The 227992-nt window shown below is 70.4% G+C and carries 211 protein-coding genes, 2 tRNA genes, 1 other RNA gene and 4 pseudogenes (1 of these 218 cut by a window edge); 116 read left to right on the forward strand and 102 right to left on the reverse strand.

Annotation, left to right across the window (positions count from 1 at the left end; all coding sequences use genetic code 11):
- Window positions 1–247: 247 nt before the first annotated feature.
- A complete protein-coding gene (locus tag AB0H21_RS23040; RefSeq protein ID WP_358519850.1) occupies window positions 248–1009 on the reverse strand; it encodes an IclR family transcriptional regulator in 762 nt (253 codons plus the stop codon).
- Window positions 1010–1078: 69 nt separating this feature from the next.
- Between AB0H21_RS23040 and AB0H21_RS23045 the strand changes: the two genes are divergently transcribed.
- From AB0H21_RS23045 to dmpG, 3 genes are read left to right on the forward strand one after another with little or no spacing between them, the layout of a single operon-like run.
- Entirely contained in the window at window positions 1079–1903 is an 825-nt protein-coding gene (locus AB0H21_RS23045) for a fumarylacetoacetate hydrolase family protein (protein WP_358519852.1), read from the forward strand.
- Window positions 1900–2844, forward strand: coding sequence for an acetaldehyde dehydrogenase (acetylating) (locus AB0H21_RS23050; protein ID WP_358519855.1), 945 nt, complete (start codon window positions 1900–1902; stop codon window positions 2842–2844). The genes AB0H21_RS23045 and AB0H21_RS23050 overlap by 4 nt, the downstream gene beginning before the upstream one ends.
- Window positions 2844–3869, forward strand: a complete 1026-nt coding sequence (dmpG, locus tag AB0H21_RS23055) for a 4-hydroxy-2-oxovalerate aldolase (protein ID WP_358519857.1) — start codon at window positions 2844–2846, stop codon at window positions 3867–3869. Before AB0H21_RS23050 ends, dmpG begins: the two co-directional genes overlap by 1 nt.
- 138 nt (window positions 3870–4007) lie before the next feature.
- On the opposite strand, the gene AB0H21_RS23060 is transcribed toward dmpG, so the two are convergent.
- The gene (locus tag AB0H21_RS23060) at window positions 4008–5873 is read right to left on the reverse strand and encodes a glycoside hydrolase family 15 protein (RefSeq protein ID WP_358519860.1); all 1866 of its coding nucleotides are present in this window, start codon (window positions 5871–5873) and stop codon (window positions 4008–4010) included.
- 536 nt (window positions 5874–6409) lie between these two features.
- Here AB0H21_RS23060 and AB0H21_RS23065 point away from each other — a divergent pair.
- The 5 genes and pseudogenes from AB0H21_RS23065 (at window position 6410) to AB0H21_RS23085 (ending at window position 12208) form a co-directional block, all read left to right on the forward strand.
- Window positions 6410–7519 carry a ricin-type beta-trefoil lectin domain protein gene (locus AB0H21_RS23065; protein ID WP_358519863.1) on the forward strand — a complete coding sequence of 370 codons (1110 nt, stop codon included), beginning with the start codon at window positions 6410–6412 and terminating at the stop codon, window positions 7517–7519.
- 685 nt (window positions 7520–8204) lie between these two features.
- Window positions 8205–8891: a thermostable hemolysin gene (locus AB0H21_RS23070; protein WP_358519866.1), complete on the forward strand. Its 687-nt coding sequence runs from the start codon at window positions 8205–8207 to the stop codon at window positions 8889–8891.
- Window positions 8892–9047: 156 nt separating this feature from the next.
- Window positions 9048–10529 carry an AMP-binding protein gene (locus AB0H21_RS23075; RefSeq protein WP_358519869.1) on the forward strand — a complete coding sequence of 494 codons (1482 nt, stop codon included), beginning with the start codon at window positions 9048–9050 and terminating at the stop codon, window positions 10527–10529.
- A gap of 3 nt (window positions 10530–10532) precedes the next feature.
- Window positions 10533–11486, forward strand: a pseudogene (locus tag AB0H21_RS23080) (TauD/TfdA family dioxygenase).
- Entirely contained in the window at window positions 11486–12208 is a 723-nt protein-coding gene (locus tag AB0H21_RS23085) for a class I SAM-dependent methyltransferase (protein WP_358519871.1), read from the forward strand. Before AB0H21_RS23080 ends, AB0H21_RS23085 begins: the two are co-directional and overlap by 1 nt.
- Window positions 12209–12369: 161 nt before the next feature.
- Here AB0H21_RS23085 and AB0H21_RS23090 read toward each other — a convergent pair whose 3' ends face one another.
- Window positions 12370–15168 carry a BTAD domain-containing putative transcriptional regulator gene (locus tag AB0H21_RS23090; RefSeq protein WP_358519872.1) on the reverse strand — a complete coding sequence of 933 codons (2799 nt, stop codon included), beginning with the start codon at window positions 15166–15168 and terminating at the stop codon, window positions 12370–12372.
- Between the two features lie 188 nt (window positions 15169–15356).
- Here AB0H21_RS23090 and AB0H21_RS23095 point away from each other — a divergent pair, with 188 nt between their 5' ends.
- On the forward strand, window positions 15357–18155 hold the full coding sequence (locus AB0H21_RS23095) for a BTAD domain-containing putative transcriptional regulator (protein WP_358519875.1): 2799 nt from the start codon (window positions 15357–15359) through the stop codon (window positions 18153–18155).
- A 69-nt stretch (window positions 18156–18224) separates the two neighbouring features.
- Here AB0H21_RS23095 and AB0H21_RS23100 read toward each other — a convergent pair whose 3' ends face one another.
- Window positions 18225–22376 (reverse strand): hypothetical protein, encoded by a 4152-nt coding sequence (locus tag AB0H21_RS23100; RefSeq protein WP_358519877.1) that lies wholly within the window; start codon window positions 22374–22376, stop codon window positions 18225–18227.
- A 393-nt stretch (window positions 22377–22769) separates the two neighbouring features.
- Between AB0H21_RS23100 and AB0H21_RS23105 the strand changes: the two genes are divergently transcribed.
- Window positions 22770–23270, forward strand: a complete 501-nt coding sequence (locus AB0H21_RS23105; protein ID WP_358519880.1) for a MarR family transcriptional regulator — start codon at window positions 22770–22772, stop codon at window positions 23268–23270.
- An 8-nt stretch (window positions 23271–23278) separates the two neighbouring features.
- Here the strand turns inward: AB0H21_RS23105 and AB0H21_RS23110 are convergent, their stop codons facing one another.
- On the reverse strand, window positions 23279–24271 hold the full coding sequence (locus AB0H21_RS23110; protein ID WP_358519883.1) for a hypothetical protein: 993 nt from the start codon (window positions 24269–24271) through the stop codon (window positions 23279–23281).
- A 628-nt stretch (window positions 24272–24899) separates the two neighbouring features.
- Here AB0H21_RS23110 and AB0H21_RS23115 point away from each other — a divergent pair.
- From AB0H21_RS23115 to AB0H21_RS23125, 3 genes are all read left to right on the forward strand, one after another.
- The gene (locus AB0H21_RS23115; RefSeq protein WP_358519884.1) at window positions 24900–25400 is read left to right on the forward strand and encodes a methylated-DNA--[protein]-cysteine S-methyltransferase; all 501 of its coding nucleotides are present in this window, start codon (window positions 24900–24902) and stop codon (window positions 25398–25400) included.
- A gap of 284 nt (window positions 25401–25684) precedes the next feature.
- Window positions 25685–26341, forward strand: coding sequence for a sigma-70 family RNA polymerase sigma factor (locus AB0H21_RS23120; protein ID WP_358519885.1), 657 nt, complete (start codon window positions 25685–25687; stop codon window positions 26339–26341).
- Window positions 26338–26958 carry a methylated-DNA--[protein]-cysteine S-methyltransferase gene (locus tag AB0H21_RS23125; protein ID WP_358519888.1) on the forward strand — a complete coding sequence of 207 codons (621 nt, stop codon included), beginning with the start codon at window positions 26338–26340 and terminating at the stop codon, window positions 26956–26958. Before AB0H21_RS23120 ends, AB0H21_RS23125 begins: the two co-directional genes overlap by 4 nt.
- Before the next feature lie 258 nt (window positions 26959–27216).
- On the opposite strand, the gene AB0H21_RS23130 is transcribed toward AB0H21_RS23125, so the two are convergent.
- Window positions 27217–27363, reverse strand: a complete 147-nt coding sequence (locus AB0H21_RS23130; RefSeq protein ID WP_358519891.1) for a transposase — start codon at window positions 27361–27363, stop codon at window positions 27217–27219.
- A 149-nt stretch (window positions 27364–27512) separates the two neighbouring features.
- On the opposite strand from AB0H21_RS23130, the gene AB0H21_RS23135 reads away from it, so the two are divergent.
- Window positions 27513–28781, forward strand: coding sequence for a transposase (locus tag AB0H21_RS23135; RefSeq protein WP_358519893.1), 1269 nt, complete (start codon window positions 27513–27515; stop codon window positions 28779–28781).
- Between the two features lie 255 nt (window positions 28782–29036).
- Here AB0H21_RS23135 and AB0H21_RS23140 read toward each other — a convergent pair whose 3' ends face one another.
- Window positions 29037–29582: an RICIN domain-containing protein gene (locus AB0H21_RS23140; RefSeq protein WP_358519895.1), complete on the reverse strand. Its 546-nt coding sequence runs from the start codon at window positions 29580–29582 to the stop codon at window positions 29037–29039.
- Between the two features lie 202 nt (window positions 29583–29784).
- Here AB0H21_RS23140 and AB0H21_RS23145 point away from each other — a divergent pair, with 202 nt between their 5' ends.
- The 4 genes from AB0H21_RS23145 (at window position 29785) to AB0H21_RS23160 (ending at window position 33867) form a co-directional block, all read left to right on the forward strand.
- On the forward strand, window positions 29785–30315 hold the full coding sequence (locus tag AB0H21_RS23145) for a hypothetical protein (protein WP_358519898.1): 531 nt from the start codon (window positions 29785–29787) through the stop codon (window positions 30313–30315).
- Between the two features lie 29 nt (window positions 30316–30344).
- Window positions 30345–31271, forward strand: coding sequence for a hypothetical protein (locus AB0H21_RS23150; protein ID WP_358519900.1), 927 nt, complete (start codon window positions 30345–30347; stop codon window positions 31269–31271).
- 36 nt (window positions 31272–31307) lie between these two features.
- Window positions 31308–32672 carry a hypothetical protein gene (locus AB0H21_RS23155; RefSeq protein ID WP_358519901.1) on the forward strand — a complete coding sequence of 455 codons (1365 nt, stop codon included), beginning with the start codon at window positions 31308–31310 and terminating at the stop codon, window positions 32670–32672.
- Window positions 32673–32814: 142 nt separating this feature from the next.
- Window positions 32815–33867, forward strand: a complete 1053-nt coding sequence (locus AB0H21_RS23160; protein ID WP_358519904.1) for a phosphotransferase — start codon at window positions 32815–32817, stop codon at window positions 33865–33867.
- 16 nt (window positions 33868–33883) lie between these two features.
- On the opposite strand, the gene AB0H21_RS23165 is transcribed toward AB0H21_RS23160, so the two are convergent.
- Window positions 33884–34159 carry a hypothetical protein gene (locus tag AB0H21_RS23165; protein ID WP_358519906.1) on the reverse strand — a complete coding sequence of 92 codons (276 nt, stop codon included), beginning with the start codon at window positions 34157–34159 and terminating at the stop codon, window positions 33884–33886.
- A 347-nt stretch (window positions 34160–34506) separates the two neighbouring features.
- Here AB0H21_RS23165 and AB0H21_RS23170 point away from each other — a divergent pair, with 347 nt between their 5' ends.
- Complete coding sequence (locus tag AB0H21_RS23170) at window positions 34507–35244, forward strand: SDR family NAD(P)-dependent oxidoreductase (RefSeq protein WP_358519908.1); 738 nt, start codon at window positions 34507–34509, stop codon at window positions 35242–35244.
- 69 nt (window positions 35245–35313) lie between these two features.
- On the opposite strand, the gene hpnH is transcribed toward AB0H21_RS23170, so the two are convergent.
- The 8 genes from hpnH to AB0H21_RS23210 form a co-directional block, all read right to left on the reverse strand.
- Window positions 35314–36318 carry an adenosyl-hopene transferase HpnH gene (gene hpnH, locus AB0H21_RS23175; RefSeq protein ID WP_358519911.1) on the reverse strand — a complete coding sequence of 335 codons (1005 nt, stop codon included), beginning with the start codon at window positions 36316–36318 and terminating at the stop codon, window positions 35314–35316.
- Window positions 36315–37295 (reverse strand): hypothetical protein, encoded by a 981-nt coding sequence (locus AB0H21_RS23180; protein WP_358519913.1) that lies wholly within the window; start codon window positions 37293–37295, stop codon window positions 36315–36317. The genes hpnH and AB0H21_RS23180 overlap by 4 nt, the downstream gene beginning before the upstream one ends.
- On the reverse strand, window positions 37292–39463 hold the full coding sequence (gene shc / locus AB0H21_RS23185; RefSeq protein WP_358519915.1) for a squalene--hopene cyclase: 2172 nt from the start codon (window positions 39461–39463) through the stop codon (window positions 37292–37294). Before shc ends, AB0H21_RS23180 begins: the two co-directional genes overlap by 4 nt.
- A gap of 13 nt (window positions 39464–39476) precedes the next feature.
- On the reverse strand, window positions 39477–40502 hold the full coding sequence (locus tag AB0H21_RS23190; protein ID WP_358519918.1) for a polyprenyl synthetase family protein: 1026 nt from the start codon (window positions 40500–40502) through the stop codon (window positions 39477–39479).
- Window positions 40499–41821: a hydroxysqualene dehydroxylase HpnE gene (hpnE, locus tag AB0H21_RS23195; protein WP_358519920.1), complete on the reverse strand. Its 1323-nt coding sequence runs from the start codon at window positions 41819–41821 to the stop codon at window positions 40499–40501. The genes AB0H21_RS23190 and hpnE overlap by 4 nt, the downstream gene beginning before the upstream one ends.
- Window positions 41818–42687: a squalene/phytoene synthase family protein gene (locus AB0H21_RS23200; protein WP_358519922.1), complete on the reverse strand. Its 870-nt coding sequence runs from the start codon at window positions 42685–42687 to the stop codon at window positions 41818–41820. The genes hpnE and AB0H21_RS23200 overlap by 4 nt, the downstream gene beginning before the upstream one ends.
- 4 nt (window positions 42688–42691) lie before the next feature.
- Window positions 42692–43591 carry a squalene synthase HpnC gene (gene hpnC / locus AB0H21_RS23205; protein ID WP_358519925.1) on the reverse strand — a complete coding sequence of 300 codons (900 nt, stop codon included), beginning with the start codon at window positions 43589–43591 and terminating at the stop codon, window positions 42692–42694.
- A 187-nt stretch (window positions 43592–43778) separates the two neighbouring features.
- Window positions 43779–44555 carry a polysaccharide deacetylase family protein gene (locus AB0H21_RS23210; protein ID WP_358519928.1) on the reverse strand — a complete coding sequence of 259 codons (777 nt, stop codon included), beginning with the start codon at window positions 44553–44555 and terminating at the stop codon, window positions 43779–43781.
- 26 nt (window positions 44556–44581) lie between these two features.
- Here AB0H21_RS23210 and AB0H21_RS23215 point away from each other — a divergent pair, with 26 nt between their 5' ends.
- Entirely contained in the window at window positions 44582–45769 is a 1188-nt protein-coding gene (locus AB0H21_RS23215; RefSeq protein WP_358519929.1) for a hypothetical protein, read from the forward strand.
- Here the strand turns inward: AB0H21_RS23215 and AB0H21_RS23220 are convergent.
- Window positions 45688–46566: a DMT family transporter gene (locus tag AB0H21_RS23220; protein WP_358519931.1), complete on the reverse strand. Its 879-nt coding sequence runs from the start codon at window positions 46564–46566 to the stop codon at window positions 45688–45690. The two genes, AB0H21_RS23215 and AB0H21_RS23220, sit on opposite strands and share 82 nt — an antisense overlap.
- Complete coding sequence (locus AB0H21_RS23225; RefSeq protein ID WP_358519933.1) at window positions 46566–47453, reverse strand: DMT family transporter; 888 nt, start codon at window positions 47451–47453, stop codon at window positions 46566–46568. The genes AB0H21_RS23220 and AB0H21_RS23225 overlap by 1 nt, the downstream gene beginning before the upstream one ends.
- Window positions 47454–47733: 280 nt before the next feature.
- Here AB0H21_RS23225 and AB0H21_RS23230 point away from each other — a divergent pair, with 280 nt between their 5' ends.
- The 8 genes from AB0H21_RS23230 (at window position 47734) to AB0H21_RS23265 (ending at window position 56801) form a co-directional block, all read left to right on the forward strand.
- On the forward strand, window positions 47734–48492 hold the full coding sequence (locus AB0H21_RS23230) for a Crp/Fnr family transcriptional regulator (RefSeq protein WP_358519935.1): 759 nt from the start codon (window positions 47734–47736) through the stop codon (window positions 48490–48492).
- 163 nt (window positions 48493–48655) lie between these two features.
- Window positions 48656–49384: a hypothetical protein gene (locus AB0H21_RS23235; RefSeq protein ID WP_358519937.1), complete on the forward strand. Its 729-nt coding sequence runs from the start codon at window positions 48656–48658 to the stop codon at window positions 49382–49384.
- A gap of 75 nt (window positions 49385–49459) precedes the next feature.
- Window positions 49460–51583: a hypothetical protein gene (locus AB0H21_RS23240; protein ID WP_358519940.1), complete on the forward strand. Its 2124-nt coding sequence runs from the start codon at window positions 49460–49462 to the stop codon at window positions 51581–51583.
- A gap of 53 nt (window positions 51584–51636) precedes the next feature.
- On the forward strand, window positions 51637–52617 hold the full coding sequence (locus tag AB0H21_RS23245) for a hypothetical protein (RefSeq protein WP_358519943.1): 981 nt from the start codon (window positions 51637–51639) through the stop codon (window positions 52615–52617).
- Window positions 52610–53956, forward strand: a complete 1347-nt coding sequence (locus AB0H21_RS23250; protein ID WP_358519946.1) for a DUF4407 domain-containing protein — start codon at window positions 52610–52612, stop codon at window positions 53954–53956. Before AB0H21_RS23245 ends, AB0H21_RS23250 begins: the two co-directional genes overlap by 8 nt.
- Before the next feature lie 77 nt (window positions 53957–54033).
- On the forward strand, window positions 54034–54477 hold the full coding sequence (locus AB0H21_RS23255) for a DUF2809 domain-containing protein (protein WP_358519947.1): 444 nt from the start codon (window positions 54034–54036) through the stop codon (window positions 54475–54477).
- A gap of 171 nt (window positions 54478–54648) precedes the next feature.
- Window positions 54649–55371, forward strand: a complete 723-nt coding sequence (locus tag AB0H21_RS23260; protein ID WP_358519950.1) for a hypothetical protein — start codon at window positions 54649–54651, stop codon at window positions 55369–55371.
- A 77-nt stretch (window positions 55372–55448) separates the two neighbouring features.
- Entirely contained in the window at window positions 55449–56801 is a 1353-nt protein-coding gene (locus AB0H21_RS23265; RefSeq protein ID WP_358519953.1) for a HAMP domain-containing sensor histidine kinase, read from the forward strand.
- A 121-nt stretch (window positions 56802–56922) separates the two neighbouring features.
- On the opposite strand, the gene AB0H21_RS23270 is transcribed toward AB0H21_RS23265, so the two are convergent.
- A complete protein-coding gene (locus tag AB0H21_RS23270) occupies window positions 56923–57120 on the reverse strand; it encodes a hypothetical protein (protein ID WP_358519956.1) in 198 nt (65 codons plus the stop codon).
- Between the two features lie 224 nt (window positions 57121–57344).
- On the opposite strand from AB0H21_RS23270, the gene AB0H21_RS23275 reads away from it, so the two are divergent.
- Window positions 57345–57872 carry a hypothetical protein gene (locus AB0H21_RS23275; protein ID WP_358519959.1) on the forward strand — a complete coding sequence of 176 codons (528 nt, stop codon included), beginning with the start codon at window positions 57345–57347 and terminating at the stop codon, window positions 57870–57872.
- Here AB0H21_RS23275 and AB0H21_RS23280 read toward each other — a convergent pair.
- Complete coding sequence (locus AB0H21_RS23280) at window positions 57869–58162, reverse strand: hypothetical protein (RefSeq protein ID WP_358519960.1); 294 nt, start codon at window positions 58160–58162, stop codon at window positions 57869–57871. The two genes, AB0H21_RS23275 and AB0H21_RS23280, sit on opposite strands and share 4 nt — an antisense overlap.
- A 233-nt stretch (window positions 58163–58395) precedes the next feature.
- On the opposite strand from AB0H21_RS23280, the gene AB0H21_RS23285 reads away from it, so the two are divergent.
- Entirely contained in the window at window positions 58396–59391 is a 996-nt protein-coding gene (locus AB0H21_RS23285) for a hypothetical protein (protein WP_358519962.1), read from the forward strand.
- A 1142-nt stretch (window positions 59392–60533) separates the two neighbouring features.
- Here the strand turns inward: AB0H21_RS23285 and AB0H21_RS23290 are convergent.
- The 7 genes from AB0H21_RS23290 to AB0H21_RS23320 all read right to left on the reverse strand — a co-directional run bounded on the left by AB0H21_RS23290 (window position 60534) and on the right by AB0H21_RS23320 (window position 69537).
- Entirely contained in the window at window positions 60534–63137 is a 2604-nt protein-coding gene (locus tag AB0H21_RS23290) for a sensor histidine kinase KdpD (protein WP_358519965.1), read from the reverse strand.
- 41 nt (window positions 63138–63178) lie between these two features.
- Window positions 63179–64057 carry a potassium-transporting ATPase subunit C gene (locus AB0H21_RS23295; RefSeq protein WP_358519968.1) on the reverse strand — a complete coding sequence of 293 codons (879 nt, stop codon included), beginning with the start codon at window positions 64055–64057 and terminating at the stop codon, window positions 63179–63181.
- Window positions 64057–66204, reverse strand: coding sequence for a potassium-transporting ATPase subunit KdpB (gene kdpB, locus AB0H21_RS23300; RefSeq protein WP_358519970.1), 2148 nt, complete (start codon window positions 66202–66204; stop codon window positions 64057–64059). The genes AB0H21_RS23295 and kdpB overlap by 1 nt, the downstream gene beginning before the upstream one ends.
- Window positions 66204–67865, reverse strand: coding sequence for a potassium-transporting ATPase subunit KdpA (gene kdpA / locus AB0H21_RS23305; protein WP_358519973.1), 1662 nt, complete (start codon window positions 67863–67865; stop codon window positions 66204–66206). Before kdpA ends, kdpB begins: the two co-directional genes overlap by 1 nt.
- Window positions 67865–67954, reverse strand: coding sequence for a K(+)-transporting ATPase subunit F (kdpF, locus tag AB0H21_RS23310; protein ID WP_358519976.1), 90 nt, complete (start codon window positions 67952–67954; stop codon window positions 67865–67867). The genes kdpA and kdpF overlap by 1 nt, the downstream gene beginning before the upstream one ends.
- A 52-nt stretch (window positions 67955–68006) precedes the next feature.
- On the reverse strand, window positions 68007–69227 hold the full coding sequence (locus AB0H21_RS23315) for an FUSC family protein (protein WP_358519978.1): 1221 nt from the start codon (window positions 69225–69227) through the stop codon (window positions 68007–68009).
- Window positions 69228–69399: 172 nt separating this feature from the next.
- Complete coding sequence (locus AB0H21_RS23320; RefSeq protein WP_358519980.1) at window positions 69400–69537, reverse strand: hypothetical protein; 138 nt, start codon at window positions 69535–69537, stop codon at window positions 69400–69402.
- On the opposite strand from AB0H21_RS23320, the gene AB0H21_RS23325 reads away from it, so the two are divergent.
- A complete protein-coding gene (locus tag AB0H21_RS23325; RefSeq protein ID WP_358519983.1) occupies window positions 69515–69697 on the forward strand; it encodes a hypothetical protein in 183 nt (60 codons plus the stop codon). The genes AB0H21_RS23320 and AB0H21_RS23325 overlap by 23 nt on opposite strands.
- Before the next feature lie 315 nt (window positions 69698–70012).
- Here the strand turns inward: AB0H21_RS23325 and AB0H21_RS23330 are convergent, their stop codons facing one another.
- The 5 genes from AB0H21_RS23330 to AB0H21_RS23350 all read right to left on the reverse strand — a co-directional run bounded on the left by AB0H21_RS23330 (window position 70013) and on the right by AB0H21_RS23350 (window position 74318).
- Window positions 70013–71752 (reverse strand): ABC-three component system protein, encoded by a 1740-nt coding sequence (locus tag AB0H21_RS23330; RefSeq protein ID WP_358520610.1) that lies wholly within the window; start codon window positions 71750–71752, stop codon window positions 70013–70015.
- A complete protein-coding gene (locus tag AB0H21_RS23335; protein ID WP_358519985.1) occupies window positions 71742–72002 on the reverse strand; it encodes an ABC-three component system middle component 6 in 261 nt (86 codons plus the stop codon). The genes AB0H21_RS23330 and AB0H21_RS23335 overlap by 11 nt, the downstream gene beginning before the upstream one ends.
- Window positions 71999–72937, reverse strand: a complete 939-nt coding sequence (locus AB0H21_RS23340) for an ABC-three component system protein (protein ID WP_358519988.1) — start codon at window positions 72935–72937, stop codon at window positions 71999–72001. The genes AB0H21_RS23335 and AB0H21_RS23340 overlap by 4 nt, the downstream gene beginning before the upstream one ends.
- 238 nt (window positions 72938–73175) lie before the next feature.
- Window positions 73176–73367 carry a hypothetical protein gene (locus tag AB0H21_RS23345; RefSeq protein ID WP_358519990.1) on the reverse strand — a complete coding sequence of 64 codons (192 nt, stop codon included), beginning with the start codon at window positions 73365–73367 and terminating at the stop codon, window positions 73176–73178.
- A 54-nt stretch (window positions 73368–73421) separates the two neighbouring features.
- Complete coding sequence (locus AB0H21_RS23350) at window positions 73422–74318, reverse strand: LysR family transcriptional regulator (RefSeq protein WP_358519992.1); 897 nt, start codon at window positions 74316–74318, stop codon at window positions 73422–73424.
- 281 nt (window positions 74319–74599) lie between these two features.
- Between AB0H21_RS23350 and AB0H21_RS23355 the strand changes: the two genes are divergently transcribed.
- On the forward strand, window positions 74600–75466 hold the full coding sequence (locus AB0H21_RS23355) for an SDR family oxidoreductase (RefSeq protein ID WP_358519994.1): 867 nt from the start codon (window positions 74600–74602) through the stop codon (window positions 75464–75466).
- Window positions 75467–75494: 28 nt separating this feature from the next.
- Here the strand turns inward: AB0H21_RS23355 and AB0H21_RS23360 are convergent, their stop codons facing one another.
- Entirely contained in the window at window positions 75495–75872 is a 378-nt protein-coding gene (locus tag AB0H21_RS23360) for a PPOX class F420-dependent oxidoreductase (protein WP_358519996.1), read from the reverse strand.
- A gap of 240 nt (window positions 75873–76112) precedes the next feature.
- Window positions 76113–77435, reverse strand: a complete 1323-nt coding sequence (locus AB0H21_RS23365; protein WP_358519999.1) for an XRE family transcriptional regulator — start codon at window positions 77433–77435, stop codon at window positions 76113–76115.
- 240 nt (window positions 77436–77675) lie between these two features.
- Here AB0H21_RS23365 and AB0H21_RS23370 point away from each other — a divergent pair, with 240 nt between their 5' ends.
- From AB0H21_RS23370 to AB0H21_RS23390, 5 genes are read left to right on the forward strand one after another with little or no spacing between them, the layout of a single operon-like run.
- Window positions 77676–78110, forward strand: a complete 435-nt coding sequence (locus tag AB0H21_RS23370) for a hypothetical protein (protein WP_358520002.1) — start codon at window positions 77676–77678, stop codon at window positions 78108–78110.
- Entirely contained in the window at window positions 78107–78397 is a 291-nt protein-coding gene (locus AB0H21_RS23375) for a hypothetical protein (RefSeq protein ID WP_358520005.1), read from the forward strand. Before AB0H21_RS23370 ends, AB0H21_RS23375 begins: the two co-directional genes overlap by 4 nt.
- On the forward strand, window positions 78394–78819 hold the full coding sequence (locus AB0H21_RS23380; RefSeq protein ID WP_358520008.1) for a hypothetical protein: 426 nt from the start codon (window positions 78394–78396) through the stop codon (window positions 78817–78819). The genes AB0H21_RS23375 and AB0H21_RS23380 overlap by 4 nt, the downstream gene beginning before the upstream one ends.
- On the forward strand, window positions 78816–79109 hold the full coding sequence (locus tag AB0H21_RS23385; protein ID WP_358520011.1) for a hypothetical protein: 294 nt from the start codon (window positions 78816–78818) through the stop codon (window positions 79107–79109). The genes AB0H21_RS23380 and AB0H21_RS23385 overlap by 4 nt, the downstream gene beginning before the upstream one ends.
- Window positions 79109–79564 carry a hypothetical protein gene (locus tag AB0H21_RS23390; RefSeq protein WP_358520013.1) on the forward strand — a complete coding sequence of 152 codons (456 nt, stop codon included), beginning with the start codon at window positions 79109–79111 and terminating at the stop codon, window positions 79562–79564. The genes AB0H21_RS23385 and AB0H21_RS23390 overlap by 1 nt, the downstream gene beginning before the upstream one ends.
- 202 nt (window positions 79565–79766) lie before the next feature.
- On the opposite strand, the gene AB0H21_RS23395 is transcribed toward AB0H21_RS23390, so the two are convergent.
- Window positions 79767–80663 (reverse strand): maleylpyruvate isomerase N-terminal domain-containing protein, encoded by an 897-nt coding sequence (locus AB0H21_RS23395; RefSeq protein ID WP_358520015.1) that lies wholly within the window; start codon window positions 80661–80663, stop codon window positions 79767–79769.
- Window positions 80664–80989: 326 nt separating this feature from the next.
- On the opposite strand from AB0H21_RS23395, the gene AB0H21_RS23400 reads away from it, so the two are divergent.
- From AB0H21_RS23400 to AB0H21_RS23410, 3 genes are all read left to right on the forward strand, one after another.
- On the forward strand, window positions 80990–82606 hold the full coding sequence (locus tag AB0H21_RS23400) for a cellulase family glycosylhydrolase (RefSeq protein ID WP_358520018.1): 1617 nt from the start codon (window positions 80990–80992) through the stop codon (window positions 82604–82606).
- 130 nt (window positions 82607–82736) lie between these two features.
- Complete coding sequence (locus AB0H21_RS23405) at window positions 82737–82955, forward strand: hypothetical protein (RefSeq protein WP_358520020.1); 219 nt, start codon at window positions 82737–82739, stop codon at window positions 82953–82955.
- 139 nt (window positions 82956–83094) lie between these two features.
- Window positions 83095–83685, forward strand: coding sequence for a hemerythrin domain-containing protein (locus AB0H21_RS23410; RefSeq protein ID WP_358520022.1), 591 nt, complete (start codon window positions 83095–83097; stop codon window positions 83683–83685).
- Window positions 83686–83776: 91 nt separating this feature from the next.
- Here the strand turns inward: AB0H21_RS23410 and AB0H21_RS23415 are convergent, their stop codons facing one another.
- Both AB0H21_RS23415 and AB0H21_RS23420 read right to left on the reverse strand, forming a co-directional pair.
- Window positions 83777–84295: a hypothetical protein gene (locus AB0H21_RS23415; protein ID WP_358520024.1), complete on the reverse strand. Its 519-nt coding sequence runs from the start codon at window positions 84293–84295 to the stop codon at window positions 83777–83779.
- Window positions 84296–84313: 18 nt separating this feature from the next.
- On the reverse strand, window positions 84314–84646 hold the full coding sequence (locus AB0H21_RS23420; protein ID WP_358520026.1) for a hypothetical protein: 333 nt from the start codon (window positions 84644–84646) through the stop codon (window positions 84314–84316).
- Window positions 84647–84924: 278 nt separating this feature from the next.
- Here AB0H21_RS23420 and AB0H21_RS23425 point away from each other — a divergent pair, with 278 nt between their 5' ends.
- Both AB0H21_RS23425 and AB0H21_RS23430 read left to right on the forward strand, forming a co-directional pair.
- Window positions 84925–85155 (forward strand): DUF2277 domain-containing protein, encoded by a 231-nt coding sequence (locus AB0H21_RS23425; RefSeq protein ID WP_358520028.1) that lies wholly within the window; start codon window positions 84925–84927, stop codon window positions 85153–85155.
- 568 nt (window positions 85156–85723) lie between these two features.
- The gene (locus AB0H21_RS23430) at window positions 85724–86782 is read left to right on the forward strand and encodes a PP2C family protein-serine/threonine phosphatase (RefSeq protein ID WP_358520030.1); all 1059 of its coding nucleotides are present in this window, start codon (window positions 85724–85726) and stop codon (window positions 86780–86782) included.
- Window positions 86783–86822: 40 nt separating this feature from the next.
- On the opposite strand, the gene AB0H21_RS23435 is transcribed toward AB0H21_RS23430, so the two are convergent.
- The 4 genes from AB0H21_RS23435 to AB0H21_RS23450 all read right to left on the reverse strand — a co-directional run bounded on the left by AB0H21_RS23435 (window position 86823) and on the right by AB0H21_RS23450 (window position 91463).
- The gene (locus tag AB0H21_RS23435; protein ID WP_358520032.1) at window positions 86823–88013 is read right to left on the reverse strand and encodes a site-2 protease family protein; all 1191 of its coding nucleotides are present in this window, start codon (window positions 88011–88013) and stop codon (window positions 86823–86825) included.
- On the reverse strand, window positions 88010–88954 hold the full coding sequence (locus AB0H21_RS23440; protein WP_358520033.1) for a universal stress protein: 945 nt from the start codon (window positions 88952–88954) through the stop codon (window positions 88010–88012). Before AB0H21_RS23440 ends, AB0H21_RS23435 begins: the two co-directional genes overlap by 4 nt.
- Before the next feature lie 70 nt (window positions 88955–89024).
- Window positions 89025–89630, reverse strand: coding sequence for a hypothetical protein (locus AB0H21_RS23445; protein ID WP_358520035.1), 606 nt, complete (start codon window positions 89628–89630; stop codon window positions 89025–89027).
- A gap of 330 nt (window positions 89631–89960) precedes the next feature.
- Window positions 89961–91463 (reverse strand): phenylacetate--CoA ligase family protein, encoded by a 1503-nt coding sequence (locus tag AB0H21_RS23450; protein WP_358520037.1) that lies wholly within the window; start codon window positions 91461–91463, stop codon window positions 89961–89963.
- Between the two features lie 211 nt (window positions 91464–91674).
- Here AB0H21_RS23450 and AB0H21_RS23455 point away from each other — a divergent pair, with 211 nt between their 5' ends.
- The 3 genes from AB0H21_RS23455 (at window position 91675) to AB0H21_RS23465 (ending at window position 95038) form a co-directional block, all read left to right on the forward strand.
- Entirely contained in the window at window positions 91675–92691 is a 1017-nt protein-coding gene (locus AB0H21_RS23455) for a hypothetical protein (protein ID WP_358520039.1), read from the forward strand.
- 197 nt (window positions 92692–92888) lie between these two features.
- Entirely contained in the window at window positions 92889–93626 is a 738-nt protein-coding gene (gene uppS / locus AB0H21_RS23460) for a polyprenyl diphosphate synthase (RefSeq protein WP_358520041.1), read from the forward strand.
- On the forward strand, window positions 93623–95038 hold the full coding sequence (locus AB0H21_RS23465; protein ID WP_358520042.1) for an oxygenase MpaB family protein: 1416 nt from the start codon (window positions 93623–93625) through the stop codon (window positions 95036–95038). Before uppS ends, AB0H21_RS23465 begins: the two co-directional genes overlap by 4 nt.
- Before the next feature lie 96 nt (window positions 95039–95134).
- Here AB0H21_RS23465 and AB0H21_RS23470 read toward each other — a convergent pair whose 3' ends face one another.
- Both AB0H21_RS23470 and AB0H21_RS23475 read right to left on the reverse strand, forming a co-directional pair.
- On the reverse strand, window positions 95135–95773 hold the full coding sequence (locus tag AB0H21_RS23470; protein WP_358520044.1) for a DedA family protein: 639 nt from the start codon (window positions 95771–95773) through the stop codon (window positions 95135–95137).
- A gap of 36 nt (window positions 95774–95809) precedes the next feature.
- Complete coding sequence (locus AB0H21_RS23475; RefSeq protein WP_358520046.1) at window positions 95810–97672, reverse strand: cytochrome c oxidase assembly protein; 1863 nt, start codon at window positions 97670–97672, stop codon at window positions 95810–95812.
- A 227-nt stretch (window positions 97673–97899) separates the two neighbouring features.
- Here AB0H21_RS23475 and AB0H21_RS23480 point away from each other — a divergent pair, with 227 nt between their 5' ends.
- Window positions 97900–98094: a CsbD family protein gene (locus tag AB0H21_RS23480; protein ID WP_358520048.1), complete on the forward strand. Its 195-nt coding sequence runs from the start codon at window positions 97900–97902 to the stop codon at window positions 98092–98094.
- 111 nt (window positions 98095–98205) lie between these two features.
- Here AB0H21_RS23480 and AB0H21_RS23485 read toward each other — a convergent pair whose 3' ends face one another.
- The gene (locus AB0H21_RS23485) at window positions 98206–98991 is read right to left on the reverse strand and encodes an RraA family protein (protein ID WP_358520049.1); all 786 of its coding nucleotides are present in this window, start codon (window positions 98989–98991) and stop codon (window positions 98206–98208) included.
- 590 nt (window positions 98992–99581) lie between these two features.
- Window positions 99582–100046 carry a VOC family protein gene (locus tag AB0H21_RS23490; RefSeq protein WP_358520051.1) on the reverse strand — a complete coding sequence of 155 codons (465 nt, stop codon included), beginning with the start codon at window positions 100044–100046 and terminating at the stop codon, window positions 99582–99584.
- A 362-nt stretch (window positions 100047–100408) separates the two neighbouring features.
- On the opposite strand from AB0H21_RS23490, the gene AB0H21_RS23495 reads away from it, so the two are divergent.
- Window positions 100409–100804, forward strand: a complete 396-nt coding sequence (locus AB0H21_RS23495; RefSeq protein ID WP_358520054.1) for a PPOX class F420-dependent oxidoreductase — start codon at window positions 100409–100411, stop codon at window positions 100802–100804.
- Between the two features lie 42 nt (window positions 100805–100846).
- Here the strand turns inward: AB0H21_RS23495 and AB0H21_RS23500 are convergent, their stop codons facing one another.
- Entirely contained in the window at window positions 100847–103066 is a 2220-nt protein-coding gene (locus tag AB0H21_RS23500; RefSeq protein ID WP_358520057.1) for a heavy metal translocating P-type ATPase, read from the reverse strand.
- Between the two features lie 282 nt (window positions 103067–103348).
- On the opposite strand from AB0H21_RS23500, the gene AB0H21_RS23505 reads away from it, so the two are divergent.
- The 5 genes from AB0H21_RS23505 to gndA all read left to right on the forward strand — a co-directional run bounded on the left by AB0H21_RS23505 (window position 103349) and on the right by gndA (window position 109989).
- Window positions 103349–104677 carry a hemolysin family protein gene (locus AB0H21_RS23505; protein WP_358520060.1) on the forward strand — a complete coding sequence of 443 codons (1329 nt, stop codon included), beginning with the start codon at window positions 103349–103351 and terminating at the stop codon, window positions 104675–104677.
- Between the two features lie 76 nt (window positions 104678–104753).
- Window positions 104754–105806 (forward strand): hemolysin family protein, encoded by a 1053-nt coding sequence (locus AB0H21_RS23510; RefSeq protein ID WP_358520062.1) that lies wholly within the window; start codon window positions 104754–104756, stop codon window positions 105804–105806.
- 285 nt (window positions 105807–106091) lie between these two features.
- Window positions 106092–107486 (forward strand): LCP family protein, encoded by a 1395-nt coding sequence (locus AB0H21_RS23515; protein WP_358520065.1) that lies wholly within the window; start codon window positions 106092–106094, stop codon window positions 107484–107486.
- A gap of 156 nt (window positions 107487–107642) precedes the next feature.
- Entirely contained in the window at window positions 107643–108299 is a 657-nt protein-coding gene (locus AB0H21_RS23520) for an HAD family hydrolase (RefSeq protein ID WP_358520067.1), read from the forward strand.
- Between the two features lie 253 nt (window positions 108300–108552).
- Window positions 108553–109989, forward strand: a complete 1437-nt coding sequence (gndA, locus tag AB0H21_RS23525) for an NADP-dependent phosphogluconate dehydrogenase (protein ID WP_358520069.1) — start codon at window positions 108553–108555, stop codon at window positions 109987–109989.
- On the opposite strand, the gene AB0H21_RS23530 is transcribed toward gndA, so the two are convergent.
- Window positions 109990–110184: a hypothetical protein gene (locus tag AB0H21_RS23530; protein WP_358520071.1), complete on the reverse strand. Its 195-nt coding sequence runs from the start codon at window positions 110182–110184 to the stop codon at window positions 109990–109992.
- A 351-nt stretch (window positions 110185–110535) separates the two neighbouring features.
- On the opposite strand from AB0H21_RS23530, the pseudogene AB0H21_RS23535 reads away from it, so the two are divergent.
- The 13 genes and pseudogenes from AB0H21_RS23535 to AB0H21_RS23595 all read left to right on the forward strand — a co-directional run.
- A pseudogene (locus AB0H21_RS23535) lies at window positions 110536–110694 on the forward strand (helix-turn-helix transcriptional regulator); the annotation flags it as partial.
- 78 nt (window positions 110695–110772) lie between these two features.
- Entirely contained in the window at window positions 110773–111771 is a 999-nt protein-coding gene (locus tag AB0H21_RS23540; protein ID WP_358520654.1) for a hypothetical protein, read from the forward strand.
- Window positions 111772–112052: 281 nt separating this feature from the next.
- On the forward strand, window positions 112053–113015 hold the full coding sequence (locus AB0H21_RS23545; RefSeq protein WP_358520073.1) for a 3-oxoacyl-[acyl-carrier-protein] synthase III C-terminal domain-containing protein: 963 nt from the start codon (window positions 112053–112055) through the stop codon (window positions 113013–113015).
- Window positions 113015–113776, forward strand: coding sequence for a glycosyltransferase (locus AB0H21_RS23550; protein ID WP_358520076.1), 762 nt, complete (start codon window positions 113015–113017; stop codon window positions 113774–113776). The genes AB0H21_RS23545 and AB0H21_RS23550 overlap by 1 nt, the downstream gene beginning before the upstream one ends.
- Window positions 113773–114930, forward strand: coding sequence for a cytochrome P450 (locus AB0H21_RS23555; RefSeq protein ID WP_358520078.1), 1158 nt, complete (start codon window positions 113773–113775; stop codon window positions 114928–114930). The genes AB0H21_RS23550 and AB0H21_RS23555 overlap by 4 nt, the downstream gene beginning before the upstream one ends.
- Window positions 114931–114937: 7 nt before the next feature.
- Entirely contained in the window at window positions 114938–116470 is a 1533-nt protein-coding gene (locus tag AB0H21_RS23560; RefSeq protein WP_358520081.1) for a class I adenylate-forming enzyme family protein, read from the forward strand.
- A 49-nt stretch (window positions 116471–116519) separates the two neighbouring features.
- Window positions 116520–117452, forward strand: coding sequence for an NAD-dependent epimerase/dehydratase family protein (locus tag AB0H21_RS23565; protein ID WP_358520085.1), 933 nt, complete (start codon window positions 116520–116522; stop codon window positions 117450–117452).
- Window positions 117453–117665: 213 nt separating this feature from the next.
- Window positions 117666–118841: a cytochrome P450 gene (locus tag AB0H21_RS23570; RefSeq protein ID WP_358520088.1), complete on the forward strand. Its 1176-nt coding sequence runs from the start codon at window positions 117666–117668 to the stop codon at window positions 118839–118841.
- Window positions 118842–119128: 287 nt separating this feature from the next.
- On the forward strand, window positions 119129–120205 hold the full coding sequence (locus AB0H21_RS23575) for an ABC transporter substrate-binding protein (protein ID WP_358520091.1): 1077 nt from the start codon (window positions 119129–119131) through the stop codon (window positions 120203–120205).
- 82 nt (window positions 120206–120287) lie between these two features.
- Window positions 120288–121130 (forward strand): ABC transporter ATP-binding protein, encoded by an 843-nt coding sequence (locus AB0H21_RS23580; protein WP_358520093.1) that lies wholly within the window; start codon window positions 120288–120290, stop codon window positions 121128–121130.
- A complete protein-coding gene (locus AB0H21_RS23585) occupies window positions 121127–121987 on the forward strand; it encodes an ABC transporter permease (RefSeq protein ID WP_358520095.1) in 861 nt (286 codons plus the stop codon). The genes AB0H21_RS23580 and AB0H21_RS23585 overlap by 4 nt, the downstream gene beginning before the upstream one ends.
- On the forward strand, window positions 121987–122382 hold the full coding sequence (locus AB0H21_RS23590; RefSeq protein WP_358520098.1) for an Rrf2 family transcriptional regulator: 396 nt from the start codon (window positions 121987–121989) through the stop codon (window positions 122380–122382). The genes AB0H21_RS23585 and AB0H21_RS23590 overlap by 1 nt, the downstream gene beginning before the upstream one ends.
- Window positions 122383–122480: 98 nt before the next feature.
- Window positions 122481–123968 (forward strand): serine/threonine-protein kinase, encoded by a 1488-nt coding sequence (locus AB0H21_RS23595; protein WP_358520100.1) that lies wholly within the window; start codon window positions 122481–122483, stop codon window positions 123966–123968.
- 53 nt (window positions 123969–124021) lie between these two features.
- Here AB0H21_RS23595 and AB0H21_RS23600 read toward each other — a convergent pair whose 3' ends face one another.
- Window positions 124022–125956: an amino acid transporter gene (locus AB0H21_RS23600; RefSeq protein ID WP_358520103.1), complete on the reverse strand. Its 1935-nt coding sequence runs from the start codon at window positions 125954–125956 to the stop codon at window positions 124022–124024.
- A 477-nt stretch (window positions 125957–126433) separates the two neighbouring features.
- On the opposite strand from AB0H21_RS23600, the gene AB0H21_RS23605 reads away from it, so the two are divergent.
- The 3 genes from AB0H21_RS23605 (at window position 126434) to AB0H21_RS23615 (ending at window position 129033) form a co-directional block, all read left to right on the forward strand.
- On the forward strand, window positions 126434–127399 hold the full coding sequence (locus tag AB0H21_RS23605; RefSeq protein ID WP_358520105.1) for an ATP-binding protein: 966 nt from the start codon (window positions 126434–126436) through the stop codon (window positions 127397–127399).
- 114 nt (window positions 127400–127513) lie between these two features.
- The gene (locus AB0H21_RS23610) at window positions 127514–127900 is read left to right on the forward strand and encodes an SCO5389 family protein (RefSeq protein ID WP_358520106.1); all 387 of its coding nucleotides are present in this window, start codon (window positions 127514–127516) and stop codon (window positions 127898–127900) included.
- 488 nt (window positions 127901–128388) lie between these two features.
- Window positions 128389–129033, forward strand: coding sequence for a GNAT family protein (locus AB0H21_RS23615; RefSeq protein ID WP_358520108.1), 645 nt, complete (start codon window positions 128389–128391; stop codon window positions 129031–129033).
- Between the two features lie 117 nt (window positions 129034–129150).
- On the opposite strand, the gene AB0H21_RS23620 is transcribed toward AB0H21_RS23615, so the two are convergent.
- Entirely contained in the window at window positions 129151–129633 is a 483-nt protein-coding gene (locus AB0H21_RS23620) for a hypothetical protein (RefSeq protein ID WP_358520111.1), read from the reverse strand.
- 549 nt (window positions 129634–130182) lie between these two features.
- Between AB0H21_RS23620 and AB0H21_RS23625 the strand changes: the two genes are divergently transcribed.
- Together AB0H21_RS23625 and AB0H21_RS23630 are read left to right on the forward strand one after the other, a co-directional pair.
- The gene (locus AB0H21_RS23625; protein WP_358520112.1) at window positions 130183–133167 is read left to right on the forward strand and encodes a BTAD domain-containing putative transcriptional regulator; all 2985 of its coding nucleotides are present in this window, start codon (window positions 130183–130185) and stop codon (window positions 133165–133167) included.
- Window positions 133168–133719: 552 nt separating this feature from the next.
- Window positions 133720–134022 (forward strand): hypothetical protein, encoded by a 303-nt coding sequence (locus tag AB0H21_RS23630; RefSeq protein WP_358520115.1) that lies wholly within the window; start codon window positions 133720–133722, stop codon window positions 134020–134022.
- A 3-nt stretch (window positions 134023–134025) separates the two neighbouring features.
- Here the strand turns inward: AB0H21_RS23630 and AB0H21_RS23635 are convergent, their stop codons facing one another.
- The 4 genes from AB0H21_RS23635 to AB0H21_RS23650 all read right to left on the reverse strand — a co-directional run bounded on the left by AB0H21_RS23635 (window position 134026) and on the right by AB0H21_RS23650 (window position 138110).
- Window positions 134026–134577, reverse strand: a complete 552-nt coding sequence (locus tag AB0H21_RS23635; RefSeq protein WP_358520117.1) for a dihydrofolate reductase family protein — start codon at window positions 134575–134577, stop codon at window positions 134026–134028.
- Window positions 134578–134725: 148 nt separating this feature from the next.
- Complete coding sequence (locus AB0H21_RS23640) at window positions 134726–136150, reverse strand: cellulase family glycosylhydrolase (RefSeq protein ID WP_358520119.1); 1425 nt, start codon at window positions 136148–136150, stop codon at window positions 134726–134728.
- Between the two features lie 389 nt (window positions 136151–136539).
- A complete protein-coding gene (locus AB0H21_RS23645) occupies window positions 136540–137130 on the reverse strand; it encodes a TetR/AcrR family transcriptional regulator (RefSeq protein WP_358520122.1) in 591 nt (196 codons plus the stop codon).
- 230 nt (window positions 137131–137360) lie between these two features.
- On the reverse strand, window positions 137361–138110 hold the full coding sequence (locus AB0H21_RS23650; protein ID WP_358520124.1) for a VC0807 family protein: 750 nt from the start codon (window positions 138108–138110) through the stop codon (window positions 137361–137363).
- 187 nt (window positions 138111–138297) lie between these two features.
- Here AB0H21_RS23650 and AB0H21_RS23655 point away from each other — a divergent pair, with 187 nt between their 5' ends.
- The 3 genes from AB0H21_RS23655 (at window position 138298) to AB0H21_RS23665 (ending at window position 141070) form a co-directional block, all read left to right on the forward strand.
- Window positions 138298–139095 carry an SURF1 family protein gene (locus tag AB0H21_RS23655; RefSeq protein WP_358520126.1) on the forward strand — a complete coding sequence of 266 codons (798 nt, stop codon included), beginning with the start codon at window positions 138298–138300 and terminating at the stop codon, window positions 139093–139095.
- Window positions 139096–139159: 64 nt separating this feature from the next.
- A complete protein-coding gene (locus tag AB0H21_RS23660) occupies window positions 139160–139738 on the forward strand; it encodes a putative glycolipid-binding domain-containing protein (RefSeq protein ID WP_358520128.1) in 579 nt (192 codons plus the stop codon).
- Window positions 139739–139873: 135 nt separating this feature from the next.
- Window positions 139874–141070 (forward strand): amidohydrolase family protein, encoded by a 1197-nt coding sequence (locus tag AB0H21_RS23665; RefSeq protein WP_358520130.1) that lies wholly within the window; start codon window positions 139874–139876, stop codon window positions 141068–141070.
- A gap of 76 nt (window positions 141071–141146) precedes the next feature.
- Here AB0H21_RS23665 and AB0H21_RS23670 read toward each other — a convergent pair whose 3' ends face one another.
- Both AB0H21_RS23670 and AB0H21_RS23675 read right to left on the reverse strand, forming a co-directional pair.
- Window positions 141147–141509 carry a YkvA family protein gene (locus tag AB0H21_RS23670; RefSeq protein WP_358520132.1) on the reverse strand — a complete coding sequence of 121 codons (363 nt, stop codon included), beginning with the start codon at window positions 141507–141509 and terminating at the stop codon, window positions 141147–141149.
- A gap of 177 nt (window positions 141510–141686) precedes the next feature.
- The gene (locus tag AB0H21_RS23675; protein ID WP_358520133.1) at window positions 141687–142361 is read right to left on the reverse strand and encodes a TetR family transcriptional regulator; all 675 of its coding nucleotides are present in this window, start codon (window positions 142359–142361) and stop codon (window positions 141687–141689) included.
- A 213-nt stretch (window positions 142362–142574) separates the two neighbouring features.
- On the opposite strand from AB0H21_RS23675, the gene AB0H21_RS23680 reads away from it, so the two are divergent.
- Window positions 142575–143513, forward strand: a complete 939-nt coding sequence (locus AB0H21_RS23680; protein ID WP_358520135.1) for a hypothetical protein — start codon at window positions 142575–142577, stop codon at window positions 143511–143513.
- Window positions 143514–143664: 151 nt separating this feature from the next.
- On the opposite strand, the gene AB0H21_RS23685 is transcribed toward AB0H21_RS23680, so the two are convergent.
- From AB0H21_RS23685 to ffs, 7 genes are all read right to left on the reverse strand, one after another.
- Window positions 143665–144732: an aspartate-semialdehyde dehydrogenase gene (locus tag AB0H21_RS23685; RefSeq protein ID WP_358520613.1), complete on the reverse strand. Its 1068-nt coding sequence runs from the start codon at window positions 144730–144732 to the stop codon at window positions 143665–143667.
- A 41-nt stretch (window positions 144733–144773) separates the two neighbouring features.
- Entirely contained in the window at window positions 144774–146048 is a 1275-nt protein-coding gene (locus AB0H21_RS23690; protein WP_358520137.1) for an aspartate kinase, read from the reverse strand.
- Window positions 146049–146203: 155 nt separating this feature from the next.
- On the reverse strand, window positions 146204–146734 hold the full coding sequence (locus tag AB0H21_RS23695) for a DUF5063 domain-containing protein (protein WP_358520140.1): 531 nt from the start codon (window positions 146732–146734) through the stop codon (window positions 146204–146206).
- Window positions 146727–147326 (reverse strand): recombination mediator RecR, encoded by a 600-nt coding sequence (gene recR / locus AB0H21_RS23700; protein ID WP_358520142.1) that lies wholly within the window; start codon window positions 147324–147326, stop codon window positions 146727–146729. Before recR ends, AB0H21_RS23695 begins: the two co-directional genes overlap by 8 nt.
- A 5-nt stretch (window positions 147327–147331) precedes the next feature.
- Window positions 147332–147679 carry a YbaB/EbfC family nucleoid-associated protein gene (locus AB0H21_RS23705; protein WP_358520145.1) on the reverse strand — a complete coding sequence of 116 codons (348 nt, stop codon included), beginning with the start codon at window positions 147677–147679 and terminating at the stop codon, window positions 147332–147334.
- A gap of 490 nt (window positions 147680–148169) precedes the next feature.
- Window positions 148170–150293, reverse strand: a complete 2124-nt coding sequence (locus AB0H21_RS23710) for a DNA polymerase III subunit gamma and tau (protein WP_358520147.1) — start codon at window positions 150291–150293, stop codon at window positions 148170–148172.
- A gap of 102 nt (window positions 150294–150395) precedes the next feature.
- Window positions 150396–150491: signal recognition particle sRNA small type (gene ffs, locus AB0H21_RS23715), an RNA gene on the reverse strand.
- Window positions 150492–150754: 263 nt separating this feature from the next.
- Between ffs and AB0H21_RS23720 the strand changes: the two genes are divergently transcribed.
- The 5 genes from AB0H21_RS23720 to AB0H21_RS23740 all read left to right on the forward strand — a co-directional run bounded on the left by AB0H21_RS23720 (window position 150755) and on the right by AB0H21_RS23740 (window position 155175).
- A tRNA-Ser gene (locus AB0H21_RS23720) sits at window positions 150755–150840 on the forward strand.
- A 7-nt stretch (window positions 150841–150847) separates the two neighbouring features.
- The gene (locus AB0H21_RS23725) at window positions 150848–151444 is read left to right on the forward strand and encodes a hypothetical protein (RefSeq protein WP_358520148.1); all 597 of its coding nucleotides are present in this window, start codon (window positions 150848–150850) and stop codon (window positions 151442–151444) included.
- 409 nt (window positions 151445–151853) lie between these two features.
- A complete protein-coding gene (locus AB0H21_RS23730; protein ID WP_358520151.1) occupies window positions 151854–152594 on the forward strand; it encodes a WbqC family protein in 741 nt (246 codons plus the stop codon).
- A 243-nt stretch (window positions 152595–152837) separates the two neighbouring features.
- The gene (locus tag AB0H21_RS23735) at window positions 152838–153602 is read left to right on the forward strand and encodes a formyltransferase family protein (RefSeq protein WP_358520153.1); all 765 of its coding nucleotides are present in this window, start codon (window positions 152838–152840) and stop codon (window positions 153600–153602) included.
- Between the two features lie 1015 nt (window positions 153603–154617).
- A complete protein-coding gene (locus AB0H21_RS23740) occupies window positions 154618–155175 on the forward strand; it encodes a hypothetical protein (protein ID WP_358520155.1) in 558 nt (185 codons plus the stop codon).
- A 237-nt stretch (window positions 155176–155412) separates the two neighbouring features.
- On the opposite strand, the pseudogene AB0H21_RS23745 reads toward AB0H21_RS23740, so the two are convergent.
- Together AB0H21_RS23745 and AB0H21_RS23750 are read right to left on the reverse strand one after the other, a co-directional pair.
- A pseudogene (locus AB0H21_RS23745) lies at window positions 155413–155619 on the reverse strand (sigma-70 family RNA polymerase sigma factor); the annotation flags it as partial.
- Window positions 155620–155736: 117 nt separating this feature from the next.
- Window positions 155737–156114, reverse strand: coding sequence for a hypothetical protein (locus tag AB0H21_RS23750; protein ID WP_358520157.1), 378 nt, complete (start codon window positions 156112–156114; stop codon window positions 155737–155739).
- Window positions 156115–156401: 287 nt separating this feature from the next.
- Between AB0H21_RS23750 and AB0H21_RS23755 the strand changes: the two genes are divergently transcribed.
- The 3 genes from AB0H21_RS23755 to AB0H21_RS23765 all read left to right on the forward strand — a co-directional run bounded on the left by AB0H21_RS23755 (window position 156402) and on the right by AB0H21_RS23765 (window position 158643).
- On the forward strand, window positions 156402–157283 hold the full coding sequence (locus AB0H21_RS23755; protein WP_358520159.1) for a neutral zinc metallopeptidase: 882 nt from the start codon (window positions 156402–156404) through the stop codon (window positions 157281–157283).
- Window positions 157284–157352: 69 nt separating this feature from the next.
- Window positions 157353–157703, forward strand: coding sequence for a type II toxin-antitoxin system VapB family antitoxin (locus AB0H21_RS23760; protein WP_358520161.1), 351 nt, complete (start codon window positions 157353–157355; stop codon window positions 157701–157703).
- Between the two features lie 115 nt (window positions 157704–157818).
- Window positions 157819–158643, forward strand: a complete 825-nt coding sequence (locus AB0H21_RS23765) for a hypothetical protein (protein WP_358520164.1) — start codon at window positions 157819–157821, stop codon at window positions 158641–158643.
- A gap of 100 nt (window positions 158644–158743) precedes the next feature.
- On the opposite strand, the gene AB0H21_RS23770 is transcribed toward AB0H21_RS23765, so the two are convergent.
- Complete coding sequence (locus AB0H21_RS23770) at window positions 158744–159043, reverse strand: hypothetical protein (protein ID WP_358520167.1); 300 nt, start codon at window positions 159041–159043, stop codon at window positions 158744–158746.
- Between the two features lie 263 nt (window positions 159044–159306).
- Here AB0H21_RS23770 and AB0H21_RS23775 point away from each other — a divergent pair, with 263 nt between their 5' ends.
- Window positions 159307–159828: an N-acetyltransferase gene (locus tag AB0H21_RS23775; RefSeq protein WP_358520169.1), complete on the forward strand. Its 522-nt coding sequence runs from the start codon at window positions 159307–159309 to the stop codon at window positions 159826–159828.
- A 31-nt stretch (window positions 159829–159859) separates the two neighbouring features.
- Here the strand turns inward: AB0H21_RS23775 and AB0H21_RS23780 are convergent, their stop codons facing one another.
- From AB0H21_RS23780 to AB0H21_RS23800, 5 genes are read right to left on the reverse strand one after another with little or no spacing between them, the layout of a single operon-like run.
- Window positions 159860–160240, reverse strand: coding sequence for a hypothetical protein (locus AB0H21_RS23780; RefSeq protein ID WP_358520171.1), 381 nt, complete (start codon window positions 160238–160240; stop codon window positions 159860–159862).
- Window positions 160237–160527 (reverse strand): hypothetical protein, encoded by a 291-nt coding sequence (locus AB0H21_RS23785; protein ID WP_358520174.1) that lies wholly within the window; start codon window positions 160525–160527, stop codon window positions 160237–160239. The genes AB0H21_RS23780 and AB0H21_RS23785 overlap by 4 nt, the downstream gene beginning before the upstream one ends.
- On the reverse strand, window positions 160524–160928 hold the full coding sequence (locus AB0H21_RS23790; protein WP_358520176.1) for a hypothetical protein: 405 nt from the start codon (window positions 160926–160928) through the stop codon (window positions 160524–160526). The genes AB0H21_RS23785 and AB0H21_RS23790 overlap by 4 nt, the downstream gene beginning before the upstream one ends.
- Complete coding sequence (locus AB0H21_RS23795; protein ID WP_358520179.1) at window positions 160925–161224, reverse strand: hypothetical protein; 300 nt, start codon at window positions 161222–161224, stop codon at window positions 160925–160927. The genes AB0H21_RS23790 and AB0H21_RS23795 overlap by 4 nt, the downstream gene beginning before the upstream one ends.
- On the reverse strand, window positions 161221–161433 hold the full coding sequence (locus tag AB0H21_RS23800) for a hypothetical protein (RefSeq protein ID WP_358520182.1): 213 nt from the start codon (window positions 161431–161433) through the stop codon (window positions 161221–161223). The genes AB0H21_RS23795 and AB0H21_RS23800 overlap by 4 nt, the downstream gene beginning before the upstream one ends.
- A gap of 865 nt (window positions 161434–162298) precedes the next feature.
- On the opposite strand from AB0H21_RS23800, the gene AB0H21_RS23805 reads away from it, so the two are divergent.
- Complete coding sequence (locus AB0H21_RS23805) at window positions 162299–163336, forward strand: hypothetical protein (RefSeq protein ID WP_358520185.1); 1038 nt, start codon at window positions 162299–162301, stop codon at window positions 163334–163336.
- A 30-nt stretch (window positions 163337–163366) separates the two neighbouring features.
- Window positions 163367–163846 carry a hypothetical protein gene (locus AB0H21_RS23810; RefSeq protein WP_358520616.1) on the forward strand — a complete coding sequence of 160 codons (480 nt, stop codon included), beginning with the start codon at window positions 163367–163369 and terminating at the stop codon, window positions 163844–163846.
- Between the two features lie 247 nt (window positions 163847–164093).
- Here AB0H21_RS23810 and AB0H21_RS23815 read toward each other — a convergent pair.
- The 4 genes from AB0H21_RS23815 to AB0H21_RS23830 all read right to left on the reverse strand — a co-directional run bounded on the left by AB0H21_RS23815 (window position 164094) and on the right by AB0H21_RS23830 (window position 165765).
- Window positions 164094–164183: transfer RNA gene (locus tag AB0H21_RS23815), tRNA-Ser, on the reverse strand.
- A gap of 61 nt (window positions 164184–164244) precedes the next feature.
- Window positions 164245–164679, reverse strand: a complete 435-nt coding sequence (gene tadA, locus AB0H21_RS23820) for a tRNA adenosine(34) deaminase TadA (RefSeq protein ID WP_358520619.1) — start codon at window positions 164677–164679, stop codon at window positions 164245–164247.
- 88 nt (window positions 164680–164767) lie between these two features.
- Window positions 164768–165259, reverse strand: coding sequence for a tRNA adenosine deaminase-associated protein (locus AB0H21_RS23825; RefSeq protein WP_358520188.1), 492 nt, complete (start codon window positions 165257–165259; stop codon window positions 164768–164770).
- A 17-nt stretch (window positions 165260–165276) separates the two neighbouring features.
- Window positions 165277–165765, reverse strand: coding sequence for a tRNA adenosine deaminase-associated protein (locus AB0H21_RS23830; protein ID WP_358520191.1), 489 nt, complete (start codon window positions 165763–165765; stop codon window positions 165277–165279).
- A gap of 178 nt (window positions 165766–165943) precedes the next feature.
- Here AB0H21_RS23830 and upp point away from each other — a divergent pair, with 178 nt between their 5' ends.
- From upp to AB0H21_RS23860, 6 genes are all read left to right on the forward strand, one after another.
- Window positions 165944–166582, forward strand: coding sequence for a uracil phosphoribosyltransferase (gene upp, locus AB0H21_RS23835; RefSeq protein WP_358520194.1), 639 nt, complete (start codon window positions 165944–165946; stop codon window positions 166580–166582).
- A 185-nt stretch (window positions 166583–166767) separates the two neighbouring features.
- Window positions 166768–166986 carry a three-helix bundle dimerization domain-containing protein gene (locus tag AB0H21_RS23840; RefSeq protein ID WP_114030003.1) on the forward strand — a complete coding sequence of 73 codons (219 nt, stop codon included), beginning with the start codon at window positions 166768–166770 and terminating at the stop codon, window positions 166984–166986.
- 40 nt (window positions 166987–167026) lie between these two features.
- A complete protein-coding gene (locus tag AB0H21_RS23845) occupies window positions 167027–167260 on the forward strand; it encodes a hypothetical protein (RefSeq protein ID WP_358520197.1) in 234 nt (77 codons plus the stop codon).
- On the forward strand, window positions 167257–167787 hold the full coding sequence (locus tag AB0H21_RS23850; RefSeq protein WP_358520200.1) for a PH domain-containing protein: 531 nt from the start codon (window positions 167257–167259) through the stop codon (window positions 167785–167787). The genes AB0H21_RS23845 and AB0H21_RS23850 overlap by 4 nt, the downstream gene beginning before the upstream one ends.
- A gap of 132 nt (window positions 167788–167919) precedes the next feature.
- A complete protein-coding gene (locus tag AB0H21_RS23855) occupies window positions 167920–169257 on the forward strand; it encodes a helix-turn-helix transcriptional regulator (protein WP_358520202.1) in 1338 nt (445 codons plus the stop codon).
- Window positions 169258–169360: 103 nt separating this feature from the next.
- Complete coding sequence (locus AB0H21_RS23860; RefSeq protein ID WP_358520205.1) at window positions 169361–170050, forward strand: FCD domain-containing protein; 690 nt, start codon at window positions 169361–169363, stop codon at window positions 170048–170050.
- 25 nt (window positions 170051–170075) lie between these two features.
- Here AB0H21_RS23860 and dnaN (AB0H21_RS23865) read toward each other — a convergent pair whose 3' ends face one another.
- From dnaN (AB0H21_RS23865) to AB0H21_RS23875, 3 genes are all read right to left on the reverse strand, one after another.
- Window positions 170076–171170, reverse strand: coding sequence for a DNA polymerase III subunit beta (dnaN, locus tag AB0H21_RS23865; protein WP_358520208.1), 1095 nt, complete (start codon window positions 171168–171170; stop codon window positions 170076–170078).
- Between the two features lie 73 nt (window positions 171171–171243).
- Entirely contained in the window at window positions 171244–171897 is a 654-nt protein-coding gene (locus AB0H21_RS23870; protein WP_358520210.1) for a response regulator transcription factor, read from the reverse strand.
- A complete protein-coding gene (locus AB0H21_RS23875; RefSeq protein ID WP_358520213.1) occupies window positions 171894–173390 on the reverse strand; it encodes a histidine kinase in 1497 nt (498 codons plus the stop codon). The genes AB0H21_RS23870 and AB0H21_RS23875 overlap by 4 nt, the downstream gene beginning before the upstream one ends.
- A gap of 133 nt (window positions 173391–173523) precedes the next feature.
- Here AB0H21_RS23875 and AB0H21_RS23880 point away from each other — a divergent pair, with 133 nt between their 5' ends.
- The 3 genes from AB0H21_RS23880 (at window position 173524) to AB0H21_RS23890 (ending at window position 176070) form a co-directional block, all read left to right on the forward strand.
- Window positions 173524–174435, forward strand: a complete 912-nt coding sequence (locus tag AB0H21_RS23880) for an ABC transporter ATP-binding protein (protein WP_358520215.1) — start codon at window positions 173524–173526, stop codon at window positions 174433–174435.
- Window positions 174436–174446: 11 nt separating this feature from the next.
- Window positions 174447–175238 (forward strand): ABC transporter permease, encoded by a 792-nt coding sequence (locus tag AB0H21_RS23885; protein ID WP_358520218.1) that lies wholly within the window; start codon window positions 174447–174449, stop codon window positions 175236–175238.
- An 88-nt stretch (window positions 175239–175326) separates the two neighbouring features.
- Entirely contained in the window at window positions 175327–176070 is a 744-nt protein-coding gene (locus AB0H21_RS23890) for a metallophosphoesterase (RefSeq protein ID WP_358520220.1), read from the forward strand.
- A 26-nt stretch (window positions 176071–176096) separates the two neighbouring features.
- On the opposite strand, the pseudogene soxR reads toward AB0H21_RS23890, so the two are convergent.
- Both soxR and dnaB read right to left on the reverse strand, forming a co-directional pair.
- Window positions 176097–176543 (reverse strand): annotated as a pseudogene (gene soxR, locus AB0H21_RS23895) (redox-sensitive transcriptional activator SoxR); the annotation flags it as partial.
- 196 nt (window positions 176544–176739) lie between these two features.
- Window positions 176740–179592 carry a replicative DNA helicase gene (gene dnaB, locus AB0H21_RS23900; RefSeq protein WP_358520222.1) on the reverse strand — a complete coding sequence of 951 codons (2853 nt, stop codon included), beginning with the start codon at window positions 179590–179592 and terminating at the stop codon, window positions 176740–176742.
- 313 nt (window positions 179593–179905) lie between these two features.
- Here dnaB and AB0H21_RS23905 point away from each other — a divergent pair, with 313 nt between their 5' ends.
- Window positions 179906–181225, forward strand: a complete 1320-nt coding sequence (locus AB0H21_RS23905; protein WP_358520225.1) for an MATE family efflux transporter — start codon at window positions 179906–179908, stop codon at window positions 181223–181225.
- Window positions 181226–181253: 28 nt separating this feature from the next.
- Here AB0H21_RS23905 and AB0H21_RS23910 read toward each other — a convergent pair whose 3' ends face one another.
- The 7 genes from AB0H21_RS23910 to rpsF form a co-directional block, all read right to left on the reverse strand.
- Entirely contained in the window at window positions 181254–181988 is a 735-nt protein-coding gene (locus tag AB0H21_RS23910; protein ID WP_358520621.1) for an amino acid ABC transporter ATP-binding protein, read from the reverse strand.
- 71 nt (window positions 181989–182059) lie between these two features.
- Window positions 182060–182980, reverse strand: coding sequence for an amino acid ABC transporter permease (locus AB0H21_RS23915; RefSeq protein ID WP_358520227.1), 921 nt, complete (start codon window positions 182978–182980; stop codon window positions 182060–182062).
- Entirely contained in the window at window positions 182977–183855 is an 879-nt protein-coding gene (locus AB0H21_RS23920; RefSeq protein WP_358520230.1) for an ABC transporter substrate-binding protein, read from the reverse strand. The genes AB0H21_RS23915 and AB0H21_RS23920 overlap by 4 nt, the downstream gene beginning before the upstream one ends.
- 307 nt (window positions 183856–184162) lie before the next feature.
- The gene (rplI, locus tag AB0H21_RS23925) at window positions 184163–184609 is read right to left on the reverse strand and encodes a 50S ribosomal protein L9 (RefSeq protein ID WP_358520233.1); all 447 of its coding nucleotides are present in this window, start codon (window positions 184607–184609) and stop codon (window positions 184163–184165) included.
- A 17-nt stretch (window positions 184610–184626) separates the two neighbouring features.
- The gene (rpsR, locus tag AB0H21_RS23930; protein ID WP_061256131.1) at window positions 184627–184863 is read right to left on the reverse strand and encodes a 30S ribosomal protein S18; all 237 of its coding nucleotides are present in this window, start codon (window positions 184861–184863) and stop codon (window positions 184627–184629) included.
- Between the two features lie 73 nt (window positions 184864–184936).
- Window positions 184937–185512, reverse strand: a complete 576-nt coding sequence (locus AB0H21_RS23935; protein ID WP_358520237.1) for a single-stranded DNA-binding protein — start codon at window positions 185510–185512, stop codon at window positions 184937–184939.
- Between the two features lie 98 nt (window positions 185513–185610).
- The gene (gene rpsF, locus AB0H21_RS23940) at window positions 185611–185901 is read right to left on the reverse strand and encodes a 30S ribosomal protein S6 (RefSeq protein WP_358520240.1); all 291 of its coding nucleotides are present in this window, start codon (window positions 185899–185901) and stop codon (window positions 185611–185613) included.
- 227 nt (window positions 185902–186128) lie between these two features.
- Between rpsF and AB0H21_RS23945 the strand changes: the two genes are divergently transcribed.
- Together AB0H21_RS23945 and AB0H21_RS23950 are read left to right on the forward strand one after the other, a co-directional pair.
- Window positions 186129–186434 (forward strand): hypothetical protein, encoded by a 306-nt coding sequence (locus tag AB0H21_RS23945; protein WP_358520624.1) that lies wholly within the window; start codon window positions 186129–186131, stop codon window positions 186432–186434.
- A 218-nt stretch (window positions 186435–186652) separates the two neighbouring features.
- Entirely contained in the window at window positions 186653–187408 is a 756-nt protein-coding gene (locus AB0H21_RS23950) for a deoxyribonuclease IV (protein WP_358520242.1), read from the forward strand.
- Between the two features lie 66 nt (window positions 187409–187474).
- On the opposite strand, the gene AB0H21_RS23955 is transcribed toward AB0H21_RS23950, so the two are convergent.
- From AB0H21_RS23955 to AB0H21_RS23970, 4 genes are all read right to left on the reverse strand, one after another.
- The gene (locus AB0H21_RS23955) at window positions 187475–188599 is read right to left on the reverse strand and encodes a mannosyltransferase family protein (protein ID WP_358520244.1); all 1125 of its coding nucleotides are present in this window, start codon (window positions 188597–188599) and stop codon (window positions 187475–187477) included.
- 119 nt (window positions 188600–188718) lie between these two features.
- Window positions 188719–190062, reverse strand: coding sequence for a glycosyltransferase 87 family protein (locus AB0H21_RS23960; protein ID WP_358520247.1), 1344 nt, complete (start codon window positions 190060–190062; stop codon window positions 188719–188721).
- A gap of 12 nt (window positions 190063–190074) precedes the next feature.
- Window positions 190075–192609 (reverse strand): transglycosylase domain-containing protein, encoded by a 2535-nt coding sequence (locus AB0H21_RS23965; RefSeq protein ID WP_358520249.1) that lies wholly within the window; start codon window positions 192607–192609, stop codon window positions 190075–190077.
- Between the two features lie 363 nt (window positions 192610–192972).
- The gene (locus AB0H21_RS23970) at window positions 192973–193380 is read right to left on the reverse strand and encodes a DUF5318 family protein (RefSeq protein WP_358520252.1); all 408 of its coding nucleotides are present in this window, start codon (window positions 193378–193380) and stop codon (window positions 192973–192975) included.
- Window positions 193381–193526: 146 nt separating this feature from the next.
- Here AB0H21_RS23970 and AB0H21_RS23975 point away from each other — a divergent pair, with 146 nt between their 5' ends.
- The gene (locus AB0H21_RS23975; protein WP_358520254.1) at window positions 193527–194183 is read left to right on the forward strand and encodes a PadR family transcriptional regulator; all 657 of its coding nucleotides are present in this window, start codon (window positions 193527–193529) and stop codon (window positions 194181–194183) included.
- Window positions 194184–194196: 13 nt separating this feature from the next.
- The gene (locus tag AB0H21_RS23980; RefSeq protein ID WP_358520257.1) at window positions 194197–195276 is read left to right on the forward strand and encodes an inositol-3-phosphate synthase; all 1080 of its coding nucleotides are present in this window, start codon (window positions 194197–194199) and stop codon (window positions 195274–195276) included.
- 67 nt (window positions 195277–195343) lie between these two features.
- Here the strand turns inward: AB0H21_RS23980 and idi are convergent, their stop codons facing one another.
- Window positions 195344–195934 carry an isopentenyl-diphosphate Delta-isomerase gene (gene idi / locus AB0H21_RS23985; RefSeq protein WP_358520260.1) on the reverse strand — a complete coding sequence of 197 codons (591 nt, stop codon included), beginning with the start codon at window positions 195932–195934 and terminating at the stop codon, window positions 195344–195346.
- A gap of 367 nt (window positions 195935–196301) precedes the next feature.
- On the opposite strand from idi, the gene AB0H21_RS23990 reads away from it, so the two are divergent.
- A complete protein-coding gene (locus tag AB0H21_RS23990) occupies window positions 196302–197600 on the forward strand; it encodes an MFS transporter (protein WP_358520263.1) in 1299 nt (432 codons plus the stop codon).
- A gap of 180 nt (window positions 197601–197780) precedes the next feature.
- On the opposite strand, the gene AB0H21_RS23995 is transcribed toward AB0H21_RS23990, so the two are convergent.
- Both AB0H21_RS23995 and AB0H21_RS24000 read right to left on the reverse strand, forming a co-directional pair.
- Complete coding sequence (locus AB0H21_RS23995) at window positions 197781–199196, reverse strand: aspartate aminotransferase family protein (RefSeq protein WP_358520266.1); 1416 nt, start codon at window positions 199194–199196, stop codon at window positions 197781–197783.
- A gap of 239 nt (window positions 199197–199435) precedes the next feature.
- Window positions 199436–200854: a CCA tRNA nucleotidyltransferase gene (locus tag AB0H21_RS24000; RefSeq protein ID WP_358520626.1), complete on the reverse strand. Its 1419-nt coding sequence runs from the start codon at window positions 200852–200854 to the stop codon at window positions 199436–199438.
- 157 nt (window positions 200855–201011) lie between these two features.
- Between AB0H21_RS24000 and AB0H21_RS24005 the strand changes: the two genes are divergently transcribed.
- The 8 genes from AB0H21_RS24005 (at window position 201012) to trxA (ending at window position 210234) form a co-directional block, all read left to right on the forward strand.
- Window positions 201012–201590, forward strand: coding sequence for a YbaK/EbsC family protein (locus tag AB0H21_RS24005; protein WP_358520269.1), 579 nt, complete (start codon window positions 201012–201014; stop codon window positions 201588–201590).
- Between the two features lie 46 nt (window positions 201591–201636).
- Window positions 201637–203766: a DUF6049 family protein gene (locus tag AB0H21_RS24010; protein ID WP_358520271.1), complete on the forward strand. Its 2130-nt coding sequence runs from the start codon at window positions 201637–201639 to the stop codon at window positions 203764–203766.
- Window positions 203763–205376 carry a murein biosynthesis integral membrane protein MurJ gene (gene murJ / locus AB0H21_RS24015; protein ID WP_358520274.1) on the forward strand — a complete coding sequence of 538 codons (1614 nt, stop codon included), beginning with the start codon at window positions 203763–203765 and terminating at the stop codon, window positions 205374–205376. The genes AB0H21_RS24010 and murJ overlap by 4 nt, the downstream gene beginning before the upstream one ends.
- 179 nt (window positions 205377–205555) lie before the next feature.
- The gene (locus AB0H21_RS24020; protein ID WP_358520276.1) at window positions 205556–207058 is read left to right on the forward strand and encodes a protein kinase family protein; all 1503 of its coding nucleotides are present in this window, start codon (window positions 205556–205558) and stop codon (window positions 207056–207058) included.
- Between the two features lie 13 nt (window positions 207059–207071).
- Complete coding sequence (sigM, locus tag AB0H21_RS24025; RefSeq protein WP_358520277.1) at window positions 207072–207716, forward strand: RNA polymerase sigma factor SigM; 645 nt, start codon at window positions 207072–207074, stop codon at window positions 207714–207716.
- Window positions 207706–208677, forward strand: a complete 972-nt coding sequence (locus AB0H21_RS24030; RefSeq protein WP_358520280.1) for a zf-HC2 domain-containing protein — start codon at window positions 207706–207708, stop codon at window positions 208675–208677. The genes sigM and AB0H21_RS24030 overlap by 11 nt, the downstream gene beginning before the upstream one ends.
- A gap of 257 nt (window positions 208678–208934) precedes the next feature.
- Window positions 208935–209870 carry a thioredoxin-disulfide reductase gene (gene trxB, locus AB0H21_RS24035; RefSeq protein ID WP_358520282.1) on the forward strand — a complete coding sequence of 312 codons (936 nt, stop codon included), beginning with the start codon at window positions 208935–208937 and terminating at the stop codon, window positions 209868–209870.
- A 40-nt stretch (window positions 209871–209910) separates the two neighbouring features.
- Complete coding sequence (trxA, locus tag AB0H21_RS24040; RefSeq protein ID WP_358520285.1) at window positions 209911–210234, forward strand: thioredoxin; 324 nt, start codon at window positions 209911–209913, stop codon at window positions 210232–210234.
- 143 nt (window positions 210235–210377) lie between these two features.
- On the opposite strand, the gene AB0H21_RS24045 is transcribed toward trxA, so the two are convergent.
- On the reverse strand, window positions 210378–210995 hold the full coding sequence (locus tag AB0H21_RS24045) for a GNAT family N-acetyltransferase (RefSeq protein WP_358520288.1): 618 nt from the start codon (window positions 210993–210995) through the stop codon (window positions 210378–210380).
- A 380-nt stretch (window positions 210996–211375) separates the two neighbouring features.
- Between AB0H21_RS24045 and AB0H21_RS24050 the strand changes: the two genes are divergently transcribed.
- The 3 genes from AB0H21_RS24050 (at window position 211376) to AB0H21_RS24060 (ending at window position 214772) form a co-directional block, all read left to right on the forward strand.
- Window positions 211376–212608, forward strand: a complete 1233-nt coding sequence (locus tag AB0H21_RS24050) for a PLP-dependent aminotransferase family protein (RefSeq protein ID WP_358520629.1) — start codon at window positions 211376–211378, stop codon at window positions 212606–212608.
- A gap of 78 nt (window positions 212609–212686) precedes the next feature.
- The gene (locus AB0H21_RS24055; RefSeq protein ID WP_358520290.1) at window positions 212687–213646 is read left to right on the forward strand and encodes a D-alanine--D-alanine ligase; all 960 of its coding nucleotides are present in this window, start codon (window positions 212687–212689) and stop codon (window positions 213644–213646) included.
- Between the two features lie 88 nt (window positions 213647–213734).
- Window positions 213735–214772 carry an aminotransferase class I/II-fold pyridoxal phosphate-dependent enzyme gene (locus AB0H21_RS24060; protein WP_358520293.1) on the forward strand — a complete coding sequence of 346 codons (1038 nt, stop codon included), beginning with the start codon at window positions 213735–213737 and terminating at the stop codon, window positions 214770–214772.
- Window positions 214773–215005: 233 nt separating this feature from the next.
- On the opposite strand, the gene AB0H21_RS24065 is transcribed toward AB0H21_RS24060, so the two are convergent.
- The 8 genes from AB0H21_RS24065 to rpmH form a co-directional block, all read right to left on the reverse strand.
- Window positions 215006–216013 (reverse strand): ParB/RepB/Spo0J family partition protein, encoded by a 1008-nt coding sequence (locus tag AB0H21_RS24065; protein WP_358520296.1) that lies wholly within the window; start codon window positions 216011–216013, stop codon window positions 215006–215008.
- 146 nt (window positions 216014–216159) lie between these two features.
- Complete coding sequence (locus AB0H21_RS24070) at window positions 216160–216975, reverse strand: ParA family protein (protein ID WP_358520299.1); 816 nt, start codon at window positions 216973–216975, stop codon at window positions 216160–216162.
- Window positions 216976–217226: 251 nt separating this feature from the next.
- Window positions 217227–217916: a 16S rRNA (guanine(527)-N(7))-methyltransferase RsmG gene (gene rsmG / locus AB0H21_RS24075; RefSeq protein ID WP_358520302.1), complete on the reverse strand. Its 690-nt coding sequence runs from the start codon at window positions 217914–217916 to the stop codon at window positions 217227–217229.
- A gap of 403 nt (window positions 217917–218319) precedes the next feature.
- Window positions 218320–218829, reverse strand: a complete 510-nt coding sequence (locus AB0H21_RS24080; protein ID WP_358520305.1) for a R3H domain-containing nucleic acid-binding protein — start codon at window positions 218827–218829, stop codon at window positions 218320–218322.
- A 24-nt stretch (window positions 218830–218853) separates the two neighbouring features.
- On the reverse strand, window positions 218854–219819 hold the full coding sequence (gene yidC, locus AB0H21_RS24085) for a membrane protein insertase YidC (protein WP_358520308.1): 966 nt from the start codon (window positions 219817–219819) through the stop codon (window positions 218854–218856).
- Between the two features lie 4 nt (window positions 219820–219823).
- Window positions 219824–220102 (reverse strand): membrane protein insertion efficiency factor YidD, encoded by a 279-nt coding sequence (yidD, locus tag AB0H21_RS24090; RefSeq protein WP_358520632.1) that lies wholly within the window; start codon window positions 220100–220102, stop codon window positions 219824–219826.
- A gap of 62 nt (window positions 220103–220164) precedes the next feature.
- Window positions 220165–220557 (reverse strand): ribonuclease P protein component, encoded by a 393-nt coding sequence (rnpA, locus tag AB0H21_RS24095; protein ID WP_358520311.1) that lies wholly within the window; start codon window positions 220555–220557, stop codon window positions 220165–220167.
- A gap of 99 nt (window positions 220558–220656) precedes the next feature.
- On the reverse strand, window positions 220657–220794 hold the full coding sequence (gene rpmH, locus AB0H21_RS24100; RefSeq protein WP_012895733.1) for a 50S ribosomal protein L34: 138 nt from the start codon (window positions 220792–220794) through the stop codon (window positions 220657–220659).
- 538 nt (window positions 220795–221332) lie between these two features.
- On the opposite strand from rpmH, the gene dnaA reads away from it, so the two are divergent.
- The 5 genes from dnaA to AB0H21_RS24125 all read left to right on the forward strand — a co-directional run.
- Window positions 221333–223390: a chromosomal replication initiator protein DnaA gene (gene dnaA / locus AB0H21_RS24105; protein ID WP_358520315.1), complete on the forward strand. Its 2058-nt coding sequence runs from the start codon at window positions 221333–221335 to the stop codon at window positions 223388–223390.
- 604 nt (window positions 223391–223994) lie between these two features.
- Window positions 223995–225128: a DNA polymerase III subunit beta gene (gene dnaN / locus AB0H21_RS24110; RefSeq protein WP_358520635.1), complete on the forward strand. Its 1134-nt coding sequence runs from the start codon at window positions 223995–223997 to the stop codon at window positions 225126–225128.
- Window positions 225129–225159: 31 nt separating this feature from the next.
- Complete coding sequence (gene gnd, locus AB0H21_RS24115; RefSeq protein ID WP_358520638.1) at window positions 225160–226197, forward strand: phosphogluconate dehydrogenase (NAD(+)-dependent, decarboxylating); 1038 nt, start codon at window positions 225160–225162, stop codon at window positions 226195–226197.
- Between the two features lie 212 nt (window positions 226198–226409).
- Window positions 226410–227648, forward strand: a complete 1239-nt coding sequence (recF, locus tag AB0H21_RS24120) for a DNA replication/repair protein RecF (protein WP_358520317.1) — start codon at window positions 226410–226412, stop codon at window positions 227646–227648.
- Window positions 227638–227992, forward strand: the 5' portion of a protein-coding gene (locus AB0H21_RS24125) for a DciA family protein (protein WP_358520320.1). It continues 185 nt past the right edge of the window; only the first 355 of its 540 coding nucleotides appear in the window; it begins with the start codon at window positions 227638–227640; its stop codon lies off the right edge, out of view. Before recF ends, AB0H21_RS24125 begins: the two co-directional genes overlap by 11 nt.

Raw genomic sequence — 227992 nt, forward strand, 5'->3', positions numbered from 1 at the left:
CCACTCCCAGCAGCCCGCTGGCTGCAGCAACCAGCCTGCCGCACTACCCGCAGCCGCGTGAACCCTCGAATGACTTACGAACCGGACCACTAAGCGCCTGATCAAGAGTGTTGTCCGTAATCCTTGGGTAGCCAGGGCGCAGCGGTGGTGAGGTCCTGATCCCGCGAGCCGGCGATAGACGGCGCGATCGGCCAACCGACGTCGGGCGAGGTGTGGTCGCGGTGAACGCGCCCTCTGAGACGCCGGTTCAGCGGAGGAGGTCGCGCCGGCTCAGTGTGCTGCCGAGCGCGACCGCCGCCGAGCGCACCGCCGTCACGTGTCCCTCGGGCCGGAACCTGTGGCTGGGGCCGGCCACGCTGATCGCGGCGAGCGGCTCGTCGCCGCGCCCCAGCACCGGCGCGGCGACACACACGAGCCCGACGGCCGACTCCTCCTGCTCGAACGCGACGCCGGTCTCGGTGACGCGCTGCAACTGGCGCCGGAGGATGCCTGGAGCGACGACGGTGTGCGGGGTGCGCCGTTCGAGCGGCCCGGTCAGCACCTCGCGCCGCAGGTCGGCGTCGGCGTACGCGAGCAGAGCCTTTCCGATCGCGGTGCAGTGCAGCGGCATCCGCCCGCCTGGGCGCGAGGGCACCTTGGCTTGGCGGTGGCCGCCGATCTTGGCGACGTAGACGACGTCGTGCCCCTCCCGCACCCCGAGGTGGACGGTCTCGTGGGTGCGTTCGTAAAGGTCCTGGAGGAACGGCATCGCCACCTCGAGCAGGCTGCGCTCCAGCGAGGCGAGCATCCCGAGCTCGAAGAGGCCGCCACTGAGCCGGTAGCCGCCGTCGGCGCGGTCGAGCAGGCGGTTGGTGACCAGGCCGCCGGACAGCCGGTGCACGGTCGCCTTGTGGAGGCCGGTACGCCGCACCAGCTCGGCGAGGCTGACGACCCGGTCCTCGGGCCGGAAGGCGCGCAGGATCGTCACCGCCTTGCCCAGCACGGTGTCGAGGTCGGCCGTCTCCGTCACTCCCGCAGCGTATCGCTGAACGAGACGAAGTGCTGGTTCGGTGCTCGAGCCCGCCCGCACAGTGGGGGTGTGACCGAAACCACCGGGCTCGCCGCCACGAGCCAGCCCGACATCGCCGCCGCGGTCGAGCGGCTCGCCGGGGCGTCCGCGTCCGGCGTGCCCTGCTCCCCCGTACGGGACCTGATCGGCCGGGACGACCTGGCCGCCGCGTACGCCGTCCAGGCGGCGCTCACCGGGCGCCGCCTCGCCGCCGGCGCCCGGATCGTCGGCCGCAAAATCGGCCTGACCTCGGAGGCCGTGCAACGGCAGCTCGGCGTCGACCAGCCCGACCTCGGCGTCCTCTTCGACGACATGGGGTACGCCGATGGGGACGCGATCCCGGCCGGGCGGATCCTCCAGCCACGGGTCGAGGCGGAGATCGCGTTCGTGCTCCGTTCCGACCTGGCCGACGGCCCGCTCGACGCCCCACAGGTCCGGGACGCGATCGCGTACGGCGTCGCCGCGCTCGAGATCTGCGGCAGCCGGATCGCCGGGTGGGACATCGCCTTCGGCGACACGGTCGCCGACAACGCGTCCTCGGGCGCCTACGTGCTCGGGACGGAGCGCCGCACCCTCGACGAGTTCGAGCCGGTGGACGTCGTGATGTCGATGAGCATCGACGGTGAGGAGGTCTCCACCGGGACCGGCGCGGCCTGCCTGGGCGACCCGATCGAGGCGGTCGTGTGGCTGGGTCGCATGGCCCGTGACCTCGGCGAGCCGCTGCGCGCGGGGCAGGTCGTCCTCTCTGGCGCGCTCGGTCCGATGCGGCCGGTCGCCGCCGGCGACACCGTCACCGCCACCCTGTCCGGCCTCGGCACGGTGACGGTCCGCTTCACCGAAGGAGCAGCACCATGAGCAAGACGAAGGTCGCGATCATCGGATCGGGCAACATCGGCACCGACCTGATGATCAAGGTGTTGCGCGGCGCGCACCATCTCGAGATGGGTGCCATGGTCGGCATCGACCCCGAGTCGGACGGCCTGGCCCGCGCCGCCCGGTTCGGCGTCCAGACGACGCACAAGGGCGTCGACGGGCTGATCGCGCTGCCGGACTTCGACGAGATCGGGATCGTCTTCGACGCGACCTCGGCCAAGGCGCACGAGGTGAACGCCGCGAAGCTGACCCCGCTCGGGAAGCGCATGATCGACCTGACTCCGGCGGCGATCGGGCCCTACGTGATCCCCGCTGTCAACCTCGACGAGCACCTCGACGCGCCCGACGTCAACATGGTCACCTGTGGCGGCCAGGCAACGATCCCGATCGTCGCCGCCGTCAGCCGTGTGGTGCCGGTCGAGTTCGCCGAGATCGTCGCGTCGATCGCGTCGAAGTCGGCCGGTCCGGGCACCCGCGCCAACATCGACGAGTTCACCGAGACCACCTCGGCCGCCATCGAGCAGGTCGGCGGGGCGCGCCGCGGCAAGGCGATCATCATCCTCAACCCCGCCGAGCCGCCGATGATCATGCGGGACACGGTCTTCTGCCTCGTCACGGCACCGGACCCGGCCGCACGCGAGGAGATCCGGCGGTCGGTCGAGAAGATGGTCGCCGACGTCGCCGCCTACGTCCCCGGCTACCGGCTCAAACAGCTGGTGCAGATCACCGAGATTCCCGCCGACCAGCCGGTCGGGACGCTCCTCGCCGACGGCGCCTCCCGGCCCACCCACCAGGTGTCGGTCTTCCTCGAGGTCGAGGGCGCCGCGCACTACCTTCCGGCCTACGCCGGCAATCTCGACATCATGACCTCCGCCGGCCTGCGGGTCGCGGAGCGCATCGCGGCAGGGAAGGCGGGCCTCTGATGGGCACCCCGATCTTCGTCCAGGACGTCACGCTGCGCGACGGGATGCACGCCGTACGCCACCGGATGACCCCGGAGGACGTCAAACGCATCGTCACCGCGCTCGACCGGGCCGGCGTCGACGCGATCGAGGTCGCGCACGGCGACGGGCTCGCCGGAGGGTCGCTCAACTACGGTCCCGGGTCGCACACGGACTGGGAATGGATCGAAGCCGCGGCGTCGGTGCTGGTGAACGCCCGCCTCACCACGCTGCTGCTGCCAGGTGTCGGCACCGTCCACGAACTGAAGCACGCCCACGACCTCGGCGTACGCTCCGTCCGGGTCGCCACGCCATGCACCGAGGCCGACATCTCCGCGCAGCACATCGCCGCGGCGCGCGAGCTCGGCATGGACGTGTCCGGATTCCTGATGCTCTCCCACATGGCCCCGCCGGAGGAACTGGCCCGGCAGGCGAAGCTGATGGAGTCCTACGGCGCGCACTGCGTCTACATCACCGACTCCGGCGGCCGACTCACGATGAACGACGTGGCCGCGCGGGTCCGTGCGTACCGCGACGTCCTCGACGCCGGGACCGAGATCGGCATCCACGCCCATGAGAACCTCTCGCTGTCGGTCGCCAATTCCGTCGTCGCGGTCGAGAATGGCGTCTACCGGGTCGACGCGTCGCTGGCCGGTCACGGCGCGGGGGCGGGCAACTGCCCGCTGGAGGCGTTCATCGCGGTCGCGGACCTCTCGGACTTCGAGCACCGATGTGACCTGTTCCAGCTCCAGGACGCCGCGGACGACATCGTCCGCCCGCTGCAGGACCGTCCGGTGCGTGTCGACCGGGAGACCCTCACCCTGGGGTACGCCGGCGTCTACTCGTCGTTCCTCCGCCACGCGGAGACCGCCGCCACGCGGTACGGCGTCGACGTCCGCGACATCCTCATGGAGTGCGGCCGCCGCCGGCTCGTGGGCGGCCAGGAGGACATGATCGTCGATATCGCGCTCACGATCGTCGCCGAGCGCGAGCAGCGGCCCGCCTGACAAGATGTCGCCCCAAATGATCGGTTCGGACAACGTCGAAGCGTACGTACGCGCAGTGGAGTCCTGCATCGGCTGTTGACCCCCGTCCGACCGGCGCGGGCCCGTGTCTCACGGTGACGGTCCGGATCCCGGCGGGGCTCAGCCGAGGGCCTGGTCCAGGTTGAAGGCGGCGCTGATCAGGGCCAGGTGGGTGAACGCCTGAGGGAAGTTGCCGAGCTGCTCGCCGGTATGGCCGATCTCCTCGGCGTACAGGCCGACGTGGTTGGCGTACGTGAGCATCTTCTCGAACGCCAGCCGCGCCTCGTCCACGTGCCCGGCGCGGGCGAGCGCCTCGACGTACCAGAACGAGCAGATCGAGAACGTGCCCTCGGTGCCGGTCAGCCCGTCGGGGCTGGCCTGGCTGTCGTAGCGGTAGACCAGCGAGTCCGACACCAGCACGCGACCGAGCGCCTCCAGGGTGGACAGCCATTTGGGGTCGGTGGGCGAGACGAACTTGGCCAGCGGCATCATCAGGACGGAGGCGTCCAGGACGTCGCCGTCGAGGTACTGGGCGAACGCCCGCAGCCGGGGCGACCAGCCGCGGCGCATGATCTGCCGGTAGATCTGGTCACGGGCCCGCCGCCAGCGGGGGATGTCGGCGGGCAGGCCGCGGTGGGCGGCCATGCGCATCGCCCGTTCGATCGCCACCCAGCACATCAGCCGCGAGTACACGAAGTCATGGCGACCGCCGCGCGTCTCCCAGACTCCCTCGTCGGGCTGGTCCCAGTGATCGCACACCCAGTCGACCAGGACGCACAGCTCGTCCCAGCGGTCGCTGGAGATCGGCTGCCCCCACTTGTCGTACAGGTAGATCGAGTCGATGAGGGCGCCGTAGATGTCGAGCTGGAGCTGGCCGGCGGCGGCGTTCCCGACGCGGACGGGGGCCGAGCCCTGGTAGCCCTCCAGGTGGTCCAGCTCCTGTTCGGGGATCTCCCGGCTCCCGTCGATGCGGTACATGATCTGCAGCGGTCCGGAGGGGCCCTCGTCGCAGAGGGTGACGTGCTCGGACAGGAAGCCCATGAAGGCCTCCGCCTCCTCGGTGAACCCCAGCCTGAGCAGCGCGTACACGCCGAACGCGGCGTCGCGGATCCACACGTACCGGTAGTCCCAGTTGCGCCCGCCGCCGATCCGCTCGGGCAGGCTGCTCGTCGGCGCGGCGACGATGCCCCCGGTCGGGGCGTAGGTGAGCAGCTTCAGCGTGAGCGCGGAGCGGTGCACCATCTCGCGCCACCGGCCCCGGTACCGGGAGTTGGCGAGCCAGCGCCGCCAGTAGGCGACCGTGGCGGTGAACTGCTCGTCGGCCTCGGTGATCGGGCATCCGCGCGGCGCGACCGACGCGTCGATCCGGTCGAGGGCGAACACGGCGGTCTCGCCCTCCCGCAGCTTGAACCGCGCCCGCACGTCCGCGCCGTCCGCCTCCAGGGGCACCGTGGCGACCAGGTTCATGCCCATGGACGGGGCCTCGAAGACGGCCTGGCCGTACCCCCCGGGCCCCTCGGGTCCCCCAGGCTCCAGCCGCAGGGTGTGCGGCTCGGTGCCGTATCCGAACCGGGGGGCCACGCGGGCCCGGAACGGCAGCGAGCCGCGCACGCAGACGACACGGCGGATCAGCCGGTGCCGGTTCGCCTCGCGGGGATCGTCCGGGATGGGCATGAAGTCCTGCACCTCGCCCACGCCGTCGGGGGCGAGGAACCGGGTGATCAGCACGTTGGTGTCGGGGAAGTAGAACTGCCGGGTGGTGGACGGCACGTCCGCCGTGAGCTCGAACGCCCCGCCCCGGCGGGCGTCGAGGATCGAGCCGAACACGCTGGGGGCGTCGAACCGGGGCGAGCAGTACCAGTCGATGGTGCCGTCGGTGCCCACGAGCGCGACCGTGCGCAGGTCCCCGATCAGCCCGTGCTCGGCGATGGGCAGGTAGCGCCCGGCGAACCCCTCCGCCGGCGCCTCGCCCCTCACTGCTGGCATGCCTTCACGCTATGCTCGCCGCCCGCCTGCCCGGGTCTGCGTCAGGTCAAGCGGACACCAGAGTTCGGCGAGGCCGGATCACGAACGCCAGGACCCCACGGGGCGGTCGGATACCTCAACGAGTTCACCCTCGCCCTCGACGCTCCTCACTGAGCGAAGTCGGGGCTTGGCGGGGCGGTCGGATGTTTTGGGCGATACCGGTAGCAATGACTTCTGCACTTGGCCGTGACTAGAGCGGTTGGGCGGCGGCGCGTCCTCGGTCGGCGGGTGAGGTTTGGAGCGGCGGGCGCTGCTGAGGGCGGCTCTGGGATCCCGCGTTAACCGGACGTTGACATCTGATCAATGTTGATTTTCGATGGTAATTGTCGTGCTGTGTTCGATGTAGTCGGTCAATGGTGCCCTGCTGCGACGTCGAGCGCCACGCTCGGCACGCCTTTCCACCCCCTCTCCCAACGCGCCCACTTCCCCCGGTCCGGCAGGTCGCGGTCGTCACGCGGCCCGCCGAGTTCGGCATGGGCGCGGCCGAAAGGATCAGCATGCGACGTACATTCAGGCTGCTCTGCGCCGCCGTACTCTGGCTCGCCGCCGCCCTCGGCACGGTGATGGCATCCGCCGTCCCCGCCCAGGCCGAGTCCAACGGTGGCGTGCGGGTCATGCCGCTCGGCGACTCCATCACCGACGGCTTCAACGTGCCCGGCGGCTACCGGATCAACCTGTGGCAGCGGATGGCCGCGGGAGGCCACACCGTCGACTTCGTCGGGTCGGGCTTCAACGGGCCCGCGGCCCTCGGCGACCACGACCACGAGGGCCACAGCGGGTGGCGCATCGACCAGATCGACGCGAACATCGTCGCCTGGCTGCACAGCTACATGCCCCGCACGATTCTGCTGCACATCGGCACCAACGACATGACACAGAACTACGACGTCGCCAATGCCCCGGCTCGGCTGTCGGCGCTCATCGACAAGATCCGGGCGACCGAGCCCATGGTGGAGCTCTTCGTCGCGCAGATCACACCGGCCGCCGACCAGACGTCCGAGTCGCGGATCCAGGCGTTCAACGCGGCCGTCCCCGGCGTCGTCGCGCAGAAGGGGCCGAGGACCCACCTGGTCGACATGCACACCGGCTTCACCACCGCCGACCTCGCCGACGGCGTGCACCCCAACCAGGGCGGCTACGACAAGATGGCGGCGCGCTGGTACGCCGCGCTGCAGTCCGTGCCGGGCAGCCTGACCGAGGTGACCGTCCCGCCGGTGGGCACGGCCATTTCGGTGTTCAACCCCCAGTCCGGCCGCTGCGTGGACATCCTGGGGGCCGTCACCAACGAGGGCGCGCCGGTGCACATCTGGGACTGCCACGGCAAGAGCAGCCAGCAATGGACCCGCACCGCGGCCGGCGAGCTGCGCGTCTACGGCAACCGCTGCCTCGACGTGAGCGGCAACGGTACGGCGAACGGTACGAAGATCCAGATCTGGGCGTGCAACGGGACGACGGCGCAGAAGTTCACGTTCAACACCGACGGGAGCGTCGTGGGCGCCGGGTCGGGCAAGTGCGTTGACGTGACGGGCGGCGGGACCGAGAGGGGGACGCTGGTGCAGCTGTACGAGTGCAACGGAACCGGGGCGCAGCGCTGGACCGCGCGGTGACCGGCAGGCGGTGCGAGGGCGTCCGCGCGGAGCGCCCCCGCACCGCCTCCAGATCGGTCTGACCACCCACCACGGCCCCGGGGCGCTCCCTGCCCCGGGGCCGTTCCACGTCTCGCCGCGGATGTCGCCCGTCTCGCCGCGTACGGGGTCTCCTCGGCGGCCGCACGATACCGGGCCGAGCCGCCGTCCTGGTTTCATCAGGGCGACGTCGTGGCGCTCCGGTCCGTTAACGGGCCGGAGCGCCACACGTAATGATCCGGTGGCACCACATCCTTTGTCGGGGCCCTTGATTTCACATCCGGGCGCCTATTCCCCGATCGACACACGGACCGCCCTGTCGCCCAATATTCTCCGCCGGTAAATCCGCTTACCCGAACGCATTTACCCCGCGCACGGCGCGCTTGTCGCGACCAAAGAGAGTCACACTGCCACTGACCAGCGAGTATCCTATTCCGGACGGCCCGATTACTCGAAAAGTGGTGTCCCGATACGACAGGCTCGGACATACTAGCCGCGTCCAGAGTCGGGGGATCTGTCAACTTCCTGCCAATATCGAATATCGACGGTTGATCAGTTGTCAGCTTGCTGCATAGCACTTTTGAAGAAGCCGTCGCCGTCGTGCGAATGCAAGTCTGTCGATGCGGCCGATATCGGGGTTGGTCGCGTTTAGGAATGGAGGTGAGCGGTGAACTCGAAAACAACCATCAGCACTGGAACCGATTCCCTGTCCACGCTCGTGCCCGCGCCCCCCGCGGAGACGACCCGCCCCGGCCCTTCTGCCCCCCTCCGCCTCCAGATGGCGTTCGCCCACCCCGGAACGGCGACCTACCAGATCTGCGTCGACCGCGTGAAGCGCAAGTACCTCGACCACTACGGCGCCGTCGTGGACCCCCGCCCCGACCTGTTCGTCATCGTGTGGGACGGCGGCGGCCCCTCGCCCACCTCCGACGGCACGCTGGGCGTCGCCGGGCTCACCTCCGCCGCCGGACGCAGGCTCCTGTCGGAGAACTACCTGAACATCCCGGTCGAACACGCCTGCACCGGCCTCACGTCCGGCCCACCCGTCCAGCGCGGCGCCATCGCGGAAATGGGCCCGCTCGCCTCCTTCTACCCCGGCACCGGCATGTACCTCATGCGCGCCCTGCCGCGGATCGCCCGTCACCTCGGTTACGAATTCCTGCTGTCCACCCTCACCCAGAAACTCCACACCCTCGCCAGGGCCGCGGGCTGGGACTTCCACACCCTGACCAACGCCCGTCGCGCCGATCTGGCCGCGACGCATTCCGCCGACTGGGGCACCTATTACTCCACGAAACCCCGCACCGGGATCCTCCACTGCGGGCAGACCATCGCTCTCCAAGCCACCGGCTAGAGAAATTCCCGCCACAGCGTCGATATCCGACCGCACGAAAGGAGTCCGCCAATGCGCTGGCTCGACCATGCCCTCGGCCGCCTCGGCTCACTGGAGACGGTGGCCGTCGAGGAACTGCAGCTATCCGGCCCGCCACGCCTGCACACCTAAGGGACCGTGCTCGGCGCGGCCGTCCGCACGGGCGACGCGATTGTCGCCGCGGCACGGGGGCGGGAGACCGGCACGAGCACGATCGGCATCCTCACCGGCAACGGTGTGGAGGGGATCGTCGGCGACCTGGCCTGCCTGCTCACCGGCGTGCGATCGGTGCCCATCCCGATCGCCTTCGGCCGTGACCAGGCCCGCCACCTGCTGTCGCACTCGATCGTCTGCCTGGTGGACGAGCAGGGGCGTAAGCGCCTGGCCGAGTGGGGCGGCGAGAGCGAGATCCTGCCCGAGGGCTGCGAGATCATCCCCGTCACCATCGAGGGAGGACATGACCCGGACGAGATCGCCACCAGGGTCCGTGCGGCCGCCGCCCTGGACGAGCACGCCATCTGCAAGATCGTGCACACGTCCGGCACGACCTCCACCCCGAAGGGCGTCATGCTCCGCAGGGGCGCGGTGGACGACCTGATCGACTCCATCACCAGCCGGGTCGGCGTGGAGGCGTGGCAGCGGTACGTCTCGGTCGTGCCGCTGAGCCTGCTGGTCGAGCAGGTGTTCGCCGTCTACCTGACCTTCCTCGCGGGCGGCACGGTGGTGTTCCTGCGCGAGCAGGCCAAGCCGCTCGGCACCGCCGGCGGCGACGTCGAACAGGTCCGCGGGCTGCTCGCCACGGCCAGGCCCACGGTGTCGCTGGTGCCGCCGTCCCTCGTGGAGTCCATCGCGGCGCGCGCCCGCACCACCCCGGAGGCGACCACCCGCGAGTTGTCGCTGGCGGTGTACGGCCGGGAGGACCCGATGCTGCTGTTCAGCGGCGGCGCCCCGGTGTCCGACCAGGTCCTGCGCGACATGTGGGACCGCGGCCTGCCGGTGTACGTCGCGTACGGCCTGAGCGAGAACGGCTCGGTCGCGACGTTGAACGGCCCCGGGCTGGTCCGCCTGGGCACGGTCGGCAAGCCCCTGCGCCACGTCGAGGTCCGCAGGTCCGACTCGGGCGAGCTGCTGATCCGCAGCACGTCCCTGCTCACCGGCTACCTCGGATCCGACGACCCGACCGCCCTCCCGCTCGACGCCGAGGGCTGGCTGCACACCGGCGACATCGCCGACATCGACGCCGACGGCTACGTCACCATCACCGGCAGGCTCAAGAACATCATCATCACCTCCAACGGGCGCAACGTCAGCCCGGAATGGGTCGAGGCGCAGTACAAGAGCCGCCCCAGCATCGAGGCCGCCGCCGTCTTCGGCGACAACATGGAGCGGCTGATCGCGGTCTTCGTCCTCAGGCGCGGCGCCGACCAGGCCACCGCGCTCGCCGAGATCCGCCACGTCAACGCCGAGGTGCTCTCGGAGATCGAGCAGGTCGGCAGCGCCGCGCTGGTCGAGGCCGACGAGACCTTCTACGCCGAGTTCTTCACCGTCACCGGACGACCCCGCCGCAAGGAAATCAAGGAAGCTCTGGCCACCGGCCGATTCGATCTCGTGGAGGTTTGAGACATGCTGGACCGCTTCGCCACGACCGACCACACCGACGGCAAGGGGCTGGTCGTCACGACCGGCGACCGCGCCGGGTTCGACACCATCGACCGCGTCGAACTGCTGACCGCGCTGGCCGAACACGGGTACGTCCTGCTGCGCGGCTTCGAATCCGACCCGAGCACCTTCTCCGCGCTGATCGAGAGCATCTCCTCGCGCATCACCCTGGACCCGGCGCGCAAGTTCGCGGGCGGCAACGTCGCGCAGAAGATCGAGGCCGGGCTGGTGCCCCAAGGCCTGCACATGGAGAACGGCGCGACGCCGTGGGTGCCGGACCTGGTGTGGTTCTACTGCGAGACCCCCGCCAAGACCGGCTAGCAGACCACCATCTGCGACGGGCGGTACGCCTGGCGGCACCTGCCCGAACCCACCCAGGAACTCTTCCTGTCCACACGCGTCACCTTCGCCCGGCCGATGCCCGAGGACAAGTGGAAGAACCTCGTCGTGCGCCTGCTGGACGGCGCCAAGACCGCCGACCAGGTCACCCTGGACGACCTGTTCGCGGTGACCGACGACGACATGGACGTCAAGTACCAGCTCCGCCCCGACGGATCGGTGCACTACAAGTACTACACCTACGCCGCGCACACCACGCTGTTCGGCCCGGACATCGCGTTCGCCAACAGCATCCTGACCCCATCGGTGAACTACGAGCCCCCGGTGATCGAGTTCGAGGACGGCCGGCCGCTGGACGCCATGCTCATGCGCCAGATCATCGAGGCCACCGAACTGGAGACCGACGAGATCGACTGGCATGCGGGCGACGTCGCGCTGGTGGACAACAGCCGGCTCATGCACGGCAGGCGCAAGATCCGCGACCCGCTGCGCTCCCTCTACAACGCGCAGAGCTACGCCAAGCAGGACCTCGTCGGCGCGGTCCGCGGCCCTGCGGGCGCCGCTCACCGGGCGGCGTGATGCGTACCCAGTACGACGACATCGGCCAATCGTACGAACGGCTCAAGCACCAGATGCCGCTGGCGCGGGGGCCGGAGCGGGCCACCTTCGAGGCGCTCACCGCCGGGGTGGCGGGCCGGTCGGTGCTGGACCTGGCGTGCGGGACCGGCTGGTACAGCAGGATCCTCGCCCGCGCCGGCGCGGCCTCGGTGCTCGGGGTGGACATCTCCGAGGAGATGGTCGCCGCCGCCGGGCGTGCCGAGGCGCGCGAGCCGCTGGGCGTCCGGTACCGGGCCGGCGACGCCCGCCTGCTCGGCGTCGCGGGCCGGTTCGACCTCGTCACGGCGGTCTGGCTGCTCTGCTACGCCCGCGACCCGCTGGACCTGTCGGCCATGGCGAGCGCCGCCTACGACAACCTCGCCCCGGGAGGCATGTACGTCGGCGTGGAGATGAACCCCCGGTTCGACTGGGCCGGTCCGAAGGCCACCAAGTACGGGCTGACCCACCGTCCCGACGCGGTCTTCCCCGGCGGGAAGGAGCTGACGGTCACCGCGCACGTGGACCCGCCCATCACGTTCCAGGCCTGCTTCTGGGAGGAGGAACCCATCGTCGCCGCCCTGCGCGGCGCGGGCTTCCGCTCCGTGGAACTCGTCCCCGCCACCGTTCCCGCCGACCCCGCCGACACCTTCTGGGACGACTTCCGGACCAACCCCACCATCGTGGGCATCCGGGCGGTCAAGTAACGCCCGGCGACCCACCGGCCGCGGTCGCGTGGCCCACCCTGAGATCCACCTTCCAGCGTCAGTGGAGGCCCGTCCCGCGACCGGGCCTCCACTGGCCGTTTCCGGGCCGCGCCTCGCGCGGGCCGCAGGTCACGGGGGTTCTGGGGGTCCTAGAGGTACGGTCACCTGTTCGTCGCCTCCAGGCGGGCGCGGATATCGTCGGCGGTGGGGTGGCCCAGGGCGGTGAGGATGCTCAGGGCGCGGTGCCATTCCGCCCGTGCGGAGGGGACGTCGCCCGCGGCCTGGTGGTTGTCGCCCAGGTGGGTGAGGACGAGCGCCTCGTTGTTGCGGTCCCCGTCCTGGCGGTGCATCTCCAGGGCGCGCCGGTAGCAGCTCGCGGCCTCGCGGTACTCGCGCAGGTGGTGGTGGGCGTGGCCAAGGCTGTCCCAGGTGGCCGACTCGCCGTCGCGGTCCCCGGTCTCCCGCAGCTCCTCCAGGGCCTCGCGGCAGTGGACGAGCGCCTCCCGGTGGTTGCCGACGGCGATGTTGTACCAGCCCACGGCGCTGATCGCGCGGGCCACCCAGTTCTTCTGACCGGCCTCCCGGTAGAGCCGCAGCGCGTGCTCGGCGCTGCTCAACGCCTCCGCGTGGCCGCCCTGCTGTTCGAGGACGCGGGCGAGGTTGCTGTGGACGTGCGCCTGCCCGGTGAGGTCCCCGACCCGCGCGTAGTGTTCCAGCGCGTGCCGGTACTCCGTGGCCGCGGCCTCGCCGTCGCCCAGGCGGGTGTGGGCCAGGGCGAGCATCAGGCGGCCGAACGCGAGCGCGCGGTGGTCCGGCCCGCGCCGGGCGGCGTCGAGGGCCCGTTCGTGCACGGAGATCATGTCGTGCCAGGCGCCCGTGCGGTCGAGGAACGTGCTCATGGACCACGCGAACTGCCAGGTATGGGCGTCGAAGCCGGACGTCGCCGCGAGTTCGACGCAGGCGAGCAGGACCGTCCGCTCGGCGATGAACCAGGCGAAGGCCTCGTCGTGGTCCGCCAGGACCTGCGGGGTGACGCCGGGGCGCGCGTCCGGGATCATGATGGGGTCACGGGCGGGGTGGATCAGCAGCGCGGCGCGGTAGGCGGTGTGCAGGTAGTGGTCGAGGATCCGGCCGAGCACCTCGTGACGCCGCTCGCCGGTCTCGGCCTGCCGGTTCAGCTCGACGGCGTAGGCGTGCAGCAGGTCGTGGAAGGCGTACCGGTCCGGGGAGCTCTCGGTCAGCAGCCGGACGCCGGTGAGCTCGGCCAGCAGGCGCCGCGCCCGATCCGGGGGCAGGGCCGCCACGCTCGCCGCGGCGGACAGGCCGACGTCGGGACGGGGGTGCGCGCCGAGCCACCGGAAAAGCCCGGCGGCGTCGGGGCTGAGCGCCTGGTACGAGCAGGCGAAGACGGTGCGGACGTCGGTGGCCGGGTCGTCGCTGTGGAAGGCGTCCAGGCTCGTCCCGGTGCGCTGGAGTTCGTCCGCCAGCGCGCGCAGGGGGAATGTCGGGTGGGTGACGGCCCGGGCCGCCGTGATCGCCAGGGCGAGGGGCAGCCGCGCGCAGGAGTCGATGATGCGCTCCACCGCCCCCGGGTCCTCGGTGACCCGGCGGCGGCCGATACGGCGGGCCAGCAGGTCGGCCGACTCGGTGGCGGTGAAGACGTCCAGGGTGAGCGGCCGCGCGCCGTGCCCGGCGATGAGCCCGGATAAGTGGTTGCGGCTGGTCACCAGGACGAAGCACCCCGGCGAGCCGGGCAGCAGCGGGCGGACCTGCTCGGCGCTGCGGGCGTTGTCCAGCACGACCAGCATCCGGCGGCCCGCCATCAGGCTGCGGTACAGGTCGACCTGGGCGTCCAGCGACGCGGGCACGTCCTGCGGGGGCACCTTCAGGGCGGCGAGGAAGCCACGGACGACCTGCGCGCTGGTGACCGCGGAGCGGGTGGCGTCGAAGCCGCGCAGGTCGGCGAAGAGCTGGCCGTCCGGGAACCGGTCGCGGACGCGGTGGGCCCAGTGCACGGCGAGGGCGCTCTTGCCGACCCCCGGCACTCCGGAGACGACGGCGACGGCCACGGCGGTGGGCTCGCGGCCCGAGGCCGTGACCATGTCGTCGAGCCGGGCCAGCGCGTCCGCGCGGCCGGTGAAGCCGGGGACGTCGGCGGGGAGCAGGGCGGGCCCGTTAGGTGACCTCGGCGCCGGCGGGCGCTCGACCGGCGGGGCGTCCGCGTGAAGGGCGGCGTGGTAGGCCTGGCGCAGCTCGGGTGAGGGGTCGGTGCCGAGCTCCTCGGCCAGGCGGCGGCGCGTCTCGGCGTACAGCTCCAGGGCCTCGGCGCCCCGGCCCGCGGCGACCAGGGCCTGGACCAGCGCGGCGGCCAGCGGCTCGACCATCGGGTACTCGTCGAGCAGTTCCCGCAGCTGTTCGATCATGGCGGTGCCGCCGCCCGCCGCCAGTTGGATCGGCGCGAGGTCCAGCACGGCTCCGAGGCGGCGCCGGGACGCCTCGCGGCGCACCGCCTCGGCCCACGCGCCGGTCAGTCCGGTCAGGGGCTGGCCTCTCCAGAGGCCCAGTGCCTCCCACAGCAGCTCGGCGCGGCCCGGGTCGTCGCCGCGCGTGGCCCTGGCCTCGTCGAGGAGCCGCCGGAACCGGTGCAGGTCGACCTGGTCCTGCGGCGCGTGCAGGACATACCCGGCGGACTGGTGCTCCACGGACAGGTCGTCGCCGTCGGCGGCGTTGGCCTCCGCCAGGGCGCGGCGCAGCCGGGTGATGTAGCTGTGCACGGCGCCGCGCGCGGTCGTCGGCGCCGCGTCGCCCCAGACCCGATCGATGATCTTCTCGATGGGGACGGGACGGCCCGCGTCCACCAGCAGCGCCGCGAGGACGGCCTGCTGCTTGCGCGGCCCGAGATCCACCGCGTGCGTGGCCGTCGACAGCTCGACCGAACCCAGCAGGCGCAACTGTGCCATGGCCTGTCCACTCCTGAGGGGCCGGATTGCCCCGATTCATCTGATTGCGCGCACCAGCTAACCAGGACAAGTGGAGAGGCTCAAGAATTCGTTAAGCGCGAATAGAGTGTGGCCCGCCACAGTCGAGGAACATCGATGACCCGCCGCCGCCCTACGGGAGCGGGCGTCAGGCGGGCGGGGAGGTCAACATGGATTTCCGGCTCCTCGGCCCCATCGAGGTCTGGCACGCCGACGGCCAGTTCACTCTAGGGCGGCGGGCACAACGATGCCTGCTCGGACTGCTTCTGCTCGACACCGGCCGGGCCGTCCCGGTCAGCCGATTACTGAGCCTGCTCTGGGACGACGACCCGCCTGACAACGCGCGCGGCGTCCTGCACAGCCACGTCGCGCGGCTGCGCGGCACGCTGGACCCGGACCGCTCCGGCGCGCGGGGGTTCCGGCTGCTGCGCCGCGGCGACGGCTACCTCGCCGAGACCGACCCCGGCGCCGTGGACGTGCACCGGTTCAGGGAGCGCGTCGGCCAGGCCCGCCGGACGGCCGACCCCGGCGACCGGACCCGGCTGCTGCGCGAGGCCCTGTCCTACTGGCGCGGCCCGCTGCTCGCGGACGTGGCCACCGAGCGGATGCGCGACCGCGTCGGCCTCGGGCTGGAGGAGCTGCGGCTGTCCGCGCTCGAATCCTGCCTGGAGGCCGAGCTGGACTGCGGCCGGCACCGCGAACTCCTGCCCGAGCTCGCCGACCTGGTGCGGCAGCACCCCGTACGGGAGAAACTGATCCGGGCGTACATGCTGGCGCTGTACCGCGACGGCCGCCGGCCCGACGCGCTGGCGGTGTACCGCAGCGCGCACGCGCACTTCGGCCGCGAGCTGGGCCTGGAACCCACCGTGGAGCTGCGCCGCCTGCACGAGATGATCCTCGGCGGGGACGCCTCGCTCCACCCCCGCGCGCCGGAACCGGCCGCCCCCGCCGTGGTGCGCGTCCGCCCGCCGGTGCCCGCGCAGCTACCGCCGGACGTGCCGCGCTTCGTCGGACGCGCGGCCGAGGTCGCCCGGCTCGACGCCGTCCTCGCCGAGGCCGGGTCGATGGCCGTCGCCTGCCTGTCGGGGACCGCCGGGGTGGGCAAGACGGCGCTGGCCGTCCACTGGGCCCACCAGGTGCGGGACCGCTTCCCGGGCGGGCAGCTCTACGTGAACCTGCGCGGCTTCGACCCGGGCGCCGCGCCCGTGGACCCGGCCGACGCGCTGCGCCGGTTCCTGGGCGCGCTGAACACCCCGCCCGAGCGGATCCCGCAGGACCTGGACGCGCTCGTCGGGCTGTACCGCAGCGTTCTGGCGGGACGGCGCGTGCTGGTGGTGCTCGACAACGCGCGCGACGCCGAGCAGGTCCGTCCCCTGCTGCCCGGCGGGGCGGGGTGCCTGGTGGTGGTGACCAGCCGCGATCCCCTCGCGGGGCTCGTCGCGGCCGAAGGCGCGCAGCCGCTCACGATCGGCCTGCTCTCGCCCGGAGAGGCGCGGCAGATGCTGGCCGCCCGCCTCGGCGAGTCACGGCTCGCGGCCGAGGGCGACGCTGCCGACGAGCTGATCGCGCTGTGCGCGCGGCTGCCCCTCGCCCTCGCCGTCCTGGCGGCGCGCGCGGCGACCGCGCCGGACCTGCCGCTGGCCGGGCTCGTCGCGCAGGTGCGCGGCGCGCGCGCCGAACTCGACCCGTTCGCCGGGGAGGACCGGGCGACGGACGTGCGGGGCGTGTTCTCCTGGTCGTACCGCACGCTCGGCACGCCGGCCGCGCGCCTGTTCCGCCTGCTGGCGCTGCACCCGGGGCCGGAGATCTCCACGCGGGCCGCCGCCGCCCTGGCCGGGCTTCCGCACGGCCGGGCCCGCGAACTGCTCGCCGAACTGGCCGCCGCCCACCTCGTCGCTGAGCACGTCCCCGGGCGGTTCGGCCTGCACGACCTGCTCCGCGCCTACTCCAAGGAGCTCGCCGCCCGTGACGGCGCGGCCGAGCGCCGCGCCGCCCCGCACCGGCTGCTCGACCACTACCTGCACACCGCGCACGCGGCGGCGATGCTGATCAACCCGCGCCCGGACCCGCTGCGCCTGTCGCCGCCGGTCCCCGGTGCGTCCCCGGAGCCGCACGTGGACTACGAGGACGCGATGACCTGGTTCGCCGTGGAACGCCCGGTATTGCAGGCGATGGTGCCCTGGTCGGCGGAGACCGGCTTCCCCGCGCACACCTGGCGGCTCGCGTGGACCATGGTCGACTTCCTCGACCGGCGCGGGTTCTGGGACGAGTGGGCGAAGACCGAGACCGTCGCCCTGGACGCCGCCCGGCGCGTCGCGGACCGCGCCGGCCAGGCCCTGTGCCACCGCGACCTCGCCTCGGCGTACACGCAGATGAAGATGTTCCCGGCGGCGGAGGCCGACCTGCGCGCCGCGCTGGAGCTGTTCACCGAGCTCGGGGACGTGCGCGGCCAGGCGGGCTGCTACAACAACCTCGGCTGGCTCTACGGCGTGCAGGACCGCTACCAGGAGGCGCTGGAGAACGCCGAGCAGGCGCTTCACCTGGTCAGGCTGATCGACGACCCGGTGGAGGAGGCGCGGGCGCTGAACTCGGTCGGCCAGAGCCACGCCCTGCTCGGCGAGCCCGAGCACGCCATCCACTACTGCGGGGAGGCGCTGCTGCTGTTCGAGCGCACCGGCGACCCCCACGGGCAGGCCGCGACGCTCGACGGGCTCGGGCTGGCGTACCAGAAGCTGCCCGACCTCGCCCAGGCGGCCTCGTGCTACGAGCGCGCGGTGGACCTGTTCCGGAAGGTCGGCGAACGCTACTTCGAGGCGGACACGCTCGTGCGGCTCGGCGACGTGCTGCGCGACGCGGGCGACGATTCCGGCGCCCGCCGGGTGTGGCGTCAGGCCCTCGACGCCTTCGAGGAGCTCGACCACCCGGACATGGCGCTGGTCCACGAGAGGCTGGCCGCCACGGCCGTGTGACGCGCCCGGTGAACCGCACGGGGTGGGAGCGGAGGGCTCCGCTCCCACCCCGGACCCGGCTGGGTCAGATCACAGGCCCATCCTGCGCAGGGTCTCGTTCATCGAGTCCGCGTAGAGGCCCTGCCCGATGATGCTGGGGTGGAAGGACTCGGAGGACACGGGCCTGCTCGGACTGTCTCCGGGGTCCTTCACCGGCACCAGCCAGTTGATGCCCGGGGGCAACCCGCAGATGTCCTTGCCCGTGAACTCGTCGATGGGGTCGGAGAAGTACGCCCAGTTGCCGTGCACGGAGTTGTTGAAGTCCGACAACGCCTCAAGCTGCCGGGTGCGCATCAACTCGGCCATGTCGGAGAGCCACCTGCGCTCGCTCAGCTGGATGCCGAGGGTCGGGATGGTGCAGGTCAGCGGCCAGAGGTTGTCGATGGGGAGGAGCTTCGGATACCCCATCACGAGGATCTTGGCGTTGGGCGCCTGCTTGTGCACCTCCGTCAGGACGCTCTTGATGGACAGGGGGACGTTCACGTCGATCCGCCGCCGGGTCGCCGTGTCGAGAGGCTCGGTGTCCTTGTCCAGCGTCGACTGCTCGCAGGAGACCGGGGTGGACTTGTAGAGGCACTGTTCGACGACGTCGGCGAACCTGGCGTCGTTGCCGCCGATGCTGAGCGTGACCAGGGTCGTGTTCTCGTCCAGGAACCCCCGGTCGAGCTGGGACGGCTCGCGGAACCTGGGGGCACCGCGCTCCCCGTCCCCGTTGGTGGGATACGGATGGTCCCAGGGCGCCGTCAGGTACGGCAGGAGCTGCTCGCTCTCGGCGCCGGAGCAGGCGAGCAGGTGGTAGTCCATGTTCGCGTCGAGACGGTCCTCGCGCACGCCGATCCGCTCGGACGAGTCGCCCATCACCCCGGCCCGGGACCAGGCCTGCTTGGAGCGGTGGCAGGCGTTGCGGTAGCCGTTGGACCCGTTGTTGTCGCTCTCGGGGTAGAAGTTCACCCCCGCGAGGTAGGGGTCACCGGGGTCGACGAGGCTGCCGAGGCTGCCGCTGCCCTCGCCGGACGAGAAGGAGTCGCCGAGGGCTACGACGACGTTGCGCGGCTTGCCGGGGAGCGGCACGAACGCGGCGGCGTCGAAGGCGACGTCCTCGGTCGTGTCCAGCGGGTCGTGCTCGCCGGTGTACGACTCGACGTATGTCTGGTTGGTCAGCTCGATCTTGGGGACGCCGTTGAACGGGAAGACGCCGAGGGACACCCAGCGGTTCTGCAGGGTCCGCTGGGGGATGACCCGCGTTTTGACCCCGTTCGCGGTGTAGATCTTGTAGTTCGCCTGCTGGGTGTGCGCGCCGTGGTCGGGCATGTGCACCATGACCCGCATCCACCCGGTGTACGACCGGTCCATGGTCCAGGTCCCGGACACCCACATGCCGCCGGGGTCCTGGCGGGCGTGGGCGAACCAGAAGTGGCTGCCGTACCCTCCGCTGGACTGATGGAAGTCGATCTTCCCGGGATAGCGCAGGACGCCGTTCTGCGTCTCTCCGGCGAACCGCAGGCTGAACGTCCCGTTGTTGTTACTCGGATGGCACTGCCCGCCGCCCGGTTGCGCCGGCTGCACCGACGGCACCGAGTCGGCCACGTCGTCCACGATGTACGCCGGCACGCCGAGCGTGTTCGCGCAGACGGGCGGATAGCTGTTGCCGTCCGCCTGGTACGCGTACCCCGGGTCGAACCGCAGCACCTCGTTGCCGCAGTCGAGGCAGTCGGGCTGCTTCCAGCTCGCCGACAGGTGGTACCAGCACTTGAGGTCGCGTCCCCGGGGACCGACGTGCATGCACGGGCCCGCCGGATCGCTGATCACGTCCGGGTCCTGCGGGGGCAACTTCACCGCCGGGTCGCAGTCGTTGCTGGCATTGCAGAACATGTCCCTCTGCAGCGGCGAGACGTGGAACCGCGCGTCGTCGCTGACCCACCACGCGGCCCGGTACCCGACGACGAAGGTGTCCGGCGCCTCCAGCGAGGTGATCGGGTGCCCGGCCCAGCCCAGCACCTTCTCCTGGTACGGCCACCGCTGCGGGTTCCGCGCGTCGTCGTAGGTCGCGTCCAGGAACGGGAGGCGGTTGGCCTTGAACAGAGGGTTGATCGGGTTGTTCCCCCAGCCCACGCCCCACGGCTCGCCCGGCCCGCCCTTGGCGTGGAAGCCGCTGTTGTACGCCCAGATCGCGAAGTACCAGTTCTCCAGCCGGGACGGGTGCCCGTTGTTGAGGGCGATGCCCGCGGAGGTGACCTCGTTCCACTTGTCCTGGAGGATACGCAGCGACCGGGCGATGTTCGCGGCAAAGTCCACCGCGACGGCCTTCTGCTGGTTGGCCGGCAACTGCTGCTCACCCGCGAATCGGGGGAACTCCGGCTTGCGCATGCCGTCGGTCACCTGCCCGACCCCGTACCCGCAGTCGGCCTTGGCCCAGTTGATCGTCCATTCGGACGCGGTCCCCGCGACACGGCCGTAATAGTTGCCGATGAGGGGATTGCCCGTCTCGCCCGGCAGCACCTTGCCGGTCGCCTGCCACAGGTTGGACTCCTGCGCGAGGATGCCCAGCATCACCTGCGGCGGGACGTGCGTACCGGGGTAGCCGTTGAGCGCCGCCGGGGGGAACATGCCCTGCGGGGTGTACGAGGGCAGCCCCGACTGCTTCCAGTTGGCCTCCCGGGTGACGTTCAGCACGCCCATCACCGCCTGGTCCACCGCCCACTCCACCTGCCGGGGCTTGGGCTGGTAGACCTGGATGCGCGGGTCGTTGCGCGGGACCGCGCAGCTGCCCTCCTCGTCGCTGGGCGAGGTCGGCGACGGCGTCGCCACGAGGGTCCGCGCGCCGCTCTGCGCGTCCGGTTTCGCCTGCGCGTCCGCTCCGGCCTTCGCGTCCGGTTTCACGTCCGGTGTGGCCTGCGGGCCGGGTCCGGGGGCGCGGAGCTTCGGGTGCGTGGCCCGTCCCGCGCCGTCGCCGCCGGTCGCGGGGGTGAAGTGGAAGTCGAGCCGCTTGCCCGTCGCGGCGACGGTCGCGCTGATCTCGACCGCGCGGGCGCCGGTGGGGGCGCTCAGCCGGGGATCGGTGGTGTACCCGACGCGGGTCAGCGTCACCTCGGCGTCGCTGGACAGCGCCGCCGTCACCGGCGCGTCAACCCGGGTGACGCGGTCGGGCAGGGCTTCCACGCGGGCCGGCTTGCCGAAGACGGCCACCCGTCCCCCGGCGCCGCGCCCGACGCCGAGCGCGGTCAGCTCGCCCTCGGCCAGCTTGGCCGTCTTTCCGGTGAGGTCGGAGCGCCACAGCCGGGCGTCGCCGCCGTTCCGGTCCATGTAGACAACTCCGTCGCCGTTGTAGGCGAGCTCGAACGGCACCCCGCGCGCGGGTGCGAGCGCGCGCCGCCGTCCCTGCCCGTCGACCCGGACGACCCTGCCGTTGTCGGCGGCGACGATCTCCTTGCCCACCGGCAGGGCGGAGGTCAGCTGGCCGTCGATGACGGCCGCCGTGCCGAGCCGTCCGGACGCGGCGTCGATCCTGGTCAGCCGCGTCTTCCCCTGCTTGCCCTCGTCGCTTTCCGTGAACTGCGACAGGACCGCCGACTCGCCGCTGCCGCACCCCGGGCTGAAGTAGGCGAGCGACGACTGCGCGTCCACCTTCCGCACCGCGCCGGTGTCCAGCTCGACGACCGCGACGAACCCGCCCTTGCCGAACAGCTCGGTCTTGTTGGTGAACGTCCTCGGCCCGTACGTCACGACAAGCCGCCGCCCGGACTCGGTGAGGCAGGCGTTGCCGATCCACTGGTCGGCGTCGAAGCCGGGCTCGGACAGCGTCGCGATCGTCCGCCACGTGTAGCCGGACCGCGCGGTGGCGGTCAGGACGTGCAGCCCGTCCTGGTCTCCGGACGTGGTCCAGGCCGTGTCGCCGGAGGCCCGCCAGCCCGGCCGCAGGAGCTCGTCCCGGCGGGCCTCGGCGACGGTCGTGACGGCTTCGGCGGCCTTCGGCGGGGCCGCGGCCGGGGTCGTGGGGTCCTCGCGGGGCGCGGCGTCCGCGACGCCGGTCAGGCCGAGGCCGGCCGTCACCGCGAGGGTGACGACGCCGACGGCCAGGGCGCGGAATCGAGGGCGCTCGCGTGGTGTGATCGTCGTCCGAAGTCGCCGGGGCACGGCGGCCTCGGCGTCCGGCGGTCGCCGGGTGATGCGAACTCTGCGCATCTGGAATCCTCCTCGTCTGGCAGGCCACAAGATGGCCACCGGGAGCATCCGGCCCGCGCCTTGACAAGCCCTTGACGCTTCCGCGCGCGACGTCCGCGCGTCCCCGACCGGCCCGGCGCGCGGCGGCAAGCCCGTGTCAAGCCGCCCCGGGGATGCTGGCCATGCACGGAAGAACCGGCGCCGGCTCCGCCGATCACGCACTCAGGGGGTCCTGAAGTACGTCGACAACATCAGCCAGGCCGTCTACGTCACCAACGCCTACGGCTGACGCCCGGCGGCGACCGGACGTCACCCGGAGCGATCCGGGCGACGGCCTCCACCTCCGCGCGGGCCGATCACTGGGGCACGGCCCGCGCGGAGCCCCTGCCACGAGGAAACATGAGGGGTCGACCAATGATGGCGTCACGTCGTTGCCACGACCTGCCCGGCCGGCGCCCGTTCACCGTGGAGGCCCGGCCGGTCGACATGCCCGACGGTGCGCTGGCCTCGGTGCGCGCGGCCATGCTCGGCTTCGTCGGCGAGTACCTGCTGGACTTCGATCGCGCCGCCGAGGCGGAAGGGCTCACTCAGGCCCAGGCACGGGTGCTCGGCTTCGCCGTCCAGGGCATGTCTATGGGCGAGGTCGCCCACCATTTCGGCTGTGACCCCTCCAACGTCACCGCCAAGGCCGACCGGCTCGTCGCTCTCGGCCTGGTCGAACGGCGATCCGACCCGAGGGACGCCCGCGTCAAGCGCATCGTCGCCACCCCCGAGGGCGTCGACACCGCCCTGCGGCTGCGCGACCGGCGCACCTGGCTCGCCGGAGCCCTCGCCCGGCTCGACGACGACGAGATCGCCACCGTCCAGCGGGCCCTCGACCTGCTCGGCCGCGCCACCTCCGCCGACCGGGCCTAGCGGACGCGCTACGCGGGACCAGCGGACGCGCTACGCCAAGCGGCGGCCTCCCTGGGCGGGCCGAGGCGGTGTGCCTCGCCGAGGCGCTCCAGCAGAAGGCCTTCGCGGGTGGACCACGGGCAGATCTCGACGCGCGTGACGCCGCAGGCGCGCATGAGGGCTTCGGCGACCAGCGCTCCCGCCAGCGACTGCTCGGCGCGATGGGCGCTGATGCCGGGCAGCCGGCCGCGGTCGCCGGGCTCGGTGCGGGCCAGCAGCGCCAGCGACGCGCGCAGGGCCCGCGCGGTGAGCCGGCGGCGCGTGGCGGGCGAGCCGGAGTGGGCGGCGCCGAGCCGGGCGAGTTGCCGGAACGTCTTGGAACACGCGAGCACGCGCCCTCCGGGCACCGCCGACGGCAGCCCCGGCACCTCGGCGAAGGCCTGGCGCAGGCTCCTGCGCACCTCGCGCAGATGCCCGGTGGAGCGGGCGACGCCGCCGGGCAGCCACTGGCGGGTGACCGTCCGCGCGCCCAGCGGCAGGGAGTGCACGGTCGCGGGCTGCTCGCCGGAGCCGGAGGCGACCTCGACGGTGCCGCCGCCGATGTCCAGCACCAGCAGGCGGCCGGCGGGCGGGCCGGCCCACTGGCGGGCGGCCACGTACGCCAGCCGGGCCTCCTCCAACGCGGGCAGCACGCGCAGCCGGGTGCCGGTGGCCTTCGCGATGCGTGCGATCACCTCGTCGCGGTTGGGCGCGTCCCGGATGACGGAGGTGGCGAACGCGAACACCTCCGAGACCTCCGGCACCCGCGTCCCGCCTTCCGTGCACATCGCCTCGGCGACCGCCCGTTGCAGGCTGCGCACCCCGCGCTCGGTCACCCGCCCGTCCGGGCCGAGCATCTCCTGCAGCCTGAGGCGGACCTTGCGGGACGTCACCGTCTCCAGCCCGGCGTCCTCGGCCGGCCGCCGGACCACGGTGAGCAGCGCGCTGTGGCACCCGACGTCGAGCACCCCCGCGTGGCGCATCAACACCACCTTTCCTCCCGATGGCGCGCCGATGGCGTATCCAAGCCGCGTCGGTGGGCGCGGTCCTGCGGCGGTGGCGTCGATTGTGACTGTGACGAGTCGCTCTCTGACACTTACTGACAAGCATGGTCATTCATCGCTATTTCAATGCCTTTACCCCAGCGCCGCAAGGGGTATCGCACACAACCCGCCCTCCGTCGCGGCCCTTTTCCCGCCCGGCTTCCCGGGCAACCGGAGGGATGGTGATGGGCGACGACGCCGGGAACGTAGCACACCATGTCCGCCGCGACGCGTTCCTGCTCGCCGAAGAAGAAGATGACGTCGTCGAACCCTCCGCTCGCCAGGAACGCCTCCCGTCTGACGACCACGCCGCACGCCATGAACCCGAGGACGCCACGGCCGGGAAGGGCGGGCTCCACGGGCAGCGGCGAGCGGGCCATGCGCGCGGATCGGATCCGGCCGCTCAGGCAGGGACCTTCTGCCCGGCAGGGGCTCGGGATCCGGCGCGCGGTCCCCGAGCCTCACCAGGTACACCCGGCGATCTCACGTTTCCGGGACGCCCGGCGTCTACGGGGTGTGGGGCCGCGCCGGCGACCCCGTGAACCCACCGGAAAGGCACCACGCGATCATGGCAAGGACCCATACGGTCATCGCGTCACCGATCGGCGACCTCACCGCCGTCGCCGAGGACGGCGTGCTGTGCGGGCTGTACTTCGAGCGGCACCAGCGCGGCCCCAAGCTCGAGGATCTCGGCGCCCGCGACGCGTCGGGCTTCGACGAGGTCCGGCGGCAGCTCGCCGAGTACTTCGCCGGCGAGCGGACCGTCTTCGACCTGCCCCTCGCGGCCCACGGGAACGAGTTCCAGCGGCAGGTGTGGAAGCTGCTGGAGGAGATCCCGTTCGGCGAGACCCGGACGTACGGGGACCTGGCGCGGGAGCTCGGGGACGCGTCCCTGGCCCAGGCGGTCGGCGCCGCGTGCGGCCGCAACCCCGTCTCGGTGATCGTCCCGTGCCACCGGGTGGTGGCCGCGGACGGCTCGCTCACCGGGTACGCGGGCGGCCTGGAGCGCAAGCGCTACCTGCTCGACCTGGAGGAGCCGGCCGAACGGAAGGCGGCGAGACTGTTCTGAAGACCACTCTTCAAGCCGCTCTGCCAGGCGCTCTTCAAGGCCACGTTGAAGCCCACTTTGAGGGCCACTCTGAAGGCCAAGTTGAAGGCCGCCGCTCCGACGGCCGCCATCCCAGGAGCCACCGTTCCCGGAGCCGCTGTTGCGGGAGCCGCTGTTCTGGCGCGCGGAAGATTCCAGACCACCTGGAATGTTCTGACCGCTCCATAGACCTTCCGGCGGCGGCTCGGAGCACTTCGCGGGGCGATCTGACGCCTCGCCGGGCCGGAACTCCCCAGGATGTGACCATGCGACGACCCTTTGAGCAGATCGTGACCGAGTACGGCCCCATGGTGCTGCGCGTGTGCCGGGCCGTCCTCGGGCCCCACGACGCCGAGGACGCCTGGTCCGAGACCTTCCTCTCGGCCATGAAGGCGTACCCGGACCTGCCGCCCGACGCGAACATGGAGGCGTGGCTGGTGACGGTCGCCCACCGCAAGGCCATCGACGCCACCCGCGCCGCCGCCCGCCGTCCCACCCCCGTGGAGGCACTGCCGGACCGGCCCGCCCGCACCGGACGGCCCGAGGACTGGGACGGCGACCTGTGGCAGGCGCTCAAGGCACTGCCCACCCGGCAGCGTCAGGCGGTGGCCTACCACTACCTCGCCGGGCTGCCGTACAAGGACATCGCCGCCCTCTTCGGCGGGACGGTGGACGCCGCGCGCAGAGCCGCGGCCGACGGCATCAAAACCCTACGCACGACCTATCCCACCCATCCCGACAACCCCGACTCTCCGAGCGAACCGGGCGGTCCCGAGAATCCTCGCAGCCCGGGTGGTGCAGGCGGCCGGGGTGACGCGGGCAGCCCGGGTGGCGTGGGCGGCCCGGGTGATGTGGGCGGCGCCGGTCCCGCAGAGCCCGCGCGAAAGCCCGAGAACTTCGCACGAAAGGAAGTGGCACGATGACGACTCCGTCCGCTCCCCGGCCCGGGAGCCTGCTGGCGGCGATCCCCGCGCAGGACGGGCCCGCGATGGCCCGGCTGCGGGATCGGCTCGCCGACCAGGCGCAGCGCGAGGGGATCCTCGACGTCGCCTACCGCACCCTGGAAACCCCCGTCGGCGACCTTCTACTCGCCGCCACCGACGAGGGCCTGGTGAAGGTCGCCTTCGCCGTCCAGGACCACGACGCCGTCCTGACGAACCTCGCGGGCAGCATCAGCCCCCGCATCCTGAACGCCCCGCGCCGCCTGGACGAGGTGAGCCGGCAGATCGACGAGTACTTCGCCGGTCGGCGCACCCGGTTCGACCTCCCGCTGGACTGGCGGCTGTCCAAGGGATTCCGGCTCGCGGTGCTCACGCACCTACGCGACATCGGCTACGGTCACACCGAAAGCTACGCCCAGGTCGCGGCTGCTGCCGGCAGCCCCCGGGCGGTCCGCGCCGTCGGCACGGCCTGCGCCACCAACCCGCTGCCCGTCGTCGTGCCCTGCCACCGGGTCGTGCGCTCCGACGGCACCGCCGGCCAGTACGCCGGAGGCGCCGAGGCCAAACACTTCCTCCTCACCCTGGAAACCGCCGCATGACCCGCACCCCTCCGGTGGCCATCGAGCACGGGAGCGGGAAGGAACGATGACGGACGCCAAGACGTACACCCTGCTGGGCGCGGACCGCAGGCCGTACGAGAGCCCGGTCGCCGGCACGCTCGGCGGGCACCGGCGCAACAAGATCTACCGGTTTCGTCCGTAGTGCTCCGGCCTTCAGGCCGGGGGTGAAGCGGACCGTCCCGCGTAGCGGGGCAAGAACAGCCGATTCGCCGCCGGGCGAGCCGGCGTCCACCCCGATCAGACCGGTCGTTTCTGCTGCTCGATGTATTGCTTGAGCACGGCCGGCGCGGCCCCGCCGACCGACCCGGCGAAGTAGGAGCCGGACCAGAAATGATCACCCTGCAGGTACTTGCGGACGTGGGCGCCGAGCTCCTTGCGCAGCATCCGAGCCGAAACCCCCTTCAACGAGTTAATACTTCGCGACGAACACCAAATCGGCGTGGGCGTGGAGACTGTGCACGACATGCCGCCCGCTGCGCGCATCAGGGTCCGGTTTCCATCCCGGTGACGCAACGAAACGATACGATCACGGTGTGGAGAAGGTAAAGCAGACGCGGGCGCATGTCGCCCGCCTGGAGTTGAGCACGGCCCAGGCGGCGGTGCTGGACGGTCAGGCGCACACCGCCCGCGCGCTGTGGAACCTGCTCCACGAGTACGCCACCTTCCGGCAGGGCCGGTTGGCGACGTTGAAGGAGTGCGACGAGGCGATCCGGGTGGCTCGTCGTGAGATCGCCTGGATGGGCCGGCTGCCCGCCCAGGCGGCTCAGGCGGTGCTGAAGACCTACCGGCAGGCGTGGGTGAACTTCTTCGACCCTGATCACCCCGCGGGGCGCCCGACGTTCAAGGCCCGGGTGCGATCCCGGCCCGCTGTCGATGTGCCCCAGGCCCGCGATCTGCAGATCAAGCGGGTCAACCGGCGGTGGGGTGCGGTCAGCCTGCCCAAGGCCGGGCGGGTCCGGTTCCGGTGGACCAAGAACCTGCCCGGCGTCACCAAGGGCGGCCCGGCCGGGCGGATCACCGGAGCCCGGCTGGTCAAGGACGCCTTCGGCTGGCAGATCGTGTTCCGGACCGAGACCATGGCCGCTGCGGTCATGGACACCCATCCCGGCCCGGCGGTGGGGATCGACCGGGGGATCACCGTCGCCTTGGCGTTGTCGGACGGCACTCCGCGTGAGCACGGGCCCTGGCTCACCGGCGGCGAGAAGGAACACCTGCGCCGCCTGGAGAAGAAGTCCGCCCGCCAGCGCCGCACCCGCACTCCCGGCCGTCCCACGTCCAAACGGCTGACCCGCACCTACGACCAGATCGCCAAGGCCCGCGCGACAGCCAAGCGCCGAGCCGTCGACTGGCAGCACAAGACCACCACCGAACTCGCCGGCACCTTCGGCGTGGTCGTGGTGGAGGACCTGAAGATCACGAACATGGTCCGCTCCGCCAAGGGCACCATCGAACACCCCGGCCGGAACGTGACGCGGAAGGCAGGGCTGAACCGTGCCATAAGCGGCGAGGCGTGGGGCCGCACGGTCACCCTGCTGGAGTACAAGACCCGTGATCGCGGCGGCCTGGTGGTCAAGGTCCCCGCCCCGGGCACCTCGCAGACCTGCCACCGGTGCGGGCACCGCGACCCGGCCTCCCGGGCTGGCGCCCGGTTCTCGTGCGCCAGCCCGGGATGCGGGTGGACCGGGCATGCCGACACCAACGCCGCGATCAACATCCGCAACGCCGCAGGAACTGTGGTGTCAGGACGTGGAGACCTCGGGGCTGCCCGGTCTGCGAAGCGTCAACCCCCGCGCGCCGCTTAACCACGACGCGACGGGAGAACCTCCGGCCTTCAGTTTCAGGCCGGGGAGGAGTTCAAGGACGGCTGGACTGCCCCTCGGCCGCACGCGCCCGCGCCCGCGGCGGGTACGTTCGCGACCGCGTCTTCTTCGCGGACGAGGACACCGCCCTCGCCGCCAGCTTCCGCCCGTGCGCGACCTGCCTGCCCGCCAAGTACCGAGCCTGGAAGGCAGGCACCGACCCTCGCGACCTCCCCGCTCCGCCGCCCGGCGGCCGGTTCAGGCGAGCCGCCACTCCTGGTTGCGCTGCCCGTTGATGCAGGTCCACTGGTGGACGTTGGCCCCTTGGTCGGTGCTGACGCCCGCCACGTCCAGGCACTTGCCGCTGTGCCGGGCGACGAGCGAGAAGTAGCCGTTGTCCTTCTGAACGAGCCGCCACTCCTGGTTGCGCTGCCCGTCGATGCACGTCCATTGATGGACGTTGGCGCCGTCGTCGCCGCTGACCCCGGCCACGTCCAGGCACTTCCCGCTGTGGGACGCGCGCAGGTTGTAGTAGCCACCGCCGGTCGCCACGAAGGTCCACTCCTGGTTGGCCTGCCCGTTGATGCAGGTCCACTGGTGGACGTTCGCGCCGTCGTCGGTGCTCACACCCGCCACGTCCAGGCACTTGCCGCTGTGCCGGGCCACCAGCGTCGCGGACAACTTGGCGGCGCGGGCCTCGGGCCCGGCGACTGTCCCCGCGTAGGCCGCCGAGGCCGCCGTGAACGGCCCCGCGACGAGAGCGGCGGCGACGACCAGGCCCTGACCTGCACGAACGAGAGACATCGAACCCCCTGGAGCGGCCGGAAGATCAGCAGCCCTTTATTAGCACGAAGTCACGGAACGTAGTGGCGATTGACGCCGCGCGACACGGCCGGGCGTGGCGATCATGACTCTACGCGTCGAGATCACTACCTTGTGCATGCGTCTTTCCGATGCCACCGATCGATCCACTCCAAGCCGAAAGAAGGACATGCGCAGAATTCGTTTGACCGGTCGTTTGGTCACGCTCGTGTCGACGGCCGCCGTCGCCGCCGTCTGCGGCCTCGGCCCGGCGGGCACGGCGTCCGCGGAGGCCGGCACGCCCGTCCAGATGCCGGCCCACGCCGTCCTGGCCGTCGATCCGCCTCCCGAGGAGCAGCCCTGTCCCGGCGGGGAGCCGAAGCCCTGCGGCGCTCCGGCAGAGGAGCGGGGCGGCGTCGAGTCCGGGCGCCAGGAGGCCAAGAAGGCCGGCGAGGACGCCAAGAAGGACATCGCCGAGGCGAAGCAGAAGGCCGAGAAGTGTGCTCCGGACTCCAGCGAGTCCAAGGGCTGCATGACGAACCTCATCGGGGACGGCGCCGAGCAGCAGAAGGGGCTGGACGACACCAGGCGGGCGCTGAGCGAGTTCAAGCCCGCGCCCTCGGACAACGCCGCGACGGCCGTCGCCGGGACGTGCGGCGCCTTCGCCGCCGACCTGACCCCTCTGTTCCAGGGAGATCCCGCCCTGCTGACCGGCATCTGCGAGCTGATGAAGTGATGATCACGAAGAGGTCCCGTATCGGCCGAATGTCCCTGCTTCCCGCCGCCGCGTTGGTCGCGCTCGTTCCGGCCGCCGCGTCCGCCACGCCGCTGCCCGAGGTGCCCACCGCACGCGCGTTCGACGGCGACAAGCCGCTCGCCTCACCGGACAAGGCCATCAAGAAATGCGCCGAACACCCGGAAGGCTGCAGGTTCGCCATCGACGCGGACGCGTCCGGCGAGTTCCGCAGCGCCGTCAAGTCCCTCGGGAACGCGGTCATCAACTGCACCATCGACCCCATCAAGGTGACCCGCCAGGTCACGTTGCGCACCAGCAGCTCGGACAATCTCGGGGGCGAGATCACCGGCAAGATCTCCGCGGAGGGGACGATCAACGCGTCCGGCGAGGTCACCGCCGGGGTGACCGCGGAGGGCAGCGGCAGCTTCGACACGCCGAACAAGCAGCAGGGCCCGTCCGCCACGGTCGGGGCCAAGGCCGGCGCGAACGGCAGCGGCAAGCTCGCGGGCGCGCTCGGCGTCAAGGGCGCCTTCGAGGGGGCGTTCCGGTTGCAGTACCAGCGCACCTGGACCACCGAGCAGACCGAGTCCACCAGCTACGACGTGACCGTGCAGTCCGGCGACGTCCTCACGTTCGGCGCGAGCTCGGCCATGCAGCGGGTCGCCGGGACGATCACCGTGGGCGGCCTCCAGGTGCGCAACGTCGTCGTCGACGGCCCGTCCAGCGTCAACACCAGCTCCTTCGTGGCCGACACCTACACCGCGCCGGGCGGGACGTGCCAGCGCCTGCGTCCCCAGGGCAAGACCGCCGCGGACGACACCGCCAAGCGGCTCGCCGGCGACCCGGGACGGCTGGCGCCCGTCGCCCGGGACGGGGGACTGCTGACACCACTCGCCGCGGTGCCGCCGGGCTCGCGGCCGAAGGAGCACGTGGTGTTCACCGCCGAACGTCCCTGACCGGCCCGCCCGAGCACTCACCCCGTGGAGATCATCGTGAAGAGACCGTACATACGTCACATAGGCCACGTCCGCGATACCCGCGCCTGGCCCGCCGCCGTCCGGACGTCCGGCGTCGCCGCCTCCCTCTGCCTGGGGCTGGCCGCCGCCGCAGCCCCCGCGCACGCGGGAAGCGCACCGGACACCGCGTACGCGCCCGTGCAGGTCAACGTCATCAACGGCGAGTTCACCCAGCCCCCCATCACCGGAAACGAGCCCAACTGGGCGGCTGTGCAGGGCTGGTCGGTGGGCTCGACCAACGGATCCGGCACGGGTTCCGGCGTCGCGCGTTACTCTGGCGCGAACTCCGGGCACCCGGCCGGCAAGACCGCCGTCATGCTGCGCTACCCCCTGCCCAACTACGCCTTCAAGCAGCGGCTGCGCGGCGTGCGCCCCGGCGCGCAGGTCTCCGTCACCTTCGACGACAGCCCCGGCATCGCGACGAACTGCACCCCGGCCTCCGTCGCCGACGGACAGTCGTACACCGTCGAAGGGGCGGGCGGCGCCGTCAGCACGCGGACCACCGCCCCCGACCCGGACAAGAAGGCCAACACGCTCGGCAAGGGCGTCTGGCGCGCCGGGCAGACCTACACGTTCACCGCGAGCGAGTACGAACCGCTGCTGACGTTCACCTCGCAGGTGCCCAACTCTGCCAACGCCAACGGATACTGCGGCCCCCTGATCGCCTCCGTCCGGGCGACGCAGGTCCCGCCGCCGGTCGACAAGACCATCCCGAAGACCGCCCTGCCGTCGTCGCTGGCGTTCTACGGCAACGACAGCAGGCCGGTGGCCGACGCGGTGAACTACTGCGCCGGCGGGGCCGGCAGATGCGCGTTCACCCCGGACAAGGACTACTCGTACTCCTACTACGAGCCCGCGCAGGTCAACAGCGACACCTACATCAACTGCACGCGCAACGTCCTGAAGCGGGCCCGCCCGGTCACGTTCGCCGGGCGCTCCTACGGCGACCTGCCCGCGAACGCGGGTCTGCCCGGTGGCGGGACCACCGTGAGCAACATGGCCCAGCAGTTCTCGGCCGGGACGGGAACCTCTCCCGACTGGACCACGACGAACACGCGCAACGTCACCGAGGTGGTCCAGCCGTCGGAGGCGTCCTGGATCGAGACCCAGGCGGGCCGCCAGCGAACCGAGGGCTGGTTCACCCAGACCCCGCCCGCCGCGGACCCGAACTTCGAGTGGCGGCTGTACACCGTGCTGGACTACGCCGCGACGACGCTCTCCGACCGCGTCTACCAGCGCACCGGCCCGATGACCCCGGCCGAGAAACTCCGCTGCCAATCCGACCGCCCATCCTCCCCAACCCCGGTCGCCGCCGGCGACCCCGCGGGCGCCATCCGTTAGGACCCGGATGGTCTGAGGAACCTCCGGCGCCGACGGAGACGCCGGAGGTTCCTCGATAGCAGCCACCTCCCCGATTTCAGGCGAGGGCTGGCTTGGGGGCGAAGACCCGGACAGCTCCGAGGGTGTCGCATAGCATCCTGGGGTGAGTGAACCAGCAGACGCCGGTAAAGCAGGGCGTGGCGGCATTGCCGGCAGCCGGCTCGCCGACGTCATGCAAGGATTCGGCCTGGGACAGGCGTCCTCGGTGTCGTACCTGCCCTCGGGGATGATGAACCGTAACTGGCGGGTCGAGACCCAGCAGGGAGTGTTCGCGCTCAAGGAGCTCGTCGATGTGCCGGTGCCGAAAGCCCGCCGCAGTCTGGACGTCCTGCGGGCCCTTGCGGCCGACGGCCTGCCCGTGTGCTCGCCGCACCTGACGCCGCATGGAGACTCGGTGCTGGAGGTCGACGAGCGCGCCTACTGCTTACTACCTTGGGCGCACGGCGTCCACCGTGAGGGTTCGAGCTTGACCGCCGAGGAGGCCGCCGAGCTTGGTCGGCTGCTCGGGTGGACCCACCAGGCCCTAGCCGCCAGTCGCACAGGGCTGGAGTCTCCGGCTGGACGGCCGCAGGCGAGGGTGACCACCCCGGAGACGGCCGCGGCCGAAGCCGAACGGTTCCTCCAGCTGATCGCCGCCCTGGATGAGCCTCAGACATTCGACCGCGCCGCCGCCCGCGCCTTGGAACAGCGCAAGGAACTCTTGGTCGCCCACGCCGATGATCGGCCCGGTGACGAGGTCCCTGCCGGGCCGGTGGGGTGGACTCACGGCGACTTCCAGCCGCTCAATCTCCTGTGGGACAACGACCACGTCAGCGCGATCCTCGACTGGGATCGGCTCGCCGTCCGCCCCTATGGCGAGGAGGTCGTCCGCACGGCACAGGTGCAGTTCACCACGAGCGACGGGCGGCTGGACCTGGTCCTGGTCGCGGCGTTCACCGCCGGGTACCGGGCGGTGGTGCCGCTCGACGACGGCGACCTCGCGGATGCGGTCAGGCGGCTGTGGTGGAAACGCGCGAGCGACTTCTGGCAGCTGCAGTGGCACTATGACAAAGGCGACCACGGCCCTGACGAGCTGTGGGTCTCCGGTGAGCGGCTGTTGCACTGGTGGACCCCCCGCCGCGACCAGGTCACGGTGGCCTTCACCGCCCGCCGCTGACTAAGGGGCGGGCCGCTCATGGGAGAACGCCCGCCGCGGCCAGTTCCGGAAGGCACCGCCGGGTCATGGGGACGGCGCGGCGCCACGCCGCCTGCCCGGCGCCGGCGAGCCGCTCCGGGGTCAGGCTGTCAATGAGGGCCATCCATGCGGCGGGATCGTCTGGCGGGGCGACGAGGGCGGGGTCCGCGATCGCCTCGGGGATGCCGCCCCGTGCGGATCCGAGGGTCGGCAGCCCGGCGAGGCCGGCCTCCACGATGACGCGGGGGTAGGCGTCTTCGACCGTTGAGGGCACGAGCAGCAGCCGGTGCCGCCATTGTCCGAGACTTCCTCGACCTGATGGCCTGAGCGTACGGGCGGGAGAACCGCCCGCCCGGCAGCTGTGATGTTTCATGCTCAACGGGTTCGCGCCGCCGGGGAGCGCGAGGGGCGGAGCCCCTCGTTTGGGGGGCGGGAGACCCTGGGGAGAACAGCCCGAGCCGGAGGGCCGCCAAGGCCCGGAGTGAGGACCTATTTCCGGCCGCAGCCTCATCCTTCTTCCGAGGAGAGGTCGTTACCTGTTGGACGATCGGTGCCGGTGAGAGGCACGCCGTGCGTCCTCTGGTCCTCGGAGGGGCGCGGGTATGGGGTTAGCCTGCGGTTATGCGGCTGGATGGGGCTCGGGTGCTGGTTACGGGGGCCTCGTCGGGCATTGGGGCGGCTACCGCGAGCGTGATGGCGGCGGCGGGGGCCGAGTTGGTGTTGGTGGGGCGGGATCCTGCGCGGTTGGAGGCTGTCGCCGCGCGGACCGGGGGACGGGCCGTGGTCGGCGACGTCACGAAGGACCCGGAGCTGCTGGCCGAGCAAGCGGGGAAGGTCGATGTGCTGGTCAGTAACGCCGGCACGGGGTGGGCGGGGTCGTTCACGGACATGCCGCCGGACACGCTGGACGAACTGGTGGCGGTCAACCTGACGGCGCCGATGCACCTGACCCGGCTGGTGCTGCCCCACATGATCGAGACGGGACGGGGGCACCTGGTGTTCGTGGCGTCGATCGCGGGGGCGATCGGGGTAGGGCGCGAGGCGGTGTACTCCGCGGCGAAGGCGGGGCTTCTCGTGTTCGCGGAGGCGCTGCGGGACGAGGTGCGGCAGGTCCCGGGTATCGGGGTGTCGGTGGTGCTTCCAGGCGTGGTGGACACGCCCTTCTTCCACAGGCGAGGGGCACCCTACGACCGGACCTGGCCCGCGCCGATCACACCGGAGCGGGCGGCCCGATGCGTCCTGGCGGCGGTCGAACGCGGGCGGGCCGAATCATACGTTCCGGTCTGGCTGCGGGTCCCGGCACGACTACGCGGCTCGGCGCCCGGCCTGTTCCGCACGCTCGCCCGGCGCTTCGGATGACCGGCCCCGGATCCGGCGCGGAGGGATGCTCCGGCCTGGGGCGGGAGGTGCTCACCTACATCATCTCTGTCAGTGGGTGCGGATGGCGCGGAGGGATTCCCTCAGGGAGCTCAGGGTGGCGAAGATGGCGGTCGGTTCGTAGCCGCAGTGGGCCATGCAGTTCTCGCAGCGCGGGTCGCGCCCCCGCCCGTAGGAGTCCCACGCGGTCTTCTCGACCAGGTCCTGGTACGTCCGCGCGTACCCGTCGGCCATCAGGTAGCACGGCCGCTGCCAGCCGTACAGCGAGTACGACGGGATCGCCCAGGCCGTGCACGGGAAGTCGATCTTCCCTTCCAGGAAGTCCAGGAAGAGGGGCGAGTGGTTGAACCGCCATCTGCGGCGGTTGCCGCCCGCGAACGCCTTCCTGAACAGGTCGCGGATCTCCCGGACCCCGAGGAAGTGCTCCTGGTCGGGGGCCTTCTCGTAGGCGTAGGCCGGGGAGATCATCATCTGGTCCACGCGTAGCTCGTCGTTGAGGTAGTTGAGGACGTCGATGACGGTCTGCGGAGAGTCCCCGCTGTAGAAGGTCGTGTTGGTGGTGACGCGGAAGCCGCGCCTGCGGCACTCGCGCACGGCGGCGACCGCCTCGTCGAACACGCCTTCCTTGCACACGGACGCGTCGTGGCGTTCCCGCAGGCCGTCGATGTGGACGGTCCACGCGAAGTACCGCGATGGCGTGAACTGGTCGATCTTCTTGGGGATGAGCAGCGCGTTGGTGCACAGGTAGACGTACTTCCTGCGGGCGACGAGCCGCCGGACGATCTCGGCGATCTGCGGGTGCATGAGCGGCTCCCCGCCCGCGATCGACACCATCGGCGCACCGCACTCCTCGATGGCGGCGACGGCCTGCTCGACGGGCATGCGGCGTTTCAGGACGCCTGCGGGGTGCTGGATCTTGCCGCAGCCGGCGCAGGCCAGGTTGCAGGCGAACAGCGGCTCCAGCTCGACCAGCAGCGGGAACTTGTCGCGGCCGCGCAGCTTCTGGCGCAGGATGTAGCCGCCGACGCGAAGGCTCTGACGAACCGGGATCGTCATAACAGCACCTCCCCGGGAGGTGGGAACCGGACGGTGTCCTCGGCGCGGGTCGGCCGAAGCGCTGGGGGCGTGTTCCGGCGGGGGAAATCTGCGGGCGGGGCCGTGTCGGACGAGGCCCCGTCGCACAGGAGAGGAGCGCACGGGTGAGCGTCAGACGGGGCCGCGTTGCACGCGGTGGCGTTGCACGGGGTGGCGGTGAACGGCGCCGTATCGGACAAGGCGGTGGTGGACGGGGCCGTGTCGGGCAGGTGTGCGGGGGACGGGTAGGCATCGGGCGGGGCTGCGGAGGAGGCCCAGCGGGCGAGGGCCGGGGCGACGCGGCGCAGGACGCGGCGGGCGGTCAGGCCGGCGCGGACGACGGCGAGGCCGAGCAGGGGTTTCCCGGGAGCGTCGACGATCACACGCACGGCCGCGATCGGACGGCTGCGCGCCGCCTCGGCCGGCGGATCCCCATGCACGGTCTCGGCCGGCGGATCCCCGTGCACACTCTCGGCCGACGGATCCCCGTGCGCCGCCGCGGCCGGCGGATCCCCATAAGCCGCCTCGGCCAGCGGGCCGGTCTCCATGTCGACGGCGAGCGCCCCGAGCCTGGCCAGGCGCGGGCGCTCGGCCTCCCGGACCACGTGGTCGCAGGTCAGAAGGGGTCCGACGTGCGTACGCAGCCCGTCGCGGGCCAGCTCAGACGCCAGCAGCGGCGCGGACGGGCAAGGGTACGCGCGGTCACCGAAGCGGACCTCCGAGGCCACCACCACGTCCCCAGGCCGCAGGGACGGATCGACCGCGCCGCCGAACCCCGCCACGGCCAGCGCGTCGTACGGCGGCAGCGTGCTCGCCGCGCGGGCGGCTCGCCGTGGCCCGGCCCCGGTCCTGACCACGCGTACCTCGGCCAGGCCACGCGGGAGATCCACGGTGGCCAGGCCGCGGCGCAGCGCCCTCGCCTCGACGCCGAGGGCCGCGCAGACCAGCAGCCGGGTCACGACGCCCGCTCCCGTGCCGCCTCTCCTGGACGACCGACGGCCAGATCCTCGTCCGGCCCAACAGCCGTCGGCACATCTTCCGGACGAACGGCAGCCCCATCGCCCGCGAGAACGGCCGTCGCCTCCCCGGGACGAACGGCGACCGCACCGTCGTCCGCCCCAACGGCCGTCGCCTCTTCCGGAGTAACGGCTCTCCCATCGCTGGCGTGGGCGGGCGTCGCCGCGTCCGCCGGGCGGATGATCACCGTGTCGCCCTCGCGGACGGGGACGCCTGTGGCGGTTGCGCGGGCCGCGGCGTCGGTTTCGCGGGCGTGGAGGTAGCGGCCGAGGGCGCTGATCGGGAAGACCAGCCGGTAGAGGTGGTAGTTGATGTAGAAGTCGCCGGGAAAGCCCGTGCCGGTGAAGTACGGTTCGTCCCACGTGCCGTCCGGGCGCTGGTGTTCGACCAGCCACCGCACGCCCCGGTCGACCTCCTCCGAGCGCTCCCCGGCGGCGAGCAGGGCCAGCAGCGCCCACGCCGTCTGCGACGCGGTCGATTCGCCGCGCCCGATCCACGCCGGGTCGTTGTACGAGCGCAGGTCCTCGCCCCACCCGCCGTCGTCGTTCTGGTGGTGGCGCAGCCAGGCGACGGCCCGCCGCACGCAGGCGCTCTCCGGCCGTACACCTGCCGCGACCAGGGCGGGGACGACGGCGCCGGTGCCGTACACGTGGTTGGCGCCCCACCGCCCGAACCAGGAGCCGTCCGGCTCCTGCGCCTTCAGCAGCCAGACGACGGCCCGTCGCAGGGTGGCGGATCCGGCGGGCCGTTCGTGCGCGAGCGCCTCGACGACGTGGGCGGTGACGTCGGCGGACGGCGGGTCGATGACCGCGCCGAAGTCGCAGAACGGCAGCCTGGTGCAGAGTGTGCGGGTGTTGTCGGCGTCGAAGGCGGCGAAGCCTCCGTCGCGCGAGGCCATGCCCTCCATCCAGCGCACGGCGCGGTCGATCGCCGGCCGCGCGCCGGGTCGGCGGGTGCGGCGCAGCGCGAGGACGACCTCGGCGGTGTCGTCGGTGTCGGGGTAGCCGTCGTTGTCGAACTCGAACGCCCAGCCGCCGGGCGGCAGGTGGGGACGGCGTACGGCCCAGTCGCCGGGGCCCTGGACCTCCTCGCCGATGAGCCAGTCGGCGGCCTTGGCGATGACAGGGTCGTCGGCGGGCACGCCCGCGTCGAGGAGGGCGTTGACGGCGAGGGCGGTGTCCCATACCGGGGACTGGCACGCTTCCAGCCTGCGCCCCCGCGCGTCCCGGATCGTGAACCGGTCGAGCCCTTCGATGCCGCGGCGCATGACGGGGTGGTCGAGGTGGTATCCGGCCAGGTGGAGCGCGATCAGCGAGTACACCCATGGCGGCTGGATGCCGCCCCAGGAGCCGTCGAGTTCCTGGCGCGCCACGATCCATTCGGCGGCGCGCCGCAGCGCGGCCTCCCGTACCCGGCGGACGGGCCTGTGTTGGTATCGGTGCAGGAGCCGGTCGAGCCCGCCGAACACGCCCTCCCAGCCGAGGCCCGAGCGCCGGGGCACGGGCCGTCCGGTGCGCAGTTCGTCCAGCCGGAACGGCAGCGGGCGCACGGGCCGGTGGGCGCTGACGATCGTGAGCGGGACGATCGTCTGCCGGGCCCAGCACGCCCAGTCGTACACGTTGAGCGGCGCCCAGGACGGCAGGTAGATCAGTTCGGGCGGCATCACGGGCAGGTCCTCCCAGCGCCACCGGCCGAACAGGGCCAGCCAGATGCGGGTGAAGACCCGGGTCGCCTCGATCCCTCCGGCGCGCAGGACGTACGCGGCGGCCGCGCGCATGTGCGCGGCGTCCACGGGGTCCCCGGCGAGGCGCAGCGCGACGTAGGCCTCGACGGTGGTGGACAGGTCGGCGGGCCCGCCGTGGAAGTTGGCCCACGTGCCGTCGTCGCGCTGCTCGGAGCGGATCCACCGCGCCGCGTCCGCGGTGTCCCTCTCGGTGCGGATGCCGAGGAACTCGCGCAGCAGCAGGTCCTCGGCGTCCATGGTCACGTTGGTCTGGAGCTCGCCCTTCCACCAGCCCTCCGGCGAGCGCAGGCGGATCAGGTGGTCGCAGGCGGCGCCGAGGGCCAGCCCGGCGCTGGAGGCGGGCAGATGGACGTCGACCGTCGTCATGTAGGCCGTCATGTCAGCGGTCCCGGGCGGCGAGGGAGAGGACGATGTCGAGGAAGTCCGCGCGCACGTCGGCGGGCATGTCCACGGCGTCGAGGTGCAGTCCGGCGGCGTCGAGCCGGTGTTTGGCCTCGGTTTCGGCCCAGTCCCGGCCGCCTGCCTCTTCGACCAGGCGCGCGGCGTCGCGCAGGTCGGGTTCGGCCGGCGGTCCGGGCAACGCGAGGAGCCGGGCGAGGCGTTCGCCGGCCGCCGTCCCGCTGGTCAGGGCGGCGACGACGGGCAGGCTCTTCTTGCGGGCGCGCAGGTCGGACAGGACGGGTTTGCCGGTCGCCTCGGGGCTGCCCCAGATGCCGAGCAGGTCGTCGGCGAGCTGGAAGGCCACGCCCGCCTCCATGCCGAACGCCGCCAGCGATGACGCCAGCGGCCCCGGCCCCCCGGCGGCCGTGGCGCCGATGGAGCAGGCGCACGCCAGCAGGTCGCCGGTCTTGCGCGCCGACATCCGCAGGCATTCCTCGAGCGTCACGTCGTCGCGCCGTTCGAACTCCAGGTCGAGCCCCTGGCCGGCGATCAGCCCGCGGGTGGTGCGGGCGAGCGCCCGCGCCGCGTCCACGAAGCCGGGCGTGCCGCGCTCGATCAGGAGTTCCCCGGCCAGCGCCAGCAGGGCGTCGCCCGCGAGGATCGCCTCGGACCGGCCGAACACCGTCCACGCGGCGGGGCGGTGCCTGCGCACCCGGTCGCCGTCCATGATGTCGTCGTGGAGCAGCGAGAACGCGTGCACCAGCTCCACCGCGGCGCCCGCCACCGCACCCGCGTCGGCACCCACGTCAGGGCCGCCGCGCGCGGCCCGCGCCGACAGCACGGCGAGCGCGGGACGCAGGGCCTTCCCGCCGTGCGCGACGGCCTGCCCGGCGGCGTCGGCCCAGCCGAGGTGGTAGGCGGCGACGCGCGCGGTGATCGGGTCCAGCCGCGCGACGGCCTCGCGCATCACCGGGTCGACGATCTCGCGGGCGGCCTCCACCGCCGCCGGGACGACCGGGCTCACGTGGGAATTCCTTGCCGAAGATGCCGCCTTACGAGGCGGGCCGCCTCCAGTCCGCTGCGCACGGCGCCCTCCATGGTGTCGGGCCAGCCCGTGTTCGTCCACGCGCCGGCGAGGTACAGGCCGGGCCACCGGGTGGCGGCCCTCGGACGGAGCGCGCCGCTGCCAGGGCTCTGGCGGAAGGTGGCGCGCCGCTCCTTGGTGACGAAGAAGTCCATGAGCCGCGCCCGCGTGGGGAAGAGCTGTTCGAGCGCGGGGACGAACTCGGCCTGGAGCTTGGCGACGGGCATGTCGATCCAGCGGCTCGCGGCGGACACCGAGACGGTGAGGTACTGGCCCCGGTCCAGCCCGGCGACGTGGGTCTTGTCGAACACCCACTGCACGGGCGAGCCCACGACGGCGGCGAACGGCAGGGCGGTGACCGGCCGGTCGAAGATGGCGTGCACGTTGACGATCGGCTCGGCCCCGAGGCCGCTCCAGCGGTCCCTGTCGGGCGCGGCGTCGCGCGGGGTGATCCGGGCGGCCTGCTCGTGCGGCGTGGCCACGATGACCGCGGGCGCGGCGACCCGCGCGCCGTCCACGATGATCGCCGGGCCGCGCTCGACGGCCGTCACCTTCGCCGACAGGCGCACCTCGCCGCCGCGCCGCCGGATCGCGGCCAGGGCCCCGGTGCCGTGCAGGACGCCGAGTGGCACGGCCGGGATCCCGATGTCGGCGGCGTCGGCGCGGCCGAGCAGCGCCGTCTGGAACACCTTGGCCGCGGGCCCGAGGGCCGCCTCGCCGCTCGGGACGTTCAGCGCCGCCACCGTGAACAGTTCCCACAGGGCCTCGCGGGCGGGGGCGCGCTGCCCGTGCGCGGCCAGCCAGGTGCCGAGGGCCACCCGGTCGAGCGCGGGGTCGGAGGGGTCGAGCCGGGTCAGGGCGGCGGACGCGCGGACGGCGCGTAGCCGGTCGGCGGGGCCGAGCAGCGAGTACGCCGCGATCGTGGGCATCATGTGGAAGGGGCCGGGCAGCGCGGCGCGGCGCAGGCGTCCCGCCCGTCCCGCCGGGGTGAGGACGCGCACGTCGAACCGGTCCTGCACGCGCACCTGGCCGGGGGCGGCGATCCGGTCGAGCAGGCCCCGGTAGGCCGTGCAGCAGCGCAGGAACACGTGCTGGCCGTTGTCCACGGTCAGGCCGTCGCGCCGGAACGAGTGGGTGGCGCCGCCGAGCCGCGGCCGGGCCTCGTACACCGTCACCGGCAGGCCCGCCTCGGCGAGGGCGACCGCGGCGGCGATGCCCGCGAGGCCGCCGCCGACGATCGCGACGGGCGCGGCGCTCATCGTCCGGCTCCCGCGAGGGCGCGCGCGGCGACCATCGCCTTCTCCCAGGAGGGCAGCGACGACCTGGCGGCCATCGCCCGCTCGGGCTCGGCGGCGATGCGTTCGAGCAGGCTGCGGTAGATGCCGGCCATCGCCGCGGTGCAGGCGGCGCTGCGCCGGTCCAGCATGGGCAGCAGCCGCATGCCGCGCTGGTACCACTCGCGGGCCCGCTCGGCCTCGTACCGGATCAGCTTCGCCAGGCGGTGCGGCGGGTCGGCGAACGCCCCGGAGGAGTCCAGGGTGAGCGTGCAGCCGAAGCGTTCGATGTCCTCGGCGGGGAGGTAGACGCGCCCGGCGAGCCGGTCCTCACGCACGTCGCGCAGGATGTTGGTGATCTGCAGCGCCACGCCGAGGGCGTCGGCGAGCGGCGCCGCCACACCGGGGTCGCGCGCCCCGAAGACGCCGAGGGACAGCCGCCCGACCGATCCGGCGACGCACCGGCAGTAGGCGAGCAGGTCGTCGAAGCTCTCGTACGCGGCCCCGCGCACGTCGGCGGCGCACCCGTCGACCAGTTCCTCGAAGGCGCCGAGCGGGATGGGGTAGCGGCGGGCCGCGTCGCGCAGGGCGACCAGGACCAGATCACCTGGGTCCGGCTCGACGGCCGGATGGGGTGGCCGGATCGCCGCGCGGGCCTCGGCGAGGCGGGCGAGCCGTTCGGCGGCCGGGCCGCCGGCGTCGCCGATGTCGTCGATCCTGCGGGCGAAGGCGTACACGGCGCTGAGCGCACGGCGCTTGGGGGCGGGCAGCAGCCGGATGCCGTAGGAGAAGTTCCTCGCCTGGGTGCGGACGATCCGCTCGCAGCGGCGGTACGCGAGAGCGACGGTCACCCGTTCACCTCCCTTCGCTAGTGGTCGGGGCCGGAACGCCGGTCGCCAGAAGCCGCAGCCAGGACGCAAGCCACCGGCCGCGGCGCGGGCGCACGGCCCTGCCGAGGACGTCGTACGCGGACCGCTCCAGCGCGGCGACCGTGGCGAGGCCCCCGGCGACGTAGCCCGCGACGGCCCGGCGCGCGTGCCCGGTGAGCGTCGCGACGAGCGGGCGGCCCTCCTCCAGCAGCCGCGCGGCCCGTGCCGTCTGCAGGGCCACCACCTGGCGCAGCGCCGGCGACGTCGTGGCCGCCGCCAGGTCGTCCTCGGCGCAGCCGAAGTCGTGCAGGTCCTTGGCGGGCAGGTAGACGCGGCCCCGCCGGTGGTCCTCGCCGACGTCCTGGCAGTGCTCGACGACCTGCAGCGCCGTGCACACCCGGTCGGACGGCGGCAGCCGCTCCGCGCTCGCCTGGCCGAAGACGCGCAGCACGATGTGCCCGACGGGGTTGGCCGACAGCTCGCAGTAGGCGAGCAGGTCGTCGAAGGTCTCGTACCGGATGACGGTCTGGTCGCGGCGGTTGGCCGTCACCAGCTTGCGGAACGGCTCGGCCGGGACCTCGCACGCCTCGACGGTGGGCGCGAGCGCCTGGACGGCGGACAGGCAGGGGGCCGTCCCGGCGTACAGGCGGTCGAGGTCGGCGTCGACGAGGTCGAGCAGCCACATCCGATCGCCCGGCTTTGCCTCGTCACCGATGTCGTCGACGAAACGTGCGAATCCGTAAACCGCGAGAAGGTGGTCACGATACGCGCGCGGCAATAACCGTAAGGCCACCGGAAAATTTTCACCGGTGGCCCTGGGTACGACGTCGTATTTGCCGTCCTGCCGCGATGACACCGGTACGGAATTTCCACCCGCAGACGCCATCAAACGAGGAACGACCTGCTCACAGGCACCTATTGCGTTCCCTCGACGATGAATTTGCGGATTGCCGGGACGGGCCCGCTCCGCCGGTAAAGGCGGCCGTGAGTTCCGCCGCCCGCCATCATGGCGAGCATTGGCGCGATCGCGCCTTTACCGGTACCGGCCGCCGGAGACGTTCATTTCGACGCCGTCATCGAGGAGCGCGGCCGTGACGAGCCCATCGCCGTACCTCCGGGTCCGGGGCACGCCGCCCGGCCCGGGCGACGCCGTGCTCGCGCAGCGGCCCCGCGCGCAGCCCCAGGGATCGGCAGCGGCCGACCAGCGCGGGCAGCGCGCCGAGCGCCGCCCGCCAGGAGCCGGGGGCGGAGGTGTGGTCGGAGTCGTGCAGCAGCAGGGTGGCGCCGCCGCGCAGGCCGGGCGCCAGGGCGGCCAGCACGGACGCGGGGGTCGCCGTGGCCGTCCAGTCCCGGCCCCACGCCGTCCACAGCACCGGGCGCAGGCCCCGCGCGCGGGCCGCGACCAGCGTCTCGGCGCTGAGCACGCCGTAGGGCGGCCGGTACCAGGCAGGACGGACGCCGGTGACCGCGTGGACCAGGTCGCACGCGGCGCCGATCTCTTTGGCCGCGCGGCCCGGCCGCATGCCGAGGGCGTTGTCGTGCCGCCAGCCGTGCACGCCGAGCTCGTGACCCTCCGCGACGACGCGGCGGCCGACCTCCGGGTGGCGTTCGAGCATCTCCCCGAGCACGAAGAACGTGGCCCGGCAGCCGAGCCGCCGCAGTTCGTCGAGGAAGTGCGGCGTGGAGGCCGGGTCTGGGCCGTCGTCGAAGGTCAGCGCGACGTGGCCGGGCCTGCCCACCCCCGCGAGCCCGGGGAGCAGCCGCCGCACGCCGGGCAGCCAGGTCGCGGCGGGTCCGGCGTGCACGGCGGCCAGCCCCGCGGCCGTCCCCGCGAGCGCCAGGCGGATCACCGGACGGCCCGCGGTGGTGAGGGACCGTGACCAGGCGGCGGGTGCTGATCCTGAGCGCGGGCATGGGCGCGGGCCACGACGGGGTCGCCGCGGAGCTGGCCCGGCGGCTCGTCGAGGACGGCGCCGAGGCGGAGATCGTTGATGTCCTCCAGCTCCTCCCCCTCGGGCTGGGATCGCTGCTGCGCCGGGGGTACCAGTGGGTGATCACGCGGGCGCCCTGGCTCTATGACGTCATCTACCAGGTCTTCTTCATCGCCAAACGGGCGCCGTCCGCCTCGCCGCTGACCGTCCTGACGGCCGCGTGCTTGGGCCGCCTGCCCGGCCTGCACCGGTACGACGAGGTCGTCTCGACGTTCCACCTGGCCGCCCAGGCGACCGGGCGGCTGCGCGAGCGGGGGCGGCTGCGGACGCGCAGCACGGTCCTGGTGACCGACTTCGCCGTGCACCGGATGTGGCTGCACCCGGGCAACGACCGCCACCTCTGCCCGAACCCGGCGCTGACCGGCCCGATCACGGCCGCGACCGGCCGCCCCGCCGTCCCCTGCGCCCCGGTGGTGCGGCCCGCGTTCACGCGCCCGGACGGCGGCGCCGCGGCGCGCGCCCGCATCGGCGCGCGTCCCGGGGACCGGCTGGTGCTGATCTCCGCGGGGTCGTGGGGGGTGGGGCCGGTGGCGCGGGCGGCGCGCGTCCTCGCGCGGTCCGGGCGGTACACGCCGGTCGTCCTGTGCGGGCGCAACGCCGCCCTGCGCCGCCGCCTCGAGGCCGCCGGGGACGGGCCGGCCCTCGGGTGGCGTGACGACGTGCCCGCGCTCATGGCGGCGGCGTACGCGCTGGTGGACAACGGAGCCGGGCTGACCTGCGAGGAGGCCTTCGCCGCGGGACTTCCCGTGATCTCCTACCGTCCCATCGCCGGTCACGGCCGCGACGGCGTGCGGGCGATGGCGCGGGCCGGGGTGACCGTCCACGCCCGGCGCGGCGCGGACCTGCTGCGCGCGCTCGACCGGCTGGCGGACGACGGGCACCGCGCCCGCCAGGTCGCCCGCGCCGCGGCCCTGTTCGCGTCGCCGCCCGCCGAGACCCTGATCGGCGCCCCGCCCGACCCCCCTGCCAGACAGCAAGCCCGGCACGCCGGTCAGGCGCGCTCCCGCGCCGCGGACGACGCGCGCGCGTGCGCCCGGATCGGCGGCGACTTGGACAGCAGACAGCTCCCGTAGATGATCAGCCCGATGCCGGCGGCCTCCAGGATGATCCACGGCCCCGTGCGCACGTACTCGCCGAACAGCAGGGTGCCGTAGAGAATGCTCGCCACCGGGTCGCTGATCGTCAGCGCCGGCTGCGCCGCCACCAGGGGCCCGCTCTGCAGCGCGTTCTGCAGCAGGAACAGGCTGAGCAACCCCGCGAGCACCATCGCGTACGGCTCCCACGAGGTGACCAGGGCGCCCGGGTCGGACTCGAAGATGGACGTGCTCTCTTTCATGAACGTCGCGGTGAAGGCGAACCCGATGCCGGCCGCGACGCCCAGCACCGCGGCCCGGCCCGCGCCGGTCAAGAGGAGCCGGGCCACGGCCACCAGCCCGATCATGGTGCCTACCGTGACGACGCCCGCCATCAGCCAGAGCGCGGAGGTGGGCGGATGGCGGCCAGGTCCGGGCGCGGCGCTGGCGAGGAACGTCGCGAGCCCGGCGGTCATCACCCCGACCGCCGCCCACGAGCGGCGGTCGAGCTTGATGCCGAACATCCACGAGATGAGGACCATCGTGAACGGCAGCTCGATGACGAGGGTCGGCTGGACGAGCGCCAGCGCCCCGAAGGCCAGCGCGGCGGCCTGGAAGGCGAACCCCGCGATCAGCGCGCCGATTCCGGCCAGCCAGACCGGCTGACGGATAAGCGCGAGGAACAGCGACAGCCGGAACGCCTTCTGCGCGGGCACCGTGCGCGCCGCGCGACGCTGGAGCACGGAGGCGAACGCATTGCTCGCGGCGGCGCAGAGCGCCAGGATGACCGGCAACATCACCGCTCCCCGGCCTGCCGCTGGAGTGCGCCGTTCTCCCGCTTGGCCAGGAAGGGAGACCGCCCGAGCAGCAGGATGCCGGTCACCATCGCCGTCAGACCGGCGACCTCGGCCGCCAGCGCACCCGGAGCGACATGCAGACGCTCCGCGAAGATCACGATGCCGAGCAGGATGCCGATCACCGGCTCGGTGGCGGTGGTGGCCGGCAGCGAGACCCGCAGCGGCGCGGCGTCGAACGCGCTCTGGTTGAGCAGAAGCCCCACGATGGCCACGCACGGCACGATGTACGGCTGCCAGGTCTGCGCGACCGCGCCCACGCCGTTGTCCAGGGTGATCAACGTGCTGTGCGTCAGGACGTCCTGCATCCCGTACAACACGCCCGCCGCGGCGGCCAGGAGCATGGCCTTGACCTGGAGGGACACCCGGAGCGCGATCACCACGAGGACGGCCGTGAGCCCGACCGCCAGGAGCATCGCGAGCCAGCGTGGTGAGCCCGGATCGGGGAGGTCGTGCCCCCGCGCCTGACGCGGCTCCCCGAAGGCCAGGAAGAGTGCCACGCCGCCGCTCACCAGCACCGCGCCGAGCCATTCGACCCAGGAGAAGTGCTGCTGGTAGATCATGTGCGCCGCGACCAGGGCGAACAACAGGCTCGTCGCCAGGAGCGGCTCGACCGCCGCGACGCTCGCCTGCCCGAGCGCGATCGCGCTGAGGATCTGCCCGCAGAACATCAGGCCGATGCCCGCCAGCCACAGGGGCATGTGGATGAGGTCCAGGAGCAGGCGCGGGTGCAGTATCTGGCTCAGGGGCTCGCGGTACGCGGCGTGCTGCTGGGCGACGAAGCCCAGGCCCAGCAGACAGGCCGCGGCCAGGGAAAGCCCGATGACCATGCGCGGCTCCCCCCTCGACGGCCCCGTGAAGACCCATCTGACCTGGTCAGATTATGCGATCCCCGGGCCCCGGCAGCGCCATGGTCGGCCCGGCCCGTCGTCCTCTCCCGGCGAGGGGCCGCAGGGCGGCTCCGTCCCCATGGCGTGGACGACGGCCTTTCCTCGCCGGCCTCGCCTGCGAGCGGCACCGCTCCACGTGCCGGATTCCGCCACGCCGCATGCGGCGAAATCCTGTGATTGTTACCGTCGTTTTCGACGGAGTCTCTGCGAGGAGCGGCCCATGCCATCTGACGGAGCGCAGACCCGCCGCAGGCGGAAACGTCCGTGGTCGGCCGGGAGCATGATGGCCGGCCTGGACGAGGACGCTCAGATGAAGCTGCTCGGGCTGGCGACCTGGCGTTATCAGCCCCCGGGCGACGTGCTGATCCGCCAGGGCGAAACCGATCCGAAGTACGTCTACCTGCTCCAGGAACCGCGCAGGGGCATTTGCGCCAAGGTCACGGTCCGCCTCGACGACGCACACACCATCAATGGCAGGGGCGGCAGGCCCGAGGCTCTGCTTGGGATCATGGTGAGCGGCGACCTCATCGGGGAGATGGCCGTGCTCCGGCGGGCGACGAGATCCGCGACCGTGACCCTGTGCGCGCGCACTCTGGTCTACCGGATTCCCTCGGACGCGTTCCTGGCACTGCTCGGCACGCTTCCTTCGCTCGCGTCCGCGCTCGCGGCCACCATCGCCGACCGCCTGGAGTGGGCCGACCGGCGCCGGTTGGACATGATCGGATACGACGTCCCCTTCCGCCTGGCGCGGGTGCTCGTGGACCTCGCCGACCGCCACGGCCACGTCGTGCCCGAGGGCAGGGACGTCGGGGTGTCCCTGGCCCAGCACGAACTGGGACGGCTGGTCGGCGCGGGCGAGGCCGCCGTCGGCAAGGCGATGCGCGAGTTCAAGGACGCCGGTCTGATCATCACGCGTTACCGCCGGGTGATTCTCACGGATGCCGAGAGGCTCCGCGGCTATCCAGGACGTGCGTCCTGAGGATAGATCCTCACATAAGCGGATAAGGTTCCCTGTTTCTAGGCCCAGATCCCCTATTACTGTGGCATTTCCAAGCAGATCTTGCCTAGCTCCCGCAAACGAACGGCGTCGCGCCGCTAGCTTGTCAGTGGCCGAAAGTCGGGCAAGAGAGGCGGGAAGCTCTATGGGCAACGACAAACACACCCGCAAGCTGCTTGTTTCCAGCGATACGGCGGACTACGGCAGTAGATCCGACAAAATACGCGAAGAACTGCAAGTTGGGTTCATCGCGACACATGACCGTGCGGCCGCAGCGACCGGCCTGCACCGGGATGGATGGGAGAGGCACCCGGCCGGAGACGGAGAACTGGTCGTCCTCCCGCCCACCGAGCCGGAGTCCGCGGTCGTCGACGGCTACGTACGGCGCCTCGCTGCCGAGCTGGGCGAGCGCAACGCCGGCCTCCCCGTCGACGAGAAGCTGCGCCTGCGGGTGGCAGTGCATTTCGGCGTCGTGTACCCGGCCCCCAACGGGCTCGGCGGTCACGCCGTCGTACAGGTGAGCCGACTCCTCGACTGGAAGCCGCTGAAGCGGGCGCTGAAGGAGGCCCCGGAGATGAACCTCGTGCTCATCGTCTCCAACCGGGTCTTCGACGAGACGATCCGCCAGGGCCACACCTCACACGAGATCGACACATTCCTCCGCGTGGCCGTCCATGAGAAGGAGTTCCAGGGCGAGGCCTGGGTCTGGTCGCCGGATGTCGACGTGCGCCGGCTGGCCGCCCTCACGGATCCCAAGGCGGGCGAGGAGGCCGGGGAGAAGACGGCCCCCTCCGTCGCTCAAAACGCGTCTGTGATCAACAACTTCAACGAGCGGATACGGCTGAACAAGGCCAACTTCGGCGTGATCAATTAACACGAAGAATAAGCGGGAACACGGGTGACACGGGAAAACGATCAGCCTTACGCGGCGAGTAGGCCGGCCCCTCAAGTGGCCACCGATCCGCCTCCCGCCGACCGCCGCGACGGCCAGGAGGGGAACGAAGAGGCGTCCCCCGGCGATGGCACGCCGGAGCGACCGCCGTCCGGGGACGACACGGACGACACGGACGACGCACTCGACGAGGGACGCCTCGACCAGAACGCGACCGTGATCAACAACTTCTGGGCCAAGGCACACCTGTCCGACGCGAACCTGGGAGCCGGGGGACGGCGCTCGTCCCGCGCCGCCGTGGGCCGCCTGCCCGCCGAGGAGATCGAGGTCGCGCTCCGCCGCTTCATGGCCCCCGCGATGTTCGCCAAGGCGGTGGACATCCTGCGTACGCGTCACGTCGTGGTGCTGTGCGGAGCCGAGGAGAGCGGGCGGTGGACGGGAGCCATCGCCGCGCTCGCCCAGATGAATCTCAAGGGCGACGGGGTGTGGATGTACTCCCCGGCCACCCCGCTGAACGACCTGCTCACCAAGCCGCCGTTCCGCCCGGGCCGGGGGTACATGCTCCACGACTGGATCGAGGCCGGCCTGGGCAGCGCGGTCAGCCGCTTCGAGCTCGCGAACCTTACACGGAAGGTCGCCGAGATCAGCGCCTACCTGGTGGTGACGGTTCGCCGGGACGCGCAGCGCAGGCCGTTCGACGAAATCGAGGTGGCCTGGGACAGACCGGATCCGGGCCTGCTGTTCGACTCCTACCTCAAGGGCATCGACTTTCCGGACGCGGAGTGTGACGACCTACGCCGGTTGCGGGCGCGCGCTGTGGAGGCGGCGACCCCCGGCCGTGTCACCAGACTCGCCGAGCAGGTGATACGGCGAGAGCGCTCACCGTCACAACTGCTCGCCGAGGTCGAGGACGAGGTCGTCGCCCGATGGTTCGCCGGCTCGATCCAGAGAACGGACGTCCTGGTCGTCTGCGTGGTCGCGTTCGCGCACGGCGCCCCCGAGCGTGTCTTCGAACGGCTCCTGGCGCGGCTCGTGTCCGTGCGGGACCAGTTCGCGGCGGTCCAGGGGCTGGACGTGCGCAGAGAGGACGCCCAGACGCTGCCACGCACGAGAGCGTCATGGAGCAGAGAGCATCCGCTGATCACGGTCGAGGCGGAAGGCGGCGCCGGATTCGCCGGTGAGCGCCGGGTGGTGTTCCGCAGCGAGCAGTACCGCGAGCAGGTCGTCAAGGCGCTGGCGGAGCAGTACGGCTACGAGCTCTGGGAACCGCTCCGCGAGTGGATCAGGTCGCTGGCCGACGACAACATCGACGTGCAGTTCCAGGCCGCCGTCGGCGTCGCTCTGCTCGCCCGGGTCGCCCCCCAGGAGGTCATGGAGTCCTTCCTGGACCCCTGGGCCGCCGGCCTGATGCACGAGCGGCTGGCCGCCGCCAACGTGCTGGCACTCATGTGCGCCGACGACGAATCCGCGCCGATGGTCCTCAACCTCGTGCTCATCTGGGCGGACAACGCCGGGCAGGAGCGCGCCATGACGGCCGCGCTGGCCCTCGCGACCGGTGTCTGGATCCGCTACCCGACCGACGCCCTCAACTGGCTGTGGTACCTCGCGCTCCGCGGCCAGCGGGTGCGGGCGGTGGCACGGCTCTGCCTCGTCCTGCTGTTCCGCCAGGCGGCAGGACAGGGCGAGGCCCTCACGGTCGTTCGCCTCCTTGTCGGCCTCGTGGACGAGGAAATGACCGGGCGTGGCGGGACGCGGCGGACCCGTACCGCGCTGGACGCCGTTGTGGACCTGCTGTCCGCGGAATCCCTGGAGGCCGACGACCCGCTGCCGGCCCATCTGCTCATCACGTCCAAGGAGGTCGCGGGCCCGCTGGGCACGTTGTGGGCCCGGGCGTTCGCGAGTAACGCCCACCGCGCGCCCGCCGTGCACGCCCTGCGCCGCACCCTGCAGGCCCTCGACGGGCGGGAGGGGGCCGTTCCCCTGGCGGCCGCACTCGGCGCGTCCGTCTGGTCCGCGCTCCCGCCCGAGTGGGTGTCGATCGTGGAGCGGGACCTGCGGCGGGGCCTCACCGGCAGCGGCGAGGACGCCCGGCTGACCCGCGATCTCGTCAACGCGCTGCTCGCCTCCGTGAGGAGACCTGGCCGCCACGCACTCGGGCTCAGGCCCGGCCATGCCGTCTAGCGGGTCCGGGGGAGGACCCGCCCGTCCGTACATCCGCACACAGGAGAACACCCATGATGTCCACCGGATATCCGATCGTCGAGGAGCGCTCTCTGCCCGCCGTCCCCCGCAAATGGTTGCGCCCGGGGCGTCGCGATCCCGCCGACCTGCCCGAGCAGCGGCCGGGGACCGTCCTGGTCTTCGAAGTCAACGGCGGCTACCAGGCTTTCACCGAACGCCGGCACCTGCGCGGGTCCGAGGACGCGGTCGTCTGCGCGGTGGCCGTCAGCGTGGTCGAGGTCCGGAGCCGTTTCGTCACGGCCACCGTGACGATCCCCTCGTGCGACCTCGCCCACGAGTTCCCGGTACAGGCGACCTTCCGCTGTATCGTGACCGAGCCGCAGACCGTGGTGGCCGACGGCCTGCGCGATGTGGCCGCCGTGCTGACGCATCATCTCCGCGATGACCTCAAACTGCAAAAGATGGGGATGGACTCGAAGATCGAACAGATCCACCTGCTCCGCCCCCAGGTGATCGCCCGTGTCAAGGCATACCTGGAGTTCTTCCCGCCCCGCATCGACGGGATGTCGGTCCTATTGTCGGGCGTCGACGTGCTGCTGCCCTCCGACGTGCGTGCCCACGCGAGGGGCGTGAAGGGGATCCTGCGAAGCGAGGAGCTCCTGGAACTGCGCGGCGCGGTCGAGGACAAGGACGTCACCCGGCTGGAGCGGATACTCCGGCGCGGGACCGCCGCAGGACTTGCCCTCGGGGTCAGCCGCAGAGAGATCTCGGTCGGGAGTTCCGTGTCGATGCAGGCCACGGCGGAGGCCGAGCGCAACAGGAACATCGTCGAGTGGCTCCAGCAGCTCCCCGAGGGGGCACTGGACTTTCTCCCCATCGACACCCACGTGCTCATCCAGACCCTCCAGCGGTCGTACACGGGCATCGACGCGTCACCGCCCGCCGATCCCCCACGCCTCGACGCCGGGGACCGGCGTGAGCTCGGAGGCCACGAGGGCCCACGCCCGCTCGGCCTGGAGGAGTGGGATGACTGACAGGCCGCCCGAGGAGGGGGCCGTGCCGCGGCGTCCCGGCGGGCTCGGACGGCGCCTGCGGGTCCTGGCGGGCGTCAACGAGACCATCCTCGACCGGGTGCCGCTGGAGCGCACTCTCTACACGGGGCTCGGTGGCGTGGTCCTGGGCACGGCGGCGGTCGCTGCGGTGTCGATGTGGTTCTTCCTCGGCCAGATGCTCGACGGGTACTCGATCGCGGCCATCGTCCCCGTGCTGATCTGGGCCCTGATCGTCCTGAACCTCGACCGCTGGCTCATCTCCAAGTCGAGCGGCATGTGGCAGCGCAGGGTGGTGATGTTGATCCCCCGCCTGCTCCTCGCGGTGGTGCTCGGGTTCATCATCGCCGAGCCGATGGTGCTGAGGGCGTTCGAGACGGCGGTAGAGCAGCATGTCGTGGACGAGCGGGTCGAGGCGCGGCGCGCCCTGCGCGCCAAGTTGGTCGAGTGCAACCCCCTGCCTCCGGCCACGCCGTCGCGGAGCGACTGCGGGCAGGGTGGCCTGCTGCTCGCCTCCACGAGCGAAGAGAAGGTCCGCGAGCTGAGAGAGGCCGAGCGCGACGCCGCCGCGAGGGAGAAAGCACTGGCCGCGCAGACCCGAGAGCATCGCCGCCTGCGGGAACTGGCCCGCAAGGAGTGCGCGGGCGACGAGGGCGCGGGACTGAGCGGCAAGGAGGGCAAGGGCCCCCGCTGCTACCGTCTCTACGACGAGGCCGACGCGTACGCCGCGGACAACCGCCTCGTCCAGCGCAGCCGCGAGCTCGACATGCTGAAGAAGCGGAACGAAGTGATCCGCGAGGAGCTCGCCGGTACGCAGGGCGATGTGCGACGGCGGATCGACGCGGCGATCGACAAGAGAGAGGCCGAGCTGCCCGCGCCCGGCGCCCCGATCGGCTTTCTGGAGCGGGCGAGGGCTCTCGACGAGATGACCGCGCAGAACGGCTTCCTGCTCGGCATCACCTGGCTCCTGCGGCTGCTCCTCATCATGATCGATTGCATGCCCGTGCTCGTCAAGCTGCTGGGCGGCACGAACGTCTACGACCGCCTCGTGGAGTTGGAGAACGGCAGCCGCGAGCGGGTGTACGCCGAGATCGTGCGCACGCGGGAGCACGCGGAGGTCGAAGCCCAGCGGCTGGAACGGGAGCGCACCACGGAGCGGCTGCGCAGGCAGCGCCAGAGCATCGACATGGACCGGCGGCAGGACACGGCGTGGGCCCGGTCCCGGATCGAAGACATGATCAAGGACCGGGCGGCCGACCTACTGGGCGAATCGGCCCGGACCAAGCAGGCGAGCAACGGCTCGTTCCATCTCTTCGAGACGTGAGCACATGATCATGGCCCTCCTGGATGCGAGGGCCGTGATCGCACCGCGACAGGAACGCGGCTCATACAATGCCCTGCGTGTCCGACTTGCGGTTGGTTCGATGGGGCGGCGCGGAGGCGCGGACGCGTCTGACGGCTGCCGTGGTGGTGGCGGGCACGGTGGTGGCGGGGCTCGGGGTGCGGGCGCTCGCCGGAGGTGATTTCGCCAAGTACGCCGGGGACGCGCTCTACACCGTGCTGGTGTACGGGCTGGTCGTCCTGGCCGCGCCCCGGGTGAGGCCCGTGACCGCGGCGGGGATCGCGCTGGCCGTGAGCTGGATCGTCGAGTTCGCGCAGCTCAGCGGGGTGCCGGCGGAGCTGTCCCGGCACAGCGCGCTCGCGCGGCTCGTCCTCGGGTCGACCTTCAACGCGCCGGACCTGTTCTGGTACGCGGCCGGCGCGGGGACCGCACTGCTGGTCCACGCGGCCGGGCGCGCCTGGAGGAATGGTTCACGTGAAACCATGGGTGATGCCGGACGGTGACGTTCGGTGATGTGGGCGGCGGGACGTCGAACGAGGCCCGATCCGCGGTGACCTCCGCCGCCCTGCCGCGCGAGGCCGGCCGACGCGCGTCCCGGGCTGTGCGGAATTCCGCGTGCCGTCGCCCGGGCCGCGCGAGTCGAACCGCCGGGGCCCTGGATACGTTCTGAGGTCATGAGAAGTCGAGTGACGGCCGTCCTGCTGCTCGCTGCGGGGTTCCTCGTCACGGCCCCGAGCGCGGCGTGCGCGTGCAGTTGCGCTTCCCAGCCGCCCGCCGACCAGATGAAGCGGTCGGCGGCCGTCTTCACCGGCACGGTCGTGGCCTCGCGCCAGGCCGAGGGCGGCGACCCGCTCGGTCCGCGCCCCCCGATCGTCTACACCTTCCGCGCCGACCAGGTCTACAAGAGCGACCCGGTCGTCCAGTTCGAGGTGACCTCCAACGCCGACACCCCCGCGTGCGGGTACCAGTTCACGACCGGCGGCCGGTACCTCGTGTTCGCCTCCTCCGAGCCGACGGGCCTGGTGCCGCCCGTCCCCGGAGTACCGCTGCACACGGGCCAGTGTTCGGGAAACCGGCAGGTCGGCACCGGGACGGACCCGCTGCGTCCCGGCGACCCCGTGGTGTCCGGGGACCAGGTCGATGCCGCGTTGATCACCGCCCTGGGCACGCCGAAGCGTCCCTCGGGAACGGCTCCGGTGGGCTCCGCCACGCCTCAGGCGTCCCCGGTCGTGTCCGGGGGCGAGGACGGGGGCGAGGACGGGCCCATCAAGATCTGGTACGCCGCCGGAGGATTCGCGGCCGGGTTCGTCCTCTTCGCGGGCCTGCGACTGTTCGGACGCCGCCGGGCGACGCGGCCGGGTCCGAATGCGGGCTGGGCCTCCCCGCCGGATTCGTGACCGGGCGCCAGGTCGCATAGCTTGGGTGTATGGGCCGTGGTCCTTACAAACTGCGCCCACGGTCGATCCGGGGGCGCGTGACGCTCCTGACCGTCCTGATCACCGCTATGATCCTCGTCCCGATGGCGCTGGTGCTCAACGCCTCCATCCAACGCGTGCTGGCCAACGCGATCTGGCACGACACCCGGGCCGAGGCCATGGCGGTCGCCGTGACGATACGTACGGGACACCTGCATAGCAAGATCACCTCGGTCGTGCCCGGCATCGACATGGTGCAGGTGCTCGACCCCCAGAGGCATGTGATCGCCTCCTCCGCCGGGGCCTGGGGACACCCCCCGATGAGCACCGTCTGGCCCACCGCGGACGACCCCCTGAACGACGTGCAGACCTGTCTCAACCCGGAGCCGGGATGCCTGCACCTCACCGCGCTGAGGGTCGGCCCCGAGGTGGACTCGCCGGTCGTCTACGCCGGGCGCATCGGCGGCATGCTGTCCACCGGCGTCGTCAACACGGCGGTGGCCGCCCAGACCGTCGCGCTGATCGCGCTGGTCGGCTGGACGACCTGGCAGGTCACCGGCCACACGCTGCGGCCGGTCGACGCGATCAGGGCGCAACTGGCCGACATCACCTTCAAGGATCTGAGCGGCCGGGTCCGCGAACCGCCCGGCGACGACGAGGTCGCCCGGCTCGCCCGTACGGTCAACGGCACGCTGACGCGCCTGGAGAACGCCGTCGAGGTACGGCGGCGGTTCGTCACCGACGCCTCCCATGAGCTGCGCACGCCGATCGCCGGGCTGCGCCTCCAGTTGGAGGAGGCCCGGATGCACCCCGAGGACACCGAGCTGGAGGATCTGATCGGCCGCGCGCTCGGCGACGTCGACCGGCTTCAGGCGATCGTCACCGACCTGCTTTATCTCACCGGCGCGGAAGACGCTTCACCGGACACCCGCCAGCGGGTGGACCTCCCCGGCGCGGTGCGCTCGGAGCTGCGCGGCCGGGCGGACCGGCTGCCCACACGGCTCGTGCTGTCGGACGGGGTCGCGGTCCTGGCCGACCCGCCGCAGCTCGCGCGCGTGCTGTCCAACCTGCTCGACAACGCGCAGCGGCACGCCAGGAACGAGGTCGAGGTCGAGGTGCGCAGGGAAGAAAAGCAGGCGCTGCTGACGGTGAGCGACGACGGCGCGGGGATTCCGGAGGCGGACCGGCTGCGGGTGTTCGAGCGGTTCACCCGGCTGGACGAGGCCCGCAGCCGCGACCACGGCGGCACCGGGCTGGGCCTGGCGATCGTGGAGAACGTGGTGCGCGCGCACGGGGGGACCATCCGCGTGGAGCGGTCGGAGGCCGGGGGCGCGCGCTTCGAGGTGCGGCTGCCGCTCGCCGGGGAGCCCGTGAAGCCGGCCGCCACAGTGCCGCGAAACGGCAGAAATTGATCGAGGAGTTACCGGACAACCAGAGCCGTGAGAGCCGGGCTGCCAGCTGACTCGCATGGCCGGGCGACATCGGCCGCAGGGCGGGTTCAGCGCACCCGCACCGAGTGGGAGTGGTCTTCTCTTACGCCAGGAGTTTCCCTGTGTCGATCTTCAAGTCCCAGGGGTCCGGAAGCATCAGGCACTCCCCCAGCGTCACGGGCATCTGCTCGGCATAGCCGCTGGGACTGGGGCGGCTCATCAGCCGCGCGCATCCTTGAAGGGTGTCGATCACCAAGTAGAGCGGCACGCTGGCCAGCGCGCACTTGCGCGGTTTCACCATCCACTCGGCTCTCCCTTTCCGATGCTGGCTGCCGGCCTAGCCGACCAGCGTTCGGCGACGGGCGACGAACTCGACGACCAACCGAATCAAGCACGCGGGTTACAAGAAGGGGAGACTCGACATGGGCCTGTTCGGTCCCAACAGCCGGAGGGGCCTCTGGCGGAGCCTGTCGCAGATGTCATCGACGACGCGAGGCGGGATCTCCACGACGGACACCTCCGCGCATGACCACCCGTGACAGCGACCGGCACCTCCAGGCCGTCTTCGCCCGCCTGACCCGCGACAACCCCGGCCTGGCCGAGTTGGATCGGCGGCTAATGGACACCTTCGAACGGCTCATGCTCGGCCGCCCGGAGCTCACGGACGGCACCGTGTCGGTCAGCAACGTCTGCACAGAGGCCGGGGTGTCCCGCGCCTCCTACTACCGCTCGCCGGTCGCTGCCGCGGTCAAGCAGATCTTGGCGGCACCCGCCATCGCGCGGCCCGAGATTGAGGAGCTCAAGGCGGAGATCACCCGCCTGTGGAAGGACGATCACCGGCTGCGCTCGGAGAAGGCCGACGAGACCCGGGAGCTGACCGGCACGGTGAGCACCTACGCGGACCACATCCAGGTCCTCACCTTGCGCAACGCCGAACTGGAGGAGGAAAGGATACTTCGCACGCGGCTGGAACGCGCCGCCGACAACGTCACCCCTCTGAACAGCCCGTTGAGGTCTCTGCGTGTCGACGGCGTCGTCCCGCCGTCGGACTAGCCGGACTTGTTGGCCACCAACTGGTTCAACCCGCCGGCGACCGTGAGACCCCCGGTGATTGCGGCTCCCAGGCCGACCACACCGCCGATGGCCGTCGCCAACACCGGACCGGCGCTCTTCGCCAAGATCGCAGCGGTGAGCCCGGCACCCAGCCCGATGATCAGTGCCGCCATGATCGATAGCGCGACGATCATGAGGGCGCGCGTGGTGAAGAGCGCGGCGTTTGCCTCGGTGAGCTCCTCGGGCCGTTCTGCAGGGGGTCGTACTCTAGACATGCGGTGATCCTTCACTCGGGTTCCTTCACGTGACCAAGGTGATGAGGCGCCGCACGGAGCGGGTCCCGGCTTGCACCCGGGACCACTCCCTCATGCCGCACATGTCCGGCGGTGCCTCGCTGTCCATGATTCGGGTGGGACACCGCGGTGGCGAGTAGACTGGCGGCACGCCTTGACCCGCCAGGGCGAAGGATTCGTAAATGGATAATCGGTTTTCAGGCGGGTTAAGACGTTAAGGACAGAAGGTCATGATCGAGTTTTCTGATTCTTTGTGGATCTTCGCGCTGCCTGACAAGGAGCGGGAGCGGCTCGTCCGCCGTCGCGGACGGCTGGATGTGACCGAGCCGTTCATCGACGGTGCGGTGGCCAAGCTGGGGGCTCTGGGACGTGGATGGCCCAAGAGGGTGCGCGTGCGGTCCCGATTCGTTTACCAGTCGCAGCCCGCTCCGGAGGATGCGTCGGATCGCAGTCTGCCGCAGCGGCGGCATCGCCCCCCGGCGGCCCGGGTGTTCAGCCCGAGGGGTATCGCCCTTCGCTTCTATCTGATCGCGCTCTGCGCGGCCCAGATGCGGGCTAGGGCCGGTGAACGGCCCAGCAACGACCTCCCCCTGATGGCCGGAGGCGACGAGACGGGCTGGATCGACCTGATCGCCGCGCCGGTCAAGGCGCAACGGGCGGGCCAATTCAGCGCCAGCCGATCGAGCAAGAAGCAGCGGCAGGTGATCACGGCTCTCCAAAGCCTCTCCAACGCCGAGGTGCAGCTGGTCCGCCTGCCCAACGAGGAAAAGAACTCCGGCAAGTACGAAGCCTTCCAGCTCTGCGACGAAGGGGGCGTCCGGGCCGACGGCGATGTCCCTGACTATCTCGTGCCCAAGACAACCGATGTCACCTTCGACCTGCCCGTCGGCCTGTTCAGGAACGGCTGGATCCACCTGCTAGAGGACACCGAACTCGCGTTCCTGATGATGGTCGCCCACGCCTCCCCGCCACTCGGCACGGGCAAGTCAGTCAAGATCCCAAGCGGGTGCCGGCTCCTCCACTACGGCATCGGGCGAGACGCCTACGAAGCGCACAAGACACTCCAACTCTTCGGCCTGCTAGAGGTTCAGGCCGACGAGAACCGCCACTACGACGGCAAGGTGAAGAACTACGGCGAGGGCGTTCAAGCCCGGCTCCATGCACTCCGCCTCCTGCCCGACGGGTTCGACGAACCCGCGGCAGCCAGGATCAAGAAGATCATCTAAGCCCCCGGAGGCACAAACGTCACTCCTCGCCTGAAGGCCATCCGACCGTCCATCCAGGCAGAGACACTCGGGCCTGATGTGATCCGTCTTCGCCTGAGACACTCTCGGACTGAGACAGCTTCGTTGTCGCTTTCGCCGTCGCGGCCCGCGCGAGCAGCGGTAGTCAGGGCATCGGCGAGGGCTTGCAGGTCCTCCTCGTGCGCGCCGGCGAGGTCCTGCAGCTCGTCATAGGGAATTGTGTCGCAGGACGCGTTCAGAGGTGAGCACCACCAGGCGGTCAGGAAATCCCGCCCTCGCGGACGGTGGCAACCACAGAAGTGGGGAGTGACGCGCGGATTCACGCCGACCACGGCCGCGAGTATCCCTGAGCGGCCGCTCGGTAGTGGCCTGCACACCCGGCGGTGAACGTCTGCGTCGGCGGGGGTGGAGGAGCAGCCAGACCGGTGCATTTGCAGGCCGTGCACGGCCCTGGCCATGAGGCAAACCTCGTCTTGAGGTCGGGCCTGACCTGGGCGCCTAGAGGAGTTTCCCGCGGAACCTCTGTGCGGGGAAGGCCGGGGCCGCGCTGCGCGCGGTCGCCCTTTGGGCGAGCCTTCCCCGCTCCGAGAACCCGCGGGTTTCCGATAGCGGCGCCCAGCTCGGGCCGGCCTCGGAAAGCGCGACCGGCCCGGACCAAGGACGGGGCACCCCTGACACACATCTCACCCGTGGATGAAAGGTCTCGCCATGCGTCACATCTCGATCATTTTGGACCGGTCGTTTTCCATGGCTGCTGTCCCCGAAGCGACCGAGGAAGGGCTGCGCGCCTTCATCGCCGAGCAACGCGAGGCGCCTGCAGACACCGTGATCAGCCTCTACCAGTTCGACGATCAGTACGCCGGTAAAGCCCGCATAGCGCGTACCGGCCCGCCCGGCCCCTGGAAACGGCGACGCCTGCCCTCGTCCTCGCCGGACAAGAGTCCTCGCCGGACAGGAGGGCAGGCGGTCTTCGACGGGTCTCAGCGACGCTTCGCCTTGGCCTTGGAGTTCTCCCGAAAGCCGGAGACGAGGCCGAAGGTCAGCAGCGCCGCGACGGCGAGCACCGTGGCGACGATAAGAGTCTTGATCATGTTCATGCTCCACGAATCAGTGACATAGCGTGTTCACAGGTGACTATTCGCATTGTCTCCTGCCGCGTCGCCGGTAAACGCGGGTTCCTCCACCGGTAGCGCGCCGGGCCGGGCCGCGATCGGCAGCGTGATCACCATGGTCAGCCCGCCGCCGGGCGTCTCCTCGGGGACGAGCGTGCCGCCCATCGCCTCCGCCAGGCCCCGTGACAGCGCGAGACCGAGCCCCACGCCGGTGTGGTTGTCGCGGTCGCCCATGCGCTGGAAGGGCATGAAGACCCGGTCGTGGTCCTCCGGCGGGATGCCCGGCCCCCGGTCGATGACCCGGATCTCCACGTACCCGCTGTGCCGGCTCGCCGTGACCAGCACCTTGTCCTCCGGTTCGCTGTGGCGGACGGCGTTGCTCATCACGTTGACGAGGATGCGCTCCAGCAGCGCCGGGTCGGCGTCCACCTCGGGCAGGCCGGGCGTGATGTCGCTCTCGACGCGGTCCCGGATCGGGCCGAGGTCGTCGATCGAGCGCGGGACGATCTCGTCCACGGCGGTCGGCTCGGGGGTGAGGCCGAGCACGCCCGCCTGGAGGCGACTCATGTCGAGCAGGTTGGCGACCAGGCGGTCGAGCTTGACGAGCGATTCGTCGGCGGTGGCGAGCAGTTCGCCGCGGTCCTCCTCGCTCCAGGTGATGTCGGTGCTGCGCAGGCTCTCGACGGCGGCCTTGGCCGAGGCCAGCGGGGTGCGCAGGTCGTGGCTGACGGCGGCGAGCAGGGCGGTGCGCATCTTGTCGGCCTCGGCCAGGGGTTTTGCCTGCTCGGCCTCGGCGCGCAGGCGTTCCTGGCGCAGCGCGATGGCGGCCTCGGCGGCGAAGGCCTCCAGGACCCGCCGGTCGGAGGCGTCCAGCAGCCGTCCTCGCACGGCCAGCACGAGGTCGTCGCCGATGGTCACGTCGGTGTCGGCGCCGGCCGGGGACGTGCAGGGCGCGGCGCCGGACATGGCGGCGATGCGCCAGGCCTCGGGCTCGGTGTGGTCGTCCGGGCTGGGCTCGCCGGTGCGTTCCAGCAGGGTCACCGAGGACAGGCCGAAGGTCTCGCGCAGCCGGGCCAGCAGGGACGGCAGCGCCGCCTCGCCGCGCAGCACGTGTCCGGCCAGGGTGGACAGCACCTCGGCGTCGGCGCCCGCGCGGGCGGCCTCCCGGGTCCTGCGCGCCGCCACGTCCACGACCGCGCTGACCATCACGGCCACCAGGACGTACACGCCGAGCGCCAGCAGGTTCTCCGGCTCGGAGATCGTGAACCGGCCGACCGGAGGCGTGAAGTAGAAGTTGAGCAGCAGGAACCCGGCCACGGCCGCGGTGACGGCGGGCCACATGCCGCCCACCAGGGCCACGCCGACCACCGTCAGCAGGAACAGCAGGATCTCGGTCGGCAGCGCCAGCTCGCCCCGGTACGGGAGCAGCGCCGCCGTGAGCACGGGCAGGATGAGCACGGCCATCGCCCACCCCGCGATCCGGCGGGTGCGGGTGAGCGGGGCCCGCGAGCGCCGCCGCCACGTCCCCTTGCTCACCTCCGGGTGGGTGACCATGTGGACGTCGATCGCGCCCGACAGGATGGTGGTGGTCACCCCGACGCCGCGCGAGAACAGCCCCGCGAACCGGCCGCGCCGCGAGGCCCCGAGGACGAGTTGGGTGGCGTTCACGCCGCGCGCGAAGTCGAGCAGCGCGTGCGGGACGTCCTCGCCGACGACCTGGTGGTAGGTGCCGCCGAGGCTCTCGACCAGCGTGCGCTGCCGCGACAGGTTCGCCGGGTCGGCGCCGCGCAGCCCATCCGAACGGGTGATGTGGACGGCCAGCAGGTCGGCGCCCTTGGTGCGGGCGGCGATCCTGGCCGCGCGCCGGACCAGCGTGTCGCCCTCCGGCCCGCCGGTCAGCGCCACGACCACCCGCTCGCGAGCCTCCCAGGTGCCCGAGATGCCGTGCGCGGCGCGGTAGAGGTCGAGCTGCTCGTCCACCTTGCCCGCCACCCACAGCAGCGCCAGCTCGCGCAGCGCGGTCAGGTTGCCGACGCGGAAGTAGTTCGACAGCGCCGCGTCGATCTTCTCCGGCGAGTAGATGTTGCCGTGGGCCATACGCCGGCGCAGCGCCTCCGGCGCCATGTCCACGATCTCCACCTGCCCGGCCCGGCGGACGACCTCGTCGGGGACGGTCTCGCGCTGCGGCACGCCGGTGATCTCGTGGACGACGTCGTTGAGCGACTCCAGGTGCTGGATGTTGACCGTCGAGATCACATCGATCCCCGCGTCCAGGATCTCCTCGATGTCCTGCCAGCGCTTGACGTTGCGCGAGCCGGGCACGTTGGTGTGCGCCAGCTCGTCGATCAGCGCCAGCTTGGGAGCCCGCGCGATGACGGCATCGGTGTCCAGCTCGGTGAAGGTCGTCCCCCGGTAGACCATGGTCTTGCGGGGGACGACCTCCAGGTCGTCCAGCAGGGCGGCGGTGCGGGGCCGCCCGTGGGTCTCCACGAACCCGGCCACCACGTCCGTCCCGCGCGCCAGGCGCCGGTGCCCCTCGCCGAGCATCGCGAACGTCTTGCCCACGCCAGGGGCGGCGCCCAGGTAGATCCGCAACCGGCCGCGGGCCGCGTTCATCGCCCTGTCCTTTCGCTAATGGTTTTACCTGTTCAGTGTCCTTACGGCGTGAGCCGGTCCAAGGCCAGGTTGAGTTCCAGGACGTTCACCGCCGGCTCGCCCATGAAACCGAGCGCGCGGCCGGTGGTGTTCCGCTTGATCAGCGTCATCACCTGGTCCCTGGTGAGGCCGCGTTCCTTGGCGACCCGGGCGGCCTGCAGGTCGGCGTAGGCGACCGAGATGTGCGGGTCCAGGCCGGAGCCGCCGGCGGTGACCGCGTCGGCGGGCACCACGGCCCGGCCCGTCCCCCGGATCGGGACGGTGCGCCCGGCCGCGTAGTCCTCCCCGGGTTTGCCGCATTCCACCTTCACCCCCTGGTAGGAGGCGACGAAGGGGGCGGCCGGGCAGGCCTGGTTGACGCTGACCGCCCGCGTGGGCGTCCCGACGGCGGGGAAGACCTTCAGCACCGCGCCCACCCCGTCGGGCGTGCAGTACGGCCGGGCGCCGCTGACGCCCTCCAACTCGCCCACGGCCTTGCTTCGAGAGCAGACCTGGGTGAGCAGGCTCTGCCGGCCGGTGTCCGGTTCGCCCTTGTCGTTCTTGGCGCCGGGAACCGGCAGGGTGTCCACGATGTCCTCCGGGCCCAGGTTGCTCGCCCCGGTGGAGGTGGGGTCGTACCCGGCGCCGGCCGCGGACGGACGGCTCTGGAAGTACTTCTTGACCGGATTGCCCTCCGTGTCGGTGAACAGCTGGCCGACGAGGGCGCTGCCGGTGTCCTTGCCGTCCTTCTGGACGATCGAGCCGTTGGCGTGGCCGTTGAACACGGCCTGGGCGATGCCGGTGACCAGCAGCGGGTAGATCGCTCCGGTGAGCAGGGTCAGAGCGAGCAGTGCGCGCAGCGCGGCGAGGTGCTGGCGGATCCAGCCAGGCAGGCGTTCCATTACGACATCCCCGGAAGAAGGTGGATGATCAGATCGATGGCCTTGATCCCGATGAACGGGACGATGATGCCGCCCAGCCCGTACAGGTACAGGTTGCGGCTGAGCAGCTTGGACGCGGTCGAGGGCCGGTAGCGGACGCCGCGCAGCGCCAGCGGGATCAGCGCCACGATGATGATCGCGTTGAAGACGACCGCCGACAGGATCGCCGACTGCGGGCTGGCCAGGCGCATCACGTTCAGCGCGTCCAGGCCCGGGTAGACGGCGGCGAACATCGCCGGGATGATCGCGAAGTACTTGGCGATGTCGTTGGCGATGGAGAACGTCGTCAGCGCGCCCCGGGTGATCAGCAACTGCTTGCCGATCTCCACGATCTCGATGAGCTTGGTCGGGTTGGAGTCCAGGTCGACCATGTTCCCGGCCTCCTTGGCGGCCGAGGTGCCGGTGTTCATCGCCACCCCCACATCCGCCTGCGCCAGCGCCGGGGCGTCGTTGGTGCCGTCCCCGGTCATCGCGACCAGCCGGCCGCCCGCCTGCTCACGGCGGATCAACGCCAGCTTGTCCTCCGGGGTGGCCTCGGCCAGGAAGTCGTCCACCCCCGCCTCCTCGGCGATGGCCCGCGCCGTCAGCGGATTGTCACCGGTGATCATCACCGTGCGGATGCCCATCCGGCGCATCTCGTCGAACCGCTCCCGCATGCCCTGCTTGACGACGTCCTTGAGGTGGATGACGCCCAGCACGCGGGCCTTGCCGTCCAGCACCTCGCCCACCACCAGCGGCGTGCCGCCCGAGGCCGAGATCCCGTCCACCAGATGCCCCACCTCGTCGGTGGGGTGGCCGCCGTAGTCGCGCACCCACTTCATCACCGCGGTCGCCGCGCCCTTGCGCACCTGCCTGCTCGCCAGGTTCACCCCTGACATGCGGGTCTGGGCGGTGAACGCGATCCACTCGGCGTGCGCCAGCTCACCCGGCTCGCGTTCCCGCAGACCGTAGGCCTGCTTGGCGAACACCACGATCGAACGCCCCTCCGGGGTCTCGTCCGCCAGGCTCGCGAGTTGCGCCGCGGCGGCCAGATCGTCCGCCGCGACACCCGCCGCCGGGGAGAAGTCCGACGCCTGCCGGTTGCCCAGGGTGATCGTGCCGGTCTTGTCCAGCAGCAGCGTGCCCACGTCCCCGGCCGCCTCGACCGCGCGGCCGCTCATCGCCAGCACGTTGCGCTGCACCAGCCGGTCCATCCCGGCGATGCCGATCGCCGACAGCAGCGCGCCGATGGTGGTGGGGATCAGGCAGACCAGCAGCGAGACCAGCACGATGCCGGTGACGCCGTCGGCGGTGAGGGCCACCGAGTCGGGGATGCCGGGGTTCTGCGCCTTAGAGAAGATCGCCAGCGGCTGCATGGTGGCCGTGGCCACCAGAAAGATGATCGTCAGCGCGGCCAGCAGGATGTTCAGCGCGATCTCGTTCGGCGTCTTCTGCCGGTTCGCGCCCTCCACCAGCGCGATCATCCGGTCGATGAAACTCTCCCCCGGCCTTTGGGTGATCTTGACGACGATCCGGTCCGACAGCACCCGGGTGCCGCCCGTCACCGCCGACCGGTCACCGCCGGACTCGCGGATCACCGGCGCCGACTCGCCCGTGATGGCCGACTCGTCCACGCTGGCGATGCCCTCGACCACGTCCCCGTCCCCGGGGATGATCCCGCCGGCCTCGACCACGACGATGTCGCCCTGCTTGAGCTCGGGGGCGCCCACGGACTCCTCGACGACCCTGGTCTTGCCGGGGCTCCAGCCGGTGAGCCGGCGGGCCATCGTGTCGCGCTTGGCCGCGCGCAGGGTGGCGGCCTGCGCCTTGCCCCGGCCCTCGGCCACCGCCTCGGCCAGGTTGGCGAACACCACCGTCAGCCACAGCCAGACGACGATCGCCCAGGCGAACACCGACGGTCCGACGATCGCCAGCGCGGTGGTGAACGCCGCGCCGATCTCGACGATGAACATGACCGGGTTACGCCACAGCGTGGCGGGGTTGAGCTTGCGCAGCGCGTCTGGCAGGGACCTGACCAACTGCTTGGGATCGAGCAGGCCACCTCCGACCTTGCCGTTCCTGTGCGGCACGGAGGGACGGCCCGGCGTGTGGACGATTGGGGTGGCCATTACCGGATTCCTTCTGCGAGCGGCCCGAGCGCCAGGGCGGGGAGGAAGGTCAGCGCGACCAGGATGACCGTCACACCGACGACCATCCCGACGAACTGCGGCCGATGCGTGGGCAGCGTGCCCGCCGACGCCGGCACGGGCGCCTGCCTGGCCAGCGAACCCGCCAGCCCGAGCACGAACACCATCGGCAGGAACCGCCCGAACGCCATGCACAGGCCCAGCGCGGTGTCGTACCAGGGGGTGTTGACGGTCAGGCCCGCGAACGCCGAGCCGTTGTTGTTCGAGGCGCTGGTGAAGGCGTACAGCACCTCCGACAGGCCGTGCGGGCCGCTGTTCAGCATGCTCGCGCGCTCGGCCGGCGAGCCCATCGCCAGGGCCGTGCCGATCAGCACCAGCACCGGCGTGGTCAGGAAGTACAGCGAGGCCAGCTTGATCTCGCGCGAACCGATCTTCTTGCCGAGATACTCCGGCGTGCGGCCGACCATCAGGCCCGCGACGAACACCGTGACCACCGCCAGCACCAGCATGCCGTACAGGCCCGCGCCCACCCCGCCGGGCGCGACCTCGCCCAGCATCATGTTCGCCATGGTGATCATGCCGCCCAGCGCGGTGAAGGAGTCGTGGAAGGAGTTCACCGCCCCGGTCGAGGTCAGCGTCGTGGCCGCCGCGAAGGTGCCGGAGTTCGGCACGCCGAAGCGGACCTCCTTGCCCTCCATCGCCGCCCCCACCGCCTGCGGGACGGTCCCATGGTGGGCGACCTCCAGCCCGGTCAGCACGGAGACACTGGCCAGCGCCAGAATGCCCATGATCGCCACGATGGCGTAGCCCTGCCGCTTGTCGCCCACCATCCGGCCGAACGTGCGCGGCAACGCGAACGGCAGCACCAGGATCGCGAAGATCTCGATCCAGTTCGTCCAGCTCGCCGCGTTTTCGAACGGATGGGCGGAGTTGGCGTTGTAGAAGCCACCGCCGTTGTTACCCAGCTCCTTGATGATCTCCTGGCTCGCCACCGGGCCGCCCGTGATGGCCTGCTTCGCCCCGGTCAGCGTGGTGATCGTGTGCGGCTCGGCGAAGTTCTGGATCAAGCCTCCTGCCACCAGCACGACCGCGCCGATGAACGCGATCGGCAGCAGGATGCGGACCGTGCCACGGATCAGGTCCACCCAGAAGTTGCCCAGCTCCTCGGTGTTCCTGCGGGCGAACCCGCGCACCAGCGCCATCGCCACCGACATGCCGACGGCCGCCGACACGAAGTTCTGCACCGCCAGGCCCGCCATCTGCACCAGGTGGCCCATGGTGGACTCACCCGAGTACGACTGCCAGTTGGTGTTGGTGACGAAACTGACCGCGGTGTTCCAGGCGACGTGATCGGTCACGCCCGGGAAACCGAGACTCAGGAACAGCTTGTCCTGCAGCCGCTGGAACGCGTACAAGAACAGGATCGACACAGCCGAGAACGCCAGCACCGAGCGGGCGTACACACTCCACCGCTGCTCGGCCTCCGGGTGGACACCGACCAGCCGGTAGAGCACACGCTCCACGGCCAGGTGCCGCGTCCCGGTGTACACGCGGTACATGTAGTCGCCCAGCGGCCGGTGCGTGACGGCCAGAGCGACGATCAGAGACCCGATGAACAGGATCCCCGCGCCGGTCGACGACATCAGAAGCGCTCCGGGAACAGCAGGGCAGCGACCATGAAGATCACGAGGCCGGCGGCGATCACCAGCCCCGCGGCGTTGACAGCGCTCACAGGCGCTCCACCGCCTTGACGACGAGCCCGAGGACCACGAAGATCGCGATCGTCAGGGCGACGAAGATGACGTCGGCCATCCCCACTCCTCGATTTCCGGACTTACAAGCACTTGGCTGTCCACCTCGGACAGCCTCAAAGCCAGGAAATAGCCGGATTCACGAGTTTTTGCTCCCCTTGACGCACTCCCTACGCCCACGTGCGAACTTTTGACACAATCTTTACGCCCAGACCTACACCCCTTCCCACCCGGCCTGACTCGACGCCCCAGACGACAGCAACGCGCAGGCCTCAGCCCCGCGCGCGCTCGTCGCTCGGCTAGTGCAGCGGGGTCAGCGCGGCCGAGGCCTCGTCGTGACCCATGCCGGTCGCCTCCAGCAGATCGACGGCGATGGATCGCATTTGCGCGATTATGACGTTCGCGGAGAAACCCAGGTTCCTGGGCCGCTCCCGACGGCTCGCGCCCGGCCCCCAGTTCGAGCTGGAGCAACAGCGCCGCCTCGGAGACCTCGCGCATCAGCTCGGCCAGCACGACCGGCGGGGTGCCGGCCTCCCCCAGCGCCGCGAGCGTGCGGCGGGCCAGCACCCGTGCGTTGCGCAGCGCCAGGTCCACCGGTACGGCGGCGGTCTCGTACCTGGCCAGTCTGGCCCGGTGATGCCGGCGCAGCGGCGAGATCCTTATGATCTCCTTGCTGTTCTCCAGGGCCGCCGCGAACTCCTCCACCACGGCCTGGGTCCTGCGTCCGCACTCCAGGGCCTCGGCGGCCACGTCCATGTCGCCCTTCTCGATCGCCTCCGCCGCCTGCTCGAGCAGAGTGGAGAAGGCGTCCAGCACACCGGACAGATGCCTGCCCGCGATGCTGAGCGGACTGGCTGGCAGCAGCGCGACCGCGGCGATGCCGACGACGCCGCCGACCAACGCGTCGGCCATCCGGTTCAGCCCGCCGGCGTCCACGCCCGGCACCAGCATGCTGACCAGCACGGCGGACGATCCGACCTGTGAGACGAACAGCTCGCCACTGTTGAGCAGCCCGGCGACGGTCATCGCCAGCGCGATCACGAGCGCCATCTGCCAGGGGCCCGAGCCGATCCAGGACACCAGCAGGTCGCCGATTCCCACGCCGAGACTGACGCCGACCACCAGCTCGACCACCCGGCGCAGCCGCTGCCCTAGCCCCACGCCCACACAGATCATCACGGAGATGGGCGCGAAGAGGGGGTGCTTGTGACCGAGCAGCTGGACGGCGACGACCCAGGCCAGCGCGGCGCCCACCGAACACTGCGCGACAGAGGGAAGCAGTAGGCCGAACGTACCCTGCCGTTTCCTGAGCTGAGCCCTGAGCCACCTTCGCACGCCTCTACGATGGCGGATCTTGGTGATATTAGCATCACATTTGCCCCGAATTCTTATGATTCGGGGCAATCCACAGCAAGCCAGGAGAAGATCACCACACGTCGGCCGCGCCACGGCCGAGAGCCGCCCTGGCTTCCTGCCCGATCTCCTCGATCAGGTCGTTCATACGCCCGATCACGCCGCCCAACAAGAAGTAGAAGCCGTGGATGGCCGCGGCCGCGGCCGGCATCGTCCTCCGTTCGGGCGCAGCGTCGGCGCAGACAGTCATCAAGACCTATCCGTACACCACCGAGGGTGCTCGGGCCTGCGAGATCGACCTCAAGCTGGCCCCCGCCGGGTACTACTGCACCACGATCAGCAACCCCAAGCGGTACGCTCTCGCGCACTGATCTGACGATCGCGAATGTCGCCTCCAGATATCCGGAGGCGACGTTCGCCGTTTCCTGCGCCGACGGCGCCCCGGTCAGTGCGGTAATGACGGTGCTCAGCAGGTAGCCGAGCAGGCGTGTAGTAGCGGTTGAGATAACAGCTCATCGAACCCGTCACCCCAGACAACCGGGTCGATCTCCATTACAGTAGGCGGCACGGCCACCGCCGATCGTATGGTTCGTACACACCCACATGATCACAGCGGTGGCCATCTCATGTCTGGGCCTCGATCAGACCGAGATCTCCAAGTGCGACTGGAGTACTAGGACCGCTCGTTAGAAGCGGAAGCCGAAGAGCCCGCCGTATGGCTGGTCGGTCAGGTGGGGCTCAATGATGTAAGGGTCCGCGACGAATCCGACTGAAATCGCCTTCTGTAGGTCGTCGGAATTCATGGTGACGATGTACTGCATACCCTCGGCCTCGGAGACTTCAGCCGCGAGTTGAAGGGCTCGGGCGACCTGCCGCTCATCCACACCGTCATAAAGATGGCTGTCATGGATGAGGAAATCGGGACCTCGTCCAGATCTGTGAGCGATGACCGAAGCGGTGAGATCGAAGCAGAAGATGACCATGTTATGGATCCCTCTGCTACCATCGTCTTCGATCTTCGGCTCGATCCGCATTCGCTGCTTGGTCGGGCTGAAGGCAAGATAGGGGTTCTTGCCATCCCCGTACAACCGTCGAGCATACCGATTGAAAAGCGCATTCGCTTCACGGGTGGCAGCATCCCGATCTTCGAGATCTACTATCATCTCCTGTTCCAGTTCCAACCGCTGCGCATCGATATCACGCCGACTCGCCTCTAATGCCTGCGCCGCCTGGAATCGGTGTCTGAGTGACTCCAGATGTGCTTGTTCGCGAGCTAGGGCAAATTGAAGGGAGGTAAGTGCGTCAAGCGCACCACCGGAATTCAGGGTCCGCAGCAGCACAGCTTGCCTTTCGCCCAGCTCCTGGCGCCTCCTGCCGCGCTCCGAGAGAAGTTCTCGGAGGCGAGCGACTTCTTCGCTTAGTTGCTTCTCGCGATTCCTCACCACGGTCTGGTGAAACGCGCGCACCTCGTCAAATCGCCGCCGCACTTCCCTGCCGAGAATCATATTCAACTGCTTGTAGGCTGCTTCCATGTAGCGATCATCAGGCTCAGCCACATCCTCCATCGCGCGCTCCAGGTCCTGGAGATTGCGACGCTCGATGGCTTCCGAAGCTCTAAGGGCCCTGATCTGCTGATCGATACGGTCGGCTTCACGGCGAATGTTCTCGTATTCGGGAACCACTTGAAAGTCGGCGATCTGCCGCTCGAGCTCGGTCAGACGCTGCTCTACAGCTCCGATCTCTCCCCGGAGCTCTGCGGAGCGACCAACAATCTTGCCCCAAACCGGGTCTTTGGCGGCTTCGACGAGCTTCTTCCTGGTCGACTCCTGATTCGAGAGAAGTCGATACCTCGCAGCCAGGCCGACATCAAGGCCGAACAGATGACAGAGATTGACCATCGCGTCATGGGGAGACTGTTGAGCGAAAGTTCTCGTAGGTTCTAGAAACCCACCGGAACCAACACGTCGAACCGTGAACGACATCAGCGTTCTTCCGCTTATTTCGGCGTTCTCGGCGGACGAGCCATACAGATCACGCTCGATCAGCCACTGCCACTCTTTCGGTGATATCTCGGCGGCCTGCTCAAAGAGGCTTTGCGGCGCCCTTCTGGTGACATCCGGATAAACCGATATCCTATTTGGGCGACCAGCGGCACGCGTGACCGTTAGCACCTCTCGCAGCCCGGGCCAATCCAACTCAAGCGTGAATACGTGACGACCAAGACTCTCGTTCGCCCAGAGAGACTTGTTGCCCCCCTGGGCACCAAAAAGAAAATGAATGAGTTCGATTACACTTGACTTGCCCGAGCCATTGCGACTATCAGTGTCGGTGGATATGTCTGTACGTTCCGCCACCAATATATTGAGGCCTGGGCCAAAATGTACCGATTGGAACCTCTCATCGTTGGACGTCAGGCTATGCAGCATCGTCACGTGCCCGGAAGATCAGTACATCTTGTTCTAGCTCAACCAAGCCCATGGCGTACAGCAGATCCAACGACAGGGCGAACCATGAGAACGTCAGCGGCGAGTGATGATTGTTACTTTCGCGCCATGCCAGGAGGCGTCGCCATGCCTGGCTGATGGTCACAGGCTGACGCTCGGTAGCGAGCACGACCTGAGCACCAACAGCGAGCAGGGCCCGCTGCGGCGCGACGCCCTTGGTAGGAACGATCACGTGGCCACCCCCAACTCAGTCGCAGGAACCCAGCCATCCGGCGGCACCTTGAAGATCTCACACTCCCCGAAAAAGTACATCAGGACGACGAGCGCATTGAGCTCCATAGGGGACACTTGCGAAGCGTTGCCGAGGATGTGGCGCTCAAGATGCCAAAGAATGTCATCAGCCACGTCGCTCGTCTCAGCTATCAACTCGTAGTGAGCGCGGAAGCCCGCCGCCACCTCGTCGCGCTCATTCGGGTCAAGCCGACCACGGTAGTACTCCTCTACATGGTTGACATACGGCAGGGCAAGACGCATGCGGTGCCGTACGTCCCAGGAGAACCCGTTGTAGTCCATCTTCGTCATGGGTGGCCTGGGGATTGGAGGCAAGTCTTCAAGCGGGCGACGGTACTTGGCCAAGTGATCCAAGAGTGGCACCAAATCGTCCAAGACGACGCTGACAGCAACCGGGGCTGCGGGGAAGGGGCCCAGGAAGTCCTCTACCTGCCATCTCTCCATCCTGCAGAACTGGGTGTAGAAGTGAGTCCGCCCGAAGTTCTCGAAGGATAACTGCGGATGGTCGTTGCGCGCGGTGGCCAGCAACGAAGCTAACTCTGGATGGATTCCTCGACGATCGTTATGGACGAAGACGAAGGTACCGAACTCGTCTCTGCGCTTCTTTAGTGCCTTAGCGAGATCACTTTCGAACTTGCCGGCGAGCTTGGCGGAAGCCACTGTCTGCGGCGCATAGCAGGCGTACAGCTTGCCGCCAGACAGTAGAAGACCGTCCGCTCCTTGATCTCCACGACGACCGGCGGTCCGCACGTTCAGGAAGCTTGGGTCCAAAGTACACATAACCCTGTGGAAGAACTCCTCGAAACCTTCCCCATGAAGCTCATCGAGCTTCGCATTGAGCATGAACCTGATCGACGCGCGCTCCCAGATCTCCACGCACTCCTCCACAGGTAATCACGCCACGCGTCTCCTTTAGGGCCTCATAGAGAGTACGCCTACATGGTGTGAGGCGATGCTCGATTATGTCCATTCACTCTCGGCGCCTACTACGTTTGGACCTGTATGCACCTTTGAGGGGAGAAAATCCTGTGGCCTCGATTTGCCCTACCGATCTGGCGTCATCGCTCGAACTGTCCCCAATCGCTAACTTTGGAATGGCCAGCGCACACTCGAGTCAGCAGCCGACAGAAAGGTCCTCTTTGAAAGAACCCGGGCGGCATGTACCGCTACGGGGTTCTTCTTGGATCGGATTTTCGCCGAAACCGATGGTGACCGCCTCGGCCCGGGCCAGGGAGCCGGCGAGGCACGCCTTGGGCTCCTTACCCTTCGCCAGGACCTTGACCACGATGTCCCGATCGGTGAGCACTCCCTTGAGCCTGTTGCCGGTTCCGCAGATCGGCGAGCAGCTGTCAGCGGCGCCTCAAGCCGGCGGCTGCTCCGCGGCGGTGCTCGTGGCTCGTGCGGATGTCGTGGCCGCGCGCACCAAGGCGGCGATGGCGGGGGAACGGGACTCCTTGGGCCAGGCGATGGCGAGGCGCGCCGACGGCGCGTCGGGCACCGGCCGGTAGGCGATGCCCGGCCGAGGGTAGTGGGACGCCACGGACGCGGGCAGCAGCGTGATCAGCTCGCCGAGTTCGACGCGCTTGAGGAGCTGGGTCAGGTCCTGGAGGCGGTGCTCGTGGGCGATCGTATCGAGGTACTTGTGGAAGGTCTCGGGACGGCCGGCCTCGACTCCCGGCAGGTCCAGCTCCCCGAGCGTGACCGCCGGCTGGGACGCCAGGGGATGCGCGGCGGGAAGCGCCACCACACAGGGGTCCACAGTGATCGTTTCGTGGTCCAGTCCGGTCGTGTCGAACGGCTCGTAAAGGAGGGCGGCATCGGCTTCGCCCCGGCGGACGAGCCGCGCCTGTTCGCGCCAGCCGCTGAGCCTGACGTGGACGGGCGGCGCCTTCGTGCTCGACGCGTACGAGGCGTACCTGGACAGGATGGCTTCCAGCAGCCCGGCGTCATTGTCCGTCTTGACGGTGAGCACCAACCGAGGGTCGGCAGTGCGTTGTGCTCGGCGTACGGCCGCCTCCAACGCGTCCAGAGCGACCCTCGCCCCTTTGAGGAGCACCTCGCCTGCCGGGGTCAGCGCGACCGTGTGGGTGGTGCGGTGGAAGAGGGAGACGCCTAGCTCCGCCTCCAGCTTGCGAATCGCCCGGGACAGGGGCGGCGTGGCGATGTGGAGCCGCTCGGCGGCGCGCGTGAAGTTGAGCTCCTCGGCCACCGCGACGAAGTAGCGCAGGAGGCGGGAGTCCACAGCGGAGGCGTCCATTACCTCCAGGGTAACGACTTCGACTGACCTGGTCATTCCGTTTCATCGGGGCGGGCCTGAGGATGAATCCCGACTTCCAGGTCTTGTGAAGCCCCGTTTCGACGGCCCAGGAAAGGTGATCGCGGCGTATCAGGCCTATTCTCCGCTGCCCTGGCACGTGCCCTCACCTCGCTCGGGCCGCCCACGAAACGCATCCGGCCGGACGCAGGCAGGGGGCGCCGCCCCTTCCTGGCCGCGTGTCGTTTCCTTCGCTCCGCTCACCACTGACTAGGAGAAACTGCGTGATCGTCATTACCGGAGCCACCGGCCTGCTGGGCCGGCAGATCGTCGAGCAACTGCTCACCCGCCACCCCGCCGATCACATCGGCGTCAGCGTCAGGGACCCGAACAAGGCGGATGACCTCGGGAAGCGGGGAGTCCGGGTACGTCAGGCGGACTACAGCGACCCCGCGAGCCTGGTGCATTCCTTCGAGGGCGCGACCCAGGTGCTGATCGTGTCGGCCAATTCCATCGGGGAGGAAGCCGTCCGCGGTCACCGCAACGCGATCGAGGCCGCCCGCGAGGCCGGGGCGCGACGCGTGCTCTACTCCAGCCACATGGGGGCCAACCCGTCGTCCCCCTTCCCACCGATGCCCGACCACGCCGCCACCGAGGCCATTCTGCGCGAGTCGGGTATGGCGTACACCTCCTTGCGCAACGGCTTTTACGCGTCCTCCGGGATCATGCACCTGCGGGCGGCTCTCACGACGGGTGAGGTCGCCGCGCCTCAGGACGGCCCGGTCTCGTGGACCGCGCACGCCGACCTGGCCGAGGCGGCCGCGATCATCCTCACCGACGAGGGGCGCTTCGACGGCCCCACGCCGGCGCTGACCGCTTCCGAGGCCCTCGACCTCGACGACATGGTGTCCATCACCTCGGAGGTCCTCGGACGCCCCGTCCGCCGGGTCACCATCAGCGACGACGAGTACCGTGCGAACATGACGTCCCATGGCCTGCCCGAAGCCCTGGGCGACATGCTTGTGGGTCTCTTCGCGGCGAGCCGCAACAAAGAGTTCGCCGCGACCGACCCGACCCTCCCCGCGCTGCTGGGCCGCCCGACCACACCGTTCCGTACCGTCATCGAGAGCTCTCTCAGCGCCCCGAACTAAGCCCAACCCGCGTGCGACCTGCCTGACGTCAGACGGTCACGGCTATGCCGATCAGGGGACGGCGGCGTCGGCGCAGCGTGTCGAGCAGGTCAGCCAGGCGGACCGGGAAGTACCTGCGGGCCATCAGGTCGTGCACGTGGACCGTGCCCGCCTCGTCCAGGATCCGCGCGGTGGCCTCCGCGGACGGCGCCCCCTCGGCGATGCGGCCCCGGCCGTCGCAGGGGGCGACCAGTACGCGGCCGCCGTTGCGGATCCGCTTGACCTTTCCGCTGTCCGGCCTGGTCAGGACCAGCAGCTCCCCGCCGTCCACCACGAACCACACCGGGGTCGCGACGCTCCGCCCGTCCCGGCGGAACGTGGTCAGGCTGACGTTCCGGCCCTGGCCGATCTGCTCGATGACGGTCATGGCGCCAGTCTGCACGAGCCACCACGCCACGCACTCTCTCGTGCGGCCCACGCCCTCGTGCTGCGTGAGCTCGCGTACCGCGCGGGTCTCGTACAGCGCCGGTCTCGTGCCGTGTGCCGCGTGAGGTGTTCACGCCTCGCGAGCCCTCGTCCGAGGTGGGCGCGAACGGGCGGCTCCACGGCCCACCTTGGCGAGTGACCGCTCTTCACACGCAACATGGAAGCCCTCGCAGGGGCGACGTCACGCCGTCAGCGCGCGCAGTTCGTGGGCGGCGGGCAGGTTGCGGGCTTTCTCCGGCAAGGCTGTGAGGATTTGGCCCGCCATATGACGTCGTGCCACGCTCGCCGGTCTTGCCTGAACGGTTGCGAGGGCCTGCTGCAGACCTTCCCCTACTTCTCGCCGACGCACAAGGTCCAGAGCTTGCAGCATGTGCAACTCGGAGACGTGTTCTGGACTGACCGGGTCGAATGCCGCTTCCATCGCTGAAGTAGCACGACCGTCGCCGAGCAGCACGTACACATAAGCCTGAGCCCAGTAGACGCTCCTTTCCGACCCGGCGCGATTCGTCGCGTCCGAGAGAGCGTTAAGTGCGGCATATGCATCCTGGGCACCCATTTCGCCCCTTCGCGCGGCGAGGGACGCACGTACCGCACAAGCACGTGCGAGTCCCCTGGAGGGGTGGCCGTTCGCGAGGCTGATCGCTTCGTCGGTCAGCGCAAGGGTGACGGAATCGGGCCGGCCACTCCACCGGGCCATGCTGGCCTCCTTGGCCCGCACCCACACCATCAGGTCCCGATCGCCACTGGCATCAGCTGCACGGCGGGTAGTACTCCAGGTGACACGGGCCGCTCGCCGCTCACCGATGTCCTCCAATTGCGAGGCCAAAATCCACCCCAGGCCGGCGCTGACACGCAGCAGTCCCGCCTGCACCAGCGGCGGATTTCCTCTGTTCATCAACCGCCCGACAGCGACCACGTCCGCCGTCAGATCCGCAATCAGTGAACCGACCGGCCGTTTGTCGGCCAAGTGGTTGTACTCGTCGACGACGGACTCCCAGGTGTCCACATCCGCGTGGTCCCTGAGAGCGTCTTCGACCCCGGACAGGACCGTTTCCATGACCCCGGCGGGGATGACCGCCCCGGCGCTTATCGCGGCGAGAAGCTGTATCGCTGCACGACGTTGCATGTCACTCATGTCCACACATGTAGGGAGACTTATGTCCAGGCTACGCACGCCCTCGGGGAGCCGGTGAGTCTCGCGCGAGGGATAACCCGGATACGTATCCTCCCCTGGCGTATCCGGGTTATCCGGGTTATCCGCGAAGAGGGCCGCCTCGGGGATCGCGAAGCTCTCGGCGAACAATCTTGGATAAGGCTCGCTAGGGCGGTGTTTTCCGGCCTCCCAAGAGCGGATCATTCGCACCAAAGACTCGCGCGTCGGCAGGTGGGTCCGGGTACGGGCGTCGGCGGCCTCGGACAATCCGCGGGCCATGTCGAGGAGGGACCAGCCACGCGATTGCCGCTGGTCACGAAGCCGGACGGCCCAGGTGGGGAGCTCGTTCATGTTCGCGCACCTCACACGGATGCAGGGGATATGCCAACCCATCCGAAGTTATCCTCTGTCGCAACGACGTTACGCAGCGTTCGATAGATCCACCCCCTGAAATGACGGGCCCGTGCGCCGGATGCGACCGGTCGGGCCCTTGATCACATCGGAGCTGCGACTATGCCCCAAGCCCCCACTCTGGGTAGTCGGCCAGTTGCGCGTTTGATACGTCTGCGGCACCCCGCCGACGCTCCGCCGATGCCGCTCGGGTGCCGGTGGTGCGGGTATCCGCCGTACGCTCATGACGCCGCGAGCCTGCCGCATCGGCGTCACCACGAGTGGGAGCAGCCGACGGCTGCCCAGATGCGTGCCCGGCTGGACGCGCGGCGTCGGCTCGGCCTGTGCGACTCGCTCCCCTCGGCGGCGCCCGTACGCCCGAGGATGGTCCCTCCGTCCGCCGACCCGTATTCCGGAAGGCACGCACGACCCGTCCCCGTCGCCGCCTCCCACGGTCAGGACCCGCCGCCGGCCGTCCGGCGTGAGTCGTACCGCCCCCAGACGTACCGGCCTCAGACGTACCGGCCCCGACCGTACGCGCGGGAGCCGTACCAGCAGCGGGAGCCGTACGCGCGTGGGCCGAACCAGCAGGAGGCGTACCGGCGGGATGGGTACGGCCGTGGGGTGGCGGCGTGAGCCGGGAGCCCGGACGGCATCGGGTCGGCACGCCGCCCGTCCAGGTGGACTCACGGCGCTGGGACCTGGCGAAACGGGCGGCGGCCCACCAGCTCGACCAGATGGAGCCCGCGTGGTGCATCTCGTACGGTGTGGGCAGCCGACGTTTCCTCGCCATCGCGGCCTGGCGCAGCCCGGAACCCCTGCGCGTCGAGGCGACGTCCGTGGAGGAGCTGCGCGAGCTGATGCGCGAGGCCGAACTCGGCGCGATGGTGAAGGTCGGCGGCCCGTGGGCGTGGGTCGCATGACCGGCACAGAGAGAGAACTGCCCGAGCCCGTCGAGCATGAGGCGGGCGATCCGTACGGGTTCGGGCCGTCCGCGGGTATCTCGGTTGGTGGCTACTTTCCCAGCGGCAGCGTGCCCCCGGTGTCGGCGCCGGCGGAGGGCGCGGGTCGTACGGCTGACGGCGGCCGGTTGTTCGCCGTGGCAATGGTCCTTTTGTCCTGGATCGAGCACGCAGTGCCATGGTCGTCCGCCGTACCCGGTGCCCTGGCCTCCACGGCCTGTGACACCCGGGCGCGGGTGGTCGACATTTCCGGATCACGCGTCATCTGGATGCCCGGCGTACTGATGTGCCGTGACTGCGCCGCCGTGGTCGCCGACAGCCGCAGAGAGGACGGCCGGCGAAGCGAGGGCGGCGGCCAGCGGAGAGAGGACGGTGGGCGGTGACGGCGCTGAAGGCGACGGACGGCACCGCCGGGCACGGTCCGCACGTCCCTGATGCCGGACCCGACAGCGAGGCGATCGACTGGCTGCCCGCTTACCGGACCGTGGCCCGGCGCAGGGTGCTGCGCTGGACGTGCGAGTGCCGCCCGGTCGTGTACTACCTGGTCACCGCCGCCGGCCGGGGCTACGTCGAACGCACCGGCCCCGGTGAGACGAGGGTCCAGACCTCCCGATTGCCGTACGTGGACGTAGCGGACCTGTGGGAGCGCATCCTGCTGGGCCAGGCCCGGTGATGGCCAGGCGTCGAGACACCGGCTGGCACGCGGAGTTCCTGCGCCTGGTGAAGGACGGGCTGTGTTTCAGAGCGGCGGTGCGAAAGCTGGGGGTGAGTCCCGCGACCCTCAACCAGCACTTCCGCGCCGAAAAGGCCTTCCACGAAGAGGCGACGCGCGTACGGGCCCGCGGACTGCACGGGCCCGCTCCGGACACCAGCTGGCACTCCAGGTTGCCACCACTCCTGGCCGCTGGGCTGTCCATCCCCAAAGCCGCCGAGCAGCTCGGCAAGAGCCCGATCACGGTCAGAAACCATCTGGGCCGCTTCCCCGACCTGCGCACCGCCGCCGACGAGTTCCTTCGGCAAGCGGGAGCCCGTCCTGTGAAAGGTCGCGGGCTTGCGTTCATCGGGTTGCTGACGGCGGAGCCCGATCTCGCGACGCGGGTTGAGGAGATTCTCCGGTTCGAAGGATGACCACAGGGCCGAGCAGGCGGGTTCCCTACCAGAGCCGTGATCCCTACATCTTCCAGAATGCGGCGGCCGTGTCTATGGCCGCGCCCCCGGCATGGCGGTTCGGGGCGCCCTTCAGGCGATGTTCTCCCGTCGTCGCTCGGAAGGGCTCATTCCTCGCTCTTCCTCCAGAGCACCGCCGCGCCCCGGAGGCGGGTTCGGGACATCAGGTGTCGAGTGCGGCTTCGGGGGTGGCGTAGTGGCGGCGGGGGCGGCGGTTGGCCGGGAGGCGGACCTCGCGCAGGAACGGCGGGAGCAGCCACAGGCGGGGGCCCCACGCGGCGATCTTGCCGGTGAGGACGGCCTTCGGGCGGCTGACGCGGCCGAACAGCATGAGGTTGAGGGTCGGGGGGTCGAAGCGCAGGTGGATGTCGGTTCCGGGGCCGGGGTCCACGGCCGACACCCGTCCGTCGTGCAGCACGAGAGTGGCCGGGGCGGTGTACCGGGAGTGGAACTGGACGGCGATGCGCCCGCGCCGCTTGGGCCCGGCCGTTTCCATGAGCCGCCCGTAGTCCCCGCGGATCATCCCGATGAGGAACAGGTCGAAGAACAGGGCGGCCTCGCGCGGCGGGATCGTCCACGGCACGCGGACGGCGCGGGCGATGTCCCAGCCGTGCAGGTGCATCTCGTTGACGATGTGGGCGAGCACCCCGGCGATCGGGACGCGGGCCTCGCCGAGCCAGGGGATGGGCGTCTCCGGGTCCAGGTGCTCGGTGATGCGCAGGACCTCGGCGAGGTCGGCGCGCAGCCGCCGGGCCAGCTCGACGGGGTCACGCTCGGGGTAGGAGCGGAGGGCGAGGTCGTTGACGTCGGCCACGGTGTCGACGTTGGTGTTCGCGATCGGCCCCGCGAGCTCGGGGTACGGGTGCGGGGAGCCGTCGTCGCGCACGATGGCGGTGTAGAGGCGCGCGATGGACGCGACGTGTGCGCCGGTCTCGGCGACGGTCCAGTCGCGCGTCGCCATCGCCTGGGGCGGGGCGGCGGTCAGCAGGCGGGCGAAGCGGTCGCCGACCTCTTCCACCGTCGCGCGGACGGTCTGCCACTGTTCATGGGATCTGGACACGGCAATCGTCCCCCTTCGTCCGGATCACGATCACGCTAACACCGGGCTCCACGGCGTGGTTCTTCCCGCGTGCGCACCCTGGCCCGGATCGGCGGATGTCCTAAGGGGCACCTCCCGGCACCTGAAACTTTCAGCGTTTCGCGCTGGGCCGAGCGGGTCACCGCCGTGGCGCGGAACGCGTCCGCGCAGGCGGGACGGGTCGCGGCGGCGGGTCGCTCATGCCGGGGACGGGCCTCGCGGACCCGGGCTTCTGTACTTCCCCGTAACTCCTCCCCAGGATGGGAGCGCTCCCATACGTAACCGGTTAATGCACAGGAAAGGCGACCATGACACCACGACTCCGGACGGCGGGGGGAGCGTTGCTCTCTGCCCTCGCCCTCCTGGTCTCGATGCTCGCCGCCGCGAGCCCGGCCCACGCCGCCGTGGGCCTTCGCGTCAGCGGCACCGACATCGTCGAGGCGAACGGCAGCACCTTCCTCATGCGCGGCGTGAGCCACCCCCACGCCTGGTACACCTCCCAGACGACCTCCTCGCTCGCCGGGATCAAGTCCCTCGGCGCCAACACCGTGCGCGTGGTGCTCAGCGGCGGGCGGTGGCCCGCCAACAACGCCGCCGACGTGGCCAACGTGGTCGCCCAGTGCAAGGCCAACCGCCTGATCTGCGTGCTGGAGAACCACGACACGACCGGGTACGGCGAGCAGAGCGGCGCCATCACGCTGGACGCGGCGGTCAACTACTGGATCAGCGTCCAGAGCGCGCTCACCGGCCAGGAGAACCACGTCGTCATCAACATCGGCAACGAACCGTTCGGCAACAACGCCGTCACCCCGAACTGGACCCAGGCCACGACCAGCGCCATCACCCGGATGCGCAACGCCGGCTTCCAGCACCTGCTCATGATGGACGCGCCCAACTGGGGCCAGGACTGGGGCTTCACCATGCGCGACACGGCGGCGAGCGTCTTCAACGCCGACCCGCAGCACAACACCGTCTTCTCCATTCACATGTACGGGGTCTTCGACACGGCGGCGGAGATCAACGCCTACCTCGACGCCTTCCGGACGGCCCGGCTGCCGCTGGTGATCGGCGAGTTCGGCGACATGCACTCGGACGGCAACCCGGACGAGGACACGATCATGGCGCAGGCCCGGGCGCGCGGCGTCGGGTACATCGGCTGGTCGTGGAGCGGCAACGGCGGCGGCGTCGAGTACCTCGACATGGTCACCAACTTCAACGCGGCGGCCCTGACCACGTGGGGGCAGCGCATCTTCAACGGCGCCGACGGCATCAGGCAGACCTCCCGCGAGGCGACGATCTTCGGGGGCACCACGCCGGACACGACCCCTCCGACCAGGCCCGGCACGCCCACGGCCTCCGCCGTGACCTCCACGGGCGCGACCCTCACCTGGACGGCCTCCACCGACGCGGGCGGCTCGGGCCTCGCCGGGTACGACGTCTACCGCGAGCAGGGCGCCACCGACACGCGACTCGGGCAGAGCACCACGAACTCGATCACCCTGACCGGGCTGACGCCGAGCACGCAGTACCAGGTGTACGTGCGGGCGCGCGACGGCGCGGGCAACGTGTCCCCCGATTCGGCGCTGGTCACGTTCACCACCACGGCCGGAGGCGGCGGCGGGGGCACCTGCACGGTCAACGCCGCCACGCAGAGCCAGTGGGGCAACGGCTACGTCGTGCAGGTGACGGTCACCAACACCGGCACCGCGGGCATCACCGGCTGGACGGTGAAGTTCACGCTGCCGGCCGGCCACACGCTCTCCAACTCGTGGAGCACGCAGACGACGGTGTCCGGGCAGTCGGTGACGGCGCGCAACGCGGCGTACAACGGGTCGCTGGCGCCGAATGCCTCGGCGAGCTTCGGGTTCCAGGCAAGCCGACCGGACGGCGACACCAAGGTTCCGACCGACTACACCTGTTCCTGACAACCCTCCTCACTACTGCCTCTTTGCCGTCTCTTATCAGGACATATCCCTGTTTCCCGGCCCGGCGGGGAAGGTTTCCATTGCCCGGCACTCCCGCCGGGACGGGAACATCAGTGGGGGATCCATGGCAGTGACGGCGGATTTGGCCAAGCTCCTCGACAAGGAGTACGAGGACAAGACCCTCCCGGAGATCGTCAAGGCGCCCGTATCGGCGCTGGCCGGGGTCAGTGACGGCGATGCCAAGCTCCTCAAGGAAGCGTTCAGGATCAACACGGTCGGGGACCTCGGCAGGAACAAATACTTCCGCACCGCCGTGGCGCTCACCGACCTCGCGGACAGCACCAAGTAGGCCGGGCGCCCACCATCGTGCCGGGTGACGGCCGGCGGCCACCGGACCAGCGGCGGCTGCCGGCCGTTCCACCATGACACCGGCCGCGCCAGGAAACCGGCCGTTCCATCACGACAGCAGTGAACTACGGGGGGATCTCATGGCAGAGGGCAAGACGATTCCTGAACTGATGGACGAGAACGACGTCGTCGCGCTGCTCATCCACCAGCACGAGATGATCAAGGGCCTGCTCGACGAGGTGGAGCGGGCGACCGGCGGCGCGCGGGCGGAGTCCTTCGAGCGGCTCGTCCGCCTGCTCGCCGTGCACGAGACGGCCGAGGAGGAGATCGTCCATCCGTACGCCCGGCGGACGATCGACGACGGGGACGCCATCGTGGAGGCACGCCTGCGCGAGGAGAAAGAGACCAAGCAGCTTCTCACGATCATGGAGGAGAAGGGCACCGACGACGCGTCCTTCACCGCCAACCTGACGAAGCTGCGCACGTCCGTGATCGAGCACGCGGACAACGAGGAGCGCTACGAGTTCGCCGAGCTGGTCAGGAAGACCAGCGACAGCGAGCGCCGGACCATGGCGCTCGGCGTCAAGGCGGCCGAGTCCCTCGCCCCGACGCATCCGCATCCCGGGAGGGAGTCGGCGACGAAGAACATCGTCATGGGGACGCCGGCCGCGATCATGGACCGGGCCCGGGACGTCATCCGGAAGGCAATGGGGAAGAAGGAGGGCCGCTGAGCGGTTTTGTGCGCGGCCCCGGAGGGGTCGCGCACACGCTTCCAGATCGCCGTAAACAGGGAAAGTCGTGAATACTACGGCCGCGCCCTCATTAGGACGGCCCCCTACCGCCCCCGCCCGCGCGGCGACCGCCGCGCTCCCCGGCCATCATCTGGAACGCGTACACGGTCACCAACCCGTACGTCACGTGAGGGACGAGGTCCGACAGCCACCCCCCGACCCCCCAGGTACGCGGGTCCGTGAGCCCGAGCAGCGTCATCGGCGCGTCGGCCGCCACCGTCGCCACCAGGCCGAGCCCCACACCCGCCACCGGCGCCGGAACCCGCTGAACGATGCCCCCGAGCAGCCCGTACGCCACCCCGAGGCCGACCCCCACCAGGATGCCGAGCAGCGCGCCCGCACCCTCCTCGCGGCTGCGCGCGCGCTCGTCCTCACCGAAGTCGACGCCCACCGTCCCGGCGAGCTTCCGCGCGGTCTGCGCGGGCAGGCCGCTGGAAGGCCGTCCCCGAGCGATCTGGTCCAGGTAGGTGACCGTGTAGAGCGCGGTCGTCCCCGCCGCGCCGGCCAGGGCCCCCGCCGCGACGAGCCGGCGGACGGACGATCCGCTCATGGGCCGCACCGGCCCTTCCTAGACGGCCTCGGCCGCCTGACCGATGCCTTTGAGCGAGCGGAACAGGTTCTGCTCGGCGAGGGCGTGCCCGAAGCCGATGATCAGGGCCAGCCGCCAGTCGATGAGCCGGAACGCCACCAGCGCCGCGAGGGCCGCGTAGTACGTGAGCCTCTCGATCGACGGGATCGACACCACTGTGCCGATGAACGGCAGCCTGAACTCGTACATGACGCCCACGGGAAGGCGGTGGTGCCGACGGGTGGGGGCGGCGCCGGAGGGGGTACGCCGGGTCGTGGCCGCCGTCCGGGCACGCGTCTGGCGGGGTGGGGCGGCGGTCGTCGTCTGCGCCATGGCGAGCCTCCTGAGTCTGGACGATTAGGACATCCCCCTGCCGACCTGTCCGGTAACCCCGGTTGACCTGGACTTTCCTCCTTCCGGATTCCGGTGGTATGTCCCCGGACGCGCGCAGGCACCGCGCGGCTGCCCTGAGCCTGGGCCGCCCACCCGAACCCGGCCACCCTGAGCCCGGGCCGCCTGCCCGAACCCGGCCGCCCCGAACCCACGCCGCCCGCCCGAACCCGCCTGGCCTGAACCGCGGCAACCGCCTCGGATGACGTACGGTCCATTCCATGTGCCGAAGCATCAAAACCCTGCGCGAGCCCTACACCAGCGACGTCACCGACGAGGACGTGCGGGCCGCGGCCCTGCAGTACGTCCGCAAGATCTCGGGGTTCCGCGCCCCATCCGCCCGCAACGCCGAGGCGTTCGACCGCGCCGTCGAGACGATCGCGGTGGCGACGCAGGCCCTGCTAAACGACCTGCACCTCAGGCCCGTGGCCCGGGACGGGGTGACGTCCTGAATGATCTCACCGCAATTTCCCATTTGATCCACATATTTCGCAGCATCGGGTTATAGGCCCCGTTCTGTGCGTGGAAACTTCAAGACCTATATCGAATCGGTCCCAGTTGGCTGATCCCAGAGTAAGGTTCGATTCATGAGCCCTTCAGAGACCTCCCGGCGCGAATCGCGCTCGGGCAGGCTCGGTCCGGCTTTCAGACGCCCACCGGCGTCCGGTTCGTAGGTCCTGTGAGGTCGTCGAGTGCTTGCTCACGTAGACGCGAAATGGTCAAAGTTACCCCACTTTCATCCCATTCACCGTTGGCATATGCGGACGACACCGTGCCCCACCCGACACGGTTTTCCGGTCCCGCGCCGCGCTCCCGCCCGTCGCGATCCGGTCCACGCCGCTCATACCTGTGACCCGTACGTAAGGTCGCCCTGCTGTTCGCCGATTCCCGGTCTTGTTACAGTGGCCGCGGAGCACCGGGAAGTCTGGTCGACATTCGACCGAAATGACCAATCCCGCGGAGGCACCCTGTGACGAGCGACCTGAATCGCCCCCCGACCGTCACGGCTGTGGAGTGCCGATGACCGAGGTGAACCGCACAACGCAATGGCTCATGGGCGCGCTGCCCTTCGCGTCCCTGGGCGTCGTCGCGGCGGTCGACGTCCTGACTGGCCCGGACCTCGGCTATCTGTCGCTGCTGGCCGTCGGGCCCGCGTTCGCCAGCCTGGTCGGCGGCGTGCGCCGCACCGTGCTGATCGGCGTGGTCGCGCTGATCACCTCGCTGCTGCTCGCGTGGTACAACGGCCTGCTCGGCGACCGCCAGAGCAACATGAGCCTGGTCAGCACCACCGGCGTGACCGCGGCGAGCATCCTCGCCACGGTGGGCCGCCAGCGGCGCGAGCGCGAGCTGGCGACCGTCCGCTCGGTGGCCGAGGTCGCCCAGAGAGTGCTGCTCAGGCCGGTCCCCCGCCGCGCCGGCCATTTACGGGCGGCCGTCTCGTACACCTCGGCCAACGCCGAGGCCCGCATCGGCGGCGACCTGTACGAGGTCGTGACCGGCCCCGGCGGCGTGCGCGCCATCGTCGGCGACGTCCAGGGCAAGGGGCTGGAGGCCGTCGAGACCGCCGCGCTCGTGCTCGGCGCGTTCCGCGAGGCCGCCCACGACGAGCCGGACCTGCGCGGCGTCAGCGGCCGCCTGGAGAAGGCGCTCAACCGGCGGCTGTCCGGCGAGGAGTTCGTCACCGCGATCCTCGTGGACGCCGACCCGGCCGGGAAGCTGACCCTGCTCAACTACGGGCACCCGCCGCCGTTGATCATCCACGCGGACGGGAAGATCACGCTGGCCGAGCCGGAGGACAACGCGCCGCCGCTGGGCCTCGCCTCCCTGAAGGTCGAGGGTCCGAACCCCCACCAGGTCGCGTTCGGCCCCGGAGACCAGATCCTGCTCTACACCGACGGGGTGATCGAGGCGCGCGACCGCGCCGGACGGTTCTACCCCCTCGCCGATCGGGCGTTCCTGCTCAAGGACGACGACCCGGAGGCCGCGCTGGAGGCGCTCAGGCTCGACCTGGTCCACCACGTCGACGCTCCCCTGCACGACGACGCGGCGATGCTGCTGCTCCGCTTCCGCGACGGGTGACCCCGAGCGGCTGAGAACATGTCCCACCGGGGGACGGGCCTCAGCCGCCGGGACCGTCGGGCAGGGCCTCGCCCTGCTGGCCGGGCCGCGCGTCCGGCGTGCGCTCGGGACCGGTCATCATCCGCAGCACGGCCTGCTGGAGGGCGCGGGTGAAGTCCGCCTTGGTGACCATGCCCACGACGTGACCCGCCTCGGTGACCACGGCCATCAGCTCACCCGAGGACGCGGACCGCTCCAGGATGCGCCCGGCGTCGTCGTCCGGGGACATCAGGTGCTCGGGCGTCAGCGGGCGCGCCAGCATGGCGACCCGCAGGTCGTGCCGCCGCTCGGGAGGGACCTGCGTGAGGGCCTGCAGCGTGAGCACCCCCGCCGACCCCCCGGCGAAGTCGACCACGGGGAACACGCTCTGGCGGGAGCGCAGCGCGGTGGTGGCGATGAATTCGTCGACGTCCTGCCAGGAGGGGGCCACGTCCGGCGACGGCGTCATCACGTCGCGGACCCGCCACCCCTCGAGCCCCTGCTGCGCGGCCCTGATCATGCCCTCACCCCGGGCTGCGCTGACGAGGAACCAGCCGATCAGCATCATCCACAGGCCGCCCGTCCAGGCGTCGAGGACGAGCTGCGCGGCTCCGACGGCGATCAGCCCCATGCCGAGGCCCTGCCCGGCTCGGGAGGCCGCCCGGTCGGCGCGCGCCCGGTCCCCGCTCCGGTGCCACAGGGCGGCGTGCAGCACCCGCCCGCCGTCCAGGGGCGCCCCGGGGAACATGTTGAAGACGGCCAGCACGCCGTTCATCAGCGCCAGCCAGCGGACGGCGGCCACGATCAGCGCGGGACCGGCGAGCAGCGTGGCGCCGAGAAGGAACACGCCGCCCAGGATCAGGCTGACCAGCGGCCCGGACACGGCGATACGGAACTCGTCCCTCGGCGTCCTGGACTCCCCGGCGAACTCGGTGACCCCGCCGAGCAGCCACAAGGTGATCGAGTTGACCGGCACGCCCCTGCGGCGGGCGACGAGGGCGTGCGCCAGCTCGTGCGCCAGCAGGGAGGCCAGGAACAGGAGCGCGGTGAAGGCGGCGACCACCCAGTAGCGGGCCGGGGGCTGGCCGGGGATCGCCTGCGGCAGCACCGTGCTCGCCAGCACTCCCCCGATCAGGAGCACGATCAGCAGCGTGGACCAGTGGGCTCCCACGGGGATGCCCGCGACGCGGCCGAGGCGCAGGCTCTGTTTCATGTGCCCTGGCCCTCCTTCCGCTCGTCCCCCCGCGAGGCGTCAGCGTCGTCGCCGGGAGCCCGGCAGACCCGGACGACGGCGACGGGACACCGCGCGTGGTGGAGCACGCCGTGGCCGACGGACCCGAGGAGGGCCGAGCCGAGCGCGCCCCTGCCTCGCGACCCGACGACGACCAGGTCCGCCGTGGCCGACGCCAGCGACAGCGCCTCGATCGGATGCGCCTGGAGCATCGACTCCTGCACCTCGACCTGCGGGTACTTCTCCTCCCACGGCAGGAGCTGTTCCCTGGCGGCCCGCTGCCCGAGGTCGTACAGCCGTTCCAGGTCGGGGGTGTAGCTGGCGATCATGGGCAGGAAGACGGACTCCTGCCACGCGTAGACGGCGCGCAGCCGGCATCGCCGCCGCACGGCCTCCTCGAACGCGTACTGGAGCGCGGGCTCCGACTCCGGCGCCCCGTCCTGCCCGACGACGATCTCGCCGTACTCCGCGGGCGCCTCCTCGAGCTCCGGCCCGTCGTCCGGATGCGGGACCACGATCACCGGGCAGGCGGCGTGCCCGGCCACGCCCATGGACACCGAGCCGAGCACCAGATCGAGGAACCCGCCGTGCCCCCTGCGGCCCACGACCAGGGTCTCGGCGTCACGCGCCTGGCGCAGCAGCTCGGTGCGGATGTCGCCCAGCCGGGGCACCACCTCGACCTCCAGGCCCGGGACGCGCTCGCGCGCCACCACGGCCGCCCGCGCGAGCAGCGTGCGGGACGCCTCGGCCAGGGAGTCCTCGAACCCTGGCGGCGCGGCCAGCGGCTGGATGTACGCCCAGGGCTCGCTGACGTGGACGAGCCGCAGCCCGGCGGCGCGGCGCAGCGCGTCGTCGGCGGCCCAGCGGGCGGCGGCCATCGAGGCGGACGAGCCGTCGACGCCCACGGTGACGTGTCCACTCATGGTGCCTCCTCCCCGCGGCCCGGCTGCTACCCCGAGGGCGTCGCTTCCCGGCCGTACCGGGACGTGTCGCTCACGGCTGCCTCGGACGCCGCCAGCGGTCGTGGACGGCGTTCCACTCGTTCTCCCACTCGACGTAGCGGCGGCGGTCCAGCATCCAGCGCACGAGCGAGAGGTTCAGGAACAGCAGCCCCCCGGCCCCGGCGACGACGCCGAAGCACGCGACGGTGGCGTCCGCGACCGTCTGCGCGTGCGTGCGCGGGGCGGCCGTGGGCTTGCCCGAACCGTCGACGTACATCTCCAGCGAGGAGCCCGCCCTGGCGTGCGGGGGCACCGAGATCACGCCCTCGCGGGCGCTTCCGTCGGGCAGGATCCAGCGGGCCTTGGCCTTGACCCCGAGCACGGCTCCCTGGGAGGAGACGGGGCTCGTGCTGTGGGCGTCCTCCAGCAGGACGGCCGTCACGGGCTGGCGCAGGCCCGGCTCCACACGCTCGGCCATCAGGCCTCGCTGGTACACGGCGCCGGCGGCCACGAGGGCGGGCCACAGGCTGAGCACCAGGGCCAGCAGGGTGATGAGAACCGCGACGGCCTCGATCCGATCAGATCGCCGGCGCAGCGGGTTGTGGTCGAACCGATAACGGCGAACACACCGCGTCGTCCACCTGGCCAAGGATCGCATAGTGCACCTCCCTGTCAGGGAATCTTCATCCAGCGTCGGCTACGGACGAGCGACCCGGCAGGGTCTTACGACGTCTCGCGGCGGGACGTTCGACCCTGCCCGCCACCTGCGCGTTCCTACGCATGGTGACCACCTAACCCCTAAAGTACGACGCCGCGGGGGCTGGTGGTATACCGGCCCGCCGACGGAGCGCCACGCGCGCACGCGGGCACGCCGCTGGTGACGATCTGGTCGTGAACTGCCCACTCTGCGGGCCGGAAAGCTCAAAGAAATCCAAAACTCACCTCACAGACGGGCCGCATGTCGGACTCGTACCTGAATTTCCTGGGCTTAATTGGTTCCGGCCGGGCGGGTGTAGCGGTGCTTGACCCCGGGAGGGAAGAACTCCGGGTCGCCGGTCTCGCGCAGCACCACCGACGGCGTCTGGTAGTCCGGCGGGACGTAGTGGGCGAACTCGCTGTTGAGCCGCAGGAGCTCGCTCCTGATCGACTCGGCGATCACCGGGACGAGGGCCGGATCCGGCCGGACGCCGGGCGCCAGCTCGACGACGACCGACAGGCGCCGGTCGCGGTCGGCGTCCTCCTCGGCCAGCAGTACGAACTTGCCGGTGACCTTCTCGCCGATGTCGGCCCGTTCCAGGCCGACGGTGACGTTCTCGGGGTAGACGTTCGCCCCGAAGAACGACACGGTGAACAGCGAGCGCCCGAAGACGTACACGAAGGGCAGCTCGGACACGGCCGCGTCCCGCCCGCAGTGCCCCACGGTGGGGTCGAAGTCGTACTTGCGGCAGAACTCCAGCATCGCGGCGAACGACACGATGCCGCCCTCGTCGGCGATGTGGTACCGGATCAGCGGGACACCGTTGTCGCCGGTGAACAGCAGCGTGCCGTCCCGCGCCTCGAAGTAGCGGCTCACCGGGTCGTACTGCACGAGGGTGGGCAGCCGCGAGTCGCCGAACAGCTCGCGCGCCGCGTCGGGACGCCCCGCCAGGAACCGGCGCACGCGGACGCTGAGCGGCGTCTCGTTTCCGAGCACGCCCGCGTCGGCGGTGCCGTAGAGCGACGCCGAGTCGTGGCAGGGGTCGGTCATGCCCGCCCGGCGGCCGACGAGGTCGCGCCACTGTTCGCTGAACACCTCGCCGGCGAGCACGAGGCGGATGCCGTACGCGGGCCAGTCGACGCCCCGGGCGAGCCCGGCGTCCACGACGTTCTTGACGAAGGGCGGGTAGCCGAGCAGCACGACCTGGTCGAAGTGCGGCCCGAGCTCGCCGACGACGCGCAGGATCTCGTCCATGTCGTTGCCGGGCGTGGCGACGGTGATCGGGTAGCCCTTGGCGGCGAGGTGGCGGCAGCAGGCGGCGGTGTACATGCCGCCCACCCAGTTGCCGAGCGCGAAACAGATGACGGCGAGGGTGGTGCGCTCGGCGGCGTGGAAGCCGTCGCGGAAGACCTGCTCGAAACGGGCGGCGACGTGCCGCTCGTCGAGGACGGACCTCGGCCAGACGGTCGGCGAGCCGGACGAGCCGGAGGAGACCGCGACCATGTCGCAGGCGTCCAGCCGCCCGTGCCGGCACAACTGCGGCAGCGGGTGGCGGCGGTGGTAGGACTCCTTGTCCAGCAGAGGCAGGCGCGCGAAGTCCTCGACGGTGCGGACGGCGGCCGGGTCGATCCCGTGGCCGCGAAGGAAGCTCCCGTAGGCGGGGACGGTCGCGGCCACGTCGTGGAACAGGGCCAGCGCCGTCTCGGCGCCGGGGCCGGGGGTCGCGGCCGGGCGGGCGTCGTAGAACTCGCGCAGCCCGGCCAGCACGCGACCGGGACGATCTTCGTCGAACACGGCGGCTCCATTGCGTTCGGGGACCGGGATCAAGCTTCTCAGGTTCCGCCGGTCAGGTCCCGTTTCCCGTGGTACCGAGGCTGACGGATGTGTCAGGAGGGAGTCATGAAAACGTTGCGATTCATGGGAAGATCTGTGAAGTTTCCGGACACCGCGCTGTCGGAGCTGCTAAGAAGATGCGCGGCCGAAATGTAGACCAGAGAGGCTCGGTATGGACCGCGACGGCACCCCGAGATCCCACGACGAGGATCCTCTGAAGCAGACCGGTCCCCTGGGCGTCGCGCGGACCGGCGAGCCGGAGCCCGCGGCGGGCGACGTCCTGTCCGACGGCTGGACTCCCGGCCACGAAGCCCCCCACGTGCCCGGGGACGGCGCGCCCGACCGTGAGCAGGCCGCCGGCCACGACCGCACCGGCTACGAGGGCGCCGCCTTCGAAGGCTCCGGCTACGAGACCACCGGGTCCTACGCGGCGGACAACCACGGGCGCGGCGACGGGCCGGAGACGGGCGAGCGCGCCTACGACGCCTACGACAGCGCCAAGGATTATGACCGGCCCGAAGGCTACGCGCGCCCGGACGACGACGGCTGGGGCCCCGACCGCACCGAGCACGACCCCGACTCCGAGCCTCGCACGGGCTTCCTCGGCGCGGGGTGGGCGGGCGACGACGACCCCGACGAAGAGGAGAAGGGCGGCCAGAACCGGCGGCTCATCCTCGCCATGGTCGCGATCGTCGTCCTCGCCGTCTCCGGCGGGTGGATCGTCTCCTCCTCGGTCGGCTCCACGCCGCAGGCGGCGTGCGCGCCGCCGTCCAAGTGCGCCGCCCCGGCGGGCGACCCGCTGCCCGCGCTGAGCGACAGCCCGACGGCCGAGCCCACCCCGGACCCCGCGACCGCCGCCCCCACCAAGGAGCCGACCCCGACGCCGGAGGAGACCACCGCCTCGCCGAGCGAGACCCCTCAGGCCCCGCAGACGACGGCCCCGGCGCGGGTCACCCACCCGCCGACGACGAAGCCGTCCCCCACGCGCACCCGCGAGCAGACGCAGGACCCGCAGCGGCCGCGGGGCACCGCAGAGCCGCAGGTCCCGGATCCGCAGGAGTCCGACGAGCCCGAGCCGACCAAGTCGGCGTCCCCCACGCCTCCTCCGCCGCCGCCCACCACCGAGGCGCCGCAGCCCGATCCGACCCCGACCAGGAAGCGAGGCGGCCTGCTCGACTGGCTCTTCTGAGCCGGCCCCGGCAAGGTCTTCGGGGGCCGACGAGCTTCTGGCCGCACCTCGGCCGGACCCACTCTTGGGCGTCGTCGTGGCGCCGGCCCTGCCGATCGCGGGGGTGATCCTGCCCAACAGGGCACCCGAAGCTCCGCCGCTATCTGGCCGTTACGAACTCGGCAATACTCTTGGTAATGCTACAGTCACGATTAGCTATGGAGATTATCAGCGGATTGCCGCGTCACGTGGCTTGTGTGATGGATGGGAACGGGCGGTGGGCCGCGCGGCGATCGCTGCCGCGCACCGCGGGCCACGAGGCGGCAGAGGCCGCCGTGATCGACACGATCGAGGCGGCACGCTCGGCCGGCATCAAGTGGCTGAGCCTGTACGCCTTCTCCACCGAGAACTGGCAGAGGCCGGCGGGCGAGGTCGACATCCTGATGAGGCTCGTGCGCCGGACCATCCGCAAGCATGCACCGGCGTTGCACGCGCGAGGTGTCCGGTGCAGGTTCCTGGGCATGGCCGATCCGCGGATCCCACCACCGCTGGCTCAGGACATCACCGATCTGATGACGCTCACCAGTGACAACAGGCGAATGACGCTGACGATCGCCTTCGATCACGGAGGGCGTCGCGACATCGTGGAAGCCGCCCGCTCGCTGATCCGCGCCGCCGTACCCGCCGAGCAGGTCACCGAGGCCACCTTCGCCCGGCATCTCCCATATTCCGACACGCCGGATGTGGACCTGGTCATTCGTACCTCCGGAGAGCAACGGATCTCCAACTTCATGCTCTGGCAAGTGGCCTACGCCGAATGGGTCTTCCCGCAGGTGCTGTGGCCCGACTTTCGCGCGACCCACCTCTGGGAATGCCTCGACGCCTACCGGCGGCGCCAGCGCCGATTCGGCGATGTCCGCCGGCCGACCGCCACCACGGGAGAGGGACTTCGATGAACCAGACCACCGCAGAGGAGACCGTCGACGTCTTCGGGCCGGACTCGATGCTGCGCCGCCTCGTCAACGAGGCACGCTGGGGCCTTGCGGTGACCCGCGCCACGGTTCTGGAAGCCGCGCACCCGCAGATCGGCGCGGCGTTGATCAGCAACTCGACGTTCGTGACGCATCCGTGGCGGCGTCTGCGCAACACCGTGGTGAGCACGCAGCGGATGCTCGACCCGGACCGGCACGTTCGCAGCCGGGAGGCGGCTCGCCTCAACCGCCTGCACGCCCGCATCTCGGGCACCGACCCGCACGGCCGCCACTACGACGCGATGGACGCAGAAGCGCGCGCCTGGGTGGTGGCGACCCTGTTCGAGTCGGCGGTGACGATGTATCGGCTGAGTGGTGAGTCGCTCGACGGGCCCGCGATGGAACAGCTCTACACCGAGTTCCGGACGGTCCTGGCCCTGATCGAGGGCAACAGCGACCAGCTCCCTGCGACGTTGCGGGAGTTCTGGCCCTACTACGACGACATGATCGACCATCGCATAGAGGGCACCGAGGCGGTACGCGTGATCCTCTACCAGCTCTTCGCCAATGTGCCCGCGCCACCCCTGCTGCGCGGGCATCCCGCGGTGTGGGCCGCGGGCCGGGCCGTGGCAGGCCCTGTGGCCGCCGCGGTCACCATCGCGTCGCTGCCGGAATCCTTCTGCCGACGTGTCGCCCTTCCCGACCTCCCAGGAGCGCGGGCGCTCATGCACGGGGCCTATCTGACCACCGGATTCGCCACCCGCCTGCTTCCGAACAGCTGGGTGCGCGTCGGCTCGTTCATGAGCCTGTTGGATCCCGACCACGCCGGTGATTCCGGACCGTGGGAGAACGTACGCCGCAAGGCCGGCCAGGCCGCGGCCATGCTCAGACTCATCACGCCGGCTCCCGACGAGGTCGATCAAGCCACACGCTCGGCTGACCGGTTCTTCGCCGAGGTCCTCGACCAGACCGGGGACGGCCACCTCGCCTGGCCCGACCTGGCCGCTATGGCCAGAGAGATCGCCACTCGTCTCGACCTGGACGAACAGGACGAGGAGCGGCTTTACAACGCCTACGCCGCCTGGTGGCGGGAGTTGCGAACCAATCTCGACACCGACGGCGACGGACGCGTCACGCGCCAGGAATACGCCGCCTCGGCCGCCTCTCTGCCCAGCTCCGAACTGGTCAAGATCGCCGACGTGCTGTTCGATGTCACCGACGTCGACGACGACCAGACGATCGACGCCCAGGAGTATCAGACGTTGTTCCGTACGGCCTTCCACCGCGATCTGACCGGCAGAGGCGACAGCTACTCGCGCAGCGCTTTCGTCAGGCAGTTCCTGTCCTTTATGTCCGGGCAGCAGCACTCGGTCGCCTACAACTCCCTTCTGACCTAGCTTGGCTAATCCAGGGGCAGACCAACGCCGCGTCAGCGTCGCTTGAGCGCCCCCGCGTACGGCCCACACCACCAGGCCGGCGGCCGGCACCGCGTGTCAGTGCGGGGTCGTGCGCCTGCGGGCGCGGCGGCGGAGTAGGTGGCGGGCGATGAGCGCCACGACGACGACCCCGATGGCGATCAGGAAGTACGTCTGGTATTGGGAGAACTCCCGGTAGATCGCGGTGATATGGAACCCGGCCGCGTACCCGATGCCCGCCCACGTCCCGGCCCACAGCACCGCCCCGATGACGTTGTAGAGGAGGAAGCGGTGCCACGGCATGCCCGTGGTGCCCGCGACCAGGCCGTTCACCTGGCGCAGCCCGTCGATGAACCGGGCGACGACGATGATGGGGGCGCCGCGGCGCTCGAAGAACCCCTCCGCGGCCTGGAACCGCTCCGGGGTGAGGAAGACGTACCGGCCGTAGCGGGTCACCAGCGCCCGGCCTCCGGTGCGGCCGATGAGGTAGCCCAGGTTGTCCCCGAGGACGGCGGCGAGGAACGCGACCGCGGCGACGGCCACGATGTCGAGCCGACCGACCCCCGCGTAGACCGAGGCGGCGATCAGCACGGTCTCCCCCGGCACGGGAATGCCGAAGTCCTCCAGGAAGACGAGCGCGCCGACGGCGAGATAGCCGTAGCGGTCGAGGAGCGGGGCGAGATCGGCCAGCGGTCCCGGCAACGGTGGCGGCGCCATACCGTCACCCTACGCGTTCAGAGACGTAACCCTGCGTCACCGTCGCGCGGCGGCGGCCGACGAGGGCGCGGCGTCCGCCGACATCCGCCGCGGGGCGCCGCGCCGCCGGACCGCCATCACGCCCAGCAGGACCACCATCGTCGCGGCGGCGAGCGCGGGACCGAGCAGGGCGCCGAGGACCTGGTCGGAGGCCCGGTCGGGGGCCCAGGCCAGCTTGAGCTGGTCGTACCAGTCCTGCCCCAGGACCGGCCCGGCGAGGAAGACCACAGCCATCCACGCCTGCACGACCAGCGCGACCGCGAGCGTCAGCATGCGCGTGCCCGCGCCGATGGCCCTCGGCAGCGGGTCGAGGCCGAGCACGACGCAGAAGAACCACGTGCCGGTCAGCAGCAGTACGGTCCAGACGGCCAGGCGCACGGCGAGGCTCGACTGGGCGGGCTCGAACAGGCCCACCGCGTAGAAGATCAGGTAGGGCCCGGCGTACAGACCGAGGGCCACCCACGGGTGGCTGAGCCGCTGGGCCGCGTCGCTCTCGGACGCCCGCCGCAGCGGCGTCCACACCTCGCGGAGCGGCACGAGCGGCGCCGACAGGGCGATCAGCGCGGGGACCAGCGTGCCGACCAGGGCGTACTGCAGGGCGTGCAGGGAGAAGACCGCCGGGCCGTAGGCGGCCACGCCGCCCGCCGTCGCGTACAGCAGGACGGCCAGGCCCGCGAGCGCGGCTACCATGCGGCCGGCCGGCCAGGTGCCTCCGGCGGCGGTCCAGCGGCGCACGCCGAGGAGGTAGGCGGCGGCCAGGCCGAGCACGGCGAGGATCGCGATCGGGTCGGGCCGGGTCTCGATGAGCAGACGGCCGGCCGTGAACGGCCGGAGCGTGTAACCGAGCAGTTCGTGGGAGGAGTGGGCGCTGCCCGCGCGCGGGGGCGGCGTGCGTGACAGGGCGACGGCGAGCCCGATCGTCAGCGCCATCACGCCGACCTCGGCGAAGGCCAGGCGCAGGAACGGCCGGGAGATCGCGCCCGTCTCCAGGGCCGTGATCGTGCGGCGGCGGTGGCGCAGGCCGAACCAGCCGAGCGCGACGAGCGCGACGAGCTTGCCGAGCACCAGCAGGCCGTAGCGGGACTGCCAGAGCTCGGCGAGGCCGCCGATGCGGATCCAGGCGTTCACCGCGCCCGAGAAGCCGACCGCGATGTAGCAGCACAGCGCGAGCGCGCTGAACCGCCGCACGGCCGGGAGGAGGTCCTTGGAGCGGCGCAGGGCCGTGACCAGCCCGAACAGGCCGCCCACCCACAGCGTGACCCCGCCGATGTGCAGCATCAGGCTGGAGACGGCGAGGTTGTGGTCGGCGGCCGAGGCCGAGTGGCCGACGTAGGCGGGGGGCAGGACGGCGAAAACCGCGAGCGCGAGCAGCGTGGCCCGTCCGGCGGGGCCAAGCGAGAGGGTGGTGGCCGCGGCGATCAGCAGGGTGATCAGCGTCACCAGCAGGAACGCCTCGCCCTGCGGCACCTCCGTGCTGAAGGTCAGCAGGAAGCCGGACTCCAGCGCCTCGCCGACCGGCAGTCCGAGCAGGTCGGACAGGGTCAGGACCTGCGTCATCACCGCCGTGACGGCCCACGCGAGCGCCCACTGACCGGCGGTGCGGGTGATCGCCCGCTTGGCGTCGGCGTCGGAGGCGAGGGCCACGGCCGCGAGCAGCATTCCCACCGTCACCACGGCGCAGGCGTCGTGGACCAGCCGGACGAGCGGGAGGCCGAGGGAGGTGAGGAGTCCCGGGGAGGGCAGGCCGGGGATCTCGGGCTGCGGCCAGCCTCCTCCGAACCACATGGCCGCGAGGAGCACCGCGAACGCGCCGACGACGATGAGCGCGAACACGGCCGGGCGCCGCCGGAGAGAGCTCATCCAGACTTCCTCGTTTCGGGGGACGCACGGGTCATCTGTTCACTTGTGATCAGTATCACCGGATTCGGCCGTGACGGCGAGACCCTCGTGGGGACTCCCGCGACCACAGGGGCTTTATTCGCCCATGTCATGACTTGGGGGAGCGTGACACCCCTGCGGCGTTTTTCCCCATCGCTCGCCGGAGAGGGCAAGTACGGGATGGTCCCACACAACCAAGGGGGCAGATCATGGGCGCCGAAGACAAGATGGCCAACAAGGCCGAGCAGATCAAGGGCAAGGCCAAGAAGGCGACGGGCGACGTCACCGGCGACGACGAGATGCGCGCGCGGGGCGAGGCCGACGAGGCCAAGGGCAAGGCCAAGCAGGCCGGCGAGCGCGTGAAGGACGCGGCCAAGAACGTCAAGGACGCGTTCAAGCGCTGACGCCGACCATGACCGCGGGGGCCTCGCGTACGAGCCTTCGCCACCGCCGTGCCGGAGCCCGACCGGCACGGCGGCAGGAGATCGACCGCGTTCGGCTACGACGGACCGCGGCTACAGTCGGCGCAGCTCGCCGAGGATGCCCTCGTAGTCCCCATAGTCCCCATAGTCTCCGTAGCCCCGGTGGACCCCGTGGCCTCCGTACGAGCCGTAGCCGCCGTGGTCCCGGGCGCGGACCTCGGCCGGGTCCATGGAAGGCGGGGTGTCCAGGGAGGACCCGCCCCGCAGGGTGCGGACCACGTCCTCCTTGTAGCGGTTGGCCTCGGCCAGCGTGGCGCCGTCGCGTAGCGCCCTGACCACGTCCTCCTCGGCGTCGGCGTACATGTAGGAATCGGGGAACACGTCCGTCGAGGGCAGCGCCACCACACCGGCGCCGTCCATGACGATGCACGTGCCCTCGTCCACCACCACCCCGGCGATCTCCACCGGGCCGCCGACGGACGCCACGTGGACGTCCGGGCCCGGCCCGGCCGTCGCCTCGTACAGCGCCCACACCGGCAGGCCGAGGTCGCGGAAGGCGTTCACGTCCCGGACGCCGCCCTCGACCAGCAGGCCCGTCGCGCCCCGGGCGAGCGCGGCGCGGGTGAGGATCTCGCCCCACACCGCCCCGGCCGCCGCCTCCGCGCCCGCGACCACGATCACCCTGTCCTCGAGATCCTCGTCCATCATGCGGTGCAGGGGCTCCAGGCCCTCGTCCCCCGGCCCCGGCGCGAGTCGTACGGTGCGGGCCCTGCCCAGCAGGCCGAGCGATCGGTATATGGGACGCAGCGGCGGGCTGAGCCACCCGGTGAGCCCTCGCAACTGAAGTACGTCCGCGATCGCGGTGGTAGGCGGAACCACGGTATCGATCACCTCTTGTGAAGAGATTTCCAGATGTCGCCGTCTGGAGGCGGCGATGGGATGCCCGGACAACGCGTCATCGATCTCAGTGACCCCGGCCTGGAGCGGGTCGCCCCCTGGTGGCGGCCCGAGCGGGCCGTCCTCGGTTCGCGACGGGTCCGTGACGGGTGGGCCGCGGTGGAACGACCCGGCTCAGCGCATCCGGATCGCCTGCCCCCACGGCGAAGGTGTGATGCACGGTGCTTCCTTTCCCCTGTCACCGGAACGACGGTTCCGGTGACGTACGAAGGACCTGACGCTCTTTTCGATGCCCTGTGCCGCTCGAATGATCCGGCAAACGCCCATGCCGGTTCATTCACAATAACCGGCTTTTCTCCGCGCCAAGAGTCCCGCATCGGTGGAAGTCGACGGTAGTGCCGATGCGAAGGAAAGGGCGGCGGTTTCATTGCGAAGACGCCCGAAGGCGGTTTCACCTGCCCAACTCCGGGGCAGGGCAGGCGACGGCGGGGAAGGAGGCGCTGGTCGGAACCGGTGGAGGTGAAGCGGTTCACAGGCCGCGCACGACCCGACACGGCCCGCGCCCGCGGGGGTCAGTCCGGGGTCAGTCCTCCCCACAGGGACCGGACCTCCTCGTAGACCTTCTGGTCGTGGGAGATCTCGACGACGTTCCCGTCGGGGTCCTTCAGCGCGCAGACATAGCCCACGGGGGGCGGCAGCAGGACCGGCTCCCAGTGGAGGCATCCGCGCTCGCGCGCCCGCCGGGCCGCCTCGTCGACGTCCTCGCGGCGCGGTACCTCCATGCCGAGGTGGGCGAACGGCGTGAGCTGCGGGCACGGCCTGCCCTTATCCTGGGCGAACTCCACGAGGACGAGGACGAACGGCGTCTCCACCTGCCCGGGGTTGGAGAGCCAGGCATTGCGGCCGTGCTCGTCCTCGTGGGTCGAGACCAGCACGAGCGGCGTCATGGTCGTGTAGAACTCGACGGCCGCGTCGAGGTCGGAGCTGGGCAGCGCGATGTGCGTCCACCGCGCCTCGGTGAGCCTGCCGTCGGGCATGGGCACCTCCCTCCGGGCCGTCCGTCCCCGCGCGCGTACGGCCCTCGACCTTTCCGTTCCCCGATTCGCGAACCGATTCGAAGGCTTTTGTTTTATTTGCTAAGTCGTTCATCGTGCTAAGCGATCAGCGTTTCGTTGATACGTTGACCGGTCATTCAGTCATGTAGCGCTCGCCCGCACGGTTTCCGCGCTCATCGGTGTCCAGCGGTTTTGTACCCGCCACGAGCGTCTTCGCCGACGCGCCGCAGGAGCGAAAAGTGGACACCACGTTCAAATAAGGCCCCCGGCGCGAGGAATGATCGGCGGATCCGTCGCGTTCGGGTGTGTCGAACCCCTCTGTGCAAGATCTTCAGGAGACACCGATGAGCAAGCTGAACGACGACGCCAAGGCCCTGATCGACCGGCCCGTGCACGCCTGGGTGACCGCCCTGCGCCCCGACGGGTCGCTGCACAGCACCGTCGTGTGGATCGAACTCGACGGTGACGACGTCGTGTTCAACACGGCCGTGGGCCGCGCCAAGGAGCGTTTCCTGCGTCAGGACCCGCGCGTGTCCGTGAGCGTGCTCGACCCCGACCACGCCCACCACCTGGTCAGCGTCTCGGGCACGGCGAAGTTCGAGCTGGAGGGCGCCGACGAGACGGTCGACCGGCTCGCCAAGAAGTACCTCGGCGCCGACAGCTACCCCTACCGGCAGCCGGGCGAGCAGCGCATCAACGTGCGCGTCACCCCCGAGCACGTGATCCACATGGCTCCCTGACGGCCCGCACCGGACCTCCCACGCGCGGCCGGGTCGCGGACGTCAGTCCCGGCCGGCCGCGAGCGGGGCGAAGCGGCGCAGCCGCAGGCTGTTGGTGACGACGAACACCGACGAGAACGCCATCGCCGCCCCGGCGACCATCGGCGAGAGCAGGCCCGAGGCCGCCAGCGGGATCGCCGCCACGTTGTACGCGAACGCCCAGAACAGATTGCCCTTGATCGTACGGAGCGTCCGGCGGGAAAGCCGGATCGCGTCCGCCGCCACGCGCAGGTCGCCGCGCACCAGCGTGAGATCGGATGCCTCGATCGCGACGTCGGACCCCGTCCCCATGGCCATGCCGAGGTCGGCCTGGGCGAGCGCGGCCGCGTCGTTGACGCCGTCCCCGACCATGGCGACCACCTTGCCCTCGGCCTGAAGGCGCTTGACGACGTCCACCTTCCCCGAGGGCAGGACCTCGGCGATCACGTCCTCGGGCGGTACCCCGACCGACGCGGCCACCGTCTCGGCCACCGCCTGGTGGTCGCCGGTCAGCAGCACCGGGCGCAGCCCCAGCTCCCTCAGCCGGGCGACGGCCTCGGCGGACGTCGGCTTGACTACGTCGGCGACGGCCAGCACCGCGCGCGCCCGGCCCTCCCAGCCGACCGCCACGGCCGTCTCACCCCGCACCCGCGCCCCGGCGACCGCCGCCTCCAGTTCGGCGGGCAGGCTCTGGCCGTGCTCGGCGAGCAGCTCGGGACGTCCGGCCAGCAGGGAACGGCCCTCGACGACGCCGCGCACGCCGAGCCCTTCGAGGGCGGCGAAACCGGTCACGCCCGGCAGCCCCTCGCCCGCGGCGTCCGTCACGGCCCGGGCGATCGGATGCTCGGAGGCGGCCTCCAGCGCCCCGGCGAGCCGCAGCACCTCGTCGCGGTCCTCCCCGGGGGCGGGCACGACGTCCACCAGCGTCATCTGCCCGGCGGTGACGGTGCCCGTCTTGTCCAGGACGACGGTGTCCACGCGCCGGGTCGACTCCAGCACCTCGGGCCCCTTGATCAGGATGCCGAGCTGCGCGCCGCGCCCGGTGCCCACCATGAGGGCGGTGGGCGTGGCGAGGCCGAGCGCGCAGGGGCAGGCGATGATCAGCACGGCCACGGCCGCCGTGAACGCCGCCGTGGCCCCGGCGTCCGCGTACAGCCGGACCACCAGCGTGCCGAGCGACAGCAGGATCACGATCGGCACGAAGAACTCCGAGACGCGGTCCGCCAGGCGCTGCACCTCGGCCTTGCCGTTCTGGGCGTCCTCGACCAGCCGGGCCATCTGGGCGAGCCGGGTGCCCGCGCCGACCCGGGTCGCCCGCACGATGAGGCGGCCCCCGGCGTTGACGGTGGCGCCGGTGACGGTGTCGCCGGGACGCACCTCGACCGGGACGGACTCCCCGGTCAGCATCGAGGCGTCGACCGCCGAGGCACCCTCCTCGACCACGCCGTCGGTGGCGATCTTCTCGCCCGGCCGGACGACGAACACGTCCCCCAGGGCCAGGCGCTCGACGGGGACGCGCACCTCGCGGCCGTCCCGCAGGACCGCGACGTCCTTGGCGCCCATCTCCAGCAGGGCACGCAGCGCGCCACCCGCCCGTCTCTTGGCCTTCGCCTCCAGGTAGCGGCCGGCGAGGATGAAGGTGACGACCCCGGCGGCGGCCTCGAAGTAGATGTTCGACGTGCCGCCATCGCCGGTGGTGAGCTCGAAGCCGTGGCGCATGCCGGGCGTGCCCGCCGTGCCGAACAGCAGCGCCCACACCGACCAGCCCAGCGCCGCGAGCGTGCCGATCGAGACCAGCGTGTCCATGGTGGCCGCGCCGTGCCGCAGGTTGGCCAGCGTCGCGCGGTGGAAGGGCCACCCGCCGTAGAGGACGACGGGGACGGCCAGGGCGAGCGACAGCCACTGCCAGCCGCGGAACTGGAGCGCGGGGATCATCGCCATGGCGACCACGGGGACGCTCAGGGCGATGGACAGCAGCAGCCGCCTGCGCAGCGGCGCAGAGTCGTCGGCCCCGGGGGCGGCGCTCGGCAGCTCGGCGGTGTACCCGGCCTTCTCGACCGCGGCGACCAGCTCGGCGGGGGTGACGCCGCCGTCGTGGACGACCTTCGCCTTCTCGGTGGCGAAGTTGACCGTGGCGCGGACGCCGTCCAGTTTGTTCAGCTTGCGCTCGACGCGGGCGGCACACGAGGCGCACGTCATGCCGCCGATGGCGAGTTCGATCTCGCCCCCGGCGGGCCGTCTCATGGTGGCCTCCGCCATGTACGCGTCTCCCGTTCCTGCTCCCTGGTGCGCGACGTCTCCAGGCGTACGCCGATCGCGACCAGCCTATATGTCCGTAAACGATACCCCCCTACCGTTCTGTTCCACATGGGTGGGGGGCGAAGGCCGCGGGTTCGAAGCTCGGCCCCAGGGGTATCCGGAGCGGACGACCGGCGCCGGATCCGGTCCGATACGGTTTCGGCGAACAATTGAACATGTCGCACGGTCTGATCTACTGGTGTAGCGGGCTTCGCGGGAGGCGGCACCGTGATCGTCGAACTGCTCTTTCTGCTGGGCGCACTGGCACTCGTCATCGCGAACGGCGTCTTCGTCGCGGCCGAGTTCTCGCTGGTCACCGTCGAGCGCGGCGAGGTCCAGCGCCTCGCCTCCGTGGGCGACCGGGGCGCCCAGGGCATCCAGGCGGCGATCCGGAGGCTGTCGTTCCAGCTCTCCGGGGCCCAGCTCGGCATCACGATCACCTCGCTGCTGCTCGGCGTCACGGCCGAGCCCGCGATCGCCGGGCTGCTGCGTCCCGCCGTCGAGGCCGTGCCCGCCCTGCCCCTCGGCGCCGCCGACAACGTGGCCGCAGTCCTCGGGCTGCTGATCGCCACGGTGGGCCAGATGGTGCTCGGCGAGCTCGTCCCCAAGAACGCCGCCCTGTCCAAACCGATGCTGGTCGCCCGCATGTCCACGCCGCCGCAGCGGGCGTTCTCGGCCGTCTTCGCCCCACTGATCAAGGCATGCAACGCCATCGCCAACGGGATCGTGCGCGCGCTCGGCGCCGAACCCCAGGACGAGCTGGCCTCCGCACGCTCGCCCGACGAACTGAGCCTCCTGATGAGCGCGTCGGCCCAGGCGGGCGCCCTGCCCGGCGGGACCGCCGCCATGCTGCTGCGCGCGCTCAGGTTCGGCGACCGGACGGCGGACGAGGCGATGACCCCCCGCACCGACTGCGTGACCGTCGCCGACGACGCCAGCGTCATCGAGTTCCTCGCCCTCGCCCGGCAGGCGCGGCACCTGCGGCTGCCCGTCACCGGCGGCGACCTGGACGACATCGTCGGCGTCGCGCACGTGACGGGCGCCTTCGCCGTGCCCGAGGGCGAGCGCGCGACGACGCCGGTCTCCGCGATCCGGCGCCCGCCCGTCCTCGTGCCCGAGTCCCTGGACCTCGCGACCCTCCAGGAGCGCCTGTTCGCGGCCCGGGAGGAGATGGCCGTCGTCGTCGACGAGTACGGCGGGTTCGCCGGGATCGTCACGGTCGAGGACCTGGCCGAGGAGCTGATCGGCGACATCGCCGACGAGTACGACCTGCCCGAGGAGGGCTCGGCCGAGCCCGCGTCCGCGATGCTGGCCGCCGGGACGTCGGCCACCGTGCCCGCCGGGCTGCGCGCCCACGAGGTCGAGGAGCGCACGGGCTTCCAGATGCCCGAGGGCCCGTACGAGACGCTCGCCGGGCTGCTGATCAGCAGGCTCGGCCGCCTGCCCGACGCGGGCGACCGCGTGGCCGTGGACGGCTGGGAGCTGCGCGCCGACGTCGTGCGCCGCCGCAGGATCGAGCGCATCACCCTCACCGCCCCGTCCGAGGAGACCTCGTGACCGCGTCCACCACGTCCGCCGAACCCGCTGATCCCGCTGATCCCGCCGACCCTGCCGACACCCCCGGGGCCGCCCGATGACCCTCCTGGACGCCCTCGCCATCGTGGTGCTGCTCGGCGTGAACGGCTTCTTCGTGGGCGCCGAGTTCGCGCTGATCTCCGCGCGCCGCACGCAGATCGAGCCGCTGGCCAAGGAGGGCTCGCGGCGGGCCCGCGCCGTGCTCGGGGCCATGGACGACGTCCCGCTCATGCTCGCCGCCGCGCAGCTCGGCGTGACCCTCGCCTCGCTGGCCCTCGGTGCCGTGGGCGAGCCGGTCCTCGCGCACGCGCTTGAGCCGCTGTTCCACACCCTGGGCGTGCCGGAGGGCTTCGTACACCCGGCCGCGTTCGCGCTGGCGCTGCTGGTGGTGGTCTCCCTGCACGTGATCATCGGGGAGATGGTGCCGAAGAACCTGTCGCTGTCCGGTCCCGACCAGGCGGCGCTCTGGCTGGTCCCCACGCTGCGGGCCGTCGCGCGCGCCACCCGGCCGCTGCTCGTCGCGATCAACGCCATCTCGGCGGGCGTGCTGCGGGTGCTGAAGATCCCGCCCACCGACGAGATCCGGTCGGTCTACACCTCCGACGAGATGCCCGCCGTCATCCAGGAGTCGCGCCGGCACCTGCTGCTCGACCAGGACGAGTACGACCGCATGATCGCCACGCTCGCGCTGCGCGGGCGGCCGGTCACGTCCGTCATGGTGCCCCGCGCCGACGTCGTGACCCTGCCCGCGACGACCACCGCGGCGGACCTGCAGGAGTACGCCGGGCGGCACGGCCACTCCCGTTTCCCGGTGCGCGGCGACGGCCCCGGCGGGCTGTCCGGCTACCTGCACGTGCTGGACGCGCTGAACGGGCACGCGCCCGGCCGGCCCCTGCCGGCCCGTCCGCTGCCCATCGTCCACCACGGCGCCTCGCTGGCCGACGTCCTCGCGACGATGCGCAAGCGGCGGGCGCAGCTCGCCGGGATCAGCGACGACACCGGGGACGTGGTGGGCGTCGTGACGCTGCAGGACGTGCTCACCGGGCTCCTCCACCACGCCCACCAGGAGGCTTCCGGTGACGGTTCACAGGAAAGACGCCTCACGTCGTGATTCACGGACCGAACGGCGCCGCCTCGGCCGCCCGCGACGGCGCGCGCGGTTCCGCTGGGCGGTGAGGGGCCGGTGCGGTAGCCGTTTCACCAGGAAAAATGAGTATTTCGTGCGAATACCGCGACAGGGGACCCCAAACATCCCTCCCCTCGCTAGACTGACCAGCGGCTTGCCGGGCGGTCGGATCCGGCACCTGTAGTCGGCGCGTGGCCTGGGGCCACCAGCCCTGGCCATTCCGTGGGGACAATGAACGGCGGGCTTGTCGATACGCGCCCTGTCCAGCCCGTGGACGAACCGGCGAGCGGTCGGAAGAAGCGGTGGTGGGCCTCGTGGCTCTGGTGCCTCGTCGCGGCCGTGGCGGGGATCGCCGTCGCGGCCAGCGCCACGCTGGTCGGCGCCTACACGAAGCTGAGCAACAACATCAAGCACGTGGCGGTGGACCCCGGGGACCTCGGCGCGCGCCCCGCCAAGGTGAGCAAGGCGCTGAACATCCTGATGGTGGGGTCGGACACGCGCGCCGGCGCGAACATCAAGTACGGCCACCGCGAGTTCGGCGAGCGCACCGACACGATCATCCTCGCGCACATCTCGCCCAACCGGGGCAACGCGCTGCTCATCAGCTTCCCGCGTGACTCGCTCGTCCAGCTCCCCGCCTGCCGGGCCAAGAACGGCCTCCCCGGCCAGCGCTCCCACGTCGGGATGATCAACGAGTCGTTCAACTTCGGCGGCATCGCCTGCACGTACAAGACCATCGAGACGCTCACGGGCATCCGCATCGACCACTTCGTCAAGGTCGACTTCACCGGGTTCAAGAGCATGGTGAACGCGCTCGGCGGCGTCGAGGTCTGCGTCCCCAAGCCCATCGACGACGACAAGGCCCTGCTCCACCTGCCCGCCGGGCGCCAGACGCTCAAGGGCGAGCAGGCCCTCGGCTACGTCCGCGTCCGCTACGCGCTCGGGGACGGCTCCGACATCGGCCGCATCCAGCGCCAGCAGATGTTCCTCGCCTCCATGATCAAGAAGGCGATGAGCGGGTCCACGCTGACCGACCCGGCCAAGCTGTTCGACTTCCTCGACGCGGCCACCAAGTCCGTCACCACCGACCCCGAGCTGACCATCGGCGTGATGAAGGACCTCGCGACCAGCGCCCAGGGCCTGGCCGCGGGCAACATCCGCTTCGTCACGACGCCGTGGCGCTACTCGCTGAGCCAGCCCGGCCGCGTCGAGTGGGTGCAGCCGCAGGCCAGGCAGCTCTTCCAGCTCGTCGCCACCGACACCAAGCTCAACAGCTCCAATCTCAAGTCCAACACCGGCCGCGAGGCCAAGGTGCCCAAGTCCAAGATCGAGATCTCGATCCAGAACGGCACCACCCAGGCCGGCCTCGGCTCCCAGGTCGCCGCCGCCCTCGAACAGCGCGGCTACAGCGTCGCCAAGGTCGGCGACGCGAAGGTGAAGCCGTACCCCAAGACGACGATCCGGTACTCCTCCAACGGCCAGTCCCGCGTGCCCACGCTGGCCGGCGACCTGGTCACCTCCCGCAACTCCATGGTCACCGACACCACGACGACGCGGCTCGTGCTGGTGATCGGCGCCGACTGGAAGGGCCTGAAGCCCATGCAGGTGTCCGAGAGCGACATCAAGGGCATCGACGCCACCCAGGACTCCTGCTCCGACGCCTGACCCGCGCGGTCCCTCGTCGGGGGCGCTTTCTGTTGGAGGCGGGTTCTCCGGGGTACGAAACCGGACACATGGCGCCTGTTCCTCTTAGGCATGCGCTCATGCAGGCCGGGCAGGGGGTCCGGCCGGATTCCGGGGTGGTGAACCATGCGGCGTGGCGTGATATTCGATCTTGACGGGACCCTGGTGGACACCGGCTATCTGCATGTCGTGGCCTGGTGGGAGGGGTTCCGCGGACGGCGGCGGGATGTGCTCATGGTCGACATCCATGGGGCCATCGGGCGGGCGGACCGTGCGCTGATCGACTACCTGCTGCCCGACGTCGACGACGAGGAGGCGCAGGCGATCTCCGACGCGCACGCGGCGGCGTACAAACCGCGCCTCGACCATGTGCGCCCGGTACCGGGGGCGGGAGAACTGCTCAAGGCGCTCGCCGACCGCGGACTGACCGTGGTGGTGGTCACGAGCGCGCCGAAGGACGAGGCCGAGCACCTGGTCGGAATCACCGGCGCCGAGAACGCGGTGGAAGTGCTCGTGCACGCCGGGGACGTCGAGAAGTCCAAGCCCCACCCCGAACCCGTGCGGCAGGCGCTCGACAAGTCCGGCATCGCGGCCGACCAGGCGATCATGGTGGGGGACAGCGTCTGGGACGCGCTCGCGGCCCGCGCGGCGAAGACCGGATGCGTGGGGGTCCGCTCCGGCGGCATCGACAGCGAGTCGTTGCGGGACGCGGGAGCCGAGGCCGTGTACAAGGACTGCCGCGACCTGCTGTACCACCTGGAGGACAGCCCGCTCGCGCGCCTCCTGGACCGCTGACCCCGGCCCCGCCGAGCCCCCGGGATCCGCTCGGGGCCACCTCGGTGACACGTCGTTCAGGCGGTTCCTTCACAATTGGACCCTGCCCCCGGAAGGCGCCGTGAAAAGCGGAGTAATGCAGACAGATCGCGATGTGCGGCCGGTGGTCCCGCGCCAGGTGCGCGGAGGCCGCCCGGCGGTGAACGTCGCGATGTCCGTCGAACCGGGTGGCTCTCCACGGCGTATTGCTAGATCAGAAGGAGAGTGATCGGGCATGACGACAGAGCACGCGGTCATTGGTGTCACCGGTCTCGGGGTCATGGGCCGAAATCTCGCGCGCAACTTCGCCAGGCACGGCTACACCGTCGCGGTGCACAACCGCACGGAGGCGAAGACCAAGGCGTTGATCGAGGAGTTCGGCGACGAGGGGGTCTTCATCCCCGCCGAGACGCCCGAGGCGTTCGTCGCCTCGCTGTCGCGTCCACGCAAGATTGTGATCATGGTGAAGGCGGGCGCCTCGACGGACGCGGTGATCGAGGAGTTCGCCCCTCTTCTGGAACCCGGCGACATCCTGGTCGACGGCGGCAACGCCCACTTCCTGGACACCCGGCGTCGTGAGAAGGCCCTGAGGGAACGCGGCATCCACTTCGTCGGGTGCGGCATCTCCGGCGGCGAGCAGGGCGCGCTGGAGGGGCCGAGCATCATGCCGGGCGGCCCCAAGGAGGCGTACACGTACCTCGGGCCGATCCTCGAGGACATCGCGGCCAAGGTGGACGGGGTGCCATGCTGCACGTACGTCGGCCCGGACGGTGCCGGGCACTTCGTCAAGATGGTGCACAACGGCATCGAGTACGCCGACATGCAGCTCATCGCCGAGTCCTACGACATTCTGCGCCAGGGCGCGCGGATGTCCCCCGCCGAGATCGCCGAGGCCTTCCGCACCTGGAACACCGGCCGGCTGGAGTCCTACCTCATCGAGATCAGCACCACCGTGCTCTCCCACCTGGACGCCACGACCGGCAAGCCCTTCGTCGACGTGGTGCTCGACCAGGCCGAGCAGAAGGGCACGGGCCGGTGGACCGTCCAGGTCGCCCTCGACCTCGGCGTCCCCGTCAGCGGCATCGCCGAGGCGGTCTTCGCCCGTGCGGTGTCCGGCCACGCCGAGATGCGCGAGGCGGCGCGCGTCCTCCCCGGCCCCACCGACGACGACCTGCCGTCCTCGTTCGCCGACGACGTCGAGGAGGCGCTGTACGCCTCGAAGGTCGTCGCCTACGCCCAGGGGTTCAACGAGATCCAGGCGGGCAGCGCCGAGTACGGCTGGGACATCGACCTCGGGGCCATGGCGACCATCTGGCGGGGCGGGTGCATCATCAGGGCCCGGTTCCTCGACCGCATCCGCGCCGCGTACGAGGCCGACCCGAACACGCCGACGCTGCTGTCCGACGGGTCCTTCGCCGCCGAGCTGTCCACCGCGCAGCGCGCCTGGCGGGACGTCACCGTCGCCGCCACCCGGCGGGGCATCCCCGCGCCGGGCTTCGCGAGCGCGCTGGCGTACTACGACGGCCTGCGCGCCGAGCGGCTGCCCGCCGCGCTGCTCCAGGGATTGCGCGACTACTTCGGCGCGCACACCTACCGCCGCGTGGATCGTGACGGCGTCTACCACACCCAGTGGGAGCGCCCCGAGCACCCAGAAGCCCGCGTCGACGTCTGATCAGGGGGCCGAGCGGGCGCGCTGTTCTTGCTCGGCGATGAGTTCGGTGAGGGTGGTGGCGTCGTCGGCGTCGACCGTGCGCCACACCCCCGCCGCCTCGGTGGCGTCGTCGAACCTCAGGCGGGTGGCCCAGAAGCGGCCCGCGTCGGAGCGGAAGACGACCCACCCGGCGGGGGCGACCGGCGCGGGGTTCATGACGCCTCCCCTCGGCGGCACGCGGGGCGCGGGGGTCGGGGCGCCAAAGGGGCGCCCCGAACCCGCCGAGCGGAGCGAGGCCATAGGTACGGCGGCGCCACCCCCCCGGCGGACGGTCGTCCGGTGTGGCGGTGGATGACGGGGAGAGCTCTGATCTTTCGCACGTGGCCCGACCTCGGTTCGCATCAGAAGACCCGTAAGCACCACGAATCGCCCTTATGGGTCTGCCATTTATCACGTCATCGGTCTGCGCGAGTGAGTTCCGCGCTACGGTCAGTGTGAGGCTCCGATAACACCGTGTCACCATTGCCTTGGTGCCGCACCGTCGTTGCCGCAACACGTGGAGTGACCATGACCATAGGCGAAGATCTTCGCGCGGCACGCAGGCGCGCGGGGGTCAGTCTGGGCCGGCTTGCCACGATGACAGGCGTTTCCGCAGGTCATCTCAGTCGCATCGAGCGGGGTGAGCGCGAGGCGACCCCGGCGGTGGTCCGGCACTACGAGGTCGCTCTGGCCGCCCCGGCGGTTCCCTTCCCGGCAACCGAAACCCCCCTTTCCGGAGACCCCGGCACGTGTACCTTCGATGACATGAAGCGCAGAGGCCTACTCTCGGTCATCGCCGCGGCTTCGGTGGGGGTGGCCACGGGCGAGCCCCTGACCCGGCTGCTTGACAGTTTGTCGACCGAGGCGCCAAGTCTCGTCGGCCTGCCCGAAGTGCGGGCGGTCGAAGCCGCCGCCGATCTCTACATGCGCATGGACCTCGCCCGGGGAGGCAACGCCGCCACCGCCATGGCACGCGGCTCCCTCGAATGGGCCGTGAAGCTCCGCGACCGTCCCATGGCCGAGCCCGTCCGCGACCGGCTCAGCTCGGCCATCGGGCTGCTGGCCGACCGCGTCGGCTGGGCCACCTACGACCAGGGCCGGCTGGAGCAGGCGACCCGTCTGCTCACCTTCGCCCTCGACTCGGCGGCGCGCGGCGCCGACCGCGACCTGCGGGCGCACACAATGCTCGACCTGTCGGTCGCCTTCGCCGACATGGGACGGCCGCGGGACGGCGTCGAGATCCTGCGCATGGCCCTCGGCGACGAGCGCATCTCCAGCGCCGAGCGGGCCAACGTCCACGCCGTCGCCGCCCGCCACTGCGCCGCGGCGGGTGACCGCCCGGCCGGCCTGCGCCACATCGGCCTGGCAGAGGACGCGCTCGCCCGGGCCGAGCCCGCGTTGGCCCCCGACTGGGCGCGCCACATCACCGTCTCTCCCGGCCACCACGACAGTGCGCTCGGCCTGGCGTTGTTCCAGCTCGGCGAGGACGAGCGGGCGCGCGTCCGCCTCGGCGCCGCGCTGGAGCGGCTCGGCGAGAACCGCACGCGCACGGGCCTTCGGTGCCTGACGCGGATGGCCGTGCTGCGCATCCGCGAGGGCGACCGCGAGGGGGGCGCCGAGGAGGCGCGCCGCGCGGTCGTCCTGGCCTCGGACGTCCAGTCGGCGCGGGTCGCCAAGGACCTGCGCATGATGATCGACGGCGTGCGCCAGTGCGGCATGCCCGAGCTCGCCCGCGAGCTGTCCGGTTCACCGACCGCCGTCTGAGCCCTGTCCAAACCCGCCCCGCGCCCGCCCCGCGCCCTGTCCGAGCCCTGTCCCCGCCTCGTCCGGGCTCGGCGCACACGGTCGTGCGGCACTCGGCGGATCGGCCGTGGAAGTAGCCCGTCCGGGCCCGGCCGCAGCGCCCGGGCGGCCCCTGACAACCGGGCGTCTTCCCGGCCGGTCTGAGTACCGGACCTGAGCCGAGAAGCTCATGCCGCGCAGGTAAAGAGCAAGTAGATTGCCGTTTGGGGGAAGTTTCACGACAAACGTACACAGGGGGCGGGATGAAGGCCCGTATCGCGGGCGTCGCGGCGTATCTGCCGGAACGCTCCATGACCAGTCGCGAGGTCGAGTCGCGGATCGAGGGATACGTCCCTTCCCGCGGCGTCATCGAGCGCATCACGGGGATCAAGCGGCGCCACGTCGCCGCGGACGACGAGCAGGCGTCGGACCTCGCGGTCGCCGCGGTGCGCCGCCTCCCCGGCGGTGAGGACGCCAACCTGCTCATCTTCGCGTCGGCGTCACAGGACATGGTGGAGCCCGCCACGGCGCACATCGTCGCGGCCAAGCTCGGCCTGACCTGCCCGGTCTTCGACGTCAAGAACGCCTGCAACAGCATGCTGAACGGCATCCAGGTGGCCGAGGCACTCATCCGCACCGGCGTCCACCACAAGGTGGTGGTCTGCACCGGTGAGATGCCGTCCCGCGCCGTCCGGTGGCGGGTCGCGAGCCGGGCGCAGTTCGCGGACGCCTTCGCCGGGTACACGCTGTCGGACGCGGGCGCCGCGGTGCTGCTCGCCGCCGACCCCGGCCGGGGCATCTTCTACCGCGCCTTCTCGGCCGGCTCCACCGCCTGGGCGGCCGGCACGCTGCCCGGCGGCGGCTCGGCCCACCCGCGCGACCCCGAGTACTCCTACTTCAGCGGGGACGGCCGGCGGCTGAAGGAGGCGTTCGAGCTGGTCGGTCCCGACCTGTTCCTCGACGCGCTCAAGTGCACCGGCCTGACCTGGGATGACTTCTCGGTCGTGGCCGTGCACCAGGTGGCGATGCCGTACCTGGACGTGCTGGCCCGCGCGCTGGGCATCCCCGGCGACCGGCTCGTCGTGACGCTGCCCGAGCACGGGAACTGCGCCTCGGCCACCCTGCCGCTCCAGCTCGCGGCGGCGGGCGCCGCGCCGGGCGACCGGGTGGCGCTGCTCGGCCTCGGCGGCGGCATCAGCCTCGGCGTGTTGTTCGCGGACCTGTGATGGACGGCCTGATGGACCTGTGGGTGGTCATCCCCGCCTACAACGAGGCGAAGGGCATCGAGGCGACCCTGCGCGCGCTCGAAGCCCAGGACGACCGCGCGTTCACGCTGGTCATCGTCGACAACATGAGCACCGACGCGACCGCCGACATCGTCACGGCGTACGCCGCCGGGTCGTCGATGAGGATCGAGCTGGTCAGGGAGCCGCACAAGGGCACGGGCGCGGCCTCCGACACCGGGATGCGGCATGCCATCGCGCGCGGCGCCACCCACCTGCTGCGGACCGATGCCGACTGCCTGCCGCGCGCCGACTGGGTGCGAGCCATGAAGCGCGGCTTCGCCGACGGCCTGCAGATGGTCGGCGGGCTGCTGCGGCCCCGCACCGACGAGTTCCCGCTGAAGTTCTGGGAGCGGCGCCTGCTGCCGTTCGTGGTGGAGGTGGCGGCGGCGTTCGGGCGCGTCCGCCCGGGCAACCGCGACGCCGCCTATCTCGGTCCGTACGTGATGATGCCGGGCGCGACCGTGGGCATCACCGCGGAGCTGTACGAGCGGGCGGGCGGGTTCCCGCGCACGGCGATCGAGGAGGTCCACGAGGACCGCGCGCTGGTGAACCGCGTGCGCGCGCTGACCCGCGCGTACGGCACGCGCCGGGACGTCGTCGTCTACGGCTCGGTGCGGCGGCTGCGCGCGTACGGGCTGGCGGGGACGCTGGCCTGGTACGCCGACCACCACTACCGTCCCGACGTGGTCGACGTCCGGTGAGGCCGCGGGGCGCCGGGCGGGCGATGGCCGCCGAGAACCGCCTGTACCTGGCCGCCCATCCGGTGGCCTACCCCCTGATGCGGCTGCTCGCCCGGTTCGGGCCGGTGGTGCGGGCGCCCGGCCTCGGGGTCGTCGTGAACGACGCCGCGACCGCGCGGGCGGTGCTCACGGACGAGCGGTTCCGCAAGGACGGCCCCGGCTCGCCCGGGGACCTGTGGACGCCCGTGCTGGGGCCGTCGGTGCTGCTCAACATGGAGGGCGAGGGGCATACCGAGCTGCGGCGCAAGCTGGCGCCGCTGTTCGCGCCCGCGCAGGTCGAGGCGCTGGTGGCGGACGTGCTGGAGGTCCCGCTGGGCGAGCTGTCGGCGCGGCTCGCGCGGGGCGAGTCGGTGGACCTGGTGGACGAGATGCGGCTGATGGCGGGCGCGGTGATCTGCCGGTTGATCGGCATGCGGGAGGTCTCGGCGCGCGACGCCCGGTCCCTGTTCGCCGACGGCGAGCGGGTCGTGTCGATGGTCTCGCTGCGCTCGCGCCGCCTGTCGCACCGGCAGGTCGCGGTGGCCCGCCGGGTGCTGGACCGCGTCGGCGCCATCGCGGCCGCCGCCTACGACGACGGCGACGAGTCGACGGTCGTAGGACGCATGCGCGCGCTCGGGCTGTCCGCCGCCGAGGCGCGCGGGGCGGCGGGCGCGTTCTTCCTGACCGGCACCGAGACGGTGGCGACGTTCGTCCCGCGGCTGGTCGCCCTGCTCGACGACGCGGGCGTCCGGGTCGAGGGGCCGGAGGAACTGGACCGGGCGATCGAGGACGCCATGCGGGTCACCACCCCGACGCCGGTGATGCTGCGTTCGGTGGCGGCGCCCGCGCGGGTGGGCCGCGTGCGGGTGCGGCCGGGGGACCGGGTGGTCATCGTCACCCACAACTGCGCCCGCGCCTTCGGCCCGTTCGACCCGGTCGCGAAGCATCCGCCCGAGTTGCGGCGGCTGTGGTTCGGGGCCGGGCCGCACTTCTGCGTCGGCTACCCGCTGGCGATGGCCGAGATCCGGGCCGTGGCGGGGACGCTGCTGGCGCTCCGGCCGCGCGTGACCAGGCGGAAGGCGGCGCGGGGCGTGCTCATCCCCACCTATGAACACCTGTGGATAACCTGTGGATGACGTGTGGATGGCTGGGAAAACCGACATCGTGGCCGGCATCCTGGACGGTCCCGGACGGCCGGGCGCCGTCGCGATGGTGGACGGGCGCGGGCGGACGCTGACGTACGGCGAGCTGCGCCGCCGCGTCCGGGCCGTCGCCGGGGCCATGACGGGGCTGCGCCCCGGGGACGGCGTGCTGTTCGCTGTGCGCCCGGGGCCGGACGCCGTCACCTCCGCGCTCGGCGCGGTCGCCGCGGGCGGGATGCTCGTCCTCGCCGACCCCGGCCTCGCGCCCGAGGTGGCCGCCGCCCGGCTGGCGCTGACCCGGCCCCGCTGGGTGGTCGCCGACGCGCTGGTCTACGCCCTGAGCGGCCCGCTGCGCCGCCTCGCTCGCCGCCGCGGGCTGCACCTGCCCCACCTGCGCGAGCCGGTTCCGGGATCCGCGGTGAACCACCTGTACGCGGGTCCGTGGCTCCCCGGCGTCCCGCGCGGGGCCCTGAGCCTGCGCGCCCTGGAACGCGCGCCGAACGGCGCCGCGCCCACCTCAGGCTGTGACAGGGATGCCGACGTGACGGGGAAGGCCGCGGGGTCCGGGCAGCCCGCCGTCGTCGCGTTCACCTCGGGGACCACCGCGAGCCCGCGCGGCGTCGTCCACACGCGGAACTCGCTGGCCGCGGGGTCGGCCCTGTTCCGCGCGGCCGTCCCGCTGGGCGAGGGGGACGTGGTCCACACCGACCAGCTCATGCTGGGCCTTCCCGCGCTGATGGCGGGCGCGACGTGGTCGCTGCCGGGCTCCCGGCCGCTCGCGGACGAGCTGGCCGCCCGCCGGGCCACGCACGCGTTCTGCGTCCCCGTCCGGCTGGACCGCGCCCTGCGCGCGAACCCGGCGCTGCCCGCCACGCTCCGCTGCCTGCTGCTCGGGACGGCCCCCAGCCCGCCGGCCGTCCTGCGGCGCGCCCGGGCCGCCGCGCCGCACGCGGACATCCTCTCGGTGTACGCCATGACCGAGGCGCTGCCGATCGCCGTCGCCTCCGCCGAGCAGAAGCTGACCTGCCGGGACGGCGACCTGCTGGGCCCGCCGCTGCCGGGGGTGTCCGTCCGGATCGGCGAGGACGGCGAGCTGTTCGTCTCCGGGCCGCAGCTCGCCCGCGGCTACCTCGGCGAGACCCCGCTGCGGGAGGTCGCGACGGGCGACCTCGCCCGCCTCGACGCGCACGGGCGGCTGGTGTTGCTCGGCCGCAAGAAGGACATGATCCTGCGGGACGGGGTGAACATCTACCCCGGCCTGTACGAACCGGCGGTGGCGGCGCTGCCGGGGGTGGCCGAGGCGGCGATCATCGGCGTGCCGGACCCGGGGACCGGCGACGAGGAGGTCGTGCTGGCCCTGGTCGCCGACGAGGGGTTCGACGCGGCGGCGGTGCGCCGGGCGCTGCCGGACATCGTGGACGCCGGAGCGCTGCCCGACCGGCTGGCGCTGGTGGAGGCGTTCCCGCGCGGCGGGCGCAACGGCAAACTCGACCGCGCCCGCCTCCGCGAGGTGATCGGCGGGGCCCGTCCATGAACGGGCCACCGGGGTTCCCGGACGGGCACGGCGTGTCATGAGGGTGGCGGTGACCGGGGCGTCGGGGTTCGCGGGCGGGACCGTGGTGCGGGCGGCGGTGGCGCGCGGGTGGCGGGTGCACGCGTTCGGGCGCCGCCCCCCGAGCCGCGTTACCGGCGACCTCGGCGGCCTCGTCCGCGCGGGCGTCGTGCCGTACCGCTCCTGGGACGTCACCGGACCCGGCCCCGTCGACCCGCCGGAGGTGGACGCGGTGATCCACTGCGCGGGGACCGTCAGCGACTGGGGGCCGTCCCGCGAGTTCAGGCGGGTCAACGTCATCGGCACCGCCCGCGTCCGGGCGACGTTCCCGGACGCTCGGTTCGTCCACATCAGCACCGCGAGCGTGTACGACCCGTTCCGCCCGACCGTGATGGCGCGCGAGCACGAGTGCCACGCGCGGCGGTACGCCAACGCCTACGGGGCGTCCAAGGCCCTCGCCGAGCGCGTGGCCGGCGAGTCGGCGATCATCCTGCGGCCGCACGCCGTGTACGGGCCGGGCGATCCGACGCTGCTCCCCCGGGTGCTGGCGTCGGTGCGGGGACGCCGCCTGTGGGCGGTGGGCGACGGACGTCAGCGTGTCAGCCTGACCTCGGTGGACAACCTGGCGCAGGCGTGCCTGCTCGCCGCGTCGGGGCCGGTGGCGCGGGGCGTCTTCAACGTCACGGACGCCGAGCCGGTCGTCCTGGACGAGGCGCTGCGCTGGATTCTGCGCGAGCGGGGCATCGACGCCGAGCCGTTCTACCTGCCCGCGGCGCTGGTGATGCCGGTGGCGGGGGTGATGGAGGCGGTCTTCCGCGTCCTGCGCCGCCCGGAGCCCCCGCGCCTGACCCGGTACGCCGTGGGGCACCTGGCCGTGGAGCGCACGCTCGACATCTCGGCGGCGCGGGAGCGTCTCGGCTACCGGCCCGCCCCCACCTCGTTCCGGGGCGCCGCGTCCTGGTGAACGCCCTGCTCACGGGCACCCCGGGCGGCGGTGAATACGGATGAAGGCCGCGAAAGCCCTGAGTCTGCACGAAATCCTCAGCGCCAGTCACCACAAATACTTACAAGTCCTGACAATTGGCATTGCGGATGCGTCGCCCAGGTGCGACGGTCGAAAGAGAGCCGTTCGCGACGCTCGCGACGAAGACGTTCATGCACGAGAGGGGCGCCCATCGTGTCCGATCTCCCCCAGTTACCGTTCCCGCGACGCGACCGCCTGGCCCTGTCGCCGGTGTTCAGGGAACTGCGCGCCATCTCGCCGATCACCCGTGTGCGGACGAGCACGGGTGACGAGGCGTGGCTGGTCACCTCCTACGAGGAGGTACGGTCCCTGATCGGCGACGAGCGGCTCGGGCGCACCCATCCGGATCCGGCCAACGCCCCGCGCGTGTCCCACGCGATCATCGCGGGCGCGCCGAGGGGTGACTTCGACAAGGAGAAGACCGACCACGAGCGGATGCGCAAGATGCTCGCGCCCGCCTTCTCCGCGCGGCGCATGCGGATGCTGGCGGGCCGCGTCCAGGAGATCGTGGACGAACTGCTGGACGAGCTGGCCGCCAAGCAGCCGCCGGCGGACCTGCACGCGCACCTGTCCGTGCCGCTGCCCGCCCTCGTGATCTCCGAGCTGCTGGGCGTCCCGCGCGAGGACCGCGAGCGGTTCCGGGCGCTGGCCGACACGATGACCGACATGGCCAACCCGGGCAGGGCCCAAGCCGCGCTCGACGAGCTCAGCGGGTACATCCACGAGCTCATGATCGAGAAGCGGCGGAACCCCGCTGAGGACGTGTTCTCGGACATGGCCACGATGGACGCCGCGGACGACGAGATCGCCGAGCTGGGCGCGGTACTGCTGTTCGCCGGCCACGAGACCACGGTGAACCGCATCGACCACGGTGTCTCGTACCTGCTGACCAACCCCGCCCAGCGGGACGCGCTGGTGGCGGACCCCTCCCTGGTGCCGGGCGCGGTGGAGGAGATCCTGCGCATGTCGGCGCCGTCCGATTTCGGCGTGACGCGGTGGGCGCGGACGGACGTCCAGGTCGGGGACGTGACGATCCGCAAGGGCGAGGCCGTGATCATCTCGACCATGGCCGCCAACCGGGACGAGCGGGTCTTCCAGGATCCGGACACGTTCGACGTCCACCGGCAGGGCGAGGAGCCGCACCTGGCGTTCGCCCACGGCATGCACTACTGCATCGGCGCCAGCCTCGCGCGGGTGGAGCTGCGCAGTGTCTTCGGCACGTTGTTCACGCGGTTCCCCGCCCTGGACCTCGCGGTGCCCTTCGAGCAGGTCCCGATGCGCGTGGACCGGGTGACCGGCGGCTTCGAGGCGCTGCCCGTCGTCTGGTGACCCGCGCCCGCACCTTCTGATCGCGATCGACGCGCCCACGCGGCGCGTCGATCCTCTTTTCGGGGCCGTCTTTACGGGGCCGTCCGATCGGCCGACCGGTGATCACCGTCGTCAGCCAGGTGAACGACATGAACGCGGCGCGCCCGCCGCCTTTCCGGCCGACGGCCCGGCGGACACGATGCGGTAACGACGTGTGCCCAACCGGTCACTCCCGCTTGACAGCAAGCACGGACATGTCGTCTTATACACCTACCCGACTTATTAAGTAGGAATTAAAGGAGAGGTCAATGAAAGTACGCAGGCTCCGGGGGATGGCGGCGGCACTGGCCGCGGTCGCGGTGACCGCCCTCGCGGCGGCCTGCGGCGGAGGCGGCGACACGACGACGACCGCCTCGGGCGGCGCCGGGGGCGACACGGCCAAGACCGAGCTGCGGCTCGGCTTCTTCCCCAACATCACCCACTCCACGGCGCTGGTCGGCGTGAAGAAGGGCTTCTTCGAGAAGGCCCTCGGCAGCAACGTGACGCTGAAGACCGCCACCTTCAACGCCGGCCCGGCCGCCACCGAGGCGATCTTCTCCGACGCCATCGACGCCACGTACATCGGCCCGAACCCGGCCATCAACGCGTGGTCGAAGTCCAAGGGCCAGGCCATCAAGATCGTCGCGGGCTCCGCGTCCGGTGGCGTGTTCCTCATCGTCAAGCCCGAGATCAACAGCGCCGCCGACCTCAAGGGCAAGAAGATCGCGACGCCGCAGCTCGGCAACACCCAGGACGTCGCGCTGCGCTACTGGCTGCAGGAGCAGGGCCTGAAGACCGACACCAAGGGCGGCGGCGACGTGTCGATCGTCCCGCAGGAGAACGCCCAGACCCTCCAGACCTTCGCCACCGGCGACATCGACGGCGCGTGGGTGCCCGAGCCCTTCGCCAGCCGCCTGATCCAGGAGAGCAAGGGCAAGATCCTCGTCAACGAGTCCGACCTTTGGCCGAACAAGCAGTTCGTGATCACCCACCTGATCGTGCGGCAGCAGTTCCTCAAGGAGCACCCCGACATCGTCAAGAAGCTGATCGAGGGGCACGTCGAGGCGAACGCCTACATCAACTCCGACCCCGCCGGGGCCAAGGAGGCCATCAACGCCGAGCTGCAGGACCTGTCCGGCAAGCCGCTCAAGCCCGAGGTCCTGGACAGCGCCTTCAAGAACATCACCTTCACCAACGACCCGCTCGCTTCCACGCTGATCACCAGCGCCGACCACGCCCAGAAGGTCGGCCTGCTCGACCCGGTGGACCTGAACGGCATCTACGACCTCACGATCCTCAACGAGGTCCTGGCCGCGAAGGGCCAGCAGGCGGTGAGCGACAAGTGACCCGGCACGCCACGGGCGTACCACAACAGCCGAAGCGGCGCCCCCGATCCCTCACGGGGCGGGCGCCGGGTGAGGAGTCGAAGTGACAGCTCCTACTAAGGAGCTGCGCTCCAGCCGGACCGACGGGCACCAGCCCGCGGTCCGGCTGGACGCGGTTTCCAAGGTGTACGGCAGGGAGCTCCTGGCCCTGGACCGGGTGACCCTGACGGCGGCCCGCGGCGAGTTCGTGTGCCTGCTCGGGGCCTCGGGCTGCGGCAAGAGCACGCTGCTCAACCTCGTGGCCGGCCTCGACCACGCCACGGCGGGCGAGATCGACACCAAGGGCGGGCGCATCGCGATGATGTTCCAGGAGCCCGCGCTGTTCCCCTGGCTCACCGTCTCCGCCAACATCGAGCTGGCGCTCCGGGTGACCGGCAAGGGCCGGAGCACGACCAAGAAGGAGCGCCGCGAGCGGGCCGCCGAGCTGCTGGAGATCGTCCACCTGGGCGGCTTCGGCGCCAAGCGCCCCCACGAGCTCTCCGGCGGCATGCGCCAGCGCGTGGCCCTCGCCCGCGCGCTCGCCCAGGAGGCGGACATCCTGCTGATGGACGAGCCGTTCGGCGCCCTGGACGCGATGACCCGCGACCTGCTGCACGACGAGCTTGAGCGCATCTGGCGGGAGCGGGAGCTCACCGTCCTGTTCGTCACGCACAACGTGCGCGAGGCCGTGCGCCTCGGCGACCGGGTGGTCCTGCTGAGCAGTCGTCCCGGCACGGTGATCCAGGAGTTCCCGATCACCCTGGACCGGCCGCGGCGCACCGACTCCGGCGAGGTCGCCGCGCTGGCCGCGACGATCACCGACCGGCTGCGCCAGGAGGTCCTGCGTCACGCCAAGCCGGCGCGGCAGCCCGTCCCGGCCGGGGCGAGGGAGGACGAGCGGCCATGACGACCACCGAGATCTCCCAGAGCATCGCCGGCCTGGACGCGCTGGAGCTGTCCACCCGCGAGCGGCGCGGCCTGGCGTCCCGGATCTGGTCGCGGGCGTGGCCGATGTTCTCCGCCATCGTGCTGGTCTTCGCGATCTGGGAGCTGGTCGTGCTCAGCGGCTGGCGGCCCGAGTACGTCCTGCCCGGCCCCGTGACCGTCCTCGGCGAGTTGTGGACCCGGCTCGGCGACCCCGATTTCTACGACGCGATCTTCGTGACCATGCGCCGCGCCATCTTCGGGTTCGCGCTGGCCGTGCTGGTCGGGCTGATCGTCGGCGCGGCGGTGTCGCGGGTGCGGCCGCTGCGCGCGGCGTTCGGGTCGCTGATCACCGGGCTGCAGACCATGCCCTCGATCGCATGGTTCCCGCTGGCGATCCTGCTGTTCAAGCTGAGCGAGAGCGCGATCCTGTTCGTGGTGATCCTCGGCGCGGCGCCGTCCATCGCCAACGGGCTGATCGCGGGCGTCGACTACACCCCGCCGATCCTGCTGCGCGCCGGGCACATCCTCGGCCTGCGGCGGCTGGCCCTGTACCGGCATGTGATCCTCCCCGCCTCGCTGCCGTCGTTCCTGTCCGGGCTCAAGCAGGGGTGGGCGTTCGCGTGGCGCTCCCTCATGGCGGGCGAGCTCCTTGTGATCATCGCCCACCAGACCTCGATCGGCGAGCAGCTCGACAACGCCCGCGAACTGTCGGACGCGCCCGGCCTGCTGGCGACGATGATCGTGATCCTGGTCATCGGCATCGTGGTCGACATGTGTTTCGGCGCCGCGGACAGTGCCCTCCGGCGCCGCTGGGGGCTCGACCAACCAGTGGGCTGATGCGGATCTCAGCCAGGACACAGTACGCCCTGCGCGCCGCCGCGGAGCTGGCCGCCGCTCCTCCGGGCCCCGTGCCCGCCGAGCGGATCGCCAGCTCCCAGGACATCCCTCGCCGGTTCCTGGACAACATCCTGCTCCAGTTGCGGCGCGCGGGGCTCATCGAGAGCCAGCGCGGCCCCGACGGCGGCTACTGGCTCGCCCGGCCGGCCACCGAGATCACGCTCGCCGACATCATCATCGTGGTCGAGGGCGTCCCCTCGCACAGCGAGAGGTTCCCCGGCGTCGCCGGTCCGCTGGCGGAGGTGTGGACGGCGCTGCGCGCGTACGAGAACACGACGCTGACGGAGATCACCCTGGCGCACATCGCCAGCGGGTCGCTGCCGCCCCTTTCGTGATGCCGTCGCGGCCTGTCTGAGCCCGATGGCCACGGCGCATGTGGAAGACTGCGCATTTGCTGAATTATCGCTTCATCGCCCGCGAGGGGGCATCGCCAATGGGTAGTCCTGGGCAGCTCGTGGTCAAGCGGTACCGGCTGATGCGGGCGCTGGGCCAGGGCGGCATGGGCATGGTCTGGGAGGGGCACGACACGCTCCTGGACCGCCCGGTCGCGATCAAGGAAGTCCTGATCCCGGACACGCTCGACTCGCGGCAGCGGCTCAGCATGATCCACAGTACGGCGCGCGAGGCCCGCACGGCGGCGCGGCTCAACCACCGCAACATCGTGGGCGTCTTCGACGTGGCCGACGAGGACGGCCGTCCGTGGATAATCATGGAACTCGTCCCGTCCCGCTCGCTCGACCGGGTGATCGCCGGCGAGGGCCCGCTGTCGGTGACCCGCGCGGCGACGATCGCCACCGAAGTGCTCACCGCCCTGTCCGTCGCGCACGCCGCGGGCATCGTCCACCGCGACGTCAAACCGGCGAACATCCTCATCGGCTACGACGGACGGGTCGTCCTCAGCGACTTCGGCATCGCCACCTCTCCCGGCGACCCGCACGCCGCGCGCGGCGGCGGCGCGACCGGCTCACCGGGCTTCCTCGCCCCGGAACGCACGGGCGGCACCCCCGCCGGGCCCGCCTCCGACCTGTGGTCCCTCGGCGCGACGCTGTTCGCCACCGTCGTCGGGAAGCCGCCCTTCGAGGGCACCCGCGGAGCGCTGTCCACCCTGCTCACCCAGGACGCCGAGCTGGCCAAGGCCCCCGATGAGCTGCGGCCGGTCCTGGCCGGGCTGCTCGCCACCGACCCCGCCAAGCGCATGGGCGCCGCCGAGGCCAAGCGGCTGCTCGACGCGCTCGTCTCCCCGGCCCCGGCCCCCGTGCGGGGCGCGGGACGCCGCGGGCGAGTGCTGGCCGTCGTCGCCGCGGCCACGGCCGCCGCGGTGGCGATCGGCGGGTGGGCGGTCCTGCGCCCGGACGCGCCCGCGAACGCCGGTCCCGTCGGCGCCTCCGCGCCGGCCGCGCCCACGACCGCCGCCGCGCCGTCCCCCACGCCGACCCCGGTGGCGGCGCCCGTCCGGCTCAAGCTGAAGTGGTACGACAACGGCGCGGGATGGAAGGCCGCGGTGCCGAGGGGCTGGCGGCTGTCCATCCAGGAGGACTACTACACCTGGTCCGAGCCCGAGGGCATCGCCCACCTCGGGCTGGAGGTGATCCCCACGCTCGGGAGGAAGCCGGCCGACGTGCTCGAAGAGGTCGAGGCCTCGATGTCCCGGTCGGTGCGCAAGTACCACCGCGTCCGCCTCGAAAGGGTGCCGTCCAAGCGGGGGACCGTCGTCGCGGAGTGGGAGAGCACCTGGACCGGGCCGGGGTACCACTCGTGGGCGGTACGCGGGGTCGCCTACCGCGAGCTGCAGCGCATGATCGTCACCGGCGACCGGATCAGCGTCATCGACTGGTCGGCGACGGCCGCCCAGTGGGAACGGCTCAGGCCGACGATGGAGTCGGTGTTCAAGTACTACCGGCCGCCGGGCACGAACGGCTGACCCGCCAGGGACTCCCGGGCGGTCCGTCTGGACTGTCTGGGCCGTCCGGGTCGTCAGCCGACGTGGACCGGCGGGCGGCGGGTGTCGTCCGGCTCGGCCTGGCGCAGCACCTCGCGGGTGACCGGCGCTACGTCGCCCCCGCCGAAGACCAGGTAGCGCAGCAGCGCCGCGATCGGGTTGCCCTCCGACCAGTGGAAATAGACGTGCGGCAGCTTGCCGGTCTCGTCCCGGATGTGCAGCAGGACGGCGGCGATGGCGTTCGGGACCGTGGCGCCCCGCACCCGCAGGATCTTGTACCCGTGCCGCTCCTCGCCCTGGACGCACAGCTCGGAGTGGAACTCCGAGGCGTCCCCCACCGTCACCTCCAGGAACAGCAGCGGCTCATCCTCGGGAAGGTGGTGGTTGCGCCGGGTCTCGTGGTCTTTGTCCGCGTACTCCTTGGCGTCCCGCGCGTCCGGTTCGTTGGCGATGATCCGGATCTTGCCCGGCACGTCGATGAGGCTCCTGGCCTTCTTGTCCAGCTCGATCGCGCTGACCCGCAGCTCGGTGGAGCGGGTGGCGCGGGAGATGAGCGAGGTGACGACGATGGCGGCCACGAAGAAGAACGCGATCTTCAGGCCGTCGGGCCGCTCGATGATGTTGGCGACCGCCGTGTACGCGAGGATCAGCGACACCACCCCGAAGGCCGCCGCTCTGCCCTTCCTGCGCTTCTGCCAGGCGGACAGCGTCACCGCGACCGCCGCCGACAGGATCAGCGCCAGCACGCCCGTCGCGTACGCGCCGCCCTGCTCCTCCACGCCCGCGTGGAAGTAGAGCGTGACGGCGAAGGCGATGCCGGTGAACACCAGCACCAGGGGACGGACGGCGCGCGTCCAGTCGGGGGCCATGCCGTAGCGCGGCAGGTAGCGGGGCACGATGTTGAGCAGCCCTGCCATGGCGGACGCCCCGGCGAACCACAGGATGGCGATCGTGCTGAGGTCGTACAACGTGCCGAACAGGTCGCCGAGGTACTCGTGCGCGAGGTACGCGAGGGCGCGCCCGCTGGCCTTGCCGCCCTCCTTGAACTCCTCGGACGGGATGAGCACGCTGGTCGCGAAGCTGCTGGCGATCAGGAAGACGCTCATGATCAGGGCGGCGGTGGTCAGCAGCCGCCGCGCGCCCTTCACGCGCTCCCGCAGATCGCCCTTGACCAGCGGCATCACCGCGACGCCGGTCTCGAACCCGGACATGCCGAGCGCGAGCTTCGGCATCACGTAAAGCGAGGCCGCGATCATGGCGAGCGGTCCCGAATGCTCGGCGGTCAGGGCGTTCTGCCAGTCGCCCACCAGCTCGGGGTTCGCGACGGCCCGCACGACCGACGTCGCCACGACCACCACGTTCAGCAGCAGGTAGACGGCCACCAGCACGACGGCCAGGCCGATCGCCTCGCTGAACCCGCCGAGGAACACCAGGCCGAGCAGGGCGATCAGGACGAGCGTGAGCGGGACCTTCCACCCGTCGAAGAAGTCGGGGACGAACGGGTTCTGCAGGATGTGCGCCGTGGCGTCGGCGGCCGACAGCGTGATCGTGACGACGAACGCGGTGGCGACGAAGCCGAGCAGGAACAGCACCAGCAGCTTGCCGCGCCACCCGGGCAGCAGTCCTTCGAGCATCGACAGCGAGCCGAGGCCGTTCGGGCTCTCGGCCGCGACCGCGCGGTAGGTCGGCAGGGCGCCGAACAGGGTGAGCGCGATCAGCAGCAGCGTCGCCACGGGGGACAGCGCCCCGGCCGCGAGCGCGGCGATGCCGGGCTGGTAGCCGAGCGTCGAGAAGTAGTCGACGCCGGTGAGGCACATGACCTGCCACCAGCGGTGCTGCTCGTGCGGCGCCGGGTCGGCGTGGTGCCCGACGGACCGGCGATCGGACTGGAGCAGGCCGTGCAGCAGCCAAGCACGCAGTCTGTCGTCGGTGCGTTCCCCGCTCGACGGCGGAGAGGATGTGGCCGCCACCTGTCACCCCTTGTCCAAGTACCACAGGATGCCAGGAACCCTACTCAACGGGCACAGGCGGCGGTGGGCGGATAGGCACCAGGGTCCACGAAAATCCGCGCCGGCCCACGCGCCTCCGCCGTCCCAGCCCGGGAGCCGGACCTCCGCACGTCACGCCGTCCGGAATCGGCCACCGAAACTGAGGGGTTGTCGGATTTCCGTAATTCGCCGCGAAAATCCGCGCCCCTTTGTCCATCCTCGCCTCGCCCGGCGTGTGCGATAAAGGAACATATCAGGCAAGACGGTCATTTCGACCATCGAGGGCACCTCCTATCCGCCCACTACATTTCCGCCGCTCCACGGAGACGCATCGGCAGGCCACTTCCCTCACTTCAGGGTCATGACCTCGTAAGGCGACCCGGGGCGATCAGCGCGCATGGCAGGATAGTGACCGGCGGTACTTGCAATGGTTTTCATAATCAGATTGGATTCCGAGTCATGAGAGTTGCGTTCGTAGGCAAGGGTGGAAGCGGCAAGACCACCCTGTCGTCGCTGTTCGCCCGGCACCTGGCCCGCCAGGGCGGCCCGGTGGTGGCCATCGACGCCGACATCAACCAGCACCTGGGCCTCGCCCTGGGACTCGGCTCCGACCAACTCCCCCCGCCCATGGGCCTCGCCATCACCCAGATCAAGGACTACCTGCGCGGCGACAACCCGCGCATCCCCTCCGCCGCCGCGATGGTGAAGACGACCCCGCCGGGCTCCGGCTCCCGCCTGATCACCCTGGACGACCCCTACTTCGCCCGCGAGCACACCACCACCGTCCCGGCCGTCCCCGGCCTGCGGCTGATGGTCACCGGCCCGTTCAGCGAGGACGACCTGGGCGTGGCCTGCTACCACTCCAAGGTCGGCGCCGTCGAGCTCTACCTCAACCATCTGGTCGACGGCCCCGGGGAGCACGTCATCGTCGACATGACCGCCGGCGGCGACTCCTTCGCCTCGGGCATGTTCACCCGCTTCGACATGACGTACCTCGTCGCCGAGCCCACCCGCCAGGGCATCGGCGTCTACAACCAGTACCGCGAGCACGCGCGCGACTTCGACGTCCCGCTGGCCGTCGTCGGCAACAAAATCCACTCCGAGGGCGACATCGCGTTCCTGCGCGAGCACGTCGGCGACCACCTGCTGGTCGCCCTGCCGCACTCCCCGGCGATCCGCGCCATGGAGCAGGGCCGCCCCTTCACGCTGGACGACCTGGAGCCCCAGGGCCACCACGCGCTCGGCGTGCTGCGCGACCACCTGGACGCCCAGGCCAAGGACTGGACCAAGTTCGGCCGCCAGACCATCGAGTTCCACACGCGCAACGCGCACGCCTGGGCCAACCGCGCCACCGGCCAGGACCTGCTCCACCAGATCGACCCGGACTTCGTGTACGGCCGCCGTCCCACGCTCACCACCACGTGACGCGCGGCGCGGCGGGCCGGCGTCCCACGTGACTGTCGCCGTCCCGCCACCTTCAGCCGGTCAAGCCGCCCACTTAACGTCGAATCCATCCCCTCCGGAGAAGGAGAACCACGCATGTCGCTGACCGTTCCCAACGAACTGCTCGACCAGGCCCGTGCCGGCGAGGTGGACGACGCGGCCTTCGTCGCCTGCGTCCGCGACTCGCTGCCGTACGCCTGGACGCTCATCACCGGTCTGGTCCGGCAACGTCAGGAGAGCGGCGCGGAATTCGCCGACAACCACACCCCGCCGCCGGACGAGGCCGCCCGCGGCCAGCTCCTGCGCTGCCTCGCCAGCGACGCGATGCGCGGGGCGCTGGAGCGCCACTTCGGCGTCCGGCTCGCCTTCCAGAACTGCCACCGCGTCGCCGTGTTCGACCCGACGGCCGAGAAGGCGCACGCCGAGTTCATCACGGCGCGGTCGCAGATCCTGAACCAGAGCCCCGACCTGGTCGACTGCTGACCGGAGCCGCGGCTCACCGGCGGGGTCGCACGGCTTCACGGCCGTGCGGCCCCGCCGCGCGTCCGGGCTCGAACGCGCGTCCGGGCCCGTGCATGCGTCGGGAGCCCGTGCGCCCCGGCGCCCCGCACGTGCGCGTGGCCACGAGCCTGCTGTACGGGGAGACGGAGGAACAGTGACCGGCGGCGCTGACCGCCGACCGCCCGCTGGAGCTTCCCTGGGTCGCCGAGTCACTCGCGCACCTCGGCGCGGGGCGCTCGACGCGCTCACCGAACGGCGGAGGTTCGCCGCGTGGATTCCACCGACGCCGGCTCCGGCCTTCCCGTGATCGTTATTGCCGAACCTTTACCTTCGCGGCGGCCTTGGCGATCATGGTCATCAGTACGCTGACCTGGGATTTCATCCTCGGAGTCCCCGCTTTCCCGGACACGCACCAAGTTGTTCCACATGATTTGGCCCTGCGTATGCAGGGGAGCCCCCATCATGTGCTCATGCCCGCTTTTGTCACCCTGTCCGGGCGCTCCGTGCGCCTGGAACCACTCAGCCTCGCGGTGGTCGACGACCTGGTCACCGCGGCGAGTGAAGACCGCTCCACCTACGCCTTCACTCGGGTACCCGCAGGCCGGGAAGAGATGACCTCGTACGTCGAGGCGGCTCTGGCTGAGCAGGCGGACGGCCGCACGTTGCCGTTCGCCATCCGGTGGCTCCACACCGACAGAATCGTCGGTGCCACCCGTCTGATGCACCTGGAGTACTGGCAGGGCCCCCTGCCGTGGCCTCCGGGAACGCGGGGCGTGGTGGGCGAGGTCCCGTCCGTGGCGGACATCGGTTACACCTGGCTGGCCGCATCGGCCCAGGGCACCGGCGTGAACCGGGAGAGCAAGTACCTCATGCTCTCGCTCGCCTTCGAGACCTGGCAGGTCCACCGCATAACCCTGAAAGCAGACGTACGCAACCAACGTTCCCGGGCCGCCATCGAAGCCCTCGGCGCACACCTCGACGGGGTGCGGCGGGCGGACAGCCGAGGCTCCGACGACACGGTCCGAGATACGGCGTACTACTCCATCCTGAGTTCCGAATGGCCGGGCGTCCGAGAACGGATGCTCGCGAGGCTCGGCCTCCTGGAAGCGGCGTGAGATCCCCGTCCCTTCGATGAACTCATGGAACACGCGGCCCGCCCGGAAGCTTCGCGGCTTCCGGGCGGGCTGTGCTGTTCTCCCAGCCGTCTCAGGCCCCCCGTGTACCCCTGAGGATCACTCCTGGTCGTCGGCCTCGTACACGTAGTTCCAGCGGCCGCAGTAGACCTTCTTGTTGTGGAAGTTGTCGAAGTAGCACACGCGGACCTGCGCGGTGTCGACGTCGTCCGCGTAGAAGTGGAACGAGCGGTAGCCGCTGGAGCCGCACTTCTTGGCCCAGGAGGTGCTGTCGTCCCCGTCGGTGTTCTCGAACTTGACCTCGACGTAGCCGCACAGCCAGTTCGGGGAGTTCTTGTCGTACAGCTTGCCGCTGACATGGATGCGGGCGTCGTCGTCCTCCCACACGTCGCCGCGGGCCTTGGCGCGGGAGCCGTTGTAGTACTTCGAGTAGTAGTAGCCCCAGCTGTCGTCGAAGTCGAGGGTGGCGACGGTCTTCGTGGTCGTCGCGGCGTTCGCCGAGGTGGCGAGGGCCGGCACGCCGACCGCGAGCACGGTCGTGGCGGCGGCGAGTCCGAGCATGGTGCGGATCGAGCGGCGCATCTGATTCTCCTGATCTGAGGGTTTCCCCGGTTTTCCTGCTGCCCGGGGCGTACGTCCTAGTGATAGAGCCGAACGCCTGCAAGTCACTTACAGCCACTTACAACGGCCTTACGCCGCATGCAGGGCGCTTGAAGGAGGCGGTCATGCCGTTTTCCCGTGACCGCGAGGGGCTCTCGACGGAGCCGAACATGTGCGGCGAATTCGCGATAGGCCCGTTCGATCCGGGACGGCCCCCGCCGGGCCGGATCGCGCGCCGAATATGTGCGGCCCTGCCGGATCCGTGTCAGGACCGGATCCGGCGGTGAAGGCCCGCGTCTCGTGTGGCCGCCCCCGCACCGGGGCCACGCTCGACTGACTTCAGCATGAGCGGGCGCGGTCAACGCGAAATCAACGGGCAATCAACGCCTGGATTAACGTAATCGCCATCGCATAGGGACCGGGACCACGGGGGATCTATGCTTTGGTTACAAACGGCAAAAGGGTGGGGAACTCAGGACAATGGCTGGTCATGGTGATGGGGCTGGCCTTCGCTTCGCAGTCCTCGGGCCAGTGCTGGCCTGGCGGGAAGGCCGGGAGCTGGAGCTCGGCACGCCCTTGCAACGCTCCATACTCACCATGCTGCTGCTGCGCGAGGGCCGCGCGGTGTCCCCCACGGAGATGATCGACGCCATCTGGGGGGACGAGGCGCCGCCCCGGGCACTCGGCGCGCTGCGCACGTACGTCTCGCGCCTGCGCGCCGTCCTCGAACCGGACCGTTCGCCGCGCATGCGTCCCGAACTGCTGACCTCGGTCGGACGCGGCTACGCGCTGCGCCTCCCGCCGGGCGCCTTCGACCTGGCCGAGTTCGAGCGGCTCGTCGCCGAGGCCGAGACCGAGCGGCGCGCGGGCGACCTGCCCGGAGCGGCCGAGACCCTGCGCCGCGCCCTCCGCCTGTGGTCCGGCGAGCCGCTGGCCGGGGCCGTCGGGCCGTACATCGAGAGCCAGCGCGGCCGTCTCACCGAGCGCCGCGTCGGCGTCGTCGAGACGCTGATGGAGCTGGACCTGGAGCTCGGCCGGCACGCCGACGTCGTCCACGAGCTCGTCGCCCTGACCTCCGAGCACCCGCTCAGGGAACGCCTGCGCGGCCAGCTCATGCTCGCCTACTACCGGTGCGGCCGGCAGGCGGACGCGCTCGCCGTCTTCGGCGACATCCGCCGCGCGCTCGTCGAGGAGCTCGGCATCGACCCCGGCCACGAGCTGGCGTCCCTGCACCAGAGCATCCTCGCCGCCGACCCCGAACTGGCCTGGACCAGGACGCGGCAGGTCCGCCAGAAGCCCGCGTCCGACGGGGACGTCAGACCCGCCGAGGCGCCCGCCGCCGACGTCGAGAGCGGCGAGCACGAGTCCGTCCAGGAGATGCCGCGCCCGGCGCAGCTCCCCGCCGCCGTGAACGACTTCACCGGCCGCAGGGAGGTCGTGAACCGGCTGCGCACGCTGCTGACCAGCGTCAGCGGCGGCGAGGGCGTGCCGGTCGCGGCCGTGTCGGGCATCGGCGGGGTCGGCAAGACCACCCTCGCCGTGCACGTGGCCCACTCGCTGCACGAGGTGTTCCCGGACGGGCAGCTGTACGCGGACCTGCGCGGATACGGCGAGGAGCCGACCGCGCCCGAGTCCGTGCTCGCGGCGTTCCTGCGCGCGCTCGGCATCCCGGTCGACATCATCCCCGACGGCCTCGCCGAGCGCGGCGCGCTGTTCCGCTCGCTGCTCGCCGACCGCCGCATGATCGTGCTGCTGGACAACGCGCGCGACGCCGAGCAGGTCGAGCACCTGCTGCCGGGCACGGCGGGCTGCGCGGCGATCGTGACGAGCCGGGGCAAACTGGCGGACCTGCCGTCCGCCCGGCTGGTCGACCTGGAGGTCATGGAGCCGGAGGAGGCGCTCGGCCTGTTCGCGGCCGTCGCCGGGCCCGAGCGCGTGGCCGTCGAGCGCGCCGCCGCCATGGACGTGGTCGCCATCTGCGGCTTCCTCCCGCTCGCGGTCCGCATCGTCGCCGCGCGCCTCGCCGCCAGGCCCGCCTGGACGGTCGCCTCGCTCGTCCCCCGGCTCGCCGACGAGCGGCGCCGGCTCGACGAGATGCGCATCGGCCACCTCGCCGTCCACGCGACCTTCTCCCTCGGCTACGGGCACCTGGACCCGGCGCAGGCCCGCGCGTTCCGCCTGCTCTCGCTGCCGAACGGGCCGGACGTCTCGGTGCAGGCGGCGGCCTCGCTGCTCGGGCTGAGCACGCTCGAGACCGAGGACATGCTGGAGTCCCTGGTCGACGTGAGCCTGCTCGAAGCCCCCGCGCCGGGCCGTTACCGCTACCACGACCTGCTGCGGCTGTTCGCCCGCAAGCAGGTCGAGCTCAGCGATGACGCGGACGCCGCCGCGCAGGCCCTGCGACGGCTGCTCGGGTTCTACCTCGCCTCCGCCCAGGCCGCGCACCGGCTCGCGTACGAGGGCAGCGTCATCAGCGAGCACCTGGTGTCCCTCGGCGTCGCGGGCCGGTCCTTCGCCGGCGCCGACGAGGCCGTGACGTGGCTGACGATCGAGGCCGAGACGCTGTTCGCCGCCATCGGGCAGGCGTCCGACTCCGCGCGCACGCCCGAGGCGCTGCTGCCCGCCGCCGACCTGCTGCTCGCCATGGAGCCGCTGCTGGAGTCGGGCGCGTTCGCCCGCGAGTTCGCCGGGCGCGCGAGCGGCCTCCTCGCCGCGGCGCGGGCCGCCGGGGCCGCCGGGGACAGGGTGAGCGAGCTGCGCTGCCGGTACGTCCTCGGGCGGGTGCTGTTCGTGGCGAACCGGCTGCGCGACGCCGACACCGAGTTCCGCACCGCGCTGGAGCTGGCCGATGTCACCGGCGATCCCATCGTCAACGGCGAGATCCTGAACGCGCTCGCGGTCGTCGCCGGGCGCAGGCGGCGGCACGAGGAGGCGCTGGCCTGGTTCGACTCGGCGCTCAAGGCGTTCAAAGAGAGCGGCGCGGTCGGCGGTGAGGCGCTCGTGGCGAGCTACTCGGCCCGCGACCACCTCGCGCTCGGCAGCACGGACGAGGCGATCGCCGCCGCCGAGCGCGGCCTCGCGCTGTTCTCTGAGCTCGGCAGCGGCGCGGGGACGGCCCGCGCGCGTTACCAGCTCGGCGTCGTGCTGTCCCGGGTGGGACGGCTGACCGAGGCCGTCGTCCACCACGCGGAGTGCCTGGACTTCTTCCGCGCGGGCGGGCAGACGGTGTGGGAGCAGCGGGTCTGCTGCCGGCTGGCGGAGACCTTCATCACCGCCGAGCGGTACCAGGACGCGGCGCGGCACGCCGAGCAGGCGCTCACGCTCAGCAGGGAGATCGGCCATCCGTACGGCGAGGCGCTGTCGCTGACCGTGCTAGGACGCGCGCTCGCCGGGCTCGGCAGCGTCCGGCGGAGCGGCGACTGCCTCAAGCGGGCCCTGGACATCTTCACCCGGCTGGGTTCCCCCGAGGCCGACGACCTCCGGGCCCTGCTGAAGCTCGATCAGATCAGCGATTAGGTCGCGGACGCTGAAAGGGTCGTCGTCGAGCCTCGTCATCCGCACGTGATTGATCACCTTTGACCTACCGTGTCCTGATCGAGTGCCGCACTTGCCCGCACGGCTCAGCGGAAAGTATCCGGATCCACACCCAACGCCACCGGATATATGGAAAGCTCATATCCGCCGTTAAGTGCTTGGAGCTTGGAAGTGCCCTGATCTGTGGTGAGGCGCCCGGCCGGTCGTCTGCCGCCGCGTGACGCTGGGGGCCCGGTGGTCACCGGTCACGCCACACGGCGACCGGCCGCCTCGCAATGACGACCGGCCGGACATGACACGGAGCTCGAACCCCCCAAGTTCCGTGCCGCACCGCAAGGCTCGCCGCCCGGGCTCAAAGTCCGATCAACACCGGATCAACACCGCGAAAACCGCCTGATAGGACATGTGGGACATGGGCCGAATCACCTGGGGTACCGGGCGGGCAAGCTCCTCGCAAGCGGCGGTCAAGGGGGTACAGGTACGACACAGGGGGACGCGATACCTCGCGCCAGGAGTTGCAAGGAGCGGATTCCGATGCTGATTCCGTGCTACGCGTGTGAGTCCCGGTTCCGGCCGGACGAATATTTCCTCGCCTGCCACGACTACGACCGCGGCATGGACCTCGTCGCGTGGACGTGCCCGAGCTGCGGCAACCGCGACGACCTGCGGGTCCTGCCCGACGCCATCGGTTTCGGCTACCCGCGCCGCGGCCGCTTCAGCGTGCAGGACCGGTTCAGGGTGCCCGGCCTGCGCCGACGCCGGCAGGACCTGCGCCTCGACATCACCCTGGACAAGGAGGTCTGGCGGGTCCCCACCACGCTGCGCTCGTGGGCCTGAGCGTCACTTGAGGACGGGGTAGGTCAGCTCCGTCCTCGCGGGGAACTCGCGCACGCGCGGCGTCCCCAACTCGAGCGGGCCCGCGCCGAGCGGCCCGAAAAGGCGGATGCCCTCGCCGAGCAGCACGGGCACCAGGTGGATGCGGATCTCGTCGAGCAGGCCCTCGTCGAGGCACTGCCGGGCGATGTCCGGCCCGCCCATCACGTAGACGCCCCCGCCGCCCGCCGCGGCCCGCGCCTTCTCGACCGCGCCGCGCACGCCGTCGGTGACGAACGTGAACCGCGGCCCGGCGTCGTCCGGCACGTCGTGGGACACCACGAAATAGGGGACGGGCACCGGCGGGTCGCCGCCCCAGCCGCCCGCGACCTCGTACGTCCGCCGGCCCGCGACCACGGCGCCCGTCCACGACGTCTCCATCAGCTCGCGCACCTCGGGGCCGAAGACGGCCTGCTCGGCGTCGGAGAACACCCAGGCGTGCAGCCGCTCGGTGTCGTGGTCCGGGGTGGCCACGAAACCGTCCAGCGACATCGTGATGTCCAGCACGACCGTTCCCATGACCCCTCCCGCTGATCTTCGGCGCCCGTCGAACATACGCACGAACCCGCGCGCCTGGCAACCGAGCCCAGCCGGAAAGAGGGCCCGTGCGGACGGCGTGCCGCGCCGCCCGCACGGGCCCCCACCGGTCAGCGCCGGGATCGACCCGTCAGCTCGTCGGGAAGTCGTCGGGCGTCCTGATCCGGTCACGGACCCAGACACCGGCCGGCTTCAGGCGCGCGGTGCCGGTGAAGGAGCCGTTCGGGCAGGTCCCTCCCGTGAACACCGCGCCGGACCGCGAGTCGTCGGAGTAGTTCCAGTTCGTCCAGCTGATCTTCTTCTGCGCCATCAGGTCGAGGTACTGCTGTGCCCTGGTGAAGTTGTTGCTCCCGTCGCCGCTCGCGGTCTGGGTGCCGAATTCGCTGACGAACATCGGGATGCGGTCGGCGGCCCGCGAGAGGGCGTTCAGGTACTCGGTGCCGTGCGAGGCCGCATAGAAGTGGAAGGTGTACATGATGTTGGTCGCGTTGACCGGGTTGTTGATCACCTCGGTCTCGGTCGCCCCGTCGGAGACGCCGAGCGAGGACCACGCCCGCGTGCCCACCAGGATCGGCGTGTCGGGGTCCTGGGCGCGGATCACCGGGATCAGCTCCTCGGCGTAGCTCTTGACGCGCGACCAGGCCACGTCGTTCGGCTCGTTGGCGATCTCGTAGAGCAGGTTGTTCTTGGCGTTGTGACGCTGGGCGATCTCGGTGAAGAACGTCTTCGCCCTGCTCAGGTTGTAGTTCGGATCGCCAGGGGTGAGCATGTGCCAGTCGACGATCGCGTACATCCCCCGGGCGGTCGCCATCTCGATGAGGTTGTGCACGCGGTCGGTGAACAGGCGCGGGTTCGTCTCGTAACCGTCCTCCTGGATGTACATGGAGATGCGCAGGACGTCCGCGTTCCAGTCGCGGGCGAGCGCGTCCAGCGAGGCCGCGTTGAGGCACTGGTAGTACCACTGCAGGCCGTGGGTGCTCATGCCGCGCAGCTGGATGGGCTTGCCGTACTGGTTGCACAGCTTGGTGCCACAGACGCGGAGCTGCCCGTTGATCGAGACGGGCGTGCCGCCCCCGCCGCCGGTGGTGACCTCGACGTCCACGTAGTCCAGGTTCGGGCCGCCGTCCGCGTTCGTCGCGGTCGCGCGGATCGTGTTGGTCCCGGCGTTCACCGGCGCGCTGACCGTGGTGGAAGCCCAGGTGCTCCACGCGCCCGTGCCGTTGAAGGCAAGGTTCGCCGAGACGGTCGCGCCGTTGACGGCGATGGCCATGGGACGGTTGACCGTGGTGCCGTTGGCGTATCGCAGCGTGATCGCGGCCGTGCCCGCCGACGCCGCGTTCACCGTGAACTGCACGTAGCTGCCGGCGACGTTGTCGTAGTTGGCGAAGCCGGTTCCGCTGTATCCGGCATGGTTGGATTCCACGAGCCCCTGAGAGATCGTGGCGTTCTCCGCTTCGTATCTGGTCGCCGCCGCTCCCGCGCCGACCGGCGCGAGGGGACCGAGAAGCAGTGTGAAGATCGCGGTCAGGACAAGAGTGCGCACGAGATGTCGCATGATCGCTCCCTGGTGGAGGACAAGTGATCGGCGCCCCGGAGGGCGCCTCGGGTCCGGCCGCCGTGAGGCCGGTGCGCGCTGGTGTTCATCCGCATCTCCCCCCAGATTTCCGGCATGGGGAGGCCCCCGGATCATGGAGTCGTCACCCTTTCTCTTCGTTAGGAAGGTTAACTAATGAGTGATCCGGAGAATATGGTCACAGCGAAGGGAGGACAAGACCCAAATTCTTGACACGCCAGTCAGAACGGCCGGGCGATATGCCCCCTCGGTCCAGGCCTCACGCCGACCGGCCCGCTCCTGACCTCATGCCGCCGGGCCCGCTCCTAGCCTCATGCCGCCGGGCCCGCTCCTAGCCTCATGCCGCCGGGCCCGCTCCTCGCTTCACGGCTTCAGGTGGTCCGGAGGCTGAGCCAGGCGGCCTCGCAGAGGGCCTTGATCTCCTCCTCGGTGGGCTGGTGGGCCCCGGTGAACCACAGACGGCACATCTCGGTCGCGGGCCCGAGCCACAGGACGTAGCACATCGTCGGCTGCACCGGCCGCAGCACGCCGTCCTTCATGTGGGGGCGCCACCAGTCGGCGACCTGGCGGAAGAACGCGCGGCGCGACTCGGCGATCTCGGGGCCGCCCGGCTCCTCGCGCCGGGGCGGGCGCTCGCTGATCATGATGCGGGCCCGCTCGGGATGGCCGCCGCACCAGGCCATGTGCATCGCGACGATCGCCTCGATGCCGCCCCGGGCGGTGTCATGCTGGAAGAGCTCGTCCAGGAACGCCTGCTGGTACATGGTCTGGATCTCGGCGTAGAGCACCCCGAAGACGTGTTCCTTGCTGGCGAAGTGGTGGTAGAAGCTCCCGACGCTGACGCCGCTCTCCTCGCGGAGGCTGGCCAGCGTGGTGGAGGACACCCCGTCCTGGCTGAAGCGGCGCAGGGCCCCCTCGATGATGCGGGTGCGGCCGTCACGTCCGTTCTTCGCGCTCTTCACATAGTCAATGGTGACTCAACAGAACCTTGTTCTGCAAACGTGTGCAGCCGCCTCGATCGCGGCCACCGGATGGCGGCCCGGTTCAGATCGGGCCGATGCGCGCGATGATCTCGACCGTACCGCACTCGACGCGCGCCGCCGCCCACCCCTGCCACTCGTCGGCCACGACCACCGCGATCCTCGCCGTGCGAGGTGACCCCGAGGCTCGGGCCAGGCAGCCGGCTCGCCGGCTAGCTCTGCTTGCCGAGGGTGCGCAGGACGCGCTGGAAGGCCAGCAGCGACGCCCCCGCCGCGAGCACCATCAGAACGGCCACCGCCGCCGTCCGCACGATCAGATAGGTCTCGATCGACTCGCTGAACAGCAGCCACAGGCTCAGCGTCCCGTTGGCCATCTGGACGAACCCCCACAGCAGCGACAGGTGCACGAAGAAGCGGCGCATCCGGGGGTGGTGCATCAAATGCTCGGGAAGCGGCACGAGGTCGGTGGTCACCCGCTGGATCAGCGGGCGCGGCGCGGCGGCCGTGCCGAGGAAGGCCAGGCTCGCGCAGAAGACCCCGAGCGTCGGTTGCAGGAAGTAGATCACGACGTCGCCGGTGACCAGCGCGAGCGCCGCCCGTACCGTGACCGCCAGCATCGCCAGCAGGACGGTGCCGGGCACGGACTCGCGCCGGACCAGCCGCAGCGCCGCCCCTCCGTACACCCAGCCCACCGCCATGATCAGGCCGCCGTTCATGCCGGCGACCAGCAGCCCCGCGTAGAAGACGGCGACCGGGAGGATCATGCCCTCCAGCACGCGGGGCGCCGCGTGCCGGACCAGGACGGAGAGCCTCGGCATCACCGGCTGTGGCGCGGCGGGCGGCAGGGCGAGACTGGGCGCGGTCATGTTCGTGTGGGCTCCCGAGGACAGAGCGAGGAGGCGCCACAGCGGGCGACCCAGACGACCGTACGGCATGCCCCGGCCGTCCGCGAGTGCTTCCACGAGATCATGATCGGAGGGTGGTGACGCCTTCACCGTCCTTGATGACGCTCATGGCACACCGCCTCCCCAAGCACTGTCCGCGCGGCTCCGCCATGCCACGACCTGGGGGAACGCGCCCGGCCCGCTTCGGACGGCGCCGGGCACGGCCGGGTGACGGACCACCTCACGCCCTGCCTACGCTGAATGCGTGTACCGGTTCCTCCTCACGCCCCGCTGGCTGGCGCTTCACGTGCTGGTCCTGGTGCTCATCCCCGCGTTCGTCTTCCTGGGCAGATGGCAGTTCGGGCGGTGGGAGGAAAGATCGGCGGCGAGCAACGTGGCCACCCGCAACCTCGCCGCGGCCCCGGTTCCCCTCGCCGACCTGGACAGACCCGGAGCGTCCGTCCCCGACGCGCTGCGCTTTCGTCCCGTCACGGCCGCCGGCCGCTATGATCCGGCCGGGGAGCTACTGGTCAGGCGCCGTACGCAGAACAGCCGGCCGGGCTTCTACGTGCTCACTCCGCTGGTGACGGCCGACGGCACCGCCGTGATCGTCAACAGGGGCTGGGTGAAGGCCGGGGCGACCGCGGACGCGCCTCCGGAGGTCCCTCCGCCCCCGGCTGGTGAGGTAAGTGTCACCGGCCGGCTACGCCCGGCCGAGACGGAGGAGAACACCGGCATCACCGAGCGCAGCGGCCTTCCGCCCCGCCAGGTGCTGCTGATCGACACCCCGTCCCTCGCCAAGCGTCTGCCGTACCGGCTCTACGGCGGCTTCGTCGAACTGACGGAGCAAAAGCCCAGCTCAGCGACGGCGCCCGAGCCCGTCCCCGACCCGGACGTGGGCGGAGGCGGCGGCCTGAACCTCGCCTACGGCGTGCAGTGGTGGCTGTTCATCGCGATCGCGATCGGTGGTTGGATCGCGCTGATCCGGCGCGAGGCGCGCGATCTCAAGGCCGGAGGCAAGGCCGCGGCCACCTCCGATGTCGTCCCCAGCGCCGGACGCTAGGAACCACGATCACGGGGCGTCCGTTCTTCACCGCGAAGACCGCTTTCGACGCGTGGAGGCGCCGATGCCATCGGTCGTGTGGGTGAAGGACGAAGGGGCCGAATACGCGCATGTCGAGATCTCCGACGGGCGCCTCACGGCGACGGGAACGGCCGTCGGCGCGGTCCCGGTGCCCTACCGGCTCGAATACGAGCTGGTGACCGGCCGGCAGTACGTCACCGAGGCGCTGAGCGTGCGCGCACAGGGGGCCGAGTGGTCGCGGGCGATCGACCTCAAACGGAACGCCGGGGGGACGTGGACGTGCACGGCCGAGTCCATCGGAGCCCTGGACGGCCCCGCCCCGGGCGTCGACCCGGGCGTGCTCGCGGGCGCCCTCGACTGCGACCTCGGGTTGTCGCCCCTCACCAACACCATGCCGGTGCTGCGCCACGGGATGCTCACGGGCGGCGATCCGGTCGGCTTCGTGATGGCGTGGGTGAGCGTGCCGCACCTGGCGGTGAGCCGGGAGCCACAGCGGTACACGCCCCTGGGCGGCGGTGTGGTGCGCTTCGAGAGCGAGGGATTCCAGGCGGACCTGACATTCGGGGCCGACGGCCTGATCTCGCGGTACCCCGGCCTCGCGCAGCAGGTCACGGCCTCCTGACCGCTTTTCTCCCTGCTTGTCACCCGATTTCGTAAGAAGGTTGACCACGCTGGGCGGCCGTCCGCGTGCTAACGGATACCAACCGGAGACCTCCCAGCTTGTCTGGTGTTATTCCTGCGGCATACGGTTTTCCTCGTGAACACATCGCTGCCCCCTGACCCCGAGCCAAGGCGGCGCGATTATGTGATCATCAGCGTCGACGATCACCTGATCGAGCCGCCGGACGTGTTCGAAGAGCGGCTCCCGCAGAAGTACGTCGACGTCGCGCCCAAGGTGGTCGAGACCGACGCCGGCCACCAAGTCTGGCGGTACGGCGGCGGCACCTACTCCTGTGCGGGCATGGACGTCGGCGCCGGTCTCCCGCGCGAGCAGTGGACCCTCGACCCCGTCCGGTTCGAGAACATGCGGCCCGGCTGCTACGACATCGAGGCCCGCGTCAACGACATGGACATCGCGGGCATCTGGGCGGCCATCAGCTTCCCCGGCATGCTCGCGGTGCAGTCCGGAATGGCGTTCGCCAAGACCCGCGACCAGGACCTCGGCCTCGCCCTCACCCGCGCGTACAACGACTGGCACTGCGACGTCTGGGCCGGCACCTACCCCGAGCGCATCATCGCCCTCCAGCTGCCCTGGCTCCCCGACCCGGAGGTCGCCGCCAAGGAGATCCGGGCGAACGCCGCGCGCGGGTTCAAGGCCGTCGTCTTCCCGGAGTTCCCGACGCGGCTGCGCCTGCCGTCCATCCACACCGGCCACTGGGACCCGTTCTTCGCCGCGTGCGAAGAAACCGGCACGGTCCTGTGCCTGCACACGGGCGCCTCGTCGTGGTCGCCGGTGCCCTCGCCGGACACCCCGATCGAGGCCATCACCACGATGATCCCGGCGAGCGCGATGTTCGCCTGCGCCGACTGGCTGTGGTCGGGCGTCCCGCTGCGGTTCCCCAAGCTGCGCATCCTCATCGTCGAGGGCGGCGTCGGCTGGCTGCCCATGCTGTCCGCCCGCGCCGACTACGCCCTCGACCACCCCGTGGCGGGCGAGGCCACGTGGGAGGGCGGCCTGAAGCCCAGCGAGGTCCTGCGCCGCAACTTCTACTTCGGCACGCTCGACGACTACGCCCTGTCCGGCGTGCGGCTGGCCGTGGGGCTGGAGCACGTGCTCCTCGAAAGCGGGTACCCCCGCTCGGAGTCGACCTGGCCGGACGTCCAGAAGGCCCTCGCCCGTAACCTCGGCAGCCTGCCGCCCGCCGACATCGCGCGGGTGGCCTACGGCAACGCCGCCCGCCTCTTCGGGCACCCGCTGCCGTCACGCGCCTGGCTGCTCAGGGAAGAGCTCTGACGGCCCGCTCACCGCTCTTCCGGGCCCCGCCCCACACCGTGACCATCGGGCGGGCCCGCGAGGGGCTCAGGAGCGGTCACAGGACCTCGCCGGTGACCTTCTTGCGCTCCCAGTCGACGTAACGGCCGCTCTCGACGAGCAAGGACCCCACGAGCCACAGGAACACGCCGAAGTCGTCGGTCACCCCGATGATCGGCAGGAAGTCGGGGATCAGGTCCACCGGCGAGATGATGTAGCCGATCGCGAGCCCCATGAGCAGGAGCTTGTTCCTGCCGAGATCGCGGTATTCGCCGCGCACCGCGCGGGAGATCATCTTCGGCAGCGCCTTGATCCGGGCCATCAGACCGGGCGAGCCCGGCTGGCTGACCTCCTGGTAGACGCGGTACGCGGCCGCCGCGCGACCGGCCCCGCCCACGGAAGACCCGCGACCCTTGATCATGATGGTCCCCTTCATCTGTGCCCGCGTCGCCACGGATACGTCACCGCGCGATTACCCCCACGCGCACTCCGATAACGCGTGAGCCCCCACCGGCGGTTCCTGCCCCCGTCCCGGCACAGGACTGTCACCCTCACGGAAGGGAGCCCGCTCGCGGCACGTCGTTTCCGGCCGGCGCGGTCAGGCGCGCAGCTCCCGCATGGCGGTCAGGAAATCCTTGGTCACCCCGCGCAGCCCCGGCAGGTGCGACAACCCCACCAGCCGGTCGATCAGCGGGACCATCACCTCGATCAGCCGGTACGTCCGCAGGCACCCCGGAGAGGTGTCGTGCACCCAGTAAAGGATCATTCCCATGGACGCCAGCCACAACAGCTCGGGCAGCTCCTCGCGGAGCTCGGCGTCGATGCGCGCGTCCGACCCCTCGACGACCTGGCGGTACAGGGCGATCGCCGCCTCGCGGGCCGGCGTCGACTCGCCGCTGAACGGGCTGAGCGGATTGCTCGGCTCAGAGGCGTGCTTGAAGAACTTGACGGCGAAGTCGTGGTACGGATCGGACACCTGGACCCAGACGCGCAGCACGCCGCTCAGCCGCGCCGCGAACTTCCTCTCGGTCGCCAGAAGATCACGGCAGGCGGCCTCGTGCTCGGACTGCGCGCGATCGTAGTACGCCTGGACAAGCTGCTCTTTGGACGAAAAGTAGTAGTAAGCGTTTCCTACGGAGACCCCCGCCTCGGCCGCGATGGCCCGCATGGTCGTCGCCTCGTACCCCCGCTCCCTGAAGAGGCGAAGGGCCGTCTCGACGATGACCTCACGGGTCTTCTCTCCTCCACGCGCTCTCGGCGTCGATTCGACCACGGGGCCACTGTACGGCCCGGAGCCCTTCAAGGTCACAGACGAACAGCTTGTCCGCCATTTTCCCGCAAAAACACGCAGAGTAGTGGAGTCAGCACTTTCCCCGGATGGGATAGATCCTCTTGGCGGAGGGGCGCCCTGCGACAGAGGACGAATATGGGTTTGCATCCCTGCGGACGCGGGCCCGCGTGGCTTGGTGCCTGCGCGTTGCTCGCCGTGCAGATCACAGTGACGGGGCTGGCCTCCGCGCGGCCCGCCTCGGCGGCGGCGACGCGCCTGCAGTCCGCCACCGGCGCGAACGGTCCCGCCCACGGCGCGCGCCACCGCCCCGAAACCGGCTCGTCATCCCGGTCCGGCCCCGCCACGCCCCGCGCGCTCACCCGGCCCGCCATCGGCTCGCCATCCCGCACCCGCCCCGGCGCCCTCGCCCGCGCCACGGCCGCGTCACCCGCCCGCGCCACAGGCGCCTCACCCGCACGGACCGCGAGCGCCTCACCGGCACGCGGCCGGGCCTCGGCCGCACGCGGAGCGGCCGCGTCGGCCTCCGGGGCCGCCGCGTCACCCACGCGTACCGTGACCCGCACCCGGGCCGCCGGCGCGAGCACCCCGCGCCTTCGAGCCCTGTACAACGCGCTACCCTCCACGCGCTACTCGACCAGCGCGGGCATGCTCGGCCAGGCCGCCGCGGCGGCGCGGGCACGGGCGGCCGGGATGGTGAGCCCCGTGCTGTGGCGGCAGCACCGCCTGTACCAGGCCGTACGGCTCCAGCACCCGCAGGCCGCCCGCCGCCTGCGCCACGCGGGGCTGGGCTGGCGGTCGTCGGGCCACTGCGCGAGCCGCCACAACCGCTCGTGCACCTCACTGGACGCCGTGCGCCTCGGAACGTTGTGGGGCGTCGTCAACCTGAAGCGCCGCAGCGGCTGCCCGATCGTCGTGACCGGGGGCACCGAGGTCGGCCACGCGGGCGGCGCGCACAGCCACGGCGCGGGCTACAAGCTGGACATCGAGCACAACAACTGCATCAATCGGTTCATCCGGAAAATGCGCAAGGGACAGGTGCGCGGCGACGGCGCCGACATCTTCTACGAGCGCCGTCCCCAGGGCTACACCATCTACGCCAACGAGCCCAGCCACTGGGACATCAAGTTCCTCTAGAACCATCCGGCGCGGCGCTGACCCCCTTGAGGAGCCCGCGCCGGGCGCGCGGACATCGCCCTCTGATCGTCGGTGCCCACCCCACGCCGCACGCGTGCCCGATGCGCCGGTGGCGGGAACCCCGGAAGAGGCTCCCACCACCGGCGGCGGCTCAGCGGGACGCGAACTCGGCGGCCACCAGCTCGGCGATCTCGGCGGTGTTCAGGGCTGCGCCCTTGCGGAGGTTGTCGCCGCACACGAACATGTCGAGCGTGTTCGGGAAGTCGAGGGCCTGGCGGATGCGCCCGACGTAGGTCGGGTCGGTGCCGACGACGTCGGCCGGAGTCGGGAACACGCCGTTGGCGGGGTCGTCCAGAACCACCACCGTGGGAGCGGCCTCCAGCACGGCCCGCGCCTCCTCGACGGTGACCGACCGCTCGAAGGTCGCGTGCACCGCGAGCGAGTGCGTCGTGACCACCGGGACCCGCACGCAGGTCGCGGAGACCTTCAGGTCGGGGATGCCGAGGATCTTGCGGGCCTCGTTGCGGACCTTGAGCTCCTCGGAGAACCAGCCGTCCTCCTTCAGCGACCCCGCCGCCGGGACGACGTTGAAGGCCAGCGGCGCCGGGAACGGCGAGTCGACCAGGTCGGGGACGGCCTTGCGGACGTCACCGGCCACCGTGCCGAGCGTGCGGTTGCCCGCCACCGCCTCGATCTCGTCGTACAGCCGCTCGGGCCCGGCGACGCCCATGCCGGACACGGCCTGGTAGGACGCCACGACGAGCTCCCGCAGGCCGTACGCGCGGTGCAGCGCGCCGAGGGCAGCCATCATCGACAGCGTCGTGCAGTTGGGGTTGGAGATGATGCCCTTGGGGCGCTCGCGGACCTGCTCGGGGTTGCACTCCGGCACCACGAGCGGGACCTGCGGGTCCATGCGGAAGGCTCCGGAATTGTCCACCGCGACCGCGCCGCGGGCCGCCGCGATCGGCGCCCACTCGGCCGACACCTCGTCGGGCACGTCGAACATGGCGACGTCGACCCCGTCGAACGCCTCGGGCGACAGCGCGACGACCTCGACCTCCCGGCCGCGGACCAGCAGCTTCTTGCCCGCGGAGCGCGGCGAGGCGATCAGGCGGATCTCACCCCACACGTCGGGACGGCCGGAGAGGATCTCCAGCATCACCGTGCCGACGGCGCCGGTGGCGCCGACGACGGCGAGGGTCGGCTTGGCGGCGTTCACGTCGAGGTCACCTTCCTGGCCGGCGTGCTCTGACCCACTGCTCATCGACCGGTACCTCCGTACACAACGGCCTCGACCTGGTCGGCGTCGAGGTCGAACGCGCGGTGGGCGGCGGTGACGGCGGCGTCGACCTCCTCCTGCCCGACGATGACCGAGATGCGGATCTCGGAGGTCGAGATCATCTCGATGTTGACGCCGGCGTCGGCCAGCGCGCCGAAGAACTTCGCGGTGACGCCGGGGTGGGAGCGCATGCCGGCGCCGATCAGCGAGACCTTGCCGATCTGGTCGTCGAACAGGATCTTCTCGAAGCCGATCTGGCCCTGGATGCGCTTGAGCGCCGTGACGCCGGCCGTACCGTCGGCGGAGGGCAGCGTGAAGGAGATGTCGGTGCGCCCGGTGGCGGCGGCCGAGATGTTCTGCACGATCATGTCGATGTTGATCTCGGCGTCGGCGAGCGTACGGAAGATGGCCGCGGCCTCTCCGACCTTGTCGGGCACGCCGACGACGGTGATCTTTGCCTCGCTTCGGTCATGCGCGACGCCGGAGATGATCGGCTGCTCCATCACGTTTCCTTCGAAGTTGGGGTCGGAGACGACCCAGGTGCCTTCCCTGCTGCTGAACGAGCTTCGGACGTGGATCGGCAGGTTGAACCGCCGGGCGTACTCCACGCAGCGCAGGTGGAGGATCTTGGCGCCGCACGCGGCCATCTCCATGGCCTCCTCGTACGAGATGCGAGGAATCTGGCGGGCGGCGGAGACGATGCGCGGGTCGGCCGTGAAGATGCCGTCGACATCGGTGTAGATCTCGCACACGTCGGCCTCGAGCGCCGCCGCCAGCGCGACCGCCGTGGTGTCGGAGCCGCCGCGGCCGAGCGTGGTGATGTCCTTGGTGTCCTGGGAGACGCCTTGGAAGCCGGCCACGATCGCGATCTGGCCGACATTCACCGCCTCCCGGATACGGCCGGGCGTCACGTCGATGATGCGCGCCTTGCCGTGCGTCGAGTCGGTTATCACACCGGCCTGCGAGCCGGTGAACGAACGGGCCTCGTGGCCGAGGTTGGCGATCGCCATCGCCAGTAAGGCCATCGAGATGCGCTCGCCGGCGGTCAGCAGCATGTCGAGCTCGCGGCCGGGGGGCAGCGGCGACACCTGCTGGGCCAGGTCGAGCAGCTCGTCGGTCGTGTCACCCATCGCCGAGACGATGACCACGACGTCGTTGCCGGCTTTTTTCGTCGCGACGATCCGCTGAGCCACGCGCTTGATGCGCGCAGCGTCGGCGACGGAGGAACCACCGTATTTTTGGACAACGAGCGCCACGGGATGTCTCCCAAAGGTTCGGTCTGCGGAGCTCACAGTCTACTTGCGCGTCCTGAAGGCCCAACTGAATTGGCCAGTATGTGGACAACCGGACACGACACGCCGCCGGAACGGCCATTCCTGTGGATAACTGTTGAGGATTCCGCCCCTGGAAATCAGGCGATCGTCGACTCCTCCACGACGTCGAGCCGGGTGTGGGCGACGAGCGCCTGGAGGGCCCGCATCGCCGCGCCGGCGTGGTTGCCCCAGGTGTTGAAGTAGGAGTACTGCCACCACCACAGCGCCTCCAGGGGACGCCCCGCGCGGTAGTGGCCGAGGCCATGGACGAGGTCGGCGGCGACGGCCGTGAGGTCGTCCGACAGCCGGTAGGGCGTCACGCCGGTGTCCTTGTACGGGTCGAACACCTCCGCGTAGTCGTCCACGGGGCCGAGGCGCGTGGCCAGGGCCGTGCGCACCCCGTCCAGGTCGGGGTCGGGACCCGTCGCGGGCTCGAAGTTGCCCTGCAGGATCACGTCCTGCATCGCCCCGAGCTGGGCACCGGCCAGGCTGACCTGCGACACCTCGACCAGCAGCATGGCGAGCATGGCGTCGCCGCCCTCACCGCTCGCAAGCCTCGTCAGCCCGTCGAGGTAGTTCTGCGTATGCGCCGCCACACTGTCGGCGACAGCATTCCACTCGTCAAACATCCAGCAGCCTCCGTCCTTCGAAAGCGCGGCCCAAAGTGACCTCGTCCGCGTACTCGAGGTCTCCGCCCACCGGCAGACCGCTGGCCAATCTCGTGACTTTCAAACCCATCGGTTTGACCAGACGGGCGAGATAGGTCGCCGTGGCCTCACCTTCGAGGTTCGGGTCGGTCGCGAGGATGAGCTCGGTGACCCGGCCGTCCGCCAGCCGCGCCATCAGCTCGCGGATGCGCAGGTCGTCGGGACCGATGCCCTCGATCGGGCTGATCGCCCCGCCGAGCACGTGGTAGCGCCCGCGGAACTCGCGCGTCTTCTCGATGGCGACGACGTCCTTCGACTCCTCCACCACGCAGATGACGTGCGGGTCGCGCCGGGCGTCCCGGCAGATCCGGCATTCCTCCTCGGCCGCGACGTTCCCGCAGACGCGGCAGAAGCGGACCTTCTCCTTTACCTCCAGCAGCGCGTGCGCCAGACGCTTGACGTCCACAGGATCCGCGGAAAGCAAGTGGAAGGCGATCCGCTGCGCGCTCTTCGGACCGACGCCGGGCAACAGGCCGAGCTCGTCGATCAGATTCTGGACGACCCCCTCGTACATGGCGGTCAGAACCCCGGAAGCTGGAATCCGCCTCCGCCGAGACCTTGCGCCAGCGGACCGAGCTTCTCCTGCTGCAACTCGGCGGCCGCGCGGACGGCGTCGCGAACCGCGGCGATCACCAGATCGGCGATCGTGTCCGCCGTGTCCTGCGGGTCGCCGGGGTCGACGACCTTGGGACTGATCTTGAGCTCCAGCAGCTCCAGACTGCCGTTGACGGTCGCGACGACGAGGCCTCCACCTGCGGACCCCTCGATCTGCGCGTCGCTGAGCTCCTGCTGGGCCGTCGCGAGCTGCTGCTGCATGAGCTGCGCCTGCTCCAGCAACTGCTGCAGATTGACATCCCCTGGATTCACGATCGTGCGCTCCTCATGGCTTCGCGTGTGGCACGAGCCTACGGTGTTTGCCACGCATGTTGCACTGGCGCACGGCGGTGTTCACGTGGCCACGCCGCCCGTACGGGCGCTGTGGTCACCGCCCGCCGCAGGTCGAGGCGCCATCCGGGAAAGGACGGCCGCGTGCCCGCGTCGCCTGCGGGCGCGCGGATCCTCGCGCGCGCTGGGCGATTCGGCCGGGCGGGACGACGCCGCGCGCCGCCGTTCGTCCCTCCGCCGGGCGTCGCCGGCCGCGATTCCCGGTGGTTCACGGCCGGGTCGGCGCGAGGCAAACACCGGCCCCGCGCCCCCGCCCGGAGCACGCCCTACGCCCCCGCCCGTGCCCTCGCGACGCACCGGATTCGGTCAGGAAACGCCAGATATCGGCAAAGACATCGCCAGCGCCTTCCGGCGTGTGTACGGCCTGTCACGATCTGGGGCTGCTGGTCCTTGATGTGATCCTAGGTGTGGCCTAGGTGTGGTCGATCTCGCCGATGATCTGGCCGCCGAGCTCCCGCTGGACCAGCGCCATGCCCATCAGCGCGCCCGCGTCGGCGTCGTTGTCCGGATCGACCTCGTCGGCCTCCGAGGACGACGGCCCCGAACGGCCGGGCACGGCATCCGGCCAGGCGGACTGCCGGGGACCCGCCTGGGCCGCCGCGTTCGCCGCCGAACGCGCCACTGCCCGGCCCGCGCCGGTCGACGGGCGGGCGGGCGGCGGCGGCCCGTCGTCGTCCGGAGGCGGCGCGTCGGGCCAGGAGTCGTCGGAGTGGGACGACGGCGCCTGCGGACCGCCCTGCTGCCGTCGCGCGGGCGCGCTCTGGGCCTGCCCGCGAGGAGCCTGCGTGGGCGGCGGCGCGTCCTGGGGCTGGGGGGGCGAGGGACGCGCGGCCGGAGCCTGGCGCGCGGGCGGCGCCGCGGCCGGGGAGTTGCCGACGACGGCCTCCACCTTCCAGGTGCCGCCCAGGACGTCGCTGATCGCCCCCGCCACCACGGTGTCCTTGGCCCCGCCGACGAAGTTGCGCATCGCGCCGACCTGGTGGAAGCCGAGCGTGACGATGTTGCCCTCGACCCCGGCGAGCTGAGAGTTCGTGCTGACGTTCGCCCACACGGCGAGCGAGCGCCGCTTGAGCACGTCCAGGACCTGCGGCCAGGCCTGCTGGAAAGCACCCCCCGGCGGAGCGACCTGGGGCGGGGGCGGGGCGGACACGGGCTCCGGACCGCGCTGGGGCGCGCCAGGCCTGGACGTGGCGGGCCAGTCGTCTGCGGACCGGGCGGCGGACGGGCGTCCCTCGGCCTGCGCGGGCTGCTGCTGGGCGGGTGCCTGCGGCGCCGTCTCGGCCTGCGTGACGGCCCTCGGCGCCGGCGCGGGCTCTTCGGCGGCCACCGGACGCGGCCCCGGCGGCGCGAGACCGGGAACGGGCGCCGCGGCGGCCACCACCCGGCCGCGCTCCAGGCGCTCCAGGCGGGCCAGCAGCGCGGCCTCGCCCTGCTCGGCGGCGGGCAGCAGGACGCGGGCGCACATCAGCTCCAGCAGCAACCGGGGAGACGTCGCGCCGCGCATCTCGGTCAGCCCCGCGTTGAACACCTCGGCGGCGCGGGTCAGCTCGGCCGGGCCCATCAAGACCGCCTGCCCCGCCAGCCGCTCCAGCTCGTCGGCCGGACGGTCGAGCAGGCCGCTGGCCCCCGCCTCGGGGACGTTGGCCAGCACCACCAGGTCACGGAAACGTTCGAGCAGGTCCGTCGCGAACCGGCGGGGGTCGTGGCCGCCCTCGATCACGCGGTTGACCGCCGAGAACACCGCGGCGCCGTCACGCCGGGCGAACGCCGTGACGATCTCGTCCAGAAGATCGGAGTCGGTGTAGCCGAGCAGCGAGACGGCGCGGGCGTAGGTGATGCCCGCGTCGTCGGCGCCGGCGAGCAACTGGTCGAGGATCGACAGCGAGTCACGGGCCGACCCCGCGCCCGCGCGCACCACCAGCGGCAGCGCGGCGGGCTCGTACGGCACCGACTCGGAGTCGAGGATCTCCTCCATGAGCTGGCGCAGCGTCGCCGGCGGCATGAGCCGGAACGGGTAGTGGTGGGTTCTCGACTTGATGGTGCCGATGACCTTTTCGGGCTCGGTGGTCGCGAAGACGAACTTCAGGTGCGGCGGAGGCTCCTCGACGAGCTTGAGCAGCGCGTTGAACCCCTCACGGGTCACCATGTGCGCCTCGTCGATGATGTAGATCTTGAACCGCGCGGAGACCGGGGCGAAGAACGCGCGTTCGCGCAGGTCACGGGCGTCGTCCACGCCTCCGTGGGACGCGGCGTCGATCTCGATGACGTCGAGGTGGCCGGGGCCGGTCGGCCCGAGCGCCACGCAGGAATCGCAGACGCCGCACGGGTCGGGCGTCGGCCCCTTCTCGCAGTTCAGCGAGCGGGCGAGGATGCGCGCGCTGGAGGTCTTGCCACACCCCCGGGGGCCGCTGAACAGGTAGGCATGGTTGATGCGCCCGGTGCGCAGCGCCTGCCGCAGCGGCTCTGTGACGTGTTCCTGACCCTTGACTTCGGCGAACGTCCCAGGCCGGTATTTGCGGTAGAGAGCGAGACTCATGCCGTCTCCTCGCCTAGGGGGTCGGAGTGCGAAGTGGAGACCCCGGGACGCCTCACGCGGGCGATCGACTCGCTCACGTGACGACATCACCCCGGTCCCCAGCGAAGAGACCCCTCGCACACCCGCCAGAGCCCGCTTATCCTTGCTGCCTTCCGGCCCTGGGGAGGTTCACAGGATGACGCCGCGCGAGGGGTCCTGTGACAGTCTAGCCGTGCCCGGCAGTACTCGTGGCCCCCAAGCCCGGATCCCCACCCCCGATTCCCATCTCCTCCACCTTCCCACCGTTCCCCATCTCCGTCTCTGCCGTCTCTCGGTCTCTGCCAGTCCTCTGCGATCTCTGGCGCCTCTATGTCGCCCTTGCGTCTCTGCCGCCTCTGCATCTCTCTCCCCCCATGCACCGAGACCGATTCGTGGCTGCCGGCGTGGTCCGCGCGCCCCCGAAGTCCGGTAAGCTTCTCGGCGGAGGATTCGCCTAGTTGGCCTAGGGCGCACGCTTGGAAAGCGTGTTGGGGGCAACCCCTCAGGAGTTCGAATCTCCTATCCTCCGCGCTTGGTTGAGCAGCACAAACACGAAGGCCCCGGACCGATCCAGCCGGGGCCTTCGTGCTGTCTCCGTCTCAGTTGCCCTCGGAGCCGTACGACTCCTCCCCTCGCTCCGCTTGGCCCAACCCGCTCGGCCCAACTTCAGAGCCTACGTAGCCGAAAAGCTCCGGCAGGAAGTAGCGAAGCCGGAAGCGGGCGACGCCGTCCCCACGCGGGACATGTCGGCCGACATTGCCAGGCTTGAAAGCCGGATCGCTGAGACTCGTCAAGCGGCCGTAGACGGCCTAATGCCAATGGCGGACGCCGGGGAGATCCTTACCGGCCTACGTGAGCAGATCAACGCCCTACGGGCTGCACAGGCGGAAGCAGCCATGAACGAGCACCAACGCGCGATCAGCGCGGACGACGCGCTAGCGCTGTGGGCGGACGACTCCCTAGACACGTTGGGCGAACGCCGGGCGGTTCTCGGCCGGTACGTGAAGCGGATCATGGTTCACCCACTCGGCCCCGGCCGCTGGCGAATGGACAACATCCCCGAAACGTCAATCGACATCATCCCCGCACAGCAGAAAGCCCCCGCCGTAGCGGGGGCTTTCTGTTTGGGTTAGACGAGTTGCATGGTCTGCCCAACCGGGCACATCGGCAGGCCGATGGCGATCCACTTAGCCGACGTGCGGACCTGGTAGCCGCCGCGGCGTTGCAGGGCCGTATGGGACGATCCGGGCTAATCGTTTTTCCCGTTCCGGCAATTTTCAGGTAACGCATCCAGTGCTTTTCAGCAAAGTCGGCGAGGATATGCGGGGCCGCACTTTCCGGCGGTTTCCGGGTAAATTCGAACGTTCACCTCTTGTCGCGGCATGGGTTCTTCCACTCTTCGGGTGAACGATTGGCACATCTCAGGCTTGACGCCCATCGCGGTCATGTCGCTCGGGCTCACTGTCTTCATTGAGGGTGGATCGAAGATTCGCTATGCTGGCCGGACGAGAAATTACATCAAAAGGCGAAAGCGCGAAGTAGATGAAGCGTGTTGCAATAGTGCAATCGAATTACATTCCCTGGAAAGGGTATTTTGATCTCATTGCGCATGTCGATGAGTTCATTCTGCTCGACGATGTTCAGTACACCAATCGGGATTGGCGTAACCGAAACATGATAAAGACGGCTGCGGGCCCCAGTTGGCTCTCGATTCCAATCAGGCAAAGCAGTCGGAGTCAACTCATCAATGAATCGACCATCGTCTATCCAGCCTGGAACGTAAAGCACTGGAGCACGCTCATGCACGCATACCGAAGGGCCCCCTATTTCGATGAATATGCCACAGTCCTGGAGAAGATGTACCTGGAATGTGAAACAAGCAACCTATCCGAAATCAACAGGCATTTCCTCGAAGGAATCTGCTCTATCCTTGACATTCACACCAATCTGCGTCCGTCCGCCGACTACGGCGCGACAGGATCGAAAACCGAACGCCTCCTCGACCTGTGCCAGAAATCGGGCGCAACGCAATATGTCAGCGGACCGGCGGCTCGTGTCTACCTTGACGAGTCACTCCTCCGGAACGCAGGAATCGACGTCCTGTGGTTCAACTATGAAGGGTATCGCGAATATCCACAACTCCATCCTCCCTTCCATCATCACGTGAGTGTTGTCGATCTCATTTTCAATACGGGGCCAAACGCCAAGGAGTATCTGAAGGTCGCCACGCCCGGAACCGAAACCGTCGAAGTATCGTTGGACCTGCGGGCATCCAGTACGTGAGTACCTGCCCAGACAGCATGCCGCCGGCCACTTACCACAGAGCAGGCATGGCTGTTCGCCATGCGGATAAGCAATGGATCCGATCGCGGGAGTTGATGGCGGCGTGGTCGCCGGTTCGACGAGTACGTCGGGCACGATCTGCTGTCCAGTCGCGGCAGGCGGCCAAGCGTATCGGCGCGATGGCGATATAGGAGAACGGCAAGCGGCCCCACAGCTGAAAACCACATCTCGAGGGAGAAAAGCATGCGGATTGTCCTGTTCTGTAATGATCGGACCGGTCTTGAGATCGCAACTTGGCTGCGTGGCAGGCCTGATGCCGAGATCGCCGCCGTCGTCCTCAACGCTCCCGGGCAGCAGCGTCGAGCCGACGAAATCAGGGACCTGTTCCCCGACCTGGAGCGAGCAGGGCTGGTGCTCACCGGTGACATCCTCAAGAAGGAGGAGACGCCTCGTCGTATCGCAGGACTTGGCGCGGAGATGGGGATCTCCCTGTACTTCGCGCACATATTCACGTCGCGGCTCATCAACGCGTTTCCGCGTGGGATCGTCAACCTGCATCCCTCCCTGCTTCCCTACAACCGGGGGCGGCGGACGGCGATCTGGTCGATTATCGATGGCACGCCGGCCGGTGCGACGTTGCACATGGTCGACCAAGGAGTCGACACGGGTCCGGTGCTCTCGCAGGAGGAGGTTCCTGTCCACCCGTACGACACAGGCGGTTCGCTCTATCGAAAAGTAGAGGACGCTGCCGTCGAACTGTTCCGGCGCTCGTGGCCGCTGCTGTGCGCGAATTCGCTCATACCGAAAGAGCAGGATCATGACAAAGCCACTGAACACACGACCAGTGAGTTCGAGGAAATCGGGTACCTTGACCCGGACCAGTTCATGACGGTCGGGCGAATGGTGGACATCATCCGGGGCCGGTGCTTCAACCGAGACAACTGCGTGCGACTCCGCACACTCGACGGCACCACGATCCGCCTCTTTCTCGAGCCGATTCCTGAGTGACTCCCGGTCGGGGTGCGCGCGGACGTGGCCTGGCCGGGGATCCCCGCCTCCGCGCAGCGGTCCCGCCTGTGATCGCGGCCCTGCGGGCGGCGTGGTGCAGCATTGACGCGCTCCCTGGCCTGAAGGCCAGGGATTCAGCCCGTGCCGCGCGTTCACGCGGCACCTCTGAGGCTTCCTGCTTCGCCGACCCGCGCCACCTCAAGCGGTGGTCTTACCGGGTCTCCACAGGCGTTCAGTCTGTCCGCCCGTCCGGCGGCCAGGATGTTGATCGCGGCGTTGAGTGGGGCGCAGAGCGCCTAGGGATGCCGTAGCCAGTGTTACAGCCTTTCCTCCTTCCTCGCGCGCCGGGCACGACAGTGACGACCTGAGGGCCTTCCACAGGCATCAGGAGCACAGCAGCAGGCACCAGCAGCGGATGCGCGTCCAACGACGGATGCGGACGCCGTCTCAGTTTCCGTCTCAGTTCAGCTCTGTTCAACGGGGTTCAGCACAGTACAGTGGCACCCCGTATGACCTGGTCAGGCCCGGTTTGCTCTACGCTGTATAGAGATCAACAGACTTGGAAAGCGTGTTGGGGGCAACCCCTCAGGAGTTCGAATCTCCTATCCTCCGCGCTTGGTTGAGCAGCAAGAACACGAAGGCCCCGGACCGATCCAGCCGGGGCCTTCGTGCTGTCCGGGTCTCAGTTTGGGTCTCAGTTTCCTTCTGCGGACCCTCGCCGGCGTCGTGCGTCTCCCCCGCGTCGGCCTGCCAGAGAAGCACTTCCATTCGCGGGGTTGCGTCCGCAAGGTATCCGTAACCTCTGCGGCAGTCCCTCCTTCCCGTTCCGCCACCTTCCCGTGGTGACAGTGAGTAGCAATAATGCTACTGAGCGTAGAGTGCCTGTTGAGATCCACTCAGGCCACGCCCCCGCCCGCGGCCACCGAACGCCCCGGGCGCCATGCCCCCCCACCGGAAGGAATTCACCATGTCCTCCATCAGCGCACGCGCCGCCGCAATCACAGGGAGAGGTGGTATGCGAGAGAGCTACCAGAACCGCCCCTGCGGGCGCGGCCTGGCAAGGATGGCCGTGGCCGTGGTCCTGCTGTTCACCTCTTGGGCGATGATCGGCCTGGCGGGCACGGCCACCGCCGACGGCGCCCAGGGCCCGACCGACGAGCCCGGCGTCTACCGGATCCTCAACCTGGAGTCCGGCACTTCGCTGCGGACCTACACCCCAGGTAGGCCGATCTTCGTCGCCAGCACCCGGGAGCACCCGGGCCCGTTCGAACTCTGGGAGATCACCCGGACCCAGGGCGGCTTCACGATCAAGAACGTCGGCCTCAGCGGTCGCGGTCCCGCATCCTACGCCTCGGCACGGCAGACCGGAGAGGGCGAGCCGGTCATCGCCGGCGGCGAGCCGATGACCTGGTCCATCGAATCGGCCGGCGACGACACCTACGTCATCAAGGCGCCGAACGAGGACCTGCTCTGGAACGCCGAGCCCCCGGTGATCCCGCGGGGCGATGTGAGGCTACGCGGCGCGGACGGATCCGAAACGCAGCGCTGGAGGTTCGAACCCGTGAACGACTAAGACGAGCCCTGCGGGGCCTCCGCGCTTGGTTGAGCAGCACGAACACGAAGGGCCCGGACCGATCCAGCCGGGCCCTTCGCCCTGTCCGGGTCTCTTCCCCGGCTCAGCGAATGACGCGGAACCAGAGGTTCGTCACCGTCGGGGCGCCACTGAGGCTGAGGCGGTCCAGCGTGACGTTTCGTGCTGCCCGGGTGGGCATCCCCGCCGAACGGCTTGCCCTCTCCGGGCCTCCCCTTGACGCCGCGCCCGGCCGTCCAGGGCGTCGAGGCAGGCGTTGGTCGCGATGCGGTACAGCCAGGCCCGGACGGTCGACCGTCCCTCGAACGCGCCGAGGTTCTTCCAGGCGCGCAGGAACGTCTCCTGGACCAGGTCCTCGGCCTCGTCCAGCGATCCGCGCATCCGGTAGCAGTGCACCAGCAACTCGCCGCGATGACGCTCGACCAGTACCTCGAAGGCCGGTTCGTCCCCCGCCCGCGCCGCGTCCGCGACCGCCTTGTCGTCCTCCGCGCCCGACAATTCCCCGCCTTCCCGCGTCCCGACCGGCCCTCCTCCGTTACGGCGTCAGGAGCGCGAGTGGTTTGTGCGCTTATGAGGCTTTCGATGTTTGGCGGAGTGCGCCTTGCGTGCGTGCCGGGGTTCGGGTTCGGACGGCGTCAGGTGGTCGGGCGCCTGGAGGAACACCGGGATGGAGTGGCGGCGCAGCAAGGAGGGCGGTGACGGGCCGGCGTTCCGTATGGAGTACGGGAAAGGCGGCGCGGCCGGCGGGCACGAGGAGCGCAGGCCGAGGGCCAGCCCGAAGCCGGCGGCGAGGGCGACGACGAGACCGGCCGCGTACGGGCCCTGGGTAACGAGCCTCGCGCGCAGCCACGCGCCCGTCGGCATGACCGGGAGGCTCCGGTAGAAGTACGCGGGCGGTGGCACGTCGCTGGGCGTACTCAAGGTCACCTCCGTCCGGGGTGGTCGGCTGCGCGCCACGGTAATCAGCACTTCAGCGGCGCCCGTGGATACCACGCCCCGATTGGCCCGATCCCGGCCGAGCGTTGGCACACGGCGGTGACGGTCTTGAGGGAACGTTTTCGCGAATGGCCCACCGCGGGTACGTTTCCAGCCGCGCCCGTGCAACGGGCCTGTCCGGCCGTTCACCTTGGTCATGCATGATCGTTTCGCCCAGGGGAACTAGCAGGGTTGGATAAGACCCCCAAAACAGAAGAAAAGGGAATCAGCCGATGGACTTCCGGGACGATGTCGACCTAGACGCCTCTCAGGTCGAGAACCGCGGAGGCGGCGGTGGAATCGGCGGTGGTGGGCTCGCCATCGGCGGCGGCGCGGTGGGCGTCATCGCCCTCCTCGTCGCGCTCATATTCGGGATCAATCCGGGCGACATCATGGGAAGGAACGGCGGCGGTGATACGGCCGCGCAGCCGTCCTCCGACCTCTCAGGCCAGTGCCGGAAGGGCTCGGACGCCGACCAGTCGGAGAACTGCCGCGTCGTCGGCGTGGTCAACAGCATCCAGGCCTACTGGAAGGTCGCCTTCGCCCAGCGGGGCAAGGAGTCGTACACCAAGGCCCGCACCGTGCTGTTCTCCCAGGCCGTGAGCACGGGCTGCGGGCAGGCGACCTCGCAGGTGGGGCCGTTCTACTGCCCGGGCGACAAGCGCGTCTACCTGGACCTGACGTTCTTCGACGAGTTGCAGAGCAAGTTCGGCGCCAGCGGCGGCCCGTTCGCGCAGGCGTACGTGATCGCCCACGAGTACGGCCACCACGTGCAGGACCTGCTGGGCACCATGGACCGCGTCCGCGGCGACCGCCAGGGTGCCGAGAGCGCGTCCGTACGACTGGAGCTCCAGGCGGACTGTTACGCGGGCGTCTGGGCGAAGAACGCGGTGGACACCGGCTTCTACGAGAAGCCCTTCACCAACACCGACATCAAGGAGGCACTCGACGCCGCGGCGGCCGTCGGCGACGACCGGATCCAGGAGAAGGCCCAGGGCCGGGTCGATCCCGAAGCCTTCACGCACGGGACGGCAGCGCAGCGCACCAAGTGGTTCAGCACCGGCTACAAGACCGGTGAACCGGCTCGGTGCGACACCTTCTCCGGCCGCATCTAGGCGCTTCCGCACATCAGCGTCAGGGCACTGAAGCAGGCGGAACCTGAAAACTCTCTTAAACTCGGTAGGGTGATCTTCAAGTCAGTCGGTGACAGACGTCCGTACCCCGAGCACGGCCTATCCCACCGCGAGTGGGCGCGCATCCCGCCTCGCCAGGTCAGGCTCGATTCCTTGATCACCACCAAGGCGGTACTGGACCTGCACTCCCTGCTCGCCAAGGACTCCACGTTCTACGGCGATCTCTTCCCCCACGTCATCCAGTGGCAGGGCGAGTACTACCTCGAGGACGGCCTGCACCGCGCGTTGCGGGCGGCGCTCCACCAGCGGTCGGTCCTCCACGCCCGCGTGCTCGACGTCGACGCTTCCGAGACCCCGGGCGCCCCTCAGACCGCCCGGGAAGCAGAGCCCCCGACGTCTTAGGTAAAACACTTCCCGTACGGGCCGTCCACCGCCCGCCGTGTTCCTAAGCTGCGGACCGTCGCAGGGGCGACACGGCTCACAGGCCGCGGGAACGCACGCGTCGGACGGTTATCAAATGCGAGATGTCACACAGATCGTGGCGCAGCTCCGGGAGGAGCTCGCCGCGGAGCTGCGCGAACGGGTGCGGCGCCGCCTGGCCGAGCAGTCCACCGAGTGGCTGGTCGACCAGTTGATGGCGCTGGTCCTGCCGTCCGGCGAGGTCTCCTACGCGATCCCCCGGCAGGTGCCGCGAGGTCCCGAGGCCGGCGAGGACGCCTACGTGCCGCACCTCCCCGTCGGCGAGGACGTTCCCGGAGCCGTCGGCGGACGCGACGACCGGCACCCGAGGACGGGCGGCGCGGAGGAGCCGGCGTCCTGGGACGACGGGATGACGGGCGTGGAGGCCGAAGACGGACGCGCGGCACGGATCCGGCGCCTCGGCCTCGACCAGGCGTCCCTGCCCGGCCGCACCGCGCGGTACCGGACGCTGCGGCGCGAGGTGCTGGTGGCCGAGGGCTACCTTCTCGATCCCCCGCCGAGGGGCGGAGCGCTGATCTCGCCCGCCCACCGCTCCCCGGACGCCGAGGCACTCCTGCGGGAGGCCGGGGACGTCGTGCACGCGCTGCTCTTCGGCGGCGAGGGCGTGCGTCTCGACCCCGTGGAGCGCGGGTCGATCATCCTGAGCGTCACCCGCGCCAAGGCGCACGCCGTGACCTCGCTCCTGGGCGCGCCCGGGGCGGACCTTGTCCCGTCCGGCGGCGCGCCGTTCCGGGTCGAGTACGGCGAGGTCGCGGGCGGGCTGGTGGGGCACGCACTGGCTGCGGCGTTGTGCCTGGTCAACGACCTTCTGATCAACGAGCGGTCCCTGTACGGGGACGGCGAGAGCGCTCCGGGCCGTTAGCCCCCACCCTCGGAGCACGAAAGCCGCCCCGCGAGGAGGCACCCTCCCGGGGCGGCGCGGCCACAAGAGGGCTCACTCCCGGACGGACGGCCGCCGGTGGCTAATGGTGCTTGACGTGGTGCTTCTTCTTGTGGTGGCTCATGGCGTGCTTCTTGTGCTTGGCGTGCCTCTTGGTGTGATGCTTCTTGGCGTGGTGAGCGGAGGCACGCTTCTTCTTGTGATGGCCGTGCTTGGACGAGCAGCGCTTGCCCTTGCAGGTCGTCAGCGGGTCCGCGCTCGGCGCCACGGCCACGGACGTGGGAGCGGCGGTGGCCGCGGCGGCGGAGTGCACCGCGAGCGCGCCCGGGACGACGAGCGCGGAGGCCACCAGGAAACCGGCGGCAAGTGCTTGCCTGAGCATAAGAGATCACTCCGTTGTCGAGACGGTCTGAGCCCGGACGACCGATCGCCGGGCGGACGGAGCGTCGAATTGGTGTACCCGGGATAGCCCAAAACGCCCCGAAAACTACAAACCTCACGCTAACTGGGCGAAATTCTGCGACCCGCCCATTAGAGGCAAAGCCTTGGTTCCGGCACTCCGCCCGGTCCTGGACAAAACTGACCCACCATCGGACGGCCGTTTAATCGGTTGACGGGCCGCGCACGCCTGGGAAGCCTGAGCGGATGCTGATACGCCGTGAGCTTCCCGCGGACATCCCGCACATCCGCGACGTGCACGCCGCCGCGTTCGCCCCCGGAGCCGCCCCCGGCCAGGTCGCTGTGGAGGCGGGCCTGGTGGACGCGCTGCGGGCGTGCGACGCGTGGATACCGGAGCTGTCGCTGGTGGCCACGGCCCCGGACGGCACGATCACCGGCCACGTGGTGTGCACGCGCGCCGCCGTCGGCGCCATTCCCGTGCTCGGCCTGGGCCCGCTCGGCGTGCTGCCCGCGTTCCAGCGCGGCGGCGTCGGCCACGCCCTCGTCCACGCCGTGCTCGGCGCCGCTGACGCGCTCGGCGAGCCGCTCGTCGTCCTGCTGGGCCACCAGGACTACTATCCGCGGTTCGGTTTCCGCCCTGCCTCGGAGTACGGAGTCACCCCGCCGGTCCCGGAATGGGCCTCCCATTTCCAGGCACGCACCCTCACCACGTACACACCAGACATACAGGGCAAATTCGAATACGCCCAACCTTTCTACGACATATAACCATTCGAAACATCAGCTCGCGACGCAAGGGTCACCCCAGCGGGAAGAGCGGGGGACGGCCCGCCGCCGTCAGCGCCTCGTTGACCGCCGTACGGAGCGAGGCGAAGCGCCGCAGGTGATTGCGCACGGTTAGGGGATTCCTCCCTATCTTTGCCGCGGCCTGCGGGATGGACAGGCCCTCGGCCAGCGGCGGTGGCAGGTCGGGGTGCCAGCTAGTGTCGGGCGCCGGGCCGTGCAGCCATCCATGGCGAGCGCGGAGGGCTGCCGCGTGGAACTCCGCGTCGGCCGTGAAGTGCTTGTGCAGGCACGCCGTGCTGCGGCCGACCCGTCTCATGGCGGTCCTGAAGTCCAGGCCGTCGTTCACCAGGCACAGGAACTCCGCGTGCCAGGAAGTGTCACGGCGCCTGCTCATCGGGCCTGCCCGAGCAAGATCCGTTCCCACAGGTCCGCGATCTGCGCGTACCTCATCCGAGGGCTATGTGCGACCGCGTCACCGGGCCCCGCGCGCTCAACGTAGCCACGGCCGCCGGCCGACACGAGGTAATACACCACGTGCTGGCACCGGCAGGTCCAGCGCAGCACGCGCCGCCGGTCCTCGGCCGCCGTGGCCCGCTCCCACCGGACGAGCTCGGCGTCGCGGTTCGGGCGCGGGACGTGGTAGCCATGGTCGGCGTGGCCCTCGGTCGCGGTGAGTGTCACGGCCGTTCCTCCCGGCTCGCCAGCTCGGCGACCGCGATGGCGCAGTCCTCACACGTCATATGGTCGGTCGGCGTCCAGATGACCGGCACGCCGCTGATCGCCACGACCGTGGCCTGAGCGGCGCACGCGGCGGCGGCCGGCACGTGCGGGACGGCCGTCCGCCAGGGCACGGCGTGCTGGATCCCGGACGCCCCGACGAACCCCACCGCGTGGCTCGGACCGTGTGCCGGTGGCTCGATCGGTTCCCGTGGTTCCGCCCAGAGGTCATCGACCAGGGAAAGCCGCGGGAAGTAGCCGCCCACCGAGATCCCTGCGTTCGGCCCGAAACCGTACGGATCACGGCCGTCAGGCTCGGCCGCCTCGCCCTCGGGCACGCGCGTGTGCTTGCCGGGACCGCTCATGCCGCCCTCACCGAGGGCCGAACCGAGCGCTCCATCGCTTCCGCCTCGACGTCGCGCATCACCTCGTGCAGCTCGCCGGCGGTGCGGGCGTACACCATGACCGGCTCCTCCGACCACAGTGCGATGGCGTAGAAACGGCGACTCCCCAGGCCGTACATCACGTGCCATCTGGACTCGGCCAGGTCGAGGTGGGTGGCCGCGGCGGTCTGCTCGGGGTCCCACCGGCGCGGCGCGCCCGGCTCGACGTCGGACGCGGGCACCGTGCCCTCGCGGTGCCGTCCGAGGCCCCGGCTCACGCCGCCACTCCTCGCCGGTACGGGTCGCGCCCGCTGTTCCAGGACGGCGTGTCCGGCGCGCGGCCGATCCCGAGGGGGACGGCGGGCGCGACCAACCGGACGAGACGCGAGGCGGCCACGGGCGGGTGGACCCTGCCCGGACGGGACGGCCCGGCGGGCAACGGCCCGTACAAACCGAGCCGCTTACGCGCGTCCAAGCGGGCACGCATCTGCGCCGTGGTGGGGTGCTCCCACTGGTGATGGCGCCGGTGGGGCAGACTGGCGGCGTCGTGCGCGTACGGCGGGTGACCGCACCACCGGCAGCCAAGCGGCTTCGGCGGCGCGTCCGCACGGTGACGCACGCGGATCAACCGGGGCGTTCGACGGCTGTGGACAGTCCTACGATTGGGCATCAGATCGCACCTCCATGCGATCGAGGGCTCGTCCGTGCGCTGGTATCGCCGGGCGGGCCCGTCTTCATGTTGTGGTGGAAGGTGCGACGGCACGGGAGGCCTGCTTTCACCGCGCCGCCGCACCAGCTCAGGCCCAGGTGCATGGGGTGGCAGGCCCTGACCGGAGACCGCGGGACCCAATAACTTCCTGGCCATATCGCTAGTCAAAGTGCTGCGCATGCCAACGCGGGAGGCGGAGAATGCCGGAGAATGCGGGAAGCGACCCGGATACTTTGACTCTCCGGGTGCCCAAGTCCGGCGATTGGTGTAGCTAGTGAGTGAGCAGCGGCGCCCACGGTGGGCAGCGAGGTTGCAAACTGAGCGCGAGGCACGATGCTGGAATAAATACGAAATGGCACGCCAACTTATGCGTGCGGCTGGTCACGACCACGGGTCAGTGGAGTCTTTAGCTCGCCAAATCCGAGACTGGGAGAGAGGTAAGCACTTCCCTCGGGACTGGACGACTGCCTACGCACTTGCCTTCGGAGTATCCAAGGATGATCTCTTCGATAGTCGGTCACCTGCACTCCCAGACACCCGGAGAGGCAGCGTGGCTACGGTGGCGACTACCCCCGATCTCCCATGGGTATGGGAACCGCGATCCACAGCCCACGCCGTCTACGACCTCACCAGAAGTGATCTGATGCTCGACCGTCGTCATGCCGTTAAGGCCCTAGCCATCACGGCCGGCCTTCCCCTCATCGATCCCGTTCAACGCTGGTTGGAAAAGACCCCGGGCGGCCTACCCGTAACCATGCACGCAGGTCGCATCGGCACCGACGAGGTGGCACAACTCGAGGCGACTACCAGCGTCTTTCGCAAATGGGATGACTCGCATGGCGGCGGCCTTGCACGGAAGGCGGTGATCGGCCAACTCAACGAGGTCGCCGACCTGCTACGCGAGAGTCATCCCCACGAGATCAGCATCCGTCTCTACCGCGTGATGGCTCAGCTATCCAAGATCGCCGCAACCATGTCGTGGGACTGCGGCATGCAGACTGCGGCCCAGAAGTACTACGTCCTTGGCCTTCAGGCTGCCAAGCCAGCGGGAGATCGCCCCTTCGGCGCCAGCATTCTGGCGTCGATGGCTCGCCAGCTGCTCTACCTTGAGCAACCTCAGGATGCGTTGGAACTGGTACGCCTCGCCCTGGACGGAGTTCATACCAACGCCACGCCGCGACTACGTGCCATGCTCCACACTCGCGAGGCCTGGGCGTACGCGAGGCTCGCCCGACCAGAAGCGTTCCGGCGCGCGACCGGCATGGCGGAGGACGCCTTCACTGAAATCCGTGCAGATGACCCGGATCCGGATTGGATCACCTACTTCAACGACGCCGAGCTCGCCGGGGTGACGGGCGGCCGATACCTCGAACTGTCCCGGCAGGACGACAGGTATGCGGCCGAGGCCGTTACCTACATAGGCCGAGCGGTGGAGATGCGACAGCGCCGAAGCAGGCGCAGTCTTGCGCTTGATCAGGTCGGACTCGCGTATGCACACCTGCTCAGTGGTGACCTGGACGAGGCTGTCATGGTTGGCAGCGCCGCCACGGAGACGGCGGGACAGGTCCAGTCCGACCGCGTACGGGTGCAGCTCCGCGAGTTCTATCTCGAAATAGCGACTCGGGACGAACCCGTGGTACGGGACCTACGTCAGCACATCCGCGAGACGATTGCACGGTAGGAAGTTGCTTCGCTCGCAAGGAGAGCCCGCATAATGCGTATCGGTGTAACCGGCCACATGAACTTGACTCAGCCATCGGTGGCCCTTGTCTCCGAGGCCGTACGCGCTCACCTGGGCAACGCACGTGGTGAGGTCGTAGGCGTTTCTTGTCTTGCCCGCGGCGCAGACTCCATCTTCGCCGAAGCGATCATTGACCTAGGCGGCACGCTGGAGGTTGTCCTGCCCTCCCGCGACTACCGGGAGGTGAAGGTCAAGCCGGACCATGCCGACCAGTTCGATACCTTGCTGGCGAAGGCTGCGCGCGTCCACGTCATGGACTTTGATCACGCCAGCCGCGAGGCATACATCGCGGCGAACGAGGCGGTGCTGTCGTCTGTCGACGAGCTCGTGGCCGTGTGGGACGGAGTGCCGGGCACAGGTGAAGGTGGAACGGGGGACGTTGTGGCAGAAGCCCGCTCGCAAGGCCTCCCAGTCACCGTGATCTGGCCGAACGGCGCTGCCCGCGGGTAAAGCTGCTGTTCCTCTTGGGTGCGGCGACGCGGGAGGCCTGGAGGTACTCGCGCCGCCGCACGATCACTTTACTGATCCTTCGTCGCACCATGCCATGTCTGGCCCCCCTTGTGATCAGGGGTGGGCACCACCACAATCGGGACCCGCTTCCAAGATCGGTTGGGGGCCCTGTCATGCGGCCCGCCCCCATGATCTTGAAACGCGAAGGGCCCTTAACCCATCTTTGCAGGTCAAAGGCCCTCGTTAGTGGCGGTGGAGGTGGGATTTGAACCCACGGATGGGTTGCCCCATCACACGCTTTCGAGGCGTGCGCCCTCGGCCACTAGGCGACTCCACCGCGGAGCAGCCTACCGGATCCGGGCCACTGCTCGCGCGCCGAAGGTTCGCGAGCGGCGCGCTCAGCGGCGGCGGTCGGCGAAGAAGTCCGTGAGGACGGCCGCGCACTCGTCGGCGAGGACGCCGAGGACGACCTCCGGGCGGTGGTTCAGGCGGCGGTCGCGGATCACGTCCCACAGGGAACCGGCCGCGCCGGCCTTCTCGTCCACGGCGCCGTAGACGACGCGGTCCACCCGGGCGAGCACGGCGGCCCCGGCGCACATCGTGCACGGCTCCAGGGTGACGACCAGCGTGCAGCCGGACAGGCGCCACTCGCCGCGTGCCCGTGCCGCCGCGCGCAGTGCGAGGATCTCGGCGTGGGCCGTGGGGTCCGCACCCGCCTCGCGGTCGTTGCCGGCGGCGGCCAGCACCTCGCCGCCGGGACCGAGGACGACGGCCCCGACCGGTACCTCGCCCCGCCGCCCGGCCTCGACGGCCTCGGCGAGCGCGAGCCGCATGGGCCGCTCGAAGGATGGCACGCTCACAGGAGCGATTCTCCGCCCTCGCCGTGCGCCGCGTCGAAACGCCGCCCGCGACCGCCCGCGACTAGCGGAGGCGGTCGAACTCGTCGGCGAAGGAGAGCTTCTCGGCGATCACCGACAGGGTGTCGGCGGGGAGCACGCCTTCCTCCATGCTCAGCTCCAGCAGTTCCTCGGCGGTCATGCCGAGGTCGCGGAGCAGCTCGAAGTCGCCCGCCGGGCGGACGCCGACGTCGGCCTCCTTGTCGGGGACGACCACCCCGGCCAGCTCGTTGAAGAGCTCTCCAAGGGGGTCGCCCGCGGCGGCGTGGGCATCGGAGAGGAACGCGCGGGGCTCGGCCTCGTCCTCATACCGGACGAGGGCGAACCATTCGTCCTCCACCTCGACGCAGAGGAGGGCGAGTTCCTCCCCGCTCAGCCCGAGGGCGTCCTGGACGGCGTCACCGAGGTCGTCGGCGATCTCGACGTTGTCGAGATCGACCTCGGCCCCGTTCCATCCGTCGGGTGTGCGGACGAAGGCCGCGGCGAACAGTGAGCTGCGGGATGGTCTCGAGGGCATGTTCGCGGCTCCCGAGGTCAGCCGATGGCTGAGTCGACGGCACGTTCAAACGGCTGGGAGAACCCCAGTCGTGCGGCGATGCTGGAAAGCACCTCGTCAGGTAGCAGTTCGAGGTCTCCGGACAGAGCGCCGAGCTCCATCTCGTCGAGCCCGAGGTCGGCGAAGATCGATAGATCTCCCGCGGGGAGGACCATGTCCAGATCCTCCTCCTCGGGCACCGGGACGTCGAGGTACTCGAGGACCTGCTGGGCGAGGGGCCAGTCCCATGCCGCCGTGATGTCGGACAGGAAGACGTCGACGCGCTCACCGAACACCCGTAATGCCACGAAGAAGTCATCCCCAACGGCGACGAGGCCAATCGTGGCGCCCATGCTCGGCTGCTGGCGGAGCGCGTGGATGAGCCCGTGCAGGTCGGCCGTCAGGCCCACGGGCAACATCTCGGCTTCCCAGCGATCGTCCTCGCGGTAGACCACGATGGCGAAGTCAAGAGCGTCTACGTCTGTCATCTTCACCCCACCGACGCGGTTCTTACGGGTGGCAATGCTCCCAGAATCCCCGGGCCCCTGTACGGCCGTCTGGCAAATTGTGATCAAAAACGGGGGGCCACGGCCTGCTTCGGGTGCGATGGCCGGTACCGACCCGCTCGTACCGTTCACCCGGTCCCAAGAGATACCGTTGGCAGCCATGAAGACCCTCGTCGTCGACCACCCGCTCGTCGCCCACAAGCTGACCACGCTTCGCGACGAGCGCACGGACTCCCCGACGTTCCGGCGCCTCGCGGACGAACTCGTCACCCTGCTGGCCTACGAGGCGACGCGGGACGTGCGGGTCACCGACGCGACGGTCACCACTCCGGTCGCCCCGGCCCAGGGCGTGCGGCTGGCGCGCCCGGCGCCGCTGGTGGTGCCGATCCTGCGGGCGGGGCTGGGCATGCTCGACGGGATGACCCGTCTGCTGCCGACGGCCGAGGTCGGATTCATCGGCATGATCCGGGACGAGGGCACGCTGAAGGCGCAGACGTACGCGACCCGCCTGCCGGAGGATCTGTCGGGCCGCCAGTGCTTCGTGCTCGACCCCATGCTGGCGACCGGCGGCACGCTCGCCGCGGCGATCCAGTTGCTGTTCCACCGGGGCGCCGAGGACGTGACCGCCATCTGCCTGCTCGCCGCGCCCGAGGGCCTGTCGTACGTCGAGAGTCTCTTCGCCGACCATGGCAACCCTGTGCGCGTGGTGACGGCCGCTCTGGACGAGCGGTTGAACGAGCACGGCTACATCGTTCCCGGGCTCGGGGACGCCGGCGACCGCCTGTACGGGGTCGTCTAGGTCTCTTGGGGCGTTCGAGGCCCTCGGCGCCCTTGGGTCATCGGAGTCGTCCGAATCCTTTTCCTTCATCTTCCTCTGGTTGACACACGTCTCGTTACATACTGTGTTTCAGTGGGTACACACAGTGATGACGATGTCATTGTGTTCCCGGCATCTCCTGCCGTGGACGCGCACCTGGGAGAGCTATGGACCAGCGGCCCGAGATTGACGCCTATACACAGGTCGAGACCGTGCTTAAGGTCGAGTTCGCCGGGGTTCATCCCGCCGCGACGGTGGCGCGCTGCATCGAAGCGGCTCACCACGGCGCGATGGAAGTCACTGGTTACGCGTACCCGGGCCTGGTGGAGCGGATCGCACGCAAGCACCTCCAGGTGCTCGCCGTGGTCGCCGCCGAGCAGGAGTGACGCAGGTCACATCCAGACCCCTAAAGACTGAGGGGTCAGGATGCGCTTTACCCAGCCCGACTGCTGGGTAATGTATACGGTGGGTGCAGTGGGTGAGTGGTTAACGGAGGCGGCAGTGCAGGTCAAGAAGGTTCTAACGTACGCAGCCATCGCGTTTGTGGCTTTCTACCTGTTCACCAGACCGGCTGACGCGGCTAGCGCGGTCAAGGGAGCAATGGACACTGTGGTGAATGCCGCGGATTCGCTGGCGCTATTCTTCACGAAGCTGACATGAGACTGGTGACCCACGGGGACTCTGCTCCGTCGTCGGTCAACCGTTACCTTCTCCCCCAGGAACACCAGGTCATCATGGTGCGGCGCCACCCGGCCGTGCTGTTGCGACCGGTCGCCGAGGTCTTCGGCGGCCTGGTCCTGGCAGGACTGCTGAGCAAGTGGCTCGGAGGGAACCAGGGCGCACAGGCGTTGGTCATCGTCTGGTGGGCCTGGCTCCTCTTACTGATCCGCTTCGTGTGGAAAGTGGCGGAGTGGTCGGTCGACTACTTCGTGGTGACCTCGAAACGCATGCTATTGACAAGAGGTCTGATAACCCGTCGAGTGGACATGATGCCCCTCGGCAAGGTCACGGACATGAGCTTCCAGCGCTCGTTGCTGGGCCGCATGCTCGGATACGGCGAGTTCGTCCTGGAGTCGGCCGGCCAAGATCAGGCACTGTCGACGGTCCCCTTCATTCCGTATCCGGAGACCTTGTACCTGGAGGTCTGTCAGATGCTGTTCCCCAGCTCTGACGCCGACGATGATTAGTCCACTTTCGTCCTGAATCCCGAGGTGTGAGACAACTTCACCCTCGGGATTCTTGACGTGGGTATACCCCATTCGGCTCCTTCGTGCCATCATGGCGGAACCATTGACCATATCCCCGCCCTAAGAGATCACATGCCGAGTCAGGGAACCATCGGTGATCGCGTCCGCGGACTGCGCCTGAGCAGGCGAATGTCTCAGGCCCAGCTGGCCGGACCCGACCTATCCGACAGTTATGTCTCTCTCATCGAGTCCGGCAAGCGCACGCCTACGCCCGTGGTGGCCCGCCTGCTAGCGGAGCGCCTAGGCTGCACGACCGAGTTTCTGCTGCACGGCATCGAGCCGCGTCAGCGCATCGACACCGAGCTCGGCCTTCGCCACGCCGAGCTGGAGCTCTACCACGGTGACGCGGCCCTCGCCGCTGATCGCTTCGGCGACATCGTCAAGGCCGCGGGTGAGGACAACGCGCTCCTCGCCGCACACGCCCGGCTTGGACGGGCGCGGGCCCTGGAGGCACAGGGCAAGATCGGCCGCGCGGTGGAGGCGTACGAGCGCCTGCGCCGTGAGGCCGCCGCGCACCCCGAGCGGCTGGCCGACGTCCCGCTGACGGTGGCACTGTGCCGGTGCTACCAGAAGGCGGGCGACCTCATGCGGGCACGTGACCTCGGCGCCGAGGCACTGGCCCAGGTAATGGAACTGTCACTTTTCCACGGCGAGGTGGCCGTCGAGCTAGCGGCGGCGCTGGCCGACGCCGAGATCGGCCTTCCGTACGTCGAGCAGGTGCTCGCCTCCACCGGCGTGCCCGTGCCCGACGACCGCACTACGGAGATCCTCTCGCTGTGGCAGGCGAGCGTCTCGGCGGCTGAAGGGGAGGACTCCGCGCTCGCGGTGCACTTCGCCGACGACGCACTCTCCGCCGGGCGGCCGGCGCGGATCGCGCTCCAGGTGGCGAGGGTCGCCATCCGCTGGGCCGAGATCTCCGCCACCAAGACCGTCGGAAACTCCGACCGCATCGACGAGCTGGTCTCGCGTGCCGGTGAGGTCTTCTCCGTCCTGCCCGCCGAGTCGGCGGAGCACGCGCGCAGCCTGATCGTCCTGGCTCGCGTGCGGCTCGGGTCCGGCAACCCCGGCGGCGCGGAGCTCCTCGCCAAGCAGGCCCTCGGCCTGCTGCGGGAGGAGCCGGGGACGGTCGCCGCCCTGGCGCATCTCGTACTGGCCGACGTCGTTTTGGCACGGTCCGAAGGAGGGGCTGAGGCCTGCCTGGAACGTGCGGGCGCGCTTCTGGCCGGGGCGCCGGGGGTGGGCCAGGCGCACGACCGTGAGATCGCCGCCGTGTGGCGTGAACTGGGGGATCTTTGGGGAAGAGCCGGTAACCGACAGCAGCAGACGGCCGCGTACCGCAGGGCATTGGAATCGGTCGGTGTAAGGACGACCGTCGCCGGTGCCGTGACGTCCGCGGTGTCCGCACGATAGACCTCCCCGCCCGGTCTCAGGATTTGGCGAGTAGACTCCGGAATAGTCAAGTTCAACCAATCATTGACTCGTAGGATGATTGGTTTCCCGGAGGAGGCTGACTGTGAGTCTGCGTACGGCGCAGCGGGCTTCGCTCGTCGACCAGGTGATCGAGCAGCTGAAGGACCAGATCACCTCGGGTTCCTGGCACCTGCACGCCAAGATCCCGACGGAGACCGTGCTGGCGGAGCAACTCGGCGTAGGCCGTAACACCGTGCGTGAGGCTGTGCGGGCCCTCACGCACGCGGGCCTGCTCGAGTGCCGGCAGGGCGACGGCACGTACGTCCGCGCGACCAGCGAGCTCTCCGGAGCCGTAGCGCGCCGGCTGCGTGCGGCCGAGCACCTCGAGATCCTCGAGGTGCGCCGGGCCCTGGAGGTCGAGGCCGCCAAGCTCGCCGCCGTCCGGCGCACCAAGGGCGACATCGAACTGATCGAGGCCGCGCTGCTGCGCCGCGAGCAGGCCTGGGCCGAGGCCGAGGCCGACGCCTTCGTGGAGGCCGACCTGGCGTTCCACGTCGCGGTGGTCGAGGCCACGCACAACCGCGTGCTGATCGAGCTGTACAAGGACTTCTCGGCGGCGCTGCGGGCGAGCATCGCGGCGGCGGGCGCGCCGCTGGAGAACGGTCACATCCCTCACGACGCCATCGCCCGGGCCATCGCCGCGGGCGACGCGGCCGCCGCCGAGCGCGCCGGCCACGCCTGCATGGAGCACATCGCGATCGCGCTCAGCGACCCCGCCGAGCTGCTGGACTGACGCCCTTCCCCGAGGGGCCGGGGCGTCAGGCCAGCCGCAGGGACATCACGAGGTAGCGGAACGCGGGGTCGTCCCCGTCGTCGGTGATCAGCACCGGCCGCGTCGGGGACGCCAGGTTGACGAGGACGTTCTCGGTCTCGACGCCCGTGAGGCCGTCGAGCAGGTAGTGCGGCTGGAAGGCGATCTGAATATCGTCGCCTTCCAGCTCGGCCGCCACCGCCTCGGCGCCGCGGCCGATGTCGCCGCCGCCCGCCTGCACCAGCACCTGGCCCTGGGTGAACGACAGGCGGATGGCGCTGCCCCGCTCGGCGACCAGCGCCACGCGCTTGATGGCCTCGATGAACGGCGCCACCGCGACGCTCGCCCTGTTCGACCACTCGTCGGTGAGGCGCGAGCGGTAGTCGATGAACTGGTCGTCCAGCAGGCGGACCGTGGTGGTGCGCCCGGCGCACTCGAACCCGGCGATGCCGTCGCCGAGGCCGATCGTCACCTCGCCGGCGCGCAGGGAGCGGCCGACCTCGACCATCACCTTGGCGGGGATCATGACGCCCGCGCGCTCCTCGGGGCTCTGCGGATTCCACAAAAGGTCGCGCGCGGCGATGCGGTAGCGGTCGGTGGACGCCAAGGAGACCTGGAGGCCGTCGATGTCGACGCGGATGCCGGTGAGCATGGGCAGCGTGTCGTCGCGGCTGGCGGCCACCGCCACCTGGCCGATCGCGGACGCCAGGACGCCGCCCCCGACCGCGCCCGCCTTCCGCGGCATCGGGGGAAGCGTCGGAAAGTCCTCGACGGGCATGGTGAGCAGGCCGAACTCGGCGCCGCCGCAGGTCAGCACGGCCTCGGAGCCCGAGGTGACGATCTGCACCGGCTCGGCGGGCAGGCTCTTGGTGATCTCTGCGAGCAGGCGCCCGGGAATCAGCACCTTGCCGGGCTCGGCGACGTCGGCGTCGATCGAGGCGCGCGCCGAGACGTCGTAGTCGAACACCGAGAGCATGAGGCCGTCGTCCAGCGCGTCGAGCAGGATGCCGGACAGCACGGGCACCGCGGGGCGCGCCGGCAGCGTGCGAGCGATCCATGCCACGGCGTCGGCCAGGACATCGCGGCCCACCTGGAACTTCACCCTGATCCACCCCCTTCGAAACGTCCGTCCTAAAACGGTAGCGCCTGGGTCGGACATTTGAGGGGCGGGCGGCTTAGCCCCGGGTGCCGTTGAGGTAGGCGAGAACGGCCAGCACCCTGCGGTTGTCGTCGTCGGACGGCGCGAGGTCGAGCTTGGCGAAGATGCTCGCGGTGTGCTTGGCCACGGCGCTCTCGCTCAGGTACAGGCGCTGCGCGATGGCGGCGTTGGAGCGTCCCTCGGCCATCAGTTCGAGCACCTCGCGCTCGCGCGGGGTCAGCCGTCCGAGCGGCTCGTTCCTGGCGTTGCTGGCGAGCAGCCGGGCGATCATGTCGGGGTCCATCGCGGTGCCCCCGCCCGCGACCCGGCGTACGGCGTCGACGAACTGGCCCGCGTTGAAGACGCGGTCCTTGAGCAGGTAGCCCACGCCGCCGGTGCCGTCGGCGAGAAGCTCGCGCGCGTACAGCTGTTCCACGTGCTGGGACAGGATCAGCACCGGGAGCCCAGGAATCGACCGCCGGGCGGCGAGCGCCGCCTGCAGCCCCTCGTCGGTGAAGGTCGGCGGCAGGCGTACGTCCACGACCGCGACCTCGGGGCGCTCGTCGAGCAGCGCCTTGAGCAGCTCGGGCCCGGACTCGACCGCCGCGACGATCTCGAACCCGTGCGCCTCGAGCAGGCGCACCAGCCCTTCGCGCAGCAGGTACAGGTCTTCGGCCAGGACGACCCTCATGCGCAGGCCTCGCCGGCCGCCTTGAGCTGCCGGGACACGCGCATCCCGTAGGCGGCCATGCCGCCGCCGAGGGCGATCATGGCGAAGATGACCGGGAACTGGAGGACCTCGGGCAGGTAGAGCGCCAGGAACCAGCTCCGCTCGTCGACCCCGAAGATCTTCATGACCAGCGCGACGAGGCCCTGGGGGAACAGCGGGAGCCAGAACAGTCCCCAGCAGACCGCCATCAGCCGCACCTTCCGCCGCGGGACGACACCCCCGCCGACGATGCCCGGGAACGCCCGCGGGATCTCCACGACGGCCGTGGTCGGCCCTCCCTCAGGGCTGTTCAGCGCGAGCACGCCGTCGAACGCGGCCAGCCTGCGCTCGATGCCCTGGAGGCCGCTGCCCTTGGACGGGTCGGCGCCGCCGTGGCCGTCGTCGGTGACGGTCAGGCGCAGCGCGGCCCCCCGGTTGCTGATGTCCACCGCGACGGAGCGGGCGTCCGCGTGCCGGCCGGCGTTGGCGAGCAGCTCGCTGACCACGAAGTACGCGGCCGACTCGACCGGCGCCTCGGCGCGCGCCGGCAGGTCGACGCTCACGGTGACCTCCAGCGGGCTGTCCAGGGCGACGGCCCGCACGGCGTCGCCGAGCCCGCGCTCGGCCAGGACCGGCGGGTGGATGCCGCGGACGAGCTGCCGCAGCTCCACCAGCGACGCGGCCGACGCCTCGCGCACCTTGGCGATCAGCGCCTTGGCCGCCCGCGGGTCGGACTCCACCAGTTCCTCCGCCGCCCCGAGCGTCATGCCGATCGCGACCAGGCGGGCCTGCGCGCCGTCGTGCAGGTCGCGCTCGATGCGCCGCAGCTCGGCGGCCTGCGCGTCGACGGCCTCGGTGCGCGCCTGGGTGAGGTGGCGCACCTCGTTCAGCAGCCGGGCCCGCCGTGTGGGGGCGAGCAGGAGCTTCGTCCACAGGCCGTGCACGCGCGGCACGTGGGGCGCGATCAGCACGCCGCACGCCACGAGGACCAGCCCGGCCAGTATCTCCACCGGCTGCGCGACCCTGGCGAGCAGCACGCCGTACCCCACCATGAGCAGAGGGGACGCGGCGATGAGGCCGCCCACGACCGGCTCGGCGATCAGCCAGGCGTAGTCGCGCCAGGTCGCCGGGTCCTTGAGCATCCAGTCCAAGGTCCGGTTGAAGTTGGGGATCAGGGACGTGCGGTAGAGCTGCCTGCCCTCGCGGTACCACCCGTCGCGCTGGGGCACGGGCGGCGGCGGCGCGGGTCGGTACGGCGCGTCGATCATCACGCCGGCCCACATCCCCGCGATCCGGCGTGCCTGGCGGGTGCGCCCGCGGACCATCCGCACGCTCCACGGGAACAGGAAGACCAGGCCGAGGCCGAAGGTCAGCGTGAACGCCACGAGAGCCGGGGCGAGGATCACCACCTGCGTGGCGGCCAGCCCGAACAGCACGAGACCTCGGGCGAAACCGGTCAGCGTCCTCACAATCATGCGGACCAGTCTGCGTCACCAGGGGCTTGGTTCCCAGTGACGGTGGATGCCCGAATGGGGTGTACCTAGGTACACCCTCGTCCGGGCGGCAGCCGCATTCCGGGCGAACGGCGCGATTCCTAGCTTCGATGGCATGGCAATCATCGAGATCACCAATCTGCGAAAGCTGTACGGAGACCACGTGGCGGTGGACGACGTGTCGTTCGCCGTCGAGGAGGGGGAGGTCTTCGGCGTCGTCGGCCGCAACGGGGCGGGCAAGACGACGACGGTCGAATGCCTCTCGGGGCTGCGCGCGGCCGACGGCGGGACGATCGCCGTCACCGGCCTGGACCCGCGCCGCGACCGCGACGAGCTGCGGCGGCGGGTCGGCGTCCAGCTCCAGGACTGCTCGCTGCCCGACAAACTGCGCGTGCACGAGGCGCTGCGGCTGTACGCGTCGTTCTACGACCGGCCCGCGCGCTGGGAGGACCTGCTGGAGGAGGTCGGGCTCGGCCCCAAACGCGACACGGCGTTCGCGAAGCTGTCCGGCGGCCAGCGGCAGCGGCTGTCCATCGCGCTGGCGCTGGTCGGCGACCCTCGCGTGGCGATCCTGGACGAGCTGACCACCGGCCTGGACCCGCACGCGCGGCGCGAGACCTGGGAGCTCATCGAGGCGGTCAAGGCCCGTGGCGTCACGATCGTGCTGGTCACGCACTTCATGGAGGAGGCCGAGCGGCTCTGTGACCGGATCGCGGTGATCCACCGGGGGCGCGTCGCGGCGGTGGACACGCCCGCCGGTCTGATCGGGAGGGTGGACGGCACGCTGCGCGTCACCTTCCGCTGCCCGCCCGGCTCCGAGGGCGTGCTGCGGTCCGTCCCCGAGATCACGCGAGTCGTCCGGGACGGCGACGAGGTGACGGTGACCGGGGGCGAGGACGTGTTGCTCGCGCTCACCACCGCGCTCTCCGCCCACCGGATCGTCCCCACGGGGCTGCGCGTGGAGCGGGCCACGCTCGACGACGCCTTCCTCGCCATCACCGGCCACGCGGCCACCGACGAAGCCTAGGAGATCCAGAAATGTCGCCCACCACCCGCACGACGTCCGGCGGCGCCCTGGCCGGCCGCGCAGCCCTGCGGACGCTCCTGCGCACCGAGTTCACGCTCTACCTGCGGGAGCCGCTGACGGCGTTCTTCACGCTGCTGCTCCCCCTCGGCCTGCTGCTGATCCTGGGCAGCGCCATCCCGGGCTTCCGCGACCCGGACCCGAGCCTCGGCGGGGAACGCGTCGTGGACACCCAGCTCCCCGTGATGATGATCGTGCTGTCCGTGATGGTCTCCGCGTTCTCGGTGATCCCCTCGGTGCTCGCGGTGTACCGGGAACGCGGGGTTCTGCGCCGGATGTCCGTCACCCCCGTCTCGCCGGCGGCGCTACTGCTGACCCAGCTCGTGATCAACCTGGTGACGGCGGTCGTCGCGGCGCTGCTGATGATCGTGTTCGGCAACCTGGTGTTCGGCACGCGGGTGCCCGCGCAGCTCCCGGTGTTCGCGCTCGCGTTCGTGCTCGGGGTGTGCGGACTGTTCGCGCTCGGCCTGTGCCTGGCGGCCGTCGTCCCGAACAGCCGCGTCGCCGGAGGCATCGGCTCGGCCGTGATGTTCCCCCTGATGTTCCTGGCAGGCATGTGGGTACCGCGCGAGTTCATGCCCGAGGTCCTGCGGAGGATCGGCGACTTCACGCCCACCGGCGCCTTCGGCCAGGCCATGCGCGACGCCTGGGCCGGGACGACCCCCGAGACGCTGCACCTCGCCGTCCTCGCCGTCTGGGCCGTGGGCGCGACGCTGCTCGCGGCCCGCACGTTCCGCTGGGAGTGACGGACCGCCGCACCGCCGACATCCTCATGGCGACCGCCCGGCGACAGACCAGGGACGGGGACGACCCCCCTGTGGCATCCTCGAAGCTATGATCACCCTCGCCCACATGAGCGACGTCCACATCGACGGCGCCCCCAGGAGCGCCGAGCGGGTCGAGCGGGTCGTTCGCCATCTGTCCGGGCTCGCGGGCCCCATCGACGCCGTGCTGGTCACCGGCGACATCGCCGACCACGGCGCCGCGGAAGAGTACGAGCTCGCCCGCGAGCTGCTGCGCTTCCCCTATCCCTCCATCGTCTGCCCCGGCAACCACGACAGCCGTCCGGAGTTCCGCAAGGCGTTCCTCGGCGAGGCCGACGGCGGCTCAGAGCCCGTCAACCAGGTGCTGGAGGCCGGCGGCGCGACGATCGCGCTGTGCGACTCCAGCATCCCGGGCAAGAACGAGGGCTACCTCGACGACGGGACGCTGCGCTGGCTCGCCGGCGTCGTCGAGTCGGCGCCCGGGCCCGTGCTGGTGGGCATGCACCACCAGCCGGTGCCGATCGCCATCCCCTACATCGACGAGATCGGCCTGCTGGAGCCCGAGCGTCTGGAGGAGCTCGTCAGGGCGTATCCGCAGATCGTGGGCATCCTGATCGGCCACGCCCACACGGCGGCCGCCACGATGTTCGCCGGGCGGCCCGTCTACGTCGCGCCCGGGGTGGTCTCGCAGGCGCTGCTGCCGCAGGAGTCGCCGGCCATCCCGCCGGTCGCCTTCGACGTGCCGCCGGGGTTCGCGCTGCACGTCATCTCCGACGACGGCAGGTTGACGACGCACGCCCGCGTGGTGCCCTGACCCTGCCCATGACCCTGACGCGCCCCGAGCAGCCTGCGGGGCCCCGGGCCCTGCCTGCCCATCTCGTCGGCCGGGTTGATCAGCGGGCACCGGTCGATCGACAGGCAGCCGCAGCCGATGCAGTCGGTGAACTCGTCGCGCAGTTGCTGCAGCCTGCGCATGCGCTCGTCCAGTTCCTCCCGCCAGCATTCCGACATCCGCTGCCAGTCGGCGCGGGTCGGGATGTGGTCCGGCGGGAACAGGGCGAGGATCGCGGCGATCTCCGCCAGGGGGATGCCCACGCGCTGGGCCATGCGGATCAACGCCACGCGGCGCAGCATGTCGCGCCGGTACCGCCGCTGGTTGCCGGTGGTACGACGGCTGCTGATCAACCCCTGCTTCTCGTAGAAGTGCAGCGCCGAGACGCTCACGCCGCTGCGTTCGGCGAGCTCGCCCACGCTGAGCTCCATGCCCCGGGCTGGGGAATCGGTCATGGCCGGCACACTCCGCTCCGCTCACTTGACCTCAAGATTACTTGAGGTTTAGCGCGCACCGGCGCGCGGGAATATTCCGGTGGCGCTGGCGGTGAAGAAGCAGCTCAAATGCATGCAGTACCACCCAGCCCTGGCCACCGGCTTCACGGCCAAGCCCTGCCAGGACTTCCGCCCCCGTAACCTCAGCCGTTAAGGCTTAGTGCGGGGCCATGTCCACGAACCGGCTGTAATGCCCCTGGAAGGCGACGGTCACCGTGGCCGTCGGCCCGTTACGGTGCTTGGCCACGATCAGATCCGCCTCCCCCGCCCGCGGCGACTCCCGCTCGTAGGCGTCCTCCCGATGCAAAAGGATGACTACGTCCGCATCCTGCTCGATTGAGCCGGATTCGCGAAGGTCCGACACTTGTGGGCGTTTGTCGGTGCGTTGTTCGGGACCGCGGTTGAGCTGGGAGATCGCGATCACGGGCACCTCGAGCTCCTTGGCGAGCAGCTTGAGCGCACGCGAGATCTCGGAGACCTCCTGCTGCCGGCTCTCGGTCTTCTTGGGCGAGCTCATGAGCTGCAGGTAGTCGACGATGACGAACCGCAGGTCGTGCCGCTGCTTGAGCCGCCGGCACTTGGCCCGGATCTCCATCATCGACATGTTCGGCGAGTCGTCGATGAACAAAGGGGCCTCGGCGACCTCGCTCATCCGGCGCGCCAGCCGCTGCCAGTCATCGTCGTTCATCGTCCCCGCCCGCATGGCATGCAACCCCACCCGCGCCTCAGCCGACAACAACCGCATGGTGATCTCGTTACGCGACATTTCCAGCGAGAACACCACAGTGGTCATGTGATGCCTGATGGCGGCCGACCTGGCGAAGTCCAGCCCCAGAGTGCTGTTGTGCGTGGGAATGCACGAACGGCTCGCGAGGTACATATGGTCGCCGTTGTCGACCTCGACACAGCGCACGGGACGCGACGGAACAGGCCGCACATCGACGATGTACCTCACCCGGGTCGCCGCGTGAGGGGTGGCGACCTGCCGCTCGGCCTTCCGAGGCAGCCGGAACACCGTGTCGGCCGTCGTAAAATTGATCATGTAGCACGTCGACGACTCCGCCGACCTGCCCGCAACCGCCTTCGTCCGCATGGTCGCCCTGATGCCGAGGCTCAGAACGAGTTCCAGCGTGTCCTCGGCGAGCCTGCGGTTGGTGACGGCGAACTGGATCTGCCCGCTGCGGCTCACGAAGCCGTCGGTGTCCAACAGTCCGGCCAGTAGATCGCGCCTCTGGGCCACGGAGGCGCGCAGGTAACTGCGGGGGATGTGCTTGTTGTCCAGAACACCGAGCGTGCGAAGAGGCCCTTGTACGCTGCCGTGGCGATTTCTGCAACTCTGGCACCGGCGCAGGCCACTCGACGGACCACCGCAGTCAGGGCACGCCGGCGCGGGAACAGGGGCGGACACCAAGCGGGCCTTGCCCCCGCATCTCCGGCCGCAGGTGCGCACCTGTGACGTCTGGGGAACGAAAGAGGCTCCGCAGACGACGCATTCGCGCGCCGGTATCGGATCCGGCTCGGGAAGCGCCATCGCGTAGGCCGACGAGGACCCCACTCGGGTGATGCGCAGGCCTTCGGCTTCGAGGTTGGCGATGATCTCCGGGTCGATCGTGGTGAAGCGCGCGGAGGAGCTGTGACCGTCGCCGAGCCACACCCCGAGCGCGTACGGCGACAGGGGAAGGTCCTTTTCGGCGAGTTCGAACGGTGCCGCCACCTCGACCGCGTGGTTCGGGCGCCGGTCGGCCCCGCAGCGGAGTGTCGCGGCGATCTGTTCGGTGGTGACGGTTTCCGGGTGAAGCGCCGTTGTCGCGGCGTTCTTCGGCCTGCGCACTCTCTCGTCGAGGGCTTCAAAGAGTGCCGAGGCCGGGTAGGCGGGCGCGGTCCAGGTGTAACTCCACCGAGGTCCGCTGACCGCGACCGGTACCTTGCCGGTTGTGCCGACCGCCCTCTGTACGGTGTGAAGCACGTGCCGGAACTCTTGTCCCACGGCGGCGAGCGCCTCCTGATGGGTCACATGCCTGCCGGGTTCGACCAACGAGGCCGTGTAAGCCTTCCTGACGCGCTCCACGGCTTCGTCCGGCCAGTAGAGCGAACGCTTGTGCTCCGCCTGACGACGACTCGCGCGCGTCGTCGTGCGCCACTGGTGCCGGGAATCCGCGACGATCACCGTGCCGTCGCTGAACTCCACCTCGTAGCACGGCCTGCCGTACATGACCTCCGTCGCCGCGGTCACGCGCGTGGGCTTGCCGTCCGCGCCGATCAGGTGGTCACCGGGCTGGACCTCGCCCATGGTCGTCCAGCCGGTCGGCGTGGGCAACGGTGTGTCGAGCGCCAATGCCTTGCCGATTGCCGGACGTGCGGCCACGACGATCATTTGGCCCGGGTGGAGGCCGTTCATGAGGGCGTCGAGGTCCTGGAAGCCGGTGGGGACGCCGACCATCTGGCCGCTGCGGCTGCCGATGGCCTCGATCTCGTCCAGGGCGCCGGGCATGATCTCCGACAGCGGGCGGTAGTCCTCGCTGGTGCGGCGCTCGGTGACGGCGTAGATCTCGGCCTGGGCGCGGTCGACGAGCTCGTCGACCTCTTCGTTCTGCCCGCCATAGCCGTAGGACACGATGCGGGTGCCGGCCTCGATGAGCCGCCGGAGGATCGCCTGCTCGCGGACGATCTTCGCGTAGTAGCCGGCGTTGGCGGCCGTGGGGACGACGGCGGTGAGGGTGTGGACGTACGCGCCGCCGCCGACACGGGCGATCTCGCCGCGCCGGGACAGTTCGTTGAAGACGGTGACGGCGTCGGCGGGGTCGCCGCGCCCGTACAGGTCGAGGACGGCGTCGTAGATGATCTGGTGCGCGGGCCGGTAGAAGTCGTCGGAGCGCAGGATCTCGACGACGTCGGCGATGGCGTCCTTGGAGAGGAGCATGCCGCCCAGCACCGACTGCTCGGCCTCGATGTTGCTGGGAGGGGTGCGTTCGAACGGAGCGTCGAAGGCCGGTGCCACCTCACTGCTCACCTGGCGCCCTCCCTTGTGCTTCCCGGCACCCCCGAAGTAGCCGGGGTGACAGTTTCGCCGGTATCGAACGAACCGGCAACGCGTCCTGTAGACAACGCTGTGGAAGAGCTGTGGATAAGGTGTGCAGTTCTCGCCGTGGCATGTGGGAACGCTGGGGACAACCCTGTGGATAACCGAGAAGCTTTCTCCACAACCCCTTGCTGAGCAGCGAAAACGCTGTCCACTAGCTGTGGAAGAAAGAAAGTCGCGGTGACACGCGGGCCAAGCCGGGGCCCGCCGTCGAGCTGAGAGACGTAAGGGGCAAAATAGACCAGTGGCCCTTACCTCACGCGCCTCCCGCGTCGGCAGCCGAGAGATACTGAGACTCGCCGTCCCGGCCTTCGGGGCCCTGGTGGCCGAGCCTCTCTTCATTCTCGCGGACTACGCCATCGTCGGACGCCTCGGCACCCTCGCCCTCGGCGCGCTCGGCATCGCAGGCACGGCTCTCACGTCCCTGGTCAACGTGTGCGTGTTCCTCGCGTACGGCACGACCGCGGCCGTGGCCCGGCAGGTGGGCGCCGGTGACCTGCCGCGAGCCGTCAAGCAGGGTGTGGACGGGCTGTGGCTCGCCGCCGCGATCGGGGTGGCCCTGATCGCCGTGGGCTGGCCGCTCGCCCCCTGGATCGTCGAGCTGTTCGGCGCCTCCCCCGGCGTCGCCGGCCAGGCGGTGACCTACCTGCGGATCAGCCTGCTCGGCACTCCGTCCATGCTCGTCATCCTGGCCGGGACGGGCATCCTGCGCGGGCTGCAGAACACGGCGGTCCCGCTGGTCGTCTCGATCGGCTCGTTCGCGCTGAACGCCGCGCTCAACGCCCTGTTCGTGCTGGTCCTCCGCTGGGGCATCGCGGGGTCGGCCTGGGGGACCGTCCTGGCCCAGGCGCTCGGGGCGGTGGTCTACGTGCTGGTCGTCGTCAGGGCCGCCCGCGAGCACCACGTGCCGGTACGGCCGGACCTCGCCGGGATCCGCGACGCGGGCACGGCCGGGATCGCGCTGCTGATCCGCACCGTCTGCATGCGCGTCGTACTGATCGTCGCGACGGCGGTCGCCACGCGCATGGGCGACGCGCCGCTCGCCGCGCACGCGATCGCCACCCAGATCTGGACCCTGCTGGCCTTCGCCCTCGACGCGATCGCCATCGCCGGGCAGGCGATCACCGGGCGGACGCTCGGCGCCGGGGACGTCCACCTCACGCGTTCGGCCACCCGGACGATGGTGATCTGGGGCGTCGGTTACAGCGTGGTGCTCGGGCTGGCCATCGTCCTGCTGCGCCCGGTCCTGCCGGGTCTGTTCGGGGCGGACCCGGAGGTGAGCGCCGAGTTGGTGTCGGTCCTGTGGGTGGTGGCGCTGCTCCAGCCGCTCGCGGGCGTGGTGTTCGTCCTGGACGGGGTGCTCATCGGGGCGGGCGACCGGCGCTTCCTGGCCTGGGCGTCCGCGCTGACCACGCTCGCCTACCTGCCCGCCGCGTACGCGGTCGTCCGCTCGGGCGGCGGGCTGGTGGCGCTGTGGCTCGCGCTCGGGGTGTGGATGGCGGCGCGGCTGGCCACGCTGGGGTGGCGCGCGTACGGCCGCGCGTGGCTGGTGACCGGCGCCTGATCCCGTAGCGAGGCCACACCGCCATGAATCAGACGCTTCGGGCCTCCAGGACCCTTCTGAGGAACTCGCGGGTGCGCTGCTGCCGGGGCTCGGTGAAGATCTGCTCGGGCGGGCCCTGCTCCAGCAGGACGCCCCCGTCCAGGAAGCACACCTTGTCGGCGATGTCACGGGCCAGGCCCATCTCGTGCGTGGCCAGGACCATCGTCATACCCGTCGCCTTGAGCTCGCGGATGACCTCCAGCACCTCGCCGACCAGGGCCGGGTCGAGCGCCGAGGTCACCTCGTCCAGCAGGAGCAGCCGCGGGCGGGTGGCCAGGGCCCTGATGATCGCCACGCGCTGCTGCTGGCCTCCCGAGAGGCGGTCGGGGTAGGCGCCGGCCTTGTCCGCCAGGCCGAAGCGCGCCAGCAGCTCGCGGGCCTCCTCCTCCGCCCGCGCCCTCGCCACCCCGTGCACCTTCCTCGGGGCCAGCGTGATGTTGCCGAGCACGGTCATGGACGGGAAGAGGTTGTAGGACTGGAACACCATGCCGATGCGCTTGCGCACATCGTCGGGGTCGGTCCGCACGTCGGTGATCTCGGCGCCGTCGAGGCGGATGACGCCGTCGTCGACGGTCTCCAGGAGGTTGACGCAGCGCAGCAGCGTCGACTTGCCCGACCCGGAGGCGCCGATCAGGCAGACCACCTCGTGGGAGTCCACCGACAGGTCGATGCCGCGCAGCACGTGGTGGCCGTGGTAGTTCTTCCAGACGTTCTCGACGCGCAGGACGGCGTCCTCTGTGTCCTGTGTGTCCTCTGTGTCCTCGGAGGCCCGCCCCGCCGTCTCCCTGGGTCCGCTCACGCGCCTCGCCGCCTCTGGGACCTGGCCGCCAGGTAGTCGGTGAACCGGGCCATCGGGATCGTCAGCGCGATGAACAGCAGCGCCGACGCCAGGTAGGGGGTGTAGTTGAAGGTGTCGGCCGCGTGGATCTGCGCCTGGCGCAGCGCCTCCAGCGGCCCGATCGTGGCGACCAGGGCGGTGTCCTTCTGCAGCGAGACGAAGTCGTTGAGCAGCGGCGGGACGACCCGGCGCACGGCCTGGGGCAGCACCACGAAGCGCACCGTCTGGCCCTGCGTGAGACCGAGGGAGCGGGCGGCGGCGCGCTGACTGGGGTGCACCGAGTCGATGCCCGCCCGGAACACCTCGGCGACGTACGCGCCGTACGACAGCGTCAGCGCGATCACGCCCAGGGTGGCAAGGTCGGACGGCATGCCCTGGAGCTCCAGCGCCGGGAGGCCGAAGCCGACGAGATAGATGACCAGGATCGTCGGCACGCCGCGGAAGACGTCGGTGTACAGGACGGCGAGGGCGCGCAGGGGGAAGAACACCGGCGTGTGCAGGGTGCGCACCAGCGCCACGAGCAGGCCCACGACGAGGATCAGCGGCTCGGCGATCAGGAAGATCTTGATGTTGAGCAGGAACCCGGCGAGCACGTCGGGGAACGCGTCGCCGAACTGGCCGAGGTCGAAGAAGGTCTCCTTGACCCTCGGCCAGCCCGGCGACGCGGTGACCAGCCAGACGAGCAGGACGACGAAGACGATCGTGGAGACGGTCGCCACCGAACTGGAGCGCAGGTCCCTGCGGCGGCGCAGGCGCTCGCGTTCACGCTGGAGCTCGCTCTTGACCCATTCGCCGCCGCCCTCTGAGGGCTCCCCGCGTGGCGCGTCCGCCGGGGGACCGGGCGCGTCCGCGATCCCCCCGCCGGACGGGTGCGTCACTTCAGTTCCGGCGCACCGGCCGCGGCGCCGAGCCACCGGGTCTCGATGTTCGCCAGCTCACCGGAGGACTTCAGCTCGCCGATCGCCGCGTTGACGCAGCTCACGAGCGGGCTGCCCTTCTGGAAGACCAGGCCGAACTGCTCGGCCGTGCCGTCGGCGCTGCCGAACTGGCCGACGATCTTCGACCCGTCGACCTGGGCGGCGGTGACGTAGAAGGCGGTCGGCAGGTCCACCACCAGGACGTCGACCTGCTTGTTCTTCAGGGCGTTCACGGCGTCGATCTGCTCGTTGTAGACGTTCGGCTCGGCGCTCGGCGCGACGGAGTTCTTCACGGCGGTGAGGGACGTCGTGCCGACCTGGACGCCGATCTTGGCGTCCTTCAGGTCGGCGAGGGAGGTGACGGAGGCGAACTTGGAGCCGTCGAGGGCGACGGCCGCCTGCTTGACCGTGTAGTACCCGTCGCTGAAGTCGACGGCCTTCTGCCGCGCGGGGGTGATCGACACCTGGTTGATGTCGAAGTCGAACTGCTTCTGGCCGGGCGCGAACGCCGAGTTGAAGGGGGCGACCGTCCAGGTCACCTCGTTCTGCGCGAAGCCCAGCTTGCCGGCCACCGCGGCGGCGACGGCCCCCTCGAACCCCTCGCCGTTGGACGGCTTGTCGTCCTTGAACCACGGTTCGTAGGCCGGCTTGTCGGTGCCGATGGTCAGCGTGCCGGGCTTGAGCAGCTTGAGCTGGTCCTTCCCGCAGGTCGATGACGCCGAGGGCGCGGCGGTCGTCGGCGCGCCGGAGGCGGAGGTGGTGTCGGAGGCCGGAGCGCACGCCACCACCACCATCGCGAGGGCGCCGAGCGCCGGCGGCATCCAGGGACGGAGCATTCAAGCCTCCACAGGGGGTTCTACCGAGGGAATTCGTCGCTCAGGATATCGGCTGCCACGGATTCGCCCATACATCACTATTAGGGCAGAAAGCATAGCTATCAGGGCGAGCCGCCCCCGCGGCTCCCCGAGGCCGGCCGCCGTGAACCGGGCGCTCCCGGCGATCGTACGCCCGCCCACCCCGCGTCCACGGCGGTCCTGCGAGGTTCGCCCTGAGCGTCGAAGGCCGAAACATCGAAAGGCCGAAACGTCGAAGGGCCCCTCCCGGATTCGGGAAGGGCCCTCACAGGTTCGACGATCACACCGCTCAGGCGCCGAGGATCTCGACGTCGATGTTCGCCGCGACCTCGGGGTGCAGCCGGACCGAGATGCGGTGGGAACCGACGCTCTTGATCGGGCTGGTGATCTCGATGCGGCGGCGGTCGAGCTGGGGACCACCGGCGGCCTTCACCGCGTCGGCGATGTCGGCTGTGGTCACCGAGCCGAACAGGCGGCCGGACTCACCCGCGCGCGTCTTCAGCGTCACCCGCAGGGCGCCGAGCCGACCGGCGACCTCCTTGGCGGTGCCGAGGTCGCGGATCTCGCGGGCGTCGCGCGCCTTCTTGATGGAATCGATCTGCTTCTCGCCGCCACGGGTCCAGCGCAGGGCGAAACCGCGGGGGATGAGGTAGTTGCGGCCGTAGCCGTCCTTGACCTCGACGATGTCACCGGGGGCGCCGAGGCCCGAGACCTCGGTCGTGAGAATGAGCTTCATATCTCGCAGGCCTCCTGTCAGCGCGCGGTGCTCGTGTACGGCAGCAGGGCCATCTCACGGGCATTCTTGATCGCCGTCGCCACGTCGCGCTGGTGCTGGGTGCAGTTGCCCGTCACCCGGCGGGCACGGATCTTGCCGCGGTCGGAGATGAACTTCCGCAGCAGCGCCGTGTCCTTGTAGTCGACGTAGGAGATCTTGTCATGGCAGAACAGGCAAACCTTCTTCTTCGGCTTGCGCAGTGCCGGCTTCGCCATCGTGGTGCTCCTCCTAAGAGAGCCCCGCGTGATGCGGGAATGGTCGATCGGTTACTGGATGAATCGTGATGGGTCAGAAAGGCGGTTCGTCGCTGAGGTCGCCGCCCGAGCCGCCGTAGCCGCCCTGGTTGTAGCCGCCCCCGCCGCCTCCGCCGCCGCCGTAGTTGCCGCCGCCGCCGCCACCGCCGAAGCCGCCGCCGCCACCGGGCGGGGTCGGAGTGGCCGAGGCCCACGGGTCGTCACCGCCGCCGAAGCCGCCGCCCCCGCCCCCGCCGCCCTGACGCGCGGTCTTGTTGACCTTGCACGTCGCGTTGCGCAGGGACGGGCCGACCTCGTCGACCTCGACCTCGTAGACGGTGCGCTTCTCGCCTTCCTTGGTCTCGTACGACCGCTGGCGCAGCCGGCCCTGGAGGATGACCCGCATGCCGCGCTGGAGGCTCTCGGCGACGTTCTCTGCCGCCTGGCGCCAGACGTTGCACGTCAGGAAGAGGCTCTCGCCGTCCTTCCACTCGTTGGTCTGACGGTCCATGAACCGCGGAGTGGACGCGATGCGGAACCGCGCCACGGCCTGCCCCGAAGGGGTGAAACGCAGCTCGGGATCGTCGACAAGGTTGCCGACGATGGTGATCGTGGTGTCGCCTGCTGCCATGGTCGCTCTCGCCTTCCTGCGTGAATCTGCGCAGCCTGTTGGGCCTCAGAGTACGGCTACCGCCCGACAAAAAGCCGGGCTTCGGCATGACCCGAAGCTCAGTGCATGTCGGGGCGCAGCACCTTGGTCCGCAGAATGCCCTCGTTCAGGTTGAGCTGGCGGTCCAGCTCCTTGACCGTGGCCGGCTCGGCCGTCAGGTCGATGACGGCGTAGATGCCCTCGCCCTTCTTGGCGATGTCGTAGGACAGCCGGCGACGACCCCATACGTCGACCTTCTCCACCGTGCCGCCGTCGTTGCGGACGACACCGAGGAACTGGTCGAGCGAGGGAGTCACCGTGCGCTCATCGAGGGACGGGTCGAGGATGACCATCACTTCGTAACGACGCATGTGGACTTCCAACCTCCTCTGGACTTTCGCGGTCACGACACCATGCCGTGACAGGAGGACGCCGACGCTCTCGCACCCGCTTTCGGAAGGGGAGCGACCACGCGGTGGTGACACGCGTAGCAAGCGCAGCCCAAGCAGTCTACCAGGGGCACTGACCGTCCCCGAGCGATTGTCGGCGGGCGGTAACGGGAAGGCACGAAGAGTAGGAAGGAGGAACGGTGGACACCATGTCACAACCCCCAGGCTCTGAGCGCCGGTCCCACCTCACCCTCAACACGGACGGCAAGAGGCATCCCCTGGAGAACGCCCTGACCGTGTCCGCCCTGGCCTGCGGCCTGATCGCGTTCGTGAGCGGGCTGATCGTCTCCGCCCACGTGGTCGCCACCTGGGCCGGGGTCGCGGGGTTCATCGGAGGGCTGTACGCGCAGTACGTCTCGGCGACGACCGCCGAGCGCTCGCTCAACATCGTCGCCATCGTCGCGTCGTTCGTCGGCACGGCGGTCGGCATCTACCACGGCGGGTTCATCCCCTGAGCCGCCGCCCCTGAGCCGCCGCGTGGCGGCGAGACGACGGGGCGCCCCCGAGACGCCCGCGCCGGTCACGCGGCGGTGCGCGGCCGTCGTCACGAGCCCCCGATGTGGAGGTCGACGCCGAGCAGGATGAGAACCAGAGGAAGATCGCGAGCAGGGCTTGGGCGCCTGGCGCCTCCACTGCCCCTGCTCACGTGCTCGAAACGACTACGCTCGTCCCCATGGTTCGCATCGGAGCTCACGTCGACCGGGACGACCCACTGGCCCACGCCGCGCTGTGTGAGGCGGAGGTCGTGCAGTTCTTCCTTGGTGATCCTCAGGGCTGGAAGGGGCCGGAGTTCCCCGCCTCCGTCGACGCGCTGAAGGCCTCGGAGATCGACGTCTACGTCCACGCGCCCTACGTCATCAACGTCGCCACGGCGAACAACCGCATCCGCATCCCGAGCCGCAAACTGCTCGCGGGCCAGCTGGAGGCCGCGGCCTCGATCGGCGCCAAGGGCCTGATCGTGCACGGCGGGCACGTGAACAAGGACGACGACGCCCAGATCGGCTTCGACAACTGGCGCAAGGTGTTCGAGCGGCTGGAGACGCCGATCCCCGTCCTGATCGAGAACACCGCGGGCGGCGGCAACGCGATGGCGCGCCGGCTGGAGCGCATCGCCCGGCTGTGGGAGGCGCTGGACGGGTTCGAGGTCGGCTTCTGCCTGGACACCTGCCACGCGCACGCGGGCGGCGAGGATCTCGTGGACGTCGTCGAGCGGGTGAAGGCGATCACCGGCCGCATCGACCTGGTCCACTGCAACGACTCGCGCGACGCCTTCGACTCCGGCGCGGACCGGCACGCCAACCTCGGCAAGGGCCAGATCGACCCCGAGCTGATCCTGGGGGTGTGCCGGGCGGCGGGGGCGCCGATCGTCGTGGAGACCCCCTCCGACGGGCAGGCGGCCGACATCGCCTTCCTGCGCGAGCACCTTTGATCCACAGCCTGTGGATAAATCCCCTGGATTACGGGAGCGCGAAAGCGGGTAAGGCGGCCCAGCGCCTCAGCCCGCCCAGGCTCCTTCGATGAACGTCATGGTGTTCAGCACCATCAACGGCCCGGCCACCAGGGCGTACGCCAGCAGGACGGATCGGTGCCGCACGCCGGTCCGCCCGAGCATCACCCACAGCGGCCACCACAGCAGCGCGGCGCGCGGGATCGACAGGTAGTACGCGGAGAACATCAGCGCCCCGACCTGGAGCCCGACGTACACGAACTCGCTCCACCGGCGCGCGACCAGCAGCCACGCCACCACGGCGACCCCGGCCACCGCGCCCGCGATCTCCATCCGGAACGCCCAGGCGAACTGGCCGTCCCCGGTCGCCATCTGCCAGGTCGTCCAGAAGGACTGCCATGGCCAGACCATCTGGCGGCCCCAGCCGGCCTCCTGGGCGTGCTGCCAGGCGAGCCAGTCGCCCGTGCGCGCGTACTGGTACAGCGAGTACAGCACCAGCGGGACGAAAGGGACGAACAGCCAGGGGACGCCGCGCGTCCTCCCCCGCTGCGCCACGAACTCCACGATCAGCGCCAGGGCCAGGAACAGCCCGGTGATGCGCACGCAGGACGCCCCCGCGGCCAGCAGCCCGGCGGCCGCCCAGTTGCGCCGCCGCGCGTACAGCCAGGCGGGGATCGCGAAGGCCAGGAACAGCGACTCGGTGTACCCGGCGAACAGGAACACCGCCGTCGGGCACAGCACCAGCGCCAGAACGGCGCGCCACCCCGCGCCCTCGGGCCCCTCGAAGTCGGCGAGCCGGGCGAGCGCCGTCATGGCGATCAGGCCGGCGACCAGCGAGATCAGCAGCCCGGCCAGCGACCAGTCGGGCACGATCACGTGGACGAGTCGCAGGGCGAGGGGCATCCCCGGGAAGAAGGCGGGCAGTCCCTGGTCGGGGTCCGCCGCGGGATCGCCGTCATAGCCGTACCTCGCGATGTCCACCAGGAGCTTGGCGTCCCAGTGCTGCCAGCGGTCGAGGAACGACGGCAGGTCCTCGTCCCGCGTGAGAACGCCCGCCCCGACCGTCGCCACCAGGACGATTCCCGCCCGTGACCCGAGCCACAGCGCCAGGACGTCGCCCGCCGTCCTGTGCACCCGCACGGGCGAAACGGTCTCCGGGGGGATCGTTTGCACACAGTGGAGAATAAGGGGTCATCCTTGGCCACAACCGAGCGTACGGCGCGTCCGCCCCGTAGCGCCCTCGCGCGGGCGATCGTGGCGAGCCCCCTGAAATGAGCCCATGAACCAGGCCGCTAAACGGCGCCCTCGGCCCGCGCGGTCGCGGGACGCGGCGCCGGCGCGAGGACGAAGTGATCCGGCGCGCCGTCGAAGACGCCGCCCAAAGGATCGTCCACGCCGCCCTGCCTGATCACGTCGTGCTCAGGCCGCAGGATGTCCCGGACCACGAACGCGGCCATGATCGCGATCGTCAGCACCCGGCCCCACACGGCCGTGTAGTACGCGCCGTCGCCGATGCCGAGCGTCTCGTCGCCCCCCTGAGTGACCAGGTAGAGCCAGATCGCGAAGAAGTACCAGCATTCGGCCACCTGCCACAGCACCAGCGGCTTCCAGTTCGGCCTGGCCAGCACCGCGAACGGCACGAGCCACAGCACGTACTGCGGAGACCACACCTTGTTGGTGACCATGAACGCGGCCAGCACCAGGAAGGCGAGCTGCATCAGCCTCGGCCTGGTCCGGGCGGTGAAGGTGAGCACGGCGATCGCCAGGCAGAGCACCGCGAACGATCCGATGCCCAACATGTCCAGCTTGTCGCCGTCCCCGAGGAACGGCCACTGCTCGCGCTGGAAGAAGAACCACACCGATCCCCAGTCGGCGCCGCGCTCGCTGCTGAAGACGTAGAACCTCTTCCAGCCGTCGAAAGCGAGCACCATGATCGGCAGGTTGACGACCACCCACGTCACGACGGTGCCGCCGAGTGCCCAGAGGAACGCGGGGAACTTGCGGGTGCGCAGCGCCAGCAGGAACAACGGGCCGAAGAAGACGACCGGGTAGAACTTCGTGGCGATGGCGAGCCCGAGGAGCACGCCCGTCAGGACGTGTCGGCGCCGCGACCAGGCGAGGAAGGCGCCGAGGCTCAGCGCGCCGCACAGCAGGTCCCAGTTGATGAACGCCGTGAGGATCACGGCGGGGGCCAGTGCGTACCACGCGGCGTCCCACGGCCGTCCCTGAGCACCCGCGAGCATCACCATGATGACGACGCCGGCGACCAGGGACAGGCTCATGACCAGCACGGTGAGGTCGAAGAACCACACCCCCGGCTCGTTCAGCCCGGACACGAGCTTCTGGATGACCCACATCAGCCCGCCGATGCCGACCGGATACTCGACGGGATGCCCGAAGTAGGGGGCCATGCCCTGGTCGAGCTTCTCGTTCCACCACAGCGGATAGATGTCGGTGTAGCAGAACCTGAGGAACTGCTGTGTGCCGTCGTTCCACGCGCCGCCGAACCGGCACGGTGCCTTCCACGCGTAGGCCAGCACCGCGCCGAGGGCCGCGAACAGCCCCACGGGCACCAGCGGCAGCATCGCGCGGGCCGCGGGCACGGCGGAGTCGGAGACGTAGGTCGATCGGCTCATGGCGTTCTCTCGTTACCGGGAGGACGGGGTGGGCTCCGGCCGGCGTCCTCCCGAGGGCGTCGGCGTCGGCGTGGCCGCGTTCGCGGGCGTCTTCCCCGCGTTGAACGGGTCGGCGCCGTTGTTGCCGTTGTTGCCGTTGTTGCCGTTGTTGCACGAATCGTCCCACGGCAGGCAGCCGCCGTCTCCCCCGCCACCGTGGTCACCATTGCCGTTGTCGGTAGGCGGCCAGTTGTCGTCGGTGGGGAACCCGGGGTCGTTGCTCGGGGTCGGCGTCGGGGTGGGCACCGGCTTGGGCGCGAGGTCGAGCGGCGAGCCGATGTTGGACGGCGTCGGGAACTCCTCGGCCTTCTTGCCCTTCATCGCCTCCGCCATGAACGCCCGCCAGACGCGCGCCGGGACGGTACCGCCGTCGAAGTTGTTGCCCAGCGAGAGCTCGGCCCCGGTCTTGCGGTCCTCCTTGTACATGCCGACCGCGGAGGAGAGCTGCGGGGTGAAGCCGACGAACCACGCTTCCTTGTTGTTGTTGTTCGTCCCGGTCTTGCCGGCGACCGGACGGTCGGACAGCGCGGCCGCCGTACCCGTTCCGCCCTTCACCACCGACCGCAGCGCCACGATGGCGTCGGCCGCGACCTCATCGGAGATGACCTGCTTGGGCGTCTTGTCCTCGGCGATGATCTGTACACCCTGCGGGTTGACGACGCGGATCACCGTGTGGGTCGGGTAGTGCTTGCCATGGTTGGCGAAGATCGAGTAGCCGCCCGCCTGCTCGACGGGCGTCACGCCGGCGCTGCCGATGGAGAACAGGAACTTGTGCTTGGCGACGCTCTCGTCCATGCTCTCCTTGCTGAGCCCGGCGTCCTCGGCGATGCGCTTGACCGCGTCCAGCCCGACCTCGGCGCCCATCTGGCCGTAGGCCGTGTTGATGGAGTGCTGGGTCGCGTAGATGATGTCCATGGACGCGGGCGTGGAGTGGCCGTTGCTGATCGGGGTCGTCCCCTCCAGCTTGAGCGGCTGCTTACCGGTCACGTAGCTCTTGAGGCTGTGCCCGGCCTCCAGCCAGGCGGCGAGCACGTACGGCTTGAACGCCGACGCCGCCTGCTTGCGCGCCTGGAACGCCTCGTTGAACTGGTCGGGGTGCTTGCCGAGATAGTCGTTGCCCCCGTAGAACGCGACGACGCGGCCGTTGGTCGGGTCGACGGCGGCCAGGCCGGTGTGGACCTCCTTGGGCAGCCCGGCGGTCGTCTGGATCACCGCCGTCCTCGCGGCCTTCATGAGGTTCTTGTCGAACGTGGTGTAGACCTTGTACCCACCGGTGTTGATCTCCGAGCGCGGCAGGCCCTTGGCCTCCAGTTCCTTGAGCGCCTCGGTGAGCATGTAGCCGCGCAGCCCGCCGAACGCCTCGTTGTCCTTGGCCGGCTTGGGCTTGGGGAACTTCAGCGTCGTGGGGTAGGAGCCGTACTCCTTGGGGTTCAGCTTGGCCATCTGCCCGAGCACGTAGGTGAACCGGAACCGGGTGCCGGAGTAGTCCTTCTTCGCCTCGTCGTCGTCGAAGCGGCCCGGCTGCTGGATGCGGCCCGCCAGGTAGGCGGCCTCGGCCGGGGTGAGCTTCTTGACGCCGTGGCCGAAGAACGACTGCGCCGCGGCCTCGATGCCGTAGGTGTTGCGGCCGAAGGGGACGATGTTGAGGTAGTACTCCAGGACCTTGTCCTTGGGCCACTCCTTGTCGAGCTTGACGGCGATGAAGATCTCCTTGATCTTCCGCTTGACCGTGCGCTCCTGGCTGAGGCCCTTGAAGTAGTTCCTCGCCATCTGCTGGGTGATCGTGGACGCGCCCTGCACCTGCGCGCCGGTGGCGGTGCTCCACGCCGAGCGCATGATCGCGGACAGGGAGATGCCCGAGTCGCTGTAGAAGGTGGCGTTCTCGGCGCCGACCACCGCGTCGCGGACGTACTGCGGCACGTCCTCGATCTTCACGGCCCGGCGCTCAGTGCCGAGCTTGGCCATGAGGGAGCCGTCGGCGTAGTAGAAGTTGCTGCCCTGGGCGGTCGCCTGGTCCTGGGCGTCCTTTTCTGTGGGCAGCGTCGTGTTGGCGTAGGCGACGGCGATCATGCCGAAGACGCCCGCAGCCAGCACGACGAAGCTGACCATCACGATCTTCCAGTTGGGGAGGAAGCGTGTCCAGCCCCGGCGACGGCCCGGCGGCTCGTCACCGCCCTTCGCGCGCCGGCGCCCGGGACCGCCGCCGTCCCCGTCACCGGGGCCGCGTCCGCCGGGCCCCTCGGGGGGGCCGCCACGGCCCCTGCGTCCGCGGCCGTCCAGATCGCGGCTGACGATCGTGTCCGAGTGCGTTACGCCGGGGCCCTCCCGCTGGGGAGCCGCCTGGGAACGCGGCGCCACCTGGCCCATCCCCTGGGTGTCCTCGAAGGCGGCCTCCGGCCGGCGCTGGCGTGGGTCGCCGGCGCCGCCGCGCGGATCGGCCTGGCGTGGCCGCGGCCTGCCCTGCCCACCCGCCCGCGGGTCTCCGGCACCGGCCCGCGGGTCGCCCATGCCCGGGCGTTGACGGGGATCGCCCGCAGGAGGACGCGCGGGGCCGGTGCGGCCGGACGGCTGGCCCCAGTCACCGTCCTGGGACGACGCGGGACGCCGGGGCGCGGGCTCCGGAGACGATTCGGAATGCGATGCCGGGTATCCACCGGCGGGCGCGCCCCCCTCGGGCGAGCGACGGCGCCGCCCAGGGCGAGCCGATCCGCCGGGGTCCTCGGAAGGGGCCGGGCGATCGGTCGGCTCGGGGCCATAGCTGCTGTAACTCACGCGTCCTCGTTGGGTCATCTGGCGATCGGAGGTTCTTCGACGTCCACACGGCGGGCGGGAGGGCATGCCTTCCCGGCCGGGAATCTCGGCCGCGACGGGCTAGGTCTCGGCGACCCGCCCATCCGTGCCGGAGCCGCTCGGAGGCCCGCCGTTGCCCAGGACGAAGGAAACCGTCAGGTGATTCCATGAACAACCTTGGCAGACCTCGACCACGTAGACGCGGAATTCCTCGTATTCGTGGGCCATCTGAACAAGGTCTGACGTGGCCTTTACACGTCCTGCGCTGCGACCTAACTGATCGCCGTACACGTATGTGACATGGGTCACGTTCCGGTGCTCGCAGATCGGGCAGACGCGTTGCGTGGGCTCCCCGTGGTACCGAGCCGCCCGGAGGAGGTACGGGTGAGCATCGCACACATCTCGCCTGGTCATGCGACCGGAGCGGAGCGACTGGAGGGTCGCCCGCTTCGCGAGGCCGTAGTCGACGACCCCTCGCTGTGACCACATGAGCGTCAGACTACGACTTTTTCATCTATTCCGCCCATCCGCTTGACGGTTTCGTCGATTGCAGACTATGCCGAGCGGACGTATCCTCGGGATGTATCGACTCGATACATCGTCAGGACACATCGGTGCGAGAGGGGGCGGTTCCGGTGGCTGTCGGCAGAGGCGGGGTCCTGGAACTCGCCGTGCTCGGCTCCCTTCACGAGACACCCCTGCACGGCTATGAGCTGCGCAAACGACTCAACGCCCTGCTCGGCATGTTCCGGGCGTTCTCCTACGGCTCGCTCTACCCGTGCCTGCGGCAGTTGCTGTCCGCGGGGCTCATCGCGGAGGAGCCGCCGGACGAGCACGCCCCCGGCTCGGCGGCACAGAACGCGCGGGACGTCACCCCGCCGCTCGCCGGCCGCCGGTCGAAGATCGTGTACAAGCTCACCGCCGAAGGCAAGGAGCGCCTGCAGGAGTTGCTCACCCAGGCGGGCCCTTCCTCATGGGAGGACGAGAGCTTCGGTGTCCACTTCGCCTTCTTCCGCCACACCGAGGCGGAAGTGCGGCTGCGTATCCTCGAAGGTCGCAGGAGCCGCCTCGAAGAACGCCTGGACGGTGTTCGGACGGCTCTGGCCCGCACACGTGAGCGGCTGGACAGCTACACCCTGGAATTGCAGCGCCATGGCTTGGAGTCGGTCGAACGCGAGGTCCGCTGGCTCAACGAGCTGATCGATACCGAACGTGCGCAGGCCGTCCGGGCGAAAGAGGACAGGTCGCAGGCGAAGGACGCCGGGCCCGTTCCCGATAAGACGAATGAGTAAAGGAGCGAGTGCGATGGGTTCCGTGCGCGTAGCCATCGTCGGTGTCGGTAATTGTGCCGCGGCGCTGGTGCAGGGCGTGCATTTCTACAGGGACGCCGACCCCGCCAGCCGGGTGCCGGGCCTGATGCACGTCCGGTTCGGCGACTACCACGTCGGCGACGTGGAGTTCGTGGCGGCGTTCGACGTCGACGCCAAGAAGGTCGGCCGCGACCTCTCCGAGGCGATCGTCGCCTCCGAGAACAACACGATCAAGATCTGCGACGTGCCGCCCACGGGTGTCACCGTCCAGCGTGGTCCCACCTATGACGGCCTCGGCGAGTACTACCTCGAGATGATCGAGGAGTCGGACGAGTCGCCGGTCGACGTGGTCGCGGCGCTCAAGGCCGCCAAGGCCGACGTCCTGGTCTCCTACCTTCCCGTGGGCTCGGAGGAGGCCGACCGCTTCTACGCGCAGTGCGCCATCGACGCCGGCGTGGCCTTCGTCAACGCGCTGCCGGTGTTCATCGCCTCCGACCCGGTCTGGGCGCAGAAGTTCACCGACGCGGGCATCCCGATCGTCGGCGACGACATCAAGTCCCAGGTCGGCGCCACCATCACCCACCGCGTCATGGCCAAGCTCTTCGAAGACCGCGGGGTCGAGCTGCTGCGCACGTACCAGCTCAACTTCGGCGGCAACATGGACTTCATGAACATGCTGGAGCGCAAGCGCCTCCAGTCCAAGAAGATCTCCAAGACGCAGTCCGTCACCTCGCAGATCCCGCACGAGATGGGCAAGGCCGACGTCCACATCGGCCCGTCCGACCACGTGCCGTGGCTCGACGACCGCAAGTGGGCGTACGTCCGCTTGGAGGGCAAGTCCTTCGGCGACACCCCGCTGAACCTGGAGTACAAGCTCGAGGTGTGGGACTCGCCGAACTCCGCCGGCGTCATCATCGACGCGGTGCGCGCCGCCAAGATCGCACTCGACCGGGGCATCGGCGGCCCGATCCTGTCGGCGTCGTCCTACTTCATGAAGTCGCCGCCGGAGCAGTACTCCGACGACGACGCCCGCGAGGCCGTCGAGAAGTTCATCCGCGGCGAGGTCGAGCGCTGACCGCCACTCGCGAGAACGTTGCGCCCGGTTTCACGTGGAACCGGGCGCTTTCGCGTACGCGGGGTTTCTAGCGAGGGGTGCGGGCCGCCGGAGGAAGGCCCGCCGGGTCGGCCACGGGCCAGGCGAACGGGTCGGGGCCGAGGGCGGTGAGCAGCGGCACCTGCTGGGCGCACCACGGCGAGATCGCCAGCAGGCCGCTCATGACGTCGTCGGCGAACTCCTTCCACGGCATCCAGCGCGTCGCGCCGACCTCGTCGGGATTGGGGCTCGGCTCGGCGGAGACGACGGCCCGGTAGACGGGGCACATCTCGTGCTCCACCGTCCCATCGCTCATCACGGCGCGGTAGGCGAAGCCCGGCACCATCAGCTCGACGGTGGCGGCGGTGATGCCGAGCTCGTAGGCGAGCCTGCGCGCCACCGCGTCCTCGGGCTTCTCGCCGGGCAGGGGGTGGCCGCAGCAACTGTTGGTCCACACCCCCGGCCAGGTGCGCTTGTGGGACGCGCGCCGGGTCAGCAGCACCCGCCCCTCGGGGTCGAACACATAGCTGGAGAACGCCAGATGCAGCGGCGTGTCGGCACCGTGCACGATGCTCTTGGGCGCCGTGCCGATCGCTTCGCCCTCGGCGTCCACGAGCACGACATGTTCGTCATGGGTCACGCGACCGAGATTACGTGATCATGCCGATACGCTCAGCCCCCGGCCCTGGCCACGACCGGCAAACGGTCGCATAAGCATCAGTCACGGGCGGGCAAACCTCATCCCGAGTACGCCAACCGTCTACCTGGTGAAACTTCGGAGTACCACCGGACCGTCACTCCTGGTGCACCAACCTCCCCGGTCACGGCCCGGCGCCCGGACGGTCCTGGTCTTGGTAAACAAATGGCAGGTGTGGCCGTCGCTGTGCGAACACGGTGCAGGCCCGGCATACCGTGAGGCATGACCGCATCGGGATCGCCTATCCCTGAGGGGACATCGGGGATGTTCCCGATGTTGGGCTTCGGACTCGGCCGTTAGGCTGGCCCGCATGTCCTTCGTCTCCGACCTCCGCGCCGTCCTTCGAGGCCGGGACTTCAGACGTCTCTTCTCCACGCGTTTGGTCTCGCAGTTCTCCGATGGCGTCTTCCAGTTCGCCGTGGTCGGGTACGCCTTCTTCACCCCGGAGAAGCAGACCAGCGCCGCCGAGGCCGCAGTGGCGTTCGCCGTCCTGCTGCTGCCGTACTCCATCCTCGGGCCGTTCGCCGGAGTGTTCATCGACCGCTGGTCGCGCCGCCAGATCCTGGTGATCGCGCCGGTGGTCCGGGGGGCGCTGCTGATCGTCGCCGCGTCGCTCGTCGCACTCGGCGCGCCCGACTGGTGCTTCTACACCGCGGCGCTCGCCGTGCTTGGCGTGAACCGCTTCTTCCTGTCCGCGCTGAGCGCCTCGCTGCCGCACGTGGTGCAGCCCGAGCGGCTGATGCTCGCCAACGCGGTCACCCCGACCTCGGGAACGGTCGCCACGTTCATCGGGGCGGGGGTCGGCTACCTGCTGCGACTCGCCTTCGGCCCCGGCCACGGCGGCACGGCGCTGCTGCTGGTGACCTCGGGCGTCGTCTTCGGAGCCAGCGCGCTGATCGCCCAGACGATGCGGCGCGAACTGCTCGGCCCCTCGTACGACCCAAGCCTGCCGCAGGCGCGCGAGGCCCTGCGCAACGTCGTGACCGGCCTCGCCGACGGCGCGCGGCACATCGTCCACCTGCGGTCGCCCGCGACCGCGCTCGGGGGCATGGCCGCCCACCGGTTCCTGTACGGCATGACCCTCGTGATGACCGGGATGCTGTACCGCTTCTACTTCACCACCGACGTCGAGGCGGGCCTCAACCACATCACCGGCGTGCTCGCGACCTCCGGCGCCGGGTTCTTCACCGCCGCGCTGATCACGCCGTGGGCGACCGAGCGCTTCCGCCCGGAGAGGTGGATTCCGATCATGCTGGCCACGGCCGGGGTGCTCGGGCTGCTGCTCTGCCTGCCGTTCCATCAGGCCGGCTTCCTGGCGGCGGGCTTCGTCCTCGGCGTCACGGGGCAGAGCGTGAAGATCTGCACCGACACGATCGTGCAGCGGGACGTCGAGGACACCTACCTCGGGCGGGTCTTCTCCATCTACGACATGCTCTTCAACGGCATGCTGGTGCTGGCCGCGGCCGTCGCGGCGCTGATCCTGCCCGCCAATGGCAAGTCGTACGCCACGCTGACGATCGCCGCGAGCGGCTACCTGCTCAGCGCCCTCGTCTACCGCCTCCTGACCGCCGACGCCAAACCCCGCACCCCCCAAGAGGTCACCCACTGACCCGCACCCCCGCGCCCGGCCACGCCCACGGCCACCGTGCACCCTGACAAGAAACGGGTGGTGCCTGCCGCGCTGCTCACCAAGCCGCGCCTGCTCGTCCTCGACGAGCAGGCCAACGGCCTGGAACGACCTCACGGGAACCGGACCACCTCACACAACCGGGTCTCATGGAGACCGTGATCAAGCGGGCAGGGTGTTCGCGGCGGCGACCATCGCGCGGGTGATCATGGTGAGGTCCTCGGGGCCGGTCACGTACGGCGGCATCGTATAAACAAGGTGCCCGAACGGGCGCAGCCAGACGCCGTGCTCCATCACGATGTCCTGGATCTTCGGGACGTCCACCGGCGCGTGCGTCTCGATGACGCCGATCGCGCCGAGCACCCGGACGTCCTTCACCCCCGGCGCGCGGGCGGCCTCGGCGAGCCCGTCCACCAGGCCGCGTTCGATGCGCGCGACCTCCTCGCGCCACGGGCGCTCGCCGAGGAGCGTGAGCGAGGCGTCGGCCACCGCCGCGGCAAGGGGGTTTCCCATGAACGTCGGGCCGTGCATGAGCACGCCGACGCGCTCGGCGACCTCGCTCGTGCAGAGCGTGGCCGCCATGGTGAGGTAGCCGCCGGTCAGCGCCTTGCCCACGCACATGATGTCGGGCCGGACGCCCGCGTGGTCGCAGCCGAACAGCTCGCCCGTGCGACCGAAGCCGGTGGCGATCTCGTCCGCGATGAGCAGCAGCCCGTGCTCGTCGGCCAGCTCGCGCAGCCGCGTGAGGTAGGCCGGATGGTAGAAGCGCATGCCGCCCGCCCCCTGGACGACGGGCTCGACGATCACCGCCGCGAGTTCCCCGGCGTGCCGCGCGACCAGCTCGGACAGATGATCCATGTACGCCTGGTCGGGCGGCTCGACGGCCGTCGCCGCGTACGTCCCCGAGGGCTCCCCGGGCACCGAACGCCCGTCGTGCGCGCCGAGCGGCACAACGGGTGCTCCCGGATGCGCAGCGGGCGTTCCCATGTGCACGGCGGGCGTGCCCGCATGCGAGAGGTGCCCGCCGCCGGTCCTTCCCGGGCGATGGCCGTAGCCGCCGGGGGGCCTGTCGGCGAAGACGTGCTCGGGCAGGACGCCGGTGAACATGTGGTGCATGCCGTTGACCGGGTCGCACACCGCCATGGCGCCGAAGGTGTCGCCGTGATAGCCGCCCCGCACGGTCAGCAGCCGGCTCCTGCCCGTGCACTGGATCGCGATCTTGATGGCGACCTCGACCGCGACGGACCCGGAGTCGGCCAGGAACACGCGCTCCAGCCCGGTCATCTCGGCCAGGCGCCGCGCGACCCGCACGGCCGGCTCGTGCGTCAGGCCGCCGAACATGACGTGCGCCATGAGGCCGAGCTGGTCGCGCGCGGCGGCGTTCAGCGCCGGGTGGTTGTAGCCGTGGATGGCGGCCCACCACGAGGACATGCCGTCGACCAGCTCACGGCCGTCGGCCAGCCTCAGCCGCACCCCCTCGGCATCGGCCACGGGATGGGCGGCCGTGGCCGGGTAGGCGGGGGCGTAGGGGTGCCACAGGTGCCTGCGGTCCAGTTCACGAAGCGTCTCGGCGTCCACGCGGGCCACATTAGCCCCGGCGCCGGCCCCGCACGCCGCCCACGGCCCCACCTGTGGACAAAGTCCGGAACCCGGGCCCGGCCTGTGGATAACTTCCCGCGAAGCCTCAGCCGACCGGGCCCGGCCGCGCACCCTCGACCGACGGGCCCCGCCGCGCGACCTCAGGCGCGGCCCTGGTCGCTCGGCCTCAGGCCAGACCCCGGTCGCTCGGCCTCAGGCCAGACCACGGTCGCTCGGCCTCAGACGAGGCCCTGGTCGCGCGCCCACTCCATCAGCGCCTCCCGGGCGGCGTCCTTGCCGAGCACGCCCTTGTCGAGGCGCAGGTCGAGCAGGAACTTCCACGCCTTGCCCACCACGGGCCCTGGCCCGACCCCGAGCGCCTCCTGGATCTCGTTGCCGTCGAGCTCAGGCCGCATCTTGGCCAGCTCCTCCTCGTCGGCGAGGCGGGCGATACGTACTTCTAGCTCGTCGTAGGTGCGCGAGAGGGCCTGTGCCTTGCGCCTGTTGCGGGTCGTGCAGTCGGCGCGGGTGAGCTTGTGGAGCCGTTCGAGCAGGTGCCCGGCGTCGCGGACGTAGCGGCGCACCGCGGAGTCGGTCCACTCGCCGGTGCCGTAGCCGTGGAAGCGCAGGTGCAGTTCGACCAGGCGCGCGACGTCGGCCACGACGTCCTTGGGGAACCGCAGCTCGGTCAGGCGCTTCTTGGTCATCTGCGCGCCCACGACCTCGTGGTGGTGGAACGAGACGCGGCCGCCCTCTTCGTATCGCCGCGTCTTGGGCTTGCCGATGTCGTGCAGCAGCGCGGCCCAGCGCAGCACGCGGTCCGGCCCGGCGGCCTCCTGCGCGATCGCCTGCTCCAGGACGATGAGGGTGTGCTCGTAGACGTCCTTGTGCCGGTGGTGCTCGTCGATCTCCAGCCGCAGCTTGGGCAGCTCGGGCAGGACGTGGGCCGCGAGGCCGGTGTCCACCAGCAGGCCGAGGCCCTCGCGCGGCCCCGCCCCGCAGATCAGCTTGTCCAGCTCGTCGCGGATGCGCTCGGCGGAGACGATCTCGATGCGCTCGACCATCGACGTCATGGCCGCCACCGCGGCGGGGTCGACGGTGAATCCGAGCTGGGAGGCGAACCGGGCCGCCCGCAGCATGCGGAGCGGGTCGTCGTCGAAGGACCGCTCGGGCGTGCCGGGCGTGCGCAGCGCCTTCTCGCCAAGGTCGCGCAGGCCACCGTACGGGTCGACGAACTCGTGCCCGGGAAGCCTGACGGCCATCGCGTTGACCGCGAAGTCGCGCCGCTCCAGGTCGGCCTCCAGAGTCTCGCCGTAGGCGACCTCGGGCTTCCTGGACTTCGGGTCGTAGGACTCGCTGCGGTACGTGGTGATCTCCAGCACCCAGCCGCCCTTGCGGACGCCGACGGTGCCGAAGTCGATGCCGATCGTCCACACAGAGTCGGCCCAGCCGGTGACGATCTCCAGCACCCGCTCGGGACGCGCGTCGGTGGTCAGGTCGAGGTCGTTGCCGATGCGGCCGAGGAAGACGTCGCGAACCGACCCGCCGACCACGGCGAGTTCGTGCCCGTGCGCGGCGAACAGCTCGCCGAGTTCGTCGGCGACCGGAGCAATCCGCCGAAATAGGTCGATCACGGCCCTCTGCTGACTAACGCTCAGATTTGAGACGGACAAGCTGGGTAGGTCCTTCGGTCACGGAACAGAATCTCCGCGTCAGCCCTGGTGTAACCCGCCCGGGCGAAACCCAAGCGACCACTAGGTGACGGTCAGTCGCAGATCTGTCGGGGGCACCCGTCGAAGACAAGGAGCACGAGAGATGAAAGACGCCCTCGCGATCCACCGTTGGCTCCTGTCCCACCAGATCCACCATGAGATCGTACGGCTTCCGCGCGCCTTGACGTGCGCCGACGATCTTCCGGAGGTCCTCGGCGTGGAGCCCGGGCGCTGCGTCCGGGTCACGGTGTTCGAGGTCACGACCCGCAACGGCCGGGCGCCGGTCGCCGTGGTCACCACGGTCGCGGACCCGCCGCGGCCGGGCGCCGTGGGAGCCCTTCTCGGCGCCCGCCGGGTGCGCCCCGCGCCCGCGTTCCTCGTGAATTCGGCCACGGACTACGCGGCCACATCAGTGTCACCTCTCCTGCTCCCCGAGGAGCTCACCGTCCTCATCGACGAGCGCCTGACCGAGCCCTCCGCCCCCGACGCCGACGTCTATATCGCCACGGGCGAACGCCGCACGGCGGTGCGCCTTCGCACACTCGACCTGCTCGGACTCACCCGCGGCCGGTACGTCGACCTGCAGGCCCCGCGCCACAAGGCCGTCCGCATCCCCGGCTCGCGCGAGGTGCGCCCCGTGGTGGGCCTCCCGCGCCGCGAATCGCCGCCGGCCCTGCTTTAGGCCATACCATTCTGGGCGTGCGCCGAACTCCACCCCTGGCCGGCACGTGACCCGCGGAGCCGCCCTGATCTCTGTGCTGACCGCCGCCTTCCTCCTCGCCCCGGCGGCGGTCGCCGGTGCCGCGCGCGCGACCGTCACCCCGGCCGGGCAGGTGCAGGCCGCCTCCGTGACCGGCCGGCAGGACGTCCAGATCGTGGTGAGCTCAATCACCCCGACGGTGCCGCGCGAATCCTCCACGCCGGTGAAGATCACCGGCACCGTGGCGAACACCAGCGCAGCCACCATGTCGTGGGTGTCGGTCCGGCTTCGCTTCTCCCGCCAGCCGTTCGCGACCCGCGCCGAGATGCAGGCCTTCGCCGACGGCGGCCAGATCCTCGACTCGACGCGGTACACCATCCCGGTCAGCCAGCTCCCGGCGTCGGGCAAGGTGCCCTGGGAGTTCAGCTTCACCCCCGCCGAGCTGCAGATGTTCCGCTTCGGCGTCTACCCGATGACGATCGAGCTGGTGAACGCCGCCGGGCAGCAGCTCGCCGCCCAGCGCACCCTGATGCCGTACGCGCCGGCGAACCGGCCCGTCGCGCGCACCAAGATCGCCTGGGCGCTGCCCCTCGTCGACCAGCCGCACAGGGGTGACGACACCACCTTCGTGGACGACGGCCTGAAGCAGGCCCTCGCCGACAACGGCCGGCTCGGGAGGATCCTGAAGATCGCCGAGACCCCCTCCAAGGGTGTCACCTGGTTCGTCGACCCGTCCGTGCTCGACGACGCGCGCGCCATGTCCCAGGGCTACTCGGTCGGAACCGTCAAGAAGCCCGCCGACCAGGCCGCGGGCCAGTGGCTGCAGCGAGTGCGCACGGCTCTGTCCGGCGTCCCGGTCTCCGCCACTCCGTACGGCGACCCCGATGTCGCGGCGGTCAGCCACCATGGGCTCGACTCCGCCACGCGCACCGCGCTGGACATGGGCGGGACCGTCGCCACCGACCTCCTCGGCAAGCAGGTCACCACCAGCGTGAACTGGCCGGTCGGCGGGGTGGTCGACAACGACGCCCTCGACGCGCTCGCCGTCGGCGACGTCAAGACCGTCCTGCTGTCCGCGACGGCCCTCCCCCCGGCCCCGCCGGTCACCTACACCCCGGACGCCGGGGCCAAGCTGGAAACGGTCAAGGGGGCGGTCGGCGTGGTCCTCGCCGACCCCGTGCTGAGCCAGCTCCTCGCGTCCGGCGCCTCCACGCCCGGCGGCCTCACGCTGGCCACCCAGCGCTTCCTCGCCGAGACGGTCATGATCGGCGCCGATCGTCCCCAGGAGTCCCGCACGGTCGTCGCCGCGCCTCCCCGGCGCTGGAACCCCGACCCCGCCTTCGTCACGGCGTTGCTGAAGGCCACCGCTTCCGCGCCGTGGCTCAAGCCGGTCGCCCTGGACTCCGTCAAGCCGTCCAAGCTCGCGCCCCCGCGCGCCGGTCTCGTCTACACCGACAAGGACCGGCAGGCCGAGCTCGGCAAGGCCTACCTCTTGGGCGTCAAGAAGCTCGGCAAGCGCGCCGACCTCACCGCCGTCGTCACCCAGGACCGCCGGCGGGTCTTCGACACCGCTCTGCTCCGGCTCACGTCCTCGGCGTGGCGCGGCCGCACGGGCGAGGCGTCCCCGCTGGTCAAGCAGATCGACAAGGCGGTCACCACGCGCACCGAAGCCATCTCGGTGACCACCGGCGAGCAGGACCGCATGCTGGCGGGCAAGAACGGCGTGATCCCGATCAGCATCCGCAACGACCTCCACGACCAGGAGGTCACCATCGGCGTCAAGATCACCTCCGGGAACCGGAAGCTGCTCACGATCGGCTCCTACGAGTCCCCGGTGACGATCAGCCCTGGCAAGACCAGGCCCATCGACATCCCGATGACCGCCAGCGGCGGCGGCCAGGCGACGGTGAAGGTGCAGCTCACCAGCGCGGCGGGGGTGCGGTACGGCGCCCCCGTCGAGGTCACCGTGCAAACCACCGGGTACACCGGCATCGCGCTGGTGATCGTCGGCGCGGCCCTGGCCGTCATGCTGGCCGCGGTGACGCTGCGCATCCTGCGACGCCACTCGCGGCGTTCCGCCGGCCGGCGCAAACCGGCGCCGCCGCCCGCGCCCGCACCCGTCCCCGAACCCGCCCAGCACCGAGAGGGGCCCTCATGAGCCGCGTCCTGCGCGCCAGCGCGATCATGGCCGCCGGCACGATGGTGTCCCGCGTGACCGGCTTCTTCAGGACCGCGGTGCTCGCCTCGGCGATCGGCGTCGCGGCGCTGGGCGACGCGTACAACGTCGCGTTCATGATCCCGATGATGCTGTTCGACTTCCTCATCGGAGGCGTGCTGAGCAGCGTCGTCGTCCCAATGATCGTGAAGGCGCAGAAGACCGACCCAGACGGCGGCCGGGCGTACGAGCAGCGGCTGATGACCGTCGCCACGATGGCGCTCCTCGCGATCGCCGTGCTCGGCGTGGTGTTCGCCCCCACGCTGGTCGACGTGATCACCACGAACCTCAGCCCGGTCAAGTTCGACGTGACGGTCACGCTGACGCGGTACATCCTGCCGCAGATCGCCTTCTTCGGGATCGGCGCCGTCGCGGGCGCCATCCTCAACACCCGTGACAGGTTCGGGGCGCCGATGTGGGCGCCGGTGCTCAACAACATCGTCGTCATCGCCGTCGGGCTCACCTATCACGTCGTGAGCCGCGCGGGCGCGGACCTCAACGCGGTGACCTCCTCCGACCTCGCGCTTCTCGGCATCGGCACTACGGCGGGCATCGTCGCGCAGGCGATCATCCTCATCATCGCCGTGCACCGTGTGGGGTTCCGCTTCGTGCCCCGCCTCGACCTGCGCAACGCCCGGCTGGGCGAGATGGGCAGGATGGGCGCCTGGACGCTGGCGTTCGTCGTGATCAACCAGCTCGGCCTGATCGTCACCACCAACCTGGCGACAGGGGCCACCGCCAAAGCCGGGTCTGCGCACGTCGCCGGCTTCACGTCGTACACCCTCTCCTACCAGTTCTTCCAGCTTCCGTACGGCATCATCGCGGTCTCGGTGATCACCGCGATGCTGCCCCGCATGAGCCGGTACGCGCACGAGGGGCAGTTCGACGCGATCCGCCAGGAGTTCACCTCCGGCGTGCGGCTGGTCTCGGCGGCCATCGTGCCGGCCGGGCTGATGCTCATGGTGCTCGGCCCGGCCGTGGCCGTGCTCATCTTCGGGCACGGCAACACGTCCATCGACGACGCCCTGAACATCGGGAACGTGCTCCAGGTGTTCGGCCTCGCGCTGGTGCCGTTCTCGATCTACCAGCTCCTGCTGCGGGTCTTCTACAGCTTCGGCGACACCCGCACCCCGGCGCTGATCGCCGTCGGCAATGTCGTGCTCAACTCCGCTCTGGGGTTCATCCTTTACCTGACGCTGCCGCCGCGCTTCATCGTCATGGGGCTCGCCCTGTCCTTCACGATGGCGTACGTCCTCGGCGGAGCGGTCGCGTGGCGCCTCGCCGCCGCCAAGGTGGAAGGCGGCCTCGGCGGCAGGGCCGTCGCGTCCGGTCTGTCGCGCATGTACATCGCGTCGATCCCGGCGGCCGTCATCGCGCTCGCCGCCCTGTGGGTCACCAAGGAGATCGCCGGCATCACGCCCCTCAGCTCGGCGATCATGCTGATCGCGGGCGGCGGCGCCGGCGGGCTGATCTACCTGGTCGCGTCCCAGAGAATGCGCATCGCCGAGATCACTTCGATCATTGGACTTGTGGCCGGACGGGTAGGCCGCTAGGCATAGGAACCGCGAAGTCCGGTTCGCCCGTGTTCCAAGGGCAACACGGGCGGGACCCACTCCGGACTACCATGGTGCCGGTGCGCGGTGGACACCGGGCACGGCCGGCGGACGAGGAGCAGGAGGGGCGTGGGGATATTCGCTCGGACATCGCCCACGTCCAGGGAGAGGAACGCCTCATGAGCGCCCCTGCCGTGGAGCCCGGCGGCCGTCTGGCCGACCGGTTCCGCCTGGAAGACCGCGTCAGCGAGTCGGGTGGCGCCACCTTGTGGAAGGCCATCGACGAGGTGCTTGCGCGGCCCGTCTGCGTTCTCACGCTTTCCCCGGAGTTCGAGCGCGTCGCCGAGGTCGTCACCGCGGCCCGCGGGGCGAGCCGGCTCACCGACCCGCGCCTCACCCAGGTCTTCGACGCCGCCGAAGAGGACGGCCAGGCCTACGTCGTGAGCGAGTGGGTCACCGGCGAGACGCTCACCGACATGGTGTCCTCGGGGCCGATGGCGCCCGAGCGCGCGGCTGCGCTGGTCGCGGAGGCCGCCGAGGCGGTCGCCCACGCCCACCAGGCCGGGCTCGCCCACCTGTGCCTCACCCCGGACCGCCTGATCTGGACGGCCGGGAACACCGTCAAGCTTCTCGGCCTCGCCGTGGACGCCGCCCTGTGCGCCGTCGAGAGCGAGGATGCCGCCCGCGAGGACGCGCAGGGCCTCGGGCGCCTGCTCTACACCGCGCTGACCGGCCACTGGCCCGGCGAGGGCGAGGTCGACCTTCCCCCGGCCCCGCTGGACGACGGCAAGATCTGCACGCCACGCCAGGTCACGGCGGGCGTCCCCGGCTTCCTCGACGCGATCACATGCCGGGCGCTGCTCCAGGAGCCGCGCCGCGGCCTTCCCCCGCTCGCCACCCCGGCCGACGTCGCCGAGGCGCTGGCCGAGGTGCCGAGGCCCGCGCCCGTGCCCGTGTCGGCGATCCCGCCCGCCCTCGGCTTCCGCTCCGAGGCGCCCGACGACCGCGACCAGATGACCGCGCCACCCCGGCAGGAGATCTCCCGTCCGCCCGTGCAGCCCAGGCCGCCCAGCTCCGGCGGCGTGGCCGGCCGCGTCCTGGTGACCGTCGTCATCCTGCTGATCATCGCCGCGGTGGGCATCGGCGCGTGGACTCTGGGGCAGAGCCTCGGCAAGCGCGAGACGACGGCCAGCCCGTCGGCGTCCGCCTCCAAGCCGCCGCCACCGAAGGTCGTCGCGGTCAAGCCGTCGAGCGCCACGGGCTTCGACCCGCTCGGCGACGACCTCACCGAGCATCCCGAGATCGCCCACCTCGCCATCGACGGCAAGGCGTCCACCGAGTGGCACACGCTGAGCTACCAGACCGCCGAGATGGGAGGGCTGAAGGAAGGTGTCGGGCTGCTGCTCGACATGGGCACGGCGATCCCGGTGTCGGACGTCGTGGTGTCGCTGGGCGACCGCCCCGGGGCGTCCATCCAGCTCAAGGTGGGTGACAGCCCCGATCTGAAGGCGCTCAGGACGGTCGCGAAGCAGGAGAACGTCTCCGGCACGGTGACCCTCACACCGGAGAAGGCGACCACCGGTCGGTACGTTGTGATCTGGTTTACGCGCCTTCCAGCGTTTGACGCGAAGTTTCGTGGCACCATCTATGAGGTAGTGGTGAACTCTCCCGAATCGGCCTAACAGGACACGCGTTGTGAACCTTCCCCCCGATAGCCCACCGGCGGCACAGCAGGCCGCAGGGTCCGCGTCGACCGACGCCGACCTGCTGACCCGCCATATCGGCGGTGATCCACACGCATTCAGCGAGATCGTCCGCCGCCACCGAGATCGCATGTGGGCCGTGGCCCTGCGCACTCTCGGCGACCCGGACGAAGCGGCCGACGCCGTCCAGGACGCCTTCGTCTCCGCCTACCGCAAGGCCGACAGCTTTCGCGGCGAGGCGGCGGTCACCACATGGCTGCACCGCATCGTCGTCAACGCCTGTCTCGACCGTATGCGCCGCAAGTCGATCCGCCCCGTCGCCGACGACGAGCTCGTCGAGGCCGCCGAGCGGGACACGCCGATCCCCGACCACACGGGCGATCGCGACGTGTCCATGGAGGTCTCGGCCGCGCTCAAGCTCCTCCCGACCGACCAGCGGGCCGCGTTGGTGCTGGTCGACATGATGGGCTACTCCGTAGAGGACGCCGCCCAGGTGCTCGAGGTGCCCACCGGCACGATCAAGAGCCGCTGCGCGCGGGGTCGCGCGAAACTCGCCCCAATTCTTTCGCATCTGCGGAACCGATCCGACCTAACTCGCGTCTCATCCGCGAAGGGAGCAGAACTTCGTGACGGGTGATACGCACTACGACCTCGAGGTCCTCGCCGAACTGGCCGAAGGTCTTCTCGACGTCGCCACTGCCGCGCGGGTACGCGAGCATCTCGCGATCTGCGACCCCTGCGGCGAGAGCCTCGCCGAGCTGGCGGCGGTCCGCGAGGTTCTCGCGGCCATGCCGGTGCCGGCGATGCCCATGGGTGTCGCGCTTCGCATCGACAAGGCGCTGGCCGCCGAGGCGGAGACCAGGCGTGAAGGGGGCCTCAAGCTCGACGAGGCGCCCGACTGGGACCGCATCATGGCGGACTCCCCCTGGGAGACGCCCGCGCCGCTTCCCGAGATGCCCGTGGAGCCCCCGGCCGTCGAGCGGCCCGAGGAGGTCGTCCCCCTCGGCATCGTCGCCGACGACGGCTCCATCGTCCCGGCCAGGCGCACGCGCAGGACGTCCCGGCGGCGCTCCTGGGCGATGCCCGTGGCGGCGAGCATCGCGGCGGCGGTCGTGATCGGCGGGGCGGGCCTCACCGCGAACATGCTGATGGCCTCCGGCTCGGGCACAGGGTCGGCACCTCCCGTCGCCCTGCCGCAGCCCACGCACAGCCCGGCGCCGTCCAAGAGCCGCCTGACCGGCACTGGCTCTGCCGCGGCCGCCGACTACCCTGTCGCCAAGAGCGACTACAACTACTCCAGCAGCGTCCTGGACGGCCCACTGGCCACGTACGTCGGCGCGACCGGCCCCGGAACCGGCAGTTCGGCCACGGCCGACGCCGCCGTCACACGCTGCGTGGCGAAGATCTCCGCCCGAGTCGGCAAGAAGCTCGGCGTGAAGGCGCCGAAGCCGATCGGCGTCGACCAGGGGTTCTACGAGGGCAACGAGGCCACCGTCATGGCCTTCTGGAAGGACCGCTTCCGCAACGCCGTCTACGTCTACGTCGTCGACGACAACTGCACCAACGTGCGTCCGCCGGCCGTGAGCCGCTGGCAGTAGTCGGCCGGTCACCATCGGCCATCGCGGCCGCCCGCACGCGTCACCGAAGTCCCCCGGGGAGTACCCTCGGGGGACTTCGCCGTGTCAGGGCGGCGCATGGGCGGGGCGGGAATCTCCGACGCCTAGGATCTGTTGAGGCGACTGGCATCGACGAACAGGTAGGAACAAGGCCGGGGCCGGTCGCGGCGACGCGTCCCGGCGGGTCGTACCAGGGAGTCGAGCGAGTGACCACCCACGGGCATGAAAGGCCAAAGAGCGTGAGCGACGTCCGCAATGTCATCATCATCGGGTCGGGGCCGGCCGGTTACACGGCCGCGGTCTACGCCGCGCGCGCGGACCTGAATCCGCTGGTGTTCGAGGGCTCCGTCACCGCCGGTGGCGCGCTCATGAACACCACGGACGTCGAGAACTTCCCCGGCTTCCCCGACGGCATCCTCGGCCCCGAGCTGATGGACAACTTCCGCAAGCAGGCGGAGCGGTTCGGCGCCGAACTCCTGGCCGACGACGTGATCGAGGTCGACCTCACCCAGACCCCCAAGGTGGTCAAGACCCACACCGAGACCTACTACGCGAAGACCGTGATCGTCGCGACCGGTTCCGGGTACCGCCAGCTCGGCCTGCCGAGCGAGAAGCGGCTGTCGGGCCGCGGCGTGTCGTGGTGTGCGACGTGTGACGGCTTCTTCTTCCGCGACCAGGACATCGTGGTGGTCGGCGGTGGCGACACGGCCATGGAGGAGGCCACCTTCCTCAGCCGGTTCGCCCGGTCGGTGACGGTGGTCCACCGGCGTGACACGCTGCGGGCCAGCAAGATCATGCAGGACCGCGCCTTCGCGAACGAGAAGATCCGCTTCATCTGGGACAGCGTGGTCACCGACATCGTCGGCGACACCAAGGTCAGCGCCGTCAAGCTCCAGAACCTCAAGACCGGCGAGGAGACCGAGCTTCCGGTGACGGGCGTCTTCATCGCGATCGGCCACGACCCGCGCAGCGAGCTCTTCAAGGGCCAGATCGAACTGGACGACGAGGGCTACGTCGTGGTGGACGCGCCGACCACCCGGACGAACGTCGACGGCGTCTTCGCCGCCGGCGACGTCGTCGACCACACCTACCGCCAGGCGATCACCGCCGCGGGCACCGGCTGTTCCGCGTCGATCGACGCCGAGCGCTGGCTCGCGGACCACGCCGCCGCCTGACGCGCGCCACGCCACCGCCTACCAGTTAAGGGAGAGAACCTTGGGCGAGATCAAGTCAGTGACCGACGCCACCTTCGACGCCGAAGTCCTCAAGAGCGACAAGCCCGTCCTCGTGGACTTCTGGGCCGAGTGGTGCGGTCCGTGCCGCCAGGTGGCGCCGATCCTGCAGGAGATCGCGACCGAGCACGCCGACAAGCTCACCATCGTCAAGATCAACATTGACGAGAATCCTCAGACTCCGCGGGACTACGGCGTACTCCAGATTCCGACCCTGAACGTCTATAAGGGTGGAGAGGTCGTGAAGCAGATCATCGGCGCAAAGCCGAAGGCCATGCTGCTGCGCGAGCTCGACGGCGTCATCTGACGCCCCTGCGGCTCCGACGAGCCGTACCACCGCTTCCGAGCGGCACACCCCACCCAGGAGCCCCCCACGTCCGATGGCGCGGGGGGCTCTGTGGCGTTCTGGACTGGTTCGTCGGGGCCGGGTCCCGGGAGGCTGAGAGCGCCTCAGACGGGGCGCAGCGCGCGTTCCGGGGTCATGGAGCCCAGCAGCCGTTCCAGGGCCACCTCGACGTCCTCACGCCATGAGGCGGCGGTCTTCAGCTCCAGCCGGAGACGCGGGTAGCGCAGATGCGGGCGAACCGTCTTGAACCCGACCGCCAGTAGGTACTCGGCGGGGATGACGCACCCGGGCTCCTCCCACTTCAGGTCGCCGAACGCCTCGATCGCCCGGACACCGCGCCGCGTGAGATCCTTCGCGACGCCCTGGATGAGCATGCGCCCGAGGCCGCCGCCGGAGAACTCCGACACGATGTGCGCGGTCATCAGCAGGACGGCGTCCGCGCTCACCGGCGAGGTGGGGAAGGCGACCGAGCGCGGGACGTACAGCGGGGGAGCGTACAGGACGAAACCGGCCGGCACTCCGTCCACGTAGCAGATCTTCCCGCAACTGCCCCATTCCAGGAGCGTCGCGGAGATCCATGCCTCTTTTTCCAGCCCGGGGTCTCCCGCCATCTGGGCGCGTTCTCCGCTGACCGGGTCGAGTTCCCAGAACACGCACCGCCGGCAGCGGCGCGGTAGATCATCAAGATTGTCGAGCGTGACGTTCACGAGCCGGCGCGACACCTCAGGGCCCCCAATCCTTGCGAGACGAGCGCGAGTCATGGCGAGAAAGCGCACGAATTACGGGCGTCTCCAGACTGGCATGGTAGCCGAGTGAAAGCGGCGTACGGCGGTCCTGGCCCTCGACCCGCACGGGGTTCCTCGCCCGGAACCCCCAATGCAGCGCGCAAATTGTTCGCTTTGCCCGCGAAAGGCGCTCTAAGTGAAGTAATTACCCAGGGCCTGGCCGTTCACTGCCGTACCCTGGTGTCTTCGCAAGGACCTAGTCGGCTACGACGAGGAGGTGGACCGTGACGCAAGAGCAGGATCACGGTCGGAGCACGGCGGCCCACGGGTCGCGCATCGACGCCTACATCGACCGGTACGCAGCACGCGCGGCCGGGATGGTGGCCTCCGAGGTCCGAGCTCTTTTCGCCGTCGCGTCGAGGCCCGAGGTGGTCTCGCTGGCCGGCGGCATGCCGTACGTCACGGCCCTCCCCCTCGACAGCGTGGGCGAGCTCGTCGCCGACCTGGTCGCCCGGCGCGGCACGGTGGCGCTCCAGTACGGCTCCGGCCAGGGCGATCCCGCCCTGCGCGAGCAGATCTGCGAGGTCATGCGCCTGGAGGGCATCGAGGCGAACGCCGACGACGTCGTCGTCACCGTCGGGTCGCAGCAGGCCCTCGACCTGGTCACCCGCATCTTCATCGACCCCGGCGACGTCGTGCTCGCCGAGGGGCCGTCCTACGTCGGCGCGCTCGGCACGTTCGCGGCCTACGAGGCGTCCGTCGTGCACGTCGCCATGGACGACCACGGGCTCGTCCCCGAGGCTCTCGCCGAGACGATCGCGTCGGTGGCGCGCCAGGGCCGCCGCGTCAAGTTCCTCTACACCATCCCCAGCTTCCAGAACCCCGCGGGCGTCACGCTCAGCGCCGAACGCCGCCGCCAGGTGATGGAGATCTGCCGCCGCGCCGGCCTCCTGGTCGTGGAGGACAACCCCTACGGGCTGCTCGGCTTCGACGGCGACCCCATGCGGGCGTTAAGGGCGGACGACCCGGACGGCGTGGTCTATCTGGGGTCGTTCTCCAAGACCCTGGCCCCGGGTTTCCGCGTCGGCTGGGCACTCGCGCCGCACGCCGTCCGCGACAAGCTGGTGCTCGCGATGGAGTCGGCCGTGCTCTCCCATTCGAGCTTCGCCCAACTCGCCGTCGGGCAGTATCTCGCCACCCAGCCGTGGCGCGAGCAGATCAAGTCGTTCCGCGAGCTCTACCGCGAGCGCCGTGACACCATGCTCGCCGCGCTGGAGGCGCTCATGCCGCCCGGCTGCGTCTGGACGCGGCCCGCGGGCGGCTTCTTCGTGTGGATGACGCTGCCCGAGGGCCTGGACTCCAAAGCGATCCTGCCGCGCGCCGTCGCCGAGCGGGTGGCCTTCGTCCCTGGCACCGGCTTCTACGCCGACCGCTCGGGCGCCCGCAACATGCGCCTGTCGTACTGCTACCCCGAGCCCGACCGCATCCGCGAGGGGGTGCGGCGCCTGGCGGGCGTGATCCAACAGGAACTGCTGATCCGCGACACGTTCGGCACGGGCTCGGCGCCGACCCACTCCGGGGTCGACACCCCCGGACCCGACCTAGCCTGAATACATCACCTGGTGATGCCCCCGTCCCGGCCGGGCGGGGGCGCCTCCCTCTATCCATCGAAGTAAGAAAGGTCCTCGATGAGCGATCTCGGCCATGTGCTCGTGCTGGCGGGCGGGTTGTCGTACGAGCGGGAGGTCTCCCTCCGCTCGGGCCGCCGGGTGAGCGAGGTGCTCCGTGCCACCGGGATCGACGTCGAGACGCGTGACACCGACGCGAGCCTGGTGCCCGCAGTCCTCGCCGACCCGCCGGATGTCGTTTTCGTGACGCTGCACGGCGGAAGCGGGGAGGACGGCGCGATCCGCTCGGTTCTGGAGCTGCTCTCGGTGCCGTACGTCGGGGCGGCGCCGGACGCGTGCCGCATCGCCTACGACAAGCCGACCGCCAAGACCGTCGTACGCTCGGTCGGCGTGCGCACCCCCGAGGCCGTCGTTCTCCCCAAGGAGACCTTCCACGACCTCGGCGCGGCCGCCGTGCTGGCGCGCATCATCGACCGGCTCGGGCTGCCGCTGTTCGTCAAGCCGTCACGCGGCGGCTCCGCGCTCGGCGCGTCCATCGTCCGTAAGGCCGACGAGTTGCCCGCCTCCATGGTCGGCTGCTTCGCGTACGGCGACACCGCGCTCGTCGAGCGGTACATCGAGGGCGTGGAGGTCGCGGTGTCCGTCGTGGACGTCGGCGAGGGGCCGGTGGCGCTGCCGCCCGTCGAGATCGTTGCCAACGAGGGCGTGTACGACTACTCCGCCCGCTACACCGCCGGGCACACCGAGTTCTTCGCCCCGGCGCGGCTGCGCCCCGAGGTGGCCGACGCGTGCGCCCAGATGGCCATCACCGCGCACACCGCGCTCGGCCTCCGCGACCTGTCGCGGACCGACATCATCGTCGACGCCCAGGGCCTCCCGCACTTCCTGGAGGTCAACGTGGCGCCCGGCATGACCGAGACCTCCCTCCTCCCCATGGCGGTGGAGGCCGCCGGTGAGGACCTGTCCGCGATCTGCGCGTCCCTGCTGCGCGCCGCCGTCCGCCGCGCCTCGGCCGAGTAGGCGTCGCCGCGGCGCCGTGCCATCACGCGGCGCCGCGACCGGCCATCCGGCCCGGATCGAGATCAGGGCGGCGGCGTAGCCTGGCGGCGTGATCGAGACCTTTTACGCCAAGAGCTTCGCCAGTGACAATCACGCGGGGGCGCACCCGTCCGTGATCGCCGCGGCGAGCGCCGCCAACGACGGGGACGCGCCCTCCTACGGCGGCGACCCGTGGACGGACGCCCTCGATGGTCAGATTCGCGCCGAGTTCGGCGACGCGGCCACGAGCCTGGTCGTCCTCAACGGCACCGGCGCCAACATGGTGAGCCTCAGCCTCATGCTGGGGCGGCGCTACGAGGCGGTCATCTGCCCGGAGACCGCGCACATCGCCACGCACGAGGCCGGCGCGAGCGAGCACGTCCTCGGCGTCAAGCTGATCACCGTCCCGGCACCCGACGGGAAGCTCACGCCCGGAGACGTGACCGCCCGGGCCGCCGACCCGGCGGACTTCAATCTGGTGCAGCCGAAGGTCGTCTCCATCTCCCAGGTGACCGAGCTCGGGACGTGCTACACGCCGGAGGAGGTCACCGCGCTTGCGGAGACGGCGCACGCCCACGGCATGCTGCTCCACGTGGACGGCGCCCGGCTGGCCAACGCCGCCGCCTTCCTCGGGTGCTCGCTGCGCGCGCTGACCACCGACGCCGGAGTGGACGTGGTGAGCTTCGGCGCGAGCAAGAACGGGGCGATGGTCGGGGAGGCGGTGATCGTGCTGCGTCCCGGGCTGGCGGAGGGCGGGCCGATCCTGCGCCGGCAGACGCTCCAGCTCGCGTCCAAGATGCGGTTCGTCTCGGCGCAGATCTCGGCTCTGCTCACCGACGAACTCTGGCGCCGGAACGCCGTCCACGCGAACGCCATGGCCCGCAGGCTCGCGGACGCCGTCGAGGACCTTCCAGGGCTGACGATCCGCTGGCCGGTCCAGTCCAACGCCGTCTTCGCGTCCATCCCGGCGGAGGCGACCGCCGTGCTGCAGGCCCGCTTCCGCTTCCACGTCATGGACGGCACCGCCCGCTGGATGACCGCGTTCGACACCACACCCGAGGACGTCGACACATTCGCAATGGCGATCCGCCAGGCCCTCAAGGACTGACCTCGTTCGAACCCGCCGAGCCGAAAGCGAGGCCATAGGCCCGTTCGGGGCGCGGCGGTGTTCTGGAGGAGGGAGGAAGGGTGAGGAGCGAGCCCTTCCGAGTGACGACGGAAGAACGCCGCCTGAAGGGCGCCCCGAACCCGCCGTGCCGAAGGCGCGGCCATAGGCGCTGTGTTTCACGTGAAACGGTGCGGGGATCGCCCGGCCGGGCCTCCCCGCTACACGAGGAGCGTTCAGTCGTCCAGGCCGTGCACGGAGCCCGCGGCTCCGGGAGCCATGGCGCTGATGATGCGTTGGAGATCGTCCATGGTGGCGAACTCGACGACGATGCGGCCCTTGTGCCGGCCGAGGTCGACCTTCACCCGGGTCTCGAAGTGGTCGGAGAGCCGGGTCGCGAGGTGCGCCAGCGTGGGGTCGGCGGCCTCCTTGGCGCGGCGGGCCCGGGGTGCCGGGGCCGCGGTCGCCTCCCCCATCGAGACGATCTCCTCGACGGTGCGGACGGACAGCCCCTCGGCGACGATGCGGGAGGCGAGGTGCTCCTGCGCCGCCGGGTCGCTGAGCGCGAGCAGTGCCCGGGCGTGGCCGGCGCTGATCGTGCCGGCCGCCACACGCAGCTGGACGTTGCCCGGCAGGTTGAGCAGCCGCAGCGTGTTGGTGATGTGCGAGCGCGAACGGCCGATGCGCTGGGCGAGCTGCTCGTGGGTGGCGCCGAAGTCGTCCAGGAGCTGGCGGTAGGCCGCGGCCTCTTCCAGTGAGTTGAGCTGCTCCCGCTGGAGGTTCTCGATGAGCGCGTCCCGGAGCATCGCGTCGTCCTGGGTGTTCCGGACGATGGCCGGGACCTCCGTGAGGCCGAGGAGCTTGGAGGCCCGCCAGCGCCGCTCCCCCATGACCAGCTCGTAGCGATCTTCGCCCAGAGACCGCACGACGATCGGCTGGAGGAGGCCGACCTCGCGGATGGACTCGGCGAGCTCGGCGAGGGCGTCGTCGTCGAAGATCTCCCGGGGCTGCCTCGGGTTCGCGGTGATCGCCTCGACGGGGATCTCCATGAAATACGCGCCCGCGACGGGCTTGAGTCCGCCGTCCACCGGGGTGGTCTCCGGGACCGCGCCCACCCCGGCGCTCGCGCTCACGTCGGCGCCCGCGCCCGTACTCGTGCCCGCGCTCGGCGGCGCCTCGACGATCGGCCCGGTGGGGATCAGGGCTCCGAGCCCCTTCCCCAATCCACGCCTTTGCTGCCCCACGACTCCTCCTTGCCCGACGGCCTGTTCACGCGGAGACGGCCGCCGTCATCGCCGCCTCTGCCGCCGCGTCCTCGACTTGATCCTCACGTACCGGTCGGGCCTGGCGCGTGCTCCTCCACGCGGAGGGCACCGGCCGCCGGACCGGATCAGTGCCCCGCCACCGTGGCCCCCCGGAAGGCGAGCTCGCGCGCCGCGTCCATGTAGGCCATGGCCCCGCTGGAGCCCGCGTCGTAGGTCAGCACGGACTGCCCATAGCTGGGCGCCTCGGACACCCGGACGCTGCGGGGGATGACCGTGTTGAGCACGGTGTCGCCGAAGTGCGAGCGCACCTCCTCGGCCACCTGGGACGCCAGCCGTGTACGGCCGTCGTACATGGTGAGCAGGATCGTGGAGACGCGGAGCGCCTGGTTCAGGTGCACGCGCACGAGCTCGACGTTCTGGAGGAGCTGGCTGACCCCTTCCAGCGCGTAGTACTCGCACTGAATCGGGATCAAGACCTCCTCCGCCGCGACCATGGCGTTGACGGTGAGCAGGCCGAGCGAGGGCGGGCAGTCGATGAGGATGTAGTCGAGCTCGTTGACGTCGTATGCCTCGAGCGCCCGCTTCAGCCGGGCCTCGCGCGCGACAAGGGAGACGAGCTCGATCTCGGCGCCGGCCAGGCCGATCGTCGCCGGAGCGCAGAAGAGGTTGGGCATGTCGGGCACCGGGCTGACGATCTCCTTGAGCGGGAGATCTTCGACCAGGACCTGGTACACGGACGGGATGTTCCCGCGGTGCTCGACCGAGAGCGCCGTCGAGGCGTTGCCCTGGGGGTCGAGGTCGACGACCAGGACCCGCTGGCCGTGCATCGACAGCCCCGCGGCGAGGTTGACCGCCGTCGTGGTCTTGCCGACACCGCCCTTCTGGTTGGCGATGGTGATGATGCGTCGTCGCGGAGGTCGGGGCCAGTCGCCTTCCGACATGCCTGAGGAGTAGCCGATCGAAGCGGCCACGGGAGCTGACGGAGCTGTTTCACGTGAAACCACTGAGCTGAGCGCCTCTCGGACCAGCGGCGAATCGCCGGGGTTAAGGGGGGACTGTGTCACGGCCGTCGTCCTTTCAACCGGCACGGCGGGTGGGGTTGCCGGCCAGCCAAGGCCGGACGGCCTCCCGCTTGTGGCGGAGACATGACTACCCGGCCAGCCAAGGCCGCCTGCCGTATCCGGCATAACCGTCACCTCTTCCGCCGACGCCGCGTAGCCTGCGCGCGTCGAGCTGGCGAGCGTCCGGCGACCACCCGGACAAGAGTCGCGGGCGGATCGACCTTACCGCGCCCGACCGTGACAAGTTCGGCGGTCTGCACCCCATATGCCTGCAATTGTTGCCTTGCGGCCTCCAATTCCTCGGCGGCACGCTCCCCCTTCATCGCCAGGAGCTCTCCGCCCTCACGAAGCAGGGGCATGGACCACGAGAGCAGGCGGTCGAGCGGCGCGACGGCGCGGGCGGAGGCGACGTCGAAGACGCGCCTGCCGGCGAGCTCCTCGGCACGCCCCCGCAGCACCTCCACGTTGTCCAGCTTCAGACCCTGCACGCACTCTTCGAGGAACGTGGTCCTGCGCAGCAGGGGTTCCAGCAGAGTGACCTGGACGTCAGGCCGGACGATCGCCAGCACCACCCCGGGAAGGCCCGCGCCCGAGCCGATGTCGACGAGGTGCGCGGCCTCCGGCACGACCTCGGCCACCACGGCGCAGTTCAGCAGGTGCCGGTCCCAGATGCGGGGGATCTCCCGCGGCCCGAGCAGCCCTCGGACGACGCCGGGCCCGGCCAGCATCTCCGCGAAATCCTGGGCGCGGGGCCACGCCTCGCCGGTGAAAACCTCGCGCGCCACAGCGGGCGCGTCGGGCAGCTCGTCGCTTTCCGCCATCACTCACTCAACTAGAACGGTCACAACATCTCCGCGTAAGGGTAGCCGTCCCAGCACTGCTCGTCGGTCCGACGCGACGGAGGTGACGAGGACCTGACCGCGGCGAACCGGCGCGCGGAGCGGGCGAGGACGTCCGGACGTCCGGCGGCGCGGGGGAGCAGGCCGGGTCATCGGCGGGTCATGAGCAGGGCAAAGATCGCGAAAACCGGCGAGAGCCGCCGCCGGGCGCGTAGGGCCGGTGGGTTACAACGGAGGGGACGCATCGGGTTGCCCGGCTCCTCCGCGACAGGAAGGAGCCCGGAAAGCCGACAGGCCGCCGATCCCCTCAGGATCGGCGGCCTGCGTACGTCCACCTACGACCCGCCCCGCCCTGCCCGGCGCGGGTCGTTCACACTCAGGTCGCTCAGGCGGGAAGGACGACGACGTAGCGCTCGGGCTCCTCGCCCTCCGACTCGCTGCGCAGCCCCGCGGCGGCGACCGCGTCGTGCACGATCTTGCGCTCGAACGGCGTCATCGGCTGGAGCGACTTCGCCTCGCCGGACCGCTTGACGTCCTCGGCGGCCTTGGCGCCCAGCTTGCTGAGCTCCACGCGACGGCCCTGGCGGTAACCGCCGACGTCGAGCATGAGCCGAGAGCGCTCGCCCGTGCGCCGGTGCACGGCCAGGCGGGTCAGCTCCTGGAGCGCCTCCAGGACCTCGCCGTTGTCCCCGATGAGGTCACTGCCCTTGATGTCGACGATGGAGACCAGGGCGCGGTCGCCCTCGACGTCCATGTCGATGTCGCCGTCGAGGTCGGCGATGTCCAGCAGCCCTTCGAGGTAGTCGGCCGCGATCTCGCCCTCCTGCTCCAGGGCGGCGACGTCGGGGGCGGCCTTGACGGCCTGCGGGGCCTGTTCCTCGTTGACTTCTGTCACGTCCGGACTCCTTTAGACAACCGGCTACGACTTCTTGCTACCTGTGCGCTTGCTGCGCGGCTGCCTGGTGGGCTGCTGACGAATGATCTTCTGCTCGGGCTCGGAAGGCGCGTCCTGAGGCGCGTCCTGGACCTTGGCGGCCCTGCTCGGCAGGATCTTGCTCAGCAGCCCCGGCTTGGGCTCAGGCTGCACCACGTTGCCCTTGGCGTCGACGATCGGCATCGGGTGGCGCCTGTAGAACCAGTGTTGCTGACCGAGCGTCCACAGGTTGGTGGTGACCCAGTAAAGGATAAGCCCGAGCGCGAAGTTCAGGCTGAACACCGCGAAGAGCGGCGAGATGTACATCAGGATCTTCTGCTGCTGCGCCATCGGGTTGTCCGGCATCTGCGCCATGGATCGGCTGACGCTCTGCCGGACCGTCAGGAAGGTCGTGGCGGAGCTGATCGCCACGAAGATGCCGAGCACGACCTTGGTGATGATCGGGTCGGCCCCGAACGCCTCGATGTCATGGGCGCTGGTGAAGAACGTCGACGGCACCGGCGCGCCGAAGATGTGCGCGGCACGAGCGCTGTCGACCATCGCCTGGGACATGCCGTGGGCGGCCTTGTCCTCGGCGATGGCGCGCAGGACCGTGAAGACGGAGATGAAGATCGGGAACTGGGCCACGATCGGGAGACAGCCGCCGAGAGGATTGGCGCCCGCCTCCTGGTAGACCTTCATGACCTCCTGGTTCATGCGCTGCTTGTCGTTCTTGTACTTCTTGCGCAGCTCTTGGACCTTGGGGGCGAGCTCCTGCATCTTCCTGGAGGAACGCATCTGCTTGAGGAAGAGCGGGAAGATCAACAGTCGCATCAGCACGGTGAGCGTGATGATGGTGAGGGCCCAGTTCAGCCCGTTGTCGGGGGGGATGATGGCGCTGTAGGCCCCATGAATCCAGGCGATCACCGTAGCGACCGCCGTATACAGCGGCTCCAGGAATGTCAGCTCCACCGAGCTAGCTCCCTTGCGTTTCGTCGTGGGACCGAACCGGGCGCGGAGGCACCGGGTCGTAACCTCCCGGGTGGAAGGGGTGGCAACGCCCGATTCGCCTGACGGTCAGCCACAGCCCCCGCGCGGCGCCATGGACGGCGATCGCTTCGAGGCCATAGGCACTGCAGGATGGTTCGAAGCGGCATCGCGGCCCGAGGAGGGGGCTTATGAAGGCTCGATAGAACCGGATCGGGCCGATGAGGACCCGAGCGGCCAGGGATACCGGCGGGGGCGGTTGGCTCACGCCGGCGCCCGGCGGCGGTGCCGGCGTCGCGACCCGCTCACCGGCCCCCGTGTCAGGGCTTGTCATGATCGTCCATCCGTCGCGGCCGGACGATGAGGCCGCCGTTCAGGCGACCGCCGCCCGATCAGTCGATCCAGCGCGACGTCGAGCTCGGCGGCGAGGTGCTCGCTTCGCGCGGACGCCGCCTGTGGATTGGCGCGTACAACAAGCAGGCTACCTCTAGGGAGACAGTGCAGGCGGTGCCGCATCAGATGGCGCAGCCGACGTTTGACGCGGTTCCGCACGACCGCGCCGCCGACGGCCTTGGAAACCACGAAGCCCACCAGGGGCGGGGCCTGTGGATCGCCCTGGGTGCTCAGGTGGGCGACCAGGGTGGGGCGTCCGGCGCGTCTCCCTCCACGGATCGCGTTCGCGAACTCTTCACCCCGCCGCATGCGGGAGGCGGACGGCAGCACGAGCGGACCTGCTTTCAGACCTGCACGGGCCCGGGTACGGCTATCGCCCGCCGGTCAGTCCCGGCGGGCGAAAGAACACGCACCGGACGCTCCGCGCCGTCAGGCGGAGAGCTCCACGCGGCCCTTGCGACGACGGGCGGCGAGGATCGCGCGACCGGCCCGCGTGCGCATGCGCAGCCGGAAGCCGTGGGTCTTCGCGCGGCGACGGTTGTTCGGCTGGAAAGTACGCTTGCTCACGAGTGGGCTCCAGGCTTGAGTTCACCCGCACGCGGTGCGGAGTGAGTGAAACACAGGGCAAAGCTTGCCGGATGCGCGGGCACGCCGAAGTGCCGTCGCGCGACAAGCCGACCGTCGTACGTTACGGGGCAGGCGGGGCAAAGGTCAAACCGGACGGGTGTCCCCGCGAGTCCGCCGCAGGTTATCCACTATTCCACAGCCCCTTTATCCACCGGCGCCCCGTCATCCACAGCATGTGCATCGTGTCTTCCCCAACCTGCCACTAGGCTGTGGACAACGTCTTGAACAGGGGTGTGCACAGCGCTACTGTCGGCCCTCCGGAACCTTCCCTCCCGCTAGTCAAAGTGCCTGGAGGCTCCTCCGAGGGTTGTGGAAAGAGTGTGGACCCGATGTGGACCACCGAAAGGAGCCTGCGGACAACGCTGTGGGGACAGCCGCGAGGCCCGGCACCGACGGAGCCTGCTCCGATGGGCGTCCATGTGGATAACGAACCGCGGCGAGCTTACGGGGGCCGCGTTGAGGGAGGAGGGGCCGACCAATGGATGGCGTCGACCTCGGCTCGTTGTGGGCCCGAGCGCTGGAGAGCTTCTCGGAGGGACGGGTCTCGTCCCAGCAGCGCGCGTGGCTGAACCTGACCCGGCCGTTCGGGCTGGCCAACGACACGCTCATCCTCGCGGCGCCCAATGATTTCGCCAAGGACGTCCTGGAGACGAAGCTCCGCCCGATGATCGCCCAGGCGCTCTCCCAGGAGTTCGGCCGGCCGATGCGGGTGGCCGTCCTGGTGGACCCGCTCGCGGGCTCCGGCGACGCGCCTCCCTCCTCGGGGACGGGTTATCCCCAGAATCCCGCTCCGCGCGGCGAGGGTTATCCCCAGGGTGGACAACCGCAGCAGGGATACGGACAGCCTGGTGGCCAGGGGTCCATGGGCCATCCGCCGTATCGCGATCAGGGGATATCCACCGACTATCCACAGGCTCGCCCACAGGGCCAGCAGTTCTCCTACGGCTATGGGGACAACTCCGAGGGCTCCTACGGCGACGCGCCCGCCGGCCCGTCCCAGAGTTATCCACAGGAGGGTTACCAGCGGCAGGACGGCTTCGACCGGCAGGGCAAGGGCGGGCTCGACCAGCCCCTGGCCCCGCAGCAGGACGCCGCCGCGTCCGAGCAGCCCTTCCCGCGTGACGACGCCGCGCAGCGCTATCCCCACGGCGATTCCCCGCAGCCCTTCCCCCGTGGCGAGGGCTTTCCGCGCGGCGAGGCCCAGCAGCGTTTTCCCCGGTCTGACCAGCCGTTTCCCCGTGGCGAGGCCGCCGAGCCGTACCCGGCGGAGCCTCGGGGCGACTCCTCACAGCCCTTTCCCCGGGTCGAGCCGCCGCAGCCGTACGCGCGAGGCGAGGCCGGGCAGCCGTACTCCTCTCCCATCGGGGGATACGCCACACAACCGTCGTATCCGGGCAGGCCGGAGGCACAACCGCCGCGTCCGCGCCAGGATCCGGACAACTTCGACCGGCCGCCTGTGCAGAACCGCTGGGACGGCAGGGGCGGCAAGCCCAGCGAGCCCGCCCGGCTGAACCCTAAGTACACATTCGAAACGTTCGTCATCGGCGCGTCCAACCGGTTCGCGCACGCGGCCGCCGTCGCCGTGGCCGAGGCGCCGGCCAAGGCGTACAACCCGCTGTTCATCTACGGCGATTCGGGGCTGGGGAAAACCCACCTTCTGCACGCGATCGGGCATTACGCGCAGCGGCTGTACGACGGCGCGCGGGTGAGGTACGTGAGCTCGGAGGAGTTCACCAACGACTTCATCAACTCGATCCGCGACCACAAGGCGGACGGGTTCCGCGCCCGGTACCGGGCTGTGGACATCCTGCTCGTGGACGACATCCAGTTCCTGGAGGGAAAGGAACAGACCCAGGAGGAGTTCTTCCACACCTTCAACACCCTCCACAACGCCAACAAGCAGATCGTCATCTCCAGCGACCGGGCGCCCAAGCAGCTGGTCACCCTGGAGGACCGGCTTCGCAACCGGTTCGAGTGGGGGCTGATCACCGACGTGCAGCCGCCCGAGCTCGAGACGCGCATCGCGATCCTTCGCAAGAAGGCGATCCAGGAGGGGCTCGCCGCGCCCGGTGACGTGCTCGAATACATCGCGAGCAAGATCTCGACGAACATCCGTGAGCTGGAGGGCGCGCTCATACGGGTCACGGCGTTCGCGAGCCTCAACCGCCAGTCGGTCGACCTCCAGCTCGCCGAGGTCGTACTCAAGGACCTCATCACCGAGGACTCCAGCACCGAGATAACGATCGCGACGATCATGGCGCAGACGGCGGCCTACTTCGGGCTGTCCATCGACGACCTGTGCGGCAGTTCGCGCTCGCGCGTGCTGGTCACGGCCCGGCAGATCGCCATGTACCTCGCCCGCGAGCTCACCGACCTCTCGCTTCCCAAGATCGGCCAGCAGTTCGGCGGACGCGACCACACCACCGTCATGCACGCGGAACGCAAGATCCGGTCGCTGATGGCGGAGCGCCGGTCGATGTACAACCAGGTCACCGAGCTGACGAACCGCATCAAACAGAACTCCCGTAGCGCCTGATGATCCACAGCCTGTGGATAACTCTGTGGATCAGGGCACACTGCCGATGAATGCCTCGAAATCGGCGCACGGGAGGCGAACAAGCAAGCGACCGGCCGGGAAACCTGGTTACCGACCCTGGGGACAACTCTGGGGACATCCTGGGGAAGACCTGGGGACTACTCGTGGACGACCTGTGGACGGCCTGTGGGTAGCGTCGGAGCCCCCCTCCGAAATGTCCGTCCTACCCCGTGGATAACCGGTGGAAACCTCGTGGATGACCGGTGGATGAAGGGCCCCGAATCTGGGGACGGCCTGTGCGTAACCTTCCGTCATCCCCAGGCCGGGCTCGGATACCCACCGGTCATCCCCAGGCCCGGTGGATAACAAAAGGCCTCTGAGCTGGGAAGACAGTAGACTTCCACAGTATCCACGGCCCCTACTTAGATGACCTGTATCTCTCTCTACTAAGAACTCAAGACCCATAGAAGGGTTCCGGAGGTGCGCCCGTGCCCGAGGGTGAAGACTTGCACCAAGGGCGCGGAGCGCCTGAGCCGGGACGAAGACCGCGATGCCCAGCGACCGACACACCGATACACAGCTCATCAACAGGAGGCGGATCCACGTGATGTTCCGGGTCGAACGAGACGTGCTGGCAGAGGCGGTGGCGTGGACCGCGCGCAGCCTGCCCGCGAGGCCGTCGGTGCCGGTGCTCGCCGGCATGCGGCTGGAGGTCACCGACCAGCAGCAGCTCAAGCTCTCGGGATTCGACTACGAGGTGTCCGCCGAGGTCACCCTGGAGCTGCAGACCGGAGACCCGGGGCTGGTTCTCGTCTCCGGCCGCCTTCTCGCCGAGATCACCCGAGCCCTTCCCGCACAGCCTGTGGACTTCGTGGTGGAAGGCGCGAAAGCAGTGGTCACCTGTGGAAGCGCCCGGTTCACCCTGTTGACGATGCCCGCCGAGGACTATCCCTCGCTGCCCGCGATGCCCCCGGCGGCCGGCCGGGTGGGCAGCGACATCTTCTCCTCCGCCGTCTCCCAGGTCGCCGTGGCGGCGGGCAAGGACGACACGCTGCCGATGCTCACCGGCGTGCGCATGGAGATCGAGGGTGACACCGTCACCCTCGCCGCGACCGACCGTTACCGCCTCGCCGTCCGCGAGCTCAAGTGGCAGCCGGACCAGCCGGACTTCTCGGCCATCGCGATGATCCCGGGCCGCACGCTCGCCGACACCGCCAAGTCCCTGACCACCGGCGCCGAGGTCGAGATCGCGCTCAGCTCCACCGGCGGCACCGGCGAGGGCATGATCGGGTTCTCCAGCGCGGGCCGTCGCACCACCACCCGGCTGCTCGACCCCGAGTTCCCCAAGTACCGCTCACTGCTGCCGACCGAGTTCTCCGCGCACGCCGACCTCGCGACCTCCGCGTTCGTGGAGGCCGTCAAGCGCGTCGCGCTGGTCGCCGAGCGCAACACGCCGGTGCGGCTGGCCTTCCACGGCGGCGAGGTCGTCCTTGAGGCCGGCAGCGGCGACGAGGCGCAGGCGGTCGAGGTGCTGCCGGTCGACTTCGACGGCGACGAGATCAACATCGCCTTCAACCACCAGTTCCTGCTCGAGGGCCTCGGCGCGATCGACTCCGACGTCGCGCGGCTGCAGTTCACGACGTCCACGAAGCCCGCGATCCTGACCGGAAAGCCTGTGGACGACGGCATCACGCCCGACTACCGGTACCTCATCATGCCGATCCGGCTGTCCAGCTAGGATCCCGGTCGGCCCGTCTGATCCGACTCCAATTGGACAGGGCCCTGATTGGACAGGGCGGGGCGGGGTACGGCGCGAGCGGTGCGTCGTGGATGATGAATTTCTTCATCGAGGGGTGACAGGCATGCAGATCGGCATGATCGGGCTTGGCAAGATGGGCGGCAACATGGCCGAGCGGCTGCGCCGTGCCGGTCATGACGTGGTGGGGTACGACCGCGACCCCAAGGCCAGCGACGTCGGCAGCCTCCGCGAGCTCGTCGAGCGCCTGAGCGCCCCTCGCGTGGTCTGGGTGATGGTTCCGTCCGGCGGCCCGACCAGGGCGACGATCGAGGAGCTCGGCGAGCTTCTCTCCCCCGGCGACGTCGTCATCGACGGCGGCAACTCCCACTACCTGGACGACCAGAGGCACGCCGAGCACCTCGGGGCCAAGAGCGTCTCGTTCGTGGATGTCGGCGTGAGCGGCGGCGTCTGGGGCCTGCGTAACGGTTACGCCCTGATGGTCGGCGGCGAGACCGAGGTCGTGAACAAGCTGATGCCGATCTTCGAGGCGCTCAAGCCCGAGGGTGAGGACGGTTTCGTCCACGCCGGCAAGGTCGGCGCCGGCCACTTCGCCAAGATGGTCCACAACGGCATCGAGTACGGCGTGATGCAGGCGTTCGCGGAGGGCTGGGAGCTCCTGGAGGCCACGGACACCGTGACCGACGTGCCCGGCACCTTCAGGAGCTGGCGCACGGGCACGGTGATCCGCTCCTGGCTGCTCGACCTGCTGGTCCGCGCCCTGGAGGAGGACAAGGACCTGGCGGAGCTGAAGGGCTACGCCGAGGACTCCGGCGAGGGCCGCTGGACGGTCCAGGCCGCGGTCGACCACGCCGTGCCCCTGCCCGCGATCACCGCGGCGCTCTACGCCCGGTTCTCGTCCCGCCAGACCGACTCTCCCGCGATGAAGATGGTCTCGGCCCTGCGCAACCAGTTCGGCGGCCACGCCGTGTCCTCCGCCGAGGGCCAGCACGCGAAGGGGGCCGACGCGCCGGGCGCCGACGTCGTCCCGCCGGTGGAAGCGCAGCGCTGAGCCGGGCCGCCCCTTCTGAGGCCCTCCAAGGGTCCCAGGGCTCCCGCGCGCGCATCGTCCAAGTCCGTTTGGGTGCGCGCCGGCTCAGGGCCCTCCTGCGCACCACAGGCCCCTGGAGGCGCCTACGGCACGGCGGCCCATGACCGGGCGCGCGGAGGCCGCCGGGACAAGTTGTGCCCATGTTGTCGTAGGGGCCCACTAACCTTCGTGAGGTGCATGTCGCCCACCTGTCGCTGACCGACTTCCGGTCCTACTCCTCCGTGGAGCTGGAGCTGGAGCCCGGGGTGACGGCGTTCGTGGGCCCCAACGGCCAGGGCAAGACCAACCTGGTCGAGGCGCTCGGCTACGTCGCGACGCTGGGAAGCTTCCGGGTGGCGACCGATGCCCCGCTGGTCCGCCAGGGAGCCGCACGGGCGATCATTCGTTCCGTGGTGGTCCGCGACGACCGCCGCGCCATGGTCGAGCTGGAGATCAACCCGGGCCGTGCCAACCGCGCCCGGCTCAACCGCTCACCGGTGCCGCGGCCGCGCGACGTCCTCGGCCTGCTGCGCGTGGTGCTCTTCGCGCCCGAGGATCTCTCGCTGGTGAAGGGAGACCCGTCCGACCGGCGCCGGTTCATGGACGATCTGCTGGTGTCCCGCGCGCCGCGCTTCGCGGGCGTCCGCGCCGACTACGACCGCGTGCTCAAGCAGCGGAGCGCCCTGCTGCGCAGCGCGATGCAGGCGCGGCCGGGCAGGCGGCAGAGCCCGCGCCACCAGGAGGCCGAGGCCGGGTTCTCGGCCGCCGGCGCCGGAGACGCCCTGTCCACGCTGGAGGTCTGGGACGTCCACCTCGCCCGGCACGGCGCCGAGTTGCTCGCCGCGCGGCTGGAGCTGGTGGAGGCGCTTCGGCCGTACGTCGCGCGGGCGTACGCGCTGCTCGCCCCGGCCTCCGCCCCCGCCGGAATCGAATACCGCGGCACGCTGTCCACGGTTTCCACAGGGGTGGGCGAACCGGGGGATACCGGCGCAGGCCCGCCGTCCACAGGTCCGGCGGCCCCTGTGGCCGACCGCGCGGCCCTGGAGGAAGCCCTGCGTGCGGCCCTGCTGGAGGCGCGGTCGGCCGAGCTCGAACGCGGCGTGACGCTCGTCGGCCCCCACCGCGACGACCTCTTCCTCAGCCTCGGTGAGCTTCCCGCGCGTGGTTACGCCAGCCACGGCGAGTCGTGGTCGTTCGCGCTGGCGCTCAGGCTCGCCGCCTACGACCTGCTGAGGGCCGAGGGCGGCGACCCGGTCCTGATCCTCGACGACGTCTTCGCCGAGCTGGACAGCCGCAGGCGCCGCAGCCTGGCCGACATCGTGAGCCCCGCCGAGCAGGTGCTGATCACCGCCGCGGTGCCCGAGGACGTCCCCGCGCAGCTCGCGGGTGCCCGGTTCGACGTCGCGGAAGGGAGCGTCACCCGTGTCAAATGACTTCGGCGCCGAGACGCCGGCGGTGACGGGGGTGCAGTCCCCGGAGGGCCTCGCCGCGCGCGGGGCCGCCCTGGCGCGCGAGAAACTCGCCCAGGCCAAGGCGGACGCCGCCAAGCGCGGCCGGCTCCCCCGGCGCGAGCCCAGGCGCCGTTCGGCGGTCCGGCGCGACTCCGGCGATCCCCAGCTCTTCGGCCGCGCGATCCGCGATCTTCTGTCCGACCGGGGGTGGGAGCAGTCGGCTGCGGTCGGGGGAGTTTTCGGGCGCTGGCACGAGATCGTCGGCCCCGAGAACGCCCTCCACACCAAGCCCGAGACCTTGGTCGACGGCGAGCTCGTGGTCGTGG

The organism is Sphaerisporangium sp. NPDC051011 (assembly GCF_040653595.1).
Taxonomy (GTDB): Bacteria; Actinomycetota; Actinomycetes; order Streptosporangiales; family Streptosporangiaceae; genus Sphaerisporangium.

What these genes read in the sequence shown, in the direction of transcription:
- AB0H21_RS23050 (WP_358519855.1), top strand. Translation starts at nt 1,900, where the DNA reads ATGAGCAAGACGAAGGTCGCGATCATCGGATCGGGCAACATCGGCACC.
- dmpG (WP_358519857.1), top strand. Translation starts at nt 2,844, where the DNA reads ATGGGCACCCCGATCTTCGTCCAGGACGTCACGCTGCGCGACGGGATG.
- AB0H21_RS23060 (WP_358519860.1), bottom strand. Translation starts at nt 5,873, where the DNA reads ATGCCAGCAGTGAGGGGCGAGGCGCCGGCGGAGGGGTTCGCCGGGCGC.
- AB0H21_RS23065 (WP_358519863.1), top strand. Translation starts at nt 6,410, where the DNA reads ATGCGACGTACATTCAGGCTGCTCTGCGCCGCCGTACTCTGGCTCGCC.
- AB0H21_RS23085 (WP_358519871.1), top strand. Translation starts at nt 11,486, where the DNA reads ATGCGTACCCAGTACGACGACATCGGCCAATCGTACGAACGGCTCAAG.
- AB0H21_RS23090 (WP_358519872.1), bottom strand. Translation starts at nt 15,168, where the DNA reads ATGGCACAGTTGCGCCTGCTGGGTTCGGTCGAGCTGTCGACGGCCACG.
- AB0H21_RS23095 (WP_358519875.1), top strand. Translation starts at nt 15,357, where the DNA reads ATGGATTTCCGGCTCCTCGGCCCCATCGAGGTCTGGCACGCCGACGGC.
- AB0H21_RS23100 (WP_358519877.1), bottom strand. Translation starts at nt 22,376, where the DNA reads ATGCGCAGAGTTCGCATCACCCGGCGACCGCCGGACGCCGAGGCCGCC.
- AB0H21_RS23105 (WP_358519880.1), top strand. Translation starts at nt 22,770, where the DNA reads ATGATGGCGTCACGTCGTTGCCACGACCTGCCCGGCCGGCGCCCGTTC.
- AB0H21_RS23110 (WP_358519883.1), bottom strand. Translation starts at nt 24,271, where the DNA reads ATGCGCCACGCGGGGGTGCTCGACGTCGGGTGCCACAGCGCGCTGCTC.
- AB0H21_RS23115 (WP_358519884.1), top strand. Translation starts at nt 24,900, where the DNA reads ATGGCAAGGACCCATACGGTCATCGCGTCACCGATCGGCGACCTCACC.
- AB0H21_RS23120 (WP_358519885.1), top strand. Translation starts at nt 25,685, where the DNA reads ATGCGACGACCCTTTGAGCAGATCGTGACCGAGTACGGCCCCATGGTG.
- AB0H21_RS23125 (WP_358519888.1), top strand. Translation starts at nt 26,338, where the DNA reads ATGACGACTCCGTCCGCTCCCCGGCCCGGGAGCCTGCTGGCGGCGATC.
- AB0H21_RS23130 (WP_358519891.1), bottom strand. Translation starts at nt 27,363, where the DNA reads ATGCTGCGCAAGGAGCTCGGCGCCCACGTCCGCAAGTACCTGCAGGGT.
- AB0H21_RS23140 (WP_358519895.1), bottom strand. Translation starts at nt 29,582, where the DNA reads ATGTCTCTCGTTCGTGCAGGTCAGGGCCTGGTCGTCGCCGCCGCTCTC.
- AB0H21_RS23150 (WP_358519900.1), top strand. Translation starts at nt 30,345, where the DNA reads ATGTCCCTGCTTCCCGCCGCCGCGTTGGTCGCGCTCGTTCCGGCCGCC.
- AB0H21_RS23170 (WP_358519908.1), top strand. Translation starts at nt 34,507, where the DNA reads ATGCGGCTGGATGGGGCTCGGGTGCTGGTTACGGGGGCCTCGTCGGGC.
- hpnH (WP_358519911.1), bottom strand. Translation starts at nt 36,318, where the DNA reads ATGACGATCCCGGTTCGTCAGAGCCTTCGCGTCGGCGGCTACATCCTG.
- shc (WP_358519915.1), bottom strand. Translation starts at nt 39,463, where the DNA reads ATGACGACGGTCGACGTCCATCTGCCCGCCTCCAGCGCCGGGCTGGCC.
- hpnE (WP_358519920.1), bottom strand. Translation starts at nt 41,821, where the DNA reads ATGAGCGCCGCGCCCGTCGCGATCGTCGGCGGCGGCCTCGCGGGCATC.
- hpnC (WP_358519925.1), bottom strand. Translation starts at nt 43,591, where the DNA reads ATGGCGTCTGCGGGTGGAAATTCCGTACCGGTGTCATCGCGGCAGGAC.
- AB0H21_RS23220 (WP_358519931.1), bottom strand. Translation starts at nt 46,566, where the DNA reads ATGTTGCCGGTCATCCTGGCGCTCTGCGCCGCCGCGAGCAATGCGTTC.
- AB0H21_RS23225 (WP_358519933.1), bottom strand. Translation starts at nt 47,453, where the DNA reads ATGGTCATCGGGCTTTCCCTGGCCGCGGCCTGTCTGCTGGGCCTGGGC.
- AB0H21_RS23230 (WP_358519935.1), top strand. Translation starts at nt 47,734, where the DNA reads ATGCCATCTGACGGAGCGCAGACCCGCCGCAGGCGGAAACGTCCGTGG.
- AB0H21_RS23235 (WP_358519937.1), top strand. Translation starts at nt 48,656, where the DNA reads ATGGGCAACGACAAACACACCCGCAAGCTGCTTGTTTCCAGCGATACG.
- AB0H21_RS23245 (WP_358519943.1), top strand. Translation starts at nt 51,637, where the DNA reads ATGATGTCCACCGGATATCCGATCGTCGAGGAGCGCTCTCTGCCCGCC.
- AB0H21_RS23250 (WP_358519946.1), top strand. Translation starts at nt 52,610, where the DNA reads ATGACTGACAGGCCGCCCGAGGAGGGGGCCGTGCCGCGGCGTCCCGGC.
- AB0H21_RS23260 (WP_358519950.1), top strand. Translation starts at nt 54,649, where the DNA reads ATGAGAAGTCGAGTGACGGCCGTCCTGCTGCTCGCTGCGGGGTTCCTC.
- AB0H21_RS23270 (WP_358519956.1), bottom strand. Translation starts at nt 57,120, where the DNA reads ATGGTGAAACCGCGCAAGTGCGCGCTGGCCAGCGTGCCGCTCTACTTG.
- AB0H21_RS23275 (WP_358519959.1), top strand. Translation starts at nt 57,345, where the DNA reads ATGACCACCCGTGACAGCGACCGGCACCTCCAGGCCGTCTTCGCCCGC.
- AB0H21_RS23285 (WP_358519962.1), top strand. Translation starts at nt 58,396, where the DNA reads ATGATCGAGTTTTCTGATTCTTTGTGGATCTTCGCGCTGCCTGACAAG.
- AB0H21_RS23290 (WP_358519965.1), bottom strand. Translation starts at nt 63,137, where the DNA reads ATGAACGCGGCCCGCGGCCGGTTGCGGATCTACCTGGGCGCCGCCCCT.
- AB0H21_RS23295 (WP_358519968.1), bottom strand. Translation starts at nt 64,057, where the DNA reads ATGGAACGCCTGCCTGGCTGGATCCGCCAGCACCTCGCCGCGCTGCGC.
- kdpB (WP_358519970.1), bottom strand. Translation starts at nt 66,204, where the DNA reads ATGGCCACCCCAATCGTCCACACGCCGGGCCGTCCCTCCGTGCCGCAC.
- kdpA (WP_358519973.1), bottom strand. Translation starts at nt 67,865, where the DNA reads ATGTCGTCGACCGGCGCGGGGATCCTGTTCATCGGGTCTCTGATCGTC.
- AB0H21_RS23325 (WP_358519983.1), top strand. Translation starts at nt 69,515, where the DNA reads ATGGCCGCGGCCGCGGCCGGCATCGTCCTCCGTTCGGGCGCAGCGTCG.
- AB0H21_RS23320 (WP_358519980.1), bottom strand. Translation starts at nt 69,537, where the DNA reads ATGCCGGCCGCGGCCGCGGCCATCCACGGCTTCTACTTCTTGTTGGGC.
- AB0H21_RS23330 (WP_358520610.1), bottom strand. Translation starts at nt 71,752, where the DNA reads ATGCTGCATAGCCTGACGTCCAACGATGAGAGGTTCCAATCGGTACAT.
- AB0H21_RS23350 (WP_358519992.1), bottom strand. Translation starts at nt 74,318, where the DNA reads ATGGACGCCTCCGCTGTGGACTCCCGCCTCCTGCGCTACTTCGTCGCG.
- AB0H21_RS23360 (WP_358519996.1), bottom strand. Translation starts at nt 75,872, where the DNA reads ATGACCGTCATCGAGCAGATCGGCCAGGGCCGGAACGTCAGCCTGACC.
- AB0H21_RS23365 (WP_358519999.1), bottom strand. Translation starts at nt 77,435, where the DNA reads ATGAACGAGCTCCCCACCTGGGCCGTCCGGCTTCGTGACCAGCGGCAA.
- AB0H21_RS23370 (WP_358520002.1), top strand. Translation starts at nt 77,676, where the DNA reads ATGCCGCTCGGGTGCCGGTGGTGCGGGTATCCGCCGTACGCTCATGAC.
- AB0H21_RS23380 (WP_358520008.1), top strand. Translation starts at nt 78,394, where the DNA reads ATGACCGGCACAGAGAGAGAACTGCCCGAGCCCGTCGAGCATGAGGCG.
- AB0H21_RS23390 (WP_358520013.1), top strand. Translation starts at nt 79,109, where the DNA reads ATGGCCAGGCGTCGAGACACCGGCTGGCACGCGGAGTTCCTGCGCCTG.
- AB0H21_RS23400 (WP_358520018.1), top strand. Translation starts at nt 80,990, where the DNA reads ATGACACCACGACTCCGGACGGCGGGGGGAGCGTTGCTCTCTGCCCTC.
- AB0H21_RS23410 (WP_358520022.1), top strand. Translation starts at nt 83,095, where the DNA reads ATGGCAGAGGGCAAGACGATTCCTGAACTGATGGACGAGAACGACGTC.
- AB0H21_RS23415 (WP_358520024.1), bottom strand. Translation starts at nt 84,295, where the DNA reads ATGAGCGGATCGTCCGTCCGCCGGCTCGTCGCGGCGGGGGCCCTGGCC.
- AB0H21_RS23420 (WP_358520026.1), bottom strand. Translation starts at nt 84,646, where the DNA reads ATGGCGCAGACGACGACCGCCGCCCCACCCCGCCAGACGCGTGCCCGG.
- AB0H21_RS23425 (WP_358520028.1), top strand. Translation starts at nt 84,925, where the DNA reads ATGTGCCGAAGCATCAAAACCCTGCGCGAGCCCTACACCAGCGACGTC.
- AB0H21_RS23430 (WP_358520030.1), top strand. Translation starts at nt 85,724, where the DNA reads ATGACCGAGGTGAACCGCACAACGCAATGGCTCATGGGCGCGCTGCCC.
- AB0H21_RS23435 (WP_358520032.1), bottom strand. Translation starts at nt 88,013, where the DNA reads ATGAAACAGAGCCTGCGCCTCGGCCGCGTCGCGGGCATCCCCGTGGGA.
- AB0H21_RS23440 (WP_358520033.1), bottom strand. Translation starts at nt 88,954, where the DNA reads ATGAGTGGACACGTCACCGTGGGCGTCGACGGCTCGTCCGCCTCGATG.
- AB0H21_RS23445 (WP_358520035.1), bottom strand. Translation starts at nt 89,630, where the DNA reads ATGCGATCCTTGGCCAGGTGGACGACGCGGTGTGTTCGCCGTTATCGG.
- AB0H21_RS23455 (WP_358520039.1), top strand. Translation starts at nt 91,675, where the DNA reads ATGGACCGCGACGGCACCCCGAGATCCCACGACGAGGATCCTCTGAAG.
- uppS (WP_358520041.1), top strand. Translation starts at nt 92,889, where the DNA reads ATGGAGATTATCAGCGGATTGCCGCGTCACGTGGCTTGTGTGATGGAT.
- AB0H21_RS23465 (WP_358520042.1), top strand. Translation starts at nt 93,623, where the DNA reads ATGAACCAGACCACCGCAGAGGAGACCGTCGACGTCTTCGGGCCGGAC.
- AB0H21_RS23470 (WP_358520044.1), bottom strand. Translation starts at nt 95,773, where the DNA reads ATGGCGCCGCCACCGTTGCCGGGACCGCTGGCCGATCTCGCCCCGCTC.
- AB0H21_RS23475 (WP_358520046.1), bottom strand. Translation starts at nt 97,672, where the DNA reads ATGAGCTCTCTCCGGCGGCGCCCGGCCGTGTTCGCGCTCATCGTCGTC.
- AB0H21_RS23480 (WP_358520048.1), top strand. Translation starts at nt 97,900, where the DNA reads ATGGGCGCCGAAGACAAGATGGCCAACAAGGCCGAGCAGATCAAGGGC.
- AB0H21_RS23490 (WP_358520051.1), bottom strand. Translation starts at nt 100,046, where the DNA reads ATGCCCGACGGCAGGCTCACCGAGGCGCGGTGGACGCACATCGCGCTG.
- AB0H21_RS23495 (WP_358520054.1), top strand. Translation starts at nt 100,409, where the DNA reads ATGAGCAAGCTGAACGACGACGCCAAGGCCCTGATCGACCGGCCCGTG.
- AB0H21_RS23500 (WP_358520057.1), bottom strand. Translation starts at nt 103,066, where the DNA reads ATGAGACGGCCCGCCGGGGGCGAGATCGAACTCGCCATCGGCGGCATG.
- AB0H21_RS23510 (WP_358520062.1), top strand. Translation starts at nt 104,754, where the DNA reads ATGACCCTCCTGGACGCCCTCGCCATCGTGGTGCTGCTCGGCGTGAAC.
- gndA (WP_358520069.1), top strand. Translation starts at nt 108,553, where the DNA reads ATGACGACAGAGCACGCGGTCATTGGTGTCACCGGTCTCGGGGTCATG.
- AB0H21_RS23530 (WP_358520071.1), bottom strand. Translation starts at nt 110,184, where the DNA reads ATGAACCCCGCGCCGGTCGCCCCCGCCGGGTGGGTCGTCTTCCGCTCC.
- AB0H21_RS23540 (WP_358520654.1), top strand. Translation starts at nt 110,773, where the DNA reads ATGAAGCGCAGAGGCCTACTCTCGGTCATCGCCGCGGCTTCGGTGGGG.
- AB0H21_RS23545 (WP_358520073.1), top strand. Translation starts at nt 112,053, where the DNA reads ATGAAGGCCCGTATCGCGGGCGTCGCGGCGTATCTGCCGGAACGCTCC.
- AB0H21_RS23550 (WP_358520076.1), top strand. Translation starts at nt 113,015, where the DNA reads ATGGACGGCCTGATGGACCTGTGGGTGGTCATCCCCGCCTACAACGAG.
- AB0H21_RS23560 (WP_358520081.1), top strand. Translation starts at nt 114,938, where the DNA reads ATGGCTGGGAAAACCGACATCGTGGCCGGCATCCTGGACGGTCCCGGA.
- AB0H21_RS23575 (WP_358520091.1), top strand. Translation starts at nt 119,129, where the DNA reads ATGAAAGTACGCAGGCTCCGGGGGATGGCGGCGGCACTGGCCGCGGTC.
- AB0H21_RS23585 (WP_358520095.1), top strand. Translation starts at nt 121,127, where the DNA reads ATGACGACCACCGAGATCTCCCAGAGCATCGCCGGCCTGGACGCGCTG.
- AB0H21_RS23590 (WP_358520098.1), top strand. Translation starts at nt 121,987, where the DNA reads ATGCGGATCTCAGCCAGGACACAGTACGCCCTGCGCGCCGCCGCGGAG.
- AB0H21_RS23595 (WP_358520100.1), top strand. Translation starts at nt 122,481, where the DNA reads ATGGGTAGTCCTGGGCAGCTCGTGGTCAAGCGGTACCGGCTGATGCGG.
- AB0H21_RS23605 (WP_358520105.1), top strand. Translation starts at nt 126,434, where the DNA reads ATGAGAGTTGCGTTCGTAGGCAAGGGTGGAAGCGGCAAGACCACCCTG.
- AB0H21_RS23610 (WP_358520106.1), top strand. Translation starts at nt 127,514, where the DNA reads ATGTCGCTGACCGTTCCCAACGAACTGCTCGACCAGGCCCGTGCCGGC.
- AB0H21_RS23615 (WP_358520108.1), top strand. Translation starts at nt 128,389, where the DNA reads ATGCCCGCTTTTGTCACCCTGTCCGGGCGCTCCGTGCGCCTGGAACCA.
- AB0H21_RS23620 (WP_358520111.1), bottom strand. Translation starts at nt 129,633, where the DNA reads ATGCGCCGCTCGATCCGCACCATGCTCGGACTCGCCGCCGCCACGACC.
- AB0H21_RS23630 (WP_358520115.1), top strand. Translation starts at nt 133,720, where the DNA reads ATGCTGATTCCGTGCTACGCGTGTGAGTCCCGGTTCCGGCCGGACGAA.
- AB0H21_RS23635 (WP_358520117.1), bottom strand. Translation starts at nt 134,577, where the DNA reads ATGGGAACGGTCGTGCTGGACATCACGATGTCGCTGGACGGTTTCGTG.
- AB0H21_RS23640 (WP_358520119.1), bottom strand. Translation starts at nt 136,150, where the DNA reads ATGCGACATCTCGTGCGCACTCTTGTCCTGACCGCGATCTTCACACTG.
- AB0H21_RS23660 (WP_358520128.1), top strand. Translation starts at nt 139,160, where the DNA reads ATGCCATCGGTCGTGTGGGTGAAGGACGAAGGGGCCGAATACGCGCAT.
- AB0H21_RS23670 (WP_358520132.1), bottom strand. Translation starts at nt 141,509, where the DNA reads ATGATCAAGGGTCGCGGGTCTTCCGTGGGCGGGGCCGGTCGCGCGGCG.
- AB0H21_RS23695 (WP_358520140.1), bottom strand. Translation starts at nt 146,734, where the DNA reads ATGTTTGACGAGTGGAATGCTGTCGCCGACAGTGTGGCGGCGCATACG.
- recR (WP_358520142.1), bottom strand. Translation starts at nt 147,326, where the DNA reads ATGTACGAGGGGGTCGTCCAGAATCTGATCGACGAGCTCGGCCTGTTG.
- AB0H21_RS23710 (WP_358520147.1), bottom strand. Translation starts at nt 150,293, where the DNA reads ATGAGTCTCGCTCTCTACCGCAAATACCGGCCTGGGACGTTCGCCGAA.
- AB0H21_RS23730 (WP_358520151.1), top strand. Translation starts at nt 151,854, where the DNA reads ATGAAGCGTGTTGCAATAGTGCAATCGAATTACATTCCCTGGAAAGGG.
- AB0H21_RS23735 (WP_358520153.1), top strand. Translation starts at nt 152,838, where the DNA reads ATGCGGATTGTCCTGTTCTGTAATGATCGGACCGGTCTTGAGATCGCA.
- AB0H21_RS23740 (WP_358520155.1), top strand. Translation starts at nt 154,618, where the DNA reads ATGCGAGAGAGCTACCAGAACCGCCCCTGCGGGCGCGGCCTGGCAAGG.
- AB0H21_RS23755 (WP_358520159.1), top strand. Translation starts at nt 156,402, where the DNA reads ATGGACTTCCGGGACGATGTCGACCTAGACGCCTCTCAGGTCGAGAAC.
- AB0H21_RS23765 (WP_358520164.1), top strand. Translation starts at nt 157,819, where the DNA reads ATGCGAGATGTCACACAGATCGTGGCGCAGCTCCGGGAGGAGCTCGCC.
- AB0H21_RS23770 (WP_358520167.1), bottom strand. Translation starts at nt 159,043, where the DNA reads ATGCTCAGGCAAGCACTTGCCGCCGGTTTCCTGGTGGCCTCCGCGCTC.
- AB0H21_RS23775 (WP_358520169.1), top strand. Translation starts at nt 159,307, where the DNA reads ATGCTGATACGCCGTGAGCTTCCCGCGGACATCCCGCACATCCGCGAC.
- AB0H21_RS23780 (WP_358520171.1), bottom strand. Translation starts at nt 160,240, where the DNA reads ATGAGCAGGCGCCGTGACACTTCCTGGCACGCGGAGTTCCTGTGCCTG.
- AB0H21_RS23790 (WP_358520176.1), bottom strand. Translation starts at nt 160,928, where the DNA reads ATGAGCGGTCCCGGCAAGCACACGCGCGTGCCCGAGGGCGAGGCGGCC.
- AB0H21_RS23800 (WP_358520182.1), bottom strand. Translation starts at nt 161,433, where the DNA reads ATGCGTGCCCGCTTGGACGCGCGTAAGCGGCTCGGTTTGTACGGGCCG.
- AB0H21_RS23805 (WP_358520185.1), top strand. Translation starts at nt 162,299, where the DNA reads ATGCTCGACCGTCGTCATGCCGTTAAGGCCCTAGCCATCACGGCCGGC.
- tadA (WP_358520619.1), bottom strand. Translation starts at nt 164,679, where the DNA reads ATGCGGCTCGCGCTCGCCGAGGCCGTCGAGGCCGGGCGGCGGGGCGAG.
- AB0H21_RS23825 (WP_358520188.1), bottom strand. Translation starts at nt 165,259, where the DNA reads ATGCCCTCGAGACCATCCCGCAGCTCACTGTTCGCCGCGGCCTTCGTC.
- AB0H21_RS23830 (WP_358520191.1), bottom strand. Translation starts at nt 165,765, where the DNA reads ATGACAGACGTAGACGCTCTTGACTTCGCCATCGTGGTCTACCGCGAG.
- upp (WP_358520194.1), top strand. Translation starts at nt 165,944, where the DNA reads ATGAAGACCCTCGTCGTCGACCACCCGCTCGTCGCCCACAAGCTGACC.
- AB0H21_RS23840 (WP_114030003.1), top strand. Translation starts at nt 166,768, where the DNA reads ATGGACCAGCGGCCCGAGATTGACGCCTATACACAGGTCGAGACCGTG.
- AB0H21_RS23845 (WP_358520197.1), top strand. Translation starts at nt 167,027, where the DNA reads ATGCGCTTTACCCAGCCCGACTGCTGGGTAATGTATACGGTGGGTGCA.
- AB0H21_RS23850 (WP_358520200.1), top strand. Translation starts at nt 167,257, where the DNA reads ATGAGACTGGTGACCCACGGGGACTCTGCTCCGTCGTCGGTCAACCGT.
- AB0H21_RS23855 (WP_358520202.1), top strand. Translation starts at nt 167,920, where the DNA reads ATGCCGAGTCAGGGAACCATCGGTGATCGCGTCCGCGGACTGCGCCTG.
- AB0H21_RS23870 (WP_358520210.1), bottom strand. Translation starts at nt 171,897, where the DNA reads ATGAGGGTCGTCCTGGCCGAAGACCTGTACCTGCTGCGCGAAGGGCTG.
- AB0H21_RS23875 (WP_358520213.1), bottom strand. Translation starts at nt 173,390, where the DNA reads ATGATTGTGAGGACGCTGACCGGTTTCGCCCGAGGTCTCGTGCTGTTC.
- AB0H21_RS23880 (WP_358520215.1), top strand. Translation starts at nt 173,524, where the DNA reads ATGGCAATCATCGAGATCACCAATCTGCGAAAGCTGTACGGAGACCAC.
- AB0H21_RS23885 (WP_358520218.1), top strand. Translation starts at nt 174,447, where the DNA reads ATGTCGCCCACCACCCGCACGACGTCCGGCGGCGCCCTGGCCGGCCGC.
- AB0H21_RS23890 (WP_358520220.1), top strand. Translation starts at nt 175,327, where the DNA reads ATGATCACCCTCGCCCACATGAGCGACGTCCACATCGACGGCGCCCCC.
- AB0H21_RS23920 (WP_358520230.1), bottom strand. Translation starts at nt 183,855, where the DNA reads ATGCTCCGTCCCTGGATGCCGCCGGCGCTCGGCGCCCTCGCGATGGTG.
- rplI (WP_358520233.1), bottom strand. Translation starts at nt 184,609, where the DNA reads ATGAAGCTCATTCTCACGACCGAGGTCTCGGGCCTCGGCGCCCCCGGT.
- rpsR (WP_061256131.1), bottom strand. Translation starts at nt 184,863, where the DNA reads ATGGCGAAGCCGGCACTGCGCAAGCCGAAGAAGAAGGTTTGCCTGTTC.
- AB0H21_RS23935 (WP_358520237.1), bottom strand. Translation starts at nt 185,512, where the DNA reads ATGGCAGCAGGCGACACCACGATCACCATCGTCGGCAACCTTGTCGAC.
- rpsF (WP_358520240.1), bottom strand. Translation starts at nt 185,901, where the DNA reads ATGCGTCGTTACGAAGTGATGGTCATCCTCGACCCGTCCCTCGATGAG.
- AB0H21_RS23945 (WP_358520624.1), top strand. Translation starts at nt 186,129, where the DNA reads ATGTCACAACCCCCAGGCTCTGAGCGCCGGTCCCACCTCACCCTCAAC.
- AB0H21_RS23950 (WP_358520242.1), top strand. Translation starts at nt 186,653, where the DNA reads ATGGTTCGCATCGGAGCTCACGTCGACCGGGACGACCCACTGGCCCAC.
- AB0H21_RS23960 (WP_358520247.1), bottom strand. Translation starts at nt 190,062, where the DNA reads ATGAGCCGATCGACCTACGTCTCCGACTCCGCCGTGCCCGCGGCCCGC.
- AB0H21_RS23965 (WP_358520249.1), bottom strand. Translation starts at nt 192,609, where the DNA reads ATGGGCGACCCGCGGGCCGGTGCCGGAGACCCGCGGGCGGGTGGGCAG.
- AB0H21_RS23970 (WP_358520252.1), bottom strand. Translation starts at nt 193,380, where the DNA reads ATGTGGTCACAGCGAGGGGTCGTCGACTACGGCCTCGCGAAGCGGGCG.
- AB0H21_RS23980 (WP_358520257.1), top strand. Translation starts at nt 194,197, where the DNA reads ATGGGTTCCGTGCGCGTAGCCATCGTCGGTGTCGGTAATTGTGCCGCG.
- AB0H21_RS23990 (WP_358520263.1), top strand. Translation starts at nt 196,302, where the DNA reads ATGTCCTTCGTCTCCGACCTCCGCGCCGTCCTTCGAGGCCGGGACTTC.
- AB0H21_RS24005 (WP_358520269.1), top strand. Translation starts at nt 201,012, where the DNA reads ATGAAAGACGCCCTCGCGATCCACCGTTGGCTCCTGTCCCACCAGATC.
- murJ (WP_358520274.1), top strand. Translation starts at nt 203,763, where the DNA reads ATGAGCCGCGTCCTGCGCGCCAGCGCGATCATGGCCGCCGGCACGATG.
- AB0H21_RS24020 (WP_358520276.1), top strand. Translation starts at nt 205,556, where the DNA reads ATGAGCGCCCCTGCCGTGGAGCCCGGCGGCCGTCTGGCCGACCGGTTC.
- AB0H21_RS24050 (WP_358520629.1), top strand. Translation starts at nt 211,376, where the DNA reads ATGGTGGCCTCCGAGGTCCGAGCTCTTTTCGCCGTCGCGTCGAGGCCC.
- AB0H21_RS24055 (WP_358520290.1), top strand. Translation starts at nt 212,687, where the DNA reads ATGAGCGATCTCGGCCATGTGCTCGTGCTGGCGGGCGGGTTGTCGTAC.
- AB0H21_RS24070 (WP_358520299.1), bottom strand. Translation starts at nt 216,975, where the DNA reads ATGTCGGAAGGCGACTGGCCCCGACCTCCGCGACGACGCATCATCACC.
- rsmG (WP_358520302.1), bottom strand. Translation starts at nt 217,916, where the DNA reads ATGGCGGAAAGCGACGAGCTGCCCGACGCGCCCGCTGTGGCGCGCGAG.
- dnaA (WP_358520315.1), top strand. Translation starts at nt 221,333, where the DNA reads ATGGATGGCGTCGACCTCGGCTCGTTGTGGGCCCGAGCGCTGGAGAGC.